Consider the following 230,686-nt stretch of genomic DNA (forward strand, 5'->3'; position numbering starts at 1 on the left):
CAATACCAGCATTTACCTGTGCCAATTTTGCCGATACATCGGCATTGTTTACACTTATTAAGAGCTGACCTTCTCGTACCTTATCTCCGACCTTGACATAGATTTTATCTACGTATCCCATCATTCGGGTACTGAGGTTGGTGCTTTTGGCCGCTTCTACCTTTCCGCTTACGGTCAAAAATGGACGGCTATCGCCCTCGGTAACGGTTTTTGTTTCCACCTTTATGGGAGTACCGGTATCCGCTAGGTTTTTTTTCTCTTCGCTACCACAACTTGCCAAAAAGGAAATCGTTAAGAGTCCGATGATGTAATTTTTATGATTCATGAGTTTACTTTTTTATTGTTGGGGTTATTGTTTATCCTTTGGTTAAAAACTGTACATACGCCAATGCGTAATTATGTTGAAAAATAGTGGCATAATACTCCAGTTGTTTTTGAGCATACTGTGTTTCTGCCATGAGCAGGTCGGTGGTTTTTTCCAGGCCTTGCTCAAATCTATTCGCACGAATGCGTAATGCTTCTTTCGATTGTTCCATTGCCAACGCCGTAAGTGAAAGTTTGTTTTTGGCGTCTTGCAATCCTCGTATGGCCTTGTTCAATTCTAACTGACTTTCAGAAGTGTATTGTTCTAACTGTAATTTGGACTTATCATATTCTGCCTTACTTTTTTGGGATTTGCCAAAACGTTTGCTGCCTTCAAAAAGGTTCCATTTTAATTCGGCACCAAATAGATAACCATTGGCATTGCCTTGAAAAACCTTGTCGTCATGCATTTCATAAGTTCCAAAGGCATTAAGGCTTGGTAAAAATGCCATCTGATCGGCTTTATGCATTTGCTTATACGCTTCTGTAGCCGAGTTTAAGGCCTGAATATCTTTTCGGTTTTCGGATAATTCCGCATCAGTAATGTTATCCCCTTGGACCGTTAAAGAATCTGTAGGTTTTAAAATTTGATTTTCATCAGTGCTGGTCATTACCGATATATAGTTGCTCGCATTTAGTATATTGCTCTTGGCATATTGTAATTGATTGTCAATTTCCGTTACTCGAACTTCAACCGCCAACACGTCAGATTTTTGCAAGTACCCTTGTTGAAAACTATTGTTTGCAATACGTTGGTTCTCTTTGGCCGTTTCTTGAGCTTTTCGCAAGACCTCTACCGTTTTATAGGCAAGCTGTAATTGCATATAGGCCTTTTCCACTTCAAGCACCAAATATTCTTGGGTGCGTTCAGATTGTAGTTCGGTGGCATTCCATTTGGCCTTGGCGGCTTTACGTTGAAAAAAACCATCAAAGTTTAACAGGGGTTGCTGTACCACTACGCGCGTAGCATAATCTTCAATTTGCCTGGGGTCATTTAACAAATCTGGATTAAAATCTGCCGCCGTCAATATTTCTTGGTTCAGTTTAGAACCAAAGGCCATTAACGGATTGGTAGTCGCTATTCCCGTATGTGATACGCTGATGTTCGGCAGTAATATGGCATTGGTTTGATTAAAATCACCTTTGGCCGCCAACACATCTTGTTGGGCCATTTTTAGGGTATTGTTGTTCTCTATTACCTGAGATAAAATGTCTTCTTTGGCAATGGGTTTGACCTCTTGTGCCGTACCGGTATAAAAGGTGAACAGCGCTAATGCTATATAGGTATACTTTATCATTCTTGTTTAATTTATGACAAAGTTAGAGCGATAAAAGAGCGTACACAGTAACTTAGGTTACCTATCTCAATTTAGGTTTCTAAATACAATTATTCCAGAAGAGGTAGGTTTTACTGGGTATTTGAGAGTTGTGACAATTTTATAGAACCATAGTAAAATTAAAAGGGCACCCCATTAAATGAAGTACCCTTAAATAACCAACCAATTAAAGCAGACTCAAGTTTTTGAGTCTGTTTTCTTTTTTCTAGGTGAAGCTAAGAGATTAAAAAACAAACCACCCATTAGACCACCATACAAGGTACTGTTCACCGGTTTAGAGGTGATGACACAGGTGCCGCTCACACAACCAATTTCTACATAATAAATATACCCGGCTATGGCACCAATACCTATACCTAATAGTGTGGGAGTTATACTCCTTTTAGTCATGGTGTAGTTGTTTTTCGGGTTCCACCATGACCACCAGCTACAATTACCAATATCCTTAAACTCAACCAAATGAACTTAAAAAATTGGATTACAGGGTTCATCATAAAAAAACGCTTAGATTTTGATATTCGTTGTGTCATACTATCTGATTTTTAGTTTGCCTCTGTTATTTCATTCTGGAATGAGCCACCAGAAAGGTTTCATTTTCGCTTTGTAGAGAAAGGCATAGTGCAAGGCCATTTTTAACCAATGCCCTGCCAAACCGATTTCACCAAACGTTTTACTTAATTGCCTTCCCTGGGTGTCTGGATACTTTTTATAATCTGGTACAATAGGAAAGGTAGTAATGCTTATTCCGCTTCCTTTGGTCATACCATATCCCGCTGATGCGATACAGGCAGCACCCATATTTCCCATAGATCCTTTGTGATGTAATTCTTTTTTACCATTAATGATGTCAATAATATTATCCGCTACCAATTTGGCGGTTATTCCAGAGGGCATACCGGTCCTTGGCGGAGAAGGTGAAATGGAAGTTCCATTTTTACTAACTCTAGGTTTTGAAATGGCATGCGGAGGAGCAAACGCAATGCCCGGAGCGAATATATTTTTATACGATGGATTTTGATAGGTTTCTGGCCAATCTTGGACACTCCATTCTTCATATGGCTTTGGGGTATAATCTGCATCTACGATCATAAAACCCTTAAAAAGCTTATCTGTGATATCCTTTTCTTCTTTATCAAACGCCCTAAAACCATGCCCCGAAAATGCGGGAATCAACATGGCAAAATCATACGTTTCAGAAAGATACTCACCCTCCAGGTTTTCATAGTAAGCAATGCCGTCTTCAATTTTATTGACTCCGGCGCCAATGATCCATTTAATTCCACGGTCCTCAAAAACCATTTCTACCATTTCGCTTGATTTCATGATATTGCTACCATAACTCATAAGCATACCGTCCATACCAAAATCACCTAATTTAGGTTCGTTGGCAATCCATACGATTTCTGCTTTATCACGTACCTTATGACGTCTTAGCTCTTGTTCAACATTTAAAATATATTCAAAGGCGGCCCCTTGGCAGGTAGATTTTGCATGTCCGGTTCCAATTAAGATTTTGGCTTTTTTACCTTTTTTCATTTGTTGAATAAGGTCATCCAATGCATGCCATGCATGTTCTGCATGCGAATACGTGCAAACGGAATATGCTTTGTTGGTGCCAGGGTTTAGTCCTTCGGTCATATCAAAAGCTAGCTTTGGACCGGTAGCATTTATCAAATAGTCGTAAGTTACCTTTTCTTTTTGTCCTTTTTGTTCGCCAACTACATATTCAATGCTTACAAAGGGTTTGTGGGTTTCCTTGTCGCCTTCAGGATAAAAGGTCGTTACCTTAGCTTGTTTATAGCCAATACCTTTCTTGTTGTATAAGGGTTCTAGCGGAAATAAAATCTCCTTAGATTTCATTCTACCGATACCCACCCAAATATTGGATGGTATCCATTGGTAATTGCTATTTGGAGATACAACTACTACCTCTTGTTCTTTTGATAATTTACGGCGAAGATGGGCTGCGGCCACATGGCCTGCAATACCAGCTCCCAATACGACTATTTTGGACATTTTATTTGATTTTCGAATACATCTAATACACGAAATATATTTTATACATGTGGCTAGTCATGTAATCTTAGACCTATCCCTTCCCGTAAATTTCAGGATTATCATTAAGGTGTACAGCAACTTATGTTACAGAGGACATTGTTTTTTTAAGGAAGTTTTTAAATAGGTAATCAAGTTCCCCATGCCCTCTATCATCTACTTTACCAGTGAAATCCAGGGGCTGAAAGTATATGTATATGGTGAGCATGTCGAGGGCAAAAAAAATAAACCTTAACCTATTATAGTCCATATTCCGGCAACTTAACAAAGCAAATAAGGTTGTTTAATTAATTTTGAAACAATCGTAGGATGTAATTAAACCCGGATTGTGCACTAGAAAAGCTGTTACAGCTAAAAATTGCTTCAAAATAAAACGCTACGCTGTGTTTTCAATTTCACCATAGCGGTGCTATGCTAAAATTTCCAAACCACTTTATTTTATTGTGCTTTTTACCTTCACAACGCTCCCCTAATGCATATTCCGGGTTAACCGAAGGTATTAAGAATCCCAACCAATTTATTGCGAGCACTTTCGGGCATCCTTATTCAAAATATCCGTTTTCACAAAATCATTTTTTAATAAAGGATTCCATTCAAAATCGGTTAGTTCGGCTACCGTAAAAATAGTTTTTGGGTCCGTCCGTAGAAGCTTCTCTGAAAAATCATCTTCCATAGCTTTTAGACCCTCCAACTCACAGGAATTTAGCTCGCCTTTTATGGCTTTAGTACCAAGGAGATTAATCGATTCTGGTTTGACGCCCTGGTTCATCCGTACAACAACCGTTTTGCCATTGTCGATACGTTGTACCGTAAATAATCCGTCGAAGTCTTCGGAAATATAAAAGGAATTGTATTGGTAGCGACCGCCAGTAAGATATACGGCAGCATCGGTCAAACAGGGAGAAGGCTTACTTACAATTCGGGTATTGGTACGGTCGATAATGCCATCAGGGTAGAGTATTAATAGAGCTTCTTGCAAGGCTAAATGACCTACGACCAAGCCATCGCAAAGATGGCCATGTAACTTTGCCAAATCGTTCAGTTCCACTTTTTGGATATTGCCCAACCGACCTTTGGAGAAGTCAGTATCATTTACGCGAAATCCTGTTTTATAGCTTTTTGGTCTTACTGGAAGAAAAAGCGTAAGGGCCTTTACTGCTGTATTTATTTTATCCAAGTGTCCCATAAAAGTTTGGTCACTGCTTAAATAATGCACGTGGATGTAACTTTTCGAAGATGTGAAAATGCCTTGGTGCTTTTCGGAATAAAACCCCAATAGGGAACCACTACTATTGTTAAATAAAAATACTTGTTGCTTGAAATCCTCTCGATAGCCCTCTACATCGGCACTTCTCGGTGTTACGATATGGGTGGTTAAGGAATCAAAGCTCCCGATGATTTTAAAAGGGAAGGGCTCCTTGGTATCATAGCCGTTTTTCTGTGCAATGGTTGCCACTTTGTTCTGGATATCCTCCAATGCTGTAATATCTCCGGAAAGTTCAAATGCCTCCCATTCCGAAACATTGGCGTATACAAAAAAAGGAGAGCGTATATCCCAACTCTGACCAACTACCGATTTTCCTTTCTCCAAAGCGGAAGCATAAAAAGGTTTTCCGTTAAAGACCATTATTTCCCCCTTCATTCGGTCGTAGGGCCCTATGCCAAAAAGGTGTGATTTGTCGGGTAGGGTGTCTAGCCAAACCTGTGTCTGAAAGTTGTTCTTTCCCATCTCGTTCATAGCGCCGACGGTATAGACCTTACCGGATTGTTGTGCAAAACCAACTTGGGTTACTAATGCGATAAACAGGAGTGCAGCGTAAAGTTTCAATAGTTTCATCAATTATATTTTAAATGTTACAAGATTAGATTAAAGAGGTATCCCGAAATAATGATACATAGGGTGACCACGCCGAAAAAGATGCCTATGAGTTTTATCGACATCACTTTTTTTAACAACATCGCCTCGGGCAGTGAAAGTCCGACAACACCCATCATAAAGGCGATTGCAGTGCCCAAGGGAATTCCCTTGGCCACCAATACCTGAACTACGGGAAGTATTCCCGAAGCATTGGAGTACATAGGTATGGCAAGGATTGTGGCTATGGGCACGGCGAACAAATTCTCTTTGTTCATGTATTGCTCAAAGAAGCCTTCGGGAATATAGCCGTGCATCAATCCCCCGATTGCGATTCCTACGATGACATAAGGTATGATACCTTTCAATATTTTGATTACCTCCCGCCAGATAACCGGTAGTCGCTCTGTAAAGGTCTTTTTTTCCGCTTGAAAGGTATCCTGTTCCCTTTGGGCGTTGGCCAGAACCTCTTTAACCCATGGAGTCAGTAAATGCTCCAGATTCAGTTTTTGAAGGATAGCCCCGGAGAAAGTTCCTAGAAGTACACCGCTAATTACATAAAGTACCGTGGTTTTCATTCCGAATAGACCTATGAAAAGACCGATAGCCACTTCATTGACCAACGGGGAGGTTATCAAGAAAGCAAAGGTTACCCCAAGAGGTATGCCACCTCTTACGAAGCCGATAAACAAGGGGACCGATGAACACGAACAGAATGGGGTTACCACTCCAAATGCACTGGCCATCAGGTATTCCAAGCCATACAATTTATTTCTTGAGAGGTAGTTTTTGACTTTATCTATAGGGAAATAGCTATTGACAATCCCCATAAAAAAAATGACGACAAAGAGAAGGATAAGAATCTTGGCACTATCGTAAATAAAGAAATTCAGGGCCTCTGCCAAATGACTTTTGGCCTGCATGTTTAAAACATCATATACCAACCAATCGGCTATATGTTGGACCCAATCAAACATTTTTACGGACAACGATATTGCCGGATATTTCGCAAATTTGTTTAACGGTATTGTAGATTGTTCCGAACTTTTCGATATTCTTCTTCAAAAGGGCGCTATTCAATTTTTCGTCCTGTGTATAAATGGTCAGTTCGTAGGTCAGATAATCCATTCTTGGTGGGTTTTCAAGACGTTTGGCACGTACCTCGAGTTCGGCTTTTTCATAACCGAAGCGCATCATTCCCGAAAAGCGTTCCACATTTTTCAAGATACAGGCTGCAAAAGATCCTAAAAATAGCTCGGCCGGATTTGGGAGGGTTGCCGATGTTTTTTCGGTAGTACCAAAGCCGATGTGAGATTGCTTCACATGAATCATGGCATCATTGGCCGCTTCGGATACTGCATTAATGGAATAGTTCATCATATGGGTCTAGTTCTTTAAAAAATCCAATACCTCTGCTTTGGTAGGTACTCTACCCTTTAAAACAATCTCTTCATTGACAACCAATGCAGGGGTGGACATTACATTGTACTTCATTATTTCTATGATGTCCTCTACTTTTTCAATGGTAGCATCAATGTTATTTTCCCTTATAACATCTTTTACCACACCGGTCATTGATTTGCACTTTTGACAACCTGTTCCTAAAATCTTAATTATTTTGGTCATAGTATTTAAATTGTTTATCGCCAATAGACGATAAGATTTTTAAAAATAATATCAATCAAAAAATTGGTTGAACAAGGTTTTTGCAATCTTCCAGTTTTCTTGATTGATACAGTACTTTATTTTTGGCGGTTTTAATTCTCCTTGAATTAAACCTGCATTTTTTAATTCTTTTAAATGCTGTGAAATCGTTGATTGGGAAATGGGTAAGATATCGACCAAATCTCCGGTAAAACAACAGGATTGATTTTCAAGATGTTTTAAAATGGCAATACGTGTGGGATGCCCCAGAGCTTTTGCAAATTTTGCCAAAGCTTCGGTATCTTCTTTATAATCTATTTGTTCTAAACTTCTTTTCATATTGCTTATCGCAAATATACGATAAGAATTAGAGTCCGAATGTGACTTCTGTCACATTTGCCAGATTTTAAACGAATACTTATTTTAACTTCCAAGGGAAATATTACCACTAATATGACAACATATTTTACCTAGTATAAAATTCTCAAAAAGATTATAGTCTTTATTTTGGGCCTTTATAATGCTAGTCTAAGAGGTATACAACAAAAGAAGTTTGATTAATAACTGGTGTCATCTAATTTAACCTTGCCATGAAAGGTTTTATACAAAAAGAGAAAATAGCCTGCCAAAAGTGGCGCCCCTATTACCACAATAGTCAACATAATACCCAGTGATTTCTGTGATGATGCAGCGTTGTAGATGGTTACACTATATGCTGGGTCAATAGTGGAAGGCAACAAAACCGGATAAAGTTGAAAAGCGACCAACATCAGTAAAAAAGCCATGGTCAATGAAGAAAATACCAAGGCCTGCGCGTATTTCTTTTTGGAAACAAGTCTCGGTACATTGGCAACGGCTAAAAAGGCCAGGACTGGCAGAACAAAGAACAAAGGCTGTTCTTTAAATTTATCCGTTACCCCATGTATGAATATAAGCGTATACAAAGAGGTTACGGCAAAACTTATAATAAAAAAAATCATCCCTCTTTTTAACAAGAAAGTTAATCTTGCATGTAAACGGCCCTCCGTTTTTAATAACAAGAAAATAGCACCTTGGGTCATAAAAATGGAAAGCGTAGTTAAGCCAACCATAATAGCGTACGGGCTCAAAAAAGAAAAGAAAATACCGCCCCGATAGCTATAGTTTTCTCCTATTTCAAAACCTTGTAATATATTGCCTAGCACAACACCTAATAAAAAGGCTATAAGTGTATTGGAAGTAAAATATAGGATATCCCAAGTCTTCCGCCACCATTTCATTTCTTCCGCACTTCTAAATTTTATGGCAGCTGACCGTAAAACCAAAAGCATTAAGAACAGCATAAAAGGAATATACATGGTGGATAACATAGTAGCATACATTACAGGAAATCCTGCAAAGAGTGCCCCGCCACCAATGATGAGCCATACCTGATTAGCATCCCATAAAGGTCCTATAGCGTTAATGGAGATACGACGACTTAAGTCTTTTCTGAAAAATATATGCCATGCCCCAGCACCATAATCGAAGCCTTCTAAAATAGCGTAGCCTGAAAATAATAATCCGACCACGAAGTACCAAAGTGTTGGGTAATCTACCCCTAAAAAAGTTTCCATAATTTGGTTTTAAACGTATTTCAAAAATTCATCCGGATTTTTAGCTTCGTCATATGGACCATGTTTTATCTTTTTGTTTACCGAATAGACAAATAACAGAAAGAGTACTGCATAGACCACTAAAAACAATATCAGAGAAAATAATATTTGATTGGATGATACCTCTTGCGAAAATCCTTCGTTTGTTCGTAAATGGCCATATACGATCCAAGGTTGTCTACCCATTTCTGCCGCAAACCAACCTACTTGATTGGCTATTTGAGGTAAGAGTACGGAGAATGCAAAAATTCGCAGCAACCATTTTTTATCGAACAGTTTTCCTTTCCACCATAAATAACTGGCATATAAAGTAAGACCTATCAAAAACATGCCGATTGAGACCATTATATGGTAAAATTGAAATACGGCATTTACCTGACTTGGCCGATCTTCTTTTGGAAATGCGTTCAAGCCCGTAACTGGCTCTTGAAAGTCTTGATGTACCAAAAAAGATAATCCCCCTGGTACGCCTACTCCCGTTATTTCTTGGTTCTCATTATCCACCCATCCGAAGAGGTACATATTCGCTGGGCTATTTGACTCGTAATGCCCTTCCATAGCGGCCAATTTTGCTGGTTGATTTTCGGCAACACCGTCTGCCGAGCTATGCCCTGATATCAATTGCGTTAAAGCGATGACGGTTGCCACCCCTAAGGCTATTTTAAATGCCTTTTTCGAGATTTCCACATATCTCCCTTTCAGAAGGTAATAGGCATGTACACTTAATACTAAAAAGGCGCCCGATAGGAAAGCCCCTTGCCAAACATGTATAATTCTATCGACACTTGACGGGTTAAATACCATTGCCCAAAAATCCGTGACCTCTGCTCTTGCGTTAAACCCTTCGCCAACGATATGATAACCAGCTGGCGTTTGTTGCCAACTATTGGCGACCACGATCCAAACGGCGGAAAACATGGAACCCAAAAACACCCCTATTGCCGAAATAAAATGCACCTTGGGCGATACACGGTTCCAACCAAATATTAATACCCCTAAAAAAGCACTTTCCAATCCAAATGCAAATAGGCCTTCAGCAGCTAAAGCGCTGCCGAAAATATCACCGACATACCTTGAGTATACAGCCCAGTTGGTTCCAAACTCGAATTCCATTATAATCCCGGTGGCAACACCAATACCAAAGGTTATCGCAAAGATCTTTAACCAAAAACGCGTTAAAACCTCATAATGTTTATTTCCCGTTTTCAGGTACAACCCTTCCATGATGACCATGATTAGCCCAATTCCAATACTTAAGGGCGGATAGATGTAATGAAAGGCTATTGTGAAGGCAAATTGTATTCGAGCGAGAATTTCTGTATCCATAGCGTAAAAAAATTATATTCGAAGGTATTCCGTAAGGTATTAAAGCCAAGTAACCCCTGTTACACAAAATTGAAAAAATGAATTTTTAAGTGAATTTTTTGACATCTTCACTTAGGTCAAAAATGATTGTATTGTTAAGTCCACTTTCTAGAATACTACTTCCTGCCGCACTCCTGTAGCCACCTGCGCAATGCACTACAATAGGCTTTCCTGTAGGTATTTCATGCATGGTATTCCTTAATTCATTAAGAGGGTGTGTTATAGCTTGCTCAAAGAACTTTCCATCATTTATCTCACTTTGATTTCTAATATCAACAATGGTGTAATTTGATGGGTTATTCTTAAAATCACCTAGATTCAAATTGGCACTTTTAATTAAGCGTTCCTTACTCAAGGTAATAATGGATATTAATTGTGTTTCGTAACCAATCTTTGACACTCTTTCTAATAAATTATTCAAGTCATTTGGTTTATCAATAACCAAATGAAACCGCTCATTAGGTTCTACAATTGAGCCTAGCCAGGTTTCGAATTTATCGTTTTTGGAAGTTGCCTGGATATTGATACTTCCCGGCAGGTGGCCGTTTTTAAAATCGCCCTCATTTCTTGTATCAATAATTAAACCTTCAACGGTAGTATTCAACTTAAACACAATATTTGACGTAGCCTTTCTTACATTTTCGGCACCTGATTTATTGATATCCACATTGTAACCAAAATAGGAAGGAATGAAGGGTTGACTGTCCAATAAAGTATTTACGAATTCTTCTTTTGTTTGATTTTTAAAGGCCCAGTTTCCTATTCTTTCGTTGCCAAGAGTACTACTTTTGTCAGAACTCATGTTTTTTCCGCACAAAGAACCAGCGCCATGTGCTGGGTAAACTAAGGCATCATCTGGTAAATGATTAAATTTATGCAGAATCGTATTGTACATCATTTCGGCAAGTTCCTGACGTTTTGCGGTCATTTTGCCAGCCTTTTCCCTAAGGTCCGGTCTACCAACATCACCTATGAATAAAGTGTCTCCTGTAAAAAGTACGGTCTGCTCATCTTCCTTGGCGACCACCGTAATGCTATCAGGTGAATGTCCAGGTGTATTTATTGCTGATACATCTATATTGCCTATAGAAAAACTATCACCCTCATCAAAAGTTTTATGTGGGTAGTCGGCACCAAGATTTTCACTGTTATAAATAGCGGCACCTGTTTCTTCGTGAATTTGGAGATGTGAACTAACAAAATCAGCATGTGGATGTGTTTCTATAACCGCAATTATTTTTGCGTTGTTTTCTATGGCAAACTCATAATATTCCAAAGGGCTACGTTCTGGGTCAATGATGGCCATTTCTCCATCGCTTACTATAGCATATGAATAATGTGCTAAAGGTTTATATTCAAATTGTTTTATAATCATAAAAGAATCGTTTTAAATGAATGGCATCTTTTTGTGAAGATGCCATTCTTATTTCTAATTGTTAATTTAAATATTCTTTTTGGCCAGATACCAAGTAATTTTTTCAATAGAATCGTCTTCCAACCTTTGGTTCAATTCATCCAAGGTTTTTGGCGGTGGCACTATAGCTTTATCCCCTTTTTTCCAATCCAAGGGCATAGCCACTTTGAATTTATCTGAAGTTTGTAAAGCTTCCAATGCCCTGAGAATTTCGTTCAAATTACGTCCTACGTTTAAAGGGTAGTACATGATTAGGCGAATCTTCTTTTCTGGGTCGATAAAGAATACGGCACGTACTGCTGCTGTCTCACTTTCATTAGGTTGAAGCATGCCATAAAGTTTGGATACTTTCATGTCCAAGTCCGCAATGATTGGGAAATCGAAGTATACTCCAGTGTTCTCACGTACGTTTTGTACCCAACCTAAATGTGCATGTATACTATCAATACTAAGTCCCAACAATTCTGTATTCAAGGCATCAAACTCTTTTTTCCTTGTGGCGAACCCACTCATTTCAGTGGTACAAACCGGTGTAAAATCTGCCGGGTGCGAAAACATGACAATCCATTTGTCTTTTGCGAAATTAGAAAGTTTAATTTTACCTTTTGTAGTTACTGCTTCAAAATCTGGAGCATTATCGCCAATTCTTGGCATTGTAATCAATTTTTCAGATATGATATTTTCATGATTCATAATAGATATTATTTATTTATTTATTAATATTTAATAAAATTAATCTATCTAATATCTGGAAAATGTAACTTGGGTTACACTGATATCATTTTTAACAGTTGTTAACAAGGACTATGGTTGTTTGCTATTGGGTAAGCTATAAAAACTCTCTTTAAAATAATGGACTGGTATTGTAATAGAAAGTAGTCTATTTATTTCATTATGTGACCAAAGTCACAATTTTCGTCATTTATTGGATTTATTTTTGCAAAATGAAGTCGTTTAACGCTATCATATCCATACTATACATAACCATTACCTTAGCCAGTAGTTTAAAAATTGCCGGCACAATGGGTTATTATGCCTTGTTTACGGAAGATTTTGTAGAACGATTTTGTGAGAATAAAACGAGACCGGAGTTGCAATGTAACGGTAAGTGTGTACTGTCCAAAATGTTGGCAAAAAAGGAACAGGAAGAACGTAAGCCTTTAAATTTGGATTGGCTAAGGACGGAGACCATTCTTTTTTTGGATACCATGGATTCCGTAAGTTTTGAAACATTCCCCATTTATAAAATAAAACGTTTTCTTCATTCAGATTTTTACAGATTCCACTTAATCAAAAAAATAATTATACCGCCTAAGCATTAGGATTTTTACTCCATCTCAACTTACTGGGGTGCTTCTAGTACCTACAGTAATCATTCTATGTATAATTATAAAGATTAAAAATGAATCTAAAGTATTTTGGGTTACTAGGGGCGTTGCTTCTGGTCAACCTTGCTTATGCACAAAATTTTAAAGGAAAAATAGTATCCGAAATAAAGAACGAAGGCTTGTCCGGTGCCCATATTCAGGTTAAGGGTGGTTCACCTACCTACACGGATTCTCAAGGCAACTTTGAACTTCAAATCAATGAAAGCGGGCAGTTGTTGAAGGTATCCTTCATGGGGTTCGAGACCAAGGAACTGCTGGTATATCCTTCCTCGGAAACTACGATTATCTCCTTGAAGGAGTCACCTATTCCTATTCAGGGAGTTCTAGTTACGGGTCAGTTCAAGGACGATCCTGTTCTTACTATGGAAACCTATGATTATGTGAAGAAAATCGTTCAACCTAGGAATGTGGCCGATCTATTTCAAGATATCAATGGATTTTCATTAATAAAAAGAGGCAACTATGCCATTGACCCTAGTTTTAGGGCTTCGCAGTACGAGCAATTAAATGTTCAGTTTGATGGCGGCACCAAGGTAATGCATGCCTGTCCCAATAGAATGGACCCTATTACCACGCACGTCAATCCGGAAGAGATAGAAAAGATTGAAATTATTAAAGGTCCATATACGGTGCGATATGGGGCTACTTTTGGAGGCATTGTGAATATGGTGACCCAAAAACCTTTGGACGGCGAATATGGCCTTAGCGGGCATGTAAATGCAGGGTATGAAAGTAATGGCAACTCAATGGTCTCCTCTGCCCAAGTCCAACAGGCTAATTCCAAATATGATATCAGGGGAACTTTCGGGTTTAGGGATTTTGGGAATTATAAAGATGGTGACGGAACGGAAATACCCTCCTCTTTTAGAAGTCTGGAATACGGTGCAAGAGCTGGTTATAATTTTAGTGGGAACCAAAGGTTACAGGCCAATTGGCGGCAATCCTATGGAAGGGATGTTTTGCATGCCGGTCTTCCCATGGATACCGATGAGGATAATAGCAGTATGTTGTCCCTGGATTATAGGTTGGCAGGACTTCAAGGTCTGGTAAAAAATATCACGGCCAAGGCGTATTATAGCTACGTGGACCATGTGATGTCCAATACCAAAAGACCTACATTTATGATGACGGAAGCCATTTCTGAAATTGATGCAACCACTGCAGGAGGAAAGCTGGAGCTCAAGTTAGCGCCAAATGATAAACTTTCTATTTATTCAGGGTTGGACTTTTTGAACATTGCTAGGGACGGGTTCCGTACACGATTGGTAAAAAGAAATATGATGGGACCTTTACCTAGTCCAATGGAATTCGTGGATAAAGTATGGCAAGACTCCTATATCAACGACCTCGGTATTTTTGTAGAAACAAAATATCCCTTAAGCCCAAAGACGCTTTGGACATCTGGTATACGTTTCGATAATGTGACTTCGGAAATTAAAGATCCGGCGGATGATTTTCTGGCCTTATATCCAGATCTGGAAAAGCGAACCGAGCATAATATCAGTGCAACAACTTCCATAAAATATGCAACTTCAACAGAATTTATAATGGAAGTGGCCTATGGTAGGGGAGTTAGGTCCGCAAATATGATAGAACGGGTAATCAATCATTTTACAGTAGGGCAGGATCCTTATGAATATATAGGAAACCCTAATTTAAAGGCAGAGGTTAACAATCAGTTTGAAATTGGGTTTAAGGGAAGAATAGCTTTATCGGATGTCAATAGCACCCGTTTCAACTATAGCACTTCATTCTATTACTCTTTATATGAGAACTATATCGTTCCGGTCATTGATAAATCCTTGACCCGAAAGTACATGCCAGCGAATGAACCGGTAAACCCCAAGGTCTTCCAAAATTTGGATGAATCCTATAAAACCGGGTTTGAAGTGATGGCGGGATTTGATTTTTGGAATGGTTTCACTTTTAATACGGAAATGGCCTATGTGTATGCCAAGAACAAGGACTTGAACGAATCCTTGCCTTTGGTACCCCCATTGATGAGCAGGTTTAAACTGGGTTACGAAGCGGAGAAATTTTGGGCAAATGCCAATTATACCATTACCTCCAGGCAAGAAAATATTGCACCCTCCTTTGGAGAGCAAGTAACGCCGGGTTATGAAGTAATGGATGTTCGTCTAGGCGTAAACCTGATCAAAAATGTCTCATTAGGAGTGGCAGTTTTGAATTTGTTTGATGTTACCTATAACAATCACTTAAACTTTGCTTTTAACAATCAGGCTAATTTTAGTAGAACCCCTATTAACGACCCGGGAAGAAATTTTTCCGCTTTTATGCAGTATAAATTTTAGGTATTAACTTTTGTGTGGCCTTTTATTGAAAGCTATTGTAAAAAGGGGACGATTTGATCAGTCCCCTTTTTTACCTATAAACCGGATTACTGAAGCTTCACCTACATGGTAGTGTCCTTCTGTCAATACGATATTTAACTCTTCTAAATAGGTAAATTGAATGCCTTTAAATTCCGTTTTGATTTCCTCTATGGAAAAAAGCATATCCGTGTTTTTAGGTCCCCCCGAGGGTTTACCCATTTGTGATTTGGAAAAGGCCTCAAAAATGATGGTTCCCCCTGGCTTTAGAAATGAAATAAGATGCTTATGTGCCCTTGCCCTAATTTCCTTGGGAAAGTGGACGTAGCTAAACCCTAGAACATCAAAACATGTTTCCGTGGTATATTCCAAAACGTCGGTTACCTGATAGTCAAGATTAAAACCATAGGGTTTAATAAGCAACTCCGCTTTCTTTTGAGCAGATGCACTATAATCGAAACAACTTACTTCCCAACCTTTTTGTAATGCGTAAAGCGCATTTCTACCTTCACCTTCTGCAGGCAGTAAAAGGGTACCTGGTTCCAAAAGGTCCAATTGCTTCTTAAGGAATTCGTTCGGTTGTTTTCCATAAGCGAATTCTTCTTCGGCATATCTTTGGTTCCAAAAATCCTTCATTAAGAAAAACCTATGGCATCAAGGCATACCCTTTCAACTGATAGTTGGATAAGACGGTCATGGCAGACAACGCTAATTCCGTATTGGGATTTAGGTCCTCAGCAGTAATATTTCGGGCAGCTGTGGCCTGGGAGCAGACATAGAGCTCCACACCATAGTCTTTTAAGAGACCCAACAACTCCGTATTGGGATTGGCCTTATCGTACTTTTTTTTATGTTTGGTGTCGTTCAATGTGGCAAAGGTAGCACCGCCATGAATGGCGGCTACAATATGTACGTTATCAGAAGGAATACCGGATGAGCCTAGCATATTTATAAGTCGGGCAATTTTCCACAAACCTTTGTTTACTCCGTCCATTTCTGACTCGCTGGTGATATCAAAAACCAATTTGTACTCCAAGGAAGCGTCGGGTTGAACCGCTACATCCTTAAAACTTTTAATTTTACCATACCCTTCTATAACCGGTGTTGTCCATTTTTGTGCCATGGAAAAACCCATACATAATAAAGATACTAATACGCTGATTCCAAATTTCATGTGTCTTAAAACTTTTAAAGAATTTATCAATTAATCCAATCTGATTGGGAAAGTATCTATGATCTTCCGTCCCAATAATTTTTCAAGTAAGTTTACGAAAATATACTTTCATTTTAGGTTTATTTGTAACAATTGTTACTGTATGGCATAGGCCCGAATATTATTTTCGTTGGTCTTTTAAGTTTTGGGAACTGGGTTATGAAGCATTTTGGATATTTGGTAAGACGTCTTTTTTGGTTGTTTCTAACCGTCCTTATCTTGGTTACGGTGCTTTTTATTACACTGTTGACGTATCGGCCCGCTCCATCCCCTAAAGAAGATACCCTTTTGGTTGAAGAAAAAATTGACGACTGGCAACCTAAAAACGTGCTGAAAGCTTGGGACGATGGAAGTATGTCTCCTAGCGTAAAGAAGGGATTTTTATTGGTTTCCGAAACTTCGGGTCAGATGGGGCCAAATGCTGAAGATCCAAACAATAGATTTGCGGGCAATAATCTATCCTGTACCAATTGCCATTTGCAATATGGAATACAGGCGGGTTCTGGGTCATGGGTGGGGGTCGTGAAGCGATTTCCTCAATTTCGTGGTCGTGAAAATAGAATGGGCGATTTACAGGACCGTATCAATGGTTGTATGGAGCGAAGCATGAACGGAAAGAAATTACCTAAGGATTCTGAGGAGATAAAAGCAATCATAGCCTATATGGATTGGTTGGGGGAGGGGTTACCGAAAGAAAAGGAAAAGGAATACAAAGGCTATCCTAAAATTAAAATACCTGAAGTAAAGGTTGATTTGACCGTGGGTAAAGCGGTCTATGATAAGGAATGTGTGGTCTGTCATGGTGCGGACGGACAGGGCATAAAAAAACCTGATGCAACCAAAGGGTATTTGTATCCACCTTTGTGGGGACCTGATAGTTTTAACAATGGGGCGGGGATGCATCGGGTCATAACTTCCGCAGAATTTATAAAAAGTAATATGCCTTTTGGATTGGCCACCTACAAAAATCCAAAACTTACCGATGCCGAGGCGTATCATGTAGCGGGATACATCAATAGTTTTGATCGTCCCGTAAAGAGCAATACAAAGGAGGATTTTCCAGATAAGAAATTAAAGCCCGTTTCAACTTCTTATGGTCCTTGGCTGGACACTTTTTCCCAAGAACAGCACAAATACGGACCCTTTCCTCCAATAATAGCATATTACAAGGAGAAATATAATATTGAAAAGTCCAAATAACTATTCATGAGAAATTTATTTTGGTTTTTGATTTTTCCGTTCTTGATATATTCTCAGGAGAGGGAGGGTTCCAAGGTTCAAGGGCTACTTTCCGGACAATGGAGGACTTATTTCATGCATACAGTCAATAAGGATAAACTAAAGGATTTTAGGGCACTGTCCACTGGTGGATACTTAAAATATCAATTGAAGTTCTCAAATACCTTTACGTTCGGGACAGCACTGTACAATTCCACGAATTTAGGTTTACAGGATTTGACTGATCCGGATGGGGTAACCGGGAAATTAAGTAGATATGAAGAAGGGCAATTTAATCGCTTAAATCTGGAGAACGATGCAGTTTTCTTACTGGGCGAACTCTATTTGGATTATCGGTTGAAAAAGCATCAGTTTACTTTGGGTAGGATGAAAATCAATACGCCCTTGATTAATCCACAGGATGGTAGAATGATACCGACGTTGGTCGAAGGGTTTTGGTACAAATACAAAACCAATACAGAAAACACGGTTCAATTTGGAATTCTTAATAAAATAGCACCCCGTTCAACTGGAGGGTTTTTCGGTATAGGGGAAAGTATTGGAACGTACCCGGTGGGTAGATCTATTTTTGGTGAAGAAAGTCTTTACGCGGGAAACACGAAATCTGATTTTATCCTGATGTTCAATGCTGATTTGGAACTTACCGAAGGGATAAAGATGGATTTTTGGAATTATTATGTGGACAATATCTATAATGCCATCTACATGAAGCCCAGTATTCAACTGAACGAAAAATGGATATTGCAGGGAGAATGGTTACATCAGAATAGAATAGGGGACGGGGGTAATTCGATTGATCGATTAAGGTATTTTGCCCAATCCTCCTCGAATATTTTGGGTTTACAATGGAAATATGCATTTGGGAAATCCCGATTTTCCCTAGGATACGACTACATTCTACCGGGAGGTCAGTTCATTTCACCCCGTGAATGGGGTAGGGAAGACCTTTTCAGTTTTCAAAAAAGGGAACGTAGCGAGGGTTCAGCGAACAATCATGCGGTAGTATTTACCTATGGGAATTCTTTTCCTATTGTTAACAACAAGATGGATACAAATACCATTTTAAGTATAGGAAGGCACTGGAAATCATCGGTCACAGATCCCGAAAATAATAAATATGCGATGCCAGACTATACCCATATTAATTTAGACTTGTTTTTGAACATAAAGGGTCTAAAAAACTTAAAACCAGAGCTTTTGGTTACCGGTAAAATTGGTGACGGAGATATTCCTGACAATCCCAACTTTTACTTCAACAAGGTGGATATGCTGCATGTAGATTTTATTCTTAATTATAACTTTTAATTACAGCGTTCATTACTACTTTCTATAATTATGATGTATTCTTCCATGGATAAATATTGAGGAGTATAGTTGTCTCTCATTTGATTTATGGCACTCACAAAAGCTCTTAGATGATTTCTTGAACCACACTGTAAACTTTCGAAAACATTTAAAATATCACCGTTGGAAATTGATTGCATTAGGTCTTCAAGATCTACAATATCTAAATCTTCAATAGTAGCGCCAATAAGTAGCGCATTCAATTGTGATTTGCTTCCGTCTACAACGAATTGATTGTATAATCCTTGCAGTTCCTCATTCATAAATTCCCCTTCGGGCAACATAGTATATGTTAGGTCATATTGTTCTATTAGATTAGATACCTCATTTACATGGGATTGTTCACTTTTTTGAATATTCAAAAATTGATTAATACCCCACAATTCACCTAAATAGGTGTAGGTATCCAAGGCCAACTTTTCCTCTTCTATCATAAAAATTAAGGCATTCTCTTCTGTTTTTGATAGGGAATTAATAATAACGGAATTGTTTTCATCTTTCTCGCAAGATGTGGTCCCAAACAACAGTACAACACTCAGTAAACCTGATAAGCAATTCATTTTAAAGCCTTTCATGACAATTTTTTAAAGTTATTTCATGAAGTTCTTCAATTAGGGGGAGGAATACTGTGACTCGAGTTGCATAACGGCTTATTTATGAATTTTTTAGCAAAATTTTTGTTGTTCAACAAAAAGCAAAAATCCCCTAGACTTTTGGCCTAAAGGATTAATTTGAGTTAGTAGCAATTCGGTTTTGATTAAACGTCTTGGCCTTTCATCATCTTGTTCCAATACAAATAAGGGAGTCCGTATTTTTTTAGCATCCATAATCTCCAATGTTCTTTGGAGGAATCAAATACCAACATCTGCTTCAGCTTTGGATCTGGTGTAAAATTGTTATTATAATCGAACTCGGCCAAAACCATTTTACCATAGTCGGTCACTAAGGGACAGGAAGAATATCCGTTGTAGGCTTTGGAACCCAAAGTTTGGGTTTTGATTAATTTATCTATGTTGTCCACCACAATAGGAACTTGTTTGCGAATGGCTGCTCCGGTCTTTGCTGTTGGCAGGGCCGCTACGTCTCCCAGACCAAAAATATTGGGATACTTATTGTGTTGCATCGTCTGGTGGTTAACGTCCAACCAACCGGCATCATTGACAAGTTTGGAATTTTTAATAAATTTTGGAGCAACCGATGGGGGAGCCGTATGTAACATATCATAATGGATTCCATAACGTTCACCTTCTACGGTTACCTTAACATCCTTATAATTGTACTGGAAGGATTCGTCCAAATTCTCATCGTCATCTTCACCTGCCATTACCACACAGCCTCCTGCGGTAATATCTTTACCAAGCTCATACCATGCTATTTTCTTATCTGCATCCACTGCAACTAATTTGTGAAAAAATCGGAGGTTAATATCTTTTCTATCCACCACTTTCATTAAAGTGCGTGCAATTTCCTTAACACCAAAAATAACTGTGCCTCCTGTGGCAAAAACAACATCCGTTTTTTTCCTAACACCACTTTTTCTAAAATAACTTTCGGCTAAATACATTATTTTTTGTGGTGCTCCACCACATTTGATTGGGGTGGTGGGTTGCGTAAACAAAGCTGTTCCTCCCTTAAAATTCTTTATGACCTCCCATGTGTGCCTTGGATCGGTATAATTACTACAGACCACACCTTTATCCATCGCCTCTCCTAACCCTGGAACGAGACTAAAATCATAGGCCAAACCAGGTACGACGACCAAATAATCATAAGAAATATCACCACTTGAAGCCGTGTGCACAATACTATTTTCGGGGTCAAAACCTGTAGCTCTATCCTTGATCCACTTGGCTTCTTTTGGCATTACGGATGACATGGGCCTTGCCGTTTTATCATAATCGTAGGTTCCGGCCCCTACCAAGGTCCATGCTGGTTGATAATAATGTGTTTCAGAGGGTTCAATAACTGCTACGTCCTTCGCATGTTTCTGCTTGATTAGCTGTGAAGCGACCATAATCCCTGCCGTTCCCCCTCCAATAACCAATATTTGATGATGTGAGCTCATTTATCCTAATTTTTATTAAACTTTATAAATATAGAATGTAATTTTTGCGAATAATGTAACATTGGTTACACATCCTTAAAATAAAATGAGATGTATCATAAAAGGCCCTTCTCCATGAGCGGAAACGGGCCTTTAAAAATCAAAAAATCATGACTATTGTTTTGTTTTGCAGGTATTCATTCCAAATAAGGTATATAAAGGACAAAAGCTTATGAAGCTCGTTAATAAAAAGATTGCGGACAAGGCAAGTAATACATATGCCAAGGTTCCTTCTATGAAATTGAAGTAATACAAGGCTAAAACGGCTAAAGCAATAATAATTCGTACCGTTTTATCGGTACTTCCCATATTTTTTTTCATGATAATAAGTTTTATTGGTTAATACAATTTTTAGAAATTATTAGTGACATAATTATCTTTCGGTCCATTTGACATAACTTTTTAGTGGCAATTCTAATTACTATAAAGTATCCTTTACAAGGTAAGCATATTGTCGCTTTTTTTATGTAACAAATGTTACGCTCTAATTTATCTCTAGAAACTATCTTTGAACCAATTATAGGGTTGCATTATGGAATATTTAGAAGCTTTTTACAACTCCTTTGTTGGTACCTTAAATTGGACTTGGAAGTCCATTATTTTTGAGGTGCCATGGTATACCAATTACTTTTGGGGACTCATTTTGATTTCCTTAGTGGTCTGGGGACTGGAAGTTCTTTTTCCTTGGCGTAAAAATCAAAAGGTTTTTAGAAAGGATTTTTGGCTGGATGCTTTTTATATGTTTTTCAATTTTTTCCTTTTTGCCATTGTTATAAGCGGTGTATACAGGATACTTCAACTTTTTTTTGGCGACATAGGAATTACGGCCAAAAGCTTGGCTCTTATAGATTTTACTAAATGGCCTTCTTGGTCCCAATTATTGATTTTTTTCCTGATTTTGGATTTTGTCCAATGGTTCACCCATATTCTCCTGCATCGATATGAAATCTTATGGAACTTTCATAAGGTGCATCATAGTGTAAAGGAAATGGGCTTCGCCGCTCATTTGCGATACCATTGGATGGAAAATATCCTATACAAACCCCTAAAGACTTTTGGCGTAATGATCTTGGGCGGTTTTGAGCCTGAACAAGCCTATATTGTTCACTTCTTGGCTATTGCCATCGGTCATTTCAACCATTCCAATATAAAGATTACCTGGGGCCCCTTGAAATATGTGTTGAATAACCCCGTCATGCACTTATACCACCATGCCTATGATTTACCCCAAGGTAAACGATATGGTGTAAATTTTGGAATAAGTTTAAGTCTTTGGGATTATATCTTTAGAACCAATTACGTTCCCGAGGAGAGTGGTACCATTACCTTAGGCTATCCTGGAGACGAAAACATGCCAACGGATTTTATAGGACAGAATATTTCGGGATTTGGTCTTGGAAAGAAAAAATCCTAACGGTCATTTTCACCTTCTAAAACAATGCTCCAAATACCCCTGACCTCATTGGCCGAATAACCAATGGCTTCGTCTTCTGGATACCTTTCTTGGAGTATGGAGACGACCTCGGCACTAATATCATTTCCTTTTTTACCATGACATTTTAGGCACATATCATTGGTTATTATAGGGTAATAGAAATTGGTCTTGTCACCTATTTCAATACTGATGGGTTCATAATCTTCCTTGGCTTTGTTTCTTTCCTTAAAATATGCGATGTATTTCAACTCTTGGGTATTGGCGCGGTTCTTTGGATTTCTTGCCTTATCCGATACTCTCTTAATAGTAGCTCCATGTACGATGGCCATACTATCCGTTAATGGATATGCTTTTTCGTTACAGAACTTAAGTGCAGCGACCGGGCCTTCTTTTTGTATTTTCCCTCAATACCTTTTGGGTGCTCGAGGCCATTTCCAAACCTATTTCCTTGACCGATTTTGGAGAGGATTTGGACTTTGTATCAAAATCCTTTCCTTGTTGTTGATAATTACCTTTTCCGTGGCCTTTCTCCCAATGTTCTTTGAACCACTCCGGCTCTTCTACTTTAAATTCATAAATGTAATCCGATATGAGTCGTATCTCTTCTTCTGAGTAGGGTTGATAAGGCATTACACCAAATCGTTTAAGGGCTCCCTTCATTTTTCCTTTTTTAAGTGTTGGTTCTTTCACAAAATTCCAAACAGCGTCACCAAATTCCTGCTTGGTTGGATTTCCCATGAAATACCTAGCTTTTATGGCCACCATAGGTGGTGCTATACGGGCATCCTCCTTGGCATCAGGACCGTGACAAACAAAGCACTTGGTTTCCATCAACTCTTTTCCTTTGGCAAGATTGTTATCTAAGGCTACCGGTGTTTCTTTGACATCTTCAATTTGTGCCTTTTCTGAGCTCGAGGAATTCTTACAGCTTACAGATGCAAGCAGTAGTCCAAAAAGTAAAAAATGTTTTTTCATGATTTTCCCATTTTCCCACTAGCGCAGCTAACAAAAGATTTTATCTTGGACATTGTTGTATTCTCCATATCCATTGATGGGTAACCAATATGCTTAAGCTTATCTTTGACTAAAATAGCATCATCAAAATCTTTGTATTCAAAGGACACCGAAGATGCTTCAATATCTACTTGAATATTGGAAACATGCTCAATATCGGAAATTTTACTGATAATGGTTTTTACACACCCACCACATTTAAGGTTTTGAACAATTAGCGTTGCTTTCATATCAAACATTTTATGTATAAGATTCAATTCCAACTAACATATCCTCCCTGTAAGTCATAAATTTCAGAAAAACCCATTCCCGCAAGTTTACGTGCTGCTTTTTGGCTTCGGGCTCCGGACCGACAATACAAATAAATGGGTTGACTTTTATCCAATTTCTCAAAGGAAATTTGGAAATTGGATGCATTAAAAAAGTCGATATTGATGGCCTTTTTTATGTGTCCGCTATTATATTCGGATGGGGTCCTAACATCTACAAGTTGTACTTTTTTGGAAGCGATTGCTTCGGCATATTCTTGTTTGTTCAAAATGACAATAGTATCAGTCGTTGAAATTTTAGAACCAAAGAGTGAGCTTAGAAATGACATATGAAATAATTTTTTATGTGAATACTAATAAAAGGAGACAGATTTTTTGGTCTGCCTCCTTTAAACAACCAACCAATTAAAAACAATCAGATTAATATCTATCCCTATATATCAATCGAGTTTTTGTACTACAGCTTTTTACTATAGTAATGTAAAGGTATGCCTATCAAAAGATAAGTTCAGTAACCCGAGTTACACAAGGTGGAATAATTGTAAGAATTGGAAAATTAATTTATGATAGGATAAAATTAAAAAGACCCACAAAAGGTTTTAAAAAATCTTCTCGTGGGTCTTTAACTAACTAAGAAAGTATTACTAATCTATAAGAATTACTTAACAAATCAAAATGTTACAAAGTTGAAGGACAAACATATTCCGACACTGGAACACCAGCATCGTTCATAGCCTTAAAACCACCTTTCACGTCAATTAAATTGTGGATTCCACGGCTCTTTAAAATCGAAGCAGCAATCATGCTTCTATATCCGCCAGCACAATGCACGTAGAATGTTTCTTTTACGGGAAACTCCGTTAAATGGTCGTTCAAATAATCCAAGGGTGTATTTTGTCCGGCCAAAGCATGTTCCGATAAAAATTCACTCTTTTTACGCACATCAAATACCGGAACTTCTTCTTTGTCCAATTCGACCTTTAACTCTTGTGCCTCGACCTGACTTACCGTATCGTATTCCATGGAAGCTTTTTTCCAGGCCTCAAAACCACCTTCTAAATATCCTAATGTATTATCAAAACCAACTCTGGAGAGGCGAGTAACCGCTTCTTCCTCCAAACCTTTTGGAGTTACCAATAAAATAGGTTGTTTAACGTCTGCAATTAATGCGCCCACCCAAGGGGCGAAACTTCCATCCAAACCAATAAAAATTGACCGTGGAATATGTCCCTTGGCAAAATCTCCCTGATTTCTGACATCTAAGACTATGGCACCCGTTTCATTTGCTGCAGCTTCAAATGCCTTTGGTGATAAGGGGCTTGTCCCACGTTTAAGAACCTGTTCTATATCCTCATATCCTTCTTTGTTCAATTTTACGTTTAAAGGAAAGTATTGAGGAGGTGGGAGTAACCCTTCAGTGACTTCCTCAATAAACTCATCTTTGGTCATATCGGCTCTTAGCGCATAATTCATTTTTTTCTGGTTGCCTAAACTATCCACCGTTTCTTTCATCATATTTTTACCACAGGCCGAACCCGCTCCATGTGCAGGATATACAATAACATCATCGGCAAGAGGCATAATCTTTTCTCTTAAACTGTCGTACAGATAACCCGCTAAATCCTTCTCGGTCAATTCACCCATTTTTTGGGCAAGATCGGGCCTGCCCACATCACCCAAAAACAAGGTATCGCCACTGAAAATAGCATAGTCTTTGCCGTCCTTGTCCTTTAAAAGGTAGGTGGTACTTTCCATGGTATGACCAGGAGTGTGCAATACCTTTATGGTCACTTCGCCAAGTTGGAACTCTTGATTATCCTCAGCAATGATGGCGTCAAAATTTGGATTAGCATTTGGGCCGTATATAATCGGAGCTCCTGTCTCCTTTGCTAAAGTAATATGGCCACTGACAAAATCCGCATGAAAATGGGTTTCAAAAACGTACTTGATTTTTGCATCGTCCAACTTTGCCCTGTTAATATAAGGCTTAACCTCTCTTAGAGGGTCAATTATGGCCACTTCCCCTTTACTCTCTATATAGTAGGCTCCCTGTGCCAGACAGCCGGTATAAATTTGTTCAACTTTCATTGGTACACCTATTTAAATGGAATACAAAACTACTAATAGTAATTTACTAAATTGGTAACAAAGGTTACATTGATTTATAAACAAAAAGCCCGCTTATTAGCGGGGCTTTTATGCTAAGTCATCTTCTGCCTATAACATAGTTGAAGGACAGACATATTCCGATTTAGGTAATTCTGTCTTAGAAAGATCTTCAAAACCACCTTTTACGTCGGCAAAATCTTGCCAACCACGTTGCTTTAAAATTGAAGAAGCAATCATGCTTCTATACCCACCTGCACAGTGTAAAACAAAAGTGCTGTCTTTGGGAAACTTTGCCAGGTGCTGATTAATTTCATTCAGAGGAATATTTATTGCACCTAAAAGATGCTCCGAATCAAATTCACTTTTTTTGCGAACATCGATTATCAGGGGTTTTTCATCTTTCATGGCTTCTTCTAACTCATTGGCTGAAACACGATTTGCTGTTTCAAATTCCTTTCCGGAGTTTTTCCAAGCATCAAAACCTCCATTTAGAAAACCAACCGTTTTGTCGTAACCTACTCGGGATAATCTAGTTATGGCCTCTTCTTCCTTGTCCTTATAGGTTACCAATAGGATTTCCTGTTTTATGTCCGGTATCATTTCTCCCACCCATTGTGCAAAACTACCTTCTAGCCCTATATTGATACTGTTCGGAATAAATCCTTTTGCAAAATCTTCGGCATTTCTGGTATCCAATACCAAAGCTCCTGTTTCGTTTGCTACCGCTTCAAATGCTTCGGGTGAGTAGGGGGTAGTTGCCTTAGCCATGATATCGTCCAAACTTTCATATCCTTTAATGTTCATTAAAACATTTTTAGGAAAATATCCAGGAGGCGTGGTTAAACCAGTTAGTAATTCTTTTATAAACTCTTCTTTGGTCATATCCGGTCTTAAGGCATAATTCACTTCTTTTTGATGTCCTAAAGTATCTGTGGTTTCTTTGCTCATCATTTTACCACAGGCAGATCCTGCACCGTGATTTGGATAAACGATTAAGTCATCGCTTAAGGGCATAATTTTATTTCTAAGCGAATCGAATAAGTGGCCCGCTAATTTTTCCTCGGTTAATTCCGATATCACATGTTGAGCCAAATCTGGTCTACCAACATCGCCTATAAATAAGGTGTCACCGGTAATGATACCGTGCTCCTTGCCCTGTTCATCAATTAGAAGATAAGTGGTGCTTTCCATCGTGTGCCCAGGTGTGTGTATCACTTTAACCTTATAATCGCCTACCTCAAAGATTTGTCCATCCTCAGCGGTAGTCGCTTCATAGGCGGGTTTAGCTCCCGGACCGAAAACAATTTCAGCTCCTGCTTTTTTTTGTAAATCTAGATGGCCACTCACAAAATCTGCATGAAAATGCGTTTCAAAGACATACTTAATCTTGGCATTATCTTTTTTTGCTCGATCTATATAGGGTTGTACTTCCCGGAGCGGGTCAAAAACCGCTGCAATTCCTTTACTCTCAATGTAATATGCGGCGTGCGCCAAGCAGCCTGTATAAATTTGTTCAACTTTCATGGTGTATACTTTTTATTGGTTCACTCCTTAAAAATAAGAACCAAATTATGGTCCTACAGTGACTAAGGTTACACAAAACAGCAAAAAATAAAAATGAGCTTTTAAAGATTGGTTTTTTCCCAGATGCGAAAATCGTAATTAATGGGATATAAAAAACTCCATGTAAAATATAAAGACGGCCATGACCAATATGAAATACCCAAAGCCTTTTTTTAGCTTTTCACCATTAATATAATTACTGGCATAGCTTCCAATAAATATGCCCAAGAAAGAAAGTGAAGTAAATATTAATAAAAATTGCCAGTCGATATCCATGGTAAATGCATCGCCCAAGAAAAAACCCATTAAAGACTTTATGGCAATAATAATAAGCGAAGTTCCTACGGCTACTTTCATTTCCACATTTGCCAGAATAACCAGCGCTGGAATAATTAAAAATCCTCCACCAGCACCAATTAAGCCTGTAATACCACCAACAAGTAAACCTTCAACAAGAATAAGTGGGTAATTGTACCTGACTTCTCCACCTGATTTTCCTAAGGCTTCCGTTTTATTTTTAAGCATGGAGAATGCAGCAGGAATCATTAAAAACGCAAAGAGGCCAAACATGCCCATGCGGCGGGTAAATTCGAAATCTCCAATTTGAAACAGGACATCTGGTAATATGGGTACCAAATAATGTCTAACCAATGTCACCCCTATGATTGCAGGTACTCCAAAAACAATGGCAGTGCGCCAATCCACATAGCCTTTTAAGTGTTGTTTCCAACCCCCGACCAAAGCGCTTGCACCTACTATGAACAATGAATAAGCTGTAGCTACTTTTTCATTAACCGAAAATAAATAAGCTAGGACCGGTACGGCCAGGATAGATCCACCTCCACCAATAAGGCCTAGGGATATTCCTATAATCAATGCACTTATAAAGCCAAAAATGTGGAGAACTTCCATGTAATGTTACATTTAATGGTGCGAAGCTATAGCACCATTTGAAGCTAGGCAGTAACATTAGTTACAAAGGATTACAAATCCAATATTTTTATATAATTACGATGTAATTCTATAGCCCCCATTTGCTCTAATTTTTTAAGAAGCCTAGATATCACTACCCTAGAACTATGAAGTTCATATGCGATTTCTTGATGCGTATTATGAATTACATTCCCTTTATTTATTCTGGCTTTTTCTTTTAGGTAGCTAATAAGCCGGGCGTCCATTTTATCAAAAGCAATACTGTCCAAAGTGCTCAAAAGCTCGTTCAATCGTTCATGGTAGCTGTTAAAGACAAAATTTCGCCAGGATTTATATTTTACGGTCCATTCTTCCATTTTTTGCATGGGGACCATAATCAATTTACTGTCAGTTTCAGTAATAGCCCGGATTTCGCTTTTGGAATCCCCCATACAGCAAGCTAAAGTCATGGAGCAGGTATCACCCTTTTCCAAATAATAGAGTAGAAGTTCGTCCCCGTCATTATCATCCCGTAATATTTTTATTGCTCCCGATATTAGAAGGGGCATACCTTTTATATAATCTCCGATTTCAATTAATTTATAACCTTCAGGAACTTCTTTATATGTTCCAACCTGGGCAATTTCAGTAATAAGATCCTTCTCAAAAATATTACCATAACTCTCTGTAAGTTCCTGTATCATAGTATATTATTATTTGACCTTTTCCGCTATTTCCTTGTCATATTGAAAGAAAAAATTGGCCCAAATAGATTTTGATATTGCGGCGATCCAAGGCATGGCCAAAACCAATACCCCTACAATCAATCCAAATAGACCTAAAATACTAAGGTCTACACCGAAAATTAAAGTAAGCATGTAAACCGCAACCGCAACCGCAACCCCTACACCATAAGAGACATACATGCTACCATAATAAAAACTGGGCTCAATGCTATATTTTAAGTTACATTTCGGACAACGTTCCTTTACCTTATTGAAGTTACTTAATTTATAGGGATTTGCCTCCAGGAATTCACCTTCATGACATCTTGGGCATTTTAAAAACAGAATACTATATAACTTGGAACCTTTGCCGAACATACCTTAAAAAATTTGCAACAAAAATATAATAACTTAATGGTTAAATCGGTAACAATGGTTACAATGATTTCAAGTAAACTGCTTAGCATTGTAAAACAACTTTGGATCGTGACTAGTCACCAATTCACTACATGGTTTTATTCAATAAATATGTAGTATTTAAAGAAAGTTGACATTTATAAGACCATATATAATTTGGTTTTGCAAGAATAGCATAGAGATACAGAAATCAGTATGATGATTTCAATTCCGGTAAGAATGATATCTTGCGCAATCTTTTCACAATGTCACAGTTCCCTTAACCAGATATTCTTAAAGCTTATGGGTTCACTGGGGTCTCCGTGTGCTTGTAGACGAATTGGTGAAGGACCATGTTTTTCATAGGTAGGCTCTCCAATCCATGGGGTAATCCCTTTTAATTCATAGTTGTTTTGAACTAAAACTCCGTTGTGTAAGGCGGTTACAGTTGCAGGTGAGCGTAAACTACCGTCCTCTTTAAATCGAGGCGCTCTCCAGATGATGTCGTAGGTCTGCCACGCACCAGGTTCTTTAGTTGCATTGGCCAAGGGAATGGATTGTTTGTACATAGAACCCACTTGACCGTTCACATAGGTTTCATTTTGGTAATTATCCAATATTTGTATTTCATATCCTTCCTCGAACAGACCACGCTCATCCATACCCAAATAGGCTAGGAAAATACCGCTATTACCCCTACTTTGGCCTTCACCGGTAATTTCTTCTGGAATCCGATACTCAAGATGGAGTTGATAATCTTGAAAGTTGTCTTTTGTCGTAATACTTCCCGCTTTCTTGTTAACTGTCAAAATACTGTTTTCAACTTTCCAAGTTTCTGTATTATCCGGATTATCGTATGTCCATTGTTCAAGGTTTTTTCCGTCAAACAGAATAATAGCGTCAGATGGGGCATCTTTTGAAGAATCTCCTGGCGTTACTCTAGGTGGAACGGGTTCATATACTTCTGTCTTTTGGGATTCCTTATATAATTTTTCCCAATCCGGTTCTTGTGAAAAGCCTAAAATAGATATAAAAAGGGCAGCGAATGTTAGTGTTGATTTAATTTTCAAGGTTTTAATTTTTATTACTTTATGTTTAATTAAAGACTTCGGTTTAATCCTGAAATCGACATTTAAGGAACAATATAGCAATTCATACGATATCTGGAATACACCTTGCACAAAGAAGCGCCCTGGTATTATCATTTATGCAAAAAAAATACAAAGAACTGGTGTTTGGATAAAAATAAGAAGTTAAACGGACCTTATACTGGTTATTGATAATTTAGTGGTTATCTTAGGTACAATAGTTAACAGAAAATTTATATGGCTTTAAAAGTAGCGATCAGACATAAAACAAAGTACAAATACGATAGAAGGGTAAATCTCTCGCCGCATATTTTTAGATTAAGGCCGGCTCCGCACAGCAGAACACCTATAGAGGCATATTCTATTAAAATAAAACCTGAAAATCATTTTTTTAACTGGCAACAGGATCCATTTGGAAATTACCTTGCCCGTATTGTGTTTCCGGATAAGACGGATGAACTTTCTGTGGATGTTGAAATCATTGCGGATATGAAAACGATTAATCCGTTCGATTTTTTTGTGGAAGAATCTGTAGAGGAATTCCCTTTTACCTACAAACCTGAACTTAAAAAGGAACTTTTGCCGTATTTGGAGATTACGGAAGAAGGACCTTTGCTCAAAGAATGGTTGACTACTATAGACAGAACTCCGAGACGTAGCATCGATTTTTTAACGGGTCTAAATCAAGATCTCTATAATTACTTGAACTACACCATCCGTATGGAACCTGGCGTTCAGAACTGCGAGGAAACTTTGGACAAAAAGTTGGGCTCATGTAGGGATTTTGCATGGTTGTTAGTTCAGACGCTTCGGCACTTAGGTTTGGCAGCTCGTTTTGTTTCTGGGTACTTGGTGCAATTAAAAGCAGATGAAAAGTCATTGGATGGACCTTCCGGACCAGAAGAGGATTTTACCGATCTTCATGCATGGGCAGAAGTCTATTTACCGGGAGCTGGTTGGATTGGTTTGGATGCTACCTCCGGTTTACTTGCAGGTGAAGGGCATATTCCATTGGCGTGTACTCCCTCATTCGAAAGTGCCGCACCTGTCTATGGTTTAACAGACCCTTGTGAGACCGAGTTTGAATTTGATAATTCGGTAACGAGAATATTGGAATCGCCCAGGGTAACCAAACCATATACGGAAGAGCAATGGAAGGCGATATATGATTTAGGTTTTAAGGTAGAGGACGAACTACAGCAAAATGATGTTCGCCTAACCATGGGAGGTGAGCCCACTTTTGTTTCTGTTGATGACATGGAGTCGGAAGAATGGAATACCGCTGCGGATGGCGACCACAAAAGGCAATTGGCCAGTTCTCTTTCTTTACGATTATTGGAGACCTTTGGAAAAGGTGGTATGCTGCATCATGCCCAGGGAAAATGGTATCCGGGAGAACCTTTGCCTCGTTGGTTGATAGGTATACACTGGCGAAAGGATGGGGAGGCCATATGGAAGGAATCAAAATGGCTGGCTTCTTTTACGAAGAAGTATGAAATGCCAAAAAATATTACATCCATTTTTTTAGAAAAGCTAAGCCATTATCTAAAGTGTTCCGACGAGTCGATAACTCCTGCTTACGAGGATGCTTTTTATTTCCTGTGGGAGGAAGGAAAATTACCTACGGATATAGATCCTCAAAATTATTCGGATAAGGATACCGCCCTGCGAAAAAAGTTAGGCGAAGTATTGGAGCAAGGGGTCGGTAAAACAGTTGGGCACGTGCTGCCCTTGGCAAAAAAATCCTCGCAATGGATAACAAATACGTGGGAATTTAGGGGAAAACATCTTTTCTTGACTCCGGGAAACTCTCCTATAGGATTACGATTACCCTTGGAATCCCTACCAAAGGACCCGGAAGTACCATCTGAACCTACAGCAGAACCCGAGCTTTTTGAGACCAAACCGGAACTAAAGCCTTACGCCTCCGATTTGCAAGAGCGTATGGAAGGTGTGCATACCAATAAAGAAATTGAGAAACAACCTTTTGTGAGGACCGCAATTTGTGCAGAAGTTAGGGAAGAAAAGTTATTTTTATTCCTACCGCCATTAGATAGCGCTGAAGATTTTTTGGACTTGGTCTCTAGTATTGAGGCTACCGCAAAAGATTTAGAAGTGCCTGTAATCTTAGAAGGTTATGAACCCCCTAGAGACAATAGGTTGGAAGTACTTAAGGTAACTCCGGATCCGGGTGTTATTGAAGTTAATGTGCATCCCGCGAAAAATTGGAAAGAATTAACGGATAATACCTTGACACTTTATGAAGAAGCCAAAAAATCACGTTTGGGAACAGAAAAGTTCATGCTCGATGGAAAGCATACTGGGACAGGCGGTGGGAACCATGTAACATTGGGAGGTACAACACCTGCGGATAGCCCGTTGTTGCGTAATCCACAGCTATTAAGAAGCTTGTTGACCTTTTGGCAACATCATCCAGGTCTATCTTATTTGTTTTCGGGAGCTTTCATAGGTCCTACGAGTCAGGCACCTCGAGTGGACGAAGCTAGGTTAGAGAATTTGTACGAATTGGAAATCGCTTTTTCCCAAATTCCAGAAGATAAAGAAGTACCCTTTTGGTTAACGGACCGACTTTTTCGTCACTTGTTAACGGATATTACAGGAAATACGCACAGAGCTGAATTTTGTATCGATAAGTTATATTCTCCTGATTCCTCCTCTGGACGACTAGGTATTCTTGAACTTCGAGCTTTCGATATGCCACCACATGCCCAAATGAGTTTGATGCAAATGTTATTGGTACGTACGTTAGTTTCTTGGTTCTGGAAAAAACCTTATAAGCACGAGTTGGTGCGTTGGGGTACGGAATTACATGATAAATTTTTATTGGAGCATTACGTTAAGGAAGACATTAAGGATATAGTAGAGCAATTGAACGATGCCGGTTATCCTTTTAAACTGGATTGGTTCGACCCTTTCTTTGAATTTCGATTTCCACTTTATGGAATGGTTGAAATCAACAGCATTCAAATGGAATTAAGAATGGCGATTGAGCCCTGGAACGTGTTGGGAGAGGAAATGTCCGGTAGGGGAACTGCTAGGTATGTGGATTCTTCTTTGGAAAGGGTTCAAGTAAAATTAAAGAACTTTACGGAGGAAAGATATACGCTCACATGTAATGGAGTAAAGGTGGAATTAAGCCCTACGGGAACCAAAGGTGAATATGTTGCCGGTGTTCGTTTCAAGGCTTGGGAACCTTGGTCGGCACTTCACCCGACTATTGGTGTGGACACTCCGCTGGTTTTTGACATCGTGGACGATTGGAATAAAAAATCTATAGGGGGCTGTACTTATTTCGTGTCACATCCTGGAGGTCGTTCTTATGATACGTATCCCGTAAATAGTTATGAGGCCGAATCGAGGAGAATTAATCGATTCTGGGATTTTGGTCATACACAAGGAGAAGTAACACCGATGGAAGTGACACCTTCAACAAATTTTACCGGTAGAATGGTACAACCTAAGGTTGCTTCGAATACATTTGCGTACAAAGAAATACCTATAAATCCGGAATATCCTCATATAACGGATTTACGAAAGAAGTAATTAGCAGAATTTAATGCCAACAACAACGAAGACTAGCTGGTTAAATAGCTATACTACCAAATTTGGTAATGACGAATTGTTCAACTCCAATAACGATGTTAAGGGGTATTGGAAAAAACTCTTCACCAGTTTCGATAAATTAGGCGAAAGTGGTCTAAAAGGACGTCAAAAGGATATAGACTGGTTGCTTCTGGAAAATGGGGTTACCTACAATGTGTACAACGACCCAAAAGGAATGCATCGCCCCTGGAACCTTAATGTGGTTCCTTTGGTAATGCACCGAAGCGAGTGGGAGAATGTAGAAGAAGGACTTAAGCAAAGGGCCGAGTTGCTCAATCTCGTCCTGAAAGATGCCTATGGGGAACGAAGGTTGATAAAAGATGGAGTAATTCCTCACGAAGTAATTTATGGCCATCGTGGTTTTCTAAGACAATGTTCGGGTATTGAATATACTACGGATAAGCTACTTTCTATATATTCTGCCGATTTGGCAAGAGGAAACGATGGTAGGTTATGGGTCGTGAATGATAGAACCGAGGCTCCATCAGGAATGGGCTATGCCTTAGAGAATAGGTCAACAACAAGCAGGATACTTCCAGAAATGTATACAAGGATGAATGTAAAACGTTTATCCAATTTTTTCAAGGAGTTTCATCAAATGTTGATAGATGCCTCACCTAGTAAAAAAGATAATCCAAATATTGTAATTCTTACTCCTGGATCTCATAACGAGACCTATTTTGAGCATGCCTATATGGCTTCTTTCCTTGGTTATCCATTGGTACAGGGCAACGATCTGGTCGTTCGGGATGGTTTTCTTTGGATGAAATCATTGCAAGGACTTAAAAGAATTGATGTTGTGCTGCGAAGGGTGGACGATGCATTTTCAGATCCCCTGGAACTTCGCGAAGATTCCCATTTGGGTGTCGCGGGTTTGTTGGATGTGGTTCGTAGGAAAAATATATCGGTTATTAATCCTGTGGGAAGCGGAGTTATAGAGAACCCTGGGCTCATTCCATTTATGCCCGCGATTGCGAAATATTTTTTGAATGAAGATCTTATTCTGCCGCAAATTGCCTCATGGTGGTGCGGGCAGGAGAAAGAAAAGAGCTATGTACTTCAAAATCTTTCCAACCTCGTAGTCAAAAGAATTGATCGCACCAATAGAGAAAGTATTTACTTCGGTAAATTTTTAACTCCCAATGAATTGGAGTCCCTTAAGCAACAAATAATTGAAAGGCCCTATCGGTTTGTAGCACAAGAGCAAATCAATTTTTCCACGGCGCCTAATCTAACTCAGGATGCTTTGGAGCCAAGAAATGTGGTAACAAGAGCTTTTGTTATTGCCAATGGAGATCACTATGGTGTAATGCCTGGTGGACTCGTAAGGGTGGCACCTGATAGTAAGACAGTAAGGGTTTCCAATCAAAGAGGTGGTACAAGTAAGGACTTTTGGGTCGTGGAAGATCATCCTATTAAGGAGGATAAAAATAAAAATTGGGAACAGAAGTCTTCTATTGCAATATCTGGCTTGGATGATTTACCGAGTTTAACGGCAGAAAATCTCTATTGGGCAGGTCGTTATGTGGGAAGAACGTTGGTCAATGCTCGTTTTATTCGAACGGTAATGCGACAAATGGCCATGGTGCAAAATAGGGACGAAAAACCGGAAGCCGTTAAACTTCAGGTGCTTCTTAAAGCCGTTACGCATTTAACGGGTACCTATCCCGGTTTTGCAGAAAAGCCAAAAGAAGGACCACAAGCGATGGAAAATCCATATGATGAAATGTTATCTGTGATAAGGGATCAGGATAGGGTCGGTAGCTTGGCACATACGATTGGAATGTTTAGTAATTCCTACTATTCTATTAGAAATCTTTGGTCATCTGATATGTGGCGGGTTTTTGAGGATATTCAAAAATTATGGCAGGCCTTTCAAGCGGATGAAAACCCATCCATTTTAAAAATTCTCAAAGTTTTAAATCAGCTTATAACCCGACTCATTGCCTTTATGGGGCTTATTGAAGAAAGCATCATGGTGCAACAAGGTCTCCTACTTTACTTCATTGGTCTACAATTGGAACAAAGTATGTTGACGATAACCAAATGTCGTTCGCTATTAGCGGTAAAGCAGGAAACACAAGTGGAGTATGATATTTTGGAATATTTGTTGACCAGTCATGAGAGCTTAAATATTTATAGATACAGTTATCGTTCATACATTCAATTAGAGCATGTTGTAGATTTGGTCATTTTAGATGTGGAATATGCTAGATCACTCACCTTCTTGATCAATCGACTACAAAAGGATATATCCAGATTGCCCCATTCCCGTAAAGACCAACAATTGACCAGCTACCAGAAATATGTTTTTAGTGCCTATTCAAAATTAAGATTGGCGGAATCCTCTAAATTATGCTCATTAAAGTCGAAGGACGATGTAGTTAGGGAGGAATTGGATAAGCTGCTTGGAGAATTATCGGAACTATTATATAAGACATCCCAATCTATTACAGGAACCTATTTTAATCATACAGACAGACAAACACAAATGTTTACCCAGTCTTTTCCTTTTTAAGCATGGTTTTCAACGTAACGCATATCACTACCTATAAATATAATGCACCGGTTAATTACTGTCATAATATTGCAACCTTACGACCAAGGAACTCAGACGGACAAGAATTATTGGATTATAAAATTCAGATTAATCCAAAACCGGCAGAGATTACGGAACGGGTGGATTTTTTCGGAAATTATATTACAAGGTTTTCCATTCAGACCCAACACGACACCTTAAAGGTGACCACAAAGAGTAAAATAGTTCGGGATTATGGAGCCAAGTATGATTCTTTTTTTTCCGATGCCTGCAAAAGAGTGACCATGAACGACGCCCTTTATGTTTTAAAAGGAAATGACCCAGCGGTCATCGAGGCTAAACAGTTCATTTTAGAATCGATTTTTATTCGAAAAATTGACAAGAGTATTAAGGAATATGCGGAACGCTCCTTTAGAGGTGATCGTTCTGTTTTTGATGCCGCCTATGAATTGATGCAGCGCATTTATACCGATTTTGATTTTGTTTCTGGTTTTACGAGTATTTCCACCCCTATTGAAGAAGTAATGAAAGAAAAAAAAGGGGTATGTCAGGACTTCGCTCAAATAGCGATTGCATGTATTCGTTCCGTAGGATTGCCTGCCAGATATGTTAGTGGCTATATTGAGACATTGCCACCACCTGGAAAGGAAAAACTAGTGGGAGCTGATGCCTCCCATGCCTGGTTTTCTATTTTTATACCTGGATTTGGATGGGTCGATTTTGATCCAACAAATAACCAGATTCCCAAAAATCAACATATTGTTGTAGGCTGGGGAAGGGACTACTATGACGTACCTCCATTAAAAGGCGTGGTTTATGGTAGTGGTAAAAGTAAATTAAAAGTCTCTGTCGATATTGCAAGAATTGATTAAGAAAGATGCTTCTTGAAGAATTCGATGGTACGGTTCCAGGCCAATTCGGCTGCTTCACGATCATATCTTGGTGTAGTGTCGTTATGAAATCCATGATTGGCATTTTCATAAATAAACGCTGAATATTCTTTATCGTTCTCCTTAAGGGCTTTTTCATAGTCGGGCCATCCCGCATTCACCCTTTTGTCCAATTCCCCAAAGTGTAACATTAAGGGAGCATTAATTTCATCAATATTTTCTGAGGGTTGACCGCCATAAAAGGGCACCGCGGCACCCAAATCTGGCACCTTTACAGCCATCATATTGGAAATCCATCCACCAAAACAGAATCCGACGACACCAACTTTTCCGGTACATTCGGGGTGATTCTTTAGATATTCAAAAGCTGCTATAAAATCTTCCAGCATTTCGTCCCTATCCCGTTTTCTTTGAAGTTCCCTGCCATCATCGTCATTACCGGGATAACCACCCACTGGGGTCAGGGCATCGGGAGCAATGGAAATAAAGCCAGCTAGTGCAGCACGTCTTCCAACATCCTCTATGTGCGGGTTTAGTCCCCTATTTTCATGAACGACCACTATACCTGGCAATTGGCCATCAGCATCTGCCGGTCTGGAAAGCAGGGCCTTAATGGACCCTCCACCTTTTGGGGAATCATAATTGATATATTCCGATTTCAATTGAGGGTCATCCGCTTTAATTTGTATTTTTTTTACATAATCTGGTGAGATAAAGCCAAGTAACGAAGAAACCGTAATACCCCCAACGGCATAGGTAGATAGCTTATCCAAGAAGAGTCTTCTGTTTACCCTATTGTGGGCATAATCATCATACAGATCGAACACCTCTTGTTTAATATCTTCTTTTTTCAACTTTTTCATAATCCTGAAATTTTAATCGGCCGATTTATAAATGAATTCTACAATTCTATCAGCATTAATAAAACCTTGGCCATGGGTATCGTCCCATTCCTTGGACAATCCCATTTTTTGTGTTTCCTCTAAAGATTTCCCTGAACTTCTGGCGTTTTTTATACGTTCTCTCAAGGTAATTAAAATTTCGGTAAAATCCTTTAAATCGGACTTGTAAGATATAGCTCCGTGTCCTGGGATGATTTTGGTTTCGTCGTCGATTAGCTCTAAGGCCATGGAAGTGTTGGAAATCAACCCATCAATATCCCCACCGGAACCTAGGTCTAAATATGGATAGCGACCGCTAAAAAAATTATCTCCCATGTGGATGACATTATCTTCTGGAAAATAATAGTACGTGTCACCATCCGTATGGGCTGGGTTTACGTGCATGGCATGCACACTCTTTCCATTTTTAAGATATAGGGTCATTTTGTCGTTAAAGGTAACCACGGGCCAAGCTTCCTTGGGCCGTGGTTCTTCGGCTCCTACCATACGTTTTCTTACATTCTCATGGGCAATGACCAAGGCACCTGCATTGGCCAAATTTCCATTGCCGCCCGTGTGGTCGCCATGCATATGGGTGTTGAGAACAAAATTGATGGGCTTGTCCGTTATCGTTTGTACATGGGCAACGATTTTTTCCGTGAGGGGACCAAATTGGTCATCGATAAGATAGGCTGCGTCATCACCGATGGCTAATCCGATATTTCCTCCTGCACCAAAAAGTGCGTAAACATTTTCGGTTAGTTTTTCTGAGGTGATTTCAACGGTGCTAAAATCCCGTTGGGCCAAGAGTACTGAGGAACTGATCAAAAAAATAATGAAAGGTAATTTTAGTTTTAGCATTGTATTAATTTTAAAGTTTTGCTGAAATAGTGTTTTAGGGTTTAATGGGAGGTTTCTAAATGTTGTTTGAGTAAATCCTTTCCATAGTCATTACCGTTTGGCGTTCTTACCACAGTATGGATATGGTTTCGGGTAGGTCCTCTATCCTTTACATTGGGTACGCCCACCACACCTTGGTGGTCAAATTCTATAAGGATAACCGGACTATGAATTCTATAGTAAAATACCGCATCCTCCGTAGTATTCCCAATCCATGCAAACCAAGTTTCATCCCAATACGACTTTATTTCTTCCATTTTTATTTCATGATGCCCTTCTCGCATATTACTAATATATTGTTCTATAAGAAATAACAATGCTGTTTTTACATTAGTAGAAAGATTTTTTACGTTAAGGCCTTCCAAATCCAATACTATATTATCCTTGGAAGCCTCACCTTTATTGCTATTATGTTTTTTTTCCTTGCTTAAAGTTGCTTCTTTTTGCTGTTCTGGGGATAGTGATTGCATAAGGGAAAGACCTAAATTTTGTTCATCCTGAAAAAGTGTGTTACCGGCATATTTTCCCGTTGTAGTGATAATGGGCTCTCCACCCATGAACACTGGTGACATCACAATTTGGTCGCCTAGAACAAAATAGTTGATTACTAAATGATGACCGTCCAATTGCCATCCCCAGGGCTCAGTTTGTGATGGGGACCCCATAACCGTAAAAAAGTATAGCTCCTCATCGAACATATCGGTCCTATTGTTCAATTCTGCCAAGGTTTGGTCCGTTTTCATGATGTCCCTGCTCAACTGCAAACCCTTTGCACTTAAGGATTCTTGCATAAGGTCGAATGCCAGATTTTTTTGTTTTTGGTCCATTTCCTTTAACGAAACTCCTTGTCTCGTATAAATACCATTATCTACATTAGACCATTTACGCCATTCAAGGTCTTCAATGGGATACGTTGTCCGGCCTAATTGCTCTTGGTCCAGGCTGCTTAAAAACTGTTTGGCAGCACCCGTTATAAATTTTGTGGATATACCTGTAGCGCTTATGGGAAAAAGATTTTCAATTTTGCCATCGGAGGTGGTGATACCTTGAAATTTTTCCGCTAGTGCCTTATCTTCCATTTGTTTAAAATAGGTCCTAGCATCCCTGGTTTGTGCTTTGGTTTGGCAGTACGTTATACATAATACCATAGCCATTAAGATTCTTAATTTTTTCATTCGGGTGTTTTTTGTTCCGCTATTATTTAATGTGGTAAAGCATTATCGCTGTACCACTTAAATAATTAAACATGAACGTATTAAAGGTATGATATAATTGTCAAATATGGGTTTTGAATGGTGTTTTAGTATTTTTTGTTTTTTAGTTTTATTTCATATTGAAATATTCATAAAATGATTAATTGTACTTTTTTAACAAGCTTAGATTAAACCTTTTATCTATTTTTAGGTCATACTAAAAATTTTCACTTAATGACTAAATTTTAAAACACTATGAAAAAAAATCTATCCCTATTGGCACTGGTATTCTGTTCCGTACTTACTGCACAATCTACATGGACAGCTGACAAGGCCCACTCAAAAATTGGTTTTGCAGTAACTCATCTATTGATATCTGAAGTAGATGGCAATTTTGACGAATTTGAAATTTCCGCAACTGCAGGTGATACTTTTATGGACCCTACTTTTGATGTTTCTATCACTACCTCTAGTGTAGATACCGATAATGAAAGAAGAGACGGTCATCTAAAGAGCAGTGATTTTTTTGATGTGGAAGCCCACCCAACAATGACGTTTAAAACTACTTCCGTTGAAAAAACGGGTGATAACACCTTTAAAATGACCGGAGACCTTACCATGCATGGGGTTACTAAGCCTGTAACTTTAGAAGGAAAAGTAAATGGAGTTATTACTGATCAGCGTAGTCAAAAACTAAAAGCCGGATTAAAATTGACTGGTACAATTGACAGAACTGAATTCGGGGTAGGTGAAGAGAGCGCCACCATTGGAAGTGAAATCGATATGACCATCAATTTAGAGATGGCACAACAATAGTATCTTGTTGGTTCCAACGTCAAAACCCACTTTTAAGTGGGTTTTTCTTTATCCGGAAATACGAGTGTTAAATCTACTGTTTTTATTTAGAATTAATAAAAATAAGTTGGAAATTATTTTTATAGAAGTTAGTTTTGCCCAAATTGAAATTTAGGATGAAAGGCTATACGTTTAGGAAATTATTGAATGATCTTCACCTATGGTTAGGTCTGGGGAGTGGTATTATTCTTTTTTTGGTTTGTTTGAGCGGAACACTGCTCACTTTTGAAGATGAAATAAAGGAATTGTTTTTAGAGGAGATAGTTGTACAGCCCGTTGAGGGAAAAAAACAGTCTATTGCCGAATTAAAGTCGAGTTTGGAAAAGGAAGGCATCGTAAGCAGCGTAACTATCCGTGCCGATATCCATGAACCCTATCAATTTTCCGTAAAGACAGATCCGAAACAAAGAAGAGGAACTACCTTTTTTGTAGACCCGTATTCAGGAGAGTACCGCCAAAAACAAAAGTCCTCTTTAGATGGGTTTTTTATGTCTATGTTCAGAATGCATCGTTGGTTATTGTTGGATAGCAAAATAGGTAGGCCAATTGTTGGCGTGGCCACTTTGATATTTTTGTTCTTGGCCATTAGCGGTCTTTACCTGTGGTTCCCTAAGAAGCTAAAGTGGAAAAAAATTAAACCGGGTTTTAAAATTAAATTTTCCGCCAATTGGAAACGTATTAATCATGATTTACATAATACCCTTGGTTTTTACGCCTGTATTTTTTTGGTAATCATGACCTTAACAGGGTTATGTTGGTCATTTGAATGGTACAGAGATGTTAGTAGTTCTGTATTGGGTACAAAAGTTTTTGGCGGTAGGGGTGGTGGTCCAAAATTTGAATCTCAAGTAATCGAATCAAATAAGGAACTTACAGCGGAACAGGTCCTACAAATAACCCAAAATGAATTCAATTATGAGGGCGATGTTAGTTTATTTTTTCTGACATCTGACAGCGATATATATCATATAACTAAAAGAAAATCAAAAGCAATATCTCCAGTTATTTCTAACAAATTGGTTCTGGATAGGGATGGTAGTGTTTTGAATAAAGAAATATTTACGGATAAACCCCTCAACGTTCAAATAGCATCGCTGATAAAACCAATACACACTGGTCAAATATTCGGTACGTTCTCCAAAATTATCTATTTCGTGGCCTGTCTAATTGCTACGAGTCTTCCTATTACGGGAACGCTGATATGGTGGAATAAACTGAATAAGAAAAAGAAAAAGGTTAAGAAATGATTTTATAAAGCTCTTATTTGAAAAGGCCTCTAATTAATTTTAAAGGTCTTTTTTGTTGGGGGTGGAAAAATGATTTAACCTTTTAACGTGTTCACTTGATTAATCAATACAGATTCAAAAGTATTTTTGAAACTTAATGGGATTGGTGTTTAAAAGAATTCACATGAAATATAATAACAATTTCTTTGCTGCTGGAATAGGGGATTTTAAAGAATTTGACATCTTCAAGTTATTAAATGTATATTGTACACATAATATATGTTATATGTGTTACAATTATTTTAAATAGCGCTGTAAATACGGTATATTTGAGGCGCAAAGTCTAAAAGTAAAAGCTAATTTTAAACAACCTTTTAATAAATGAATCGAGAAATAGATCAATTAGCCGCGGATAATATTAGAGCATTAGCCGTAGCTATGGTAGAAAAGGCAAACTCTGGACATCCGGGAGGACCTATGGGAGGCGCTGATTATATGCATATTTTATATTCCGAATTTTTTAATTATGATCCAGCGGATATGCACTGGCCTTTCCGTGACCGCTTTTTTATGGATGCAGGTCACCTTTCTACATTGATGTACGCCCAGTACTACATGTTGGGAAATTACAAAAAGGAAGATGTAGCAAACTTTAGACAATGGGAGTCCGTTACGCCAGGACATCCGGAAGTTGATGTCGCCAGAGGTATCGAAAATACCTCCGGACCATTGGGCCAAGGGCATACCATGGGTGTTGGAGCTGCAATTGCTGCTAAATTTCTACAGGCAAGATTTGGAGACTGGATGAACCATAAGGTTTATGGATTTATCTCCGATGGTGGGGTTCAAGAAGAAATTTCTCAAGGAGCCGGCCGAATTGCAGGACATTTAGGTTTGAACAACTTTATCATGTTTTATGATGCAAATGATGTTCAACTTTCTTCGAAGACGGACGAGGTAACCTCTGAAGATACCGCTAAGAAATACGAAGCATGGGGATGGAAAGTAGTAACCATAGATGGTCACGACCATGACCAAATTAGAAAAGCACTTGCTGATGCCAATGCAGAAACTGAAAGGCCAACCTTGATAATAGGAGAAACGATCATGGGTAAGGGCTGTGTTACTGCAGATGGTGAAATGTACGAAGGGTACACGGAACTACATGGTAAGCCTATTGGTGATACCGGTGCGGACTATGAAAAGACCTTACAGAATCTTGGGGCCGATGTTGAGAACCCATTTGATATTTTCAAGACGGTGGCCGAGTACTACGAAGATATTATAGGAAAGAAAAAAGCGGCTGCCCATGCTAAGAAATTGGAAATTGATTCATGGAGAGCGGATAACATTGAACTTTCCAACAAAATAGATAATTTCTTCGATGGGAAGCTACCAGAACTTGATTTTGGCACTATCGCCCAGAAAGAGGGACAGGCGACTAGAGCAGCCTCTTCCAATGTATTGGCGTATTTGGCTGATAATGTTGAAAACATGATTGTTTCTTCAGCGGATTTATCCAATAGTGATAAAACGGATGGGTTCTTAAAAAAGACATCTATTCTCAAAAAAGGAGATTTTTCAGGTGCGTTCTTACAAGCAGGTGTAGCAGAACTGACAATGGCGGCGCTCGCAAACGGTATCGCATTGCACGGAGGGGTTATTCCGGTCGTAGCAACATTTTTCGTATTCTCGGACTATATGAAACCGGCCATTCGTTTAAGTGCCATTCAGGAGTTACCTATTAAATTTGTATGGACTCACGATGCCTTTAGGGTAGGGGAAGATGGTCCAACTCACCAACCTATAGAACAGGAGGCCCAGATAAGACTGCTGGAAAAATTAAAGAACCACAGCCATGAACAAAGTTTTGTAGCCTTACGTCCTGCGGATTCCCAAGAAACCAATGTAGGATGGAAGATGGCCATGGAAAATAAAAAGACCCCTACAGGCCTAATACTTTCAAGACAAGGTATAAAGGATGTTCCAGCGCAATCCGGTAGTCGTTATGAGGAAGCCCTCGGAGCACAGAAAGGAGGTTATTTGGTCCAAGAAACATCAGACCCGGATATAATATTGATAGCCAATGGTTCAGAGGTTTCTACCTTGATAGAGGCCTCCAAATTACTCGTGGAGAAAGAAAATCTTAAGGTAAACATAGCATCAATACCTTCCGAAGGAATATTTAGACAACAGTCCAAGGAATATCAAGAAAAAGTGATACCCAGCAATAAACCTATATTTGGTTTAACAGCTGGTCTCCCGGTTAATTTAGAGGGACTTGCCGGACCAAACGGTAAGGTTTTTGGACTGGAGCATTTTGGGTATTCGGCACCTGCTACCGTACTGGATGAAAAATTTGGATTTACAGGTGATCAGGTATATCAACAGGTTATGGATTTTTTAAAATAATTGAACATTTAAAATAAGAAAAAATGAAATTTTTTATAGATACAGCAAATTTAGACGAGATTAAAGAAGCCCAGGATATGGGAGTGTTGGATGGTGTCACCACCAATCCTTCCCTTATGGCCAAAGAAGGTATTACTGGTTCGGAAAATATCCTGAACCACTACAAAAAAATATGTGACTTGGTTGACGGACACGTAAGTGCAGAGGTTATTTCCACGGATTTTGACGGAATGGTAGAAGAAGGAGAGAAATTGGCAGCCTTGAATCCACAGATTGTGGTAAAGCTTCCAATGATTGCCGATGGTGTTAAAGCCTGTAAATATTTTTCCGATAAAGGCATTAAAACCAATGTAACTTTGGTTTTTTCTGCAGGTCAGGCCTTGTTGGCGGCAAAAGCTGGAGCTACTTACGTTTCACCTTTCATTGGTCGTTTGGATGATATTTCTACGGACGGGTTAGGATTGATAAATGATATCCGTTTAATTTATGATAACTACGGTTTTGAAACCGAAATATTGGCAGCATCCATAAGACACGTAATGCACGTATTGGATTGTGCCAAAATTGGTGCAGATGTTATGACAGGCCCTCTATCAGCGATTAAAGGACTACTTAAACATCCATTGACAGATAGTGGACTAGCCAAGTTTTTAGAGGACTATAAAAAAGGAAACTAATCATTGGTTTTACCTTAATGAAGTACTAAAAAACATCTGATTTTTGAATCAGGTGTTTTTTGTTTGTAGCCTTGAGCGTAAGTTTTATTGAAACTTCAAAAAACCTAGAATAAACACAGTTATTACCTTTTGGTTTTAATATGTAATTTTACTCCATTGAATTTTAAAATTGTATATGTATAAATATATAAACACGTTAGGAATTATTGCGCTACTAATTGTATTTCAATCATGTAAGGAGGAGAAGAAGGGAGTTCCATTAAAAGAGGGCGTGGCTAAAGAAAATAGTATACCAGCACAAAGGGATGAGGATGTAGCGTTATTGGTTAAAAAACCAGATAGTGTAGTCGTACCAAATGGAATGGTTTGGATATCGGGTGGCGAATTAAAACAAGGAGCAGTTCCCCAGGATAAGATGGCCATGGAGCATGAAAAGCCTGCAATAGATGTGCTAGTTGATGGTTTTTTTATGGATGTCACCGAGGTGACCAATGCCCAGTTCAAAGCATTTGTTGCGGAAACAGGATATGTTACTACTGCGGAAAGGGCTATTGACTGGGAGGAACTTAAGAAGCAGGTTCCGGAAGGTACCGAAAAACCTCATGATTCCGTTTTGCAGCCAGGTTCCTTAACCTTTAAGAAGACTAAATCCTCGGTACCCAATTTATACGATTTTTCTCAGTGGTGGAACTGGACCATTGGAGCCAATTGGAAACACCCGAATGGACCCGACAGCAGTATAGCGGGTAAAGACAATTATCCGGTAGTTCAAATATCCTATGAGGACGCCATGGAGTATTGTAAATGGGCTGGAAGAAGACTTCCCACGGAAGCAGAATGGGAGTTAGCTGCGAGAGGAGGCAATGGCGGTACCACTTTTTTCTGGGGAGATGATATCACCCTATTAAAAAATAAAGCCAATACTTGGGAAGGAGAATTTCCTGTAGAAAATACTAAAACGGACGGATATGAGTTCAGGGCACCGGTTAAGTCATATCCTCCAAATGAATACGGTCTTTATGATATGGCAGGAAATGTTTGGGAGTGGACCAGTGATTGGTACAATACAAATTACTATAAAAACGTAAATTCTTCCGGAGCCGTTCAAAAAAATCCAAAAGGTGCAAGTGCGCCATTTACACCTAATAATCCTTATGCCAAGGAAAGGGTGATCAAAGGAGGATCATTCTTATGTAGTGCCTCTTATTGTGCCAGCTACAGAGTTTCTGCCAGAATGGGTTCCAGTATGGACTCTTCCTTGGAGCATACTGGGTTTAGAACAGTAGCAACCGTAGATATGTTGACTGAATAATAAAGTTTTACGCTATTAATTAAGCAGGTTAAGAATTTCATCTAACCGTATATTGCTATTCCTGCTCATTGGAAGTTTATTGCTATCTACCTGCACATGTCGGTGATTATACAATTCGATTTTTTCTATGTTTACGATATAGGATTTATGAATTCGTAAAAACTTTTCTTGGGGTAATTTCTCTATAAATGCTTTCATAGTGGATAGGACAATCAGCTTTCTCTCTTTGGTAATAATCTTAACATAATCCCCTAAGGCTTCTATCCAAAGAATATCTTTGGAAAAAAGCCTTATTTCTTTTAGATTACTCTTCACCAATATAAAATCTTCATCTATTTTGGTGTTAATCGGAAGTTTTGACTTAACCAATACTTTTTCGATAGCCTTGTTAAAACGAGCCACTGTGTAGGGTTTTAACAGATAGTCTGTAACATTGAAGTCGAAAGCTTTCGTTGCATGAGTGGGGTTGGCGGAAGTTATAATCGTTTGTTGGGATTGATTCAATTTATTTAAAAGCTCAAAGCCGTTCATTTTGGGTAATTCAATATCCAGAAATAATAAATCGAACGCAGTCCTGTTCATGAAATTCAAGGCATTGATTCCGTTATCAAAGGAATGTAATATTTGAATATGGTTATTTTGATTTATAATTTTCTCAAGCAGAATTCTATGTAAAGGGGAATCCTCAACAATAACGCATTTTAATGTTGTCATAATTAATTTTAATAGTATTCTACCCTATTTACGGTGTTTTGCACAAAAGGTTCATTTAATCAATTTGAAGCATATTTCGTTAATGACTTATCATTCGTATTCCTGTGAAAACTTTTAATAACTTCGATGTAAGTTTTTTATCCAAAAAGCTACTTTTGTAAAACAAATCGAAAGAATTTTTAATATTATGTCGGAAGCAATTGAGAGAGTAAAAACATTGATTATTGGGTCTGGACCGGCGGGTTATACGGCGGCCATTTATGCCGCAAGAGCGGATTTAAAACCTGTTCTATATACAGGTATGGAACCCGGAGGACAGTTAACAACAACAACCGAAGTGGATAACTTCCCTGGTTATCCAGAAGGTATCGATGGTCCTTCCATGATGGTACAATTACAACAGCAAGCTGAGCGTTTTGGTACGGATGTTCGCATAGGTATGGCAACGGCAGTTGAGTTCAGCAAAAAAGAAGGTGGAATCCATAGAGTTACCGTGGATAACGATAAAGAGATTGAAGCAGAAACAGTTATTATTTCTACCGGTGCCTCCGCAAAATATCTGAACATTCCAAGTGAACAAAAATTACGAGGAGGAGGAGTTTCGGCGTGTGCGGTCTGTGATGGCTTCTTCTACAAAGGTCAGGATGTAGCCATAGTGGGCGCCGGAGATACTGCAGCTGAGGAGGCTTCTTATTTAGCCAACATATGCAATAAGGTAACCATGTTGGTTCGAAAGGATTATATGAGGGCATCAAAAGCTATGCAGCATAGGGTTCAGAGTCTAAAAAATATAGAAATTAAGTACAACACCGAGGTGGATGAGGTATTGGGGGAACAAGTAGTTGAAGGACTTAGAATGGTAAACAATCAAACCGGTGAAAAGGAAGAGATTGCCATTACGGGACTTTTTATAGCAATAGGACATAAACCTAATACCGATATTTTTAAAGGGCAATTAGATATGGACGATACAGGTTATATTATTACTAAGGGCAAATCGACCAAGACAAATCTTCCGGGTGTATTTGCTTCCGGAGATGCTCAGGATAAAGAATATAGACAGGCGGTTACCGCTGCAGGGACAGGTTGTATGGCGGCATTGGACGCAGAGCGATATCTTGCAACGATTGGGTCCGTAGAAGAAACGATAGCAGATGATTACAATGTTTAAATAAAGGAATTGTATAAATAGAAAAAGCGCCGATTAGGCGCTTTTTTGTTAAGTTCTACTAAAGTTTAATCAATTCTTTTATAGTTCTCCGAATAAACGCGATTACCATCATCATCTAGGGTAATTTGACTATAATTATTATCATCAAGAACGAGTTCAAATTTAAAGACTTGAACGGTATCCTGTATTTTCATCATTTCGGCAGAACCATATTCTAAGCGTTCTTCCAGTTCATTTTGTGTATTGGTATAGGAGCCATATCCAAACCATTCTGATGGGTCATCTGGAGAATAACGTGTCCACATAACTTTACCCTTGCTATAAATCTTAACCTGCCGATAACCATTTACGTTCTGTAATGTGTCTGAAACACCGGTTTCATCATAATTGTATCGGTTGATAAGTTCCCAAGTTCCTTCCAAGGAATTTTTGTTCTGTAGTTTTGAAGAAGTAATACTGGTAAGGCTTACCAATAAAAGCATCAAAAAAACCGATCCAAATATTTTTTTCATGGCCTTATTATTTAATGGTTATTAATACCATAAAAGATACAAATAATATTAATAATTTAACAATTTTAACATTGAATAATTAAGAATATTTCATTAATAAGGTTGTTGGGCTACTTACTTCTAAATGTATTTATGGCGCTGGCCAAGGTATCGATATCCTTTTTTATATGAGAGGCCGATAATACGATACGACTCATGGTTTCGGAATTCTCCTTGGGATAATTAAAGTGTGTCACTATAATTTTTTCTCTTTCCAAAAATGCAGCTAATTCCTGATTTAAAAATGTAAAAGTAGGATGCCCTTTCATATATCTGAATTTCTTAAGAGATTCGGTGCACCCCATAAAATAATCTAGATTAAAGTTTAGCATATCCCTTCTTTCCTCATAAATATCATTGGCCTCTAAAAGGGTGGCCATGGCTGCCGGACTTGCAGGACTGGCCCCACCATAAAAGGAAGTATTTTCCATAATTGATAAATCCTCTTTATTACCAAATATTGCTCCAGCTTGGATGCCAAAGCCTTTGCCTAAAGAACAGCAAATATACAGCTCCTTGGGGTTCAGTGCTCTTAGAGAACGAAATACTCCACCTCCATTTTTTCCTATGACACCTATTCCATGGGAATCGTCGGCAACCACAATCATTTGATTAATGGGAAGTATTTTTAAGTTTTCAAAATCAGGAAAATTACCTCCTGAGAAATCAATGGCGTCCAAAAACAAAACGGGTGTCTTGGCATTGGGTTCGTTCAAATAGTTTCTTAAGGCAATGTTCAAGCTTGCATAGGTAACATAATTCTTTACCCGATTTCGAAATAGGGCCGAGTGCGTGTTCGGTGCATAAAAAGCTTTACAGGATTTTTTATGGATATACTCTGAGAGGAACTGTCCGGCCAAATACCCTGAGGATTGCGTTATACAGGCTTCGCTGCCAACCAATTCAGAAAGATATTGCTCTGCAGTCTCAAAAATAGAAAAACGTACATTGGATTTTCGGGAAGCACTATAGTTAGTACCGAATTTTCTAATGTTTTTTATAAATAGTTCCTGAAATTCAGGATAATCCTGAAGGCCTAAATAAGCGGTGCCTCCGAAATATAAATACCGATCTTCGTCTACAACAAGTTCTCTACCGGGAAACGAATCTATATTAATGGGCATAAGATTAAATCAAGGTTACGCCACTTCCGGCTAATTTTGGAAAGACAACTTCTCCATTATCTTTGATTGCAACTCCCTTGGCGATATCTTCCTTTAAAAGCAGTGCACCATCCATGTCTACATAATCCAATTGTGGCAATAATTGCGCAATTGCGGAGATACCTACCGTAGACTCCGTCATACATCCTACCATAATTTTAAGGCCTAAATCCTTACCCTTTTTAATCATACGTAGGGCAGGGGTAAGCCCACCACATTTTGTGAGTTTAATATTGATACCGCTAAAATGCAAGGCACATTTTTCCACGTCGCTTTCAACAATACAGCTCTCATCAGCTATTATGGGAAGAACACTATGATGCATCACTTTTTCCATTCCCTCCCAATCATCCGCTTTCAAAGGTTGCTCCAAAAATTCAACGTCCAGTTCTTTTAGTAATGGCGCATTTTCAATGGTCTCCAAAGCAGTCCAGGCACAATTGGCATCAATTCTAAAAATGGCGTCTGTATGCTTCCTGAGCTCCCTTACAATGGCAACGTCATCTTCGGTGCCCAACTTGATCTTATAGATAGGCCAAGGCATTTCCATCATTTTCGAGACCATTTCTTCAATTGGGGCGATGCCTATAGTATAGTTGGTAGTAGGGTAGTTGTCATTTTGAGTGCCCCAAAGCTCATACAACGGTTTACCTTTTATTTTACCGAAAAGGTCATGTGCGGCCAAGTCCAAGGCACATCGTGTAAAATTTGTCAACTTTTTACGTTCTAAAAAGGCATAAAAACCTTCAGGATTTGAGAAATTAAAAGCTTCGATTTCTTTCCCTAGGGCTTCAATTTCGGACATCATACTTTCCACCGTAATACCATAGTAAGGATTGCTTGTGGCTTCCCCGTAACCTATGTAACCATTTAAACCCAAACAAACGATAAGCGTATTTTGAAAGTCATGGGACTCCCTAGAAATACTAAAGGTATGACGCAGTTTTAACTTGTGTTTTTGTAACTGTATTTGCATAACACTAAGATAGGGATATGGTGTTTAAAGCAAAATCAAAACCCGCTGAATTTTCAGCGGGTTTATTTGATTGATTGGGTCGTTTTTTGATTTTAGTATTTATGCACGCTACCGGAAACGGATTTGTTCTTTTTCACCGTTGGGTCTCCGGCATAGGAAATATTTCCCCCGCTACTAGCATCTGCGGTTAAAAGATCAGATACGTTAACACTGATGTTAGAACCACTACTTGCCTCTGCGCGACATTCCTTGGAAACTAAATCTTTTGCCCTAATGTTGGCCCCGCTACTTCCGTCTACATAAACTTCCTTGGCGTTTCCAGATATTTCAATATTGGCTCCACTGCTCGCATCAATGTCTATTTGATTGGTGTTCACTTCAATACTTAATATGGATCCACTACTGGATTCTACATTTAAATCATCTGCCTTAATAAGATTTTGGGTGGTTAAATGTGCCCCACTAGAGCTTTCTAACGATAAAACGCTTGGTAAGGAAACAAATACCTTTTTCGTGGCGTTACCAATGTTTTCAATAGCATGTATCCTTAATTTTCCGTTGTTGATATCCGTACCGATCAGATCAATAATGTTTTCGTCACCTTCTACGGAAATACTATAATCCGATGCTTGGGTAACATATACTTGAATTCCTTCTGATGCATGTACCGTGGTAAAATCATCGGTTACCTCTCTGTTTTCCTCTACTACTATGCCATTTCCTTTTTTGCCGGTTCCAAAATCTCCGAAATTAACATCGAAGCCACAGGAGGATATGAATAGTGCAAGAAATAGTGCAATTGTTACTCTAACTAGTGTTGTCATGATATTCGTTTTTTGATTGTTGTTTATTGAATGATGTAAAATTGTTTAAATAGTCTCTATTCCTTAAAGCTTATTTACTGAATTGTAGTATAAGCTTGCTGAATTGTAGGTGTTGACCTTAATTCTGTGAAATTGTTTTTCTCATAGTGGTATCACCGTCCTGCGCTTTGATATCTATGGTGCTATCATTCGCATCAATATTAATATCGACCTTCTCCTCATCGTTTTCCTTGGCGTTTATTCTAACCCCATTTTCGTCAATTTTCATTTTAAAGGATTCCCCATCGTTATCGTTGATATTAATATCGATACCATTTTCATTTATACGTACTCTATTGTTGGAATCCTCATCATAATCCATATCTGCTGGGCAATCCAAGCACCTTAATTCGTTGTCACTCTCCATTTCCCAAGTGTAGTCGTCCAAATTGGCTATATCTCTATCGGTATCCGCTCTCATGACCCAACTTCTACCTTCTCCATGATCATAAGTTAAAACGGTGCCAACGGGTACAAAAAGGTTTACTCTTATCTCTTGGTCGTTAAACTTGCTATCTCCGGAAATTTGCAAGTAATTGTTTAGATTAAGGTTGTTGCCCTCCAAGGTATAATCGTAATTAATGGACTCTGCAGTTTCCTTGGCTTGGGCAAAGGAAGGACCATTGGCCTCTTTGCGAATCTCGATTCGGAATATACTATCGGTCGATTTGCGAATTCTAAATCGTACGTCCTCGGAAACTAATATTTTGTCCCCATTTTCGTCATGTGTAATGATCATATTGCCCATATGCATCTTACGATCTCTGTCATAATCAAAAGTTGCCAGGCTAATATTTAAAGTGTCCATGGGATTCTCAATATAGAGTTCCTTTTCAGACGTAGAACTACCCGAATAGGCATGTGCAGCAGCCTCTCTTATTCCAAAGACAATCAATAGGATAATGGATATCAACCAAAGTCCTAATAAACTAAATTTGGCAATGTTTCCTATGGATTTTAGGTTGTTCACCAAAATCTTAAGTCCTAAATAAAGGAGAAAGAAGAATGGGATTCCAATGGCAAAAAAGGCTAGTAGGGAAACAACCCAAATAGGTAAATTACTAGAGTTTACTACGTTATAGAAGTCTATTCCCGGTACGTGAACCATGTCCAAAATACCAACGGAAAGTAATCCTACAAACAGTCCTATCAAAGTGGAGGCACCAATAATGATTAACAATATCCCTATGAATTTTCCAAATATCCCAAACAGGAACATGATAATGTCCCCAAGCGTATCAAAAAATGTTTTTCCTCCTTTTTTGACGGTATTGCCTACTTTTTCGTAGTCAACACTTTTTACACGATCCGCAACGTCATCAAAACCCTCTTTGACTTTACGCTCAATATTACTAATGTTTACGGCTTCTCCGCGCATGTCCAGTTTTTGGGCCGTTGTAGTCGCTTCGGGAATCAATATCCAAAGTAGACCATATAGAAGAATAAATCCACCACCTGATCCAATAGTCAGAAACACCCAAAGAATACGAATCCAAAGAGGATCAATTCCTAAATAGTGAGCTAGACCCGATGAAACCCCGGCCACATACTTATGTTCGGTATCTCGGTATAACTTCTTTACTCGTTGTGTAGGACCTGTAGTTTTGGTCTTAGGCTCATCTTCGAAAATATCCTCGTCGACCATATAGTCTTCGGGCTGTCCCATAATGGCTATTACCTCGTCTACTTGTTTTTGGGTAATTACCTGTCTTTCGTTTTCTAATTTCTCGTAGAAAAGTTCGGCAATCCGGGCTTCGATATCCGCCAAAATTTCATCACTTCCGGGCGTATTGGCAAAGGAACGTTTAACGGATTCCAAATACCTACGCATTTTGTTGTACGCGTCCTCATCGATATGGAAGAGCGTATTCGCTAAATTTATATTTACTGTCTTGTTCATTGTTAGCTGTTTTTTGTGTTGGTTACCAGATTAGTGGCTTTTCTCAATTCATCCCAGGTAGTATCCAATTCCTTTAGGAAAAGTTTACCGGTCTCGGTTAGGGTATAATACTTTCTTGGTGGTCCGGAAGTAGATTCCTCCCAACGATAGTTAAGTAATCCCGCGTTCTTTAATCGGGTTAGTAGCGGATAAATGGTTCCTTCTACCACCAGCATTTTGGCATCTTTTAGCGTATTCAGGATTTCAGAGGCATATTTGTCCTCTCCGTTCAAGATGGACAGGATGCAGTACTCCAAAACTCCTTTACGCATCTGCGCTTTTGTATTTTCTACATTCATAATGTCTGTTTTCTTTTTATGCGGCCACTTTTCTTGTGGGGATTGCTCCTTCTGCTTCGTTGTGGTCTGCATGGGTTAACGGTTCGTTTTTTGATTGATGAATAAACATCCTTTTTGATTTTTTTTGATTGATTGGTAAACTCCTAAGGGTGTGATGAATACCCCGATTATATTAATGTAAACTTATAACTCTGTGCATTTGCCAATTGTTATCGGTATTTTTCCAAATGGCAATAAATTTTGATGGTTTTGATTCTGCGTTGGGTTCTTCCTTATTAAAAAAACTGTGTAGTCCTATCTGAACCGCCCCGAAACCAGGTATGGCATGGACTTCTAAACTTTCTTCAACTAAGGAGCGAGTGACTTTTCCGCAAATATTTTTTTTGATACTTTCCAAAAGTGCAACCTTGTCCGTAGCTAAACCGCCTTTGTCATGATAAAACTCCAAGTCCTCATCGTAGAATGCTTCCTGGGTTTCCATGTCGCATTCGTTATATGCGGTAAAATAGGTCTTATCCAATTCCAGTATAGTTTTATATAGTTCCGAGTCTTTGGAAACTTGCCCAAACGTTAAACTCGTAAAGAACGCTACGATAGCAAATACTATAATTTTTAACAGTGTCATTACTTTATGAATTTAATAGTTATGGGGTATTCGAACGTTTGTCCCTCATTAGTTCTAATGGTTGCCAGAATAGTGTAGACAATATTCACTACAAATAGGGCACCTTGTATAAGTCCGGTAATACCAACCGGTACTAACCAAGTTCCAAATCTAAAGTCATCACTGTCTAGATGAAAGTTTAGGTTGTTCCAATTGTTCAAATGACCAAAACCCAAAAAATCGAAATCGAAAATATTTGGAAAAAAGCCAATGAAAAAAGGTATACTAATAATTCCTAAAATAATAGAGTAGAGTAGAAGGCTTATTTGAAAATTTAAGGCCTGTTTTCCGTTGTGGTCCACAAACTCATACTCCTTTTTATTGGCGGTCCATAAAATCAACGGCACAATAAAATTCCCAAAAGGAATAAAGAATTTAGAAAACGTACTCGCATGTATAAGTGCGGAGAGGTTTCTTTCGTGTTTTGATAATGATTCAGTCATGGTTCGTTCTTTAATTGATGATGAAATTTAAGTTACTGTGTTTAAACTATATACATTGATAACATAATAACTTACAATGCAAATATATGTCTAAAAAAAGGTACTATGCAACACATAGTACTATAATTTAACATTATATTAACATTTTATCAATCTGATTTTTATCAATACATTTAATGAATAAAGAAAATTGAAATGGCTGTAAGTGTTAGTAAATTCAATACATTCACATTCTTTAAGTTACCCGCTGCATGGTGGTGTGGGGTACGTTTGCGGTATTTGGATAAGGAGAAGGCAATTGTAACGGTAAAACATAAGTGGTTTAATCAAAATCCGTTTAATTCCATGTTTTGGGCTGTTCAAGGAATGGCTGCCGAACTAACAACGGGAGCCATGATGATCGATCAAATTAATGCGACAGGAAAAAAAATATCCATGCTGGTGGCCAATAATAAGGCCAACTTTTCAAAAAAAGCGACAGGGAAAATCACGTTTACCTGTGAGGACGGACATTTGATAAAGGAGGCCTTGGAAAAAACTATTGCCACGGGGGAAGGGCAAACCGTCTGGATGAAATCCTTAGGTGTCAATACCGATGGGGTAGTGGTGAGTACTTTTGAGTTTGAGTGGACGGTTAGGTTGAAAAAGTGATTAATAAAATTTTAAAGTTGTGTAACAATATCGACTTATTATCAACCAATAAATACATCAACAAAAAACAATAAAAAATGAACGCACACGAAATAGACTACGAGATTTTTGGAGAAGAAATGCAATACGTAGAGATAGAGCTAGATCCTCAAGAGGCGGTTGTGGCCGAGGCAGGGAGCTTTATGATGATGGATACGGATATTAAAATGAACACTATTTTTGGTGATGGTAGCAATCAGGACAACAGTGTTTTGGGTAAAATTTTCTCCGCAGGAAAACGAATGTTAACGGGTGAAAGCCTTTTTATGACGGCTTTTCTCAATATTGGGCAAGGAAAGAAAAAAGTGAGTTTCGCTTCCCCTTACCCAGGAAAAATATTACCTATCGATTTATCTGAAAAGGAAGGTAAGTTTATTTGTCAGAAAGATGCCTTTCTGTGCGCAGCGAAAGGAGTATCTGTTGGAATCGAGTTCTCCAAAAGACTGGGGAGGGGACTCTTTGGAGGTGAAGGTTTTATTATGCAAAAATTAGAGGGGGATGGTATGGCATTTGTCCACGCAGGTGGTACCATGGCAAAGAAGGTGTTGGCTCCCGGAGAATTACTTAAGGTAGATACCGGTTGTATCGTTGGATTTTCACATACCGTGGATTATGATATAGAATTCATTGGCGGAATACGGAACAGTATTTTTGGTGGAGAAGGCCTTTTCTTTGCTAAATTGAGAGGACCTGGAACCGTTTATATTCAATCTTTACCATTTAGTCGCTTGGCCGGACGTGTATTGGCTTCCATTCCAAGAGGCGGAAAGGATAAAGGGGAAGGTAGTATTCTAGGTACGTTGGGAGATATTGTTGGAGGAGATAATCGGTTTTAATATTCAAATAAAAACCCAAGCTCAAGAATCAAGTTCAATTGATTCCTTCTTAAATAATTTATTTTTAGAGAACTGATCTATTTCAGAGGCATAAACTTTGTCTTTTTTAATTAACATTTCTAATTGATTTTAATTCTTGAACTTGTATTATTTCTATGGATTTCAACAACCTAATCACGTTTCTAAAAGAACTCAACAAAAACAACAATAAAGAATGGATGGATGCCAACAGGAATTGGTATCGAGAAGTTAGAAGGGAATTCATAGTTTGGCTAGATGGTTTAAACGAGAACCTCCTAAATCAATATGATGAATATTACGATACTCCTGGAAAAAAGGGTGTCAATAGAATTAATAACAATTTAATGTTTCATCCAAACCGACCTGTTTACAAGGACCACTTTGGGGCCGGTTTGGATAAAAAACTCAATACCGGGGATTTTTACATTGAAATCGGAATCGAGGAATCCATGTTTGCCGGTGGACTTTGGAGGCCCGATTCCAAAAGACTCGGAAGTATTAGGGACGCGATTGACTACAATGGTGAAGAATTGGTTGCGATTTTGAAAAAGCCCTCATTTAAAAAAACATTCGGTGGATTGATCGAAGATGTAAAACTGACAAGACCTCCCAAAGGTTACACAGAAAATCACCCACATATCGATTTACTAAAGCACAAAACCTTTGCTGTAATGACAAAATTTAACAATGAATTACTGTTCGGGGGCAATTTTAACGAAAAGGTTTTCGATGCTTATCGTGAAATGTTGCCATTTAGGACATATTTAAACAAGGCCATTACAGTTTAGTTTCAAAATCCTCCAAGGTCGTCCAGATTTCAATCAACTCATTAATTCCGTCTTTGGAAAGTTCTGTATTGATTAAAAGTAATTTACCAATGTTGGTTCTAGTATCGAAAAACATCATGGTGGTAACCCCGGGGTCACCCCCCGAATGGCCTACTTGATCTTGAGCGGAAATACCCATAAAAATACCCATATCAAATTCATCGTTATACTTTCGATCGCTCCTGTTTTCATGAATAACGGTTTCAAGATTAGGTTTGAACAGTTCCGAATATCCTTTATTTGATAACAGGTTACCTTCTCCCGAATATCCTGAAATCAATTCCGTTAGGTAAATAGCTAAATCCCCAGAAGAAGTAATTAACCCTCCATCTGGATAATTTACCAATTGATAAGGAGCTAGTGCTTTACCCTTATTTAAGTACAACGAACTGTGATGGGAAGCATTTGCCTCATCCAGTAACCATCCCGTATGTAACATACCTAATGGTTCAAATACATGGGTTTCCGTAAAAGTTGAAAAAGATTGGCCCGCTGCATACTGTAAAACCAGTGCCGCAAGACCTGCGCCTATATTCGAGTATTCGAAAATTGCCCCTGGCTTTTTTTTAATAAAATTTTTCTTTGAATACCATTGGCCATAAGTACTTAGTATTTTTTCCAGAAAACGGGCATAGTCCATCAGTTCATTCGGGGGCCGGAAGTTTTTTTTCTTTTTGGCACCTTCATTTTTTTGACTTCTTAATACATATCCCTTCTTTTCATATTCTGGAGCATCCCTTATTGTCGAGGTATGTGTAGCCAACTGTCTTATGGTAATGGTTTCCTTAGGGAAATACGGATTCGAAACTGAAAATGGAAGGTATTTATTGATAGGGTCGTCAAGATTAAGTTTTCCAAGTTCCTGGGCTTTTATGAGGGCGACACCAATAACAGTTTTGGAAATAGAAGCAATGTTCTGGATAGTTCGAGAAGTAAACGCCGTTTTGGTACTGACGTCCGCATAACCAAATCCGTTTGTATATCGTGTTGATTCTGCATCCACAACGGCTACAGAAAACCCCACGATTGGGCCTTTAGCATAAATGGATTGTAATTTCTGGTTTAGAATTTCTACTATGGAATCTTTTTCTTGTCCGTAAGAACTAATAAAAAGAAGGGCGCAAATCAGTACACTAATACTTTGCTTCATTACATATATGCTTTAGTGCGTTAAAAATCATTTCTATTGATTGGATGCCTGTATCAATCGAGCACTCAAATCAGGTTTTTCCATATCCTTATCCAAGGGAAACATAGGTCGCTTAATATTTCTATAACCCAATCGTTCTAAATCTTGATCGACTCCTCCGGGGGTTAAAGCCATAATCCAACCGCCTCTCATTTCATATAGTTCGGGTACCAAATAGCCAATCTTAACTACTATAATATCCGATTCGGAAGGCTTTAGTCCTAGCTCTGTAAAGTCACTCTTATGATGATATGGCTTTCTTTTTTTGGTAACGATGATATGGACACTTCCGACTTTTACGACGACCTCGACTTCCGCATCCCGATCCCCTTCCTTAATTGCTTCAACGGTTCCGGTGAGCTCTAGGGGTGGGGCAAATCGGTCGTCTACAGCGGCACCGACTTTTGCGGTTATTCTATTGCCAATACCCACTTCCAAGGCTTTTTCTGTCAACTCCGGACCTGGAATAGAAGCATAGATAAGTGTAGGTCCATTGTCAGTCTTAAACTCGGGTCGTTCCAAAATTTTCTCCAAGGTCCAAGTAACATCCCCTGCACCTCCAGCTGTGGGATTATCTCCCATATCACTTATAATGTATGGTTTTTTATCACTTTCCAAGGCTAGTATAAGGCTTTCTTCCAGTGTACCAACCGGGGCAACAAACTCAAACTCATCACGTACATCCCAAAAGGCATTAGCCAATTTTTCGGCCCCCGAGGTAACTTTTTCCTTATCATCCCCGGTTACCATAACAACAGCATGATTTCGAGGCTCGTCTGCCCAAGCATAGCCTATCCAGATTGCCGCGTCTATAACACCGTCCTGATCCGCAACTTCGGGAACTTTAGCATATAGACTTTTTCCGGGCTCTATACGGGTGCTGGTCTTTTCGCCGGGCAGTAATATGGGCACTGGCACCCAAGCTTTGTATTCAGGTTTGCCCTTACCGTTTTCCAAACGTTCCAAGAGTAGTCTTACGGAGCGTTCTTTAGATTCGAGAGCGTCTTCGTGCGGCGCCATTCTATAACAAGTAATCAGATCGCTGTGTTTCGCCAAGGTTTCCGAAACATTACCATGTAAGTCCATGGATGTGGAAATCAGTACCTCGGGACCAACAACCTCCCGGATTCGTTTAATTAAATCACCTTCCGCATCTTCCAATCCTACCACACTCATTGCACCATGTATATCAAAGAAAAGTCCATCATAAGGCATATTTTCTTTAAGCATTTTTAAGGTCTTATCGACCATGGATTCATAGGCTTCGCGAGTAACAATGCCACCAGGAATTGACTTACCAAGAAGTGTTGGCACCCATTCGGCACGCTGTCGAATATCGCTTTCTGCATCAAAAAAGGAATAGCGCCCAAATATGGAATCTCCAATTCTCGCATGAAAAGCGGCTTCCTCGGTTTGGGCTGGGGAAAAAGTACTGGATTCTATACCGATTCCGGCAATGGCTATTTTCGGTAGTTTTTCCTCTTCTGTTCTATTTTCGGACTGGTTTTTGCAGCCCAAAAAACTTAAAAAGGAAAGGGCAAATAAGAAGATGATTTTTTTCATAAGGGTATCTTAATTTCGTTAAAAATAGCATTAATTTTTGTTCGATGAATGGGTATTTTCTTGTCATATCCTTGATTAGCCCTATCTTTATTGAGTTAATTTTATAATTTTTATGGCCAATTTTAATATAGACGCAAAAAAAGACATGACCTATGACGCCATTGTCATCGGGTCTGGAATCAGTGGAGGATGGGCAGCAAAGGAGCTTTGTGAGAAAGGACTAAAGACGTTAGTGCTGGAAAGAGGACCTATCGTGGAACATGTAGTGGATTATCCAACGATGAATTGGGATCCTTGGGACATGGAATACCGCGGAGGTCTTACCCCTGAGGAGAAAAAGAAACATTACAAGAATATCCGTTCCGGATGGGTGGGAAAGGATACCGAACATTTCTGGGCAGATGATGCCGCAAACCCGTATACGGAAGAAAAACCTTTCTTATGGTTAAGGGGGCACCAAATGGGGGGCAAATCGCTTCTTTGGGGTAAACAGACCTATCGTTGGAGCGATTTGGACTTTGAGGCCAATGCAAAAGATGGTCACGGTGTGGACTGGCCTATACGATATAAGGATATTGAACCTTGGTACACTTATGTGGAGAAATTTGCGGGAATCAGTGGTGAGGCTTTAGGATTACCCCAATTGCCCGATAGCCATTTTCTTCCTCCCATGGAACTCAACTGTGTTGAAAAACACGTTAAGGAACGAATCGAGAAAAATTTTGAAGGTAGAAACCTGACTATTGGTAGGGTTGCCCACTTGACCCAGCCTCATAATGGAAGGGGACAGTGCCAAAACCGTAACCGATGTAGCCGAGGGTGTCCTTATGGTGCCTACTTCAGTAGTAATGCAGTAACCTTACCGGCTGCCAATGCAACGGGTAACTTAACCATAAGACCATATTCCATAGCTCAGGAAGTAATTTATGACGATACTAAAGGAAAAGCGACAGGTGTGCGTATTATCGATGCGGAAACCAATGAAGTAATCGAGTATTCTTCCAAAATTGTTTTTGTAAATGCATCCGCATTAAGTACAGCGCATATTTTAATGAATTCAACCTCCAACCGTTTCGAAAACGGTTTGGGTAACGATAGTGGGGAACTGGGACACAATCTCATGGATCACACGTACAGAGTCGGTGCCATAGGTAAGATTGATGGATTTGAGGATAAGTATTACAAGGGTAGAAGGCCAAATGGCATTTACATCCCGAGGTATGTCAATATTGATGAAAAAACAAAGTCGGACAAGTTTGTCCGTGGCTTTGGTTATCAAGGAGGTGGTTACCGAGGCGGAAACCCTGCTAACGTGGACACATTCGGTGCCGATTTTAAGGACAATATCCTTAAACCGGGTCAGTGGGAGTTCTTTATCACAGGTTTTGCCGAATGTTTACCGTATCACGATAATAAAATTAGCCTGAACAAGGAGGTATTGGATAAATGGGGTCAACCAACCTTAACCATTGATGCCGAGTTTAAGGAGAATGAAAAGGCACTGAACAAGCAAATTCAAGAAGATGCCGTTGAGATGTTGGAAAAATCTGGTCTTAAAGAGGTTATGGGCTTTGATAAGGAACATCCGCCAGGGTATGGAGTACATGAAATGGGAACTGCTAGAATGGGGCGAGATCCAAAAACTTCGGTATTAAATGAGTTCAATCAGGTACATGCCGCTAAAAACGTCTTTGTTACGGATGGGGCTTGTATGACCTCTTCATCCTGTGTTAATCCATCTTTAACCTATATGGCGCTTACAGCAAGGGCTGCAGATCATGCGGTAAATGAATCAAAAAAATTAAATATATAAAGCTATGGACAGAAGAAAAGCACTTAAGAAAGCCGGTTTATTGGCTGGAGCCACAATAGCTATGCCTTCCATGTTCTCCCTATTACAATCCTGCAAAAGCGAGACACGATTGGACTGGCAACCTGAGTTTTTTACGGAGGAAGAGGCCAAGACCATTTCCGCCTTGATAGATACTATTTTACCGGCAACGGATACACCAGGAGGTTTAGATGTAAAGGCAGATATGTTTATCGATAAAGTAGTAGCACATACCTACGATGCCGAAGGACAAAAATATATGCGTGATGCTATAGCCGAATTTAATCAGGCGTGCAAGGAAAAATACGGTGCTATTTTTCCAGAATTAAGCAATTCAGAAAAAATTGAAGTTTTAAAGGATGCCGAAGCAAATTCTCCAAAGTTCAACCCTGGGATATGGGGTACAAGTGTTGGAGAACAAGAGCCTGTTGGGTTTTACAGGTCTATGAAATCCATGGCCATTTGGGCCTATTTTACTTCTGAGGAAATAGGAGAAAATGTATTGAGCTATGACCCCATTCCTGGAACTTACGAACCTTGTAAGCCACTATCGGAGGTAGGTAATCGTTGGAGTTTGTAATAGGAAACTGGTACCGATTTTTTTAGTAATTTGGAGTACAGCCTGTTCAACAATTACAGGTATTTATACTCGTTTCCTCTAAAAAAATCCACCCCATTTATTAGGGTTTTGCCCTAAAAGTGGGGTGTTGTTTTTCGGCCTTAATTAAGTACTTGGAATTTACCAAAAATGAACCACTTTACAAGCTTTCATTTTGGTTTTTAGACCTTGATGCTTGGGATTTCTGAATATTGAAATCTCGCAGTGCTTTTATCTTTTTCCTTAAACTACCTGTTTACATTTTTATTTTTTCCACTTAACAGGGCTCACGTCATCGTGGTTTAGAACCCTTAAGCTTTCACGGTCTATTCGCATTATAAGTTTGCATTCAGGATCTGGGCAGACGACGCGGGCGTCGGTTTCCATCCAGTCCGCCGGATGATTTTTCCTTTGTTTGGCGGGTAACAGGGGTAGGGTAGATTGTAGTGCATACAAACAAAAATCGGCCTTATCCGGCATGGACAGTTTTCCACCTTTTAGGTGAAATTTATCACCAACGTTCATATTACAGGTACAGTTGCCGCCAATTTTTTCAACGACTATGGTCAAATCATAGAGTTCAAATTGATCATCCCTCAACGTATTCTCTTTTTCCATTTTTATTTTTTCTTTCGTTAAACTTTCCCCAGCCAAAAGTTAAGGTTATTACAGCCATTATGAGTAGGCCCCATGACATAAAATTAAATAGCCCTACCTCTAACGGACTCACTTGTGGAATATCATATTCTTTGCCGGTTTTGGTCATATTGGCCATTAATAGGACAGGAATAAAATAGGGTATCAAAAACGGAAATATACAGGCGATTAAGCTTAAGAGATTGGCACGTCTTATTTTCGATACCCCTAATCGTTCACCTGTTTTTTTTGTAAAGTCGGCCACCATTAAAATAGCGACGATGCTATGGGTGGTCAATAACACGGCCATACCCATTACCGTAACGATCCAATGTTCGGCATGCTTTTCGGTTTTTGCTTTGGCAGCGGCAAAATCCACCAAGCGGTTCATAAGTCCGCTGGCCTTTAGTGTTGCTACCAAGCCCATTAAAAGAATTGTAAAAAAACTGAGTCCTACAGCCCTGTTGATACCATCGATAACAAAACTTTTGGTGGTAAAATTTTCGATATCCAGATCAATGACCTTATCGAATGGTAAAAGTCCAAAAACTAGACTCAAAACTGTTCCGAAAAGTAATCCAAATAAGAGTCCGTGCAAAAGATGTTTTCCTTTCAGGAAAAGATAGATGATGAATGCAGGCACCAATAACATAGGGAGCCCTTTCGGATTGCCCAACCCACCTATATCAGCAATGCTTGAACCTACGTTGTTGTAGGCCATAGCACTATATAAGACCAAAGCAAACAACGCCGCAGGAAAAACATATTTCAATCGGCTTTTTATGGTAGGGCCGATTTTGGCTTCTTGACTTAGGGCGCTGGCAATGGTCGTGTCTGAAATAGGAGCGATAAAATCCCCAAAGGTGGCTCCGCCAATAATAGCTCCTGCCAAGGTAGGTAGATGTGCCCCTAAAACACCGCCAGTAGGGTAGAGTAGTGGACTACAAATCAATATGGTGGCGAAACTTGAACCCGTAGACAAGGAAACGATACAACAAATGATAAACGTAGCGATAATAAACCCTGGGCCCGAAAGTTTTACCTGATCGGTAAGCCAAATCAAGGCTTCCACAAAACCTGTAAGTGTCATAAGGACTCCTATGATAGATGCCAAAATCCAGGCGGTGATCATGATCATCACTATTTTTTGGGACATTCCAGCAATGACGACTTCGGAAAATGCGGTTCGGTCCTTACAAAGCAAAAGACCCATCCCTAAGGCCAATATCAAAATGGGCCAAAATCCACGCTCGTCTGGAGCACCAGAGAGGGCAATGCCAATCACTCCGGAAACGAAAACAAAAAAGGGCAACAAGGTCCCTAAGGTGCCACCATAGAATTCAATTTTTGGAAGGGCTTCCTGTGTTTCGTCAAGTTTCAAACTTAGTCTTCGTTAAGGTTATATTTCATGATGGAACCATGTTTGCCGGTCTTATCGCGCTCCAATTCATAAAAGGGCCCGTTGGGGCCTTTGCTTCGGGAAACAACTGATTCTATTTTGGCAAGGTCATTCTGGTTTAAGGTAAAACTGTCCAATTTCTGTAGACTCTCTAGATGATTACAGTTTCTTGAACCAACGATAATACCACCCACCATTTGTTTTTGTAAAATATAGTTACAAGCAACTTCGGTGATACCTACCTGATATTGGTCGGCAATCATTCTAAGCACCTGAAGTGCCTCTTGAAAAAGTTCATAACCTCCAAATTCATCAATAATCAATCTGTATTTGGTCAGGGAACGGTTTTCATAAGGGGGTATAGGGTCCGGAGCGTTCAGATAACGGTCACTAAGGAAACCACCTGCCACGGTGCCGTAGCAGAGATAGGGAATGTTGTGTTCTTTGGCCAGCGCGGTCATATTCTTTTCAACCCGATGATCCAGTAGGGAATATTGCACTTGATTGGATGCGATGGTTACACCGGCATCCAGCATTTCTCGAATACGCTTCGTATCAAAATTGGTAACCCCTAGAAATCGTATTTTTCCGCTTTTTTGCAATTCCGAAAGGTGAACTGCAGTTTCTAAATATTTCGGGAATTGATAATCCCACCAAGCGAATTGCACCAAATCCAATTGTTCTACACCTAGGCGTTTGAGCGAGCGGTCAATTATCCGGATCGTATCCTCTTTTCTAAGTGTTGCCAAGGCATTGTAGTCGGGAACGTATTTGGTGTGCACTTGAATCGGGGACAATTCTCCCGAACGAAATTCATCTTCATATTTTTTTCTGAACTTGCCGATGAGTTCTTCTACCCCTGTGTAAATATCGGCACAATCGAAAGTGGTTATACCGGCTTTTACGAAATGATGCATATCTACCAAGGCTTGTTCTTCAGAGATATTCCCATGACCTCCCGCCAAGTGCCATCCCCCTTTGATTACTCTCGAAATGGTATATCCGGGTTGTAGTTCTATTCGTTTCATGAATTAATTGGAGCTTGTATTTTTAAATATGTCGTAGAATTCTTCAATGGGTATAGGCCCTGCCTTCATAATGGTATCCATAAAATATTTTAAATCGAAATTGTCGCCCAGGCGTTCCTTTTCGGTTTTTAGTAATTGCGTGAATTGGGCTCCTCCCAAATAGTAGGAGGTAAGTTGTAAGGGACTGTTCATAATCCGCCCCCAAAGACTTTTGGCGAACTGTGGTGCCAATAAGGAAGTTTCGGTCGAGAATTTTAAAACCTGCTCCTGGTTCCAATCGTTACAATGCACTTGTACCGATGTGTAAGCCCTATTTGCATTTTCCAAGCGTTTGCGCAAGTGTGCCAAAAAGGTCAGTTTGTTTTCAGCTTCCCACCCGGCATCCAACAGCACTTTTTCGGTAAAAGTAGCCCAACCTTCAATGAAAATACCATAAGGGAAAAGCAACCTTAGGCTATGGGGCGTTTCCCGACTGATTTTCAATTGCATATAATGCCCTGGGAAAAGTTCATGGATAACGATCATGCGGTTAAAGGGCTTGTTGAAAGAAGCCCAGAAATCAACTTGTTCTTGTTTGGGCAGCGTATCTGGAATAGAAGGCAAGTTGAGCGTGGTCATGGGATTGGGGTCGAATGGCGGCGCGCTCGCTACCCAGCCGATGCGTGCTGCGGGACCAGCGCTCTCAGGAGCCGTTTGAATACGAAGGGTCTGATTTTTGGGTAAGGTGGCAATATTGTTTTTTTGAATGAAACCGACGGCACTATCGGCCAGCTGTTGCCAAAATTGAAGGTAATCGGCACTGTTCAAGGGAGCGTCCTTTTCCATATCGGCCAAGGCCAAATCAATTATTTCCAGGTCGTTTTTTGGAAGGTTTTTATCGGGGTAGGTTTCAACGAGGTACTGCTTGGATACCTCCCATAGTAAAGCACGAACCGTCCTAATTTCGTTCAAGGCCATTTCGGCCAATTCAGTTGAGGTTAGATCGCTGTCCGTGTACAATTTTAACCTTCGGTCATATTCCTGTCTTCCTAGAATGGATGTATCAGGTAACGTGTTGTCCTGAAATTTTTCCAGGGCAAATACCTTTAAGGATTCGATGCTCCTAATAGTGGAATCCATCGCAGGACATTCCCTTGAAATTGAATTCGCACCTCTACTTTTGAAGTCACCCTGAGTCAGATATTTCAGGGATTTTGATAAATTTTCCAGGCCTTCTTCCAAATCACCTTTAGAAACGTTCCTTAGATTTTTTTGCGCGGCAAGCGCCAATTTTTCAATGGATATAAGACGATTGCATATAACGTTCACTTTCTCATTATCTAGTAGATAATCGGCTTTTATAAATGTAGGGATTGCGTCCGAAATAAGTTCTGCGTACAAATTGAAAGAATTGGTATGCATATTTAGGTTCTTCCACGTATCAACTTCAGATTGGGCTTGAACCCGTAGCAATCTCTTGTCGCTAGGGTCAATTTGGGCATCGGGTTGGGAGAGTAAGGTCAGGATTCGTTCGTTGAAGTCCAACCACTGGTTTATAGAGGCTTCGGAAAGATCCTCATAATAAAATACGGATGATCGCATACCCGATTCCAGTGCTTGGGAAGGGTAAAAGGCCTTCCAAGCTGAAATATATCGTTCGTCCAAGTCTTGGGCTGAGGTAGAGAAGGTTAACAAAAAAAATAACAGCCAATGGCTAAAGTAGGTCTTCATTGCCTTGCTCATAGGTTTGGTCTTGGTGAGAAAGATAGCAATTTATGGGGATAATGTTCGTTAAATTTAAAGCATGGAAAACGGTAGAATTAAAAATATAAAACGACAGATTCTTTCTGATAATTGGTATACCCTCAACAAATATACTTTTGAATATCAAAAGTTTGATGGTAGCTGGGAAGTTCAAAAACGGGAATCCTATGACTGTGGTGATGGTGCGGCAATTCTATTATACAATAGGGAAACGGGTAATGTAGTGTTGACCAAACAATTTAGAATGCCTACTTATGTCAATGAAAATGGAGACGGCATGATGGTAGAGGTTTGTGCTGGACTTTTAGAGGGATTGAGCCCAACAGAGTGCATTCTAAAAGAAACGTTAGAGGAAACCGGTTATCGGCTTCAGGAAGTAGAACAGGTATTGGTCACATATATGTGTCCGGGTTCCGTAACGCAGAAGCTCTATTTGTACATTGGGGAATATCACGACGAAATGAAGGTTGAAGAAGGAGGCGGTGCGGACGATGAAACCGAAAACATTGAAGTTTTGGAAATGTCCTTTGAAAAGGCTTTAGAAATGATGGCTTCTGGAGAAATTTGTGATGCCAAGACGGTTATGCTGCTGCAATATATGCAGATTCATAAATTGTTAGGATAATAGAAAGATGCCCGTGTTTAAAGTGTCGAGCAGCAAAAATTTGGGTTATCTATAAACTATTGGCCAACAACTAGTAACTATCCCTAATGGTTTCGAAAACGGATTCCATTTTTTGCTTTATTTCTGAAGATGAGTGTTTAAAATGATTGTTCATAAAGCTAAAGATCAATAGTCTTCCAGACTTAGTTCTTAAATATCCACTCAAACAATAATTGTTGCTTAAACTTCCAGATTTCGCAAATATATAGGGTTCATCATTCCCAGAATACCACGATTTCAAAGTTCCAGAGACCCCTCCTGTCGGAAAAATAGTCAATAGTCGCTCTTCTGGGATTTCTCTGTAAAGTCGGTTCAATACATATACCATGGATTGCGGCGTAAAGAGATTATATCTGGATAATCCCGAGCCGTCTACCCATCTAGGTTCTTGTGGAAGGTCTTTAAGGTCATTTTCCAATATATAGTTTCTTGCGTTTTGCGTATTTAGGGTATCGGTCAATACTCCGGACGATAAGACCAATAACTGTTCTGCAATGAAGTTGTCACTTTCGTGCATCAATCTAACATAAAGTGAGTCCGCAGGAATGCCGTAGAGCGTCTTTTTAGTTCCTTTAGGCATTTTATTTGCAATATGGATTGACTTTTCCAAGGAATGTTCCAACACTGCCTTAACCGTTTTTTTAGACGTTATAAATGGAATTTCAAGACTGTCCTTTGTTTCACCATCGAAATAGAAAATATTACTGTCCTTTTCCCTATTCCAAGTGTTTTTAATTGTAATCACACTATCCTTAAAATAATCTGGACTTGCTGACCATTCTGGGTTGTCGTAAATTAGAATTGTGTTTCCGTACATCGGGAATGCATTGCGCTCGGGTGAATAATACCATTCAAAATCGTCCCATGACCATCCAGGACCCCACTTGGTATCCACAAAATTCCCATCGTAAAAGGCGAGGTTATCTCTGTTTCTTAAAAATTTGAATCCCGTACTATCCTTAAGATAATGATGCAAAAAAGAAGGGTCTCCGCTTCCCTCAAAATATAGTGTGTCATTTTGTTCTAGGTATCTAAGGGTGGGAATACGGTTTGGAAGGGTTTTTAATGCAGTATATAAAGTGAAGATTTTAGTGTTGCTTGCCGGGGTAAAATACTTATCACTATTGTGATTGTATATCGTATCTCCGGATATTGGGTCTATTACCAAAAAACCAGTAAACTGATTTTTAAAAAAAGTTGATTCCAAAGTGACATCAATGTTTTTTATGGCTTTTCTTTTTAGACCCGCACAGCTAAACAATAGAAATATCAATAGGACGGAGAACATTGTTTTTTTCATGATATGACTTTGTAGCTATTTATAAACCAATATGTTATGATTTTAGAATTCATTTCGTTATATTAAGACCCGTAGTTTAAAAAGTGGTTTAACAATTTTTAATTGATTTTAACTTTTTGGCTACAATATTATATCCTTTTAAGGGTTTAAATTTACACAACAACTAATTTAAAAACGTGTTTACATGAAAAGAACAATGTTGGAGTACAGTAAAACTGTGCTACAGAAGGTTAGTTTTGATGCCAAATTATTCTACAAGGAACTTAAAAAGGCACTTGTAAGGTTACTACCCGAAGAGGTAGAGGAATTAAAAGCTTGGTTAGAAACTTTTATAGTTGATAAACCAGAACTTCAACAAAGTTTAATGTATTTAAAATCATAAGTTGAAAGCCACTGAAAAGTGGCTTTAAAAGAGGTTGTACTCGGGCTGAAGTAGTTTTGGACAATTTTGAATAAAATTGAAGAGTAAATTCGTCTTTTATTTATTCAAGGGGCTTATAATTTTTACATCCTGAAAGGCAATAGCCCCTCTTACGACTCCGGAAATAACATCCCTTAGCGCTTCTGTAATTTGTATTTTCAATTCACTTTTGTGATAAATAAGGCTGACCTCTCTGGCCGGGGATGGATCCTTGAAATACTTTAGATTTCCCTTTTTATCATCTTCCAGTTCCAAGGTATTCAAAAAAGGGAGAAGGGTCATTCCAAGTCCTTCGTTAGATAGATTGACCAAGGTTTCGAAACTACCGCTTTGTAATTGAAAATGATCTCCACCCAATTTTTTCGGTGCCTTACAAAGGTTTAAAACTCCTTCCCTAAAACAGTGCCCATCCTGTAATAATAGAATATCGGTAACATCTAGGTCTTCCACTTCCAAAGTGTCATAAGTTCCCAATCTATGATTTTTGGGTACGTAACCTACAAAGGGTTCGTAATAAAGAGGTCGCTCAATAATATTATCTTCCTCCAAAGGTGTGGCGGCGATAGCTGCGTCCAAATGTCCGTCCTGTAAATTTTCAATAAGGTTCTCTGTATTCTGTTCTTTTATGATGAGGTTAACCTTAGGATATTTGGTAATGAAAGTTTTTAGAAACATAGGTAATAGGGTAGGCATAATGGTAGGTATTATTCCCAAAGTAAAATCTCCGCCTATGAATCCTTTTTCTTGATCAACAATATCCTTAATCCGATTGGCTTCGTTGACGATATTTTTGGCTTGGGCCACAATTTTTTTACCTACTTCGGTAACCGAAATCGGCTTTTTTCCACGGTCGAATATTTGAACATCCAATTCATCCTCAAGCTTTTGAACCTGCATGCTTAAAGTTGGTTGTGTAACAAAACTTTTCTCTGCTGCAAGCGTGAAATTCTTATACTCCGCTACGGCAAGAACATAGCGCAACTGTGTAATGGTCATGTCAACGATTTTAGTAATAAAGATATTAAAACTATCAATAAATCTTATGACAAAGGTCATGTTTATTCGATATCTTTATACTTAATTTTATAAGTGACTTAAATACAATACAATGAAATTAAATAGTATAGGATTAGAAACAAATAAATCGCAGGTTATTGGTAAAGATTTAAATGTGCTTTTGGCCAATTTTCAGCGGTATTATCAAAATTTAAGAGGAATACACTGGAATATTAAGGGGAAACGATTTTTCGATTTACACGTAAAATTCGAGGAGTTGTATACGGATGCAAATTTAAAAGTGGACATGGTGGCTGAGCGCATTTTAACGCTTGGAAGTGTACCTATGCATACCTTTGAGGATTATATTGATAACTCCTCGGTACCTTTGGGTAAGAATATCACAAAGGACGATGATGCCATACGACTTATCGTTGATTCTTTGAAAGAATTATTAACTATCGAAAGAGGTATTTTAAAAGCTTCTGATGAAGCTGATGACGAAGGAACTAATTCCATGATGAGCGATTTTATCACGGAACAGGAGAAAACGGTCTGGATGATGAAAGCATGGTTGGCCGAGGACATATAAAAACTAGTCTTTAGGATTAAATGGTCAGTTTTTGAGTTCCCTAACTTTGAAACGGACCATTTTTTTTATCGTTTCAATAGGAAGTTCATCATTATAAGGAAATTGAACAGAACCTTTTCCTTTTTTATACCTGCACAATTCTTTTTTAAATGCCTCATGGACACTGGGAGTCGCGTACAATCCAAAATGGTGCTTCTGGGCCGCAAAATAGACCAAGGGCTTTCCGTCTAATTTATAACACGGCATTCCATAGCTAATCGCCTCTATGGAATCTGGGGCAATATCTTTTACGAGCTTTCGTAAAACCAATAACCTTTCCTGAATATCAGCCGGGAAATGGGAGGTATACTCTTCAAAATTTGACGCTTTTATCATTTTTGGCATATTAGATAAAAAATGGGATTGGCCTTCTAAAATTAGAAAATTCAGCTAAATAAAAAAGCCTCCGAAAGGAAGCTAATTTTAATTGATTGATGATTTTCTTTCTAGAAGCGAATCCTAAATTCCAAATCCTCGTTTTCAACTTCAAACTTGGAACCATCAAAACTTGGAGGCCCAAAGGCCATATCACCTGAAGTGGCATAACTTTCTTTAGGCATTCCGTTGGCCTCAAAATCCATGCGTTGATTACCATTTTTGTCGTGCATCATCATTAATGCAAAGCTTCCAGGTGTTACATCGGAAAAAGTAAGGGTCACTTCCCCGGTGGAAGCATCTATACTTTTATTTTGAATGCCTGGCGCCTTCATAAAGGTATCTTGTGTATGCAGGGATCCAATTATTTGGCCCTCATCGGACAAAACATTCTCAATGGTAACCGTAATGGTAACTCCTTCTTGATCTTGGGCATTTATGATCATGCTCGTTAATACCAATCCTAAAATAATTCCTAATCTTTTCATGTGTAAGGTTTTAAAGTTATTTGATACTTCAAATTTCAGTGAACACTGCTGTTTTTTAAAAAGGGAAATACCGAACTGTGGAATATTGGGAGCGAAATGTAATTCCCGAAAATCATATCAATTCAGGTTATGAATTCTACAATTCGGTCAAAAGGAATTCTGTACTGTGGTTCATTCAATGAATTTTGTGATGTAATCCGTCAGAACGAACATCATGAAAACTTTTTGTCATCTTATTCTATTATTATTCGCTACCGGAGCTTTTGGCCAAACCATCATTTCCGGTACGGTAACCGACAGTGGGGATAATCCCATCGAGGGGGCCAATGTGTATATAGAAGGTACCTACGATGGTGCCTCTACAGATTCAGAAGGGCAATTTACTTTTGAGACTTCGGAATCGGGGACTCAAAACCTAATGGTGTCCATGCTATCCTTTGAGACTTTTACACAGGCTGGAGATGTCAGGTATCTCAAAGACCTTCGAATTACATTGAGAGAAGCTCTGAATGAACTAACAGGGGTTACTTTGACCGCCGGGAGTTTCAAAGCAGGTGATAATTCCAAAGCTTCCGTATTAAAACCTCTGGATATTGTTACTACAGCTGGTGCTGCTGGAGATTTTGTCGCAGCCCTACAGACTCTTCCAGGCACGAGTACCGTAAATGAGGATGGTAGACTGTTCGTTAGGGGCGGTGCTGCAGGAGAGACCCAAGTCTTCATCGATGGATTGCGTGTTTTTCAACCATTCAATGCAACGGCAAACAATATACCTACGCGCGGAAGATTTTCCCCATTTTTATTTAAAGGAATCACTTTTAGTACGGGGGGATATTCGGCAGAATATGGACAAGCTCTCTCCAGTGTACTTTTATTAAATACGACCGATGTTCCAGATCAGGAAAAGACGGATATTTCAATAATGTCCGTAGGTGGGGGACTTGGGCATACGGAAATTTGGGACAAGGAATCCTTGAGCATCAACGCCAATTACATTAATCTGGCACCTTATCAATTCTTGGTACCATCCAACCGGGATATGCGTTGGAATAAACCTTTCGAGTCCATTTCTGGGGAAGCGGTATTTCGCAGTCAAAGGGAAAGAAGTCTTTTTAAGCTGTATACCGGGTTTAATCATTCCAATCTCGACATAGAACAAGCGGATATTAATTTTGAAGACTATGTTCCCTTTCGTCTTAAAAACAACAATTTATACCTAAATGGGTCCTATAAGAACTTTTTGGAAAATGAATGGACAATTACTTCTGGAGCAAGTATTTCTGTTGATAAAAATGATATTGATATTCTGGAAAATACGCTGGACTCCAAGGAGGTTGCAGCACATTTGAAAACCAAGGTCAATAAAAACTTTAGCAATCGATTTCAATTGGTTTTTGGGGCAGAGTATTTTAGGCAACAATTTGATGAAAGCTTCACGGACATTGGGGATACAAAAATCCCCTACGGATTTGATGACCATCTAGTTGGAGCGTTTGCCGAAACGGATATTTTCTTTAGTAACAAGTTTGCCATTAAATTTGGAGGAAGGTTGGAGCATAGCCAACTTCTTGATCAAACCACGTTGTCGCCCCGGGTTTCCTTGGCATATAAAAGCAGTGATAAGGGGCAGTTTTCTTTGGCCTATGGCGATTTTTATCAAAATCCATGGAACGAATACTTAAAATTCGACCAAGAATTAAAAGCAGAGAAAACGTCTCATTACATCTTAAATTATCAAATGTTGGATAATGGTAGAACTTTTAGGGCAGAAGCCTATTATAAAAATTACGACAATCTGGTAAAATTTGATACTGAAACACCCTTATTCAATTCTACATATGCGAATACCGGTGGTGGTTATGCCATGGGTCTGGATGTCTTTTGGAGGGATAATAAGAGCATCAAAAATTTAGATTATTGGGTATCCTATTCCTTTTTGGATACCCAAAGGAACTATCGTAATTTTAGGGAGAAGGCAACTCCAAATTTTGCCCCAAAAAACAGTTTCTCCTTGGTCACCAAGTATTGGGTAGAGGATTGGCGTTCCCAGGTCGGTTTTTCCTATAATTATGGATCGGGAAGACCTTATGATAATCCCAATACAACTGAATTCCTAAATGAACGGACAAAACCCTATAACAATCTAAGTGTGAATTGGGCATACCTGCTTTCGCCGCAAAAGATTCTTTATTTATCCATTAGTAATGTAGCAGGTTTCAATAATGTAAATGGCTATCAATATGCCAATGACCGAAACGATTTGGGGGCTTTTGAACGGAGGGCAATTAGACCAAATGCGGATACTTTCTTTTTCGTCGGCTTCTTTTGGACGATTAGTCAGGATAACAAAAGCAATCAATTGGATAATCTTTAAGGTATGAATTGTCGGAACAAATAGTGGTCTAGACTAAATTTACCCGCTCCAAGTCCAAGGTAGAATAAACCAAGACAGAAGAAGAAGAAAACGGGAAGAATGTCCCAAGAGCCGTCCCATGACCTAACAAATATACTCATCAACATGGTGAGGAAAACAAAAAAGGAAGTTATACGTGTATTTAATCCAACAATCAATAATAAGCCTCCAAATGCTTCCATAAAACCGATGGACCATGCATATACCTCGGGTGTTAAATCAAATGGGTATCCCTGATAAGCGATGTAAGCCACAAATTCTTGGGAGACCTCCAAAGTAGATAGTTTCATGCGCTCGGGAGTCCAGGGGGTTCCAAATTTATTGGGCGCATATTTAAAGGCAAGTAATGACCCCATTAAAATTCTTGGAAGCAGTATAAGTAGATTGGGTAAAAAACCATCGACCTCAAAGGGTATTAGAACTTTCCTAAATAGTCTAAGCGCACGAACCATGTTTCGCAAAAGGGGTTGGTTTAGTAAAATCATGGTTAGTGATTACTAAATTTAACGAAACATTCACAATTAAAAAAAAAGGAAATATAGTATGCGTCCGTGATTTTAGCATTAACGTCAAGTTTGTAATAAAAATGTAAGGAACTTTAAATTTTAATTAGAAAATCAAATTACATGACAGCGATAAAAGCATATGCGGCATCTTCAAAGGATGCCGATTTAAAATCTCTTGATATCAAAAGAAGAGATGTAAAGAAGGATGATGTAAAAATAGACATTCTTTACTGTGGCGTTTGCCATAGTGATTTGCATCAAGTACGAAACGATTGGAAAAACTCCCAATACCCTGTTGTTCCAGGTCATGAGATTATAGGTAAAGTCTTGGAGGTAGGTGATAATGTCTCCGATTTTAAGCAAGGCGACTTGGTTGGGGTAGGGTGTATGGTAGATTCTTGCCAGACCTGTAGTTCCTGTAAGGACGATTTGGAACAGTTCTGCGAAAATGGGGCGACCATGACTTACAATAGTAAGGATAAGCACTTAGGAGGTCATACTTTTGGTGGATACTCCGAAAGTATTGTGGTCGATAAGGAATTTATATTGACCATTCCGGAGAATCTGGATGCTAAAGCTGCCGCCCCTTTACTATGCGCTGGGATAACTACGTATTCACCTTTGGCCCATTGGGGTGTAAAGGAAGGGGATAAAGTAGGCGTAATTGGATTGGGTGGATTGGGTCACATGGGAATTAAGTTTGCTCATGCCATGGGCGCCCATACCGTGATGATTACTACATCTCCAGATAAGAGTGAAGATGCCAAAAAGTTGGGAGCGGATGAGGTCCTGATTTCCAAGAACGAGGATGAAATGAAAAAACATGCCGGCAGCTTTGATTTTTTACTGAACACCATACCGGTAGGACATGACATGAATCCTTATGTCAATCTTCTGAAAAGGGATGCTACTATGGTAATTGTTGGGGCGGTAGAACCTTTAGACCCTTTACACGGCGGTAGTTTGATTATGGGAAGAAAAAGCATTGCCGGGTCATTGATCGGGGGGATTAGGGAGACCCAGCAGATGCTAGATTTTTGTGGGGAACATAATGTGGTTTGCGATATTGAAATGATTGATATCCAGAATATCAATGAAGCCTATGACCGCTTACAAAAATCGGATGTCAAATATAGATTTGTAATCGACATGAAATCGCTGAAGGATAGCTAATCGAAATATAGGACAACCAAAAAGCCATCATTATTGGTGGCTTTTTTTATTGATAAAAGATTGCAAATTTTTATGGGAGTGGTATGATAACCCCAATAGGGACATCACGATTCCGATGTAGATTAAAAACAATAAGTAGGTCATAGGGCTCAGTTTTATTATTCAACACTCATATGTACGCACTTTGATTGGTAAAGTTTTACAACTTATCGATTATATAGGTAGTTTGTCGATTATGGTGTAAAATTATTAATGATTTAGCTAATAGAACAAAAAATCCCTACTTGCCGCTCTTGCCAAACCATTTAGCAATGACATTTTCTGCAGGCTTAAATCGCGGCGAGAAATCAAGATTGGTCAAAGCACTTTCTTGCGTAGTCCTATTGTCCCATTGCCAGATATAAATACCTGCAAACCATGGTTGGTTCCAATTCTTTTTGAACATGGCCTCATAGGCTAATTGTTGTGTTTTGTCTGATTTTTTCTCGGTAAGCTTACTAAAATAGGAGCCCCATTCCCAAGGTTTTATAGTAGCATCAGGGGTACTTTTATATCCTACTTCGGTAAAAAGGATGGGCTTGTTGTATTTTTTATGGACCGCTTCCAAAACCTTTAGATGTTTATCCCAACCTTTCTCTATACTCTCCAAGTTTGGTAGTTTTTCCTTGGTCAAGGGAAAATAAGCTTGAATACCAATATAGTCCAGCTGGTCCCAGAAATCTATATGTTCATATTCATCGTGCCAATTGGCGGCATAGGTTAATTCACCGTCGTAAATGGCGCGAATCTCTTTGATCAGCTGCTCCCATTTTTCGGGCTGATTTTTTATGGATGTCCTCAATTCCGTCCCGATACAAAAAAGCTCCGTGTTGGTTTCCTGAGCAATTTTGGCATACCGCAGCATATTTAATCGGTACGATTCAAACCACTGGTCCCATTCGGTTTTGTTCCTCAATTTAATGTTGGAACGCCAACCTTCGCTCATCCATAAATGGGGTTTTAAATGAACATGTAGGCCGTTTTTGTGAAGATCGTTGATGGCCTTGATAAAACTGGAATCCCTTCTGCTGTAAATTTCCGAAGCATCAGGAACTTCCATTTGTGAGATAGTTTCGTTTTCCTGATGTAAAAACGGAATGACCGCAACCCACTCCACGTTCGCCCGTATCAATTGGTCAATGGCCTCGGTATTATCCTCTGACCAACCAAAAACACTTGCGCCCCGTTGCTTGCCATCCATTTCGAAAAAATGGTTTGCCCTGCCTGTTTTGTTCATGGCACTATGGTCCCACTGAAAATCGTGTCCCTCGTAGGCGTTAATATAAACCACGGTCTTAAATCCGACGATTAGAAATACTAAAGGCATTACAAAACGTAGTGAGAACTGCCGCCATGCCGTAGCTCTTCCCTTTTTTTGTCCCACTTTTATAAAATGGCCGATTACAAAATAAAGCAGGCCAAAAAGGATAAAAAGAACATGAAAGCCAATAAGGATAAACTTTCGTGAGACCAGGTCCAAAAAAAAGGAAACATATTCTGTAAAGCTGCCGTTACGTCTGGAAAATCGGATAAGGAAGTATACAAAGGTTACTACCCATAACAATAGGTAAAGAAACAAAAGATGTTTGACTCTCTTTTTCATTCTCTTTTATTTTTCTTCCATCTTAGTGGCTATGGCCTTTGCGCCCGCATCTCGCTCCTTAAGCTCAGATATAATCTTGGCATGGTCTTGTTCCCTTCCTTGCGATAGTTTATACGTGGCTTGGATATCGGTAATTTCAATTTTGAACCCTACGACGCCCCTAATCTGAGCCATGGTCTTATCGGACATATCATGGAGGGAAATCGATTCTTTGGAATCACGTTCATATTTATCCACCAATTTATGCATGGATGCCAGAACTTCTTCTTCACTCAAAATAGTAATTTTCCCATACACGTGCACAGCAATATAATTCCATGTGGGTACTTCTTCATCCTTGTACCAAGAGGAGGACACATAGGTATGCGGACCGTTAAAAATACAAAGCACTTCCTCCTGTTCGTTAAAACTCTTCCATTGCGGGTTGGCCTTGGAAATATGACTGACCAAAATATCCTTTCCTACTTCATCGGTATTCAATTCAATCGGAATATGAGTGGCCCAAGGCTTACCATCCACCTGATTCACCAATATCCCAAAACTGTTGCTCTTAATGAAGTCTCGGACCTGTTTTAGGTCTTCATTTTTGTAATGGTTGGGTGTGTACATGGTATAAAGTTAACAAAACATGGAATCAGGTAACAATCTATTTGAAAGCGTCAAGACAATTCCTAAAGGAAAGGTAAATTCAAATGAACTTTAAAAAAAGGAATATGCCATTTATAACAAATAAAAAAGCGAAGGAAGCTGTCGATATATTTTATGAGGACTATGGGGAAGGACAACCGGTGATTCTAATTCACGGATGGCCTTTGAGCAGAAAATCATGGGAGCAACAAGTTTGGAAAATAGTTGAGGAAGGATACCGCTGTATTTCCTATGACCGTAGAGGTTTCGGTATATCATCGGCACCTTGGGGCGATTACGATTATTCTGCATTGGCGAGTGACCTTGATACTATTATTGATGGCCTGGAATTGGATAACGTAGCAATTGTCGGATTTTCTATGGGTGGGGGAGAAGTAGTACGCTATTTAACCGATTATGGAAGTAAGAAAATAGCGAAAGCAGCACTTATAAGTTCTATCATACCATTGGTAAAGCAAAAGGATGATAATCCTGCAGGAGTACCTGAAAATGTGTTGGACAATATCAAGGATGCTTTGCAAAAGGATCGGGTAGGCTTTTTAAAGACCTTCCATAAAGGCTTCTATAATTACGACGACAATAAGAACAAGGTCAGTGAAGGACAGCTGGAGTATGATTTTATTATAGCCTCCCATGCTTCGCCAAGAGCAACGATACAAACAGCGCTATCTTGGATGCATACCGATTTTAGACCGGAACTCAAGAATGTGGATGTGCCTACCTTGGTCGTTCATGGTGATGCGGATGAGACCGTCCCCATTGAAACCTCTGCCGAACAAGCGGCAAAGGGAATTGCTAACAGCACGTACGAGGTGATAAAAGGTGCACCCCATGGATTGAATATTACCCATTCGAAAGAATTGAACGATATCCTGGTCAATTTTTTGAAGTAAAAAAGAAACCCTCTTTTTTTTGAGATAATTATAGGGTTCTTTATAGGAGTCTATGATTTAAAAATGGCATTTCCAATCACTTTCAAAGTGGGAGTCGGTCGCTAATGGACCAGTGACTTATTTTAAAGGTTTACTTCCCTATGATCATACCCTTTAAGGACCAAAGGATTTCCAGCACGTCTTTTTTGGTTTGGTCGTCTTTTTCATGTTTATCAAGCACCTTAAAAATATCGTCCATAGTCTCCATATATTCTGCAGCGCTTATATTCATTCCCTTGTGGGTAGTTTCCATATCCCTTCCTGTATAAGCCTGTGGCCCACCACTTCCCATCGAAAAGAAATCCACAGTATGTTTTTTGACCATGGCCAAATTTTCCGGTTGTTCTAAATAGGGGGTAAACCGAGCGGAAATTATAGGATTGTTCATATGAGCTTCAACCACATCATCCACAATTTTGATGATACCTTTTTTCGAACCTAATCGCACAAATAATGACTCTGACATAATTTTGATTTTATTTATTCCTATAGGAATACGTTGATTTTCAAATGTACCTTTTGTCATTAAACGCAACTATTACTATTGTCCCAAAAAGATGTAAATTTTGACCAAATCAGTGGAGTGGGAGTAATATATTGTTAGGGACTGACGGCTTTCATATATGCTTTGGGAGATATTCCGTACTCATTACGAAAACACTTTGAAAAATAGGATGCACTGGAAAAGCCACTCAAAAATGCCGTATCGGATACGGTATTACTTGTATTGGCCAGTTGTTCCAAGGACTTTTTTAATCTATACCTGTTTAAAAATACATTTGGTGAACAACCGAACAAATTTATACTACTTCGATATACTTGGGACCTGCTATAACCCAGGGCAGTTACAAATGCATCTATTTTCAGTTCTGAATTCGAAAAGTTGGCCTCCAAATAATCAAAGAACTTATGGAAGAAATCCAGCTCGGTTGTTTTAATTTTTGTGATTTCTGTATCCTTGGGGTCGACACCCCGTGCTTCTTCCTCATACATTTTTAGCACAGAAGACGAAACGGAAAAATCTCTTCCCATTTCACATAACCTTCTTGAAGTCTGTATGGTATCCTCAAAAAAAGTTTTGATACCCACTACGGGTAGCCCTGCCTCCAGCCCAATACTTAAACGAAGAAGGGGGTTTACCCTTTTTAATCTGGAGTTAAGTTCCAGTCCACAATCAACAGCATTTTGGGCTTTTGTAAAAGAGCCTAATATGTTTTGGAAACCCTGCCGTACAGGTATTCCCTGCATATCCTCAATTACGTTAATGACTTTTTGCATAAAGTCTTTTATCCCTCTAGCTAGATTTTTGTCCGGGTCATTGCTCAGTTGCCCCAATTGTATTTGGACCGTCAACAAAAAACGAAAGGCGGGTTCATCGATTACGGTCAGTTCAGATCCAATACTGGTGTCCGGATCTTCCATTCTTCCAAGAAAAGATGCAACAAGACCCGCATCCACCTCAATGATGGAGTGGGGCAGTTGTCCGTGTGCATGCTGGTGCATGTTGTGTACGGACTCCGCGTTTGGGGCCTCAACCAAACAGAATGCTGTTTTTCGCTTATCGTCGAACCAATAGGTTAGTCCTCTACAATTGTATTTATGTTGGATTTTTAGGTCCTCAAGATGTAATATTGCAACACTTTCTGCGGTAATTTCATTGGACACATCATGACGATCCATATATATAGGCATAGGAAGTTGTTTTAGTGTACAAACAATATAGTGCTATTAAAGATGCTTTAGTGGCTTATGCTCAAAAATCACATACATATAAGATTATTTACCCCTTAACAGCGGATTAAAAATCTGGTTTTGCGTTTGAAGATTTCCTGTAGTTTTAAATACCGAGTAGGGTATTGATGCCTTGAGTGGGGTCACTTAGCGTAGTCGGAGTGAACCCACATATTTCCTCTTTTCCTTGCGGAAATCAACTATTTATAGGATTTTTAAAGAACTTCCCTCGGTTAGAACTCGGAATAATCGTATGATTCGAAGTTGAAGTAAACCTGGGACCAAGTCGAAAAAGCAAACCAGATGACCGAAATAGAAATCCTTACCAAACAAACGGAATCCGCGTATGACTGGACCCATAATCTCATGGATTCGGTGCCAATCGAAAAGTGGGACATCATAGCAGAAGGCGTTGGGTCCAATGTGAGTTGGCAGATAGGCCATTTGGTAGTAAGTATCTACTACCATTCCATCATGACCACGGTAGGACATTTACCTGAACTTCTGGAAAAAATGGACTTACGATCGTATACCAAATTATGTGGTTATGACACCTTTGCCCCAGAAATGAAAGGAACTTGGACCCCAGCCGAGCTTACCTCCGATTTGCAACGCATGCAAAACAAATCCTTGGAGGTAATCAACTCGTTGTCGGAATCCCACTTGTGGCAACCCGTGGAACCGACTAAAGTGCCGCACCCTGTGGCCAAGACCAAATTTGAGGCCATTGATTGGAACGTAAAGCATACTATGTGGCATTGCGGACAAATGGCAACTATCAAAAGATTAGTAGATAAACCCTATGATTACGGACTGCAAAGGAGGATTTGAGCCAAGACCACATATTTCCCTTTTTTCTTGCCAAAATCAAATATTTATAGGATTTTTAAGGTACTTCCCCAGTATTTAAATTTGTGTTTACACCATGTTGCTATTAGTAGCACTACTTATTTGACCAACCACTGACCCATGGCAAAATTCTTTAATAAAATCCGTCAAAGCCTACTTTCAGAGGGAAAAACTGGAAAGTACTTAAAATATGCCGTTGGAGAAATCATTCTTGTTGTTATTGGGATTTTGATTGCTTTACAGATTAATAATTGGAATATAGATAAACAAACCCAAAAAAAGGAAAAGGCCTATCTAGAGGAAATTCGTAGCAACCTTCTACAAGATTCCCTTAGGTTGAAGACTGTCCTGAGTTTTAACGACAACAAGCAAATAATCGTGGAGGAGATGCTACAGATTTTTGCGGACACGCTTACCAATGAAGAACGATTTCGAATTTTTAATAAAAATGCGAACGACTTTACGTATTATGAAGTATTTGACCCCGTGCGTATCGCTTTTAATAATATGCTATCGGCAGAAAGCATTGGCCTTATTACCAACAACGAATTAAGGAAGGCCTTATCCGAATATTATAACTTTGACTATTTAAATGGCGTACAGAACCGTATTGCGGTAATTAATAGAAGGGTAGTGGACGATTCGTACCCTAAATTTTTCAGCAAGGAATTTGTGGCCAATTGGATGGGGATTTCCTCCAATATGCCTCCTGTAAAGGATTTGGACATTGCTACGGATACGAAATTAATGTCCGATCTGTTTGGCATAAAAATGATCATTGCCGTGCAGAATGAATTGGTTAGGGACACACAAAGCCGAAACCAGGAACTTATAGCTCTAGTGGAGGCCGAATTAAAAAAATAACACCCTTCAATAACAACATACTTTATGAAACTTGGAAAACTACTTTGGATTATTGGTTCCGTTTTGATTAATATCACGGTAGGGATTTATATCTATTTGTCCAGCAAGGCCCCGCTAGATCCACTTGAAAGGCACGAATACGTCAATGAGAACTGGCAGATATATGGCATGCATTGGAAGGCAGAATTCCTATTTATGACCATGATCGCTATCGGTGCCCTGTATTTTACCTTTAAGTTGAAAGAAGTTAGATGGGCAATTATTTCGGTGGGGCAGCTGATACTGCTTACCACATACCCCATTATGCTTGGAGGCTATCAAAACACCTCTTTTGAAATGTCAGAAATGGCAAATCAAATGGCGACGGTGGTGTTTGTTTTTGGAAACCTCATATTCCTAGGTGGTTTGCTAAAATTGTACATAAGCGATACATATTTGAAAAAATGGTTGAAATGGACGGCAATCGTGCTCTCTGGAATAACATTTTTAACCTTTTTTATCACCTATATGGATATCATAGAGTGGCAACAAGCCTTGATGATTGGTCCTCTTATTAATATCCTTTACTTGATAAACGCCTTCTACGGTGTAAAAATCAAAGTGGATTAAATAATAAAGCAATAGGATTAGTTAAGGTTGCATCATATCGCACTGTGTGTGCCGTTGAAGGGAATTCTAAGGCACATATTGCCCCTTTTTCTTGCCCAAACGAATTTATTGTAGGATTTTTAATCTGCTTCCCCAAAATAAATAAAGGTGTTATTGGACACCTTTTTTACATGTTTTGTCAAACAACGATTAAATGAAAAGAATTCTACTTTTACTTTTTGGATTTTGGGTAATCCAAGGGATTAGCGCTCAAAATTTGGAGCGAGAAATGGTATATCCAGATACGTTGAGAAGTGCCAAGGACAGTTTTTATGTAAACAGTCCCAAATTTGATAGAATTTGGAGTTTTCCTATCACTAAATTGGACACCTTAAACCTTGGTACCAGCGGTTACAAAGGAGTAAGCATGACCATCTGGACGGATATTGATACGCTTCAAATCCCACATGTTAACTTTCCTAAAAATCAACATATAAAAATTCCGATAGTATCTCCGAAAGATACCGCGATTTGTATTTTAAGATTTCAGGATAGTCCCTCGGACTTTACTCAAAAATATGTAATTGACAAAAAGGGTCAGATAAATTTTGAGATACCCGAAGTCTATGAGTTGGCCAATATTGCACTTTACCTGAGCGAGTGCTCCCAAAAAACCCGAAATCATCCAGAAACGGAATATTCCAGGAGGGTAAAGGAATATTTTGAACCCTACAAAAATCATAAGCTCATACAAGTTTTAAATACCAATTGCGTTGAGGCCAAGTATTGGAACACCTACTACGGTTTTAGAGAAAATAGTATTTGCTATAGTTTTGATACCGACAATTTTCTACAGTACAATACTCCATACAAAAATGTATGGTGGGATAACTCTGGCTTTTATGGGGGTGCCTTTCGAAATATGCTTTACTTAATCCAGGATTTCTCCCAGAAATCCAATTTTAGAAAATTTTATCAAGAGAATAAAGCCTACTACCAAGGATTAATAGAAAGACAGAAGGAATTACTGCCCATAAAGCAGATGTGGGATTGGATCGAGAAAGAATTTCCGCAAAGAATGGATTCCTATAAAATTATGTTTTCTCCATTGATTGGTGGTTCCCATAGTACTCAAAGGTTTTATAAAGGCTTTTTCAAGGAACCGGAGTATCAGGAATGCATCATGTTCATCAGTTCCAGTGAAAGTATTGATTCCAAAAGTGAATATATAGAAGAACTAAAAGAAGGATTGATGTCTGGTATAGTTTTTACCGAAATCGACCATAATTATGTAAACCCGACTAGCGACCTACATATTGACCAAATAAAATCCGTATTCCAGGATAAAGATTTTTGGGCCACGAAAGACGCCCAGCAAAATTATTCAAGCGAATATGCTATTTTCAATGAATATATGACCCATTCTCTATTTTGTCTTTATATCAAAGAAACCTATGGGACAGAGGTTGCGGATGACATCATTATGGATAGGGTTGGTCTTATGAATCGAAGAGGATATCCTAAGTTTGAAGAATTCAATACGCTGCTATTGGACTACATGGAGGCCAATCAAACGTCTGTTTATGATTCCTATGCAGATATTGTTAGTCTAATGAAGCAGATAAAATAGTCCCAATTTATTTTGGTCACTGACCAGCAAACCTAAATCGATGCCTAAGCAGACCTGCCCCTATCGATGACTTATCAGCCTGCCCTGAGCCGTTCGTTTTGCTACGCAAGGTGCGCTCAAAGAAAATATATTTTCTTTTCACCCAATGCTCAAGGTAAACTAAAGTCGAAGGGGAGTCGAAACCAACTTTCAGGAAAATGACCCCACATATTTCCCCTTTTCCTTGCCAAAACCAATTTTTTGTAGGATTTTTAAGGAACTTCCCCTCACAAACGCAATAGGCGTAATTGTGCGCTTATTCGATTTTTAGATACCCTTAAAATATGAAACTCACACATTTTATAGTAGGCTTTCTCATCTTCATTAGTGGGAGTGCACCTTCCCAAGAATTAATAGCAAAAAAGGAGACCAAACAAGACTTGATAGATTTTGTCTTCCGGAACTACATGGGGGAAAAGCCCGGTGCGAGTTTTGTGGTGGTCAAAGAGGGCAAAATAGTAGACTGTCAAAGTTTTGGATATGCCGATTTGGAAAATAAAATTCCTGCTACCTGCGAAACCAATTATAGACTTGCATCGGTAACCAAACAGTTTACCGCCATGGGGATTATGATTTTAATAGATCGGGGAAAATTAAAGTACGATACCAAACTCACCGAAGTCTTTCCTAAATTTCCGGCGTACGGGAAAGAAATTACGATAAAACATTTATTGACCCACAGATCGGGACTGCTGGATTATGGGAAACTCTACCCAAAAGATTCGGAAGAGCCTCTTTTGGACCAGGAAGTGCTTAACCTAATGATGGCGCAAGACAGCCTTTTATTTCCGGCGAATACCCAATTTAAATATAGTAATTCCGGTTATGCCGTATTGGCCATGATCATCGAGCGGGTTTCTGGAAAATCGTTTAAAAAGTTTATGGAGGATGAAATTTTTTCGAAAACTGGAATGACAAATAGTACGGTTTATGTAAAAGGCGACCCTATAAAAAATCGGGCATATGGTTACACCTTCAATGATTCCCTAAACCAATACGAGAACATAGATCAGAGTATTTTTTCGTCGGTAAAAGGTGATGGTGGGGTGTATTCCTCCGTAAGCGATTATGCAAAGTGGGACAAAAGTTTATATGGGGAAACTTTAGTAAATAAGGACTTACTTGCCGATGCGTTTACCAGTTGGGACGAAAACGGAAAAACGGATGGCAATGGCTATGGGTTTGGTTGGTTTGTAGATGTGGAAAACGGGAAAAAATACGTACGTCATAGTGGCAGCACCTCAGGTTTTATAACCAATTCCTTCCGAATCCCCTCGGAGAAACTTACGGTAGCCATTTTTACCAATACGGTACAATTTGGAGGGTTGTGGCGTACGGCCCCCTTTTTGGCCAGTCTGTATTCGGACGGGGAACTACCAATTCCCATGGATATAATGATAGAAAAGGAAATCACGAATAATGGAAGTGGTGATATAAAAACATACTATGATACTTTAATGGCCAGGGATACCAATTACAAAGTTGATACAGAGGATTTGACCCGATTAGGCTTTAGCTACTTACGAAATGATAATAAAGAAGATGCTCTTAATGTCCTAACGTTTGTCAAAACAGAATTTCCCCAGAATTTTGATGGATACATTGGTTTGGCCCATTATTATAAAAAATATGGGGATAAGGAAAAGGCCATAGAACATTTTAAAAAAGTGATTGAAGTAGCCACCAGCGATGACCAACGCCATATTGATTTTTCCAAGCAGCAGATCAAGGAATTAAGTCAATAAAATGGACCTTTATTTTTATGGAGGTTGAGCAGCCTGCTCTATGCGTGATCACTGAGCGGTGTCGAAACCCCATCTCTGGAAAGCAAACCCACATATTTCCCTATTTCCTTGCCCAACCCAACTTTTTATAGGATTTTTAAGAATCTACCCCTCCAAAAAAGGTATATAAGTGCATATAATCAATTGTAGTGCATATAACCAAAAGAGACCATGAATCTATTAAAAATCCATCCCAATGCTAGCCGTCTGGTTCGTTTTGTGGTACTGACCCTCATTGCGCTATTTTTAGTGGATTACCTACCGCTGCCTAGCGGGACGAAAGAAGTTTTCCCCTTTGTTGGACTGATATTGGTCGTATTGGCCAATTGGATTTTATATAAAACGGAGAACAAGAACCTTGATGAATTAGGCTTCAATTTAAAAGGGCACAATCTAAAATATTTACCCATAGGACTTGTATTGGGCGTTCTTGCCGTGCTTCTTGGATACTATTTAAAATGTTTCCTAACGGGCGATAACATAATTCTTCATCAAAATATTAATTATTTAGACCTCCTAAAACAGCTATATTGGATTTTGCCAACGGCGGCAGTACAGGAATTTATTTGTAGAAGTTACGGATACAAAAAACTGATATCCATCTACAATTTGAGAATAGCAAACCTGGTGGCGGTTATCGTTTTTGTAGCCATGCATAACATTTTTAACATTGGCCTATTTGGAGCTTTGTTTTATTCCATTTCCATAGTTATCGGGCACTTTGTATTTGCCAATGCACTATTGAAGTCCGGGACTATTTTTTTCGCAATTGGAATCCATTGGGGAAGTAACCTGGCGAATAACCAATTGTTTACCGAAGAAAAACTATCTACATCCATTCTATTTCTGGAAAAGGCAGTAGTGGAGGAGCCTACCGGATTTAATCCATTGGGAATTTTGCTTTTTATTATTACCTTGAATATGGATTTTTCTTCGTAGATGGGGAAAACCTCTTATAAAATAAAATCAGCTATACTTTTGGCCTTTAAATTTGTAGACTTCACCAAGGTAACCTAAACCGAACCCACATATTTCTCCTTTTTCTTGCCCAGACCAATTTTTTGTAAGATTTTTAAATTACTTCCCCTAAAAGTCATATATGTACAATCATACATATTTTAATTGTTGGCACTACTAAAGAAAATTGAATTGGAAACTAGAGAAGCTTATAGAAATGAATATACCATTTCAACTGACAAGGATAAATTAGATATTTTGAGCATTCACAAATTCCTTGCAAACGAAACTGATTGGGCTAACGGAATTCCAATACATACTCTGAAAACATCAATTGAAAACTCTTTGAATTTTGGGCTTTATTACCAAAACAAACAAATTGGCTTTGCTAGAATAATTTCGGACTATTCAACTATTGCATATTTAGGAGATGTTTATGTCCTAAAGGAACATAGAGGAAAGGGATTAAGTAAATGGCTCATAAATGAAATAATGGAACACCCTAATCTTCAAGGATTAAGACGCTGGATTTTATTGACTGATACTGCTGAATGGCTTTATGAAAAATTTGGGTTTAAGGAATTACCTAATCCTGAATTTTATATGGAGAAACATAATCCAAATGTATATGAGTGAATAGATAAAACTAATGCCAAAAATGTATAATCGCATTAAAAATGGATTCTACTAAACTCAGTATAGGACTCTTTTTGACGCTTGGCATCAGGTGCCTGAGTAGTCTGCCCTAAGCGTGGTCACTGAGTGGAGTCGAAGTGAAGTCGAAGCGGAGTCGTATCCAAATCTCTGGAAAGCAAACCCACATATTTTCACTTTCTCTTGCCCGAACCAATTTTTTGTGGGAGTTTTAAGGAACTTACTCTCAAAAAGATACTGGCGTACGTATGCGCATATTTAATTGTTCGGTAACAAAATAGACCAACCATCATGAAAAGGCCCATTTTTATAGTATTGGCTTCCTTAGTACAGTTTTCACTCGCATTCTCACAGACCAGAATTATTGACATGCACATTCATTCCTATTCCGAATCCGATTTTGGTGAACGTGAGCCCACAAGTGATCATTATGGCGAAAAAGGTGCTGCAAATGCAGAAGAACATCGTGTTGAGACGTTCGAGGCATTCAAAAAATGGAATATTGTAAAAGCTGTGGTGAGTGGTAATCCCCAAAGTGTGGATGAATGGGCCGCAAAGGATGACAACGATCGGGTAATCAAGGGGATTTTAATTTTTTCGCCCGATGATTATGGCTTGGACAGTCTCAAGTTCGAGCAAATGGTAAAGGATAAGGAAATTGAAGTTTTTGGAGAAATTGGTGCGTATTATGGCGGTACAACCCTAAGCGATCCAATTTGGCAGCCTTATTTGCGTATTTGTGAAAAGTACGATATTCCCGTTGCTGTACATACAGGTGGGGGCGACCCTGGCGGTACCTATTCCTGGTCCCCAAAAGCAAGGCTCAAAATGGGTGATCCGTATTTAATTGAAGATGTTTTGGTAAAATATCCCAAGCTGAGAATGTATTTGATGCACAACGGTGGGGAAGAGTGGCATGAACATGCTTTGCGGCTCATGGCCTACTACCCCCAGTTATATACAGATATAGCGGTTATGCTTTGGGTGGAGCCCAATACCCAGCGCACGGTTACTGAATTTTTAAAGAATGCAAAACATGCGGGTTATTTGGACAGGGTGATGTTCGGGTCGGACCAAATGGTGTGGCCTTATGCCATTGAAAAATCAATCAATTTCCTAAACAGCCTTGAGTTCCTTACCGAAAAGGATAAAGAGGGTATTTTCTATGATAACGCCGCACGATTTTTAAACTTGAATTAAGTGTCATTAAGTAATCTTAAAACAGGAACACAGATGAACGGAACAAGAATTGTCGCTTTACTCGTAGTGTGTATGCTAATGCTTTCTTCGAGACTCTATTCCCAAACGGAAAAAGAACAAATTAGGGCCGCTAGAAATGCATCCAATACGGCACTTAAAACATACGACAACGATGCCGTACTTTCCTATTTAACCGAAGATGTACTTACCACAACAGGGAATGGAACTTTATTATGTGGTAAGGAAGCCTTGGCACGCTATATAAAAGAAGGTGGAAAAAGCAAAATGTACTGGATTCGAGATGCATTTGAAATTATAGTGAACACAGAGAGAAGGATGGCTTGGGAACGTGGAATATGGAATGGATATGATCCTGAAAAGAGCGATGAACCCATAGTCAATGGTAATTATTCCGCCATGTGGACCAAAAAGTCCGGGGTGTGGAAAATAAAATCCCAACTCTTTGTTACGATAAATGAAAACTAAAACGCTAGGTGCTAACCAAAGAATGTAGAACGGTAATCGCTAAGCAGCACTAGCACTAGGCACCAACCAATAACCAATGATAAAATTCTTTAGACTATCGAAACTAAATTTTGCAAAGCAAAATCAAATGTCCTGTGGACATTTGGTTGATAGCCGCTTGCGGAAGAAAAAGAAACCTGAAATATGATTAAGTTCTTAAGACAAATAAGACAAAACCTACTTTCCGAGGGTAAAACCGGAAAATATTTAAAATATGCCATTGGAGAAATAATTCTTGTAGTAATTGGAATTCTTATTGCTTTGAGCATCAACAATTGGAATGAGAAACAGAAAGAATTAGCCAAGGAGCAATTAATTCTAAAACAATTAAAAAGTGAATATCAAAGTAATCTGAATCAACTAGACGAAAAAATACTAATGCGAAATGAGGCACTTGAAGCTTGCAACAATTTGCTAGGTCAAATAGATAATCCTAATTCAATTAATGAAGATGGGGTCTATCAATCATTGTGGATATTATTCAGAGACCCGACTTTTGACCCCATTAAAAATGATATCGTTGGTTCAGAAAATCTTCGCTTAATAAATAATGATGCCTTGGTGAGATTTTTATCTAATTGGTCCTCTGAAGTATTTCAAGTGCAAGAACTTGAATTAGAGTATCAAAAATTTAGGACAGAGATTCTATTGCCTTGTTATCTCAGATTGGGAGTTTCAAGGAATGTGAATAATAACTTGTGGAAAGATGGATATTCGCCAACTGAGGCATTAGACAAAGAATCAAACAATAAATTCACCATAAAGCCAACAAAAAAAAGCTTGGATTTGAAAAAGGCTCTTGAAGATGTTGAATTAGAAGGTATCATTAGCCAAGTAATTACACATCATCAAATTACAAACATGCAGTCACAGACTTTGCGTATGAGGATAATAAATATGCTCGAAATAATTGAAGGTGAAATTAAAAAATAACGAAAGTACAACAGTGGTAGTGCTTCATTATAACCAACCAATAACCAATGATAAAATTCTTTAGATTATCGAAACTAAATTTTGCAAAGCAAAATCAAATGTCCGGTGGACATTTGGTTGAGATAGCCGCTTGCGGAAGAAAAAGAAACCTGAAATATGATTAAATTCTTCAGACAAATTAGACAAAACCTACTTTCCGAGGGTAAAACAGAAAAGTATTTTAAATACGCGATTGGAGAAATTGTCCTTGTAGTCATTGGAATCTTAATTGCGCTACAGATCAATAATTGGAATGAAAATCGAAAAGTAAAAAAACTAGAAGCACAGATTTACACAGAACTAAAAAGTGATTTACTACAAACTAGAAATGATATAAACGAAACAATTTCTGAACATAGAGAAATATTCAAATCAAGTCAGCAGCTTATAACTGATATCTATGATAAGAAATCAAATTCTCAAACAATGTATGAGTCTTTGACAACTTCCAGTGCTGAATTTCAAATTATTCCTAAAACAAGTGCTTTTGAAAATTTAAAGAACATTGGATTAAATACCTTATCCAATGACAGTTTACGTATTGCCATAACCAATTTATTTCAATTGAATTTAAAACGGTTGGATGATGAACTTGGGATGAGACAAGCTGAAATTAATATGTCAAAGCTTATTCAGCCTTTTCTATTCAAATATTTGATTGCGGATTATAGTCAACCCACAAAATATGGGTTTGTACATTCTGACTCTATAGCTATTTACAAATTAAGAATAGCTAATTACGATAAGTTTTTAAATGATAATGAGCTTATGAAGGCTTTGCAGTTAGCACTCTACAATAGAGGTAAAATAATTGATGAAGAAATAGAAACTGTTAAGGCAGTGGATAGCGTGATTTATGGAATTGAAGAAGAACTTTTAAAATTGAAAAAATAACGAAAACACAATATTGGCTATTAGTACGAGCCCTGTTATCGCCTTATTCTGAATCTCTATAGCTATTGCGTTACCTGATGTTAAGGTACCGTGTACGTGCTTAAAAACGTATCTTAATGGTGCCTAATTGCGGTAAATGAGCAGCCTGCCCTGAGCCTTTCGGCTAAGCTCAAGATAAACTAAAGTCGAAGGGGAGTCGAAACCACCTTTCTTAAAGGCAAACCCACATATTTCCTCTTTTCCTTGCCCAAACCATTTTTTTGTAGGATTTTTAAAGCACTTCCCCTAAAATACAAATAAACGTACCCAGGTACATTTATACACTTGTTAGCGATAATAAATCATCATTCCTTACATAAAACCTAACATTGTCAACTTAACATGAAAATAACTCCAAAAGCGAAAAGAAACATTTCAAGGATTATTCCCTTCGCAATTATCTGGTTATTGATTGGATGGCTAATTGATATAACAGTGTTCGATGTAACACATGAACAAAACCTCAATTCAGATACTGGTATTTCCTACACCATCCCAGTGCTTATTTTTGCTAGCCTGGCGAATGTCTTGGCTGGACTTATTATAGGGGTTTTAGAAGTGGTTTATTTAGAAAAGAGATTCTCAAACCGATCACTGAGGGCCAAGTTTTTTTACAAATTCTTAATCTACCTTTCCTTATTTATTATCATTATAATCCTCTTCTATCCTGTGGCATCTTCGCTCGAAACAGGCATAAGTTTGCTAGAAGTTGATTCTTGGCAAAAATTGGGTAGATTCCTAATAAGTATCTCTTTCCTTATCACCTTAATTCAATTATCTGTAAAGCTTATGGTTGGTTTGATATATTCAGCTATAAGTGAAAACTTAGGACATCAGGTGCTTTTAAATTTTTTTTCCGGGAAATACCACCAACCCAAAATTGAAAAGCGGATTTTCATGTTCCTAGACATGAAATCTTCGACTACTGTAGCCGAAGATCTAGGCCACGTAAAATACTTCAAATTACTGGACACCTATTACAATATTATGTCAGACCCTATCATCAATTCATTCGGTGAAGTCTACCAGTACATAGGAGATGAAATCGTGATTTCATGGAACCCTAGCAAGGAGATTAACCAGACAAGCTGCATCAAATGCTTCTTTGACATACGCGATCATCTCGATGAACAAAAAGAAGTTTTATTTCATGAATTTGGCTTTGAAATTGGATTCAGAGCAGGGATTCATTTCGGTGAAGTCACTATTGGAGAAATTGGAGCTTTAAAAAAGGAAATCGTATTTACGGGGGATGTCTTAAATACGACCGCTAGAATCCAAAGTCTATGTAAGGAATTAAAATCTGACTTACTGATCTCAGGTGCAATTAAAGAATTATTACCCCATTCTAACTATCAATATAGCTCTAAAGGAGAGATAGAACTGAAAGGAAGAAATAAGAAAGAAGAACTGTTTAGCGTAACTTTAGAAAAGAAGCCGACAATCGCTAACACTATGTAAAAATGCATTAAAACTCATTTTACATTAACCGTTCAGTCAAGGCCCATTCATTCCATCCCCAACTCTGCCAACACCGGTAAATGATCCGAGATATGTTTGTTGTTTTCCATACGGTCATCAATATGGAGATAGCGTTGCACCTCCAAATTCTTCACAAAAATATAGTCGATACGCCGGTCCAGGATCATACTCGGGTCAAAGCCGTTAAAAGTGCCCGTAGGGCCATAAAAAGGTGCTTGGGTGGCGGTTTGTCCGTCTGTTAGCACCCGTTGCATCAATTGTATAGGTTCGGAATCCGGTTCCAGGTTAAGATCCCCAGTCAACACCACAGGCAGGTTTTCGGTATTTATTTCCTGTATCTTATGTAAGATCAGCCGTACGGAGTTGGCCCGGGCGGTTTCTCCTACATGGTCAAAATGGGTGTTGAATACATACAGTTCCTTCCCGCTTTGGATGTCCTTAAACCGTCCATAGGTACAGATACGCTCCAAGGCCGCATCCCAGCCCTTGGAAACCTTTTCCGGTGTGGGAGAGAGCCAAAAGGTGTTGGCCTTGATCAGCTCAAAGGCATTTGTATTATAGAGAATAGGGGAGTACTCGCCCTTTTGTTTGCCATCGTCCCGGCCAACGCCAATATAGGCGAAGTCCGGCAGGTGCTCGTCTAAATATTCCAATTGGTTGTGTACCACTTCCTGCATGCCCACAAATTGGGGGCCATAGTGCTGGATCAATTGTACCATGGCCTCCTTTCTAAAGTTCCAGTTGTTCACGGTATCGTTTACATTGTCGTACTTGATGTTATACGTCATCACCGTAACTTCTTGACCGTAAAACGTTAGCGTGGCCATGTAGAAAATTAAAATAGCAGCTGTTGATTTCATGTTCTTAAAATTGATTTTCAAATTACAATGTAGTGATTAACGATTACTTTTAAGGTATGGAACCAAAAGGTTACTTGCATCAGATTATGCCGGAATCCTCAGGGAGGATGTTGAAATACACCTACAATGGTACGACGTCAAAGGATGGGAGCTAGAAATAGATGGGCCAATGCTCAGAATCGTAACACAAAACATCGGGGCTCTTTATGAGGAGCTTTCCGAAAAGGATGTGAGAGGCACCTTACTTCGGTAAACGGCCTGGAGCACCAAGGAATTTGCTTTCTATAATCCTTTTAAGAACGTCCAGACCTTTTATCGGGATATCTAGGTGTTTGTGTCATCCTCTTTTTTATCCTTCTTCATTTTAATGTATCCCGCAACCAGTCTAACCCCTAATCTTGCGAAAAGGATGATGGCAATCACCATTACGATATCAAATCCAGTCAAAAGCTATTTTTTTCTTAAGGTAGCTAGTAATCGTTGATTTTCAATTCTCCCATAACGAATTAGGTTTTAGTATTTCAGAAAATCGGCAACCAAACTGTTTTTGGAAGACTCCATTTCACAAGTCCAACTGTCAATAAACCATCGACCATTTTCATAGTGAAGTTGAATGCTGTTTAGGCCTTTTATATTTGAAGCCAAATCAGGGCTTGTTCTTATTTCAAAGGCACTCCAAACTTGGGCAAGATTTCCAAAGTGACTAACCGTTCTTTTAAGTTCTTTTTCATAAAAACCTTCCTTAGGTCCTAATGCCAAAGGAACATATTCCACTTCTAAAACATGTGATTCCGCTGCACCATTTTTGTCCAGTCTTGTAATGATTGCATTTTCAGAATGAATAAACTTGTCTCTTTCAAACTGCCAAGGGTCTTCGCTTGACCCCGAAACAACTTCATAATAGGCCGATATGATGGCGTCTATAGATTGAACATCTTTCGCATATTTTTCATTAGTAGTTTGGGCAAAAAAGGAAGTACATATTAGGAGTGCAGTTGTCGATAATAGCATTTTTTTCATCATATTAAATTTTTATCGATTAATTCTTTAAACTTTTTCCACGAACCACATGTCAATTTCTCCTTTTCCCTTAGCCTTTATCTTACCCCGGTGTATAAATTTCAATCTAGAATCGTCTTTTATTAGTTCATAAGTGTCTTGTGAGATATTTACTTTTCCTACGGCACCGTTACTCTCCATTCTAGAGGCTGTGTTTACGGTATCTCCCCAAATATCATATTGAAATTTTTTTACACCTACAATTCCGGCAACCACGGGCCCTGTATGAATGCCTAAACGCATTTCGAACGTGAATCCTTCGGAGAATTCTTTTTCGTTAAGTCTTTGGCTCATATAGGATTGCATTTCCAACGCCGCTAAAACGGTATTAATTACAGAATCCTTAGAAGGTACAGGCAGCCCGCCTGCAGCCATATATGCATCACCAATGGTCTTTATTTTTTCTACTCCATACCTTTCACAGATAAGATCAAATGCCTTAAAGCAATGGTTTATTTCTCCAATTAGATCGGCAGCGGATAACTCTGCTGATTTTTCCGTAAACCCTTTGAAATCAGTAAATAAAATGGAAACAAGTTCAAAGTCACGGGCAGATGCTTCACCTTTCTCTTTAAGCTCTTCAGCAATTTCTGCAGGTAGTATGTTCAACAATAAATTTTCAGACCTATTTTTCTCTTTTTCGATAATTGCTCGTGATTTTCTTACATAGCGCCATCTGGTAAAAAAGCCGATAGCAAGTAAAAAACAAATTAGGCCCACCCCAATTGCCAAATTTCGATTTTTATCTTTTTTTTGAACCTCTTTTTGGTGCTTCATTTGCACCTCTAAGTCTTTTTCCACTTGAAGAAGACTATCTTCCATTACTTGTTTGGAGAACTCTATTTGCTGTAGCTTAATTGCAGTTTCCTCGGTCCTTATACTATCGGATATTAGAATCATTTCTTCATGATACTGTAATGCCTTGTTGGTGTTTCCAATAGCTCTGTAGGCTTCATATAAAGATTCATAAGCGTATTCCTGCCCCCCCAGATCCCCTACTTGCTTAGAAAGTGCCAAACTCTTTTCGCAAAGCTGTATGACTTTCAAATAGTTTTCTTGATTTAAGTAGATATCACTGATACTCAAGATAATGGAAGCACTGCCTTGGACATCGTTTATGCCCTGACTGATTTCTAAAGCTTCCTCCAGATAATCCAACGCCTCTGTGTAATTTTGCTGCCCTGAATAAACACTACCAATCCCGGAAAGTGCGGAGGCCATACCCAATTTATCGTTCTTTTTTCTTTCAATTGCCAATCCTTTTTGGAAATATTCTAACGCCTTTTCAAAATCTTCATTGGATAGATATAGACTGCCAATGTTAATATATTGGGCTGAATTCCCTATTTCAAAATCCAGCTCCTTATTAATGGCGATACTTTTTAAATAGTAATCTAGTGCCTTGTCGAAATCACCTTTTACATTATAAATGCTGCCAAATTCATTATAAATGGATCCTATACCGTCTAAATCATTTATTTCCTGATAGATTTTCAGACTCCGCTGATAATATTTTAAGGCATTTATAACGTCTTCATTGTCATGATATATAAAACCGGTTCTCAATAGAATATCTGCTGTGCCTATTTTATAGTTGATTTCTTCCGTAATAGAAAGCCCTTCACGATATGAGGATAATGCTAGCGGATAGTTTCCTGTTCTAAAGAACAAATAACCTCTAAGGTTAAGCGCATCTACCGTTCCTTTGGGGTAGTTGATTTTTTTTGTGAAATCATATAATTTATCTGCAAGTACAATGGCACTATCCGGGTTGCTGTTAAAAGGTCCATCGTGTATATAATCACCAAGGGCAATTGCTCGAATCGTGTCGGGTTTGTTGCTGTCTTCCCAAACATCAAAAAGTGAGTCCAACCTGGACTGTGCAAATAGCGATCCCTGCAAACAGGTTAGCACCAAAAATAATACTACACTACTTTTTTTGTTTTGAGAAACGTGTAAAATAAATTTTAATGATTTCAATAGTTCTTCAAAATAGGGTTCTCGCGTCCAGTCTTAAGGACCATGATGAATTCATTGGGTACTTTTCATCAGGTCTAATCCCTATGCTTTTCAAACCAGGCCAATACCGCCGCTATTTTGGCGACCAGATTACTGGGTTTGTTGGCGATGCCATGACCCGAACCAGGTATACGTACCATAGCGGTTTCCACACCTTCCAGCTTTAAGGCCGTGTAAAACTGTTCGGACTCGGCAATCGGGGTTCTATAGTCTTCCTCACCTGTCAACAGCATGGTTGGGGTGGTCACATTGGCGACATACATCAGTGGAGAACGTCTAAAGTAGTTTTCGGGATCCTCCCAAGGTTTCTTCCCGAACCAGTATTTGGAAAAGAAGGCGGCTCCATCGGCATAGAGTACAAAGCTGGTCCAGTTGATGACGGGCTTGGCCACTACGGCGGCCTTAAAGCGGTCCGTTTTGCCTACGATCCACGCGGTCAACACGCCGCCACCGCTACCACCGGTCACGAACAGGTTATCGGTATCCACATAGCCTTTAGCGATCACGGCATCCACACCGCTCATGAGGTCCTCGTAATCATGGTTGGGATAATCGTGGTGGATGAGGTTTCCGAACTCCGCACCATAACTGGTACTACCACGTGGGTTGGAATAAAGCACCACATAGCCTGCCGCGGCATAGGCCTGAATTTCCGCACTGTAGACGGAACCATAGCTTGAAAACGGTCCACCATGGATTTCCAGGATAAAGGGATATTTTTTGTTCGGGTCAAAATTAGGCGGGGTTACGACCCACCCTTGTATTTTTCGGTCATCGTAGGACGAGTTCCACCAGATTTCCTCCACCTTGCCCAAATTCCGGAAGGAAAACAGGTCGTCGTTTAAAAAGGTAAGCCGTTGGGTTCCTTTTTTATCGGCTACCGCCAAATCGGACGGATGTTCCGTTCCCCCAAGGGTATAGGCAAATTTACCATTATTGGAAACGGTAAAGTCGGCCGCATTGTAAGGTCTTCCCAAAGAAAGTCCGCCAAGGCCGTCGGTAATGGTGATCACCTTACCATCTAGGGTGATATGCCCTATTTTGGAATCCCCTTCCTCATCATATTGAAAATAAAGTCCCTTACCATCATCGGCCCATTGTACATTACCGATATCCCGGTCAAAACCACCGGATAGCAATTGGGAACCACTTCCGTCGGCATTCATCACATAGAGTTCCGTAATCTGATAGCCTTGTAAGGTATCATCGTAACCGGTATAGGCTATTTTTTTACCATCGGGGGAAACTTTGGGCGAACCGTCCGGTCCATATCGTTCGGTCAGGGATTGCACGCTATTATCACTAAGGTCTAATTTGTAGACTTCACTATTGGCGGGCTCAAAAGCCTCATCGGGATTAAAATTGGCCGAAAAATAAAGGCTTTTATTGTCCTGTGACCAAACGGGTGCTCCATGGTCAAATTCCGTCGTAGTCAATTGCTTGGGAGTTCCGCCATTGATGGAAAGCGTAAAGAGTTGGTCGTTACCTCCTTTGATGTAGCCCTGGCCATCGCCTCGGTAATTCAGTTTATCGATATAGGTCGGAGGGGTATTCCACTTGGCGCCCTCAGGTTTTCCCGGCATTTTAATGATGGACTCATCCTTTTTAGGTACGAACATCGTAAAGGCCAAATAGCGGTCATCGTTGGACCAACTAACCGCACCCGGCGCTTTGGGTGTATTGGTCAAGGGAGCCGTTTCCTTGGTATCCAACCACATCAGGTACAGTTTCATCTTTTCATCGGCCATGTTGGATTTGAAAATGATTTTCTTTCCGTCGTGCGACCATCTGGGGTAGTAATCGTTATGGTTTCCCGTCGTCAGGGGTCGGTTTTGGGAACCGTCAAAATTGACCATCCAAAGGTTGGACAGGTTTTTGTCGGTCATGATGTCCTTGAAGTTCCGAACGTAAATGATTTTAGAACCATCTGGCGATATTTGTGGGTCCGAGACAAATTCATAGTCGAAAATATCCGTGAGCTCCAGATTGGATTTTGTTTGTGCTGTTAATGGGGTTAAACAGAGGAGAAGGGCGATTACCCCGATGTAATTTTTCATGTGTTGGTTCTCATTTAGTTTGAGCAATGAATTTACGGATTTAAAGGGTAAAAGTTTTAAGTTCCCAAGTATAAGTTTTAAGTTATTGGCAATAAAGTGCGAAGTAAAATGTATTCCGTAAAAACTTTCGGTCAGGTCGAGCAGTCATATCGAGCGCAGTCGAGATGCGAGACCTAATTATAGGTCCATTAATTCCAAAGAACCTCTCGACTGCGCTCGAGGTGACAGCGTAAATAGACTGACTATAGATATTCAATAAGATTTTATAACTTAATCCTATGAAGGAGAAAATTCATTTGCATCAGATACATCCGGTACTTCCCGTGTGGGACGTAGTGGACGCGCTGGACTTCTATGTAAACCGACTGGGATTTCGCATTGCCTTTGCGGACGATTCCAAAAACCCCAAATATGCGGGAATCATTCGGGACGATATAGAAATCCATTTACAATGGCACGACCGAAAGGAATGGGAGTTTGAAATCGATAGACCGATGTTGCGCATCGTGACTCAAAATATTGAGGGACTTTATGAAGAATATGGGGAGAAGGATGTCTATCATGCGCATACCTTGTTGAGGGAAACGGCATGGGGAACCAAGGAGTTTGCGTTTTACGACCCTTTTAAAAATGGGCTGACGTTCTATAGGGACATTTCGAGTAAATAGTCCTTTGAAATAAAACAAACATTTGAATATCAGTAAATTATATTTTTAAACTATTGAATTGTCAGGTCGAGCGGTCAAATCGAGCGCAGACGAGATGCGAGACCAAAGACTAAATAAAATAAATAAAAAACCTCTCGACTGCGCTCGAGGTGACATGAAGTGATAATTGATTGCGAACGATCATGTAGAATAATTAATGCAACATTAAATGTTATAAATCTTAAAGAAAAAATGAAAGTATTGTTTATAGGAGGAACGGGTAATATAAGTACGCCAAGTAGTAGATTGGCCGTAGCGAAAGGAATGGAATTATACCTCCTGAATCGAGGTAAGGCCAAAGTAGAAATCGAAGGGGCCCAGTCCATCACCGGCGACATCAACAAACCCGAAGAACTGACCGAACTCAAACAACATACTTGGGATGTGGTGGTCAATTGGATTGCCTTTACCCCAGAAGATATTGAACGCGACCTAGAGCTGTTCCAAGGAAAAACAAAGCAATATATTTTTATAAGCTCCGCATCCTGTTACCAAACCCCATTGACCTATCCGGTAATTACCGAATCAACCCCACTATGTAATAATCTTTGGGACTATTCCGATAACAAAATACGATGTGAGGAACGGTTGATGAAAGCCTATAGGGAAGAAGGTTTCCCAATTACGATTGTAAGACCTTCGCATACCTATGATACCGTTACGCCATTGGCCATAGGAGGTTTTGATAAATACAATGTTATTGACCGCATATTAAAAGGTAAGGAAATCATTGTGCACGGTGATGGTACCTCGCTATGGACGGTGACTCATGCCGATGATTTTGCCAAGGGATTTGTAGGTCTTTTGGGTTTGACCACGGCAATCGGTCATGCATTCCATATTACTTCCGATGAGGTTTTGAGTTGGAATATGATTTATAAAATTACCGCAGCCGCCTTGGGAAAAGAAGCGAATATTATTCATATAGCGTCGGACTTTATCTGTAAAATAGAACCTTCCTTTACGGGGAGTTTATTGGCGGACAAAGCGGAAAGCGTACTTTTTGATAATTCCAAAATTAAAACCTTTGTACCCGGTTTTAAAGCGACTATTCCCTATTCGGAAGGTATTAAACGCACCTTGGCATGGTTTTATGAAAAACCGGAACGACAAAATATCGATGCGGAGAAAGAACGAAAAATAGAGAATGTATTAAGGGCTTACAAAGCAATGTAAATCTTTGTTATGCGGTAATGGTAAGTACGGCATAACAAATGGACAATACCAAGAATATCAATAAACTTAATGCCAAAAAGCGCAAAGACCTGTTGACGTATTTAAACTTTAAGGCAGCAATCTTCGATATTATGAATATCTGCTGTCCCAATTGGTCAAATAATTCTTCCTCGTTTAGGCTGATGTTATAGAAGGTTTTAGAGAACTCCTTGATGGAACCGAATTTGGTAATAACATCCCCAAAATAAAAGACATTCTTGTCATAATTCCCTTCCAATCTTGGCATAAAACAACGAATGCTAAAATAGATAGATGTGGCCGTACATATAAACCAGAGACCCAAAATTATATATATTAATATTTCTCTGGGTCCTCCTTCCATCAGTATTTCAATTTGTTGAAAGATGAAATTTAGTAGAATACCATAGAAGGTTAGTATTAACCCGGCTTTTACTTCCGAGGCGCGTATAAGTCCCAATACGTAGTTTATACTTCCCCAATAATGATCCACCAACTCCTCTGCATGTCCTTTGGACTCCAGCTGTTCAATAAGTTTTTTCTGTAGGGTTAAAATCTGTTCATCTTCTGGCTTTTCCATTATTCTCAATTAATTATTGGGTTCATTGTTTAGCGTAAAAATTATGATACTATGCGCGTCCTGATACCCTACTATTCAATAACATTATAAATGGTGAGTGGCAGAGCTTTGTTTTTCATGGTGATGCTACCCATATTTTCACATTTAAAGGCTTCTTTCACTTGCTCATAACAGCTTTCACAAATAATTATCTGATTTTCCTTAGCGGCGTCCTGTAATCTGGCAGCCGTGTTTACCGTATCACCAATGACAGTATAATCGAGTCGTTTTAAGGTTACTGAACCTATATTGCCCGAAATCATTTCCCCACTTTTAATACCAATGGAAACTTTTGGTTGAAATTTCCCTTCACCTTCTTCTTTTGGTAGTTTGTTTATCTGGTTTCTTATAGCTAAAGCTGCGTCAATTGCCCTATCCAAATGATACTCGCCTCTAAACACCGCCATAACGGCATCTCCGATAAATTTATCTATATGGCCCTTCTGTTCCATAATTTCTTTGACCATGGTATCAAAATAGGTGTTGAGCATTTTTACGACAATATCCGGTTTAGAGTTTTCGCTAATTTTTGTGAAACCACAGACATCAATGAAAATGACCGAACCCTCTATGTTTTCATTGGACATGATTTTAGATTCATATTCCTTTCCTCCCATAAAATTAAGAACGTTTTCGTCCACATACATTTTAAGGATGTCATTTTCCTTGATGGCTTTTAATGTATTTTTTACCTGCTGCGCCTGTTTTATGGTCTTTTCCATGGTAATGGTCAAATCCTCAAAATTTATGGGCTTGGTAATAAAATCAAAGGCGCCCCTGTTCATGGCCACACGTATATTTTGCATATCCCCATAGGCCGAAACAATTACGGATTTAATCAACGGACTACTTTCCTGTAGCTCGGAGAGTAGGGAAAGGCCATCCATTTCCGGCATGTTTATATCGCTTAGTATGATATCAACTTCTGGGTCTTCTTCTAGTTTTTCCAGAGCATCCCTACCGTTTATGGCGAAAAGGAATTCGTATTCTTTTTGCCGTATCTGTTTTCTAAACTTTTGTTTAATAAGGACCTCTAAATCGGTCTCATCATCAACTACCATTATCTTCGCCATTATACCATGTCTTTAAGTTTTGTTTTTAGCTCGTTAAAGTCCAAAGGTTTCGTAAGAAAATCATCTGCTCCCAGTGCTTTGGAGGTATTTCTGTTTTCTTCGTCCCCATAGGCTGTTACCATCATTACTACTGGCGGGGGAGCGACGTAGTTTTCTTTTATTTTTTTTAAGAGCTCCAGGCCGCTCATTCCCGGCATGTTTATGTCCGAAAGGATGAGCACGGCTTCTTGATCCATAGATTCCATTTTTTCCAATGCTTCTTCTCCAGAAAATGCGAATACAAAATTCAGTTCTCCTTTTCTAATTTCTTTTCTAAAGCGCTGCTGGAACAATACTTTTACATCTTGTTCATCGTCTACTACTAATATCTTCATAAGTGCTGTTGCTTGTTTGGTTTTAATTTTCTGTTTATTTAGTTCTTTACACCTCTGGTAAGGTAATAGTGAATGTTGTGCCCTCGCCTTGTTTGGTTTCCAACAACAACTCACCACCATGCGTTTTAATAATGTCATAGCTGAGTGATAGTCCTAGACCGGTGCCCTGGCCCGAGGGTTTTGTGGTAAAGAAGGGTTGAAAAATCTTATCCTTTACCCTGTCCGGAACGCCGTTTCCATTATCCCGGATCGTCACATGTACGGTTTTACCTATCCTTTTGGTAGCCACCCAAACTGTTGGTTTAAATGTGTTGTTTTCTTTGACTTTTTCCACATTGTCTTTCTCAATAACGGCATGAAAAGCATTGGTAATAAGGTTTAAAATAACCCTGCCCACATCCTGAGCAACAATGTTTATTTTGCCAATGGATTCGTCAAAGTCCGTATTCAACGTAGCATTAAAAGACTTGTCCTTGGCACGTAGGCCATGATAGGCCAGTCGTAAGTACTCATCCGCTATAGCATTAATATTACTAGGCTCTTTTTCATTGGTGCTGAGACGGCTATGTTGTAGCATTCCTTTTACAATGGCATCTGCACGTTTACCATGGTGGTTTATTTTTTGCTGGTTGTCCCTGATGTCTTTGGACAAGGCAATGACCTCTTCATAATCTCCATTTTTTAGTTCTTCTTGCATTTCATCAATAAGCTCGGTATTTACCTCTGAAAAATTATTTACGAAGTTCAACGGATTCTGAATCTCATGGGCTATACCCGCAGTCAACTCCCCAAGGGAAGCCATTTTTTCGGATTGTATCAATTGGGACTGGGTCGCCTTTAGCTCCTCAATTTTAGTTTTCAATTGAGATGTACGATGGTTTACGCGTTCCTCTAGAACCCGATTTTCTTTTTTCAACCAGCGCGAGCGGTAAGAAACAAATGACCAGACTGCACCTATAAAAATAAGACCGAATAGGAGGTAGGCCCACCAAGTTTGCCACCAAGGGGGGCTAATTTTAAAGGCCAGCGTATCTGGAACCGACCATTCATTATTGAAACCCCTCGAGGAAACCTTGAACGTATAATCTCCTGGTTTCAAGTTGTAATAATTCTTGGTTTTGGTTTCGTTAGCGGAATAGTTCCAGTCGTCATCAGCGCCATCAAGAATAAATCGATAGGTTAATTGCTCTCTATTAAATACATCCCCGCTTCCATAGCTAAAGCTTAGACTGTTCTGATCGTACGGAAGTACAAGACCTTCAGGAATAGCGTACGGCATACTAACAGAATCCCATTCCATTTGCGTTTTAATGGCATAAGAGGAAGCGTTGTTCGTTAAGGAGTCCGTACTATTATGCTTCTCAAAACCTGGTTCTTCATCCATAACGAACAGGTTGGTAATTTGAACACTACTAACCGTTGTATCGGGTATCGGAGCAGCATCAAGGACCATAAGCTTAAATTCATTGGATGGATTTGCAACACCAGACCAAAATTGACCGTTCTTTAAAAATTGGGGTGATCCCTGTAAATAGTCGTTCGTCTTAAAACCAAGCCCCCCATTAAAAGTGTAAAAACCTTTGTCAGTTGTTCTGACAGTCGCTTTTTCAATTGGGATAAGGCCATCTAAACTAGCAGCATACATGAATTTCCCTTTTTCTACTAAATCAAAAAGGTCCGCAGGTATAAGCCCGTTTTCTTCTTTTAAATTGGTAAGGGTATTTTCTTTCAGGTTTAGGACAGCCATTCCCTCTAATGTGGCTACCCATAATTCACCTTCTTCTGAAAATAAGACTGCGTTTGTGTCGTTATCAATAAGACCTTGTTCTTCTCTGAGATAATTAATGCTGTTCGTTTTCAAATTCACCTTGGCCAAACCATTGGTAGTAGGAATCCAAAGTGTTTCTTCGTCATAAACCATTACAGAACCGCTCCCCGCTTTTAGAATATCTGGGTCATTTTTGGACACCACTTTTTTTAAGGTGTAATCCTTAATATCAAAGACAAAGAGACCTTGATCTGTGTATATGGCAAAAGTGTGCTCATTTATAGCTGAAATACCCGCTCCAAAAAGTTCTAAAGAAGTATCATAATGGGTAATCGTATTTTTTTGTCGATCAAGAATAGAAAAACCAGGTCTTGTGTTTAAAAAGTAAATACCCTTAGAAATCTCTTTTATAAAATTGATAGTATTATTAGGCCTACTATTCAATTGTCCGGTACTAATTGCTTTTATAGAATTATTTTTTATGTCAATAATATTAATTCCATTGTTTGTACCCAGCCATAGCTGCCCTTCGGAATCCTGCTCTATTTCCCAAACTTGACTGTCAATTAAACCTCTGGTGTCATCAAAATATTCTGTTTTTAAGGTGAAATCATTGGCGATAACTACCCCTTTATCTGTAGTAGCTATCCAAAGGGAGCCATCTTTTCTTTTTAATGGTCTGGTTATCCTAAGCGATGCTTGTAGTGTACTGTTCAGGTCAATTGTTTTGGAAGACTCCATTTTCTTATTGAGTACGAAAGCCTCGGCCTTACCAAATATCCAAACATTACCTTGTTCGTCTTCTTGTATAGAACTTCCTAGAATTTCATACCCATTTTCTTTATCCAAAACCTGTACCTTTTGCTCATTAAGCGAGAGACGCAGTAATGTAGGTGAAGCTGTGTCCTTAGTATGGAAAGGTAGACTGGCCCAAATAGCACCCGATTGATCTTCATGAATATCCCAAACTATAGAATTCAATTCCAGATTTGCAATTTCTGAAATTGTTTTAAACTCATTTCTTTTGTTATTTAAAACCGCAAAGTTATTTCGAAAACCTAACCATAAATTGTCATTACTGTCTTCAAAAAGCTTCCAAGACCTATCACTACCTTCATTTGCCATCTTTTGTAAATTTTTCATTTCTGGATCTATACGGTAAACCCCAGTTCGCACAGAGGTTATATATATAGTTCCTGAATGATCACATAGAATATCCGGCGCTTGAATTTCGCCTGTTGTAGGCATGATAGTGTGTTCTATTTTATTCTCAAAATCTAAAACGGTAATCAAACGAGGACCTGGTCTCGCCAGCCAAAGTCTGCCTTGTTGGTCAAGCGTCATTTCATAAACTCCGTTGTAGTCATATATAAATGTATTTTCTCCGTCATACCGCATTAGGGATGATCCAGAAGTCCCTATCCAAATAGCTCCATCGTCTGTTTCCAAAAAAGAGGTAATATCATTATTAATTAAGCCCTCATTAGTTGAGAGTTGAAGAAGATTGGCATTTGTGCCCTCCATGATGCCTGGAGGTTTCATTTTTGTAATGGTAGGGTTTTTTATGGGGGATGTTGTGACCGTAAAGGGAACCGAATCAAATTTCAACTGTTCGGTAGGAAAACTGTCCCAATCCAACTCGTACTCTTTCATGGGGGTTTTCAGGGGTTTGAACGTATTCAGCTCAAAGGGTTTACTGGGCAGGGCATCCAAATTCAAATCATAGGTCACCGGCGCGGTTAAAGTATCGGAGCTTATGGCTTCCCATTCAAAAGGTTCTGGTTCCGTAAATTGTAGCGGAATGGTCTCCGGCACTTTATAATTGCCAACAGTGGTTTCTGTTTCAGACTTTCCTGTTTTTTGACAGGAAATGAGCACTAGGTTGCAGAGTAGGCTAATGCATAAAATGCGATAGGTGATGGGTAGTAGTTTTTTCATGGTAGTTTAGTCATAGGTAAGATAATATAAAATGTTGTTCCTTCGCCTTCCTTGCTTTTTACTTTTAATTCTCCCCCGTGGCCTTTGGTCACGATATCGTAGCTCATACTAAGGCCCAGCCCCGTTCCTTCTCCGGTTGGTTTTGTGGTAAAGAAGGGTTGGAATATTTTATCGATAATGCTTTTAGGAATTCCTTTGCCATTGTCCGTTACGGTAATTGCAATGGTATCTTTCCCTTTTTTTGTGCCGACGGATACGGTGGGCATGAACGAAGATCCTTCCGATTCTTTTTTACGTTCGTTGGCAGCGTGGAATCCATTGGTGATCAGGTTTAGAATTACCCTTCCTATATCTTGGGGAATCACGTTTATCTTACCAATGGTGTTATCAAAATCTGTGACCAATTCCGCGTTGAAGGATTTGTCCTTGGCCCGTAGCCCATGGTAGGCAAGGCGTAAATACTCATCTGCCAAAACATTGATATCCGTAGGTTCTTTAGTACCGCTACTGCTGCGGCTGTGTTGTAGCATTCCTTTTACAATACCATCTGCACGTTTGCCGTGGTGGTTGATTTTTTTGAGATTCTGGATGACATCATCCATTATAGCCTTTACTTCTTCAAAGTCCCCCTTTTCTATTTCTTCCTGCATTTCCTCCAAGAGTTCTTTGCTTACCTCGGAGAAATTATTTACAAAATTCAACGGGTTCTGAATTTCATGGGCAATGCCGGCTGTCAATTCCCCCAGACTTGCCATTTTTTCGGATTGGATGAGTTGTGCTTGTGTGGTCTGCAGTTCGGTCAAGGTAGATTCAATGCTTTTCTTGGCTTTTTCAAGTTTTGCAAAGTCTTCATAGCGTGAGTAAGCAATGGAAAATGATTCGGCAAGATTTTTTACAAGCCGAATCTGGTCTTCGGTCAGAGGCTTTAAATTGCCAACATACAACATACCTTGTGAAAAAGGAACAAAGTGAAGGTCTAACGATTCTGGTGCATTATCGCCGCCTTGGTACCCTTTCTTTGTCTTTATCTTCCCGAGGTCCATAAGTGATTTTGTCCAATCGATAAATTCTTTTTTGCTCCAATGGGCTTTGAATACTGAATTTTTGCGCCAAGCAGCTACGGAATCTTTAGTTAGCGTACTTGCTGTATAATTAAGGTTCATCAAGCCCAATGATTTACCGTTTGGATCAGAAAGATAGACCTCAATATTCTCTTTTTCCTCATTCATGATAAAAACGCCACACCTAAAAAACGGAACACCGAGATTGGTAAGCTCTTGCCAAATGATTGGGGTAATTCTATCTAGATCTTCGGTTGTGCGCATACTGGCAATTTCGCCTCGAACCCGGTCGAGCGAGGCTTGTTTTTTGGCTTCTTTTTCCCTCTTTTCAAACTCTATTAGTTCCCTGTAGCGTTGATAGGTAAGGCCAAAGACTTTTGCAAAACGCTGAAATATTTTTAGGGTCTCCTGATACATTTCATTTTTGGTAAATACAAATAATGCACCCTCATTAAAATTAAACCAGGTGTTATGGTGTTTTCCTTTGATAACACTTGAATTTGGTAATTTGTAATTGCCTTCTTTTGTTAAAACTTTATAATAATTCTCGGCGTCCTGGCCTTTCAATTCATATCCTGCATAAACTTCTTTGGCTTTCCAACTGTTATAAACTTTCTTAAACAATGGATGTGTTGTCATATCTATTTGCCCAGTAACCTGAATGATTTTATCATTTTTGGTTGTCGAGGTGGTCCAAACATCCATGACTTTATTTTGGTGGATGATGAGAATGCCGCAACGCATTGTCTTTATTTCTAATTTTTCTATTTCCTTAAAAAGAATCATTGTTGCTTCCATGATGTCCTCACTGTTCCGCATAGCCATTGCTCGTGACCTAACTCTCTCAAGAGCAGCTTCAATCTGTGCCTCCCTTGCCTGCGCTTCGGCTTTTTGAAGATCAAGGAAGCGGGTGTAGGCTTGCTCAAAAACATTTCCAAAACGCTTAAATACATTTACTTCCTCATGGCTAAACATCTCGAGGTTATATCGGGCAAACTGCATCGAGGATTTTATTGAAATCACACCACAAACTACCCAACCGGGTGTGCTATAAACATAATTCTGTCTTTCCTCTGGAGTGTTCTTAAAGTCGGATTGTTCGAATAACAATTTGAAATAGGCGTTCTTTTCTGCCTTTGAAAACTTCATCTTGAAGTAACCACGATTATTCTGAAGTGTTTCATAAAATTTTGCAGTCACCGGATGTTCTATAAATGGGATATGAAATTTCTCCAGATACCGCTTTTCCTCAACAGATATCCAATCATTCAATCCATCATAGGGATCGCTTGTGAAGTCAGTGGCTATCTGAGTATTGTCCACCTGAATTCCCAACGCTATAATCTCTTTCTTGGTCTGCCGAACCACTTCTGCCAAATCCTCACTTTTTTGCATCCCCATTGAGCGGCTCCGTATTCTTTCGAGAGCCGCCTCGATTTGTGCTTCCCGGGCCTGTGCTTCTGCTTTTTGTAGATCAAGAAATCGCGTATAGGTTTGTTCAAACACCTTTCCAAATCGTTTGAAAATATCATGGGAATCCGGCACAGCTTCATAAGTAATAAACATTACATAGCCGTATTTAAAATAACAGATATGGAATATTTGAAATGTAGGAAGTTCTAATCCTGCATCCTTAAGTTCCTTCAGTATACTACCTACATTAGGGAGTTCCATCATAAATTCGTAATGCTTTACCAAAGCCTCACCCCCCAATTCTTTTACATGAAATGTTTCACCATTTTTCTGTGGTGTATAAAAATCATACCCTTCGCCAATACTAGGTAAAATAAAGCCCTTTTGGATTTCACCCTCTGAGCTCATATTACAACTTGCGTTGTGTTTTTCATTTTGCCAAATGCAATAGCCAGCGCTCCATGCAGGAATCCCCAATTCTTGAACCTGAAGGAATAAATCGTTCGCAGCAAGCGGCAATTCCTCACTTTTTTGCATAGCCATCGTTCGAGAACGCACTTTTTCTAAGGCGTTTTCTATTTGAGCTTCTCTTGCCCGCGCTTCTGCTTTTTGAAGGTCGATAAAACGGGTATAGGTTTGTTGAAACACCTTTCCGAAGCGCATCAGCGCAGTGTTTTCTTCTGCTGTAAAAGGAATTCCCGAAAAATTCTCAATATATAAACCAATACTTTCCAGTAACACGGTAGATATAGCTAAACCATCAAATTTTAAATATGTTTTTTTGGTGTCTTCCGGTAAGTCTGGAATAAATTCAAAAAGATCATTATAGAATTTGTTTTTCTCATCAAAACCCAATTGGTTGGCGAAAAACCGTTGCCCTTTTTTCTTGGCCTTGTTAAAGCTGTTCCAATGGGCACAATCAAAATAGGGAAGGGTTATCTCAGGAAATACAGCATGCTGATCTGCCAGCCAAATATGCATATCCTTATTGTTATTATAATCCAGAATAAATCCAGCATGCTCAATGTGTATATTCAACTGTACAAATTGGTCAAATATTACCTGAATGACGTCTTTGAATTCATCACTGTTATGCATTGCCATTGTTCTGGCCCGAACCCGCTCCAGAGCTAGTTGGATTTCAGCTTCCCTAGCCTGTGCTTCCGCTTTTTGCAAGTCTAGGAATCGGGTATAGGTCTGTTCAAATACTTTGGCAAAACGTTTAAAAATTTCATGGGCATCGGGAATATGTTCCTTTGTAATAAACAAAAGATAGCCGTATTTAAAGAAGACTACATGATCAATTTGATAGGTCGGGAAACCATTGTTGGTTTCTTTTAACTGCAAAAGGACATCTCCGATGACAGGAAGCGCACTCATCGTTTCGTAATGGGCGGTGCAAGCTTCTCCAGAAAACTCCTGAATCCAGAGTGTCTCTCCTTTTTGACCCTTGTCATAATATTCTTTAAATATTCCAGTTCTTGGAACGCTATACGTGGGAAGAACACCTGCTTCGTTGCCAAACCATTCTGTAGATTCGTTTTCTCCGTAAATATTAAATGCACAGCCCCAAGTATTAATGCCTAGTGCTCTAACTTGTTGATCGAGCAAAAATGATGCTTCCTGAAGTTCGTCACTATGTTTCATGGCCATTGTGCGACTTCGTACTTTTTCCAAAGCCAATTCTATTTGGACTTCCCGTGCTTGCTTTTCGGTTTTCTGTAAATCGAGGAATCTGCGATGGGCAAGATCAAAAGCACCTGCGAATTTCACTAAAATTTCCATATCAGCTTTTGGCGGTGTCTTAACAACGCCGGGCAGACTATATCCAATTTCTCCATGTGAGGTTCTCGCCATAATAAAGGTCAACCCGCCAATATGCGTTATGTCGTCATGCGTTGGTGCTTGGGGGTCTATATTTTCAAAATCACCCAAAGCAACCATTTTATCTACATAAGCAATGGCTTGCTCTGCACTCATCGGATAGATAACGGTTGCTTTTTTACTTTTTTCCCATTTGGCCAAAAATGGGATATCCCCATGGATGTGTCTGGGTAACTCCATTACAAAACCTATTTTGGTTCCGTCCCCAGAAGTCATTGCCTTCTCGTATGTATCGGGTAGCCACATCATATGCCAGAAATAATGCGCTTCGTGGCCTAGGTTGGTGAATTCGGTACGCATGGTGACCACAATATCCAGTAGGTCTGTAGATTCTTTCATCGCTACCGCTTGTGCACGGATTCTTTGCAATGCCCCCTCTATTTCTAACTCACGATTTTTTTCTTCGAGTTCTTTTGTGCGGCGTTGTATGGCTTCGCGTAGTTGTAGGTTTTCTGCTGTAATTTTATCAAAACCAATGGTTTCTCCTTCTTGCGCTTTACTATCCGGTGTGGAATAATGTTGATATATGAATCGCCAACCCTCATTATTTTTCTTGAGGGCATTGGTAAAACGAAAACGGCTATAAAATGACCAATCTTTACCATACTTAAACCATGCATCGAACAGATGTGTGATAAAAACCAATTCACCAAACTGTTCCACAATTTTGGTTTCGTTGCGCAGTTCAGACTTTCCGGAAAGCTGTTCGGCGGTTGCATCAAAGAAATCAGTAGTTTCTTTTCGGTTCAAAAACTCTTCATTGTTCGTTGAGCCTATAAAATGAAAGGCATCGTCAAAATAGGAATCGTACGTTTTTACATCGCCGTTAAGGTAGCTGTGCAACCAAGTGTCGTATACCTTAAGGACTTCAGCTTCTTCTTGTTTGGTCAATTTTACTGTTGGTTTTTCTATGGTAAATAAGAACCTTCAAGTCCTTTTATAAAGAACGTTTTATGTTTTTGATATGGATAGATTTTTAACTCCTACACTAATTAGGCGCATATTAGAAAATCGGTAACACATCCATTTTTTTTAATAAATCAGATTGTCCAAAAGTTTATCCAAATAGCGTTCCGGAGCAGAGAATTTTTTATCCGAGTGGAAGACTTCATTGATTTCCTTTCTAAGATCGGCCAGCTCCATATGACTGAATTTAAGTCTGGCTACAGCTTTCTCAATTTTATTTAGGCTAGTGTCTTCATCATCTTTTTTAAATTCTTCAAAAATGGCTTCAAACGTTGTTTTGTTCGTTTTTGATTTAATCAGGTCAATCTCCTCTTTGGTTTGCAGGGAATCTGCTTGCGCAGATAGCAATAGCAAATAAACTTTAAGTTCTTCCTTTGACCATGGTTTATTGGATTTATTCATTGATTTTAGGTATCTGGTTATTCTATTCTAGTTAGCTCTAAACGCTGTAATCCATCAATAAGCAGCTGCACTATTTTTGATTTAATGCAATTCTTGGGGAAGTTTAATACTGTTATTGAACTCTTTAAATATACAATAAAACTTGATATGCAGTGGCTATTGCGGAGCGAAAAGACTTTTGGATATTTTGCCAACTGATACCTGTTTTTACCTAATTTTTATAAAGATTTTTTTCTTGGGTTGGAGATTTGAAGTGTTGTAAACCAAAGTATGTGTTAACCTATGATAGTGTTTTTTAGATTTTTGAATAATTAGTTCTGTATTTCCGTGCTTTAATGTTGTTATGGTGTAGTTTACCCCTTGTGGTAAGTTTTGATGTACCTGAAAACCAACAAATTAGTTTAGGTTGTTTTTCCTACATAAAAAATACCAACTAGGAACGCCAAAATATCGATTCGAAGGCCAAAGCAAAAATTAAAAATGCCCATAAAGCCTAAATGGCATTGAGGTATCCCTATTATGGGAACTTTCTTGGGTATGGGTGGCCACTTAACGTAAGTAACTGGCCCCGTTGACATCTATAATGGTTCCAGAACTGTATTCCGCCCCTTCTGAGGCCAGAAACAGGATGGCGTGCGCCACTTCCTGGGGTTGGGCCATGCGCTGAAAGGGGGATTCACGCAAGAGGTTTTCCCGTTCTTCAGGGGTCAATGCTTCTGTGGCCATGTCCGTATCCGTGAACCCGGGAGCTACAACACCCACATAAATATGGTGAGGCGCCAAACGTTTGGCCAAAGATTGGCTAAAGGAATTCAGGGCCGCCTTGCTGGCCCCATAAGCCGGCTGTACGGGCTCTCCCCGAAAGGCTCCTCTGGAGGATACGTTTACAATGCGTCCGCCACCCTGCTGCATCATAACTTTGGTGGCCCAATAACAGGTATTGGCCACGGCGATAAGGTTCGTGTTCAAAATGGTGTCCCAAGCTTGGGTCCATGTGTCAAAATCAACCTCGTCAATGGCATGGAATATCCCAATGCCCGCATTGTTCACTAGGATGTCCAGCCTACCATAATGGGCTATAAAATCATCTACAAGCTTTTTGGTATCCGCCTTTACAGAAACATCATATTGAAAAAGGCTATGGCCCTCACCGGATAATTCTTGCAGTGTTTTTTGGGCTTCAACCAGGTTGCTTTTAAAATTAAGTCCCACGTGAGCCCCTTTGGCAGCAAAGGCCAGGGCCGTGGCCTTTCCAATGCCCCGGGAAGCTCCTGTTATCAACACTTTTTTATTATGAAAATCCATAGTTTTCTCTTTAAATATACTGTTGGTGTTCGGTCGAACAACCTATGAAATTTATTGGTAACACACATCTTGGGATTCGCTCTGCACGACGCTTCCCGAATGGGGCGGCATTCCTAGTTAAATCCTAAATTGAAGATATCGAATAAATACATTACCGACAAGGTAACTTACCTATGGTACATTGAGAAAAAACCGAAACGAAAATTGAGAAAGTATTATAGTACCTGGGTTAAATATAACTTCTAATTATAACCTATATACACGGCGGCCACAATACTTATCCCTCCCAATGCTAGCATAAGTACCAAAGGTTTCCAAGCAAAACGGAACCATTTGTTGTAGGGAATGCCGCAAACGGCCAAAATGGCCATCAATGCCCCGTTAGTGGGTACAATCAAGTCCCCCATAATGGCTCCATATTGGTAGGCCAGCACACAAGTTTGTCTGGAAATTCCGATTAAATCCGAAAGTGGTACCAAAATGGGCATGGTCAGAATGGCCTGACCGGAATAACTGGGTATGGGAAAATGTAAAATAGCATGGGAGACCATCATCAATACTCCGGAGACGGAGGCGGATAGGTATTTTAATGGTCCAAAAAGTCCGTAAACAATGGAATCAATGATCATTCCTTCTTTTAAGACCATGGAAATACTGTTTGCCAAACCAATGATCATGGCTGCAAAAATCATTTCCTTAAATCCGTTTACATAGGCTTCCCCCGTACCGTTCACGCCCAATTTCCCTAAGAGTCCTGATATGATTCCCAGAACGAAAAAGGTGGCGGACATTTCCATAAAGCCCCAATCCAGCATTAATAAACCATAAAGTACTATTACAAAGGTTAGGCATAACAAGGTGAGAATGATTTTGGCGTTCAGGTCCATTTTTCCATGCGAGCCAGATGCCTCTATTTTATCCACTTTGTTGTTTTTGGCGTAACGTATCAGGTATAACACCCAAAGCAAGAATGCAATGCCCAGAACAATTAGTCTAAAACCGCTTCCGGATAACAAGGCTAACCCGGCTTCCTGCTGGGCAATGATTACCCCAAACGGGTTTGAAGGACTAAAGGAACTACCCAACACCGTAGATCCGTAGCTCATATAAATGGTGGTATAGGTGTTGAAACCCATACTTTTTCCAAAAATGAGCAAGACCGGCATCATGGCAATCACTTCCTCTTGCATGCCTATACTGACCCCTGCTGCAGTAAATAATAAGGAGACAATGACCAATGAAACCACCTCTTTTCCTTTTAAAATCTTAACCAGTTTATGAAGACCTTGTGAGAGCGCTCCCGTTTTCTCAATGACATAAAAACAACCGCCCAGCAATAAGATTAATACAACCACATCTGCCCTTCCCGCTACACCTTTGGGGATGGACAGCATAACCTCAAAGGCCGATAAATGGTTTCCTTCCGTTTCTTGGTATGAATCGTTGACCACAGTAGTGATCCCTGTTTGTTCATTTGTAATTCTTTGATAGCTGCCTTGCGGAATAATGTAGGTAAGCACCCATGCGAGCAGTACCGCACTGATAATGATGACAAAGGCATTGGGAAAGTTTTTCATTGAATTGGTGGTTTGTTGAATACGAGAATTATCGAGAAATTAATCTATGGTAGCCTCTTTTAAGATTTTCTGTATTAATGTTCTAGCTTGTGCATAGGCAACTTCAGACTCCTTGAGTACGTAGAGTTTGTCATCGATATAATTTTCAAATTGAATATTTTGAAGCAACGATGAATTGTTCATTTTTAGCTGCGAGGGCCCATATGGAAATGTTTTAGATTTGGTATCTATGTTCCTGAGCGAACCGTGTTCCCTAATATATTCGATCAAATTTATATTTGTTTTTTCGGTTTGATCCATCGTTTCTTGTAACTCCTTAAAAAATCGGGACCAATTGAACAATAGAATTTTAAGCTCCGGATTGTTCAATTTTGAGAGTCCGCCAGAGTTTTGAAGGTCGTTCAAAACAAATTCACTGGGCTTCCAAGAAGGACTTTCTATGACATGATGCAAAAGGCTGTCTATTGGGTCTGTTTCTTGTAGGTTATCTTCTTTAAACTTTCCAAAAATGGTTTCCGTAGCCAAAATGGTGCGATGTAAAATGGTATTTATGGAATCCAAGTCCCTTAAATTTTCTTGGAATTCAGTGTTTAGATTTTGCACAGTGATTTTTTCCCGATTATTCTCCAAACGTTCCTCATTCCAATTGTTTATTTGAAGGGCGATTAGTATGCCGATGACTACTAGGATTATTTCCCCAATGGCGTAGAGCAGATATTTGTTGAATTTGTTTTCAGAGAGAAGCTGTTTCCGGATTCGTCTAAAGAATTTGATCATTTGACTACAGATTTGGTTTCCTGAAGAATTTCTTCAATCAACATTTCGGTTTCATCCAATCTATCCATTATATTTTGATGCAGCCATAATGAATTATCCAACAAATTTTCAAATTCCACTTTCTGAAACAAAGGATAGTAGTCCGGTTTCACCTTGGATTTCCCAGACCATGGATAATGGGCATTACTGTCCATTTCCCTAAATGAAATATAAGGTAACAAAAAGGGCAAAAGATGTTCATTGTTCCAGGCATCCAATTTGTCAAAACGGGTTTGCCTGATTTCAGATAGGGAATTCCAGTGGTATAAAAGTGAGGTAATGGAATCGTTTTCAAAAAGGTTAAGACGTCCGTTTTGCACGATACTGTTTACTGAATTGTTGGCAAATGCCAGTTCGTTAGAGGGGAAGGATTCAAAAAATAGGCTGTCTAAATTTTTGTTTGCGAGCTCTTCTTTTGTGGTACCTATCAAACTAATCAATTTACTGGACGATCTTATGGCCCTTTGCTCTTCAAGCCTAAAATCCTCTACCAGCTTTTTATTGGTTTTGAACTCTACATGTAGTTTAGAAAGTAAAGCTTTTTTTTCGATATTGTTGATTCGGTCCTGGTTCCAATTATTGATCTGCAAGGCAATCAAAATTCCGATGACCACGAGTACAATCTCGCCAATGGCATATCTAAAATATTTGGAGGTTTTGTTTTCCATGATGAGATTCTGCCGAATTTTTCTAAAGAATTTTATCATTGGCTAGCGGATTCATTGATGATATATTCTACAATTAATATTAATTGGAATTTTCATTTTTTAAATAGTCTTCTATTTTTTGATATAAAAGTGAAGCGTCTTTTTTAGAATACTCAAGCCTATTTAAAATCGAATAGGCATAAGTTAATTCTTGATTTATGAGGGGGTAAAATTCATCTTTACGCATCATTTTTAAGAGCTTAGGAATTTCATCCGTATTTATAGAATCAGTGGCTTTGGGGTTAAAAACTCTATAAGAATTTATAAAATGTGGGTAGCCACTTTGTAAATCTGAAACGTAGTTTGATAGAAAACCTAAATTTAAGTAATATTCAACTATCTGCTCACGGATTTCTTGGTCAGAGATCAAACTAATATTACCTGTACTTGACAACTCATTGTAGGTTCTATTATTCGGGGTAAGCTTACCAATACCAAAAATACCGCCATATGCAATGTCATTAATAAATGTTAAAGTATCATTTGGTATTACACCATTCAGATAATATTTTTTTGCCTTTTTTAGACCTGCTATTTTTTTTCCACTTTTACTAAACCAGCTCTTTTGGAAGTATAAAGAATCGGATAGTATATCCTCCATTATGTTTTTAAGGTAATTCACTTCTTCTTTTTTGCTTTTCAGTGATTCATTCAAATTGTTGATTTGAAGTGCAATTAATATCCCAATGACTACCAGGATTATTTCCCCAATGGCGTAGAGCAGATATTTGCTGAATTTGTTTTCAGAGAGCAGCTGCTGGCGGATTTTTCGAAAAAATTTTATCATGTTTTACACTTAATGTATCAATGAACCACTTGAGGGCAGTTTCCCTTTTTTGTCCAAAATACCGTCCATTTTTAAGTGGGTGATGATTGGTTTTTTGGCCATTCTCACTAGGGAAATATGATCAAAGGCCATAGAATCTTGGGCAGACTGACCACCACCCGTAGTTCCCAAAATAATGTAATCCCGGTTGTTCCTTATCCTATGGGAAAAGGAGTGGATATGGCCATTGATTACGGTGTAGGGTCTATCGGCCAAAAGGTTTTCCAAGGGATTCAAGCCCTTTTCATCTTCCCGTTGCCAAAGCGGTTTATGCATGAGCACAAAAGTCCATGTAACATCAGGATTTTCTTCTAGAACCTTCTTAAAATATTCAAATTGTTCCAAACTCATACCACCTATTTGACGCTCCGGCATGTTATAATATTCCGTCTCCTCATACACGCCTTCTATTTCCCCGGCGATAACTTTTAGGGCTTTCGCACGAGCCTCATAGATTTCCACTATGCGTTGTTCCTCGTAATCCTCAGAATCCATCATAAGAAAGAGTACATTATCGTACAGAAAATGATAGTATCTCGGGCCAAAACGTTGCTTCCAAATGCTACGCATCGTGGGGTTGGTAAGGTCATGGTTACCACCCAGATGGAAGAAGGGCATTTTTAATTTTGACGTCCTGTTTTCAAAGGAATCCCATTCTTTGGCCAATTGCAGTGTATCCTCTGTTCCGCCATCTATAAGATCCCCAACACTCAGGACAAAAGTAGGGTCCAGGGCATTTAATTGTTCTACGGCAGCACGGTACACCCCATCACGTTCACCTCCGTTTAAATCCGAAATGATGGCAAAGGTAAAGTCATCTTCCGTGGGCTCAAAAATAGTACTGGTCCATGGAGTAGGTCCTTCGACAATGGTGTGCTCAAAAATGGATTTCTCTGTTTTTAAATTGTGCTTCTTGCAACTGGAAAGTATAAGGAGTATAACAATCGTCCGAATCAGATAGCTTTTCATAAAAATGCGATTGTGGTAAGTATTTAGTTTTTTAAAGGGGCCTCAGGAACTTTACCATAAAGTACATTGGCCGCGGGTTCGTATTTATCCCCTTTTATCCAATATGGACGTTCCGGGTCATTGGCGATTGATCTACCCGAAAGAATATATCCTTGGTAAAACCTTACTAAATAGTCATAATCCAAGCTATCCGCCTCATCTGCGGCTTGATGGTAGTATTTATTAATTTCATCGTCAAAGGCATCAAACCCGGTGGAGTAGGTGGGTGCCGGAATACCAACCTTGGCAAAGCTAACATTGTCACTCCGGTCAAAAAGACCTTCTTCCGGTGCCACTTCGTCAATATCCAAAGCTTTTAGGCCAAAGGTTTTCGCTCCATTGATCATTTTATCTTTGGCCGTGGTACGGTTTAGTCCCGCAATGGTGGCCAAACTGGTATTATTATAGCCTCCACCGTCGGTATTGAAACAGTAAATCATTTGGTCAAGGGGCAAAACTGGATATTGAACGTAATACTGGCTTCCCAATAGTCCCATTTCTTCACCTGTAAATAGTATAAATAAAGCAGAACGTTTGGTCGGATACTTTGCCAAGTTTTTTGCCATTGACAGAACTGCAGTAGTACCTATGGCATTATCACGCGCCCCGTTATAGATAGAATCTCCTTGTGCATCAGGTCGGCCAATTCCTACATGGTCATAATGTGCGGAGTAGATGATGTATTCATCTTTTAATTTGGAATCGGTTCCCTCCAGCACTCCAACAACATTTTGACTTTTCAAGGTTTCTTGTTGTATTCCGGTACTTTTGATGTTGATTTTTAAAGGTTTGTCTCCTATTTTATCCAACTCGGTTGCGGTCGTTTGCACCCACAAATGGAGCGTTAAATCCTCTTCTTTACCTTTGGAGAGGCTTACACGTTCCTCGAAGGCGTGCTTAAAACGTGGCCAGATACTTTCCTCAAATGAACCTATTTCCACTAAACCTTTTGCACCATTTTTTATGGCCAGCTCCCTTTTTTGCGCCCTACTTCTGAGTGCAGGTCGTAGTTCCGAAGCTTCTGGCGTTCCCGCTTTTACGATTATTATTTTACCGGTAATATTCTTGCCTTTATAGTCCGACTCCAAGCCATAATTAAGGTAAATAGCGTTTTCTTCACTATCTATTTCCCCGATATCGAATGCAACCACTTCAGGAAAAGGAATACCATTAAGGGACAAACTTATTTCTTCATTCAAGAAGGACCGAAACAGTTCTACTTGTTGATAATAATCCCCGGTTTTTGGATTGGGTTTTACCCCGTAACTGCGTAACGTATTGGCCAAATAGGAGGCCGCTATTTTTAATTCGGGAGAGCCTGTAGCCCGTCCTTTTAGGACATCATCGGCCAAAAAATAGATATGACCTTCAATTTCATTTTTATCGACGGTTTGTTCGGCAACTTCAGTATCTGTTTGGGCAAACAATACACTTGAAAAAACAAATGCAAAGAGTAAGGTATAGTTTTTCATTTTAGTGTTCAATTAGTTTGGTTTACTTATTCTATTCAATAGGTTGTTTATTCCTTTTTTATAAATTCCGCTCCCATAATTTTGAAATCGTTAACGGCACCACCCTCGTTTAAATTGAAAGTGATTTTTAATTCTTCATAAAAACGGGGGTCTTTGTTGGTGTTAAATGTGTTGTAATGCCAATGTTCTGTGGTATAGGTTATAAAGTCATTAAAATTGACCTGTAATTTGCCTTTCTTTAAGGCCACCTGGGCATTGCCCAGCATTGCATTGGAATATGTGCCCTCATAATCGGTTAGGGCTAAGCTAGGACTTGTATTTTTAGCCCGTTCCGAATCCTCTTGTTTGGCCTTTTCAATGCCTTCTTTTTTAAAACCTTCATACAAATTGAAAACCTCTTTATGCCAATCCCGACTGTCATCTTCAAAGGCATAGAGGTCCATGGCCTTGTATAAAATGGCATGTCGCAATTCGGCATGATCTAAATTGGCAAAAACATAAACTGCAACATCCTTATCGTGCATGATTCCGGCAATCGCGACTAGTCCAAATAGACTCCCGGTATGAAAATCCAACTTGTGGCCTTTATAGTCTTGTTGAAACCATCCCAGCCCATAGGTATTCCAATTTGATTTGGTAAGGGCATTAGTAGGATAGATTCCTGTGGCACCTAAAAAGGAATGGGGCTCGAATAATTTTTTGAAGGTTTTAGGTTGTACCAAAGTGTCTTGTTTATAAACACCGTCATTTACCAAGAATGTGAGATAATTGGAGATATCATGAGCGGTAGAACATATCATCCCAGCCGGACCAATTTGGTCCGAGAATCCGTAATCTACCTCTACCATGCCGTCCTCATCATCGTTTAAGTATGGGGTTACGTAGTTGCCAGCTTTAAAGATATCCGCGGCGATGGCCTGTGTACGGTTCATCTCCAAAGGTTTAAAAATACGTTCCTGTACAAATTTGTACCATGGTTTTCCGCTGGCCGCTGCAATGACCTCTCCCGCTACTGCGTACATAATATTCTGATAGGTAAATCCACCGCGCAATGGATATGTCTTATTCGCAAACTGAAACCTGTGAATCGTTTCTTTAGTGGAAAGACTGTCCAAAATCCATAAGTTATCTGCATTCCCAACGCCCAAATTATGGGTTAATAGATCCTTCACCCGGGCATCTGCCGTGGTATAGGAATCCGATAATTTAAAGTACGGGACATAGTCCGTTACTTTATCATTCCAATCCAGTTTACCATCATCGACCAACATACCCATGGCAATAGCTACAATTGCTTTGGTCGTGGAAGCCATATTAAAAAGGGTATTTTCGTCGACCGGTTCTTCAGTTTCCAAATTTTTTACCCCATAAGTTTCTTGAAATACGACATTACCATCTTTTACCACAATGGCGGCCAATCCCGGAACTTTCCAATCTTTCATCCCCTCAACGATCATGGCATCCAATTTTTTGTCGTTGCCTTTTTGTTGGGAAAAGGCTATTTGGGAAAAGCACCCGATTAAGAAGAATAGTACTAGTTTTTTCATTTGGTTGGTTTTTGAATTTAGTTATTGCCTTTCCATCCCGGTCCACGTACCACCCGGCCGGGGGTAGCCCCTGTATGTTCACCATTTTTCAATACCTGATCGCCATTTACAAAAACATGTACCATGCCTTCAGCAAATTGGTGGGGTTCATCAAATGTAGCTTTGTCGATAATGGTGTTGGCATCAAAAATGGCCAAGTCTGCATAATTGCCTGTGGCCAAAGCACCTCGTTTTTTAATCTTTAAATTGGAGGCAGGTAATCCGCTCAATTTATAAACCGCTTCTTCTAAAGGAATCACTTTCTCATCACGCACGTATTTGCCTAAAAGTCGGGCTACATTTCCGTAAGCCCTAGGATGGGGACTGGAATTGGTAAAAGGTTTTACCGGTGCCAAGGAACCTGCATCAGAGCCAAAACTCATGTAGGGCAACGCTATCTGCTTTTTTACATTTTCTTCAGACATTAAAAAATAAACCGTCCCAACACGACTACTATCTTGAACCACAAGGTCAATTGCCGTTTCTTCAGGACTCGTTCCACGTATACGGGCGACTTCCCCTAGGGTTTTACCGGTAAGGTGGCGCAGGCTATCATTTCTAAAATCATTTAAAATAAGTTTTTCTGGACTACCGGCAGCAAAATAAAGGTTCTCCCAACCATCCCCTTTAGCTTTCATTTCTTCGATTACTTTTTTACGGATGGCCGGGTCTTGTAATCGTTCGGCCCATTTCCCATAACCACCTTCCTGTACCCATGGAGGCATAGAAGCATCTAAACCTGTGGCTCCTGCCGTGTAATTATACATATCTGTTGTAATCTGAAGGCCAGCTGCTCTAGCGGAATCAATTTTGGCAATGGCAGATTCCCATTTTCCCCAATTGTCTTTTCCGCCAGCTTTTAAATGATAGATTTCCGCAGGAATATTTGCTTCTTTTGCAATTCGTATCAATTCATCAATTGCTTCCAACCAATAGTCGCCCTCACTTCGCATATGGGAAATGTACATGCCATCATGGGCCGATGCGACCTTGCACAATTCAATCAGTTCTTCGGTATCCGCATAAAAGGCAGGGGCATAAATCAATGAAGAACCGATACCCATAGCTCCCTCTTCCATGGCTGTTTTGGCCAAGGCTTTCATATTTTCCAATTCAGCAGGGGTGGGAGGTCGGTTCGCTTCCCCTAGTTCATGAACACGTAAAGTGGTAGCGCCTACGAAGGAAGCTACATTGGGAGCAATGCCTCGTTTTTCTAAAAATTCTAAATATTCGCCAAGCGTTGTCCATTCAATACGATATTTGACATCTTTTTGGCTACTTTGCTCTAGTTGGCGCATTTCATCGTTTAACGGACCCATAGACCAACCTTCACCCATAACTTCTAATGTGACTCCTTGACGAATATCACTTTCTGATTTTCCGTCAACAATAAGGGATTCAGTAGCCCAACTAAGCATGTTTATAAAGCCAGGGGCAACTGTTAGTCCAGTAGCGTCAATTTCTTGGCGACCTTTTGCGTTTTCCAAGTTTCCAACAGCAGCAATAGTATCAGCATTGATACCGATATCGCCCGTAAATATGGGCTGACCGGTACCATCTGCGATTTGACCATTTTTAATGAGCATATCGAAGGTTTCTTGATTGGAGCATCCAATCATGCAGAAAAACAATATTACATAGGGAAGAAGGTTTGAAAGGATTTTCACAGTCGATTGGTTTGGTTTCGCTGTAAGGTAGTAAATAAATTGATTTTCAATCCATTAATACATCCAATTAAAATTTAACCGGCTATGATAAAATAGTCAAGCAAATCAATGTTAACAGATCACCTTGGATTCCAATCGATCTTCTTTGATGGTTCCATTTTGTACATACACATAATAGGAATGATTTTCTTCATTTGAGGAAACCGAGGTATGTACTTTCTCGTCGATAAAATGGATGGCAGAACGGTCGTCACACGCATAGCCATCCGTCAATTTTCCGGAAAGTATATTGTTATGGTATAAGGGACGCCGGGAAGTTTCCGAATTATAATGCGGACAATGGCTTTTGTCAATGAAAGACATCCCTTTAACTATGCTAAGTTCCTTAGGTCTCGAATCCGTAGTACCGGCGTTGAACCAACAGAGCGAGCCCGCACTGCCACCACCCATGACCACTCCATTATCATAGGCCTTTTTGAGCGCTATGTCTATACCTTGGGCCTTCCAAATGGCCAACATATTCAGCGTGTTACCACCGCCCACTATAATGGCATCCATTCGGGAAATAATTTCTTCAAAAGTTTCCTTTTGTTCATATGAATTGATCCAAACCTTAAGTACATGTGGTGTAACCGTTAATTGGGAGCAGACTTCATGAAACGAAGCAATATACTGCTCATCATCTCCACTAGCCGTGGGGATAAAACATAGGTTGGGTAATTCTTTCCCTGTAGCTTTTGCTACATAGTTTAAAAACGGAACGGTATGCCGTCCACTTCCATAAATGAATAACTGTCTTGGCATTATTTCACTTTATATGCCAAATATACTTACTTCAGTGAGATGATGGGTCTTAGTAAATGACTAGGAATTGGAACTTCTACTGCCTTTTGGTTTACTTCCTCGAAACTTCGAAGTGCCGGAGCTATTCCTGTTTTTATTTCTGTTTTTGTTCCGGTTCCGATTTTTGTTTCTATTGGAATTGGAAGAATTGTTTGGCTTCGGCCTATTTTGTGTTTCCGCCACATTACTTTCGGAATCATCGCTTACGAATTGATGTTCGGGCATTCGAGGAACAGATTGCTTTATCAGCTTTTCAATGTCTCGGAGGTAGGGTCTTTCGTCCTTATCGCAGAACGACAATGCGATACCGCTGGCATTTGCCCTTCCTGTCCTACCAATTCTATGCACATAGGTTTCGGATACGTTGGGAAGGTCGTAATTTACAACCAAGGAAAGTTCGTCCACATCAATGCCCCGGGCCGCGATATCGGTAGCTATCAAAACCCTTAGCTTACCATCTTTAAAATCACCCAAAGCCTTTTGTCTGGCGGTTTGCGACTTATTACCGTGGATGGCGGCAGATTTAATCCCAGCTTGGGCTAATTTCTTTACTATTTTGTTGGCACCGTGTTTTGTTCTAGAAAACACCAGGACCGAGTCCTTGGGTCGTTCGTTCAGTAAATGCACCAAAAGCTTGGGTTTGTTCTGCTTGCTTACAAAGTAAACACCTTGTTCCACTTTTTCCGCCGTGGCCTGCTCCGGTTTAATGGTCACGCGTTCAAAATCACCTAACATAGATTTGGACAGCTGAACGATGGCTTGTGGCATGGTTGCTGAAAAGAAAAGCGATTGCCTTTTGGCAGGTAGTTTAGCTATAATCTTCTTCACATCATGAATAAAGCCCATATCTAGCATTTGGTCGGCTTCGTCGAGCACAACAAATTCAAGGTCCCTGAAAGAAATATAACCTTGGCTCATAAGATCCAAAAGTCTCCCCGGGGTGGCAATTAGGATATCCATACCACTTTTAAGAGCATTCACTTGTTTACCTTGCTTAACACCTCCAAAAATCACCGTATTTCGTAATCCGGTATATTTTCCATAGGCCGTCATGCTTTCTCCAATTTGAATGGCCAGTTCCCGTGTGGGTGTTACGATCAAGGCTTTTACTTTTCTTGATTTCTGATTAAGGCTAATACTCTCGTATAAATGGTGAAGGATGGGAATTCCAAAAGCTGCGGTCTTTCCGGTACCGGTTTGGGCTACACCTAATAAATCTTTTTTATTTAATAATATGGGTATTGCTTGTTGTTGTATTGGGGTAGGGTGGGTATATCCTTCGGCTTCTACGGCCTTTAGAATGGGTTCGGCTAAGCCGAGTTCTTTAAATGTCATAATTTTTTATAAGCCGCAAAGGTATGCTTATTTGTTTTAGCATGTTACCGGTGTTACCCGCAATGGCACAATTTATCTTAACCTGCACTTAAATTCCTGCAGCAGCTGCCTCCGCACATCGTTCCCCATCCATAGCGGCCGAAACAATACCACCGGCATAACCGCCACCTTCTCCACAAGGGAACAATCCTCTTATTTCAATGTGTTCCAAATTTTTATTTCGTGGGATGGTCACGGGGGAGGAAGTTCTGGATTCCACACCCACGATATTTGCCTCAGCGGTATAATAGCCATGCATTTTTTTACCAAAGACCTTGAATCCAGCACGCAAGCGACTGCCGATGAGTTTTGGAAGTAAGGAATGCAAGGGTGCCGATTTCAGCCCAGGTTGATAAGAAGTGGGGTTTAAATCATTTGATATGCGACCTTCAACAAAGTCTGTTAATCGCTGTGCCGGAGCTGTTTGCGACCTTCCTCCTGAAGTAAAAGCTAAGCGTTCCAAATCTTTTTGATATTCAAGTCCTTTTAATGCCTCAAAGCGCTCATACTTGGGAATGTCCTGATTCACATTAATTTCAACAACAATACCGGAATTGGCAAATTGATTGTTACGTTTAGAGGGCGACATACCGTTCACCACTACCTCACCCGGGGCGGTTGCAGCCGGTACTATGAAGCCACCGGGACACATACAGAATGAATACACGCCTCGACCTTTAACCTGTTCCACCAAACTATAGGAGGCAGCGGGAAGCAACTCATTTCTTTGACCGGAACAGTGGTATTGGATATTGTCGATAATTTCTTGGGGGTGTTCTACCCGAACGCCCATCGCGAAGCTTTTCGCCTCCAAGGTAATTTTCTTTTTGTGAAGCAGTTCAAAAATGTCGCGAGCGGAATGCCCGGTGGCTAAAACAACCCGTGTTACCGGAACTTCATTCTGATTTTGCAGAATAACGGAAACTATTCGATTATTCTTAATAATGAAGTCGGTCACCCTAGTATTGAAATGTACTTCACCACCATATTTCAGGATAGTTTCCCGCATGTTTTGTACAATTTTGGGCAATTTGTTCGTACCGATATGCGGATGGGCATCAATGAGTATATCCTCTTTCGCACCGTGATGGACAAGGCTTTCAAAAATACGTCTCACGTCGCCCCGTTTTAAGCTACGGGTGTAGAGCTTACCGTCCGAGTAGGTGCCCGCACCCCCTTCACCAAAGCAGTAATTCGAATCTTCGCCTACTACATGGTCCTGATTAATGGCCTTGAGGTCACGTCTGCGATCCTGTACATTTTTACCGCGTTCAAAAACAATAGGCTTATAACCAAGTTCCAGACAGCGAAGTGCCGCCCACATTCCTGCGGGACCAAATCCTATGATATGAATAGGTTTGGCTTTGGAAACATCTCGATAGTCAAATTTATATTCGGTTTTATCCAAGGCTTCGCCCTTCTTATAAACCGCTAATTTATAATTAAAGTAAATGGTGGGTTTACGCGCATCGATGGATTTTCGAAGTATTTTAAAGTTGAATTCGGTAACGGACAACCCCAAACGATGGGCTATTTTCAGCTGTAGTACGCCTTTTTCTTCTTTGACTTCCTCAACCTCCTTTAAGCTAACCCGCAATTGCATGTTTCTGACCATACAGGCAAAATTACTCGAAATAAAATGATAGTTAGCGTGGACCGAACTCCTTTTTGTAGGCAGTGGGCGTTCTGCGGGTATTCGCCTTAAATTGCTTGTTGAAATTGGATAAGGTTTGGAAACCACTTTCGTAACAGGCCTGTGAAGCATTCATATTATGGTCTAGTAAAAGCTTACAGGCATGGCCGATCCGAATTTCACTGACAAATTCGGAAAAAGTTTTGTTGGCATGGACCTTAAAGTACCTACTGAAGGAGGTTGGGGTCATATTGGTCAATTCGGCCAACTCCTCTAAGGCTATTTTTCTCTGGAAGTGTTTCATGACATAGTCATACACCTTGTTCATACGCTCTGTATCCCCTTGTTTAAGTGAGTTTATATATCCTGGGCTTGCCAATACCTCCATTTCTTTAGTCTCGCTCAAGAGGTTTAATATTCTTAAGAGCTCCAAAACGCGTTCCAATCCTTCCAATTGAAGCAAATTCTGCATTAATGTTTTGATTTCCTGGGATGTGTCTCCATTAATAAGTAACCCCCTAAGGCTTTTGTGAAAAAGTTGGTTCAGCTTAAGTCCCTCTTCTTTGTGCAAAAGGTGTTCCCCTAAAAAATTTCCATTGAAATACACAACTATCCCTTCAGAATAGGCTTTATGGCTAGGTAATTGGTTGTCAAAGTCACTTTTCCATAAATGGGGCAGATTAGGCCCTGTAAAGGTTATTTCTCCTTCCTTGTAGGGCCGAATACTATCACCAATAAACTGTGTGCCCCTTCCCTTTAGGACCAGAAATAACTGATATTCTTGATGAAAATGCCAATTAGGGTCGAACAGCGGTTGTTTCAACGCTTTGGCGACCAAGGCATGGGATTCGGGAATTGGTGATTTTTCTAACGCTAATTTCATACTTCGTTTTGGATAAGAGATTTGGTTTTTACGAAAAAAGAACACTTATTTACCAGTAAAAATACTGTTTTGTTTTTAAATATGACAAAATACAGTCAGTATGGGATAAATGAAAGGAATTTAATTTGTCAAATTATGATTAAAATTGGTACTTAATTTAATATCTGGCATTTTATGAAGACGTTTTATAAGATATGTGCAGTATTGTTTGGTGTTTTTATACTGATAACTAGCTGCAAATCGGAAAAGAAGGAAAAGGCATTTAAGGACGATGCTCCCCGAAGAATAGAAATGTTATTTCTGGGGCATTCCATTGAACATCACAATTCTGGTGCGTATTTCCCCATACTGGCTTCGGCCTTAACCAAGGATGGCATCAATATTACGTATACGGAAGATGTGATCGACTTAAATCCAGAGGAATTATCATTTTACGATGGACTGATAATTTATGCCAATCATGAAGAGATAACAGACGCACAGGAAAAAGCCTTATTGGATTATGTTCGTGAAGGCCATGCGTTTATTCCTATTCATTCGGCCAGTTTTTGTTTTAAAAATTCACCCGAATATATAGACTTGGTAGGGGCTCAGTTCATGAGTCACGAGACAGGTACATTCACGGCTGAAATTGTAGATAAGGAGCATCCAATCACAAAGGATTTAAAACCTTTTGAAACATGGGACGAAACCTACGTACACGATAAAATTGCGGATGATATTCAAGTTTTAATGGAACGTGTGGAGGGTGACCATAGGGAACCATGGACCTGGGTTAAGAATTATGGGGAAGGAAAAGTGTTCTACACCGCCTATGGACACGATGAGCGCACTTGGAACCACCCTGGTTTCCAAAATTTGGTTAAGGAGGGAATTCTTTGGGCCGTTCCAGAAAAAGCAAAGGAAAATTGGATGGCTTTCGCCACTGATATTCCTACTTTGAAATATGAGGAAAGGGAAAATATTCCTAATTATGAGAAAAGGGACCCCGCTCCTAAGTATCAATTGCCCTTATCTCCTGAAGAATCCCAGAAATTCATTCAGGTGCCCGCTGGCTTTGAAGCCGAATTATTTGCATCGGAACCGGATATCATAAATCCTATTGCCATGAACTGGGATGAAAAAGGCCGTCTTTGGGTGATTGAAACGGTTGATTATCCGAATACCGTACGAAACGATGATAGTATAGGCGATGATAAAGTAAAAATTTTAGAGGACACTGATGGTGATGGTAAGGCCGATAAGGTCACTGTCTTTGCAGATAAACTGAATATCCCTACCAGTTTTGCTTTTTACAATGGCGGTATCGTAGTTTCCCAAGCACCGGAATTCATCTTTTTAAAGGATACGAACGGGGATGACAAGGCAGATGTTCGGGAGACCCTAATAGAAGGCTGGGGTACTTTTGACACGCATGCAGGCCCTTCCAATTTGCAATATGGTATAGACAATCAATTATATGGGGTAGTGGGCTACTCTGGATTTGAAGGTCAGATTTTTGGAACCGATTTTAAATTTAACCAAAACGTGTATAGGTTCAATCCTAAAAAAAACACCTTTGAAGTATTGACAAATACCTCTAATAATACGTGGGGATTGGGATTGACCGAGGATAATTCAATCTTCGCATCCACTGCAAACAATACGCACAGCGTTTTTGTAGGTATACCCAATGCCAATTTCACCCATGTAAAAGGAATAGGAACGGATGGTAGTGCCAAAATAGACGGTCACTATGACATGCAACCCATTACGCCCAATTACAGACAGGTCGATGTTTTTGGCGGCTTTACGGCCGCTGCCGGACATCATTTTTATACCGCTAGGGAATATCCAGAGAAATATTGGAACAAGATAGCTTTTGTATGCGAGCCTACGGGCGGCTTGGTACATCAAGCAAGAATCGTAAAGGATGGCGCAGGATACGTAGAACAAGATGCCGGTAATCTTTTTGCCTCCGCGGATGAGTGGAGTTCCCCTGTCGAAGCTAAAGTGGGTCCTGATGGTGTGGTATGGGTGGCAGATTGGTACAATTTTATCGTACAGCATAACCCAACACCTAATGAGGATAGGGGAGGTTATGATGCAGAAAATGGGGATGGAAATGCCTATGTGAATCCATTACGTGATAAGTCCCACGGAAGAATTTATAGGATAGTTCCTAAGTACGGTTATGACTATGAACCGATGCAATTATCCAAGGAAGACCCAGATGCTTTAATAAAGGCCCTGAGCAACGATAATCAATTTTGGAGATTGACCGCTCAACGTCTTTTGGTGGAACGAGGAGAAACCGATGTTTTGAATGACCTGTATAAATTGGCGAATACAAAAGAGGTTGACAGCGAAGGCTTGAATAATGCCGCGTTACATGCACTTTGGACGATTGATGGTTTAGGAGCTTTGGAATCGGACAGTAATGCCCTTGGGGTGGTGAAAGGAGCGCTGTACCATAAGGCTGCAGGCGTTCGTAAAGCGGCCATTCAGTTATTGCCTCGAAATGATGATTCTGACGATGCCTTGTTTAAGGCGAATACCCTGAACGATCGCGAACCGAATGTACAGCTAGAGGCGCTGCTTTATTTTTCAGAAAGGCCGTCATCGCAAAAAGTCGGTTCCTTGCTCTATGATTTGGGTAGGAACGAAGCTGTTTTAAACGATGAGTGGATGTTCAAAGGAATATATACTGCATCCGCACAACATAATGATGGGTTTTTAAACGCCTTTAACAAAGACAACCCAACGTATAAAATGCCTGTTGCAACTACTAGTGATATGGGAGTAATGGATTACAATGATTCGGATTGGGAAACTATGGATTTACCGCAATACATAGAGGACGCAGGATTGGATATAGACGGGGTTATCTGGTTTAGAAAAGAAATCTCTTTACCATCATCGGCCTCGGATAAAGTAGGTACAATTTCCTTGGGACCCGTTGATGATTCCGATGTAACGTATATTAACGGAATCGAAGTTGGAAGCATGGCGGCCAGTTATAAATCCATGCGAAGATATGATATTCCAAAAGGCGTATTAAGAGCAGGGAAAAATGTAATTGCTGTACGCGTGGACGATACAGGGGGTGAAGGCGGAATTTATGGTAGAAGTTGGTCTATGAACATCAGGGTTGGTGAAGAAAGGTACTCATTGGCCGGACCCTGGAAATATAAAGTGGAAAAGAATTATTCCAGTAAGGTGGCAAAGACATATACAGAAGCGGATTTTGCAGTATTGCTCATGAAGAACTATGGAAGTGAAGGTGGTGTCTCTTCTGAAATGACGGATGAAGATTTTTCCAATGCGAAAAAAATCGTTATAAAAACAATAACGAATGAAATGAAATATGACGTTACCAAGTTCGAAGTGAATGCTGGAGAACAGGTAGAATTGGTGTTGGAAAACCCTGATTTTATGCAACATAACCTCATTATAACCAAACCAGGTAAAAAGGAAGCGGTAGGTGCAGCGGCGGATAAAATGGCAGCGGACCCAGATGCGGCGGAACTCTTTTATATTCCACAAACAGATGATGTATTATTCGCAACTCCGTTATTGAATCCAAACGATACCTATTCATTAAAATTTACGGCACCAACAACACCTGGCGAATATCCGTTTATATGTACGTTCCCCGGTCACTGGAGAATTATGCAGGGGGTAATGGTCGTTAAATAGTATCCAAGGTTTAGCAAGTGAGAAATGAAGAATAAGAAAAATTTTGGCGTAAGTACTTGGTTATGGCAATCACCCTTTACCACGGAATCGATATCGTTATTTCCCAAAATTAAGTCCATGGGCTTCGATGTTGTGGAGATTCCTGTTGAAGATCCGACTTTAATTGACGATAAAGTTGTTAAAGAATCGCTGGCTGCAAATGGCCTTGAACCAACCATATGTATTGTTTTTGGAGATGATAAAGATTTGACATCAGAGGATACCTCCAAATACCAAAGTTGCTTCGAACATGCTGAAAGATGCTTTTCACTTGCGGCAAATCTAGAAGTTGATTTCGTTGCCGGTCCACTATACGCAGCAGTGGGTAAGGCCCGTTTGGCACCTGCCGCGGAAAAGAAAGCGGAATGGGGTAGGGCGGTTACCAATTTAAAAACGCTCTCTGGTATCGCTAAAAATTACGGTTTGGATATCGCCCTGGAACCTTTGAACCGTTTTGAATCAGATTTAATCAACACTGCGAATGATGTAGTACGTCTACTCGATGATATTAATGAGAAGAATATGAAAATCATTCTGGATAGTTTCCATATGACCATCGAGGAACAGGATATCCGCCAAGCAATTATTACTGCGGGTAAAAGGTTGGTACATGTTCAGGTTTCGGAAAATCATCGAGGCATTCCCGGTTCGGGATTGACACCTTGGGGCGAATTCGCAAAAGGATTAAAGGACGTGAAGTATGAAGGAGCTCTGGTCATAGAAAGCTTTACGCCAGAAATTCCCGAATTGGCAGCGGCTGTAAATATTTGGAAAAAACTGGCGGACACACAGGATGCATTTGCATCCGAAGGATTGAAATTTTTAAAGAATACATTTAAGTAAAATTGAAAAATATGAGTACGAAGAAAGTGAACGTAGCCATTATCGGTTTAGGTTTTGGGGCTGAGTTTATTCCCATTTACCAAAAACATCCCAATGCAAACTTGATTGCCGTATGCCAACGAAATGAGACCAAACTCAACGAACTGGCCGATACTTTTAATATAGAAAAGCGGTATACCTCTTATGAGGAATTGCTTAAAGACCCGGATATTGATGCTGTGCATATCAATACACCAATCCCAAACCATGGTGAACAATCCATTAAAGCCTTGAAAGCGGGCAAGCATGTGGCCTGCACCGTACCTATGGCCACTTCGGTAGAAGAATGTGAAGAAATTGTACGTCTGACCCAAGAAACAGGGCTTACCTATATGATGATGGAAACTGTGGTATATGCACGTGAGTTTCTGTTTATGAAAGAACTCTATGAAAACGGCGAACTGGGTAAGGTACAGTTCTTAAAGGCAAGCCACCAACAAGACATGGACGGATGGCCCAATTACTGGCCGGGACTACCACCAATGCATTATGCAACGCATTGTGTGGGCCCCGTTTTAGCATTGACCAAAGGTGAAGCGGAATATGTTTCCTGTTTTGGATCGGGTACGATTAGGGAGGAACTGATCAAAGAATACAATTCGCCCTATGCCGTGGAAACCACCCATATTAAATTCAAGGATTCCGATTTGAGTGCACAAGTGTATCGGTCGTTATTTGATGTAGCCAGACAGTATCGGGAAAGTTTTGAAGTCTACGGTTCCAAGAAATCTGTGGAATGGCCATTAATAGAAGGCAAGCCCTTGGTCGTGCATACCGCAAAAAAACCGGAACCTGAAATCCCTGAAGAAGTGGAGAGTCCGGATTATGCAAAACTGTTGCCCAAGGAAATTCAACATTTTACGACCCAAGGGGTTTATGATTCGGATGAAAATGAGCATTTATCCTTTACCCAAGGAGCAGGCCATGGAGGATCACATCCGCACTTGGTACATGAATTTGTGGAAGCCTTGGTAGAAGGTAGAGCTCCCTACCCCAATGCAAAACAATCGGCCAATATAACCTGTGTTGGGATTTTGGCACATGAATCAGCACAAAAAGGTGGGGAAATCATCAAGTTGCCAGAGTTTACTTTTTCGTAAATCCATATTATTTTGAATGGAAAGGCCGATGTAATAATCGGTCTTTTTTGTTTATTGGAACTGGCTGGTAAGGAATGTGTACATTCCATCATATAAAAACCACAGTTGGGTCTTTCTTTTTATAAATATCGACTATATTCATAGAAATTTGAACAACAAATAAATGTTTAACCCAATGAGAGGTATTCTTGCTGTTATCAGTGTTTTTTGGTTTTCCCTTGGAATTGCACAAACTGCGGCCTTTGGGGCAATTGAGCTTGAAATCACAGGAATGGAAAGTGATGAAGGTCAAATCCTAATCGGTCTTTACAATTCGGAGGACCAATGGTTACAAAAACCATATAAGGGTGCGTTCGGTAAAATTGCCAATGGCGTTTCCAAGGTTATTTTTAGGGATATACCTGAAGGATTTTATGCCATTTCCGTTTTTCATGATAAAGATAACGACGGTCAACTTAAAAAGTTCTTAGGGGTGCCAACGGAGCGTTTTGGCGCATCTAATGATGCACCTTCCAGGTTTGGACCTCCTAGATGGAGCGATGCCAAGTTTCAATTATTGGGTGGAACATTAAAACATTCAATTCAAATACATTAAAAAATGTTGTTCAAATGAAAAAAATCATCACACTACTCGTCGTGGTGCTAACTACTAGCGCCTGGTCCCAAAATCAATTTGTAAATGGAATGCAGAAAGCGTTCTCCCTGTGGGGTGAGGGTAAGCCCATGGAAGCTTCCAATCTGTTCGAAAGAATAAGCAATGTGGAGCAGGATAATTGGCTACCCTATTATTACGTCGCTCAAATCAATACAATAGTTTCCTTTGGGGAAAAGGATGAAAAGAAATTAAAACAACAGTTGGATAAGGCACAGGAGTTTTTAGATATAGCAAAAAGGATTTCGCCTAAAAATCCAGAGATAATGGTGCAACAGGCAATGACCTATACCGCTTGGATTGCCTTTGATGGTGCTACATATGGGATGACCCATTCAGGAAAAGTGGTTGCCTTGTATAATGAAGCACTACAATTGGCTCCGGAAAATCCAAGAGTTGTATTTTCCAAGGCAGAATGGGATATGGGCTCCGCGGCCTATTTTGGTCAGGATACGGCACCCTACTGCAAAGATATAGAGCGCTCCTTGGAACTTTTTGCTAACTTTAAAACGAAAGGTGCTTTTTATCCCGATTGGGGAGAAGACAGAGCCAGGACCATGTTAGATCAATGTAAAGGTTAAGAAATGGGAAAATTTCTAAAACTGTTAAGAATATCTATATATATAACAGCAGGGGTAACCCTGCTTAACCTATTTTTTTTCTTGGATGAGCCTTTGACCTGGCCCGTCTTTTTGGAATATCTAGGTATCTGCTTCTTGTTTAGTTTTGTACTCACCTTGGTAAATGCCTATTACTATGATGGTGTTTCCATAAGGTATGATTGGGCTACACAACCTAAAGCTCGGCTTTGGGTTGGGGCATTAGGCTCAGTTTTCCTGTCCATTATGGCTTTTGGACTGATACGGATGTTTTTATCCATGGTATTCTATGGAAATTCTTTCAGTGATTTCGTGGAGCACGAAGAGTCCTTTTCCTATGTATTTGCCATTATTATCACTGTTTTGATATCCTTGTTTCTGCATGCCTTTCATTTTTATAAAGCCTTACAGGAAAACAAGGTCAAAGAGCAAAAAATTATTGCAGGAACGGCTTCCGCAAAGTTTGATGCACTTAAGAATCAATTAGATCCTCATTTTCTATTCAATAGCCTTAATGTACTAACGAGTTTAATTGAGGAAGACCAGAATCAGGCTCAGAAATTTACGACATCCTTATCTAAAGTATATCGATATGTTTTGGAGCAAAAAAACAAGGATTTGGTTTCGGTCGATGAGGAACTGCAATTTGCAAAAACGTATGTAAAACTTCTAAAGATGCGCTTTGAGGATAGTATTGTTTTGGACATACCTGATAAGGCGATTAACCCAGAAGCTAAAATTGTACCCCTATCCTTACAGTTGTTACTTGAAAATGCCGTAAAACATAATATTGTAAATGCAACAAAACCCTTACACATTAAAATCTTTGAAGAGGAAGGCAAGTTAAAGGTAAGCAACAACTTACAGGAAAAACAGGTCGTTAAAAAAAGTAGTGGCGTGGGACTTCAAAATATTCAGCAACGCTATGAGCTTTTGAGTACCCGAAAAATGGAGATTCATAAAACTGCCACCGATTTTACCGTTGAACTCCCTATGTTGACCCAAAAAATATCGGTAGTTGAAACGCAAGATGACTTTATAGAGGACAAACGTTATCAAAAGGCAAAGGAGCGAGTCGAGAACATAAAAGGCTTTTACGGTAATCTTATTGCCTACTGTATTGTAATACCCTGCCTGGCAATACTAAATTATAACACAACGAGTTTTCCCTGGATTATCTTTCCTGTTGTAGGTTGGGGGTTCGGATTGCTTACCCATGGTCTTGAGGCCTTTGGTTACCATCCTATTTGGGGTAAAAGATGGGAAGAAAAGAAACTTCGTCAATTGATGGAAAAGGATGATTTTTAGAGATTAATTCTCCAAAAACAGGGTTGGTTTTTCAATAATTTTTATCCTGTACATGCTTATTTTTTATGTATTTCTTATCATTTACTCTTCAGTTTTACAATCCATCCTAAAAAATATACAGTTGGGTACTTCCCTTTTTTAAAACATCTATACTTTGAGGAAATTTGAAGTATAAATAAAAATAAACCAAGAGTTAGTACTCATTTAAAAAAATAAATATCATGGAAACTACGAATGAATTTAAATACAGAAGAGCAAAGGAAAGAGTTCAGGCCATAAAGGGGTTTTACAGTAATTTAATGGCGTATTGTATCATAATCCCATTTTTGGCTTGGATAAATTATAATACAACTAGTTTTCCATGGGCCATATTTCCTGCAATAGGCTGGGGAATAGGATTGCTAGGTCATTGGTCCAATGCCTATGGGTATAACCCATTATTTGGTAGGGACTGGGAAAAGAGAAAATTGGAGGAGTTTATGAAAAGGGACGAATTTTAAGGAATAAAGTATCTTTAAATAATATAAACAATCAAGAAACCAACGAGTTATGATAAATAAAAATCAAGAATCTAAATATTATCGGGCAAAGGAACGTGTGGAATGTATAAAGAAGTTCTATACTAGTTTATTATCCTACGTCATTTTTATCGCCTTTTTGGCGGGATTGAATTATTGGATCGATGAGTGGAATTACCCATGGTTTTTGTGGGCAGCATTTGGATGGGGAATAGGTTTGATTTTTCAAGCGGTAAAGGCCTTTGGTTTCAACCCAATACTTGGTAAGGATTGGGAAACCAGAAAAATAAATGAACTGATGAAAGAGGAGGAGGAACAAACAAAATGGAGGTAATGGAAAGAAATGATAAAAAATTGAAAAGAGCCAAGGTAAGGCTAAAGGAATTAAAAGGATTCTATTGGCATTTAGCAGCCTATATCGGAGTCAATAGTTTTATTACGATTTCCACGATTATAGGTAGAATGAGCAACGGCGTGAGTTTTTTGGACGTTTTGGATTTTGGAACGTTCGCTGTGTGGTTTTTTTGGGGAATCGGACTATTTTTCCATGGGATAAAGGTCTTCTCCTATAATCCTATTTTTTCCAAGGAATGGGAAGAACGTCAAATTCAAAAGTATATAGAAAAAGATAAGCGTGAAGCTGAAAAATATGGTAGAAATGGAAGGTAAACCCCAACAATCGGAAAAATTATTAAAAGCTCGTAAGCGAGTGAACGATATGAAAAAATTCTATCGTCATCTGAGAATTTATATAATTATTAATGTGCTATTATTAATGGTAAAATTAAATTTATTTAATTGGTTCAAAGATGATTATGATTGGATGCAGAACGCTAACTTCAATGACTGGATGGGTTGGAACCTTCTAGGAACTCCCGTTCTTTGGGGAATAGGGTTATTGGGACATGCGATTTATGTTTTTAAATTCAAATCAAAATCATGGGAGGAACTCAAACCAAAATTCATCAGGGATTGGGAAAAAAGACAGCTGGATAAATTTTTAAAGGAAGAAAATAAGGACTGATGGAACTAGAAAACAATAGCAAGAACACCAAGTTGAAATTGGCGCATAAAAGGTTGGAGGAATTAAAAGGTTTTTACACGCACCTTACAATTTATTTGGTTATAAATACTGTACTCCTGATATTGAAATTTATAGGTAATTCTTATTATGGAGAGACATTTATGGGCCCCGTTTGGCATTTTAGTACGTTTGCCACTTGGTTCTTTTGGGGAATTGGGTTGTTCTTTCATGGGATGAAAGTATTCTATGGTCGTACTCTTTTTTCAAAAAACTGGGAAGAGCGCCAACTACAGAAATTCTTGAAAGAAGATGAGAAGAAAAACAATTAAAAATTAATTAAGCACGCAGCGTAAAAAAATACTGGATGGGATTAAATGGTATTTTTGATGAACGACTACTATTTCAAAAACAATGAACGTAATAATTATCGAAGACGAAAAGCCGGCAGCAAGAAGACTGGGAAGGCTGTTATCTGATTTAAATGTAGAGGTTACCACCATGCTGCATTCGGTGGAAGAATCATTATCCTGGTTCCAGGAGAATGAACATCCAGACCTTATTTTTTTAGATATTCAACTTTCAGATGGACTCTCTTTTGAAATCTTCGACATTGTTGACGTAAAAAGTGCCATCATATTTACCACAGCCTATGATGAATATGCCCTTCAAGCCTTTAAACTTAATAGTATTGATTATTTATTGAAGCCAATTGACGATGAAGAATTGGAAAGTGCCGTGAATAAATTCCGTAGTTTAAAACCGGAGTCCAAAAAACTCTCCTTGGACTTTGAGGACATCAAAAAACTTTTGGTAAACCCCCTGGAAAGGGAATACAAAAAAAGATTTACGGCTAAAGTAGGACAGCATTTGAAAATCATCAATGCAGATGATGTAGAGTGTTTCTATAGTGAAAATAAGGGTACGTATGCGGCAACTTCCGACGGCAGGAATTATCTTTTGGATACCACTTTGGAAAATTTGGAAGAAGAGTTACAACCCAATACTTTTTTCAGGGTAAGCCGCAAATTTTACGTCAATATTAATTTTATAAAGGATATTATTTCCTACACCAACTCTAGGTTGCAAATAAAATTGAACTCTTTTTCGGAACAGGAGATTATTGTAAGTAGGGAGCGTGTAAAGGACTTTAAACTTTGGTTGGAATAACCCCCTTTTAATTACTCCCCTTTTTCGACCCGGTTCTCATCAAATGCCGATGGTAGTAATTTAGGAATTAGTTTAATAAAAATGGGTAAGAGGATTGCTCCTCCTGGAAGCAAGAATATCGCTAACGAGGGTATACTTTTAAAAATATCCAATAATTGTGACTGTACTTTCTTCTTCTCCTCTTTGGAAAGGTCCCTTATGGTAGATTTGGAAAGCAAGGAAACCAACTCGGCGCTTTCGGAGAGTTCCTTATGCAATCGCTTTCTATTTCTGAGAATGAGCCTGTTTACCAATTTGGACATACTGTCGTAAAATTGGACGGCCATATTGTGCTCCTGTAGAAAAGGTATCGTCTCTTTGTTTGAAGTTATGAAATAGGAGACATGGGAGAGTGAGTCTTGAATGGTCTGTTCATCAAGTTTCAGGTCTTTGCCAATATTATAAATAAATTCAGATTCAATATACTCCAAGGAGTGGTCCTCCCAAACTGTAAGGCACGCTAAATCCAATAAATACCTATTCTCCCACTCATCCTTATTATTAATTAGTTGCTGTCTATACGAATCGTCAAACCTTTGGGAATCACTATTAATAAAGGTCAGGGAAGAAGCAAGTAATTGTGCCAGTTTTTCGTCTTTTTTATTCTTTTCCTTAGAACTTAAGGCATGATAGGTAATATTGATCGATAAATACTCTAGCTTTTGAGCATGTTTTTTAATCCCCTTCGCATTTAATAGATATTTTCTAAATAGGAGAACATCGATAAATAAGAGGGAGTTGGTAATAAAACTGTTAAATGTTTTACTGATGATGTTATCCTCGAGATAAACTCTGGATTCCAGTATTTTCTCCAATTTGGAAGAAGTTTTGTTTCCAGAAAATAGTTTTCCTAAAAATGAAAGCTTATTAACCTCCAAGGTTTCATAAAATTCAAAAATATTCTTTAAGAAGAGTTCAAAATCGCTTTCAGAGTTTTCAATTTTAAAGGTAAAATAGAGGGCCGTCAACAAGTTTATTTTAGCCTTTTCATCTTCGGAAAAAGTGTGCTCGGGAGTTATAAAACTGGGGTATCCCGTATTGATTCCATAGACAAAACCGGTCTTTTTTAAATCCTCGAACAAATTTTGGAACGTGGTATAGCTCCCATTATGGCTCTTGACCAAGGACCCAAACTTATCTATCCAACCACTTGCGGACGGGTTCATAACCTACATTTTTAGAAGAAGCAAAGTTAGTTAATTAGTGGTTTTCTTTATTCAACATATTTGTGGTATGGAATTCTTTTTTATGTGGACCTTTTTACTAATAGTAAGGCCCGTTTAAGTTAATGGTCTTTATTCGAACCGACTCCTATTCTTCTTAACATTTATTTAACAACTAAAACCAAACCCCTGAAATAATACTTCGTAGGTAAGGGTGATTCTAATCTAAAAATTAATAAGAATGAAAAAGACAAAATTAGTTACCGGTCTAGGCGTTTTGGCCCTGGCAGCAGCTGTTCTTGTGGCCGCGGATCATATTGATGCGCCAGACGCTATGGGAACCAGTGCGGACATTGCCGACTTTTACGCTTTTGAACCTTCAGAGGGTTCGGACAACACAGTTTTTGCAGTGGATCTGCAATCCAACGTATTACCAGATTTGGCTTACGGGACATTTGATGAGAATGTATTGACGGAAATCAATATTGATACGGATGATGATTTAGTGGAAGATTTAGTTATCCAAGCAATTCCTAGAGATGGAAAAATGTATTTTTTTGGACCTGTTGCACCAAGTAGTACAGGTATTAGTGGTGAAGTGATGGTAGATTCGCCTTTGGGATCTGTTGATATTTCATCGGATACGGCTATAGTTGAAACGACCGATGATGGGGTTTCTCTTTTTGCGGGGCCAAGACAGGATGCCTTCTTTTTTGACTTCTTTCAGTTTAATGCTGTAATAGGAGGAATGGCACCCCAAGGATTTAAGCCAGCAGGCGATCCAGACGCTACCGACGATGATGATACTACAGCTGTGGATACTTTTGATGGTGCCAATACCATGTCCATCGTAGTGGAAATCCCCAATAGTTTGTTGGGTGAAACTACTGCGGTAAATGTTCTTGGTCTTCCCGTTTATAAAACATGGGTAACTACAAACTCAAAACAATAATTAAGAATTTTTAAAACTTTTAAAGATGAAACTATATAATTTAAAATATGTACTTCTATCGTTTTGCGCTGTAGCTTTTTTGGCTTCTTGCAATAATGATGACGATTACACTCCACCTATGGCGGCAGCCACCTGTGAGGATGGTGTTATGAATGGCGATGAAACTGGTATTGATTGTGGTGGGTTCTGTACTCCTTGTGAGGATGCAATGGAGCCCATGATGCCAGATTTCTCGGGAACCTATGCCCAAGTTGATTTTATGGGTAGACCAGGTATTAATACGGTGTTGAGTGCGGATGACGCTACCAAAAATGCACATAATAGGGCAATACCTTCGGAAATGGTCGCTACTTTTCAAGCTGGGTTTGAGGCTAGATTAGAAGCTTACCACGATGTATATGCGAATATACTGGGAGCAGACCCTGCAGCAGTCAATTTTGAACCTAATATCCTCGGTGATATTCTGAACGGACCGGACGATGACGGTTTTACAAATAACCCGGTATCGGCAACCGTTTTAACTACGGTATTGGCAAGTGATGTTTTGGAGGTAGCACCAAATTTACCTACTACCTATTTTAATCCCGGTATGGGAGCACCGAACTATGAAGGTGCCATAGGACTTACGGGTAGAACCCCACAAGATGATGTAATTGATGTCTCTTTGATTTTATTATTCGGTGGTGGCGATGGCGCACGATTTAGCGGACAGGATACCGATATGGATGGCATGGCGGACCTACCTCGATTAACTTCCGATGGTGTTGGCCTCACTGCCGATATTTCTACAACATTCCCTTATTTGGGAGCTCCTGAATAAAGACTATGAAAAAGAGGAGCAAGGGGGAGCATTAAACCTCCCCCTTTTTTATAAATAAAAACACAACCCAAAAAAACAAACAATGAAACGCTATTTATACTTTTTAGTACTAGTACTCATATTTTCCTGTACCAATAGGGAAGTTGGGCATATTGCTAAAGCAGAAGACTACAATGGGTATTTATCCTCCAATCCGGCGAAAACATCGTCTAAATATTTTAAACTCTGGAATTCCAAGATTAGACCGGACAGCATGCAGCTTACCAGTTTTGGAATCATTGGGGGAGAATATAACCGATACTTTAAGGAAACCGGAGATATAACCTATCTTAAAAAAGCGGAGCAAAGCTTGGAAAGGGCGGTTGAGATAGCTTCCATTGGCAGAGCAGGTTACAGAAGGTCACTAGCAAGAAACTACATCTCCCAACACCGTTTCAAGGAAGCACTTACTTTGGCCCAGCAGGCCATGGAAATTGGTTCTGACCCTGTTGAAAGCCAATATCTTCTTTTTGACATCCATATGGAATTAGGGAATTACGATGAAGCGGAAAAGTATCTGGATAGTACTAAGAACTTGAAGGACTTTGGATACTTAATCAGATTGGCCAAATGGAATGACTATAAGGGTGATTTGGATACTACAATTAACTTTATGGAAAAGGCAAAGGAAATTGCCATTGCTTCCAAAAATGAATCCTTAATAATTTGGAGTGTTACCAATCTGGCGGATTATTATGGGCATGCAGGAAGAATAGAGGATTCCTACAATAATTATTTGAAGGCCTTGGAATTGGATGGGAATAACGCGTATGCCAAAAAAGGTATTGCATGGATAGCTTTTTCAAATGATGACAACCCAGAAGAGGCTATGCGAATCCTGGATTCGATTACAACAACATATAATGCACCAGATTATTACTTGTTAAAGGCTGAAATTGCAGATTATTTGGGCCAAGATTTTATCCGAATGAAAAATTTGGATACCTATTTTCAAATTACCTCAAATCCCGCATATGGCGATATGTATAATGCCTATAACCTAGGCCTATATCTAGATGAAACCGGACAGCTTGAAAAAGGTTTGAGATTGGCAAAGAAGGAGGTTGAAAATAGGCCAACTCCTGAGTCATACAGTTGGTTGGCATATAGTTATTTAAAAAATGGCGACAAAATAAAGGCCAAGGATCTTATGGATACATATGTAGCCAACAAAACCTTTGAGCCTGCATTATTATACCAAGTTGCAGAGGTGTATAAAGCGAATGAAGACTTTGAAAAAGTACAGGAATTAAAGAATGAACTTGTGGGGGCCGCCTATGAACTTGGTCCTATTATGGAAAAGCAGATTCAGGACTTGTAATTGGTAAACCCAATTTTCATTTCCAGTTTGTTTTAGGTTGGATTGTTTTTTGGAAACGTCATGATTTTAGGGTCATGGCGTTTTTAACTCTGTGCATTTCATCGAAAAATTAACTTATTTTAAGATTTAATTGGATGAAATACATATATTTATCGATAAAGTGCATAACTAAGCTATTCCAAGGGCCCCAAACACCCTTTAATAGTAAAAGAATTTAACCAAACCAAACCTTAAACATGCTTGTTATGGAATACCTACTCTTCTCTTTATGGATTGCAGCTATGGCCATTATGCTGGGTAAAACAATATTGGCACATCGATCACTTAAAAAAATACTGGATAGAAAATAAGTCTACTCTTCCTTTAACATTTTTCTAATTAAGACCGGTAATAGTAGTAAATCCAAAATTAAGGCTGTTACTAGGGTTACACTGATAATAAGTCCTATCGTTATACTGGGTTGGTGAATGGAGAACAACATGACCATGAATCCAAAGAACAGGATAATCGTCGTAATAACCAATGCTCTACCTGTATGCGCAAAGGTCTTCTCCAATGATTCTTCTTGGGTAAGTCCCTGGGTAATTCCCAATTTATATTTCCCCAAGAAATGAATGGTATCATCTACCGCGATTCCAAATACGATGGCGAATACCACCGATAATGAAGCTTCTAACGGAATGTTCAAGAACCCTAGGACACTTCCGGCAAACAGAATGGGAAGAATATTCGGGATTAAGGAAATAATGAACATTTTAAAATTGCGAAACACCAAGACCATAATAATACCGATAAGTAATAGACCATAGAACAGCCCTTCTAACAAACTAGCTCTTATATATTCCGAGTTTTTGTCCAATAACATACTTTTTCCCGTAACTTTTACCTTAATTTTTGAAGTATCTAATTGGGTGAGGGCAAAACTTTCGATTTTTTGATATACTGATTTTAAACTATCCGTACCTATGTCCTGGAGTTTCCCATTAATTCGGGCCATAGTTCTATCCGTATTTACAAATCGTTCCAATTGTCTTCTTGCGAGCCTCTGTACATCTCGCTTATAACTTTCAAAGGTTGGTTCTTTTTCGGGTAGTGTCAAGAACTCCGATTTATTCAAATTATTCGCCTTATGAACGATTTTAAAGGGCAAATTAGAGGACTGAAGATTACCAATGGACGGATAGGTTTTTAGATGATCCATCAATTTTTCTATTTCCAAGACCACCGAAAAATCAAGGACTGAGTAATTCCCTTGAGCCATTACCGCCACTTCCAAAGGACGGAAACCGGCATAATTTGTTTGAAAATATTCAAAGTCCGATGCAATTTCACTTTTATTGGGCAATGTTCTTTTAAACTCATAGTTGGTACTGATCAAACTAATTCCCCAGAGACATAATCCGGTAAAAACGGCGGTGCCAATTAAAATGCTTCGTGGATTTTTTTTGGTAAATGTATTTATTTCAAGCAGGTAATTGACCCACCTTTTGGAAATACTCTTTCTTCCTAAGAGCTTTTTTTTAGGAATGGAAATAAGTAGGGATCCAGTAAAGAATATTACGGTAATATATGCTACTAGGACGCCTATAGCAGCGTTAATGCCAAACTCCTGAATACTCACTAACCTGGACGATAAAAGGGTGGTAAATCCAATAGCTGTCGTTACAGAAGTCAATAAAGTGGTAAGTCCTACCTCTTTTAACGAGGATTGTATGGCTGCATACCTGTTTTTACCAGATTGTATTTTTCTTATGAAACTGTCGGTAACATGTATAACATCCGATGTGCCTACAATAAGCATTAATACGGGGTAGAAAGCAGCCATGGCATTGAGCTCCTTTCCCCAAAGTGCAAGAATTCCCATAAAAATAATTAAGGAAAGACTTATGGAGGCCATGGATATGAGCACCAGGGGTAAGCTTCGATATACCAACAATAGTATGATCAGTACCAAAATAGCCGCTATAATACTGGTTTTTAGCACTTCACTTTTTTGCATTTCAACAATGGCTTCTAAGAAGAAGGCCCTTCCCAGGATATGATAGTTACTTAATTTATGATTTTTGAGAGACGTACGTATCTGAGCTAATAAGCGCTCGGATTGTTTATAATCCAAATCATCTTGTGTCCGTAAAGCAACTACTGTGGAATTTGCTTTTTGCTCTATCAGAAAATTGATAAATAACCCATCTTCTTTTATTTTTTCCCAATCTTGCTTGTAGGCGAGACTGTCCTGAATATGAACGATGGGTAGTGTAGTGTACCCTAAGGAAGTTTTTAGTGGATAGGAGAGTGAGGTAAGGGAGGCACTTTCTGTAACGAATTCAAATTTCTGACTCGCTGCGGAAAAGGCTTTGAATCGTTCCAGAAACTCTTGGTCAAAAATAGTAGGTTGATTTTCTACTGCAATCAATAAAAAATTATCATCCGTACCAAACTCATCTACAAATTCCATATAGAACTCAAGGTCTGGGTCTTCTTCCGGAAAAAATTGGCTAAAATCGAATGAAAACTTTAAATCGCCCAATATCGAGGCAGAAGCTACCCCAAGGACAATAAACAAAACGATACATACTTTTTTTAAAATTGAAAGATTGGTCATAAAGTAAACTACCGTAGTGGTCTTTTAAGCGAAATATCACTTTATTGTTGGGGCAAAGAAAACCTAATTTCAGAGGTCTACAAAATTATCCAAATCTAAGGTCCAATCATAATTTTTATAGTTAATGTCTATCCCTTTGGTAGTAGGAATAAGCCCTTCCTTTTTTAAAATGTCCTTTACTCCGCTTTTTCCTCCAAAGTCGCCTCGGAACCAATTAAAAAGGGAGGTAACAGCGACTTCCTTTTTTGGTTTGTCATAATCGGTAGTACGCTGCAAATATTTGGTGGTCCCTTTGCTGAACTGCTCGTCCAATCTTTCCCATTCATAAATGGCTACTGGCGGACAGTCTTTTGCCCCACAGTTTAATGCAAAGTGTATGCGGTAATCCCGTTCGTCTACCCTTAGTTTTCTTTCCAATTTTCCAGGAAACCACTTTCTTATATAACCGAGTCCATATTCCCATTGTGATTTTCGAATGATGCCATGCTCAATTTTTGCAAAGGAAATCGTATCACCGGCAATAGGAATTTGTTCTTTCTTAAAAAATTCCCCTCTGTCATTGTACAGATCAGGATTTTCTTTTAACAAGACTTGGATGTAAGCATTGTAAATATTTACCCAAAAGGCTAATTTCTTATTATTGGTATCCAGTGCCCTTTCCAATTCACCTATGGTTGATTTGGCTAAGGTTCTTTGAATATCCGAGGTATCTTCGTTATTTTTTATTTTGAGCAAAAAGTTCTCGGAAAGTTCGTTATAGTCTCTTGTGTTTTTTTGAGTTTCTGGTAAATTGTCAGTGCTTTTGCATCCAATTAATCCAATTAGAACCAGACCAAAGAAATATTTTAGCGTCATCATGATGTTTGATTTTATTATTTAAACCTACGTAATCCTTTGGGGTAAGGTTTTATACTAGGTCGTAAATGTTAAGGAAACTTTCAATCAAGTTTTTGTGAGGTAATTTTCACAAAAGTAAAACTGTTTCCATTCTAATTACGTAGATTTATTAAAATACCAATGATACAAGGTACGGTTTTGGTAACAAGAGGTTTGCTTATATGATTAGTATTATTGTCCCAGCACATAAGGAAAAAAAGAACATCGAGTATTTGGTTGATGTGCTATCCCATCTAAAAACTTGTGAACCGGTGGAAATCATTGTGGCGCTTTCTCCAGAAAGCAACGATGACTTTAAGCAAGAAATTAAAGAGAAGGCTAATTTTTTACGTTGCTCCAAGAAGGGAAGGGCATCTCAGATGAACGAGGCTTCGAAAATGGCGAATGGAGATGTATTTGCTTTTTTACACGCCGATGTAAAACCACCAAAATCCTTCCTTCAGGACATCAGAAGAACGATAGAAAATAGATTCGATGCTGGTTTTTTTTCCTATAGGTTCGATAAAAAGAGTCTTCCTTTAAAGGTCAATTCCTATTTTACGACTAAGGATGGAATTTTTACGGGAGGTGGTGATCAATGTCTTTTTATTAAAAAAAATGTTTTTGAAAGTTTAGGGAGGTTTAGCGAAACTCAAATTCTAATGGAGGATTTTGAATTTTTTCGCCGTATGAAGGAGCAAAAAATTCGCTATAAAATTGTCAAGAGTAATTTGATAGTTTCATCCCGTAAGTACGAGTGTAATTCTTATCTGAGAGTTAACCTTTCCAATTTACTGCTCATTGTACTTTTTAAAATGGGATATCCCGGCCAAAAACTAAAAACCATCCATGACAAACTTATCCGAACACCATACAATGCCTGATATCATAAACGGTATTCAACAAGTGGGAATCGGTGTATCCGATATTAAAGTGGTATTCAATTGGTATAGAAAGTATTTAGGTTTTGATATTCTTCTTTTTAAAGATGAGGCTTCAGCTACGCTTATGACCCAATATACCCAGGATGAGGTTTGTCAGCGAAATGCCTATTTATCTTTAAACATGCTTGGAGGAGGAGGTTTGGAAATATGGCAATTCACCAGCAGGACTCCTGAAAAGCCCAAAGCTCCTGTTGTTTTGGGGGATTTGGGAATTAATGCAATGAAATTAAGGACCAATGACGTTGAAGCTAGTTATGAAACATTAAAGAAATTAAATCTTAATTACTTAACAGCGCTTACAGTAAGTAATGAAATAGGGTCTTCGTTCTATTTTCAGGACCCTTGGGAAAATTTGGTGGAGGTGGTACAGGATAACTATGCTTTTTCTACCACAAAAAATAGTATAGGCGGTGTTCTTGGTGCTGTAATTGGTGTTTCGAACATACAGGAATCAATCAAATTTTATAAGAATTTATTAGGATATGGGACTGTACTTTACGAGAAAACCATAGAAATCCCGTTAAATACGAATCCAGATAAAGTTGGGCGCTATAGAAAAGTGGTACTGGGGCATTCCAGACCAAAAATAGGTGGTTTTGGCGAGTTATTGGGACCAACACAAATAGAGTTGTTACAGGCACTGGACAGGGAACCGCTGAAAATTTTTGAGAATAGACTTTGGGGCGATCTAGGCTATATACACATATGTTTCGATGTTCATGGAATGAAAAAATTAAGGAAACGTGCCCATAGCTTAAATTATCCCTTTACCGTGGACAGTGCCGATAGCTTTGACATGGGAGACGCTGCCGGACATTTTAGCTATGTAGAAGACCCGGATGGTACCTTGATTGAATTCGTGGAGACACATAAAGTCCCTATTTTTAAGCCGTTGGGATTGTACTTGAATTTAAAAAATAGAAATCCGGCAAAGCCTTTGCCAAAATGGCTGGTAAGGACACTAGGTTTTCACAGAATATCCAAGGATATATAACTCTAAGTTACTCTTTGCTCTTTGTTGTTCTAATAAGCCCAATTCCCGAAAAGAAAAAGATTGCACCCAATACGGCGTAAACAATTAAAGCTTTTGTTGTTCCCGTACTATTTCCAAATAAAATAGCCGCGTATACCAAACCACCGATGCCTAGAAGGGTGAGAACGGTGCCAAAGAGTTTCTTTAAATCCATGGTCGAAAAATAGTAAAATTTCCAGTATTTAAGCGCTGTTGGGAATCAATTTATTTAGGAAGCTGAGACAACCCCTAATGTGTATAACTGCTCCAGAGTAGGGGATTCACTACCGCCTGCTGGTTCTAAGGTAATTCCAAAGGCCTCCGAATCGTTGGGATTGTTTAAAGCAAAGACCTTATTGTCATCCGTGGCAAAATCTTCCAATAATCCCATACTTGTTGGTGTTAAAGGCGATAGTTTTAGCGACCAAACTTGATATACAAAACCATCTGGTGGTTCGGGTAGTCCTTGGGCATCGATGAAAACCTTTTCTTCTTGCCTGTTCCAATAGGCTTTTGCGTACGAGGTGGGTGATACTTCTTGTCCACCTAAGGAAATCACGGATATATTCTTGTCCCTTAACGTATTTAATAAATCCTGTGTTTTTTCTAGGGAAGCATCCGAATCGGCAATCTGCTGTTCCAATGCTTGATTCTGTTGTTCTACAATCTCAATGTCAGATTTTAGATTTTCGTTTTGGTTATATACCCAGAATAAACCGATCGCCAATAAAATGGATGCGGCCCATCCTAAGTAAGGTGTCCAATCGGAACCTTTTTTCATAGGAATCACTTTGGTGTCAGATTCCAGGTTGCCCAATTTAGTTTTAAGAGTATCGAAAGAATATGGATTTACAGTATTGCTTCTTCGAGTCAATTCCAAGATTGCATTTTCAATGTTGATTATTTCAGCCTTAATTTCCGGATATTCTTTTGCATAGGCATCTATTTCCAGGTTTTCTTTCTCTGTGAGAACTCCTGCAACATAAAGTTCCAATATTCCTGACGCTATGTATTCTTGAACATTCATTTATTCGACTTCCATGTTTTCCCTTAATTTGGAAATACAGCTTCTATTCCTTGTTTTTACGGTTCCTATAGGTATGGCCAATTCCTCGGCGGCTTCTTTTTGGGTATACCCCCTAAAATATAGCAGTTCTATAATTTGAACACATTTTTTCTTTAGACTTTGTACCAACTTTTTAAGACCTTTTGTATCCGTAGTAGTTGTACTATCGTCCTCCTTACTTTCTAAAACACTTACGAAGTAGTCTGCGGAAAGGTTCTTTTTTTCATTTTTATACGACCTACTACGTATTTCATCGATAGCTGCATTCCTGGCGATGTTCAATATCCAAGTAAAAAATCTTCCTTTAGCTGAATTATAGCTCGATGCATTGTTCCATATTTTCACAAAGACATCTTGGCAAATCTCTTGGGACCTTCCTTCGTTCTTTACTATAGTATTGATAACACCGCAAATATTTTCGGCATACATACCATAAAGCGTTTCAAAAGCGGTAGCATCCTTCTTTTGAAATTTTTCGACTAAGAGGTCTAATTGCATGGGTGTGAATTTAGCGATTAAAAATAAAAATAGCCATCCCTCGGGATGGCTTTTATATTAATTAATTTTAATCCTATTGAATAATACCTGTACAGCTAACTCTTGGTCCTGCAGCACCACTTGGCTGACTTGTAAAATCGTCCGATCCTTGGTGTACAATAACAGCTTTCCCTACAATGTTCTTATTCTCATCGTCGCAGCCAATACACCATTCCGAGGTCGAAAATTCAACCGTGGCATTGCCATCGGCATCTGCGGTAAAGTTTCCAATATCTCCTTTGTGGTAGCCTTCACTTGCACCCCATTTACCATGTGGTTCATTCGTTGGGTTCCAGTGACCACCTGCAGAAGTACCGTCATCTGCAGAACAATCTGCAGTTTGGTGAATATGGATTGCATGCTCACCTTCAGATAGCCCCGTAAATGATGCCATCATTTTAACCTCACCATCTTCTTCCGTGAAGGTTACTTCTCCTTGAACATCACTTTCGCTTTTAGGCTCCATCATAAATTTAATGGTTTCCACTTCTTCTTCCATCGTCATTTCTTCCATGGTTTCCTCCGCTTCATTCGCGGCATCGTTGGTTTCCTTCTTTACCTCTTTACAACTGAAAACAGTTACAAGAGCCAAAGCGGCCAACGGAAATTTTAATATACTTTTCATTTTTCTGGTTTTTAAATTAGTGAATGTTAAAATTAAGAAATTCCTAGCGCTATATGAACTCATACGCCAATCATTTTAACAGTATTCCAAATAATAACGGAATACGGCTTAAATCACTCTATTTAAATAGCTTGCGCAAGTCCGGATTATAAAAAACAGCGACTTGAAGTCGGTCATAGTCCACAGTTCTAAAATGATTTTTAAGATACCCGGCTTGAACACTTAGGTTATTGGTAACATTTACACCGACCGCGGCATATAACCGATTTTGATCAAAAGCCTCATTCTGTAGGTTAATGAATATTTCATCATAAAAGTTGAGAAAGAAAACATCGGTCAGGGGAACCGTCATTTGTAACCGGTATCGGGCGCGGTGTTGTGTGCTTTTTGTGTTCAAGTCGCTGTCTGTTATAAATCGCTGCTCTAGTCGGTATCTATGTTCAAATAACAATTCCCAGACCTTATTCTTCAAAATAAATTGCTCAAAAATCCGGTTTTCCGAGATATTGTCGGAAGCTTGTCCGTCCAAATCTATCAAAGCTGCTTCAAAGAAGGTTGGGTCGGTTTTAATATAGGCGAACCCAGCCGTTGCTATGGCATTGGGATTGATATGATAATTCAACCCTGTTCGCAATAACAGTTGATTGAAATTTTTAGCCTGTTCATAATACCGCAGTTGTGCCTCGGAATGGATACTCCACTTTTCTGCAATTTGGTTGGTCCCAAAATACATATGCCAACTTCCCAATTGGTCTTCGCCGTTCTCCTGTGCCTGTGCCGTAATAGAAATTAGGGTAAATACCGCTAAAAGTAATCTCCTCATTGTTTGTAAAGTGCTTTTGATTTTTAAATAGTATGAATAACAGACTTTTTATATATCGCTTTCCATAGGCTCTCCATCTTTAATAGGTGTTCCCTTATCACCCTTTAAATAGACATCCAAAAATTGAAGTACACGACTATAAGCTTCTATTTGGTTTTCCTTTTTTACAAAGCCATGTCCTTCATCCTCAAAAAGGACATACTCTACAGGAACTCCATTTTTCCTGACACCAGCTACTATTTCATCCGACTCAACCTGAAGCACTCTGGGGTCTTTGGAACCTTGTAGTACAATGAGTGGCTTTGTAACCTTATCGGTATGGAACAATGGGGATATTTCCTTTAGCCGTACTGAATCTGCACTATTGGGATTACCTAATTCTAAGTACAACGCCTCCTTGAAGGATTCCCACCATGGCGGAATACTTCTCAAGGTTCTAATCCAATTGGTTACCCCAAAGAGATTTACGCCTACTGCAAACTCCTCTGGCGTGTAAGTCAACGCGGCCATGGTCATGTAACCACCATAGGAACCTCCGATAATACCTATTTTTTCTGCGTCAATTTCCGGTTGGGCGGCCAACCAATTTTTACCTTCCACGCAATCCTTTAAATCCTTGTCGCCATGGTTGAGGTCATCCATTTTGTAAAAGGATTTTCCATAACCGCTACTTCCACGGTTGTTGACAGCCAATACAGCATATCCATGGTTGACCAAATACTGGATAAAGGAACTAAAGTTTTGTCTGGATTGCCCTCCTGGGCCTCCATGTACCCAAACTAGGGCGGGGACTTTGCTATTTGCCGATGCCTGTTTCGGTTTATAGTAAATGGCTGGTATTTCTAATCCGTCAAAGGATTTGTACCGAATGACTTCCGCCGTAACCAAATCTTCTTGGGCTATTTCTGGATTTAGGACATTTGTTAATTGTTTGGTTTCCTTGGTTTCCAAATTATAGACATAGAGATTGCTGGGGGTTTGTGAACCTCCTGCGTAAAAACGCATCCATTTTTCATCATCCGAAAAACCAACATTGGTAATGGCCATGTTTGGGAAGGAGGGAAGCGCTATATTCTCCCCGGTTTCGGTTTCCTTCACCTCAATGGTGTTCTTTGCATCTTCGTTGATGTAGGTAACCTGATAGGTGCCATTTTCCGTAAAATAGCTTCCCATAATATCCCAATCGCGCTCCATTACCTTGGTTCGTTCTTCGGTTGAAATATCGTATTTCATCAAATAGGAAAACTCGTTACCCAAATCAGTTGTATAGTAAAGTGCACTGTTATCCGGTGCAAAATCTTGACTGCTATTCGCACTCTGCTCGGTATTGATTTGGGTTTGGGTTTTGGTCTGCAAATCATATAAAAACAGATCCGAATCGTTTGTGTTTATAGATTTTGAGAGCGAAAGGTACTTTTCGTTATCACTTAAATCGCCAATATCATATCCTTCATCATTTTGATAGATCAATTTTGGACTATAGTTAAGAAAATCCATCTGGTACAAGTCCATAAATCGAGAATCCCGTTTGTTCGAAGTAAAAAAGAAACTTTTCTTATCCTCCGCCCAAGAATGGAAACCCGCTCTGGCCCCTTCGGTAGGAGTAAGGTCAGTAAAGCTACCATTAAGGTTTCTTATGTAAATATGATAGATTTCGTCGCCGTTACCATCCATTCTAAAAAGCATACGCTCATCCCTGGGGAAATAAGAAATGGCAAATACCGAAGAACTGTCGGATTGGGTTACGGGCATCATTTCCCCACCATCGGTTGGTATCGTGTACATATTATAAATTCCCGAACGGTTACTGGATATTAATAATTTGGAATTGTCCGAAGAAAAACTTCCGCCACCAATGGACTCGTTATCCATCATTTGCTCAATGGTATAGGACTTTATTTGTTTTGCCATGGAGCTTTCGTCAGGTTTTTTGTTTTCTTCCTTACAGCTCCAAATAAGGGCAACGGCAATAATCAACATTAATTTTTTCATAGGATCGATTTTTCTTGTTTTGAATGAATGGTTACGGTATTACAACATTTTAACGTTGTGAACATGATTTAAAAGGAATAAAATCAAGGCCGTTTTTTTGGCATCTGTTTAGGTTTTGGATTGGTTGCCTAAATATACTAGAATTGCCTACGCGTATTTCTTAAAAGGGTGTTAATGAAATAGAAGGACATAAAAATTGCACAATCGGGATTCTGATGAATTATGTAACAAGTTCCTCCAATATGCGACTGATGGTAGCATCAATCAATCAATCAATCAAAAGGAATTATTATGAAAGCTAGGTTAAACTTTACAAAACGCATACTGATAACCTCAGCGATGACTTTGGCAATTTGGGGGCAGGTGATTTGGGATTATTTACATGGTGGAATACCCACGCACTATCTACTGCATAACCCTAATCTGCCCGGTATCCCCAATTGGGTAGGCGCACTTGTATTTCCCTTTTTCGTTTATTTTTTATTATATAGAATTCAAAAACGAATAGATAAAAACAATAGTGAAGAGCCTTTGCAAAAGGTACTTTGGCGATTTTTGGGAGGCTTACTTTTTGCTGTGGCCATATCCGTATGCTTTGTCAACGGACTTGAATATACTGATTATATCCTGGCCCTTGTTTTCTTGCTCGCCTTTATTTATCCGTTATATAAATCAGAATATTATTTGGGGTGGGTATTGGGTGCGGCCTTTACTTTTGGCGCTTTTATTCCTATAGTGTTCGGAGGCATTTTCTGTTTGCTTCTCTTTTTAATAAATAGATTCGTTGGTTTTATCAAAAGCGTATTAAAACCAAAATCGATTTAGGAGTTTATTGCTTTTGAAATATTCCAAAAAGTTCGTTTCCTTGACGTTCTGGAATAGAATTGTAACAAGTCTCGAAGGTTATGGTATTAAAATAGGGCTTTAGATAGCCTAAATAAAGTTCTTTATTTCCACCAAAGGGTCGTTTTTCCATATTGCCGGTCAGCGGAAAATTAAACCAAACACCGGCCAAAATACCTTTGGGTTTCAGCAAATGATGCATTTGTCTGGCATAGTTACTTCTATTTTCATCGGTAGGAATGAAGGAGCAAAAGAAGGTCTGTTCCAGTATTAAATCATATTGTCCTTGGTGTGTAAAGAAATCTTTGTTTAAAAGCTGTGTTTCTGGGAAATTAGGATTGCGAGCTTTGAATGTTTTTAAGGGAACCTCTGAAATATCGAGGACGTGGACATTCTTAAAACCTTCCTTATAGAGATATTCGGCCTCATAGGCATTACCTGCTCCAGGTATTAGGATGTCGATTTCCTTATCGGTCAATTGATCCACAAATTTCTTGATAGGGGTGGAAGCATAGCCTATGTTCCATCCCATAGTGTCTTCTTGGTAACGTTGCGTCCAATAGGTTTTTTCGTCCATAAAACATTTTGTAATACTAAAATAGGTACATTTTAGAAAGCTAAGAAGGGTTCATAACCATATATACAAATTCTTTGCGGCCTTATTTGCATTTTACCTATCTTCCCCAGATTAAAAACCAAGCACAAACCAAGAATGAAATACTATATTCAACTCCTCTCCATTTCCCTCTTTTTCACTATTCAATTACATGCTCAAGATAGCCCAAAGTGGCTTAGATACCCTTCCATATCACCCGATGGTAACACTATCGCGTTTACTTACAAAGGAGACGTTTATAGGGTTCCAAAAGATGGGGGTGTTGCCCAACAATTGACCTTTCATAAGGCTCATGATTATCAAGTTGTCTGGAGTAAGGATGGGGACTCCTTGGCTTTTGCCTCGAACAGATTTGGGAATTTTGATATTTACGTCATGAATGCCAAGGGTGGCGAGGCTACCCGATTGACTTTTCATAGTAACGATGAAACTCCATATTCATTCTCCGCTGATGATAAAAACGTGCTCTTTGGGGCGGCCAGGCAGGATGATGTAAAACACCGTCAATATCCTATGGGAAGGCAACCGGAACTGTATAGTGTACCCGTTACGGCAGGTGGAATTTCACAGGTGCTAACGGTGCCAGCGGAGGATGTGCAGGTTAATAAAAAAGGTACCCAAATGGTCTATCATGATAAAAAGGGATATGAAGATACGTTTAGAAAACACCATACCTCGGCCATAACTCGTGATATTTGGAAATATGATTTACCAAGTGGCGAACATACAATGCTCACAAATTTTAAAGGGGAGGACCGTAATCCAGTGTATGGTGCCGATGAAAAATCGATTTATTACTTAAGTGAGGAGAGTGGCTCCTTTAATGTCTACAAATTAAATTTGGACAACCCTTCTGAAAAACAACAGATAACCAGCTTAAAGACCCATCCCGTTCGCTTTCTCAGTATAGGTAACGGTATCATGGCTTTTAGCTACGATGGCGAGCTATATACCCTTGTCGAAGGTGGTGAACCTCAAAAAGTGGATATCTTGATAAGAACGCAGTCCGGGACCAACTCCGTGGAATATGTTTCCATAAATGGGGGAGTAAGGGAAATGGATCTCGCACCGAACGGAAAGGAAATCGCTTTTGTAAGTCGCGGAGAGGTTTTTTCCACTTCTGTAGATGGTACAATGACCAAAAGACTAACGAATACTCCGGAACAGGAACGCTTTATTAAATTTACAGCGGATGGGACCGGAATTGCCTATGCGAGTGAGCGAGACGGAAAATGGTCCATTTTTAAGACGGTTAAGGAGCGTAAGGAAGAGCCCTACTTTTTTGCATCCACCTTGGTACGGGAAGATACCTTGGTGACCGATAGTACGGATGTATATTTGCCGGAATTTTCACCAGATGGTAATTTAATTGCTTATATAGAAGGGCGTAGAACCTTGAAAATCAAAAATTTAAAAACTCAGGAAACGGTAACACTTTTAACTCCCAAAGATTTATATCATTTCTCCGATGGCGATAAATACTATCAATGGAGTCCCGACAGCAAATGGTTATTGGTCGATTGGGGTGTTACCTTGAGCAATAGCGAAATCCTTTTGATTTCAGCAGATGGAAAGACCCGGAAAAATCTTACCGAAAGTGGCTATTACGACATGCAACCCAAATGGATTGGCGATGGCAATCAAATCATCTGGTTCTCCAACCGACATGGACTAAAGAGCTATGCTACCAGTGGTCGGTCCGAATTTGATGTCTATTCTATGTTCCTTACCCAAGACGCATGGGATAAATTCAACCTTTCCAAGGAGGAGTATGATTTGATGAAGTTGATTGAAGAAGGCGATAAAAAAGACGAGGATGATAAGGAGGACGACAAAAAGAAAAAGAAGAAAGAGAAGGATAAAAAGGAGGAAGTCGTAAAACCTTTGAAGTTCGATTTAGACGGAACCGAAGATCGCAAAACCCGACTCACCATTCATTCGTCCAAACTACAAGATGCCGTATTATCCAAAGACGGTGAAAAATTATATTATTTGACCCGTTTTGAGGAAGACCTAGACCTCTGGGAAACCGAAATTCGGACCAAAGAAACCAAAAAATTGGTGACTTTGGGCGCCAAAAGCGGAAGCCTACAATGGGACAGAAAGCAGGAAAATCTGTACTTATTGGCCGATGGGAGCATTGCCAAAATAGATGTAAAGGCAGGAAAAAAGGAGCCCGTAAAGCTAAAATCGGAAATTGTATTGGATGCCGATGCCGAACGCCAATATATGTTCGATCATATTTGGTTACGTACCAATGGTATTTTCTATCACTCCAATTTTCATGGAATCGATTGGAAGTCCATGCGTACGGAATATGAAAAATACCTGCCCTATATCGGTAATTCCTATGAATTTTCCGAGATGATTTCGGAGTTATTGGGTGAACTGAATGTATCGCATGCAGGTGGTCGCTACAGCGACAATATCGATAACGGGGACGAAACTGCTTCCTTGGGTATTTTTATGGATTATGAACATACCGGAAACGGTATTAAGATTGCTGAGGTAATTAAAGGCGGACCCTTGGATAAGGCCGACTTTAAGTTGAGCCCAGGAATGATTATTGAAAAAATAAATGGGGAAACCATTTTGCCGACAAGAGATGTGGCTAGCTACCTAAATCGTAAGAAGGACGAATTTATGTTGTTGGATATCGTGGGTGAAAACAGTGGTCGTAAGCAAATTACGGTTAAGCCTATTTCCTTAGACGAGGAAGACGGTTTATTATACGATCGCTGGGTAGAGACCAACGAAAAGGAAGTGAAGGAGAAGAGCAACGGCACCTTGGGCTATGTCCATATTCCGGGAATGAGCGATGGACCTTACCGATCTATCTATGAGGAAATGATGGGCAAGTTTTTTGATAAAAAGGGTGTGATTGTGGATACCCGTTTTAACGGCGGTGGCGATTTGGTGGCAGATTTGGCCATGTTCTTTACCGGAGTGCCCTTTTTGTCCTACGAGACCGAAGACCGGGTCGTAGGGGGCGAACCTACCTCTAGATGGACCAAGCCAACCTTGGCCATGTATAACGAATCGATGTACAGTGACGGTTCTTGTTTTGCGAGCGGCTATAGTGAGCTAAAGATTGGAACTACTGTGGGTATGCCGGTTCCCGGTACCTGTAGCTTTGCCGGTTGGGAGCGTTTGCCCAATGGCGGGGTTTGGGGCGTAGTGCCCGTAAGCGCCAAGAACAAGGCTGGGGAGTGGATGGAGAACAATGAGACCGACCCGGATATCTTGGTCAAGAACCAACCTGAGGTCATTTCTAAAGGGCGTGACCAACAGTTGGAAAAATCTATAGAAGTATTGATGAACGAGGTAAAATAGGAAATAGCGCTTATCCATTTTTTTACTAATTTTCTACACGGCTAACAACTGCGCTCCATTGGAGAATTTTCAGTATTAAAGGCTACGTATGAATCGGAAAACGGACCTTCAAAAGATACAAGATTTGTTAAAAAGGAATAATCTTCCTTACGAGGATTTACAATCTTCCAAAGTGGAATTCATTACTAAGGAAGCGCAGGACCAATTAATTGGTTGCATAGGTATTGAACAATATGATGCTGACGGACTGCTACGCTCCTTGGCGGTGGCCGATAGCTATAAAGGGAAGGGAATAGGGAAGGAGTTGTTGTCCGAACTTTGTTCCGCATGCAAAAAAAACGGAATACAATATCTACATTTATTAACCACTACGGCCGATCGCTATTTTGAGCACTACGGTTTTACCGTGGCGGAAAAGTCTAACGCTCCCACGACCATTTTAAAAACGAAGGAATTCTCCGAAATCTGCCCCTCGAGTTCCGTGTATATGACTCTGGATATTTAATTTTTGAAAGGTCATTTCCAATCCGCTCATTGACTATCTAAACAGCGATGTATGAGCGGTCTTCTGTACCTTTGGTCACTTAGCGGAGTCGAAGTGAGCCAAAGAGGTCAAAGCCACATATTTCCCCTTTCTCTTGCCGAAACCAATTATTTGTAGGATTTTTAGGGTACTCCCCCTAAAATAGAAATATGTGAATTTGTATACATATATAATTATTAGCCATAATATAAAACTATAGAATGGACTTTTTAATAATCATAATTGCGATTGTCTTTATTATAGTCGGATTTAGCAGAATGAAAAAGTCGAATAAAAACACTTCGACAGCTAATTCTGAAAAAAAACAAGTTGTAACAAAAACAATTAAGAAAGAAGTTGCTTTACAACCTGTAAAGAACAAAAGTACATTCAAACCAACTGCATTAATCCTTGACACAGAAACGACTGGATTGATAAATGACAATTCGATTAGAGTCACAAAACAAAATGTTATTGACCATTCAGACAACTTCCCAAGAATTGTTCAACTCGCTTTTATGTTAGTTGATATAAATGGAAATTACGATGGAGAAACTTTTTATATAAAACAGAAAGAGAGAATTCCAAAACTAGCAATTAAAATACACGGAATTACTAACGAAAAATGTGAAACAGAAGGTGTGGAATTAGAAAAAGCTCTTTTAGCTTTGACCGTTGCCTCATCAAAAGTGGATGATATTGTTGGACACAATATTGCGTTTGACTACAAAGTATTGCACGCTGAATTTGTAAAAGCAGGTATTCCATTTTTATTAAAGAAAAAAAATAAAGTTGACACAATGAAATTGACAGGAAAACAACTTGGACACAAATATGGATTTAAAATTTCACTATATAATTCAGCAGATAAACTATTTGGAAATAAAAAGGAATGGCAAGCACTTAAACCGAATTTGAAAGAACATAATGCGGAAAGTGATATTATAGTGACTGCGCTGATTTATAATATGCTGAATGGAAAATAAAAAACTATGGCTAACACCGTAAGAAATTAATTGCTAGTATATGCTACTTCTGATCCCTATTGCTTATGGACTCTTGGATTTACAGTTTGGAGTTTTTTCATTCTCAGGATAGAACCAATTACCTAACCATGACTCGGATTTCACAATGAAAAAACACTTGATTCCCCTCTTTGTAATAGGTTTTATTTTTTGCAATCTTAACTGCAACACCAAAGAGAAAATGAACACGCCCAAACCTCAATACCTCAGGTGGGTAGGGGATAGTGTACATAACGATTCTTTGGATGCGCCCGGTTTTAATGCCTGCAATGGGGAGGAACAGGTCTTGCAGTATTTTAATTTAGGTGAAGGTCCTGTCTACGTGGGTGAGAAGTCTGCCTTGGTTCATCGGTTTACTTCAGATTATCGAGCACCCGGAGGACAACCTTCAAAACGGTATGGTCCGGATTCGGTTTTTGGTCAATTGCAACGGCAAAGCTGGGCGTTTTAGAATTATACAGTCGGACGAAAACTATAAACCCTTTGAATTTGATACATCCATAAGGGACCAACTGCTCAACATTACTAAATCCATTGAAAACTGGAAAATTCAATACCGGGAGGAAACTTCAGTGGATTATTACATGTATTTGATCTTTAAAATACGGAACGGACAGATAACCGAAATTTTACCATGAAGAAGCTCTTACCTTATCTTACAGTACTTTTCTTGAGCCTGCAACTATGGGGCCAACCCAATTGCGAAGCCTTTAAGTATAATGGTGACCTTGTCAAATACGAGGCCTGTAAAAAGGCCATGGAAATTAGGGGGCACTACCAGTTCAGCAAGGAATACCAATCTATTTTGGATGAGGCCATTGCTATAGATCCTACATTCGATTATCCCTACTGGGCCAAATCCATCGCATATTTAAAAAGTGGGGATTTCCTCACTTGGAAAACGCTGATCGACAAGGCCGTGGAACTCAACCCCAAAGAACGCTTGGGTTATAGAGGGTGGTGCCGATATCAGTTTTTCAGGGATTACCAAGGCGCCATCGGCGACATTGAAAGACTGGACAGTATGGTGGATTATGATATTGGTCAGTCACAAAATGGAACCTATCACCTGAACATCGCAAAAGCCCTTTGTTATAAGGCTTTGGGACAAATGGAAAAGGCCATTAAAATTATGGAAGACCAAATTGCCAAGAACGAGGCGGAGGACTTTGTAGGGCCCAATGACTATGTGCATTTGGGTGTAATGTATTCGCAAACCGCGCAATGGGAAAAGGCCTTGAGGATTTTTGAGAAACAGGCCCAGGTAAATGACCTTGCGGAGAACCATTATTATTCAGCTTTAACACTGAGAGAATTAGGAAAGGCAGAACCCTCCTTAGACCGACTGAAAACAGCAAAGGAATTGTATTTGGCCGGTAGACGAATGTCCGACCCCTATTCCAATCCTATGGACAAGATTTATTTCGAAGATATAGAAACTGCCATAAATAGCTTTTAGATAGTAAGGATGTTATTTGGGTTAACTCTCCTGTTAAAACTAGGCATACTACAGAATTATAGCCGTTTACTGGTTCAATTTTAGTATTTTAGAAAGGCTCATCAATATAAAATGGTTTCTGAATGAAACGAATCTTTCATATCGTAATACTATTTTCTGGCCTATGGAGCACAGCCAATGCGCAAGACACCAAATCCTGTGCCTGTTGTACTGAAAACCACCAGGCCTTTGATTATTGGTTAGGTGATTGGGAGGTGTATAATACCAATGGCGATGTTTTGGGAACCAATAAGATTCTGAAAATGCAAGCGGGTTGTGTGTTACTGGAGAATTGGGTCGGTGCTTCAGGCAGTACAGGTACCAGCTATAACTTTTTTGATGGTGTAGAAAATTCATGGAACCAAATATGGGTGAGTAATACTGGAGGCGTACTACGACTTAAAGGGAACCCGAACGAAGATGGAGCCATGGTCATGACCAGTGGAATGGTCAAAAATCCTGATGGGGATTACTATAACCAGATTACATGGACGCCAAATGAGGATGGTACGGTCACACAGCTTTGGGTGATATTAAACCAAAAAAAGGAAGTAATCAATACCTTGTTTCGGGGAATTTACGAAAAGAAATAGGTTATGTATATTTAGAGGTATCTTATATAAATGAGGGAACACCTATGAAAATTAAATTCAAGAAGAAAAGACTTTATATACATTTGGTTTTGGGACTTATATGGATAGGACTTGCCATTTTGAGGATTTGGGAAGAAGGTAATGCTGGATGGATGGACTACGGATTTCTCTTGGTGGGAACGCTCTACTTGGGACATTTTTTATATGATTCTTATCATCAATATATAGTCATTAAAAATGAAATTGTACGCAAAAACATGTTGTATGGCTTTGAGACTAAAATGGTACTTGACGAGATAACGTCAGTCCAGAACACATCTGGATATTATATTTTGAAAACCAAAACCAAAACCAAATCCTTAAAAATTGATCTAGCCCTAGTTGAGGTAGAATCATTGATTAGGTTGAAAAGTTTTTTAGAAAATTTAAAATTACAGCAGGACCATGGAAATTGTTGATTCCAACTCGTAATCTAAAAAAATATAAAGTATACCAGTAAAACAACTACCAATATTAAATCGAGAACTATTACTCTTAGTTTTTGAATATATTCGTGCAGAACAATTTTCACACCCATGAAAAGAACCTTAGAAGTACAACGCATTGAATTTTCAAATGGAAAATTTATGGCAACGCCCTTGTCCGGTCTCATAGTTTGGACACTCATTGGCCTATGCGGTATATTTTTTTCACCCATGGTTGCAGTTTGGTCCATATTCATCGGAACGGGAAGTATTGTTTATTTAGGACTGTTCCTTTCAAAATTTACGGGGGAGCATTTTATGGATAAGAGCAAGCCCAAAAATGAATTTGACGGGCTCTTTATGTTTACCGTGGCTCAGGCGGTACTGGTATATTCCATAGCCATTCCTTTTTTCCTTCTGGATTATACTTCGTTGCCCTTGAGCGTGGGTATCTTAACCGGGTTAATGTGGTTACCTTTTTCCTGGATCGTTAAACATTGGGTAGGTATTTTTCATACAATGACAAGGACTGCAGTGGTCTTATTTTTATGGTATTTACTACCAGAGTATAGATTTGTGGCGATACCCTTTGCCATCGTTTTTATCTATCTGGCCACGTTATTCATTTTAAACCAAAGAGGTAAAGCGGACATTAAAGGGGTTTAGAAATTCATAGTCATGATTACCTTAAAACATAGTGTACAGTACGCTAACGATAATACCTGTACCATTCTTTTCAGGTAATCGCAATAATTGGTTTTCTTCGATTATTTTTAGATTGAAAGGTGGTACTAACAGGTCGATTCCACTTTGTTTTTTAAGACGGATTCCCTGTCCGGAAATAATATCTGCATTGGGTACGAAACTTTCAGCGGGTAAGTGCTCGGTAAGAATTACGTATTTATAGTTATTCAATTTTGGCAGAACTTGTTTTATTTCGTCATTGGATAAATGCTGAAACACTTGCCTAATCATAGCACAATCTGCTGATGGGAGCCTACCCTTGGCGATATCCAAAGATTGGAAGCTAACGTTTCCATTTGCAAAGGTTTTTTGGTTGTGTTCAATGAGATCTGCTACAATATCGACACCAATATAATTCTTTGCAAGTGGTGCCAATTTTCTTCCTACATTGAAATCACCACAACCCAAATCACACACCGTTAATGGGGTATCAAAGCTTGTCAAAAATCTCCCAACAGTTTGAATATAAGGAACTAGAATCTCAGGATCATGAGAGCCAATTCCAGAATAAAATTCATCTTTATCACCGCCCCATAAATTTTTATCATAAATCTGCTCCATAGCAGCTTTGGTCGGCCAAGGACTTTTAGGTTTACGGTCGGACATTCTTTAAGGTGATAATTTCAAAGTAAATAGTCAATTTTATTCAACCAACAATAAATTAATTGCCCTTATAAATTACGCCATCCTTCATCACAAAAGGCGTTTGTCTCATAGCTTCGATATTTTTAAAAGGATTGCCCTTAACGGCAATGATATCGGCTAAAAAGCCTTTTTTTAATTGCCCCAATTGATTCAAATGGAATATTGCGGCATTTCCACTGGTCGCAGAAACCAAAACATCTTGCGGCTTCATCCCATACTCGACCATCAACTCCATCTCCCGATAGTTTTCTCCATGGGTAAAGACACCCACATCCCCACCAAAAACAATTTGTACTCCCGATTCAAGCGCTAGCTTAAATGATTTTTTCTTTTGCGTAATACGTTCCGGTTCAGGGTCCTTCCCTTTGTCCCACCCTCGATATCGGGTAATTGCATCCCCGGCAGCCAGGGTAGGGCAAAGGCCAATGCCTTTTTCTTTCATCAGTTTAAATATTTCCAAGGTTCCTCCGTCTCCATGCTCAATGGTTTCTACGCCACCCAGAATGGCTCTTTTCATACCTTCTGGGGTACCGGCGTGCGCTACCACATATTTTCCCGCACTTTCGGCGGTTTCCACCATGGCATCGATTTCTTCCTGTAAAAAGGTAGGCTGGGAATCCGCTCCGGGCGTCCAGCGATAGTCGGCATATATTTTTATCAGGTCGGCTCCGTTGCCCATTTGCGTTCTTACGGTTTTTATTGCTTCTTCTTTTCCGCTAATGGGCTCCGCTCCCAAGGTAACAGTGACACCATCATGAAAACCTTTTGGGCCGTATGCCCCTGTGGCCACAATGGCGGGACCTGCTACCAATAATCTTGGGCCTACAATGATTGCGTCCTCAATGGTCTTTTTTAAATAGACATCGGTATATCCGGCACCTTCCGCGCCCAAATCGCGCATGGTCGTGATACCGGCCATCAGGGAGTTTTTTGCATGTACGGAACCCCGTATGGCACGCTCAACCGGCGATTCCTTGAGCACTTGGTCGTTCCAATCCGTTTCATTATACGGATGTAATAAAAGATGTGAATGCCCCTCTATAATGCCGGGCATTAGCGTTGTACCGGCCAAATCGATTTCTTGTGTTCCCTTGGGTTTTTTGAGACCGCTCAATGCACCAGTAAAGGTTATGGTAGTACCTTCCACCAATACCACCCAATTTTCATGGATATCGGTTCCGTCAAAAACACGGTCGGGTTTCAAAAGGGTCTGTGCATAACTTTGGGTAAGGAAGAAAAGCAATAGTAAGGTCCAAATTCTTATAGATTTAATTGTTCGCTGCATGTTGTGCAATTTCATTTAGTTTTTCCTCAATCATTTCCTTGGACAAGTACTGTCCTTTGACGATAACACCTTCGTTATGCTGCAAGGTGGATAGCTTTTCCAATGGATTTTCATTTAGTAATATTAAATCAGCGGACAAACCCTCCTTGACTTCACCATATTCATCCCTGGCATCAAAAAATGTAGCCGGATTGATGGTCCCTGCCTGAATAATTTCCAAAGGAGTCATTCCGGCACCTCGCATTCCTGCAATTTCATGCTGAATGGAAAAGCCCGGTACGTTAAACAATTGAGGGGCATCAGAACCTAGCAAGATTCCCTGTCCGTTTTCCTGTAATTTTTTGATGAATTTTTTACGGATGGCGTCAAACTGCTGCCATTGTGCTTCCGTAAAATTTTTGTCCTCCATGTAGCTATTCTTGGTATTCCGCCAATTGTCCAAGGTGGTTTTGGGCATGTATTTCATTTCGGGCTGACTGAGTAATTCATCTGCCGAAATTGGGGCGAACCATCTTTCAAAAAGGCTTTGGGTAGGTACGATCCAAACCGCATTCTCTTTGGAGAGTGCTACAAGTTCATCAATTTTGGTGGTATCGGCCAAAGGTGTAAATGCATATCCAAAGAATCCATTATCGCTAGGATTTACATTCGCTGATTCTGGAACGAGTCCCTCCAAAAATCCGTCCACATGATCAATGGAGGCGTATTTGCTTTCCAAGGCATGGCGAATCCCTACATCGACCGGAACATGCCCTGCAAATGGAAGACCTACGCTGTTGGCGGTCTCCACCACTTGGTCAAACACCTCCCGTTGTATTCCCGGATGTATCTTTAAAAAATTGTAACCGTCTTTTTGATATTGCGTTACCTTTTCAATGGCTTCCTCTTTTGAGGTTACGGAGTTTCCATTTAAAGAAGGACTTGAAGTATAAATTCTGGGACTCAATAAGTTTCCGTTAGCTGCCTTTTCCCTTAATTCCAAGTGTAACGGATTTCCAAGCATTCCTCGAATAGTTGTTACGCCGTTGGACAGGTACAAAAACAAGGTTTCGTTGATACGCTCCTCACCGACTTCAGGAGGCGGGATATGAGCGTGCATTTCTGCAAGACCTGGCATGAGATATTTCCCAGACCCATTGATCACTGTTTTAAAAAGTGAGGTGTCCACAGTTTTTTTGGAGATGGAACGTATCCGACCTGAATCGATAACCACGTAGCTATTTTTCAATACCGAACCGTCCGTGACATTGATAATGGAAATATCGGAAATTAGGATATCTTTTTTGGTCTGGATTTGATTTCCAACATTACAGGCAACCAAAAAAATCAAAAACACAAAGTATCGTATTGTTTTCATACCATTAATTGGTTATTATTTGTTCCAAGGATTCTTTGGTGAATTTTTCACCGTGTTTAAGCACCATAAAAATATTCCGGGTGTTCTTGATATTTTTGAGGGGGTTGTTATCCAAAATCACAATATCGGCCACTTTGCCGGATTCTAAAGTTCCGTAGTCCGACGTTTGTTTTAGGAATTTGGCTCCATTATAGGCCGAAGCCTTTAAGGCATCCAATGGAGATATTCCTGTATCTACCATAGCCTCCATTTCCTTATGGAGTGATATTCCAGGGTAGATATAGCTGTTAAAAGCACCACTGTCCGAACCTGCCAATAAGGAAACCTCATTCTGGTTTAAGGTCAATGCCAATTTTTTGAAAAAGGTGTCCAATACCTTTCGATCTTGTATGGCTTTTTCAGAAGCATTTTTGGCCCGGTTGATTCGCCCTTCATAGGTTTTTACAATTCCGGGCGACATATATCTTAAATACGCATCCTCGCTATGGTCCACCTCGTCCATATAACTCAGGGTGTTCCCGATATGCAAGGTAGGTACCACAAACACATTTTTTTGTTTTAGGTGTTCAAACGTTTGCTTGGCCACAGAATCATCATAAGTGGATTGCAGTATCGGCATGGCATCCCAAAAACCTATCTTGTTGTCTTGAAGTTGTTCGGTAACTACGTCCTCCTGTGAGGAACAACCTTTCATGATGTAGTAGAGATGTTCTACGGCATCGACTCCTGCATCTATGGTGGATTCCAACGTAGCGGTAAAGGGCATATGTCCCGAGGTAATCAACCCTCTTTTTTCCACAGCGCGAATGGTATTGAGATAGTTTTCCTCGGAAATCTTACTGTCATAGATTTTGACAAAATCGGTTGGGATGGCTTCGAGAGAATCTAATGCCTCTTCTATATCTGCCTCGTTTTCTACTTCCAAAGAACCCGCCCAAGTTCCACCGGGGCCATCTATTTTGGGTCCGGAGGTAAAAATGGTGGGTCCAACCATATCATCGTTTTCAATAGCCTTTTTCCATTGCATGACAGCTGTGGTCAAATCGCCACCGGCATCACGCACCGTGGTGATTCCATTGGCAATGAAGAGTCCTAAAAAACGTTTGTTGGCTTCAATTAGGGAGTCGCCCCCGCGAAAATGCACGTGGTTGTCCCAAAATCCGGGTAAAATGAATTTTCCGGTGGCATCTACCACATTTTTTGCGGTGGAGTTTTCATCGGCCTTATCATAGGATACTTTGGCAATTTGACCATCGGAAATATAGATATCGCCAACAACGACGGAGCCATCTTCAAGGTTTATGATATTTCCCCCTTTTAAAAGGGTATCATAGAAAACCTTTTTTTCTGCTTCACAGCTTATCAGCACCAAAAACAACATTCCGATACCTAGTAAGGAAAAACTGTATCTCATCAGCTAAAAAATAAATTGAATACGGAAGGTAAAAAGAATTAGCGATTCAGTAATCGCCTAATCAGGATAAATATAAATATCATAATGGAATAGCCTATGAAAAAGGGAATGATATACTGCTGCCAGCCCCATGTAAACATAAGACCAATGAGTAATAGTTGAAAACCCAATCCAAATGAGGAAACCCCAGTCATAAACCATTTTGGAAATAGTTTGCCTTTGGCCGCATTTTTATCCAACCTGTAGATAATGGAATCAAAAGTACCATAGCACAGGAAATATATTCTAAACATGGAGTTTACCATTTTCTGGCTTTCCCCTTTAAGTGCATTGGGGCTTTTATTTTCAAAAATACGACTCGTGGTATCTCCATTATGCCTATTACGTAAAATGACATAGTAGTAATTGTAGAGGGTACCCTGCAATTGCAGGCAAATAAATGATATTACCGTAAGCAGTAAGGAACCATCTGTGATGTACCAGATAGCCAAGAACAGGATTAGGTTTAAGATAATATCGGATATCGAATCTAAATACCTTCCCGTATGTGAAGGTGTGTTTTTAGCCCTTGCCAATTCTCCATCGGCTGCATCTAAAATTGATTTTAAAATCAAAAACAGCAACGCCAATCCGTAGTATTCATTGAGTAGGAGCACTATTGCCGTTATACCACTTAAGACAAAGGCAAAGGTAATATGGATAGGGGTGATAGAGGTTGTTTTTATTACTTGAACCAGTTGAAAGGCGACTGATCTTCCGTAATCCGATAAATCTAAAAAACGATGTTCTTCAGGTAATTTGGACATTTTATTAATAGTATCTGATTGAAATGTCAATAACGGGAACACGCTAGCTCGTCATATCAAACAAACACGGTGTAAAAATAGGGCTTTATACAGTTTAATCGATATCATTCATGTGCTTTTATGAGAAAAGAAGATGATGTTACCTTCCACCTCCGTTTCTATATTTAATGTTTTCACTGCAATGTTGTATTATTTCGCTGACGCGCTTTTGCCTCGTTTCTTCACGCTTTGCCTGATTCAACCAATAGAGATAACTTTTTTGTTGCCCTCTGGTGAAGTTCTGGAAGTTTTTGAAAGCCTTTTTGTTACTATTGAATGCGGACTGTAGGTCTTCTGGAATCTTTCCGGCTTCTACGTCGTCCAAAGCCATCCATGAACCATTTTTCTTGGCAATTCGGATTGCTTCGAGTCCGGCCTTGTGCATAAGACCCTCCGCTTTTAGAACCTTGATATATTCCTTATTCACTTTACTCCATACACTTTTTGGCTTTCTAGGGCAGAAATATTGTCTTCGTTTACCATCGCCCAAACTTTTTACCGTGCTATCGATCCAACCATAACACAAGGCAACCTTTACCGCTTCTTCCCACCGCATACTATCATTCTCATGTGCAACCTTGAAAAATATCAAATGAATGCCCTCATGCTTGGAATGGTTGATATGTAACCATTCCCTAAATTCCGTGTCATTTTTAAAATATAGTTCAGGTATTTTTAGCATATAGTCTTTTTTCAATGTTAAAATATACGTAAAATACAATTTTAGCCTATAAACAATTGGTTCATAAGCTTGCGAAACCTATTTTTGAGGTTTAGTAAACCAACAAACAACAAAATTTACGTATGAAAAAAGTTTTTAATGCGCTGCTCTTGGGCTTTGCGCTTGTTATTGTCTCATGTGGTGGCAATAAACGTGAAGGAGAACCTAAGGTCTTGGTATTCTCCAAAACCATGGGTTTTAAACACGCATCCATTCCCGCAGGAATTGCCGCATTGCAAAAGATGGGACAAGAAAACGGTTTTGCCGTTGATACGACCAAAAATGCGGAAATGTTTACTGACGACAACTTAAAGCAATACTCTGCTGTGGTTTTCTTGAGTACCACGGGTAACGTTCTAGATCAATTTCAGGAAGCTGCATTTGAGCGCTACATCCAAGCAGGTGGAGGTTATGTGGGAATACATGCCGCCGCCGATACGGAATATGACTGGGGTTGGTATAACGACCTCGCAGGAGCCCAGTTCTTGAGTCACCCCAGGGGAACCCCCAACGCAGATTTCATCATCAAGGACAAAAACTTTATCGCTACCGAGTTTTTTACGGATACCGTTTGGAACAGAGACGATGAATTATACAATTATAAGAATATCAATGATGATATTAATGTGCTGATAACATTGGACGAATCGAGTTATGAAGGTGGCCAAAATGGCGATTATCATCCCATTGCATGGTACCATGATTTTGATGGGGGTCGTTCTTTTTATACGGGTGCCGGACATACAGATGAGAGCTTTTCCGAAGATTTATTTCTAAAGCATGTTTTGGGCGGAATCAAATATGCCATTGGAGAGAATGAACTTTTGGATTATTCCAAAGTGACATCACAAATACCTCCTGACACAGATCGTTTTTCAAAAGTAATCTTATCAGAAGGTCAATTTTTTGAACCTACAGAAATGGCCGTTTTACCCAATAATGATGTGTTGATTGCACAAAGAAGGGGTGAAATCGTACTTTTTAATGATGAAACCCAAGAATTAAAGGAAGTTGCCAAATTGGATGTCTATTGGAAAACTCTGGAAACTCCAGGTGTTAATGCAGAGGAAGGTGTTATGGGTTTACAGAAAGACCCCGATTACGCCAATAACAACTGGATTTATGTTTATTATGCCCCTACTGGGGATAAATGGATAAATCGTCTGTCCCGTTTCAAGTATGCCGATGGTAATTTTGACTTGGATTCCGAGCAAACAATACTTGAAATTGATACACAAAGGGAAATTTGTTGTCACACTGGAGGTTCAATTGCTTTTGGTCCAGATGATCTTTTGTACTTATCTACGGGAGACAATTCTACACCATTTAATGAGCGTGGTGTAAAGTATGTAAACAATGGCTTTGCTCCATTGAACGATATCCCGGGACATGAACAATTTGATGCACGCAGAAGTTCTGGAAATACGAACGATTTACGGGGTAAAATTCTTAGGATAAAGGTGAACGAGGATGGTAGTTATGACATTCCGGAAGGAAATCTTTTCCCTGTTGGAATGGAGAAAACAAGACCGGAAATCTATACTATGGGACATAGAAACCCATATAGGATTTCCGTGGATGTTAAGAGAGGCTATTTATATTGGGGAGATGTAGGACCCGATGCTAGAGCAGATAGCTTGGAAACCAGAGGACCAAGAGGATATGATGAAATGAACCAGGCGCGTAAGCCCGGTAACTTTGGTTGGCCTCTGTTTATTGGTGATAACTATGCGTATAGGGAATATAATTATGAAACTGGAGAATCCGGGGAAGCATTTGACCCAGAAAAACCGATGAATACCTCAAGGAACAATACAGGGTTAACGGAATTGCCACCGGCAATGCCAGCCTATGTTTTTTATCCCTATGATGAATCTAGTAGGTTTCCTCAGACTACAACAGGTGGTAGAAATGCTATGGCCGGGCCAACCTATTATTCTGATTTATATCCTGGTGGGGAAAAAATGCCCGATTACTACGATGGTAAGGTTATTATTTACGATTGGATGCGTGGATGGATGTTCGCTGTGCATTTAGACAAAGATGGAAGTTTCTATAAAATGGAGCCTTTTGCTCCAGAGGTTAAATTGAACAACCTTATAGATATGGAGATGGGCCCGGATGGAAGGGTATATCTTTTGGAGTATGGAAGTGGATGGTTCTCCCAAAATGCCAACTCCGGTTTGTCTTACATCAAATACAATGGAGGAAACAGACCTCCTGTTATCGACAATATGATTGTTGAAACCACCTCTGGTAAAACACCTTTGGCCGTAAGTGCTTCAGTGGAAGCCAGTGACAGAGAAGGTGATACCATGTCCTATGTGTGGGATTTTGGTAATGGTGAGACCAAGGAAACCACGGAACCAAATGTGAACTATACCTATGCCGATGCCGGAGCTTACAACCTTAATGTAACCGTTAAGGATGATAAAGGCGAGACCATATCAAGTGAAAGCACCAATATCGTTGCCGGAAATTCACGTCCTGAGGTTACTATAAACGTTAAGGGTGGTATGCCTGCATTTTATCTTCCAGGTCAGAAAATAGATTATGAGGTAAGTGTGACCGACCCGGATGGAGGAACGGTAGATGATGGTAATGTTTTTGTCAGTGTAGATTACTTGGAAGGAATGGACAAGGTGGCCATGAATTTAGGACATCAACAGGTTTCTGCAGCGGTTACAGGTAAAGCCCTAACGCAGTCCATGGATTGTAAGACCTGTCATAAGGAAGCAGAAGCTTCTATAGGTCCAAACTACATGGATGTTTCCAAAAAGTACAAGGATAGAAGGGATGCCATGAGTTATCTGCAAACAAGGATAAAAACCGGTGGAAACGGTGTTTGGGGAGAGGTAACCATGCCCGCACACCCGAAAATCACCGGTGATGAAACCAGACAGATTGCTTTGTATATTCTTTCCCTAGCAGGAGACCAGGAGGAGGAAAAGTCACTTCCTTTAAACGGCACTATCACGGCAGAAGCCTCGGCTCCTGGTAATATGTTGGTTTTAACGGCAAGTTATACGGATGAAGGAGCAGAAGGGACTATCCCATTGACAGGTTCCAAGTCCGTTGCTATACCGAGTAGTTCCATTCAATTGACAGAAGCCTTGAAAACCAATAATATGCAGGCCGTATCTTTTGGGGGTAGGGATTTATTGTTGCTGAATTCAGGTATGGGATGGTTTGAACTTGCTGATACTACATTAAAAGGAGTCAATTCGTTGACTTTGGAAATGGGGTGGCAAAGTGCTCCTAACCTGAGCTTCACATTCGAGATACATGAAAATACGCCTGATGGACCTAAAGTTGGAGAAGCTACAATGCCTGCCCAATCTGGTGGTCAAGGTACCCAGGTAAGTATTCCGGTTTCAGGAGTATCGGGTGATGGACCTTACTATGTTACCTATAAGGCCGAAGAAGGTAAAGAACGTACTATGGTAGCTTTAACCGGAGCCATGTTCAAGTAATAGACAATAGGACGTAAAATTAAAGCCCGCTTTAAGCGGGCTTTTTTATTCAATTTTTTAAAGAATAGAAGCTAGGCCTTTAACTAATTTTCTGACAGATTGCATCCCCAATTTGCATTAAGGACAAAATTTCCTCTTCGGTAAAATCATACGGTACAGGTTTCGCTATGCCGATGGTACCAAATAATTTCCCATTGTGTGTCAATGGTGCAGCAAGCGACCCTTCTACTTTGGTTTCCTTGGCGGCCGGTCTTGCCACTCCGGATTCATCGGTTTGGAGGTTACACATTTCTACAGGTTTCATACGTTCAGCTGCTATCCCTGCCATGCCTTTTCCGATTGGAATTGCCGATACCTTGGGGATAAGAAAATCAGGGATTCCTTTTTGGGCCTTCAGCTCTAAAATGGATGTGTCCGGTTTTAGAAAATGAAGGGTACCCGTTGAGCAATTAAAGTAATTTATAGTTTCTTCTAGTAACGTTTGCCAGTTTATTGTATCCTGATTAAGACGCGTAGCAATACTTTTTGGAATTTTATTTGTGGACATGTTATGTTGTTTAATTTGGATAAGGGTGTTGTCGCATTTGTTGCTTCAATGAAGAGCAATTTATCAAAATTTTGTAGAAACGGAATATGATAAATATCATCCTCCTATTCTTTTACCTTTCTGGAGGTCATTTTGAGGCATAAAAAAAACAGGAGTCAACCTTAAATCATATACAAATATTATACTATTACTTCGAAATAGAATTTATTTGGATTTCACTTCAACATAAAAATTAGGATCCACCTGAACCGACGTACCCTTTTTAATAGCGAGCTGATGCCAATTGGATGATGGGGTTATCCACTTAGGTTCCTTGTCCAGCAAAATCCTCAAGGGCATTTTAAAATCATCTACTACTTTTTGATATCGGTATTTAAAAATCCCATCCTGTATTTCATATTCAAAAATCGGGATGTCCGCAGTCCTTAAATATTGGTCAAAAAAAGTTCCGAAATCACCTTTGACTTGATTATCCAAATAATTTTCTATTTGCTTGGATGTTACGGTTTCATGATAAAATTCTTCATTTACACCGCGCAAGGTGGCCCTCCATTGTTCATCATCGTCCATAATTTGCCTGAAGGTATGCAAGATATTCGCCCCTTTGTTGTACATATCTCCAGAGCCTGATTTATTTACATCGTAAGGTCCAATTAATGGTCTGTCATTTCTAATGTTCTTTCGGATGCCTAAAAGGTACTCGGCCGCCGCTTCCTTACCATAGTAATATTCGATAAAAAGGCTTTCTGAGTACATGGTGAATCCTTCATGTACCCACATATCGGCAATATCCTTGTAGGTGATGTTATTGGCGAACCATTCATGTCCGGCCTCATGGATGATGATATAATCGAACTTTAACCCCCAGCCTGTGCCTGATAAATCCCGACCTAAGTAGCCATTTCCATATTGGTTTCCGTAGGTGACGGAGCTTTGGTGCTCCATACCCAAATACGGTACTTCCACCAGTTTAAAAGAGTCCTCGTAAAAAGGGTAGGGCCCAAACCAGTGCTCAAAGGCTTCCATCATCTTGGGAGCTTGCTTAAACTGTTCCTTGGCTTTTTCCAGATTATCCCTCAAAACATAATAGTCCATGTCCAACATGCCTTTTTCCCCTTCATAGTCCTCTCCAAAATGCACGTAATCGCCAATATTTACATTGACACCATAGTTGTTTATGGGATTGGACACGAACCAGTGATAGGTATTTGTATCCTTGTCCACTTTGCGTAGTCTCCCATTGGATACGCCCGTGAGGCCCTTGGGTACCTTTACACTCATAAGCATGCTGTCCACTTCATCGTACATGTGGTCCTTATTGGGCCACCATACACTGGCTCCTAATCCCTGACAAGAGGTGCCCACAAAGTGATTCCCATTTTCGTCCTTTTTCCAGGAAAAACCACCATCCCAGGGAGCGCGTACCGCTTCTTTGGGATGCCCCGAATAATGCACGACGATTTCATTATAATCACCTTCTTTTTGAGTTTTTTCTAGTTTTACAAAATGGGCATTGCCATTGGTCTCGAATTCCAGTTTCTTACCGTCCTGGGTAACCTTTTCTATAGACAGTGGCGGTTGAAGGTCCACTTGCAATACCTGATTTGCATCTAAAACCTTGTAGCGAATAGTATTGGTGCCGGAAATGAATTTATCATCTGGTTGAACCTCAATATCCAAATGATAGTAATTGAGGTCCCACCAGGCACGTTCTGGAGTAATACTTCCTCTAAGGGTATCCTGCTGCGTGAATTCTTGAGCATTGGAAAATTGAAAAAATAAAAGGGAGGCAAATAGAACAAGGAACTTATTCATAACCAATAAAATTATTTTAATCTTTTTCTGAAAAATTTAATCAAAAGAACAGCTAGAAATACAATCAGGACCAATAAAAAAGTCTGCCAAAGAAATAAGGGTAAACTAAAATCTTCCATATCTGATTTATTTAAGGCTCATTTTAATATCTATCTAAAAATTCCGTTTGGGAATACTACAGGACTTTCAAAACCATCCTCACCAACTGAAGAAACCCCGAAAAAGTAATTATCGATAACAATACCTTCCAAAGTGAACTCCGTTACATCACCTACAAATCTACTATTGTCCCATGTGGGTGAGGTCGTATCTCTCCAATAAATTTTATACCCAACGGCGCCATCCACCTTGCTCCACTGAAACTTGGCCGAAGGCTGAACGATACCACCGATTTTCACTTCCTTTGGTGCCGGTGGTGCCCAAGCCAAGGAAGCTAGGTTAATCGCATTTACAGCGGTTAGTTTTGCCGCGTAGTCAAAATTAACGTGTTCCAAAACGTCACCATATGCAATGCCGTCTTCTACCCGGATATCTTGATGTTGCTGGGTGTAATTTTCGTGCGCCTCCATGATTCGGATACCCGCAAATCCAGCATCGTTAAAGGGTCTGTGATGTCCTCCACGACCAAATCGGTCCAAACGATAGATCATCATCGGGTTCATTTCGGGCATATAGGTCTTTACATTCTTATGCACATATCTGGCCAATTGTCTTGAAATACCATCGACCTCACCTCCATAAAACCTTCTGGCCCTGCGTTGCTCTTCCGTTTCATTGGGAGGAACGGGTTCGGAAAAAATTCGGAAATCCACATTGCTTACTACTCCATCCACCCCTTTAATATTTCCGATCATGTCATTATTGAAGATTCCAATGATTTCCCAACCTTGGTCCTTGGCGTATTGCGCAACGCCACCACCACCGAACAAGCCCTGTTCCTCTCCGGAAAGTCCCATATAGATAATACTGTTTTCAAAGGTGTATTTGGAAAGTACCCGAGCAGCCTCCAAGGTTCCGGCCATACCACTAGCATTGTCATTGGCCCCGGGAGAATCGTCCGTAAAATTGGTAGGGTCGCTCACCCGGCTATCAATATCGCCGCTCATAATAATGTATCTGTTTGGGTATTTTGTTCCTTTTTGTACTGCCAACACATTAACAATTTCCACATCATGTACGATACGCTGGTTGGCTCCTTTTTTGACCAAGTCCTTTTGATAAAAAACGTTTAGGCACCCATTGCAGGCCTGGGAAGTTTTTTCAAATTCCGATTTGATCCAACGTCTTGCAGCCCCAATTCCCCTGGTCTGGGAAATAGTATCGCTTAAGGTATGCCGGGTACCAAAATTGGCCAATTTGGTAATATCATTTTCTATCCGTTTTGCAGAAACAGCATCTATAATATCGTAGATTTTTTGATTCGTTTGAGCTGAAAGTGCAAAGGATACGGTCATTAGACCTAATAATAATAGTTTTTTCATTTAATCGGTTTTATATTTTTTATAGAATAAATAACTGTGTACAGAACAAAAAAGGCCAATTAGGCAATATAGAATTCCTGGAAGTCCAAAGGTAATACCTAGCTTTAAATAAGCTACTATAATCGAAATTACACCTACAACGACAAAGAGGGCAAAATGACGGCTATAAAAATAAAGTTCCATGGAAAGCTCCAAGTGCTTGGATTTTTTATAAGCCCTATAATACATAAGAGAAAAGCATAAAAAAATAAGGGCCAAACCCTATTCCATAAAGTTCAAAGAGCCCTGCAAGCCTATCATAGGTCATACCCTGATCCTCAAACCATGAATTGATTAAGGATTTTAATGGAAATACATAGTATAGCACTACAAAAAGAAGGATGGCATTGCAAGTGATTATCCAATTATCCATATACTTGGTCCTTCTGAAAAAGTTATAGTGGAGGTACCAAAAACTAAAGAGCACAAAAAAACTAATTGCAAATCCTACAAAGGATTTAAGGTCCACATCCATAATGGAGTCGGAGCTGTCCATACCTAAACTAACGACTAAAAGCGTTGCTGCAAAAGCAAAAACACCATCGCTAAAAGCTTCTATTCTGCTTATGTTATGTGGTAGTTTCATGGCTTTTAAAAGTATTAAAAATTAATCGGATTTATTTCCGTTTAAATGCCAAAGACCAAAAATAGGACCAAGCGATAGCACCAAGAAAATATATTTTGGGTCAATGATGCCAGATAAAAAGGATAATAATTGAATACTGACTATTGATATTGCAAAACCGATACTGTTAACCAAGGTAAGTCCTGTGCCTTTCAATTCACTTGATATAGAAGAAGCTACTAATTTTGAGAACTGGGGTGAGTCCATGGTCACTGCCATTCCCCATAAACACCAGATTACAAGAAATAAAGGAGAAGAAAACAAAAAAGCCAAAGGGGAAAGTAAACAGCACAAACCGGATATGGTCAGTGCAAAAAATGCAACCTTTTTACTTCCTAAATATTGGGAAAGCAATCCTCCAATTCCGCAGGAGATACTACCGAGCGTTATGATAATTCCTGTCCATAATGAAACGGAGAAATTGTTTCCAGATAGTACATTATAACTCTTTATGGCGAAGGGAGTAAAAGCCCAAAAGGCATATAACTCCCACATATGTCCAAAATACCCGAACGCAGCTTTTTTAAAATCCTTGGTTCTGAATAATTGCGGTCCGGCATTTAATTTAAGAAGAATGCTTTTTTTTCGATAAGGTCCATTAGGAACCAATAAGAACAGCAAAATTCCTCCTATAATGGTCAATGAAGATGTTGTGAAAATTACGGTATTTGGAGAATGACCCCAAGAAGTACCTTTTATTAAAAAAGGAAAGGCCGTACCCAGAACCAAGGCACCAACTAAGAATCCAAGTGCTTTGCCCAAGCCTTTTTCATAATAGTCCGCGGCGATTTTCATACCAACCGGATAAATTCCCGCCAAAAAGAAACCTGTTCCAAAACGGGCCAACAACAAACTCCATTTTGAAAGATACTCGGTTACAAGAAACAAGTTGCAAAATGCCGCTAGAATAGCGCAAACCATAAAAACCTTGGATGGAGAGAAACGGTCGGCTACCATGAATAAGGCAAAAAGCAATGTACCCGAAATAAACCCAAATTGCACCGAAGAGATTACATAACCTATTATTTCCTGTTCAAAATTGTATTTTAAGGTCAACTCGTCGATTATACTATTTCCCGCAAACCATGGGGAGGTACAAGCAAATTGTGCAATGATAATGATTAGAAGAATGTAGGATTTTTGCTTCAATGGGTTGCTTTACCTGACAAAAGTGACCTTCATTATTTTTTCGTTTTCAATTTCGTAAATAGCGACCGCATTAAACGTGTTCCCATTTGATGTTATTTCCTCTTCATCAATCACTTTGTTGCCAATGACAATTCTATTCTTTATCTCACAATGTAAATCTGGGCTCGATTTGAAAAATGCACTATAGCCTGTCCTCATGGCTTCAGGACCCGCTGTTTCTAGGGTATGTGGATAACCGTACAACCTTGCATCTTTAGAGTAGGTAGCTAAAAAGGCATCTATATCCCTTGAGTTATACGCTTCCAATTGTTTTTGCACAACCGTTTCAGGATTTGGACCATCAGCTTCTTCAAAAATGAAAGTCATGTTCAAAATTGTATTCCCAACTTCATAAATGGCGACTTGCATGGTTGTTTTGCCTCTACCCGTTACTTTTTCATGGTCTATAACATGGTCGTCAATAACTATTCGATTTACAACCTCAACATTGTACAATTTATTTTCTGGAGAAAGATTACTGTAGTTTTTTCGCATTTTTTCATGTCCTACATAAAGCGTATCAGAAGGAAAATTGCTTACCACTACATTTTCACTATAGCAATTGACGAAGGCATCTAAGTTTCCGGCATTATAGGCTTCAACCTGTTTTTGTACAAGCTTATCTGGAGAATCTGAAGATACTAGCGCAATACGTTTCCCATTCGGACCAATGGCCAATCTAGAAATACTGGAGATTTGTTTTGGGTCGAATTTATATAAAGGTTTCCAACTATTGTCTTTCTTAGGGTGGTATCCAATTAAAAAGTTTTCATAGGCAGATAGTAAAGTTCCACCTTGTGTCCAAGTAACATCCTCCGATTTTGTCAAAAGCGTCACAATATTTTCAGTAGTCCCAGATATTGGGTGCATAGATCTTACTATAGCCGTATCATTTTCTTTAGAAACAAAACTTAATAATTCTGAATCGGGAATTTTATGGAGCGACCTACCCACGTTTTTCTGAAAGGTATACCTGGAATTATCATTCAAATTTGCTACTACAAGATCCATTCGATTTTCAATCAAAACGGTGCAAACCAGGATATGATCATTGTACCAGACATGATATCCTACTTTTAAACCCTGGAGTAGCTCTTCGGATTGTCCTGTATTAAAATCATACTGATATAATCTTTGCAGCCCGTCTTTGTCTAGACGTATCGCTGAAATTGCAGCTTTTCCTGGTATTTTTAACGGGGAATATTCGCTACCATTTGGTGTATCCGAAATCCATGAAGAAGATTCGGTTTGTATGTTGTAGCGCGCAATATCGGTCTGACCATTTCTAGTCGATGAAAAAAGAATGTTTTCATCATCAAAAAAAGAAGGTTGGTTGTCATAACCATCATTATTGGATATGTTCAAAAGCTTACCAAGCTCCAAAGTATCGTTCGCAAAGTTTAAATCAGCTACATAAACCTCTGTATTCTGTTGGGCAACGCTATTAAAAATGCATAGCAAACCCGCAATACTTAGAAAAAGATAGTTTCTCATTGGTTGAATTCGGAACTAGTAATCAGTGCATATCGGCAAACCTACCCAAAATATCCCTTACGTTTTTTGTGTTATCTACAAAATATTTCGCTTGAGTCTTTTGTCTTCCCACTTTAACGGTAATGGAATCTTCCGGTAATTCCTGGAACATAAATTCATCGGTCCAATCATCGCCAATGGCAAAGACGAAATCATAGTCCTGTTCCGAATATACACGCATGGAAGCTCTTCCTTTATTAACATTACTGCTTTTAATTTCCATAACCTTATTACCATTTAGAACACTAAGGTCATCATTGGCAATTAAACTGGTAAGTACCGTATTTAATTCCACAGCTCTCTTTTGACCAAAGTCTGGATCTGTATTTCTATAGTGCCAAGCCAAGGAATAGTTCTTTTCTTCAATGAAACTGCCAGGAGTTCTATCGACAAAGGAATCCAAGACGGGATGTATTTTTTCCATCCAATCCTTTTTCACATTTTCCAGCATTCGAAACTCTTCGCCCCCTTGTGATATCCATACGCCGTGCTCCACGATCATATTGTATTTTTTTGGTAAGAACCATTTTGTGAAAGTTTCCTTATCCCTACCACTAATTAGATACATATCTGTGTTTTCTTGAGAGGATATTTCGTCTAATAACTTATATAGTTCTTCATCGGGACTTGCTTTTTGTGGATCGTTATGAAAACCGGATAAAGTACCATCGTAATCGAGAAAAACTAATCTTCTTTTCGCTTTTCTGTACTTTTTCATGACCGTGTTCATTAAATCAACAGAGAGCCTTCTGGATATATAAGTAAGATCTTTTTCTTTTTGATTTAATAATGACGTCATGAAATCATTGGCCCATTTTTCCACGTTATATCGTTCCAATCGTTTTTGCAATATAGCATTTCGTTGCTGCTGTTCTTTTTTCGGCATATTAATGGCCTTATCCAAAGTGTCTGCAATTTGCTCAAAATTATTGGGGTTGATGAGCATAGATTCATTCATTTCGTTGGCAGAACCAGCCATTTCACTTAATATCAAGACTCCCGTTTTATCGGTCCTTGTTGCGACATATTCCTTGGCAACCAAGTTCATACCATCTCTAATGGGCGTTAGCCATGCAATATCGCAAGTTGTATAAAGGTCTATTAGGTTGTCAAATGGCATAGATCGGTAGAAATACCAAATAGGAGTCCAACTAACAGTGGATAGCTCCCCATTGATTCGCCCAACAAGCTCGTCTATTTCTTTTTTGAGTAATTGATATTGCGGTACGTTGGATCTAGAGGGTACGGCAAGAATTATCAAACGGACTTTTTCCTTGTATTGCGGATATTTCGTTAAGAAATACTCAAAGGCGTTTAAGCGTTTTGCTATTCCCTTGGTATAATCCAATCGGTCAATGGAGAGGAAGAATTTGGCATCGGGAGTAGATTCTTTATGGGTATCCAACCTTTTTTGAAGCTCGGATTTTTGGGACTCATCGCGCTGTGCATGTTCTTTTGCCGCATCGTTGAATTTTTTATAGTCGATTCCCATTGGAAAAGAATCAACTTTTATGACCCTATCATCCAAATAGATGTCATTGAAACTTACTTCAAGACCAAGTAACCTGCGTACGGAGCTTAAAAAATGCCTTTCATAGTCATAGGTATGGAAACCAATTAAATCGGAACCTAGAAGCCCCGATAAAACTTCCTTTCTCCAAGGTAATGTTCTGAATATTTCGAAAGAAGGGAAGGGGATGTGTAGAAAGAAACCAATGGATACGTTCGGGCGTTTTTCACGAACCATCTGCGGCACCAACATCAATTGATAATCATGTACCCATATAACATCATCATCTTCTGCCTTTTCCAAAATGGCGTCGGCAAATTTCTGATTTACACTTTTATAGATTTCCCAACTCTCCCATTCAAATTCGGAATATTCCATAAAATAATGGAATAAGGGCCAAACGGTTCTATTGCTAAATCCATAATAAAATCCGTCAACCTCTTTTTGCGAAAGATTAACCTTGGAGGAACCATGTTCCGCCAGAGCGCTATCTATTTTGGAAATCAACTCTTCAGGGATTTCCTCATCCGTTAGTCCGCTCCAGCCAATCCAAAGACTATCACCACCGGAATGAACGGATTTCATACCGGTAGCAAGTCCACCAACACTTGGTATTGCGGTAATGCTTCCATTGCTAATTTGTAATTGTACTGGGAGTCTATTTGAGATTATGATAGTTTTAGCCATAAATAGCAAGTTTTGCTTTGAAATGAATTTAATTTCTCTCAATTTCGGGAAAAAGAAGGGTAATAACAATTGTATGCCCAAATGAATCAAGATTTTTAGTGAATGAATAATTTAGATTACGGAATAATAGGAAATTGTAGAAGTGCGGCATTAGTTTCAAAAGAGGGCTCAATAGACTGGTGTTGCTTGCCTGAATTTGATTCTTCCTCCTTGTTCGCCAAGTTACTGGATGAAAATATTGGTGGAAGTTTTGAGGTTTTAGTGGATGATTCCTATACTATAGAACAAAGATATAAGAAACATACTGCTGTTCTTATCACAAAATTTTCTTCAGGAGATGATGTGTTTGAAATCAGGGATTTCATGCCTAGGTATAGAAAAGCAGGAGGGGGGTATAATTCTCCTCCGGAATTGATTCGCTATTTTAAACTTCTAAGTGGTAAACCTAAGTTTAAGGTTAAGTATGATCCCCGTTTGGAATACGCGCATGGCGAAACGAAAACGTATGTAAAGAAGAATTTTATTGTTAGCCTTACCCATGGTGAAAAGTTTGACACGTGTTTTTTATATACTTCATTTAACAAAAATGCAGTAGTAGAGGGAAGGGAGATTGAAATTAAGGATGACGGATTTTTTCTCCTAGGATATAATGAAAAACTATTTCACCCTACGGTAAGAAAGATGTATACCGAGTTGGAAAGAACTAAGGTATATTGGTTAAACTGGAGTAGCAAGACACCGAACTACAAAAAATACAACACCGAAATCAGTAGAAGTGCAATTACTTTGAAATTACTTACCTATGACAAATCTGGGGCCGTATTGGCAGCAGCCACTACGTCTTTACCAGAAACAATTGGGGAGGTACGAAACTGGGATTATCGTTTTTGTTGGATTCGGGATGCCTCAATGGCTATTAAGGTAATTGGAGAGTTGGGTCATAGAAACGTTGCCAAAAGATATCTTCAATTTATTGTGGACCTAATTCCCGATAAAGATGAGAAACTTCAAATTATGTACGGCATCAATAAAGAGAAAAAATTGACTGAACGCACTTTGGATCATTTAAGTGGTTATAAAGACTCTAAACCTGTCCGTATTGGTAATGCAGCCTATAAACAACGTCAGAATGATATCTATGGCATTTTAATGGATGTTATTTATGAGCAACTATCTAAATACAGTAATGATACCGAAAATGGAGAGGACCTTTGGGGAATTACTAAGGGTATTGTTTGGATTGTCTCGCACCACTGGAAAGAGGCGGACAAAGGTATATGGGAATTTAGAACTGAAGATCGTCATTTTACCTTCTCCAAGGTATTATGTTGGGTGGCCATTGATAGAGCTATTAAAGTAGCAAGACTTTTTAGAAAAACCCATAAATTGGAAAAATGGACCAAGCTGGAGCAGGAAATTAAAAATGATATTCATGCCAATGCTTGGAATCCGGACGTAAATGCATTTACACAATCCTATGGCTCACCGGATATGGATGCCTCTGTTCTTTTAATGGAATCTTATGGTTTTATTCATGCCAAAGACCCAAAATTCGTGAGCACCGTACATGCCATTGAAAGGGAATTGAGCAATGATGGTCTATTGTATCGCTATAAAAATGAGGATGATTTTGGTTTGCCTTCCTCTTCGTTTACTATTTGTACTTTTTGGTTCATAAATAGTTTATTCAAAATAGGTGAGCAAGAAAAGGCTATGAAGCATTTTGATAAGCTTCTTTCCTATAGTAATCATTTAGGGCTTTTTAGTGAAGATGTTGATTTTAAGACTAAAAGGCTTTTAGGGAACTTCCCACAGGCCTATTCACATTTGGCATTGATTGAATGTGCTATCAATTTTTCTAGACAGGAAAGTGAGGAACAGGTATTGGCCTCGATTAGTAAATTATAGGCTCTTGAGCATTCAATTTTTGCCCTATTGTGATAATCTTTTGGAGTAACTTATCGAAGTGTTCCTTGGTCGTAAAAGGATTCATTACAGTTACTCGCAGGTAGTGCCAACCTCTAAGCTTGGTCTGTACAATATAAAATTCGCCATCTTCCAAAAGTAGTTGGCGAATTTTTGCATTTAAATTATTAAGTTGGATTTGCGTTAATTTAGAATCATAATATCTAAAGCAAACGATATTAGCCATGGGTTTAACCGCTAATTTAAATGAAGTGTGGTTTTGTATTATTTCCCCAAAAGTATTTCCCATATCATATAATTGGGTAACATAGGCGTCGAATACTTCCTCTCCATAGCGTTTTAACATTGTATACCAATAAATGCACATCATGGTCTTGGTACATTCAAAAGTTCTTTTCCCAGAGTTATACCAGTCTTCATGGTCAGATTCTGTTAATAGGTAATCTGCTTTCTGACTAAAAGTTGCATTGGCGTATATCCCATTTTTTAGGAGTAGGGCGGTGGTAATTGTCGGGAGCATCATCATTTTATGACCATCGATAACTACGGAGTCTGCTTGTTCGATGCCCTTAAGCGTAGTCTTATATTTTTCCGAAAAAATTCCAGCTCCTCCATGTGCACCATCAACGTGAAACCACAGTCCATGTTTTCGTGCAAATTCTCCTATGGATTCCAAATCATCGAAGGCACCTGTAGCTGTTGATGGAGCACTTCCAATGATGGCGAAGATGGTAATACCCTTTGAAATGGCTTCAGCATGTTTTTTTTCAAGAATATCGATGTCCATCTGAAAGGATTCCGTACATGGAATTTTTATAATTCCCTTTTCACCTAGACCCATTATCCTAGCAGCCCTGTCCACACAATAGTGTGCTTCTTCACTAACCATTATGCCAATAGGATTTTCTATACCATTATTCCAGATATCTTCTTTAAGGATAGTCCTTCTGGCCGTTAAAAGTGCGGTAAGGTTGGCCAATGTACCTCCAGAAGTTAAAAAGCCTCGGGCTTCTTCGTCCCAGCCTATTTTTTTGCATAATAAATCGGTAACTACCCTTTCAATGGCGTTGGGGGACATACCCATTTCATATACGGCCATACCGTTGTTGAGTAAGGAACTTATCATTCCACTTAATGCTGTAATGGGAGCCGTGGGTGTTACTTGGTGTCCGATACAATTGGGATGATGTACATACGTGGTTCTGTCGGTAATGGTTTTGAATAATTCGTTGTCATCCCCATTTTTCAGAAACTCTTTCCAGAATTCCAATTCATCTTCCGGATCGTTCCAATGAATGGCCTTTCCCGATTTTTCGTAGAGTTTATCATCTAAATGATTGGTTAAGATATCAATGAGTTGATGCCCTTCTTTTTGAAAATTTTGAGGGGAATATACGGTCTCTAAAAGTTTATTTTTCATGGTCTAAAATTAGACGCTGCAAGCATATTGTACAAATAAAAACCGCTCCAATTGGAGCGGTTTTTCTTCTGTCTAACAAAACAAAAGGGCAATCTGAATTAGTCAAAGGTGTAACCCTGATCTGATGCTACCTTATCCGCAATTTGTGTGCGCAAAGCAATAACATTTGGGTTATTGGTATATTTTGTAAAACGTTTTAGTCCCATGAGCATCATACGTTGCTCATCACCTTCGGCAAAGGAAACAATAGCCTCTTTACCTTTTTGGATGATAATTTCTGTTGCTCGATATAGATAAAGTCTGGACATGGCAATTTGGGTGGATTGGGAGTCCTCTCCAAATCGTTTTGCATTTTTCTCAGTTCTAAGTATTGCGGATTCGGCTAAGTAAACCTGAATCAATATATCTGAAGCGGCCAAAAGCAATTGCTGGTGCTCCTCCAGTTGCGGTCCAAATTTCTGAACGGCACTACCTGCAACCATTAGGAATACTTTCTTCAATCGCTTTAAAAGGTCTTTTTCCTCCGCAAATAATTCAGAGAAATCAGGTGTCTCAAAAGAAGGGATTCCCATTAACTCTTCACCCACGGCTGTAGCCGGACCTAATAGGTCAACATGACCTTTCATGGCTTTTTTTATCAACATGCCAACGGACAACATTCTATTTATTTCATTGGTACCTTCATAAATACGGGCAATTCTGGCATCCCTCCAAGCAGATTCCATGGGTGTATCCGCGCTAAAGCCCATACCCCCGAATATTTGTATGCCTTCATCTGTGGTGTGTTGAACATGTTCTGAAACCGCTACTTTAAGGATGGAACATTCAATGGCATATTCTTCAACTCCTTTTAGCTCAGCTTCTTGGTGCGAATTTCCATCGGCTTCCCGTATTGCAATGCGATCTTCAATATTTTTAGCGGCTCTGTAACAGGCCGATTCGTCTACGTAAGCATTGGTAGCCATATCGGCAATCTTTGCCTTAATAGCACCAAAGCTAATAATAGGTGTTTTAAACTGTATGCGTTCATTCGCATATTTTGTCGCCTCATTTATTACCCGTCTTTGGGCTTCCAAACAGGCTGCGGCCAACTTTATACGCCCGACGTTTAATGCGTTCATGGCAATTTTGAATCCATTACCACGGGTAGAAAGCATATTTTCTACGGGTACTTTGGTTTCATTGAAGAAAACCTGACGGGTAGAGGAGGAGTGAATACCGAGTTTTTTTTCTTCGTCACCTAAGGTTATTCCATTTTTTGAATCATTCTCAACAATGAATCCAGTAATATTTTTATCGTCCTCAATTCTGGCAAAAACAATAAATAGATTACAGAAACCCGCATTGGATATCCACATTTTCTGTCCGGTGATACTGTAATATTTTCCATCTTCGGATAATACAGCTTTTGTCTTTCCAGAATTGGCGTCTGATCCGGCACCCGGCTCCGTAAGACAATAGGCCCCGAACCATTCTCCTGTTGCTAGTTTAGGTACATATTTTTCCTTTTGTTCTTCCGTACCGTACAAGGTAATGGGCAAGGTTCCAATACCTGTATGAGCCCCGAAGGCCGTACTGAAGGATCCTGTAGCACCGGATATGTAATCACAGACCAGCATTGTAGAGACAAAACCCATGCCCATACCTTCATATTTTTCGGGAACGGCAATGCTTAAGAGTCCCAGTTCACCTGCTTCTCGCATACATTCTTCCGTATACGCATAATCCTTCTTTTCAAAACGCTCCCAATGCGCCCAAAGTTTACGATCGACAAACTCCTTGGTGCTTTCCCGCATCATTTTTTGCTCTTCGTTCAAGTCTTCAAGCGTAAAGACATCTTCACAATTGGTTTCTTTTACGAGGAATTGACCTCCCCTAAGAATATCTTGTTTAGTTTCTGTACTCATTTTAATTGTCATTAGTATTTAGTAATGAGTATTGAGTGCTTAGATTAATATCCCTTTACCCAATACTAAAATCTCATATTTTTAATTCAAAAATTCATAGATTCCTGCTGCACCTTGACCCGTACCCACACACATGGTAACCATTCCATATTTACCTTTCATGTCTCTTTTACGCATTTCGTCAAAAAGCTGTACCGATAATTTTGCACCAGTACACCCAAGAGGGTGTCCGAGAGCAATGGCCCCACCATTAACATTGACGATATCCTGATTTAACTTTAACTCTCGTATGACCGCAATGGATTGCGAAGCAAAAGCCTCGTTCAATTCTATTAATTCAACATTTTCCTGTTTTAAACCAGCTTGTTTCAAAGCCTTTGGAACGGCCGCTACCGGACCTATACCCATAATTCTTGGAGGTACTCCTGCCGCAGCATAATTCACTAATCTTGCGATAGGCTCTAAATTCAGTTCCTTGACCATTTCCTCGCTCATCACCATGACAAAAGCAGCACCGTCACTCATTTGTGAGGAGTTACCGGCGGTGACGCTTCCATCCGCTGCAAACACAGGTCTAAGTTTATTTAGGATTTCTACTGATGTTCCTTTTCTGGGACCCTCATCTTTGGTAACCGTATATTTTTTTGTTGCTTTCTTTCCATTTTCATCAACATAGGTTTGCTCCACTTCAATAGGAACTATTTGGTCTTGAAAACGGTCTTCGGCTTGTGCCCTTAATGCTTTTACGTGAGAGTTAAAGGCAAACTCGTCTTGGTCCTCTCTAGATACTTTAAATTCTTGGGCTACTGCTTCCGCAGTATTTCCCATACCCCAATAATAGTCCTCGTGACCTTCTTTCACCAAATCATAATTCAATTCGGTTTTATACCCGGTCATGGGTACCGCACTCATACTTTCCGCTCCACCGGCAATAATGCAATCTGCCATCCCGGCCTGAATTTTTGCGGTTGCAATCCCTATGGTTTCGATACCGGAGGAACAAAATCTATTAACCGTGACTCCTGGAACATCAACTATATCCAGACCCATTAAGGAAATTAAGCGACCCATATTTAGGCCTTGTGCCCCTTCGGGCATGGCATTACCCACGATGACGTCGTCAATTCTCTTTTTGTCCAAATTTGGCAACTCCTTCATCATGTACTCAATGGTTTCAGCCGCTAATTCATCCGTTCTTTTGAACCGGAACACACCTTTAGGTGCTTTTCCTACCGCGGTTCGATACCCTTTTACTATATATGCTGTTTTCATTGTTTTAATTTCTAAGTGGTTTACCTGTTTTTAACATGTGCTGAATGCGTTCTAAGGTTTTTCTTTCTGTACATAGTGAAAGAAAAGCCTCACGCTCTAAATCCAACAAATACTGCTCTGAAACCATAGTAGGCTCCGACAAATCGCCCCCGGCCATTACATAGGCGAGCTTATTGGCAATCTTTTTATCATGTTCACTAATGTAGTGACTGGCTTCCATAGAATCTGTTCCTACCAAGAACATACCCAAGGCTTGTTTCCCAAGTACCTTGACATCCTTACGTTTTGGAGGTTGCGTGTAACCGGATTCTGCCATGAGCTGTGCATAAGATTTAGCGGTGGCAATTTGTCGGTCTTTATTGACTACTACAATATCCTTACCATGTTGTAGTATTCCTAAATCGTATGCTTCGTAGGCTGAAGTCGAAACTTTTGCCATTCCGATGGTTAAAAAATATTCTTGAAGCACATTCAATTCAACGTCTCCTTTTTTAAAGGAATCCGATGCCCTCAATGCAAATTCCTTCGAACCTCCACCCCCTGGAATAACACCTACACCAAATTCTACTAAACCAATATAGGTTTCCGCCGCTGCTACAACTTTATCCGCATGCAGGGAAAGCTCACATCCGCCACCCAGGGTCATCCCATGTGGAGCTGAGACCGTGGGTATAGCTGAATAGCGCATACGCATCATAGTATCCTGAAACATTTTGATGGCCATGTTCAGTTCATCATATTCCTGTTCTACTGCCATCATAAATATCATTCCGATGTTGGCACCGACAGAAAAATTGGACGCCTGATTTCCAACGACCAATCCTTGAAAATTTTTCTCGGCCAAGTCAATGGCTTTATTGATTCCCGTAAGTACATCTCCACCGATGGTATTCATCTTGGATTGAAACTCACAGTTAAGTATGCCGTCCCCTAAATCTTCAATTACAACTCCACTGTTTTTAAATACTTCTTTAGATTTTCTAATGTTATCCAGTATAATGAAAGCGTCCTGTCCGGGAACTTTCTTCATTTCCTTTTTAGGAATATCATAGTAGTAGGTATTTCCCTCTTTTACACTATAAAAAGAATGTATGCCCGCAGCTTTCATTTCGTCAACCCAAGCAGCGGCAGTCTGATTCTCAGAAGCGATAAATTCTAATCCTTTTTCCAGACCTACGGCATCCCAAATTTGAAATGGGCCATGTTCCCAGCCAAAGCCAGCCTTCATGGCATCATCGATTTTATATAATTCATCGGATATTTCTGGAATGCGGTGGGAAACATAGGCAAATAATTGACCGAAACTTTTGCGATAAAATTCCCCGGCCTTATCTTTTCCGTCAACCAAAACAGAGAATCTATCTACGACCTTGTCAATAGTTTTGGTCAATTCTAAAGTGGCGAATTTTGCACTCTTCTTGGCACGATAATCCATCGTGTCCAAATCCAAGGTCAAAATTTCACTTTTACCCTGATCATCCTTTACCTTTTTATAAAACCCCTGCCCGGACTTACTACCCAACCATTTGTTTTCCATCATGGTTTGGATGAAGTCGGGAAGTGCAAAAAGCTCGTGACGTTCATCGTTCTTACAGTTTTCCGAAATTCCATTGGCAACGTGGACCAAAGTATCCAGGCCTACCACATCCACCGTTCTAAAAGTGGCGGATTTTGGTCTTCCAATCACAGGACCGGTCAATTTATCGACTTCTTCCACGGTCATGTTCATTTCCTTGACCGTATGGAATAAACTTTGAATACTGAAGATACCCACTCGGTTTCCAATAAATGCAGGAGTGTCCTTAGCTACTACGGAGGTTTTTCCTAAGAACTTCTCTCCATATCCGTTTAGAAAGTCCAAGACTTCTGGAAGGGTTTTAGGACCTGGAATTATTTCAAATAATTTTAAATAGCGTGCAGGATTAAAGAAATGTGTACCACAGAAGTGTTTTTGAAAATCCTCACTTCTTCCCTCACTCATAAATTTAATTGGAATACCAGAGGTATTTGAAGTTATAAGGGTTCCGGGGGTTCTATACTTTTCCAGATTTTCGAAGACTTGTTTTTTGATATCCAATCGTTCTACAACAACTTCGATTATCCAATCTACATTGGCAACCTTAGAAATATCATCCTCCAAATTTCCTGTAGAGATTCTGTCGGCAAATTTTTGATGATAAATAGGGGAGGGTTTAGATTTTAAGGCCGTAGCCAAAGAATCGTTCACCAATCTATTCCTTACCTCCTTATCTTCCAAGGTAAGTCCTTTTGCTTTCTCCTTTTCGGTAAGTTCCCTTGGTACAATATCCAAGAGTAAAACTTCAACTCCAATATTGGCAAAGTGGCATGCGATACCACTCCCCATTATACCGGAACCAATTACTGCAACTTTCTTAATATGCATGTTCATGAATCTTAAGCTGTATAATTTATTTTATGCGTCTTTTGAATAAATCTTTTTATCTGCTATGAGCTTATTTATGATATCGGTGACCTCAAAAAAATGATTTAACTTTTCTTCTGAGACATGATTTTTTACTACTTCATTAAACCTTAGAACCACATCCTTTGAGTCCTTCCTTTTTTCAAGTCCAAAATCAGTAAGATGGATTAAAACACCACGCCCATCTGCTGGATTAGGTTTTCGCTCTATCAACCCTTTTTCCTGCATACTTTTCAATATACGGGAAAGGCTTGTTGCTTCCATACCCATTTTTGGACCTAACGAAGTAGATGGAGTCCCTGTTTTAGGGTCTATGCTTAATAGTGTAAAACCTATTGCCATTGTTGTTTCAAAGTTTTTTGCTTCTTCATTGTACATTCTGGCAACTGCTTGCCATGTCGCACGAAGGGCATAGTCAATGGTAACCTCCTTCATAAAGTTTATTCGTTGGCTACCAAATATAAGAAAATTTATTATGCATGCATAATAAATTTGTAAATTTGTAATTTAATTTTAAGTTCGGTATTTAGTCAAGATTCTTAACGCTTTCTTTCGACTCAATACGAATCCTAGAAGAGAAAATGTTGGTAAGAATTTCTATGGGGCAGATAATAGACACCATATAAATTATCCTATTGCCTTAATCCTGATTAATAGCCTGTATTTCCGTTCCCAAGAGAATTCCAATAATTGTCAAGCAAAGAATACTTGAAATCAAAAGTACTTTATTGTATTTCTTTAGATTTTCCGTTTTGTATTTATCTATCCCCATAAAAGGGGTTTACTTAATATCTAAAAACATCTATAGACTGTAGGCTAATGGCCATAGATGTCATTGTACAAATCAATATACTTTTCCTTTATAATTTTCCTTCTAAGTTTCATTGTAGGGGTGAGATGTCCTCCTTCAACGCTCCATACTTCTGGCGTAAGTCTAAATTGTTTTACCTTTTCCCATTTTGCAAACTGTTCGTTGGCTAAATCAACCTCGGTCTGATATTGTTCCAAGACTACGGGATTGACAATAATATCGGAATTTTCGGGAATAGTAATTCCATTTTTAGTTGCCCAATCGTGTAAATACGCAAAATCGGGTTGAATTAGGGCGGCTGGCATTTTTTCACCTTCGCCGACAACCATCAATTGCTCTATAAATCGGGATTGTTTAAAACGGTTCTCCAATAATTGTGGCGCTACATATTTTCCACCCGATGTTTTGAACATTTCTTTTTTACGGTCCGTGATTTTGAGGAAACCATCTGCATCTATTTCTCCAATGTCTCCCGTATGAAAGTATCCATTCTTCAAGACTTCATTTGTTTTTTCCTCGTCCTTATAATAGCCTAGCATTACATTGGGTCCTTTGCAAAGTATTTCTCCGTCGTCTGCAATTTTCACTTCCACTTTATCGATTACCCTTCCAACGGTACCCACTTTCCACCCACCTCCTTTTTCTTGATTTACGGAGATTACAGGTGAGGTTTCTGTAAGTCCGTACCCTTCCATGACCGGAATACCTGCTGCTCCAAATACCCTACTCAATCTAGGCTGCAATGCTGCGCTACCAGATACCATGGTCGTCAGATTACCACCGAGACCCTCTTTCCATTTACTGAAAATCAATTTTCTGGCCAATTTCAATTGCTGCTCGTACCACCATCCATTTGCACCGTAGGGTTCAAACTTTAAACCTATTGAAACGGCCCAAAAGAACAACTTGTTTTTTATCCCGCTCAGAGCACTTCCTTTGGCTATTATAGCATCGTATACTTTTTCCAATAACCTTGGAACCACCGTCATTACATTGGGCTTCACTTCTTTAAGATTATCACTTATTTTATCAAGTCCCTCGGCAAAATGAATTTCAATGCTACAATATTGGTAGAGATAAAGAATCATCCTCTCAAAAATATGGCATACTGGTAAGAAGCTTAAAGCACTGGCGCCGGCTTCAAAGGGAACCCGTTTTTCACTGGCAATAACGTTGGAAACAATATTATCATGGGATAGCATTACCCCCTTAGGTCTCCCTGTTGTTCCCGAAGTATATATTAAGGTAGCCAAATCGTTAGCGCCTACCTTTTCTTTTAAGGTGTCCACTTCTTTTTGATTAGATTGGTCTTCCCCCATATCCAGAATCGTTTGCCAATTTTCGCAACTATCGAGAGCATCAAAACTGTAAACACCTTTAAGGTGCTTTAATTTGTCTTTGATGCTATTTACCTTGGTAAGTACTTCATCACAGGATACAAAACAATACTTGGCTTCAGAGTGATTCAAAACATACTCGTAATCCTCTTCTGCAATCGTAGGGTAAATCGGGACTGTTTGCGCTCCCAATTGTAGTACCCCTATATCCATAATATTCCACTCCGTTCGATTGGTCAATGAAATAATGGCAATTTTGTCGTTTGCTTTAACGCCAAGTCTAAGCAAGCCACGACTAATGGCGTTTGCTTTTTCGATGTATTCTTGGGTAGATGTAGCAATCCATTTGTCATCATACTTCGTAATCAAGGCTTTCTCTAAAGGATAGTTTTCCAGTTGATAATATGGAAAATCGAAAAGGCGGGTAACTTTTTGCATACTTGGTTTCTCTAACTTTATTGCAAAATAATGAAAGAACTTGGTATTCTAAATAAGCGATGACAAAAATACTTGTTAATAATTGTGAATGTGGTAAAAAAGAAAGAGCCTGTTATTCACAAGCCCTATTTTTATACTAGTTACTGGCAAAGCTTTATTTTTCCCGCTCCAACCATTTTCGAGCATTAACAAAAGCTTCCAACCATGGTGTTACTTCGTCTTTTCTATCTTTTGGATAATAGGCCCAGTTCCAAGGAAACGTAGAACGTTCAATGTGGGGCATAGTTACTAGATGTCTGCCCGAGGTATCGCAAAGCATAGCTGTATTGAATGCACTACCGTTAGGATTTGCCGGATAGCCTTCATATCCATATTTGGCCACAATATGATAATTATCTTCCGATAGCGGTAAATTAAACTTCCCTTCTCCATGTGAAATCCATACACCTAAGGTTGTTCCTGCCAAGGTGGAGAGCATGACCGAGTTGTTTTCTTGGATATTGACCGAGGTAAAGTTACTTTCATGTTTATGAGAATCGTTATAGGTCATTTTTCCGTGTGATTTATGATCTGGATTGATTAAATCCAATTCCATAAATAACTGACAACCATTACAAATACCAACGGACAAGGTATCCGGTCTGGCAAAAAAGTCCTTGATTACCTTATTGGCTTTTTCGTTGTACTTGATAGCTCCTGCCCAGCCCTTTGCACTTCCCAGGACATCCGAGTTAGAGAATCCTCCAACAGCACCCAAAAATTGTATATCTTCCAGAGTTTCTCGGCCCGTTATCAAATCCGTCATATGGACATCTTTAACATCGAAACCTGCCAAATACATGGCATTTGCCATTTCACGTTCAGAATTACTTCCTTTTTCCCTAAGTATTGCAGCTTTGGGTCTTGAGGTTCCTTCTTGCAATAAGCGACTGGGTATTTCTATTTTGTTGAAATGTGGGAATTTATATTGTAGCGGTTGTTTTTTGTAGTTTTCAATACGATGCTTCGCTAACCCGTTGGCAGTTTGCCTCTTATCCAATAAATAGGAAGTTTTGAACCACGTATCCCGAAGCGATTCGATGTTCAATCCCATTTCCATACCCCCATTTTTTATGGTAAGTTTGGGTTCATTGGATACAGTTCCTATTTTTTTGACATCAATTTTTGCATCCACCAAAAGCTTTTCAACCAAATTATCCCTAAGTTGAAAGACAATACCCGCATTTTCAGAGAACAGCAGTTTTATGGTATCGGGCTCTTCCAAACTGGACAAGTCCAAATTTGCTCCCAAATTAGTATCGGCAAAGCACATTTCCAGCAAAGTTGTAATGAATCCGCCAGACGCAACATCATGGCCTGCAAGTATTTGGTCATTCTGGATCAAAGTTTGAATTAAATCAAAAACCGATTTGAAATACTCATCATTTTTTATCGTCGGGGCTTCCGAACCTATTGCATTTCTTGCCTGGGCAAAGGAAGAACCTCCTAATTTATAATCATCCCTAGAGAGATTGATGTAGTATATGGATCCTCCGTTTTGTTGAAGTACAGGTTCAACCACTTTGGTGATATCGTTACAACTTGCGGCAGCAGAAATGACCACTGTTCCTGGGGCAATAACATCCCCATCTTTATATTTTTGTTTCATGGAAAGTGAATCCTTTCCAGTAGGTACATTAATTCCCAATGCGATCGAAAAATCTGAAACAGCTTGAACCGCTTTGTATAAGCGTGCATCCTCACCTTCATTTTTGCAGGGCCACATCCAGTTGGCCGATAGGGAAACCGATTTTAATCCATCCTTTAGGGGTGCCCAAATGATATTAGTCAGGGATTCCGCAATACTATTTTTACTTCCAGCTGAAGGGTCTATTAGTCCTGAAATAGGGGAGTGGCCTATACTTGTGGCAATTCCTTCCTTCCCTTTAAAATCCAAAGCCATCACACCTAAGTTGTTCAAAGGTAGCTGCAATGGTCCGGCACATTGCTGTTTTGCTACCCTTCCACCAACACAACGGTCCACTTTGTTCGTCAACCAGTCTTTACAGGCAACGGCTTCCAATTGCAGTACCTGGTCCAGGTAGTCTTGGAAAAACTCTAAGGAATATTCAGGATCGGTATAATTTCTGGCAACTGAATTATCGGTTAATATTGTTTTGGGAGAACTTCCGAAAATATCACTCAAGTTAACATCCATGGGTTTTGCACCCGTTGTTTGTGATTCAAAGGTAAATCGGTCATCCCCGGTAACATCTCCTACTTCATACATTGGCGATCGTTCCCGGTCGGCAATTCTTTTTAGTAGGGCAGCATCTTCTTTACCGATCACCAAGCCCATACGTTCCTGGGATTCGTTTCCTATGATTTCCTTTGCGGATAACGTAGGGTCTCCGATAGGCAATTTATCCAAATCAATTTTACCTCCTGTATCCTCTACTAGCTCAGATAGACAATTAAGGTGTCCACCTGCGCCATGATCATGAATGGAAACTATACTGTTGAATTCACTTTCAACCATTCCGCGGATGGCGTTCGCCGCACGCTTTTGCATCTCCGGATTGGAACGTTGAACGGCATTCAATTCAATTGCTGAACTAAATTCACCCGTATCGGCACTGGATACCGCTGCTCCCCCCATTCCAATCCTGTAATTGTCACCTCCAAGGATAACAATTTTATCTCCTTCTTTCGGTGTTGCTTTTAGGGCCTGATCCGTTTTTCCATATCCAATTCCTCCAGCTTGCATAATCACCTTATCATAACCAAGTCTTCTTGCTTCTGCACCCTTAACCGAAGCTTTCTCGTCATGCTCAAAGGTCAAAACAGAACCCGCAATCAATGGCTGTCCAAATTTGTTTCCAAAGTCAGAAGCACCGTTGGATGCCTTTATTAAAATATCCATTGGGGTCTGATAAAGCCATTTCCTTTCTACCATTCCCTTTTCCCAAGGCCTATCCTTTTCCAATCGTGAAAGCGCAGTCATGTAAACGGCGGTTCCAGCCAATGGTAAAGAACCTTTACCTCCTGCCAGACGATCCCTGATTTCCCCTCCAGAACCGGTTGCCGCCCCATTGAAAGGCTCTACCGTGGTTGGGAAATTGTGTGTTTCCGCTTTTAAGCTAATCACGGAATTAAAATCTTGTTCTTCGTAAAAATCAGGTTTATCTGCTGTTTTTGGAGCAAATTGGACGGCCTTTGGCCCTTTTATAAATGCCACATTGTCTTTGTAGGCCGATACAATATTATTGGGGTTCTTTTCTGATGTTTTTTTGATGAGTTTAAACAGGCTTGTTGGCATTTCTTGACCATCAATTATGAAAGTTCCATTGAAAATCTTATGCCTGCAATGCTCAGAATTAACTTGACTGAAACCGAATACTTCGGAATCTGTTAGTTTTCTTCCCATTTTATTTGATAACTCCTCCAGATATGCTACTTCCTCATCACTAAGCGCTAAACCTTCCTTTTGGTTATATCCCGCAATATCCCCGATTTCAAGTATGGGTTCTGGTAAAATATGGATGTCAAAAATCGATTGGCCCATCCCATTATATTTTTGGGATAGCATAGGGTCAAAATCTTTGAATTCTTCGGTTACGGCGTTGAACTCCTCTATTCTCAAAATGTCCTCTATCCCCATATTTTGGGTTATTTCCACAGCATTTGTACTCCACGGAGTAATCATAGCGGCACGGGGACCAACAAAAAAGGCGTCCAGTGACGCCGCATTTATTTTAGGTTCGTTTCCGAATAGCCAGGTTAATTTTTGTTCATTTTCCGGAGTAATTTCCTGAGTGGTTTGGACGGCAAAAATCTTTGTTGCCGTATTTCCAAAGAAGTGAATCATATCAGCTTGTTTCTTTTGCAAAAATGGAAAATGCAAAATTACGATTTTCACTTTGAATTTTTCCTTTCACCAGTCAACAGTTTTCAACGAAAATTGTTCATATATACCGTCATATTTTAAGGATATTGACCAAGATCAACTAAAGTCGTGTCTTCTCTAATTTCAAAACGAATCCAACTATCAAGAGATCCACCATTCGTATAATATCCACCACCAGTAAAGACTTTTTCCCCTTTGCTATTGGTGAATTCTAAGAAATAGCTACCGTCACTTTTAGTATTTGCCATTCGGAGAAATCCCGACTTTGTATCCTGCGGTTGAATACTTGTAACCACTGTGCTATCAACATTTTCCGAGGTTCTAAGAATTATATTTGAAATCTCAGCATTTGATTAATTCACAATTTTAAAATCAACTCCATTTTCTCTAAAAAAATAACAGGAAGAAAACAATGTAATTAAGCATATGAAACCAATTTTTATCGTAGTATTTATCATGAATTTCAAATCAAAATATTCAAGAATATTAAAATAACGGTCTAAAATTTAGAATCTGGTAAATATTATTGATCCACTTCCTTTCCAAGACAATATTTCACTATCTTTTTGAAGCTAATTCAAAAATCAACCTAAAATGACTAAGAAAAAAGTATTGGTCGTCATTTGCCTTTGTGGTACAATGATGTCCTTCGCCCAAAAGAAATACTCCAAACGACAAATTGAAAAATTTAAATCGGAAGCAACTACCATTATCGAGAACAATAAGAAAAATGCTCAGGTGATGGTCGATAAGGTTTTCAGTTTTGCAGAACTTGGTTTTCAAGAAGTAGAGACTTCGAAATATCTAACCGATATGCTGGAAGATAACGGATTTGAAATAGAACATTCAATCTCTGGCATTCCTACTGCATGGTTTGCCAAATGGAGTAATGGTGAAGGACCTGTCATTGCTTTGGGCAGTGATGTGGATTGTATTCCCAAAGCATCCCAATATCCAGGGGTAGCCTATCATAAACCCATTGTTGATGGAGCTCCAGGTCATGGTGAAGGTCACAATTCTGGAAATCCGTTGAATATTATGTCCGCATTGGCGGTTAAGGAAATTATGGAGAAGGAAAATATTGGGGGCACCTTAATTCTTTGGCCAGGTATTGCGGAGGAATTGGTAGCTGCCAAGGCTTGGTATGTAAGAGATGGTCTTTTTGATGATATTGATATGTGTATTTTCACCCATGTGAGCAACAATCTAAGTGTTTCTTATGGACCTACAAGAGGAACAGGGTTAATCTCTGTAGAATACGCTTTTGAGGGGGAGGCTGCTCATTCGGCCGGTTCTCCATGGAGAGGGAGAAGTGCCTTGGATGCAGCCGAGCTAATGAATATTGCCTGGAATTATAAACGAGAACATTTACATCCTTTAAAACGATCACATTCCATATTTACGGATGCTGGCGATCAACCTAATGTGGTACCTTCCAAAGCGGCTATTTGGTTTTACTTTAGGGATATTAAGTACGAGGGTATCATGGAAATGTATGCCTTGGCGAATGATATGGCCAAAGGAGCAGCCTTGATGACCGGAACCACGATGACTTCCAAAGTTTTGGGAACTGCATGGCCCAGGCACTATAACAAAGTTATTGCTGAAACCATGTATGATAACATTAAAGAGGTAGGTTTGCCAGAATGGTCGGAAGCTGACCAAACCTTGGCAAAGGCAGTACAGAAAGAAGTAGCGTCCGAAAAAATTGAGGGATTGCCCACCGAATTGTCGCCCTTAGGATTGCCTGTAGAGGAACCTATCAGTGGCGGTTCCGATGATATTGGGGATATCTCTTGGAAAGTTCCAACGGTAACAATGAGGTTTCCTTCAAATATTCCCGGCTTACAGGGACATCATTGGAGTAATGCTATCGCCATGGCAACACCAATTGCACATAAAGGAGTGGTTGCCGGAGCGAAAGCGGAGGCAATGACCATTCTGGACTTTCTTTTGAAACCGGAGCTCTTGGAAGGTGCTTGGGACTATTTTAAGAATGTTCAACAAAAGGAAACCACCTATAAACCCATGATTGCCGAAGATGATATGCCTCCTATTTATTTGAATACGGAGAAGCAAGGTCAATTCCGTAAAGAACTGGAAAAATTCTATTATGATGAAACTAAATACGACAGTTATTTAGAGCAGTTGGGCGTAGAGTATCCTACGGTAAAGGAGTAGATTTTCGAACAAAATAAAATCTTTCTAAAAACATCAGTCTATTTTTTAGACTGATGTTTTATATTTGATAAAGGTCTTACACGTAGACTTAATAATCTATTGGATAATTTTTATTGAATTGAACACGATGTCGAGTAAATGCCCGGTTACAATTTGTATGGACGCTATTGGGGGGAAATGGAAGCCTATTATTTTAGATAGGGTTTCCAAGGGGAATAACCGTTTTTCGGTACTGTTGAAAAATATGGATGGAATCAATAAACAAATGCTAAGTAAGCAGTTGAAGGAATTGGAAAAGTCTGATATATTGGAACGAAAAGTCTTTTCCGAAATACCACCTAGGGTAGAATATTCCCTTACAACTAAGGGAAAGTCATTGATGCCGGTAGTGCAGGCCATGAAAAAATGGGGCCAGAAAAATAACGGACAGCATAACATCAAAAAACCGGAAAACCAACAATTGCCACTATTTGGATAAAGGTTTAGACCTCTTTTTGAAGTAAGGCCATGTAAAAACCATCGAAACCACTTTTTGAGGCATATATTTTCTTCTCTTTAGTAAGCGAAAATTTACTGCCTTCCTCAGAACCTAAAAACGTATTGACCTGATTGCTGTTTTCCTGCGGTAATATGGAACAGGTAGCATAAACCATTTTGCCACCCGGTTTTACTATTTTACTATAACTCTTTAGAATCTCTTGTTGCGTGTTGGTGATTTTATCCAAGAACTCTGGCTGCAATTTCCATTTGGTATCCGGGTTTCTTCGTATTACACCCAGGCCCGTACAAGGAGCGTCTATCAGTACTCTATCTGCACTGTCATATAGTTTTTTAAACACCTTTGTGGAAGTAATTTCCCTAGGTTCTATATTGTGCGCCCCATTTCTTCTAGCACGCCTTTTGAGTTCCTTTAATTTGCTTCCGTAAATGTCCATGGCTATGAGTTGACCCTTGTTTTCCATTAGGGCAGCCAAGTGCAACGACTTTCCTCCTGCACCGGCACATGTATCTACAACGCGATGTCCAGGTTGCACATCCAATAATTCCGCTACCAATTGAGATGACGCATCCTGTACTTCAAAAAATCCATTCTTAAAGCTTTGGGTTACAAATACATTGGCTCTTTCCGGCAATCTCAAGGCTAGAGGATACCCTTTTATCGGTTCGGTTACAATACCTTCGTCCAAAAGGGCTTTTCTAAGCTTTTCCTTTGTGGTTTTTAACGTATTGGTTCTAAGAATTACTTCGGCCGGTTCGTTGAGCTTTGCTAATTCGGCGGTCCATAATTTTTCACCTAGGGCCTTTTCGCATAACTCATCGATCCAATCGGGAATAGCTTCCCTGTATTTCCTGATTTTAGTCAGTTCATCAAACCTCCCTTTGATTCGTCTTTCAGGGGTTGGTTCTATTTGTTTCCAATCAGGTAATTTAATTCCGCTCAATACAGCCCATACCGCCCACATACGGAATAAATCAGGTCGAGAAAAAGGAGCCTTAACGTCTGCAATTTCTGCATATAACCTTTTATAACGGACCATTTCATAGGTAGTTTCAGCAATAAATCCTCGATCTCTCGCTCCCCATCTTTTATCGAACTTCAAGACTTTTTGAACCACCTTATCCGCGTACTCTCCTTCGTTAAAAATTAAATTTAACGCATCGATTACCGCAAACACCAAGTTTCTATGCAACTTCATTGTAAAAAATTAAGGGTGCAAAGGTATTGTTTTAGAGTGGATTCCATTTATTTTTGAGAAACTTTGTACCTATGCGCTTATTAATCCCATTCGCCCTATTTTTCTTCGTCCTCGTTTCATGCGTTGATTCAGTTGAGACCCAAGTGTATTCTGATGTTGAAGTTGAAACAGTGTTTTCCGATTCAGTCAGTTTTAGGGCCATAGAATTTCTTGATCAAAACACCCTTGCTTTTGCAGGAAGTGGAGGAATGTATGGGACCATAGATATATCTAGTGCAAAGGTAAGAAGTAATGTTATGACATACGATAGTTTAATACCCTCTTTTAGGGCTATAGCACATACTTCTACTGATTTTTTTATGTTATCAGTGGCTAGTCCGGCTTTACTATATAAAACCGGCGGTAACGGCAAAATGGAAGTAGTCTATAGTGAGGAAGGGGAGTCCGTGTTTTATGATTCCATGAAGTTTTGGAATGATAAGGAAGGCTTGGCGGTGGGAGACACTGTGGATGGATGTTTGAGCGTTATTATTACAAGGGACGGCGGACAAACTTGGGAAAAGCTATCGTGTGCTGTATTACCACCCGGAATAAAAGGAGAAGGGGCCTTTGCAGCTAGTAATACTAATATTGAAATACAGGGAAACCAGGCTTGGTTGGCCACTACCGCAGGCAGAATTTATCATACTACGGATAAGGGCATAACTTGGGAGATTATGAATACGCCTATGGAGAATGATGTACCCACGCAAGGTATTTATTCCATTGACTTTTATGATGAAAAAGTGGGGGTGGCGATTGGTGGAGACTATACCAAACCAGGGATTAATAATGGTAATAAAATGAAGACAGTCGATGGTGGAAATACATGGGATCTTATCGCTGATGGGCAACCACCCAGCTATAAGAGCTGTCTTCAATTTGTCCCAGGGGCTTCCGGAAAAAGTATCGTAGCCGTAGGGTTTAACGGTATTTCTTATTCTGGCGATGGAGGGGCTAACTGGACATCATTAAGCGAGGAAGGATTTTATACCATACGTTTTTTGTCAGATACTATAGCATATGCCGCGGGCAAAAACAGAATCGCGAAACTAACTTTCAAGTAATTACTGTTTTTGTTAGGTCTGATACTAGCTTAAGGTATCCTTCAGCTTTAATTTTTTGAACTCTATAATAGGTTGATAACGTAAAAAGGAGCAAAATTGCCCCCTTTTTTAAAAATTATGATTTAAAACCATTGGTTTTAACGACCACCTTTATTATGGCGATACTGCTTAATTAATTGACGCTTGAAATCTTCTTCCGACCGCATTAAAATCAACGTTTTTTTTGCAGATATAACCTTACTTATTTCATTAAGATAGTCTTTATCCAACTCTTCTTCTTGCTCTTCTATTTTAATATAACTATCTAATAGGTTTTGTGCCCCTTGCTCGTTGAGGCCACTTACATCCTTTAGTTTGCTTTTGATTTCAACCCATTGCTTATGTCTTAACTCATGTCGTTTTTTTTCATATTCATTGTAGACGGGCCAAAAATCCTGAGCTTCCTTACTTGTTAAATCTAACTGCTCCGTTAAATAAGCCACTTTAAGAGACTTGATTTTTTCTCTAGACCTATCTTGAGCAAAAGACATAGCCGTAAACAACATCAACGTAGCTAATAGTAGTCTATTCATTATTTTCTAAGTTTAATTCTTCAAAATCTTCTACATTTTCATTGAGGTAATCCAATAGGTTTTCCTCGTTCAATTGAGGTTCTACAAAATCATTTAATTCATACCCATCCATGGGCAATACCTTTGCAATTTCATCGGTAGACAAATCCAGTTCATTATCCTCAAAATAGGCCTCAATGTCAGAATTTGCCAGGTCGGTAAAACTTAGGGTTTCGTTGCCATTCCAATCAATGCTAAGTACAAGGAAAGCAATAGCGGCAACTGAAGCGGCTATGGCCATAATTTTGCTATAAGGGTTTAACGGAATGACTTTAGTAGTATTTTCTTTCTCCCTAATTTTAGCACTTAATTTTGTTTGAAACTCATCAAAGTAAGATACAGGAACACCAAAACCAGCTCCCTTTGGGATAGCAGCGGTTTCCTTAAGAATTTTGTCCTTTATGTTATCCTCAAAACTATCAAAATATCCTTTCGGAGTCTTAAAAGGGTTCTTATTTGTATGCTTGTTTTTCATCTTATTTATATGACTACCAATTAACTAAAAGGTTTAATCTTCTTTTAGGAAACTCTCTATTTTCTTAACCGCTAAATGATAGGATGCTTTTAATCCTCCCACCGAAGTATCCAATATATCTGAAATTTCCTCATACTTTAATTCTTCAAAGTACTTCATATTGAAAACCAATTTTTGTTTTTCGGGTAAAGTAGCAATGGCTTTTTGTAATTTCAATTGTATTTCATCACCCTCGAAATATACATCGGCCTGCAAGTTTTCAATAACATGGTCCTTATATTCACCATCTGTAAGTCCTAGTTTTTTACTCTTTTGTTTCAGAAAGCTTAGGGCTTCATTGGTTGCAATTCTATACATCCAAGAGAATAATTTGCTGTCCCCTTTAAACCCATCTATGTTCCTGTAAACTTTTATAAAGGTGTTTTGCAAAACGTCGTCCGCATCATCGTGGTTTAATACAATTCTGCGTATGTGCCAGTACAGGCGTTCCTTGTAATTGGTCACCAGAACTTCAAAGGCATTCGACTGTGTTTCCTTTGACTTTAACTCCTTAACTAAGGTTTCCTCTTCAACCAACCTACAATTTTTATTTAGCCGATTTTCTAAATTAAAAGGGGCTATGCGCGATGCTAAAAAAATGATTTTTTCTTTTAGAGTTCCAATTTTAAACTACCTAATTGTCTCTAATTACTTAGACTCTTAAAGTACAAAAAGGTTTAATATGATGGCTAGGTAAAGCCTAGTAAATAGAGTTTTTAATATAAGAGACTTGACTAGGTAGCTTCCATTCTACGCAAGGGATTGCATATCTACAAGTTTCTTGTAAGCCCCTTTTTTGCTCAAAAGCTCTTCATGGGTTCCCTGTTCAACGATTTCACCTTTGTTCAGAACAACAATATTGTTGGCATTTTGGATGGTGGAAAGTCGATGGGCAATTACGATAGAAGTTCTGTTTTTCATCATTTTTTCCAGCGCATCCTGTACCAATCGTTCGCTCTCCGTGTCCAAGGCTGAGGTAGCCTCATCCAAAATCATGATTGGAGGATTCTTTAAAACGGCTCTTGCGATAGAAAGACGTTGTTTTTGTCCACCGCTAAGTTTGTTACCGCTATCACCAATGTTTGTTTCATATCCCTTGGGCAGCTGCATGATAAAGTCGTGGGCATTGGCAATTTTAGCAGCTTCCATAATTTCTACCTCTGAAGCATTTCCTTTTCCTAACCCAATATTGTTTTTAACCGTATCGTTGAATAGGATGGAGTCTTGGGTTACTAATCCCAAAAGTCCCCTTAGAGACTTTTTGGACAACTGCTTGATGTTAACGTTATCTATAGCAATTTCACCTTCGTTTACATCGTAAAAACGAGTAACCAAATTGGCAATGGTACTTTTTCCACTACCGGATTGCCCTACCAACGCAATGGTAGAGCCCTTTGGAACTTTAAGGTTGAAATTCTTGAGGACATATTCGTTCTCGTATTTAAATGAAATATTTTGAAGTGTAATGCTGTTTTCAAAATAGGTCTTCTCGATTGGATTCTCGATCTCCGAAATCGGGTTTTCCGTTTCCAGGATTTCTAATACACGCTCCGCAGCAGCATTTCCCTTTTTAACGCCGTAGGATGCTTTGCTAATTGCTTTTGCGGGAGTAAGAATTTGGTACGCAAGACCCATATAGGTTATAAAGAGCTCTGGCTGTAATGATTGTTCTACCAATACCATTTGTCCGCCATACCAAAGGATGACTCCAATCGCCGCTATTCCGAAAAACTCACTGGTAGGGGAGGCTAAATTTTGTCGATTTAAAAGACTATTGGAAAATGTATAAAACCGTTTTGTAGATGCCTGAAATATGGACGTAAATCTTGATTCGGCATTAAATGCTTTTATGACACGCAAACCTCCAAGAGTTTCCTCTAAGATTGAAAGAAATTGACCTTGCTCTTTTTGGACCTTATCCGATTTTCGTTTTAAGGATTTACCAATTAACGAGATTAAAAAACCCGAAAGGGGCAGAAAAATAAAAACGAAAAGGGTTAGTTTCGGACTTATTGAGACCATAGCTAGAATTGTAAATAGTATAGTAAGTGGCTCACGTACAATTAATTCCAATATCGATAAAAAGGAATGCTGAATTTCTAATACATCTGATGTAATTCTTGCTATGGTATCTCCTTTTCGCTTTTCTGAATAATATGAAATAGGAAGTTCTACAGTCTTTTTATAAAGCGCATTTCTTAAATCCTTCAGGACTCCATTTCGTAAAAAGGTTATGAAGTACATTGCGAGATATCCAAAAACGTTTTTTAAAAAAAACATAGTGATTACCAAAATGACCATTAACAGCAACGCATTACCCTCACCGGCATCTTCACTTTTAACTGTGACAAAGTAGTTAAGATATTCCATCAGGTAATCTTTAGCTTGGGAAAGCCCTTTCCAAATCGGTTTTTGGTAAACTGGTTCTGTTTGTTTAAAAAGAACTGCAAGCATTGGAAACAAAGAAATCATTGCCAATGTTGAAAACAGTGCATAAAAAATATTCGAAAGGATGTTTAAATAAGCAAATAGTCTATAAGGTCTCGCAAAGCGGAGAATCTTTTTAAAATAATTCATTAACCTAGATTAAGCTCACTGATGATACTTTGGATTTTAGCATCAAGTTGTGCAGAGACTTCTTTAAAGTTTGCTGCCTTGTCCAATTCCGTGTTCGTACTGATGTAAAATTTAACCTTGGGTTCCGTACCACTTGGCCTAGCAGCGATTCTAGTTCCATCCTCCGTCTCATAAATCAATACGTTGGATTTTGGAATGTCTATCGTTTTTTCTTCTCCTGTGATTACATTTTTGGAAATAGAGGTATTATAATCCTCTATCCACTTGACCTTGGACCCGGCAACGGAATCCACTGGATTTTCCTTGAAGTCCTTAAGCATTTGTTTTATTTCTTCGGCACCGCTCATTCCCTTTTTAGTTATAGAGATAAGATGTTCTTTGTAAAAACCATAATCTACATAGCAATCAATCAAATCCTTATAAAAAGAGCTTCCATTCGCTTTCGCCTGGGCCGCAATTTCGCATGCCAATAGGGTAGAGGTTACGGCATCTTTATCTCGGACAAAATCACCCACCATATATCCAAAGCTTTCTTCCCCACCACCAAGAAATTCGGATTCCGGAAAATCCTTAATCATCTTACCGATCCATTTAAATCCGGTCAAGGATGTCTTATATTCTACACCATACGCATCCGCCATAGCTTTTACCATGGGAGTTGAAACAATGGTTGTCGCAGTAAACTCATTACCTCTAAAGCCTTCTTTCTTTCTATTTTCCAATAGAAATTTGGTCATCATGACCATGGCTTGGTTCCCGTTCACAATCTGCATTCGACCATCCAAATTGCGAACCGCTATACCCAATCTATCACTATCTGGATCGGTACCAACCACCATGTCCGCACCAATTTCTTCCGCTTTTTTTATGGCCATAGATAGCGCTTCCGGTTCTTCTGGGTTTGGCGATTTAACTGTGGGGAAGGAACCGTCTGGTTTGGCTTGTTCCTCAATGATGGTTACGTTTTCATACCCAGCTCTTTTCAACACTTCCGGGATTGCAGTTATCGAAGTTCCATGGAGTGAGGTAAAGACAATTTTAAAGTCATTTTTCCCTTTTGCATTAACACTTCCATTTTTGACCGATGCTTCAAAAAACGCTTCGTCTACTTCCTTATCAATAACCTTGATTAGACTGTCACTGGCCTTAAAATTAATATCCTCAAAACTAAGACTATTTATTTCGGCGATGATTTCACCGTCCTGTGGTGGAACAATCTGTCCGCCATCTGTCCAATAAACTTTGTATCCGTTATATTCCGGTGGGTTATGCGATGCCGTAAGTACTATTCCGGCATGACAATTTAAGTGTCTTACTGCAAATGATAATTCAGGCGTAGTTCTTAATTCTGAAAATAGGTAAACACTAATTCCGTTGGCAGAGAAAACTTCTGCAACGGTCCTCGCCAAAGTATCGCTGTTGTGGCGACAGTCATAGGCTATGACTACTTTTATTTCCTCATTAGAATAAGCTTTTTTTAAATAATTGCTTAGGCCTTGCGTACTTTTACCAAGGGTGTATTTATTTATTCGATTAGTCCCAACACCCATTACACCTCGCATGCCACCGGTACCGAACTCCATATTTTTATAGAAACGGTCTTTTAGTTCTTCGGTATCGTTATCTATTAAATGCTGTATTTCTTCTTTAACAGCTGGATCAAAAAAATCGGTTAGCCAGCTTTTGGCGGTGTCAAGGATCTTCTCCATGTAATTTGCTTTAAAATTGATATCTAAATTTACAAAGAATATTGTGTTTGTTCCGAATTCATATTTAATTCTTCGGAAATGTGGTAGCGGGGTTCATTTCTTTTAGATCGGGTTATAATTTCTCCAATGAAACCTGCCAAAAATAATTGGGTACCTATAACCATGGATACCAGTGAAATATAGAATTCTGGCCTATCGGTAATTAACCTGCCAAATGGATTTAGGAAAAGTTTATCGATGCCCAAGTATAGCGCAAATCCAAACCCAATAACGAACATTAAAACCCCTAAAGCACCAAAAAGGTGCATTGGTCTTTTTCCGAATCTTGAAACAAACCAAATGGTAATCAAATCCAAAAAACCATTGATAAAACGTTCCATTCCAAATTTGGTCTTTCCGTATTTCCTGGCCTGATGTTTAACTACTTTTTCCCCAATTTTAGTGAAACCGGCATTTTTGGCCAGAACAGGAATATATCGATGCATTTCACCCGACACCTCTATATTTTTTACGACAGATTTATCGTAGGCCTTTAAACCGCAATTAAAGTCATGCAATTTAACTCCGGACGTTCTTTTTGCCGCCCAATTAAAGAGTTTGGAAGGAAGATTTTTAAAAATAAGGGAGTCGTATCTTTTCTTCTTCCAACCGGATATTAGGTCGTACTCTTTAGTGTGAATCAACCGGTACAACTCTGGAATTTCTTCTGGGTTATCCTGCAAATCCGCATCCATAGTTATGACCACATCGCCCTTTGCAGCCTTAAATCCGGCATGTAATGCTTGGGACTTTCCAAAATTCTTAAGAAATCTTAAACCCCTTACATTATTATTGACCTGGGAAAGTTGGGAAATAACGTTCCAAGAACCGTCCGTGCTACCATCATCAACAAACAAAATTTCATATGAAAAATGATTGGATTGCATCACGGATACAATCCAATCATGAAGTTCTTTGAGCGATTCTTCTTCGTTCAATAAGGGAATAACTATAGATAGTTGCATTGGTTGCTTCAGGAATTCCCTTCAAAAATACAAATTAGTTCAGATCTTCCTGTTTTTTTAGAATCAGTCCAGAAATTAAGGAAATAATAAAACCTAAAACTAGACTAAAGACAAGCCCGAAAACTATTTGCATGGTGGGCGTTGAGAACTTTTTTCCCATTTCCAATTGTGAATCAATTTGTTCCGGAGTCATCGCAGTAGTTTCCATGAGCTGATTTCGCTGGAATTCCATGGCTTTACTCATCATGTCCGGATCAATAACATTGGCCATCAATTGATTAAAAATTATTCCAATAATTCCAGCTATTAGGCTAACGCCAACACCTACTTTAAGTGCTTGGGAAAAGGTCATGAAACCATTGTTAGCCTTTCTAAATTGAATCATGGCCAATACAATTCCTGCTATTGATAGGACAATACTAATTAAACCTACGGCAAGACCGCCTTGATAGTGCATATCTGCGGTATAAAGCATAAATGCAAAAATTATTCCTACGCCACCAAGTATAAGTCCATAAGTCAAGGCAAACTTTCCAGTTTTTGGTTTATTTTCTTCCATTTTAAATAGTTTTTAAAGTTGATTATTCAATTAGTACACTTGTAAGTTAATTTGTTACAAAAATTTCTAAATTAATTTAAGACATTTTATCTACAATATATTGCTCATTTTAATAAAATGACTAAATTTGCAGCCTTAAAATGAGTGCCCGTCGGAATGGGTGCGTTAAAGTTTTTATCATGAAAAAAGGAATACATCCAGAAAATTATAGATTGGTAGCCTTCAAGGATATGTCCAATGAAGAAATTTTTATTACCAAATCTACGGCAGATACAAAAGAAACTGTGGAGGTTGAAGGTGTTGAATATCCATTGGTAAAATTGGAGATTTCAAGAACTTCACATCCATTCTATACTGGTAAGGCTAAATTTTTGGATACAGCAGGTCGTATCGACAAGTTTAAGAACAAATACAAGAAATTCTCCAAGCCAGAGAAAAAAGAAGAGGAATAAGGAATCTTTATTCTACAATAAAGCAGACGCCTCCACATTTGGGGGCGTTTCTTTTTAGGTAATGTCTAGTATTTAAGCATTTAGGCAGTAACACCATTTGTAATCTTCCCCTATTGTTTAATTTTGTGAAAAATATTTCCATGAACTATATTCTTTTTGATGGTCCTGTTAGGGAGCACCTTTTGCCATTTACCTTTACACGTCCGGTAGCGGAGGTCAGAATTGGGATAATGACGATAAAAGAGAAATGGGAAGCGTATTTGGAATCTTCTGTTAGCTACCTTACACAAGACTATCTCAGTGTAAAATTTCCCTTGGAACTGAAAAAGCATAATGTGTTCATTAATGGTAGTATTCTTCCGGATGCCTTTCTTATAGAAAAAATTAATACACTCAAAGACTTTCAGGTACTTCAAAAAGGAGAAACAGTTATTGCATATAGGGGTAACCAAGGTAACAAAACCGATACTTGGGACCAATATCAAACGGTTACTTTTGAAAAAGAACTTTTTCAAATCAATAATACTTGGGATATTTTCTCAAAGAATGAGAGGGCGCTTCAGGAAGACTTTGATTTTTTGACAAAAGGAAGAGAGAGTCAACCCATTTCCAAAACAAACAGTCTAATAGGTCCAGAGCGCATCTTTTTGGAAGAAGGAGCTAAAGTGGAATATAGTATCTTAAATGCTACGGACGGACCCATATATGTAGGCAAGAATGCAGAAATTTGGGAAGGAAGCCTTATTCGTGGAGGATTGGCACTTTGTAATCATGCCATTGTAAAAATGGGAGGTAAGCTTTACGGAGCTACAACAATCGGCCCCCATTCCAAAGTATGCGGAGAGGTAAGTAATGCCGTAATTTTTGGTTATTCCAGTAAAGGCCATGAAGGATATCTAGGAAACGCTGTGCTGGGGGAGTGGTGCAATATTGGGGCGGATTCCAATAATTCTAATCTTAAGAACAATTACGCAAAAGTTCGTCTATGGAATTACGCCACGGAAAAATTTGAACAAACAGGATTACAATTTTGTGGGTTAATGATGGGAGACCATAGTAAAACTGCTATCAACACCATGTTCAATACGGGTACTGTAATCGGGGTGAATTCCAATATATATGTACCGGGTTTCCCTAGAAATTTTGTTCCCAGTTTTAGCTGGGGCGGTGCATCGGGTTTTTCGGCTTATTTACCCAAAAAAGCCTTTGAAGCCGCTAAGGTCATGATGGCGAGGCGTGGCGTTGAATTTACGGATGCTGATGCCGACATTTTGAACCATGTGTTTGAAATTACTAAGAAATGGCGTAATTACTAATTTTTGATTTTTGGTAAATTATTTTCTTGATTATGAAGAAGAAAGTTGCATTTTATACCCTAGGCTGTAAGCTTAATTTTTCCGAAACTTCTACCATTGCCCGAAGTTTGGTAAATGAGGGGTATGAACGGGTCGATTTTGATCAGAAGGCGGATATGTATGTTATAAATACCTGTTCCGTTACCGAAAATGCTGACAAAAAGTTCAAGACCATTGTTAAGCAGGCACAAAAAGGTAATGCCAAAGCATATATCGCCGCTGTAGGCTGCTATGCGCAGCTAAAACCTGAGGAATTAATTTCGGTCGATGGGGTAGACTTGGTATTGGGCGCAACTGAAAAATTCAATATTGGGGATTACGTGAATGACTTATCCAAAAATGATATGGGTGAGGTTCATTCCTGTGAAATCCAAGAGGCCGATTTTTATGTCAGTAGCTATGCTATAGGGGATAGGACCAGGGCATTTTTAAAGGTTCAGGATGGATGTGACTATAAATGTACCTATTGCACCATTCCACTGGCACGAGGAATATCAAGAAGTGATTCATTGCAAAATGTATTAACAAATGCCCAAGAAATCGCTGATCAGGATATTAAGGAAATAGTACTTACCGGCGTAAACATTGGGGATTATGGTAAAGGGGAATTCGGGAATAAAAAACACGAACATACCTTTCTGGATTTGGTTAAGGCCTTGGATAAGGTCGATGGTATTCATAGACTAAGAATCTCATCCATTGAGCCCAATCTTCTGAAGAACGAAACCATTGATTTTATTGCCCAAAGTAACAGTTTTGTACCCCATTTTCACATTCCTCTGCAAAGTGGGAGTGACGAATTGTTGAAGTTGATGAAAAGGAGATATCTAACAAATTTGTACACGGATCGCGTACAAAAAATTAAGGAGGTGATTCCTAATTGTTGTATTGGTGTTGATGTTATTGTGGGATTCCCTGGAGAAACCGATGAGCATTTTTTGAATACCTATCATTTCTTAAACGAATTGGATATTTCTTATTTACATGTCTTCACTTATTCGGAAAGGGATAATACAGAAGCCGCTTCTATGGGCTCAGTAGTACCGAAAAAGGTTAGAAACAAAAGAAGTAAAATGCTAAGGGCGCTTTCGGTTAAAAAAAGAAGGGCTTTTTACGAAAGTCAATTGGGAGCCGAATTGGAAGTACTGTTCGAGGGAGAAAATAAGCGTGGCTATATCCATGGATTTACAGAAAACTATGTTAAGGTTAAAACACCTTGGAACCCGGCTTTGGTGAATACCTTGCATAAGGTTATCCTAAAAGAAATAGATATTGATGGTATAGTAACTTTGGAATTTGCTACCGCTGAAGCAATGGCATAAAAAAAGCTCCTAAAAAGGAGCTTTTATTTGTTAAATACGTATGCCTACCGGCAACATTTCTTTGTACTGTCTGTTCTTTCTTAAAAACCCTGCTATTTGAGGACTTGTAGGAACCACCCTAAGATTTTGTTCTTGAATATGGTGGAGAACGGATTTAATAAAACTTTCCTTAAAACCGTCTTGGGTAACTGTATCAGGAACCACTAGCTTGGTCAAAAAGACTTTTCTTTCTTGAGAGGAATACTCGATTTTAGCGAGTTGGCCATCAATAGTTGTTTCAAATTGGCGCAAGAAAGCATTGTCCTTGATGATAACATCATTCATATAGTTGATTTTAGTGTTAGGTTTAGACAAAAAAATTACGATGTTCTCCAATCGTAATTTATTCAAGAGTGCTTATTTGTATAAAAGAATTTATTAACAAGCATTGTTCAAAACTAACAAAAATTTACCTAAATTCCTAGCTTTTATAACATTTGCATTTCATGCAGGAACAGATTACACATGTTTATTTTATGCCCGGAATGGCAGCGAGCCATTCTATTTTCGAATTTATAAAACTACCCGAAGATAAATTTCGAATGCATTTTTTGGATTGGATTATTCCAAAGAAGGGACAGTCCTTAGAAGAATATGCTAAAGAAATAATTAAAAATATTACCCATCGGAATCCGGTTTTACTAGGTGTTTCCCTTGGAGGGATATTGGTCCAGGAAATTGGAAAATTGATTGCCGTCAAAAAAATAATCGTGGTCTCAAGTGTAAAGCTTAAGAGCGAATTGCCCAAGCGTATGCTATTTGCAAGATATACCCAAGTCCATAAATTACTGCCAACGGGACTGATTAATAATGTAGAGCTTTTGGCAAAATATGCTTTTGGCGAAACTGTTGTAAAAAGATTGGAACTATATGAGAAATACCTTTCCATAAGGGACAAACAATATATTGATTGGTGTATTCATCAAATGGTTAATTGGAGCCAAGACCAATACCCTGAAAATTTGGTTCATATCCATGGCGAAAAAGATGCGGTTTTTCCAATAATCAATATTAAAAATTGTATTACGGTAAAAAATGGAACACATACCATGATAATTCACAGAGCTAAATGGTTTAATGAACACCTACCCACAATTATTTTGGATTAACTTAGTTCTATTAATACCTTTGATTGCACATATCTGGTGTTGCTTTGAAACTAGTTCGGCACTTTCAGGTTTACAATGAAAAGAATTGGGTGAAATGTATCCTCGCACTAATCGAGTTTTAATTTAACTTTAAAAATAAAAAATAAACAGATGAAAATCCTAAAAAACGTTCTCATGTTTTGTGGTGTCCTCTTTATAGTTGGGACATTGGTATTTGCTACCAAAAGTACAGCCTTGGTCAGTGGTAACGATAATCAATCGAATGACATAGTCAAGGATACCATAGAAAAGAACGTAGCCGCGGAATATCGCATTTCATCAATAGATATTCCAGGAGATTTAAATTTTGCCGGGGAAATAGTTCCACAGGAAGACCCGGAAATTATGGAGCGTATAGATCGGGAGTTTTTGGTAAATACATATTGGCAATCAAACGCATTACTTTTAATGAAGCGTGCGCACAAGTATTTTCCCGTTATTGAACCAATTCTGGCAAAGAATGGTATTCCTGATGATTTTAAATATCTAGCGGTTGCTGAAAGTGGTCTTACTAACGTAGTTTCACCCGCAGGTGCAACAGGTTTTTGGCAAATTATGAAGGAAACAGGAAGGGAGTATGGACTCGAAGTCAATTCTAACGTAGATGAAAGATACCATTTAGAGAAATCCACAGAAGTTGCCTGTAAATATTTGAACAAGTGGAAAGAGCGTTATGGAAGTTGGTCCTTGACCGCTGCGGCATATAATGCCGGGCCTGGAGCTATTAATAAATACATGGGTATACAGCAAGTAGATAACTATTGGGATTTATTGCTGGGTGCAGAAACGGGAAGATACGTATTCAGGATTATGGCCATAAAAGAAATATTGTCAAATCCGGAGAAGTATGGTTTCCATATAGACCAAGAGGATTATTACACTGCGGTGCCAACCTTTACCGTTGAAATTGATGAGCCTGTTTTAAGTTTTGCCGATTTTGCTCAGGAGTATGAAATAAATTATAAGATTCTGAAGCGACACAATCCGTGGTTGAGGGAGCCTCACCTTAATAATAGTTCCCGCAAGAAATATGCAATAGAGATTCCGAACAAGGGATATTATAAAGAAACCAAATAAGAAAAATCTGGTTTAGATTTTTTTCATTTGCTGCTGCATCATTCTAATTTGCTCGGTCAACATATTGTTTTTGTCGAGCTTTTTGGCCTCTTTCAGGAGCATGGTAGCTTCTCTTTTTCTACGTTTTTGCATCGAGATGCCTGCTAGACTCAATTTTGCCATGGCAATATCATAATCCATAGTCAAACCTAATTTGAGTGCTCTTCTAAAGAATTTCTCCGCCTTGGTAAGATTGGTTTGGGAGTGTATAATTCCGTGTAAGTAATTGTAGTACCCCTGTTGTTTTGTGATTAAGGCACTTTCAGGATTTTTTATTTTGGATAGCCATTTTTCGGTTCCTGCCAAATCCTGTTTTCTCATTCTTAAGAAGGCCAACAAAATAATTTCATTTCTGAAATAAAGAAAAATGAAAATTAAGGAGAGAAGAATAAGAGCTATACCATTGCCAATATTACCTTCGATAAATTGATAAACGGCGTACGCAATGATAAGACCTGCAATGACTAACTTTATATTTTTATTGAACATAGTATTAATTTGATTAGAATAGTGTTGTTTGGTGCGTTGCAAATTCTTGCTTAGAAAGATTAAACACAACAGAAATAGGTTCGCGCAAAATTAGGGAAAACATAGCTTTTCGAAAGTATGTAATTATTAAAATATTTTTTTCTTTACTACTTGTCAAAGAAAAAACTCTTTGTATATTTGCACCCGGTTTTACCTATCTGTCGTTAGATAGGTCGTTAAAGGAGATACATTCAGATTAAAAATATAGACGATGAGTAAGAGAACATTTCAACCATCCAAGAGAAAGAGAAAAAACAAACACGGTTTCCGTGAACGTATGGCTTCCGTTAATGGAAGAAAGGTTCTTGCCAGAAGAAGAGCTAAGGGAAGAAAAAAGCTAACTGTTTCCGCTGAACCACGTCATAAAAAATAATGACTTGTAGATAACTTTTAAAAAAAGGTGCTGCTTCTTTAAGTTCAGCACCTTTTTTTTGACCTAATTTTGAAATTTGAGATAACGAGAAACGATTTTTGAAATGCCTAAAAGAAAAGATTTAAATTCTATTTTAATTATTGGTTCTGGCCCTATCATTATTGGTCAGGCATGTGAGTTCGATTACGCGGGAAGTCAGTCCCTACGTTCCTTGAGGGAAGATGGGATAGAGACTATTTTAATTAATAGTAACCCCGCTACAATTATGACCGACCCTTCCATGGCGGATCATGTGTATTTGAAACCATTGACTACAAAATCGATTATAGAAATCTTAAAGGAACATCCACAAATTGATGCTGTATTGCCAACAATGGGTGGACAAACGGCACTGAACCTATGTATAGAGGCCGATAAAAAAGGAATCTGGGAAGACTTTGGCGTGGAACTTATTGGCGTTGATATCGACGCCATTAACATTACAGAGGATAGGGAACAGTTTAGGGAGCTGATGTTAAAAATTGGGGTTGGTATGGCCCCACAGGCAACTGCTACCTCTTTTCTTAAGGGTAAAGAGATTGCGCAAGAATTTGGTTTTCCTTTAGTAATTAGAGCATCATATACTTTGGGTGGCGCTGGTGCGTCCATCGTGCATAAACCAGAGGATTTTGACGCCTTATTAAGTCATGGACTCGAGATCTCACCTATTCACGAGGTAATGATAGACAAGGCCTTAATGGGCTGGAAGGAATATGAATTGGAGCTATTGCGGGATAAGAACGATAACGTTGTTATCATCTGTACCATTGAAAACATGGACCCTATGGGAATTCACACTGGGGATTCTATCACTGTAGCGCCAGCCATGACCCTCTCGGACAGAACCTTCCAGAAAATGAGGGATATGGCCATTCATATGATGCGCAGTATCGGGGATTTTGAAGGAGGTTGTAATGTTCAGTTTGCGGTGAGTCCCGATGAAAAGGAAGACATTATTGCCATCGAAATCAATCCAAGGGTTTCTAGATCTTCCGCTTTAGCTTCTAAAGCAACAGGATATCCTATTGCAAAAGTTGCTACCAAATTGGCCATTGGATATAGCTTGGACGAATTGGAGAATCAAATAACAAAATCTACTTCAGCCTTATTCGAACCTACTTTAGACTATGTAATCGTTAAAATTCCTAGATGGAACTTTGATAAGTTTGAAGGTTCTGATCGTACTTTGGGTCTTCAGATGAAGTCCGTTGGTGAAGTAATGGGTATTGGACGTTCTTTTCAGGAAGCCCTGCATAAGGCAACACAGTCCCTTGAAATCAAGCGAAATGGTTTAGGAGCAGATGGTAAAGGGTATAAGGACTACGATCAGATAATTAGCAAACTCACCATACCTAGCTGGGATAGGGTATTCGTAATTTACGATGCTATTCAAATGGGAATTCCGCTGAGTAGAATCCACGAGATTACCAAAATAGATATGTGGTTCCTAAAGCAGTATGAGGAACTATATCAGTTGGAAAAAGAAATTTCAAAATATACAATCGCCACTTTATCCAAGGAACTCTTGTTGGAAGCAAAGCAGAAAGGTTTTGCTGACCGACAAATAGCACATATGTTGGATTGTTATGAAAGTGAGGTGTACAATAAGCGTACAGAGCTAAATGTTAATCGGGTATACAAACTTGTAGATACCTGTGCAGCTGAATTTAAGGCGATGACACCTTATTATTATTCCACATTTGAGGCTGAAATTGAAAAACCGGACGGAACCCGTTACGTTGAAAATGATAGTGTAGTTACGGATAGGAAGAAAATTGTGGTATTGGGCTCAGGACCAAACCGCATCGGTCAGGGGATAGAGTTCGATTATTGTTGTGTTCATGGGGTTTTAGCAGCAGCAGAATGTGATTATGAAACCATTATGATCAACTGTAATCCTGAAACTGTATCGACCGATTTTGATACCGCGGATAAGCTATACTTTGAACCGGTTTTTTGGGAGCATATTTATGATATTATTCGTCATGAAAATCCGGAAGGTGTAATCGTTCAGTTAGGGGGTCAAACCGCATTGAAATTGGCTGAAAAACTTTCCAAATATGGAATAAAAATATTAGGGACCAGTTTCGAATCCTTGGATTTGGCTGAAGACAGAGGAAGTTTTTCCGATCTTTTAAAAGCCAATGATATTCCTTACCCAAGGTTCGGGGTTGCGGAAACAGCGGACGAGGCCTTGGCCTTGGCCGATGAATTGGATTTCCCTTTATTGGTGAGACCATCCTACGTATTGGGTGGACAGGGCATGAAGATTGTCATCAATAAGGAAGAGCTGGAAGAGCATGTAGTTGACTTACTGCGTAAAATCCCAAACAACAAACTCTTGTTAGACCATTATTTAGATGGCGCCATAGAAGCAGAGGCCGATGCCATTTGTGATGGTAAGGATGTGTATATCATTGGTATCATGGAGCATATTGAACCTTGCGGAATCCACTCCGGAGATTCAAATGCTACTTTACCTCCTTTTAACTTGGGTGAATTTGTAATGCAACAAATAAAAGATCATACCAAAAAGATTGCATTGGCCCTAAATACGGTAGGTCTCATAAACATACAATTTGCCATTAAGGACGATATTGTATACATTATCGAGGCAAACCCAAGAGCGTCCAGGACCGTTCCTTTCATTGCGAAGGCGTATAAAGAACCTTATGTAAACTATGCGACCAAGGTGATGTTGGGAGAAAAGAAAATCAAGGATTTTGACTTTAAACCGCACTTAGATGGCTATGCTATTAAACAGCCGGTTTTTTCTTTTAACAAATTCCCAAATGTCAACAAGAACCTAGGCCCCGAAATGAAGAGTACTGGAGAAAGTATTTTGTTTATCGATAGCCTGAAAGACGATGAGTTCTATAATCTTTATGCAAGACGAAAAATGTACTTGAGTAAATAGTAAATTATTTCAATACCTAAAAAGCACCCAGATTGGGTGCTTTTTTTGTTTTCCAGTTTTAATTAAACCATACTGCGTATTTCTTTCGTCTCAATTCCAGAGCCAAAACCCGTTCCATTTTCAACGCTTCTTCTTGTGTGTATATGGGTTTAATATGATTATATAAGCTACCCCTAAGATATAACCCATATTTTTTTACGATGCGGGAAGAAATATCAACTCCTTTTTTGCTTAATGAACCTTTTTTGTGCTGTTCAAAACGCTCCTTGGGGGTTTTACTGGTCATACCTACATAAAGACATTCTAGCACACCATTGAACTGTGGGTTTGCCTCACGGAACTTTCTGTTTTCAGAATAAACCCTTTTATGGAGTTCTACAACATAAATCCTGTAGGGCATATTTTTGGACTAAAATACTATTCCTTTTCCCACTCTGTATGGAAAATGCCCTCCCGATCCAACCTTTCATAGGTATGCGAACCAAAGTAGTCACGCTGGGCCTGAATTAGATTTAACGGCAACCTGCTTGAGGTATAGGCATCAAAATAAGTAAGGGAATTAGAAAGTCCAGGTAAAGGGATTCCGTTCTTTGCACCAAATGCTACCAATTCCCGGGCCGAATCCACGGTACTTTGTACTTTTTTTACAAAAGTTGGGGACAATAAAAGATTTGGTAGGGAGGCGTTAGCTTTAAAGGCTTCGGTAATATCCGCCAGTAATCCTGCCCTAATGATACATCCCGCACGCCAAATTTTTGCGATCTCTGCAATATCCAATTCGTATCCATACTCTTTTGAGGCATCGGCCAATTGATGCAAACCTTGCGCGTAGGTTATAATAAAAGAGAAATATAAGGCCTCTTCTGTTATCTTTTCTAGAGTTCCTTTCTCCATGTGTTCTACTGAAGGCCGGTCATAGAGTTTGTCCGCTTCAATTCGTTCCTCTTTTAGTGCAGATATTTCACGCATACTTACGGCGACATCGATGGAGGGAACGGGAATTCCCAAATCCATAGCATTTTGGCTGGTCCATTTACCAGTTCCTTTTTGCTTGGCCTTGTCCAATATTTTGTCCACTAAACGACCTTCTCCCAAACTGTCTTCCTCTTCAAAGATTTCCGAGGTAATCTCAACCAAAAAGGATTGTAACCGGCCCTTGTTCCATTTGCTATACGTGGCGTGTAATTCGTCATTGTTAAAGTCACCTCCTTTTTTAAGCACATCATAAATCTCGGAGGTCAATTGCATCAATCCGTATTCAATCCCATTGTGGACCATTTTTACATAGTTCCCGGCTGATTTCGGGCCTAAATAAGTTACACAAGGTTCTCCGTTATACTTCGCGGAAACCGCTTCAAATATGGGTTTTACATGTTGGTATGCTTCTTTATTGCCCCCGGGCATAATACTTGGTCCTCTTCGAGCTCCTTTAGCTCCCCCGGAAACACCCGCACCAAAAAAGTTGATTCCCTTTTTAGAGAGGTAGGCTTCCCTTCGGTCCGTATCCGTATAAAATGAGTTTCCGCCATCGATAATCAAGTCTCCTTCATCCAAATGAGGTAAAAGGTTTTCTATGACGATATCAACTACCTTTCCCGCTGGTACCAACAGCATGATTTTCCTTGGTTTGGATAAGGCTTCCAAAAAGACTTTATTATCCGTAGTAGCATTTACTTTGGCAGTATCTCCTCCTTCTTCAATCAGGGCATTTACCTTCTCCTCATCCAAATCATTACCGAAGGCCGTAAAGCCATTATCGGCTACGTTCAATATAAAATTTCGCCCCATAACGCCTAGTCCAACTAATCCAAAGTCGTATTTATTCTCCATACAAATGCTGTTTTCTTATTAAAATATCGGTAAGCTTCAAAAATAAATTAAAATATTCAGAATACTTCCTAAGTTATGGTAAACTCATTGGTAATGGCCCCACTTTTCGATACTTTTAGGGTTTCAAATACGAAACATCCATATGAAGAATACAGAAAATCAAATGCTGGTTATTTTCGGTGCATCGGGAGACTTAACTGCCAGAAAATTAGTCCCGGCGTTGTACAATCTACATGAAGACGGGCAATTACCTAAAAATTTTGTGGTACTAGGGGCGAGTAGAAGCGATTTAACGGATGATGATTTTCGAAATCGAGTTGTTTTAGATAGCAAATATTTGAAGGACAAGCTAAAAGGTAAAAAAAAGGAGGAAATAGAAAAGTTTGCTAATATTTTCTTCTACCAAGATTTAGGCAAGGATTATGATGTGGATTATACACCCTTACACAAACGTGTGAGCGACTTAAATGATGAAAAGGGTACGGAAGGTAATATCATGTATTATTTATCCACTCCACCCGGATTATATGAAACCATTGCAAAAAATTTAGCTGATGCAGGATTAAATACTCAAAAAAATGGATGGAAAAGGCTAATTGTGGAAAAGCCCTTCGGATATAGTCTGGACACCGCAAAGGCCTTGAACGAGGGGTTACAGAAGCACTTCAATGAATCCCAAATTTATAGAATTGATCATTATTTGGGTAAGGAAACGGTACAGAATCTCTTGGTAACCCGTTTTGCCAATAGCATTTTTGAACCGCTATGGAACAGAAATTATATTGATCATATTGAAATCACAAATGCAGAAAGCGTAGGGGTGGAGAAGCGTGGTGGATACTATGATAAGTCCGGAGCTTTAAGGGATATGTTTCAGAATCATTTACTTCAAATCGTTTCGCTCATTGTAATGGAACCCCCCATTGGTGACGGTGCCGAAGAAATAAGAAATGAAAAGGTGAAAGCCTTAAAATCGTTGCGTTTGATGCAGGATGAAAAGACATTACATGACCATACTATTAGAGCACAATACATGAAGTCTAAAATTGATGGAAAGGAAGTTAAAGGGTACCGTGAAGAAGAAGGTGTTGACCCAGAATCTACCACGGAAACCTATGCGGCGATAAAGTTCTTTGTAGATAACTGGAGGTGGAAAGATGTCCCATTTTATGTTAGAACTGCCAAACGTATGCCCACCAAGGTTACAGAAGTGGTTATTCATTTTAAAACTCCGCACCATCAAATCTTTAAGGATTCCGGAATACATAACAAGGATAATAAGTTAATTATCAGGATTCAACCGGATGAAGGAATACTCATTAAATTTGGAGTAAAAGTTCCCGGACAGGGATTTAAGGTAGAACGTGCCAATCTAGACTTTTACTATTCCAGTTTGGCAGAAACTCATGTAATGGAGGCCTATGAGAGATTGTTGCTAGATGCCATGCAGGGCGATGCGACGTTGTATGCACGAGCGGATGAGGTAGAGGCGGCGTGGGAGTTTGTTGACCCCATATTAGATTATTGGAAAAGTGGAATAGATGTTCGGATGTACGGTTACCCGTCAGGGACTTGGGGTCCAGAAAATTCAGATGATTTAATTGAAGGGAATGGTTTTTGGCGCAATCCCGGCGAAAATTTGACCGATGATGAAAACTACTGTGTGCTCTGCTAAATTTTAATTTTTACAGTAATTATTAGAAATGGACATAAAAATATACAAGAATAAAAAAGAAGTGGCCATGGAATTCTCCAAATACTTTATAGACTTCGTAGGAGAAAGGGAAGAGATACATATCGCATTATCAGGTGGGAGTACTCCCAAGATTGTTTTTGATGTATTGGCAGATACCTATGGTAAGGAAATCGATTGGAATAAAATTCACTTATATTGGGGCGATGAGCGCTGTGTAAGTCCCACGGATGACGAAAGTAATTATAAAATGACCCTAGAACATTTGTTGTCCAAAATCGACATCCCAGAAGCCAATATTCATCGGGTATTGGGAGAAAACGAACCGAAAGATGAAGCTGTGCGTTACAGTGGAGTATTGGAAAAACAACTTCCTACTTCCAATGAAATTCCACAATTCGATTTGGTAATTCTAGGTATGGGGGATGACGGACATACAGCTTCCATATTCCCATATGAAATTCACCTTTGGGATTCTGAAAAGGTATGTGAAGTTGCCATTCATCCGAATTCTGGTCAGCGGAGAATTACGATAACAGGAAAAGTGATTAACAACGCACAAGAAGTAGCATTTCTGGTTACGGGAGAAGGCAAATCAGAAAAAGTAAGGATAATTACCCAAAAGGAGGATGGTTATATAAAGTATCCAGCATCGTTGGTATACCCCAATTCAAAAAAATTGGTATGGTTTTTAGACCAGGCAGCAGCTTCTGAAATATCTTAAAATTTTAGCTCAACCTTACAGTTTTCACTTTTTAGCTCTTTAAGGTACTGCTCGGCATTAAAGGTATAGGATTCAAATTTTGTATCTCGCTCCCGTGCTTCAAGTTTTCTGTATTTGCTTCGGGCAAATCTTCTTATTCCTTGTTTATCGGTTACCAATAATCCGGGTACAGGAACACTCTTGCCTTGTTCATCTTTGGCCACCATGGTAAAATAGGAGGAATTACAATGTCTTTTTTCTCCTGTTGTAATATTTTCGGAATCTACACGAACACCGACCACCATTGAAGTTTTACCCGTATAATTAATGGATGCCCTAAGTGTGACTAACTCCCCTACATCGATAGGATTCAGAAAATCCACCCGATTTACAGAAGCGGTTACACAATAGCGCTGAGAATGTTTGGAAGCACAGGCAAATGCAATTTGGTCCATTAAGTTTAAAATATGGCCACCATGTACTTTACCTCCAAAGTTGGAGTGGGAGGGGAGCATAAGCTCTGTAATGGAGACCTGCGAGTCTTTTACGCTTTTATATTCTAACATTATTTTCTAAAATGTGGGGATTGTTCCTGTTTTACCTGTGTTATGAAATATTTGGTGTCCCCTAACCAGAAAAAGGTGGCAAAACGTTCTGTATAATTCACTTTGACATATTGTCCTTGATAATCTTTAAGTTTTTGGATAACATCCTCGTCCTTATCCAATACCGAAAACGCAAAAATCTGGGCTCCTGAAATTCCTTGGCTAATTTCGCCTTCCCATGTCTTAATCAGAACCCCCTTATTACTAATTTTAATCAGCTCTCCCGACCTAACACCCTCACTGTAGGGCACAAAGTAGATAAAAGCATAAACCAAGGCAAACAGAACCAAGCAACCTCCCAGAAATAGAAATAATATTCGTTTCATTTTAAATTATAATTTAAGTTTAGGTTCTTCCTCCTCTTCAAAATCATCTTCTTTTGCTCTCTTAAGAATAGGTTCTGGAAGCGATTTTTTGGCCTTGGCGCCCATTTTCTTTAATTTTTCGATACTTGTAATAATATTACCACGCCCTTCGAAGAGTTTATTCATGGCGCCTTTGTATTCAGATTTGGCATCATCCATTTTTTTTCCCACTTTGGTCAGATCGGACACAAAACCCTCAAATTTATCATATAGGGCCCCAGCTTGTTTTGCAATTTCTATGGCGTTTCTTTGTTGTTTTTCGTTGTTCCACATGCTGTCTATAGTCCGTAAAGTGGCTAATAAAGTAGATGGAGTAACGATTACGATATTTTGTTCAAAAGCCTTGTTATACAAGTTGTTATCGTTATTTATGGCAATGGCAAAAGCGGGCTCAATAGGCACAAACATCAAAACGAAATCTGGACTTTCCATTTCATAAAGGTCCTCGTATTTTTTGGCGGATAATTGGTCTACATGCCGTCTAAGGGAATTTATATGATCCTTTAAAAATTTTTCTTGAAATTCATCCTCGGCATTGATGTAGCGTTCATAATCGGTAAGGGAAACCTTGGAATCCACAATCATCTTTTTCCCATCAGGTAGGTTTATGATTACATCGGGAAGAACACGGGACCCATCTTCACGGGTAAAACTCTGCTGAACAGAGTACTCGCGATCTTTTTCGAGTCCGGATTTCTCCAATACACGCTCCAGAACCAATTCCCCCCAATTTCCTTGCATTTTACTATCTCCTTTCAATGCTTTCGTTAAATTCTCGGCCTCTTGGGTAATTTTTAAATTCTGCGTCTGTAGATTGAGCAATTGTTCCTTTAAGGCAGAATGTATACTAATGTTCTCCTTTTGACTTTCCTCAACCTTCTTTTCGAAAAGTTGAATCTTTTCGTTTAATGGAGTTAATATATTTTTAATGTTCTTTTCATTCCTTTCGGTAAACTTCAGGCTTTTCTCTTCTAATATTTTATTGGCCAAATTTTCAAATTCCTTGGTGAATTTTTCTTGTAGTTTTTCCACCTCTTCCTTTTGTTCTGAATTTTTGGATTGTAGGTTCTCCAAATCCGCCTGATATCGTACAATTTGGTTACCCAATTGCTCTTTTTCTGAACGAAGTTCCTCCCTTTCGTTTTCTAGGGTTAAATTCCTGTTTTCCAATTGGGTCCTTAAAAGTACCAACTGTCTATTTTCTTCCTCAAGCGTGCTCTGGCTAGACTTTGTTTTTAGGCTCTGGATATAGTTCCCTAGAAAAAAACCAATACCCAAACAGAGTACCGTTATTATGATGTAAAGTAGTGTCTCGTTCATTTTTCAAATTACTCAAGTAAAGATACAGGTTACTTCTGAATACGGAAAGTTCCAGATAAAGCATCAAATTGTACGGTATCAGCCGGGAACAAACTCTCAAATGCCTTGTTTTCAATAAGTTTACAAGGTTCGTCAAAAGGATTATTTTTCCCTTCAAGAATTAATATTTTATCACATAATTGTATCGCCAATTCTATCTCATGACTCGTAAATAATATCGCTTTTTTGGTTTGATGCGCTATGGATTTTAAAAGCTTAAGGATCTGTACTTTATGGAAAAGGTCCAAGTGGGTGGTGGGCTCGTCCAACAAAATAATCTCTGTATCCTGAGCAAGGGCACGGGCAATCATAACCCGCTGTAGTTGTCCGTCACTTAGAGCATAGCATTTTTTATCCTTTAGGTTCCCCAATGCTAATGTTTCAATAGTCTCAGAGACTTTTTTAATATCCTTGGTAGTGAGAGTGCCCATCCAATTGGTATAAGGTTGCCGCCCGAGGGCAATAAGTTCTCTAACGGTCAAATTTTTAGAGGCAATGGGTTCGGTTAGCACCAAACTTATCCGTTTTGCCAATTTATTGGCACTTAAATCTCCAAGCAACTCACCTTCAACCCTAATTTCTCCTCCCATAGAAGGTTGTAGTTTGCCGATTGTTTTTAATAAGGTCGATTTACCAATTCCATTAATTCCAATGATTGCCGCACACTCACCCGGTCTTATCCCAAAGGAAATATTGTTACATACCATTAAACCGCTATACCCAATGGATAGATTATTTACTTGAAGCGTGATATGTTCGGATTTTGAATTTTCGATATCAAAAAGTTTAAAAAACCATCTTTCTTTTTCTCAACAATAACCAAATGACTACCGGAGCCCCAATAATACTGGTTATTGCGTTTATTGGTAATACTGAAGCTTGTCCAGGTAATTGCGCAATAACATCACATATTAACAAGATAATACTTCCGTATAACAAGACAGCTGGTACTAAAACTTTATGGTCGGTCGTATTAAATATCTGTCGGGTCAAATGAGGTACCGCTAGGCCAATAAACGCAATAGGGCCTGTAAATGCCGTAATACTGCCGGCAAGAATTCCGGTTGCGATAATAATGAGAAATCTTGATTTTTTTAGGTTTATACCTAGACTTTGGGCATAATTTTCTCCCAAAAGATATCCATTGAGCGATTTAATAGAAAAAATGCTTATCCCAATTCCTATGCATATCGCAATCCCGAGAATAGCCAGTTGAACCCCGGATAAATCTCCAAGACTTCCATAAGTCCAAAAAACATACTGTTGTAATTTTTCTGCATTTGAAAAGTAGGATAGAACACTGACAACAGCTGCCGTAATACTGCCGATCATTAGCCCAATAATCAATAATGCCATGGTGTCCTTAATTTTGGTTGCAACTCCAATCACGAGAAACAGCACTAGAAAACTCCCAATACTTGCCACAATTGCCAAAGAGATATCATTAATAATACTGATGGATATTATCCCCGAAAATAAGGAAAGACCCATTATAAGTAGCGCAACACCTAAACTTGCTCCCGAACTGATTCCCAATACAAAAGGACCTGCCAAAGGATTCCGGAACAAGGTTTGCATTAATAGTCCACTTAAAGCCAAACCTGAACCTGCCATAATAGCTGTAAGTGCCTTTGGTATTCTATAGTTCCAAATAATATACGTTAGGGATTCATTGTGGATTTCAAGACCAAAAATCACCTTCAGCGTATCTAAAAATGAAATGGAAACAGAACCCAGACTAATACTAAGTACTATACAGAAAAACAGCACAACCCATAGTAGTCCAAAGCGAATAACGTATGTTTTGTTAAGTTTCAATTATTCCAAGGGCTTAAAAAAGATGGGTTCATAATTCGGCAATAGTTCTGGATGGAAAATATGAATGAGGTCTTGCAATACTAAATCTGGTCGTTGTGGAGCCAATTCATAGTATAGTAATCCTCCGGTTTCTCCTTTAGTTTTTGAAAAAGTATAGACTTTCCGGTTATTAAACGCACTGAACTCTTTGTAATATTCACTGGCTTGTCCCAAATCTTTATAGCTTATATATTGAGCGGGAGCTATCCAGAACTCGGCGTTTTTTCCTTTTAATAAAACGTTTTCCCAACTAAGGGATAGGCTACCTGTTTCTTCGGTTTCCTTCCACAAATAGTCTCCATTGGCATCTAAAATAAATTGTGCAGCCCAACTTTCACCCCCCGGAAGATACCATACATCCTTAAACATGGCGCCACTCATAACGGTAGGAGAGTTTTTTGCAGTTTGCGCAATTTCCTTTGCCTTTATGTATTGAGTTTCAATTTTGGAAAAAATATCATCTGCTAAACATTCTTTATTAAAAAATGGGGCAAAGAACTTGATCCATTCTGCTTTTCCCAAAGGGCTTTCTTCAGTCCAATCCCCATTATAGGCTACAGGAATGTTGGCGCGTTGGATGCTATTGTATGCCTTATTTTGGGCACTAATACTAAAGCCGACGACCAATTCCGGTCTTAAGGCAATAACCATTTCGGTATTTAGCGTTTCATTACTACCCAGTTCCATTATTTTATTCTCCTCAATTAATTTTCTGCTGGCCTTGGAAGAGATATATTTTGTTTCTGGGAATCCAATGAGCTTATCCAGCACTCCCAAAGCCTCCAAAGCTGGTATATGTGTTGTGGAGGTAACAACAAGGTTTTCAATGGGCGTTGCTATAACGGCATCGTAGGCATTTTTATCCAAAGTAATCGTAGCTAATTTCTTTTTGGGTATTAGAGCATACGTAAATGCCGATTCAGCATTGGGCCATGGAGAAGTAATTTTAATTATCGTTATATCCGATCCAGTTTTCTCAATGGTAAACCCTTTCGCATATTTAACAGAAACTTTACTTACGGATGGAACCGTTCCGGGTGGTTTCATATCGGTTTTACAACCAAAAAA

Annotated in this window: 207 protein-coding genes (1 of these 207 running past the window's edge); 79 read left to right on the top strand and 128 right to left on the bottom strand. The window is 39.2% G+C overall.

Features of this window, described 5'->3' with window-relative positions; all coding sequences use genetic code 11:
- The 13 genes from PP182_RS11410 to PP182_RS11470 all read right to left on the bottom strand — a co-directional run.
- Positions 1-325, bottom strand: the 5' end (the start) of a protein-coding gene (locus tag PP182_RS11410) for an efflux RND transporter periplasmic adaptor subunit (protein WP_272651380.1). Its footprint begins 749 nt before the window's first position; 325 of the gene's 1,074 nt are visible here — the first part of the coding sequence; its start codon is at positions 323-325; the stop codon falls past the left edge of the window.
- Between the two features lie 31 nt (positions 326-356).
- The gene (locus PP182_RS11415) at positions 357-1,661 is read right to left on the bottom strand and encodes a TolC family protein (protein WP_272651381.1); all 1,305 of its coding nucleotides are present in this window, start codon (positions 1,659-1,661) and stop codon (positions 357-359) included.
- Positions 1,662-1,877: 216 nt separating this feature from the next.
- Positions 1,878-2,090 (bottom strand): DUF6132 family protein, encoded by a 213-nt coding sequence (locus PP182_RS11420; protein WP_272651382.1) that lies wholly within the window; start codon positions 2,088-2,090, stop codon positions 1,878-1,880.
- A gap of 171 nt (positions 2,091-2,261) precedes the next feature.
- Complete coding sequence (locus tag PP182_RS11425) at positions 2,262-3,716, bottom strand: NAD(P)/FAD-dependent oxidoreductase (protein ID WP_272651383.1); 1,455 nt, start codon at positions 3,714-3,716, stop codon at positions 2,262-2,264.
- Between the two features lie 556 nt (positions 3,717-4,272).
- The gene (locus PP182_RS11430) at positions 4,273-5,592 is read right to left on the bottom strand and encodes an acetolactate decarboxylase (protein ID WP_272651384.1); all 1,320 of its coding nucleotides are present in this window, start codon (positions 5,590-5,592) and stop codon (positions 4,273-4,275) included.
- A gap of 17 nt (positions 5,593-5,609) precedes the next feature.
- Entirely contained in the window at positions 5,610-6,587 is a 978-nt protein-coding gene (locus PP182_RS11435; protein WP_272651385.1) for a permease, read from the bottom strand.
- Complete coding sequence (locus tag PP182_RS11440) at positions 6,580-6,990, bottom strand: OsmC family protein (protein ID WP_272651386.1); 411 nt, start codon at positions 6,988-6,990, stop codon at positions 6,580-6,582. The genes PP182_RS11435 and PP182_RS11440 overlap by 8 nt, the downstream gene beginning before the upstream one ends.
- 6 nt (positions 6,991-6,996) lie before the next feature.
- Positions 6,997-7,236 (bottom strand): thioredoxin family protein, encoded by a 240-nt coding sequence (locus PP182_RS11445; RefSeq protein ID WP_272651387.1) that lies wholly within the window; start codon positions 7,234-7,236, stop codon positions 6,997-6,999.
- Between the two features lie 51 nt (positions 7,237-7,287).
- Positions 7,288-7,593 (bottom strand): ArsR/SmtB family transcription factor, encoded by a 306-nt coding sequence (locus PP182_RS11450; protein WP_272651388.1) that lies wholly within the window; start codon positions 7,591-7,593, stop codon positions 7,288-7,290.
- Positions 7,594-7,811: 218 nt separating this feature from the next.
- A complete protein-coding gene (cydB, locus tag PP182_RS11455; RefSeq protein WP_272651389.1) occupies positions 7,812-8,849 on the bottom strand; it encodes a cytochrome d ubiquinol oxidase subunit II in 1,038 nt (345 codons plus the stop codon).
- 9 nt (positions 8,850-8,858) lie between these two features.
- Positions 8,859-10,214: a cytochrome ubiquinol oxidase subunit I gene (locus PP182_RS11460; RefSeq protein WP_272651390.1), complete on the bottom strand. Its 1,356-nt coding sequence runs from the start codon at positions 10,212-10,214 to the stop codon at positions 8,859-8,861.
- An 85-nt stretch (positions 10,215-10,299) separates the two neighbouring features.
- Positions 10,300-11,628 carry an MBL fold metallo-hydrolase gene (locus PP182_RS11465; RefSeq protein ID WP_272651391.1) on the bottom strand — a complete coding sequence of 443 codons (1,329 nt, stop codon included), beginning with the start codon at positions 11,626-11,628 and terminating at the stop codon, positions 10,300-10,302.
- 66 nt (positions 11,629-11,694) lie between these two features.
- On the bottom strand, positions 11,695-12,360 hold the full coding sequence (locus tag PP182_RS11470) for a peroxiredoxin (RefSeq protein ID WP_272651392.1): 666 nt from the start codon (positions 12,358-12,360) through the stop codon (positions 11,695-11,697).
- A gap of 251 nt (positions 12,361-12,611) precedes the next feature.
- Between PP182_RS11470 and PP182_RS11475 the strand changes: the two genes are divergently transcribed.
- Both PP182_RS11475 and PP182_RS11480 read left to right on the top strand, forming a co-directional pair.
- Positions 12,612-12,989, top strand: coding sequence for a hypothetical protein (locus PP182_RS11475; protein ID WP_272651393.1), 378 nt, complete (start codon positions 12,612-12,614; stop codon positions 12,987-12,989).
- Between the two features lie 80 nt (positions 12,990-13,069).
- A complete protein-coding gene (locus PP182_RS11480; protein ID WP_272651394.1) occupies positions 13,070-15,367 on the top strand; it encodes a TonB-dependent receptor in 2,298 nt (765 codons plus the stop codon).
- Positions 15,368-15,424: 57 nt separating this feature from the next.
- Here the strand turns inward: PP182_RS11480 and PP182_RS11485 are convergent, their stop codons facing one another.
- Positions 15,425-16,021, bottom strand: coding sequence for a class I SAM-dependent methyltransferase (locus PP182_RS11485; protein WP_272651395.1), 597 nt, complete (start codon positions 16,019-16,021; stop codon positions 15,425-15,427).
- 10 nt (positions 16,022-16,031) lie between these two features.
- The gene (locus PP182_RS11490) at positions 16,032-16,559 is read right to left on the bottom strand and encodes a DsrE family protein (protein WP_272651396.1); all 528 of its coding nucleotides are present in this window, start codon (positions 16,557-16,559) and stop codon (positions 16,032-16,034) included.
- 198 nt (positions 16,560-16,757) lie between these two features.
- On the opposite strand from PP182_RS11490, the gene PP182_RS11495 reads away from it, so the two are divergent.
- Positions 16,758-17,798: a c-type cytochrome gene (locus PP182_RS11495; protein ID WP_272651397.1), complete on the top strand. Its 1,041-nt coding sequence runs from the start codon at positions 16,758-16,760 to the stop codon at positions 17,796-17,798.
- Between the two features lie 6 nt (positions 17,799-17,804).
- A complete protein-coding gene (locus tag PP182_RS11500; protein ID WP_272651398.1) occupies positions 17,805-19,142 on the top strand; it encodes an OprD family outer membrane porin in 1,338 nt (445 codons plus the stop codon).
- Here the strand turns inward: PP182_RS11500 and PP182_RS11505 are convergent.
- The 3 genes from PP182_RS11505 to PP182_RS11515 form a co-directional block, all read right to left on the bottom strand.
- Entirely contained in the window at positions 19,139-19,756 is a 618-nt protein-coding gene (locus PP182_RS11505) for a DUF2202 domain-containing protein (protein WP_272651399.1), read from the bottom strand. The two genes, PP182_RS11500 and PP182_RS11505, sit on opposite strands and share 4 nt — an antisense overlap.
- Before the next feature lie 182 nt (positions 19,757-19,938).
- Complete coding sequence (locus tag PP182_RS11510) at positions 19,939-21,246, bottom strand: NAD(P)/FAD-dependent oxidoreductase (protein ID WP_272651400.1); 1,308 nt, start codon at positions 21,244-21,246, stop codon at positions 19,939-19,941.
- Positions 21,247-21,399: 153 nt separating this feature from the next.
- Positions 21,400-21,606: a YgaP family membrane protein gene (locus tag PP182_RS11515; RefSeq protein WP_272651401.1), complete on the bottom strand. Its 207-nt coding sequence runs from the start codon at positions 21,604-21,606 to the stop codon at positions 21,400-21,402.
- Positions 21,607-21,814: 208 nt separating this feature from the next.
- Between PP182_RS11515 and PP182_RS11520 the strand changes: the two genes are divergently transcribed.
- Positions 21,815-22,699 carry a sterol desaturase family protein gene (locus PP182_RS11520; RefSeq protein WP_272651662.1) on the top strand — a complete coding sequence of 295 codons (885 nt, stop codon included), beginning with the start codon at positions 21,815-21,817 and terminating at the stop codon, positions 22,697-22,699.
- On the opposite strand, the gene PP182_RS11525 is transcribed toward PP182_RS11520, so the two are convergent.
- From PP182_RS11525 to PP182_RS11570, 10 genes are all read right to left on the bottom strand, one after another.
- On the bottom strand, positions 22,696-23,049 hold the full coding sequence (locus PP182_RS11525) for a Tll0287-like domain-containing protein (RefSeq protein ID WP_419197729.1): 354 nt from the start codon (positions 23,047-23,049) through the stop codon (positions 22,696-22,698). The two genes, PP182_RS11520 and PP182_RS11525, sit on opposite strands and share 4 nt — an antisense overlap.
- 37 nt (positions 23,050-23,086) lie before the next feature.
- Positions 23,087-23,695 carry a c-type cytochrome gene (locus tag PP182_RS11530; RefSeq protein WP_272651402.1) on the bottom strand — a complete coding sequence of 203 codons (609 nt, stop codon included), beginning with the start codon at positions 23,693-23,695 and terminating at the stop codon, positions 23,087-23,089.
- Positions 23,692-23,964, bottom strand: a complete 273-nt coding sequence (locus tag PP182_RS11535; protein ID WP_272651403.1) for a heavy-metal-associated domain-containing protein — start codon at positions 23,962-23,964, stop codon at positions 23,692-23,694. The genes PP182_RS11530 and PP182_RS11535 overlap by 4 nt, the downstream gene beginning before the upstream one ends.
- 23 nt (positions 23,965-23,987) lie before the next feature.
- Complete coding sequence (locus PP182_RS11540; protein ID WP_272651404.1) at positions 23,988-24,332, bottom strand: rhodanese-like domain-containing protein; 345 nt, start codon at positions 24,330-24,332, stop codon at positions 23,988-23,990.
- A gap of 349 nt (positions 24,333-24,681) precedes the next feature.
- The gene (locus PP182_RS11545; protein WP_272651405.1) at positions 24,682-26,091 is read right to left on the bottom strand and encodes an MBL fold metallo-hydrolase; all 1,410 of its coding nucleotides are present in this window, start codon (positions 26,089-26,091) and stop codon (positions 24,682-24,684) included.
- A gap of 129 nt (positions 26,092-26,220) precedes the next feature.
- Complete coding sequence (locus tag PP182_RS11550) at positions 26,221-27,636, bottom strand: MBL fold metallo-hydrolase (RefSeq protein WP_272651406.1); 1,416 nt, start codon at positions 27,634-27,636, stop codon at positions 26,221-26,223.
- 138 nt (positions 27,637-27,774) lie between these two features.
- A complete protein-coding gene (locus PP182_RS11555) occupies positions 27,775-28,587 on the bottom strand; it encodes a sulfite exporter TauE/SafE family protein (protein ID WP_272651407.1) in 813 nt (270 codons plus the stop codon).
- Positions 28,588-28,658: 71 nt separating this feature from the next.
- Positions 28,659-29,291, bottom strand: coding sequence for a Crp/Fnr family transcriptional regulator (locus PP182_RS11560; RefSeq protein ID WP_272651408.1), 633 nt, complete (start codon positions 29,289-29,291; stop codon positions 28,659-28,661).
- Positions 29,292-29,300: 9 nt separating this feature from the next.
- Entirely contained in the window at positions 29,301-29,690 is a 390-nt protein-coding gene (locus PP182_RS11565; protein ID WP_272651409.1) for a DUF983 domain-containing protein, read from the bottom strand.
- A gap of 287 nt (positions 29,691-29,977) precedes the next feature.
- Positions 29,978-30,778, bottom strand: coding sequence for a 3-keto-disaccharide hydrolase (locus PP182_RS11570; protein WP_272651410.1), 801 nt, complete (start codon positions 30,776-30,778; stop codon positions 29,978-29,980).
- A 255-nt stretch (positions 30,779-31,033) separates the two neighbouring features.
- Between PP182_RS11570 and PP182_RS11575 the strand changes: the two genes are divergently transcribed.
- The 3 genes from PP182_RS11575 to PP182_RS11585 are packed head-to-tail and all read left to right on the top strand — an operon-like array spanning position 31,034 to position 37,831.
- Entirely contained in the window at positions 31,034-34,360 is a 3,327-nt protein-coding gene (locus PP182_RS11575; RefSeq protein ID WP_272651411.1) for a transglutaminase family protein, read from the top strand.
- Between the two features lie 13 nt (positions 34,361-34,373).
- Positions 34,374-36,938, top strand: a complete 2,565-nt coding sequence (locus PP182_RS11580; protein WP_272651412.1) for a circularly permuted type 2 ATP-grasp protein — start codon at positions 34,374-34,376, stop codon at positions 36,936-36,938.
- Positions 36,939-36,940: 2 nt separating this feature from the next.
- A complete protein-coding gene (locus PP182_RS11585) occupies positions 36,941-37,831 on the top strand; it encodes a transglutaminase family protein (RefSeq protein WP_272651413.1) in 891 nt (296 codons plus the stop codon).
- Here the strand turns inward: PP182_RS11585 and PP182_RS11590 are convergent.
- From PP182_RS11590 to PP182_RS11600, 3 genes are read right to left on the bottom strand one after another with little or no spacing between them, the layout of a single operon-like run.
- On the bottom strand, positions 37,828-38,712 hold the full coding sequence (locus PP182_RS11590; RefSeq protein WP_272651414.1) for a dienelactone hydrolase family protein: 885 nt from the start codon (positions 38,710-38,712) through the stop codon (positions 37,828-37,830). The two genes, PP182_RS11585 and PP182_RS11590, sit on opposite strands and share 4 nt — an antisense overlap.
- A gap of 12 nt (positions 38,713-38,724) precedes the next feature.
- Complete coding sequence (locus PP182_RS11595) at positions 38,725-39,591, bottom strand: MBL fold metallo-hydrolase (RefSeq protein ID WP_272651415.1); 867 nt, start codon at positions 39,589-39,591, stop codon at positions 38,725-38,727.
- Positions 39,592-39,632: 41 nt separating this feature from the next.
- Complete coding sequence (locus PP182_RS11600) at positions 39,633-40,805, bottom strand: DUF3500 domain-containing protein (protein ID WP_272651416.1); 1,173 nt, start codon at positions 40,803-40,805, stop codon at positions 39,633-39,635.
- A gap of 273 nt (positions 40,806-41,078) precedes the next feature.
- On the opposite strand from PP182_RS11600, the gene PP182_RS11605 reads away from it, so the two are divergent.
- The 5 genes from PP182_RS11605 to PP182_RS11625 all read left to right on the top strand — a co-directional run bounded on the left by PP182_RS11605 (position 41,079) and on the right by PP182_RS11625 (position 47,305).
- Positions 41,079-41,639 carry a YceI family protein gene (locus PP182_RS11605; RefSeq protein ID WP_272651417.1) on the top strand — a complete coding sequence of 187 codons (561 nt, stop codon included), beginning with the start codon at positions 41,079-41,081 and terminating at the stop codon, positions 41,637-41,639.
- A 155-nt stretch (positions 41,640-41,794) separates the two neighbouring features.
- The gene (locus PP182_RS11610; RefSeq protein WP_272651418.1) at positions 41,795-42,925 is read left to right on the top strand and encodes a PepSY-associated TM helix domain-containing protein; all 1,131 of its coding nucleotides are present in this window, start codon (positions 41,795-41,797) and stop codon (positions 42,923-42,925) included.
- A gap of 360 nt (positions 42,926-43,285) precedes the next feature.
- The gene (locus PP182_RS11615) at positions 43,286-45,316 is read left to right on the top strand and encodes a transketolase family protein (protein WP_272651419.1); all 2,031 of its coding nucleotides are present in this window, start codon (positions 43,286-43,288) and stop codon (positions 45,314-45,316) included.
- 23 nt (positions 45,317-45,339) lie between these two features.
- On the top strand, positions 45,340-45,993 hold the full coding sequence (gene fsa / locus PP182_RS11620; protein WP_272651420.1) for a fructose-6-phosphate aldolase: 654 nt from the start codon (positions 45,340-45,342) through the stop codon (positions 45,991-45,993).
- Positions 45,994-46,168: 175 nt separating this feature from the next.
- Positions 46,169-47,305 (top strand): formylglycine-generating enzyme family protein, encoded by a 1,137-nt coding sequence (locus PP182_RS11625; protein WP_272651421.1) that lies wholly within the window; start codon positions 46,169-46,171, stop codon positions 47,303-47,305.
- A gap of 15 nt (positions 47,306-47,320) precedes the next feature.
- Here the strand turns inward: PP182_RS11625 and PP182_RS11630 are convergent, their stop codons facing one another.
- A complete protein-coding gene (locus tag PP182_RS11630) occupies positions 47,321-48,019 on the bottom strand; it encodes a LytR/AlgR family response regulator transcription factor (RefSeq protein ID WP_272651422.1) in 699 nt (232 codons plus the stop codon).
- A 187-nt stretch (positions 48,020-48,206) separates the two neighbouring features.
- Here PP182_RS11630 and trxB point away from each other — a divergent pair, with 187 nt between their 5' ends.
- Positions 48,207-49,190 (top strand): thioredoxin-disulfide reductase, encoded by a 984-nt coding sequence (gene trxB / locus PP182_RS11635; RefSeq protein ID WP_272651423.1) that lies wholly within the window; start codon positions 48,207-48,209, stop codon positions 49,188-49,190.
- Positions 49,191-49,255: 65 nt separating this feature from the next.
- On the opposite strand, the gene PP182_RS11640 is transcribed toward trxB, so the two are convergent.
- From PP182_RS11640 to PP182_RS11675, 8 genes are all read right to left on the bottom strand, one after another.
- Complete coding sequence (locus tag PP182_RS11640) at positions 49,256-49,702, bottom strand: hypothetical protein (RefSeq protein ID WP_272651424.1); 447 nt, start codon at positions 49,700-49,702, stop codon at positions 49,256-49,258.
- Positions 49,703-49,812: 110 nt separating this feature from the next.
- Complete coding sequence (locus tag PP182_RS11645; protein ID WP_272651425.1) at positions 49,813-50,865, bottom strand: pyridoxal phosphate-dependent aminotransferase family protein; 1,053 nt, start codon at positions 50,863-50,865, stop codon at positions 49,813-49,815.
- A 4-nt stretch (positions 50,866-50,869) separates the two neighbouring features.
- The gene (locus tag PP182_RS11650; RefSeq protein WP_272651426.1) at positions 50,870-51,880 is read right to left on the bottom strand and encodes a dipeptide epimerase; all 1,011 of its coding nucleotides are present in this window, start codon (positions 51,878-51,880) and stop codon (positions 50,870-50,872) included.
- Positions 51,881-51,972: 92 nt separating this feature from the next.
- Positions 51,973-52,704 (bottom strand): head GIN domain-containing protein, encoded by a 732-nt coding sequence (locus tag PP182_RS11655; protein WP_272651427.1) that lies wholly within the window; start codon positions 52,702-52,704, stop codon positions 51,973-51,975.
- Between the two features lie 118 nt (positions 52,705-52,822).
- On the bottom strand, positions 52,823-54,643 hold the full coding sequence (locus PP182_RS11660; RefSeq protein ID WP_272651428.1) for a PspC domain-containing protein: 1,821 nt from the start codon (positions 54,641-54,643) through the stop codon (positions 52,823-52,825).
- 2 nt (positions 54,644-54,645) lie between these two features.
- Positions 54,646-54,981: a PadR family transcriptional regulator gene (locus PP182_RS11665; protein WP_272651664.1), complete on the bottom strand. Its 336-nt coding sequence runs from the start codon at positions 54,979-54,981 to the stop codon at positions 54,646-54,648.
- A gap of 172 nt (positions 54,982-55,153) precedes the next feature.
- Entirely contained in the window at positions 55,154-55,606 is a 453-nt protein-coding gene (locus PP182_RS11670; protein ID WP_272651429.1) for a nuclear transport factor 2 family protein, read from the bottom strand.
- Positions 55,606-56,088: a DUF4870 domain-containing protein gene (locus PP182_RS11675; RefSeq protein WP_272651430.1), complete on the bottom strand. Its 483-nt coding sequence runs from the start codon at positions 56,086-56,088 to the stop codon at positions 55,606-55,608. Before PP182_RS11675 ends, PP182_RS11670 begins: the two co-directional genes overlap by 1 nt.
- Before the next feature lie 195 nt (positions 56,089-56,283).
- Here PP182_RS11675 and PP182_RS11680 point away from each other — a divergent pair, with 195 nt between their 5' ends.
- The 3 genes from PP182_RS11680 to PP182_RS11690 all read left to right on the top strand — a co-directional run bounded on the left by PP182_RS11680 (position 56,284) and on the right by PP182_RS11690 (position 58,423).
- On the top strand, positions 56,284-56,739 hold the full coding sequence (locus PP182_RS11680) for a DUF4442 domain-containing protein (protein WP_272651431.1): 456 nt from the start codon (positions 56,284-56,286) through the stop codon (positions 56,737-56,739).
- A gap of 77 nt (positions 56,740-56,816) precedes the next feature.
- Positions 56,817-57,614, top strand: a complete 798-nt coding sequence (locus PP182_RS11685; protein ID WP_272651432.1) for a TIGR00266 family protein — start codon at positions 56,817-56,819, stop codon at positions 57,612-57,614.
- A gap of 155 nt (positions 57,615-57,769) precedes the next feature.
- Entirely contained in the window at positions 57,770-58,423 is a 654-nt protein-coding gene (locus PP182_RS11690) for a DUF2461 domain-containing protein (protein ID WP_272651433.1), read from the top strand.
- On the opposite strand, the gene PP182_RS11695 is transcribed toward PP182_RS11690, so the two are convergent.
- The gene (locus tag PP182_RS11695; RefSeq protein WP_272651434.1) at positions 58,413-59,612 is read right to left on the bottom strand and encodes a serine hydrolase domain-containing protein; all 1,200 of its coding nucleotides are present in this window, start codon (positions 59,610-59,612) and stop codon (positions 58,413-58,415) included. The two genes, PP182_RS11690 and PP182_RS11695, sit on opposite strands and share 11 nt — an antisense overlap.
- A 33-nt stretch (positions 59,613-59,645) precedes the next feature.
- Complete coding sequence (locus PP182_RS11700) at positions 59,646-61,214, bottom strand: M81 family metallopeptidase (RefSeq protein WP_272651435.1); 1,569 nt, start codon at positions 61,212-61,214, stop codon at positions 59,646-59,648.
- A 112-nt stretch (positions 61,215-61,326) separates the two neighbouring features.
- Between PP182_RS11700 and PP182_RS11705 the strand changes: the two genes are divergently transcribed.
- The gene (locus PP182_RS11705) at positions 61,327-63,027 is read left to right on the top strand and encodes a GMC oxidoreductase (RefSeq protein ID WP_272651436.1); all 1,701 of its coding nucleotides are present in this window, start codon (positions 61,327-61,329) and stop codon (positions 63,025-63,027) included.
- Between the two features lie 4 nt (positions 63,028-63,031).
- Positions 63,032-63,625, top strand: coding sequence for a gluconate 2-dehydrogenase subunit 3 family protein (locus tag PP182_RS11710; protein ID WP_272651437.1), 594 nt, complete (start codon positions 63,032-63,034; stop codon positions 63,623-63,625).
- Positions 63,626-63,907: 282 nt separating this feature from the next.
- Here the strand turns inward: PP182_RS11710 and PP182_RS11715 are convergent, their stop codons facing one another.
- The 4 genes from PP182_RS11715 to PP182_RS11730 are packed head-to-tail and all read right to left on the bottom strand — an operon-like array spanning position 63,908 to position 68,428.
- Entirely contained in the window at positions 63,908-64,243 is a 336-nt protein-coding gene (locus PP182_RS11715) for a TIGR04076 family protein (RefSeq protein ID WP_272651438.1), read from the bottom strand.
- Positions 64,233-65,660 (bottom strand): Na+/H+ antiporter NhaC family protein, encoded by a 1,428-nt coding sequence (locus PP182_RS11720; protein ID WP_272651439.1) that lies wholly within the window; start codon positions 65,658-65,660, stop codon positions 64,233-64,235. Before PP182_RS11720 ends, PP182_RS11715 begins: the two co-directional genes overlap by 11 nt.
- Positions 65,661-65,662: 2 nt before the next feature.
- Positions 65,663-66,706, bottom strand: coding sequence for an aldo/keto reductase (locus tag PP182_RS11725; RefSeq protein WP_272651440.1), 1,044 nt, complete (start codon positions 66,704-66,706; stop codon positions 65,663-65,665).
- A 3-nt stretch (positions 66,707-66,709) separates the two neighbouring features.
- Positions 66,710-68,428: a DUF885 family protein gene (locus tag PP182_RS11730; RefSeq protein WP_272651441.1), complete on the bottom strand. Its 1,719-nt coding sequence runs from the start codon at positions 68,426-68,428 to the stop codon at positions 66,710-66,712.
- Positions 68,429-68,489: 61 nt separating this feature from the next.
- On the opposite strand from PP182_RS11730, the gene PP182_RS11735 reads away from it, so the two are divergent.
- A complete protein-coding gene (locus tag PP182_RS11735) occupies positions 68,490-69,074 on the top strand; it encodes an NUDIX domain-containing protein (protein ID WP_272651442.1) in 585 nt (194 codons plus the stop codon).
- 70 nt (positions 69,075-69,144) lie between these two features.
- Here the strand turns inward: PP182_RS11735 and PP182_RS11740 are convergent, their stop codons facing one another.
- The gene (locus tag PP182_RS11740; RefSeq protein ID WP_272651443.1) at positions 69,145-70,413 is read right to left on the bottom strand and encodes a D-alanyl-D-alanine carboxypeptidase/D-alanyl-D-alanine-endopeptidase; all 1,269 of its coding nucleotides are present in this window, start codon (positions 70,411-70,413) and stop codon (positions 69,145-69,147) included.
- A gap of 184 nt (positions 70,414-70,597) precedes the next feature.
- On the opposite strand from PP182_RS11740, the gene PP182_RS11745 reads away from it, so the two are divergent.
- Positions 70,598-70,795: a hypothetical protein gene (locus PP182_RS11745; protein ID WP_094998356.1), complete on the top strand. Its 198-nt coding sequence runs from the start codon at positions 70,598-70,600 to the stop codon at positions 70,793-70,795.
- Positions 70,796-70,891: 96 nt separating this feature from the next.
- On the opposite strand, the gene PP182_RS11750 is transcribed toward PP182_RS11745, so the two are convergent.
- Positions 70,892-71,830 (bottom strand): hydrogen peroxide-inducible genes activator, encoded by a 939-nt coding sequence (locus PP182_RS11750; RefSeq protein WP_272651444.1) that lies wholly within the window; start codon positions 71,828-71,830, stop codon positions 70,892-70,894.
- A gap of 112 nt (positions 71,831-71,942) precedes the next feature.
- On the opposite strand from PP182_RS11750, the gene PP182_RS11755 reads away from it, so the two are divergent.
- The gene (locus PP182_RS11755; RefSeq protein WP_272651445.1) at positions 71,943-72,422 is read left to right on the top strand and encodes a Dps family protein; all 480 of its coding nucleotides are present in this window, start codon (positions 71,943-71,945) and stop codon (positions 72,420-72,422) included.
- Between the two features lie 24 nt (positions 72,423-72,446).
- Here the strand turns inward: PP182_RS11755 and PP182_RS11760 are convergent, their stop codons facing one another.
- Entirely contained in the window at positions 72,447-72,797 is a 351-nt protein-coding gene (locus tag PP182_RS11760; RefSeq protein ID WP_272651446.1) for an iron chaperone, read from the bottom strand.
- A 110-nt stretch (positions 72,798-72,907) separates the two neighbouring features.
- On the bottom strand, positions 72,908-73,324 hold the full coding sequence (locus PP182_RS11765; RefSeq protein WP_272651447.1) for a DUF2141 domain-containing protein: 417 nt from the start codon (positions 73,322-73,324) through the stop codon (positions 72,908-72,910).
- 214 nt (positions 73,325-73,538) lie between these two features.
- Between PP182_RS11765 and PP182_RS11770 the strand changes: the two genes are divergently transcribed.
- Positions 73,539-75,698: a TonB-dependent receptor gene (locus PP182_RS11770; protein WP_272651448.1), complete on the top strand. Its 2,160-nt coding sequence runs from the start codon at positions 73,539-73,541 to the stop codon at positions 75,696-75,698.
- On the opposite strand, the gene PP182_RS11775 is transcribed toward PP182_RS11770, so the two are convergent.
- On the bottom strand, positions 75,695-76,222 hold the full coding sequence (locus tag PP182_RS11775; RefSeq protein WP_272651449.1) for a DoxX family protein: 528 nt from the start codon (positions 76,220-76,222) through the stop codon (positions 75,695-75,697). The genes PP182_RS11770 and PP182_RS11775 overlap by 4 nt on opposite strands.
- A 141-nt stretch (positions 76,223-76,363) precedes the next feature.
- Between PP182_RS11775 and PP182_RS11780 the strand changes: the two genes are divergently transcribed.
- Positions 76,364-77,416 (top strand): NAD(P)-dependent alcohol dehydrogenase, encoded by a 1,053-nt coding sequence (locus PP182_RS11780; RefSeq protein ID WP_272651450.1) that lies wholly within the window; start codon positions 76,364-76,366, stop codon positions 77,414-77,416.
- 280 nt (positions 77,417-77,696) lie between these two features.
- Here the strand turns inward: PP182_RS11780 and PP182_RS11785 are convergent, their stop codons facing one another.
- Together PP182_RS11785 and PP182_RS11790 are read right to left on the bottom strand one after the other, a co-directional pair.
- Entirely contained in the window at positions 77,697-79,058 is a 1,362-nt protein-coding gene (locus PP182_RS11785) for a glycoside hydrolase family 113 (protein ID WP_272651451.1), read from the bottom strand.
- Positions 79,059-79,064: 6 nt separating this feature from the next.
- The gene (locus PP182_RS11790) at positions 79,065-79,667 is read right to left on the bottom strand and encodes an FMN-binding negative transcriptional regulator (RefSeq protein ID WP_272651452.1); all 603 of its coding nucleotides are present in this window, start codon (positions 79,665-79,667) and stop codon (positions 79,065-79,067) included.
- 104 nt (positions 79,668-79,771) lie between these two features.
- Here PP182_RS11790 and PP182_RS11795 point away from each other — a divergent pair, with 104 nt between their 5' ends.
- Positions 79,772-80,599 carry an alpha/beta fold hydrolase gene (locus PP182_RS11795; RefSeq protein WP_272651453.1) on the top strand — a complete coding sequence of 276 codons (828 nt, stop codon included), beginning with the start codon at positions 79,772-79,774 and terminating at the stop codon, positions 80,597-80,599.
- Positions 80,600-80,729: 130 nt separating this feature from the next.
- On the opposite strand, the gene PP182_RS11800 is transcribed toward PP182_RS11795, so the two are convergent.
- Positions 80,730-81,104 carry a group I truncated hemoglobin gene (locus PP182_RS11800; protein WP_272651454.1) on the bottom strand — a complete coding sequence of 125 codons (375 nt, stop codon included), beginning with the start codon at positions 81,102-81,104 and terminating at the stop codon, positions 80,730-80,732.
- A 134-nt stretch (positions 81,105-81,238) separates the two neighbouring features.
- Positions 81,239-82,330, bottom strand: a complete 1,092-nt coding sequence (locus tag PP182_RS11805; protein WP_272651455.1) for a nickel-binding protein — start codon at positions 82,328-82,330, stop codon at positions 81,239-81,241.
- A 342-nt stretch (positions 82,331-82,672) separates the two neighbouring features.
- Here PP182_RS11805 and PP182_RS11810 point away from each other — a divergent pair, with 342 nt between their 5' ends.
- The 12 genes from PP182_RS11810 to PP182_RS11865 all read left to right on the top strand — a co-directional run bounded on the left by PP182_RS11810 (position 82,673) and on the right by PP182_RS11865 (position 94,825).
- On the top strand, positions 82,673-83,200 hold the full coding sequence (locus tag PP182_RS11810; RefSeq protein ID WP_272651456.1) for a DinB family protein: 528 nt from the start codon (positions 82,673-82,675) through the stop codon (positions 83,198-83,200).
- A 138-nt stretch (positions 83,201-83,338) separates the two neighbouring features.
- Complete coding sequence (locus PP182_RS11815; protein ID WP_272651457.1) at positions 83,339-84,082, top strand: DUF6090 family protein; 744 nt, start codon at positions 83,339-83,341, stop codon at positions 84,080-84,082.
- A 24-nt stretch (positions 84,083-84,106) separates the two neighbouring features.
- On the top strand, positions 84,107-84,691 hold the full coding sequence (locus PP182_RS11820; protein ID WP_272651458.1) for a hypothetical protein: 585 nt from the start codon (positions 84,107-84,109) through the stop codon (positions 84,689-84,691).
- Positions 84,692-84,884: 193 nt separating this feature from the next.
- Positions 84,885-86,300: a DUF4932 domain-containing protein gene (locus tag PP182_RS11825; protein WP_272651459.1), complete on the top strand. Its 1,416-nt coding sequence runs from the start codon at positions 84,885-84,887 to the stop codon at positions 86,298-86,300.
- A gap of 323 nt (positions 86,301-86,623) precedes the next feature.
- On the top strand, positions 86,624-88,084 hold the full coding sequence (locus PP182_RS11830) for a serine hydrolase (protein WP_272651460.1): 1,461 nt from the start codon (positions 86,624-86,626) through the stop codon (positions 88,082-88,084).
- A 210-nt stretch (positions 88,085-88,294) separates the two neighbouring features.
- Positions 88,295-89,062 carry a CPBP family intramembrane glutamic endopeptidase gene (locus PP182_RS11835; RefSeq protein WP_272651461.1) on the top strand — a complete coding sequence of 256 codons (768 nt, stop codon included), beginning with the start codon at positions 88,295-88,297 and terminating at the stop codon, positions 89,060-89,062.
- A gap of 210 nt (positions 89,063-89,272) precedes the next feature.
- Positions 89,273-89,716: a GNAT family N-acetyltransferase gene (locus PP182_RS11840; protein WP_272651462.1), complete on the top strand. Its 444-nt coding sequence runs from the start codon at positions 89,273-89,275 to the stop codon at positions 89,714-89,716.
- Positions 89,717-90,025: 309 nt separating this feature from the next.
- Positions 90,026-90,934, top strand: a complete 909-nt coding sequence (locus PP182_RS11845; protein ID WP_272651463.1) for an amidohydrolase family protein — start codon at positions 90,026-90,028, stop codon at positions 90,932-90,934.
- Between the two features lie 33 nt (positions 90,935-90,967).
- Positions 90,968-91,420, top strand: coding sequence for a YybH family protein (locus tag PP182_RS11850; protein ID WP_272651464.1), 453 nt, complete (start codon positions 90,968-90,970; stop codon positions 91,418-91,420).
- A 183-nt stretch (positions 91,421-91,603) separates the two neighbouring features.
- Positions 91,604-92,392: a DUF6090 family protein gene (locus PP182_RS11855; protein WP_272651465.1), complete on the top strand. Its 789-nt coding sequence runs from the start codon at positions 91,604-91,606 to the stop codon at positions 92,390-92,392.
- 156 nt (positions 92,393-92,548) lie between these two features.
- On the top strand, positions 92,549-93,325 hold the full coding sequence (locus PP182_RS11860) for a DUF6090 family protein (protein WP_272651466.1): 777 nt from the start codon (positions 92,549-92,551) through the stop codon (positions 93,323-93,325).
- Between the two features lie 381 nt (positions 93,326-93,706).
- On the top strand, positions 93,707-94,825 hold the full coding sequence (locus PP182_RS11865; RefSeq protein WP_272651467.1) for an adenylate/guanylate cyclase domain-containing protein: 1,119 nt from the start codon (positions 93,707-93,709) through the stop codon (positions 94,823-94,825).
- 47 nt (positions 94,826-94,872) lie between these two features.
- Here PP182_RS11865 and PP182_RS11870 read toward each other — a convergent pair whose 3' ends face one another.
- The 4 genes from PP182_RS11870 to PP182_RS11885 all read right to left on the bottom strand — a co-directional run bounded on the left by PP182_RS11870 (position 94,873) and on the right by PP182_RS11885 (position 100,841).
- Complete coding sequence (locus tag PP182_RS11870) at positions 94,873-95,706, bottom strand: endonuclease/exonuclease/phosphatase family protein (protein WP_272651468.1); 834 nt, start codon at positions 95,704-95,706, stop codon at positions 94,873-94,875.
- A gap of 513 nt (positions 95,707-96,219) precedes the next feature.
- Positions 96,220-96,729, bottom strand: coding sequence for a hypothetical protein (locus PP182_RS11875; RefSeq protein WP_272651469.1), 510 nt, complete (start codon positions 96,727-96,729; stop codon positions 96,220-96,222).
- Between the two features lie 24 nt (positions 96,730-96,753).
- Complete coding sequence (locus PP182_RS11880) at positions 96,754-98,745, bottom strand: adenylate/guanylate cyclase domain-containing protein (RefSeq protein WP_272651470.1); 1,992 nt, start codon at positions 98,743-98,745, stop codon at positions 96,754-96,756.
- A 74-nt stretch (positions 98,746-98,819) separates the two neighbouring features.
- The gene (locus tag PP182_RS11885) at positions 98,820-100,841 is read right to left on the bottom strand and encodes a S9 family peptidase (protein WP_272651471.1); all 2,022 of its coding nucleotides are present in this window, start codon (positions 100,839-100,841) and stop codon (positions 98,820-98,822) included.
- 278 nt (positions 100,842-101,119) lie between these two features.
- Between PP182_RS11885 and PP182_RS11890 the strand changes: the two genes are divergently transcribed.
- Positions 101,120-101,509, top strand: a complete 390-nt coding sequence (locus tag PP182_RS11890) for a glyoxalase superfamily protein (protein WP_272651472.1) — start codon at positions 101,120-101,122, stop codon at positions 101,507-101,509.
- Positions 101,510-101,740: 231 nt separating this feature from the next.
- Positions 101,741-102,724, top strand: a complete 984-nt coding sequence (locus PP182_RS11895) for an SDR family oxidoreductase (RefSeq protein WP_272651473.1) — start codon at positions 101,741-101,743, stop codon at positions 102,722-102,724.
- A 7-nt stretch (positions 102,725-102,731) separates the two neighbouring features.
- Here the strand turns inward: PP182_RS11895 and PP182_RS11900 are convergent, their stop codons facing one another.
- The 19 genes from PP182_RS11900 to PP182_RS11990 form a co-directional block, all read right to left on the bottom strand.
- The gene (locus PP182_RS11900; protein ID WP_272651474.1) at positions 102,732-103,322 is read right to left on the bottom strand and encodes a Pycsar system effector family protein; all 591 of its coding nucleotides are present in this window, start codon (positions 103,320-103,322) and stop codon (positions 102,732-102,734) included.
- Positions 103,323-103,393: 71 nt separating this feature from the next.
- Entirely contained in the window at positions 103,394-104,434 is a 1,041-nt protein-coding gene (locus PP182_RS11905) for an adenylate/guanylate cyclase domain-containing protein (protein ID WP_272651475.1), read from the bottom strand.
- Complete coding sequence (locus tag PP182_RS11910; protein WP_272651476.1) at positions 104,434-104,808, bottom strand: response regulator; 375 nt, start codon at positions 104,806-104,808, stop codon at positions 104,434-104,436. The genes PP182_RS11905 and PP182_RS11910 overlap by 1 nt, the downstream gene beginning before the upstream one ends.
- Positions 104,809-104,854: 46 nt before the next feature.
- Complete coding sequence (locus tag PP182_RS11915) at positions 104,855-108,514, bottom strand: sensor histidine kinase (protein ID WP_272651477.1); 3,660 nt, start codon at positions 108,512-108,514, stop codon at positions 104,855-104,857.
- Positions 108,511-113,763: an ATP-binding protein gene (locus PP182_RS11920; RefSeq protein WP_272651478.1), complete on the bottom strand. Its 5,253-nt coding sequence runs from the start codon at positions 113,761-113,763 to the stop codon at positions 108,511-108,513. The genes PP182_RS11915 and PP182_RS11920 overlap by 4 nt, the downstream gene beginning before the upstream one ends.
- Positions 113,764-113,904: 141 nt before the next feature.
- On the bottom strand, positions 113,905-114,240 hold the full coding sequence (locus PP182_RS11925; RefSeq protein ID WP_272651479.1) for a hypothetical protein: 336 nt from the start codon (positions 114,238-114,240) through the stop codon (positions 113,905-113,907).
- Between the two features lie 549 nt (positions 114,241-114,789).
- Entirely contained in the window at positions 114,790-115,545 is a 756-nt protein-coding gene (locus PP182_RS11930) for an SDR family NAD(P)-dependent oxidoreductase (RefSeq protein WP_272651480.1), read from the bottom strand.
- Between the two features lie 242 nt (positions 115,546-115,787).
- Entirely contained in the window at positions 115,788-117,122 is a 1,335-nt protein-coding gene (locus tag PP182_RS11935) for a YfcC family protein (protein WP_272651481.1), read from the bottom strand.
- Between the two features lie 39 nt (positions 117,123-117,161).
- Positions 117,162-117,899 carry a DUF6090 family protein gene (locus PP182_RS11940; RefSeq protein ID WP_272651482.1) on the bottom strand — a complete coding sequence of 246 codons (738 nt, stop codon included), beginning with the start codon at positions 117,897-117,899 and terminating at the stop codon, positions 117,162-117,164.
- Positions 117,896-118,645 carry a DUF6090 family protein gene (locus PP182_RS11945; RefSeq protein ID WP_272651483.1) on the bottom strand — a complete coding sequence of 250 codons (750 nt, stop codon included), beginning with the start codon at positions 118,643-118,645 and terminating at the stop codon, positions 117,896-117,898. The genes PP182_RS11940 and PP182_RS11945 overlap by 4 nt, the downstream gene beginning before the upstream one ends.
- A 40-nt stretch (positions 118,646-118,685) precedes the next feature.
- A complete protein-coding gene (locus PP182_RS11950; protein WP_272651484.1) occupies positions 118,686-119,432 on the bottom strand; it encodes a DUF6090 family protein in 747 nt (248 codons plus the stop codon).
- 9 nt (positions 119,433-119,441) lie between these two features.
- Positions 119,442-120,440, bottom strand: a complete 999-nt coding sequence (locus PP182_RS11955; RefSeq protein WP_272651485.1) for a metallophosphoesterase family protein — start codon at positions 120,438-120,440, stop codon at positions 119,442-119,444.
- A 23-nt stretch (positions 120,441-120,463) separates the two neighbouring features.
- The gene (locus tag PP182_RS11960; RefSeq protein WP_272651486.1) at positions 120,464-121,951 is read right to left on the bottom strand and encodes a M28 family peptidase; all 1,488 of its coding nucleotides are present in this window, start codon (positions 121,949-121,951) and stop codon (positions 120,464-120,466) included.
- A gap of 47 nt (positions 121,952-121,998) precedes the next feature.
- Positions 121,999-123,498, bottom strand: coding sequence for a serine hydrolase (locus PP182_RS11965; RefSeq protein ID WP_272651487.1), 1,500 nt, complete (start codon positions 123,496-123,498; stop codon positions 121,999-122,001).
- Positions 123,499-123,515: 17 nt separating this feature from the next.
- The gene (locus PP182_RS11970; protein WP_272651488.1) at positions 123,516-125,204 is read right to left on the bottom strand and encodes an N-acyl-D-amino-acid deacylase family protein; all 1,689 of its coding nucleotides are present in this window, start codon (positions 125,202-125,204) and stop codon (positions 123,516-123,518) included.
- Between the two features lie 111 nt (positions 125,205-125,315).
- Complete coding sequence (locus PP182_RS11975) at positions 125,316-126,008, bottom strand: peptidase E (RefSeq protein WP_272651489.1); 693 nt, start codon at positions 126,006-126,008, stop codon at positions 125,316-125,318.
- Between the two features lie 60 nt (positions 126,009-126,068).
- Positions 126,069-127,382, bottom strand: coding sequence for a DEAD/DEAH box helicase (locus PP182_RS11980; RefSeq protein ID WP_272651490.1), 1,314 nt, complete (start codon positions 127,380-127,382; stop codon positions 126,069-126,071).
- A gap of 88 nt (positions 127,383-127,470) precedes the next feature.
- Positions 127,471-129,036, bottom strand: coding sequence for an NAD(P)/FAD-dependent oxidoreductase (locus tag PP182_RS11985; RefSeq protein WP_272651491.1), 1,566 nt, complete (start codon positions 129,034-129,036; stop codon positions 127,471-127,473).
- A gap of 31 nt (positions 129,037-129,067) precedes the next feature.
- Positions 129,068-129,937 carry an AraC family transcriptional regulator gene (locus tag PP182_RS11990; RefSeq protein WP_272651492.1) on the bottom strand — a complete coding sequence of 290 codons (870 nt, stop codon included), beginning with the start codon at positions 129,935-129,937 and terminating at the stop codon, positions 129,068-129,070.
- A 174-nt stretch (positions 129,938-130,111) separates the two neighbouring features.
- Between PP182_RS11990 and PP182_RS11995 the strand changes: the two genes are divergently transcribed.
- The 12 genes from PP182_RS11995 (at position 130,112) to PP182_RS12050 (ending at position 140,904) form a co-directional block, all read left to right on the top strand.
- On the top strand, positions 130,112-133,615 hold the full coding sequence (locus tag PP182_RS11995) for a PVC-type heme-binding CxxCH protein (protein WP_272651493.1): 3,504 nt from the start codon (positions 130,112-130,114) through the stop codon (positions 133,613-133,615).
- A gap of 24 nt (positions 133,616-133,639) precedes the next feature.
- Positions 133,640-134,497 (top strand): sugar phosphate isomerase/epimerase family protein, encoded by an 858-nt coding sequence (locus tag PP182_RS12000; RefSeq protein WP_272651494.1) that lies wholly within the window; start codon positions 133,640-133,642, stop codon positions 134,495-134,497.
- 11 nt (positions 134,498-134,508) lie between these two features.
- Entirely contained in the window at positions 134,509-135,636 is a 1,128-nt protein-coding gene (locus PP182_RS12005) for a Gfo/Idh/MocA family oxidoreductase (protein ID WP_272651495.1), read from the top strand.
- A gap of 175 nt (positions 135,637-135,811) precedes the next feature.
- Entirely contained in the window at positions 135,812-136,231 is a 420-nt protein-coding gene (locus PP182_RS12010) for a DUF2141 domain-containing protein (protein ID WP_272651496.1), read from the top strand.
- A gap of 14 nt (positions 136,232-136,245) precedes the next feature.
- Complete coding sequence (locus PP182_RS12015; RefSeq protein ID WP_272651497.1) at positions 136,246-136,869, top strand: hypothetical protein; 624 nt, start codon at positions 136,246-136,248, stop codon at positions 136,867-136,869.
- Positions 136,870-136,872: 3 nt separating this feature from the next.
- Positions 136,873-138,195: a 2TM domain-containing protein gene (locus tag PP182_RS12020; protein WP_272651498.1), complete on the top strand. Its 1,323-nt coding sequence runs from the start codon at positions 136,873-136,875 to the stop codon at positions 138,193-138,195.
- 221 nt (positions 138,196-138,416) lie between these two features.
- On the top strand, positions 138,417-138,695 hold the full coding sequence (locus tag PP182_RS12025; protein ID WP_272651499.1) for a 2TM domain-containing protein: 279 nt from the start codon (positions 138,417-138,419) through the stop codon (positions 138,693-138,695).
- 49 nt (positions 138,696-138,744) lie between these two features.
- Positions 138,745-139,047 carry a 2TM domain-containing protein gene (locus tag PP182_RS12030; RefSeq protein WP_272651500.1) on the top strand — a complete coding sequence of 101 codons (303 nt, stop codon included), beginning with the start codon at positions 138,745-138,747 and terminating at the stop codon, positions 139,045-139,047.
- The gene (locus PP182_RS12035) at positions 139,047-139,382 is read left to right on the top strand and encodes a 2TM domain-containing protein (protein WP_272651501.1); all 336 of its coding nucleotides are present in this window, start codon (positions 139,047-139,049) and stop codon (positions 139,380-139,382) included. The genes PP182_RS12030 and PP182_RS12035 overlap by 1 nt, the downstream gene beginning before the upstream one ends.
- The gene (locus PP182_RS12040; RefSeq protein WP_272651502.1) at positions 139,372-139,737 is read left to right on the top strand and encodes a 2TM domain-containing protein; all 366 of its coding nucleotides are present in this window, start codon (positions 139,372-139,374) and stop codon (positions 139,735-139,737) included. The genes PP182_RS12035 and PP182_RS12040 overlap by 11 nt, the downstream gene beginning before the upstream one ends.
- Complete coding sequence (locus tag PP182_RS12045) at positions 139,737-140,066, top strand: 2TM domain-containing protein (RefSeq protein ID WP_272651503.1); 330 nt, start codon at positions 139,737-139,739, stop codon at positions 140,064-140,066. The genes PP182_RS12040 and PP182_RS12045 overlap by 1 nt, the downstream gene beginning before the upstream one ends.
- A gap of 82 nt (positions 140,067-140,148) precedes the next feature.
- Positions 140,149-140,904 carry a LytR/AlgR family response regulator transcription factor gene (locus PP182_RS12050; protein WP_272651504.1) on the top strand — a complete coding sequence of 252 codons (756 nt, stop codon included), beginning with the start codon at positions 140,149-140,151 and terminating at the stop codon, positions 140,902-140,904.
- A gap of 11 nt (positions 140,905-140,915) precedes the next feature.
- On the opposite strand, the gene PP182_RS12055 is transcribed toward PP182_RS12050, so the two are convergent.
- Positions 140,916-142,109: an LETM1-related biofilm-associated protein gene (locus PP182_RS12055; protein WP_272651505.1), complete on the bottom strand. Its 1,194-nt coding sequence runs from the start codon at positions 142,107-142,109 to the stop codon at positions 140,916-140,918.
- A gap of 238 nt (positions 142,110-142,347) precedes the next feature.
- Between PP182_RS12055 and PP182_RS12060 the strand changes: the two genes are divergently transcribed.
- The 3 genes from PP182_RS12060 to PP182_RS12070 all read left to right on the top strand — a co-directional run bounded on the left by PP182_RS12060 (position 142,348) and on the right by PP182_RS12070 (position 145,238).
- Positions 142,348-143,058, top strand: coding sequence for a DUF4331 family protein (locus PP182_RS12060; RefSeq protein ID WP_272651506.1), 711 nt, complete (start codon positions 142,348-142,350; stop codon positions 143,056-143,058).
- 25 nt (positions 143,059-143,083) lie between these two features.
- Entirely contained in the window at positions 143,084-143,878 is a 795-nt protein-coding gene (locus PP182_RS12065; protein ID WP_272651507.1) for a DUF4331 family protein, read from the top strand.
- 82 nt (positions 143,879-143,960) lie between these two features.
- Positions 143,961-145,238, top strand: coding sequence for a tetratricopeptide repeat protein (locus tag PP182_RS12070; RefSeq protein ID WP_272651508.1), 1,278 nt, complete (start codon positions 143,961-143,963; stop codon positions 145,236-145,238).
- Positions 145,239-145,590: 352 nt separating this feature from the next.
- On the opposite strand, the gene PP182_RS12075 is transcribed toward PP182_RS12070, so the two are convergent.
- Together PP182_RS12075 and PP182_RS12080 are read right to left on the bottom strand one after the other, a co-directional pair.
- Positions 145,591-147,840: an efflux RND transporter permease subunit gene (locus PP182_RS12075; RefSeq protein ID WP_272651509.1), complete on the bottom strand. Its 2,250-nt coding sequence runs from the start codon at positions 147,838-147,840 to the stop codon at positions 145,591-145,593.
- A gap of 69 nt (positions 147,841-147,909) precedes the next feature.
- Positions 147,910-148,698, bottom strand: coding sequence for a DUF547 domain-containing protein (locus tag PP182_RS12080; RefSeq protein ID WP_272651510.1), 789 nt, complete (start codon positions 148,696-148,698; stop codon positions 147,910-147,912).
- 200 nt (positions 148,699-148,898) lie between these two features.
- On the opposite strand from PP182_RS12080, the gene PP182_RS12085 reads away from it, so the two are divergent.
- Together PP182_RS12085 and PP182_RS12090 are read left to right on the top strand one after the other, a co-directional pair.
- Positions 148,899-149,600, top strand: a complete 702-nt coding sequence (locus PP182_RS12085; protein WP_272651511.1) for a glycosyltransferase — start codon at positions 148,899-148,901, stop codon at positions 149,598-149,600.
- Positions 149,566-150,654, top strand: coding sequence for a VOC family protein (locus tag PP182_RS12090; protein WP_272651512.1), 1,089 nt, complete (start codon positions 149,566-149,568; stop codon positions 150,652-150,654). Before PP182_RS12085 ends, PP182_RS12090 begins: the two co-directional genes overlap by 35 nt.
- A gap of 7 nt (positions 150,655-150,661) precedes the next feature.
- Here PP182_RS12090 and PP182_RS12095 read toward each other — a convergent pair whose 3' ends face one another.
- From PP182_RS12095 to PP182_RS12120, 6 genes are all read right to left on the bottom strand, one after another.
- Positions 150,662-150,847 carry a hypothetical protein gene (locus tag PP182_RS12095; protein ID WP_272651513.1) on the bottom strand — a complete coding sequence of 62 codons (186 nt, stop codon included), beginning with the start codon at positions 150,845-150,847 and terminating at the stop codon, positions 150,662-150,664.
- Positions 150,848-150,901: 54 nt separating this feature from the next.
- Positions 150,902-151,699: an anti-sigma factor gene (locus PP182_RS12100; protein ID WP_272651514.1), complete on the bottom strand. Its 798-nt coding sequence runs from the start codon at positions 151,697-151,699 to the stop codon at positions 150,902-150,904.
- The gene (locus PP182_RS12105; RefSeq protein WP_272651515.1) at positions 151,700-152,236 is read right to left on the bottom strand and encodes an RNA polymerase sigma factor; all 537 of its coding nucleotides are present in this window, start codon (positions 152,234-152,236) and stop codon (positions 151,700-151,702) included.
- Positions 152,237-152,309: 73 nt separating this feature from the next.
- Entirely contained in the window at positions 152,310-152,900 is a 591-nt protein-coding gene (locus PP182_RS12110) for a superoxide dismutase family protein (protein ID WP_272651516.1), read from the bottom strand.
- A gap of 118 nt (positions 152,901-153,018) precedes the next feature.
- Positions 153,019-153,723: a DUF2490 domain-containing protein gene (locus tag PP182_RS12115; RefSeq protein ID WP_272651517.1), complete on the bottom strand. Its 705-nt coding sequence runs from the start codon at positions 153,721-153,723 to the stop codon at positions 153,019-153,021.
- Between the two features lie 48 nt (positions 153,724-153,771).
- The gene (locus PP182_RS12120) at positions 153,772-155,715 is read right to left on the bottom strand and encodes a S9 family peptidase (RefSeq protein WP_272651518.1); all 1,944 of its coding nucleotides are present in this window, start codon (positions 155,713-155,715) and stop codon (positions 153,772-153,774) included.
- A 291-nt stretch (positions 155,716-156,006) separates the two neighbouring features.
- Here PP182_RS12120 and PP182_RS12125 point away from each other — a divergent pair, with 291 nt between their 5' ends.
- Positions 156,007-156,540: a hypothetical protein gene (locus tag PP182_RS12125; RefSeq protein WP_272651519.1), complete on the top strand. Its 534-nt coding sequence runs from the start codon at positions 156,007-156,009 to the stop codon at positions 156,538-156,540.
- A 4-nt stretch (positions 156,541-156,544) separates the two neighbouring features.
- On the opposite strand, the gene PP182_RS12130 is transcribed toward PP182_RS12125, so the two are convergent.
- The gene (locus PP182_RS12130) at positions 156,545-157,135 is read right to left on the bottom strand and encodes a methyltransferase domain-containing protein (protein ID WP_272651520.1); all 591 of its coding nucleotides are present in this window, start codon (positions 157,133-157,135) and stop codon (positions 156,545-156,547) included.
- A gap of 135 nt (positions 157,136-157,270) precedes the next feature.
- On the opposite strand from PP182_RS12130, the gene PP182_RS12135 reads away from it, so the two are divergent.
- From PP182_RS12135 to PP182_RS12170, 8 genes are all read left to right on the top strand, one after another.
- A complete protein-coding gene (locus PP182_RS12135; RefSeq protein WP_272651521.1) occupies positions 157,271-160,507 on the top strand; it encodes a S41 family peptidase in 3,237 nt (1,078 codons plus the stop codon).
- A gap of 88 nt (positions 160,508-160,595) precedes the next feature.
- The gene (arsN2, locus tag PP182_RS12140; protein ID WP_272651522.1) at positions 160,596-161,012 is read left to right on the top strand and encodes an arsenic resistance N-acetyltransferase ArsN2; all 417 of its coding nucleotides are present in this window, start codon (positions 160,596-160,598) and stop codon (positions 161,010-161,012) included.
- Positions 161,013-161,251: 239 nt separating this feature from the next.
- Positions 161,252-162,016, top strand: coding sequence for a 3'-5' exonuclease (locus PP182_RS12145; RefSeq protein WP_272651523.1), 765 nt, complete (start codon positions 161,252-161,254; stop codon positions 162,014-162,016).
- A gap of 220 nt (positions 162,017-162,236) precedes the next feature.
- Complete coding sequence (locus tag PP182_RS12150) at positions 162,237-162,506, top strand: hypothetical protein (protein ID WP_272651524.1); 270 nt, start codon at positions 162,237-162,239, stop codon at positions 162,504-162,506.
- A 183-nt stretch (positions 162,507-162,689) separates the two neighbouring features.
- Positions 162,690-163,514 carry a tetratricopeptide repeat protein gene (locus PP182_RS12155; protein ID WP_272651525.1) on the top strand — a complete coding sequence of 275 codons (825 nt, stop codon included), beginning with the start codon at positions 162,690-162,692 and terminating at the stop codon, positions 163,512-163,514.
- Positions 163,515-163,636: 122 nt separating this feature from the next.
- Positions 163,637-164,146 carry a hypothetical protein gene (locus PP182_RS12160; protein ID WP_272651526.1) on the top strand — a complete coding sequence of 170 codons (510 nt, stop codon included), beginning with the start codon at positions 163,637-163,639 and terminating at the stop codon, positions 164,144-164,146.
- Positions 164,147-164,190: 44 nt separating this feature from the next.
- Positions 164,191-164,604, top strand: coding sequence for a hypothetical protein (locus PP182_RS12165; protein WP_272651527.1), 414 nt, complete (start codon positions 164,191-164,193; stop codon positions 164,602-164,604).
- Between the two features lie 117 nt (positions 164,605-164,721).
- Complete coding sequence (locus tag PP182_RS12170; RefSeq protein WP_272651528.1) at positions 164,722-165,276, top strand: DUF7010 family protein; 555 nt, start codon at positions 164,722-164,724, stop codon at positions 165,274-165,276.
- Positions 165,277-165,297: 21 nt separating this feature from the next.
- On the opposite strand, the gene PP182_RS12175 is transcribed toward PP182_RS12170, so the two are convergent.
- From PP182_RS12175 to PP182_RS12200, 6 genes are all read right to left on the bottom strand, one after another.
- On the bottom strand, positions 165,298-165,960 hold the full coding sequence (locus PP182_RS12175; RefSeq protein WP_272651529.1) for a class I SAM-dependent methyltransferase: 663 nt from the start codon (positions 165,958-165,960) through the stop codon (positions 165,298-165,300).
- A 55-nt stretch (positions 165,961-166,015) separates the two neighbouring features.
- Complete coding sequence (locus PP182_RS12180; protein WP_272651530.1) at positions 166,016-167,284, bottom strand: metal-dependent hydrolase family protein; 1,269 nt, start codon at positions 167,282-167,284, stop codon at positions 166,016-166,018.
- Positions 167,268-168,641, bottom strand: coding sequence for an amidohydrolase family protein (locus tag PP182_RS12185; protein ID WP_272651531.1), 1,374 nt, complete (start codon positions 168,639-168,641; stop codon positions 167,268-167,270). The genes PP182_RS12180 and PP182_RS12185 overlap by 17 nt, the downstream gene beginning before the upstream one ends.
- 4 nt (positions 168,642-168,645) lie before the next feature.
- A complete protein-coding gene (locus PP182_RS12190) occupies positions 168,646-170,055 on the bottom strand; it encodes an amidohydrolase family protein (RefSeq protein ID WP_272651532.1) in 1,410 nt (469 codons plus the stop codon).
- 38 nt (positions 170,056-170,093) lie between these two features.
- A complete protein-coding gene (locus PP182_RS12195; RefSeq protein WP_272651533.1) occupies positions 170,094-170,861 on the bottom strand; it encodes a CDP-alcohol phosphatidyltransferase family protein in 768 nt (255 codons plus the stop codon).
- A gap of 139 nt (positions 170,862-171,000) precedes the next feature.
- Positions 171,001-171,582, bottom strand: coding sequence for a YdeI/OmpD-associated family protein (locus PP182_RS12200; RefSeq protein WP_272651534.1), 582 nt, complete (start codon positions 171,580-171,582; stop codon positions 171,001-171,003).
- A 122-nt stretch (positions 171,583-171,704) separates the two neighbouring features.
- Here PP182_RS12200 and PP182_RS12205 point away from each other — a divergent pair, with 122 nt between their 5' ends.
- Positions 171,705-175,094, top strand: a complete 3,390-nt coding sequence (locus PP182_RS12205) for a ThuA domain-containing protein (RefSeq protein WP_272651535.1) — start codon at positions 171,705-171,707, stop codon at positions 175,092-175,094.
- Positions 175,095-175,173: 79 nt separating this feature from the next.
- Here PP182_RS12205 and PP182_RS12210 read toward each other — a convergent pair whose 3' ends face one another.
- From PP182_RS12210 to PP182_RS12240, 7 genes are all read right to left on the bottom strand, one after another.
- Positions 175,174-175,641: a GAF domain-containing protein gene (locus PP182_RS12210; RefSeq protein ID WP_272651536.1), complete on the bottom strand. Its 468-nt coding sequence runs from the start codon at positions 175,639-175,641 to the stop codon at positions 175,174-175,176.
- Positions 175,642-175,845: 204 nt separating this feature from the next.
- Entirely contained in the window at positions 175,846-177,456 is a 1,611-nt protein-coding gene (locus PP182_RS12215) for a M1 family metallopeptidase (RefSeq protein WP_272651537.1), read from the bottom strand.
- 149 nt (positions 177,457-177,605) lie between these two features.
- On the bottom strand, positions 177,606-178,937 hold the full coding sequence (locus tag PP182_RS12220) for a M28 family peptidase (protein ID WP_272651538.1): 1,332 nt from the start codon (positions 178,935-178,937) through the stop codon (positions 177,606-177,608).
- Positions 178,938-179,154: 217 nt separating this feature from the next.
- Positions 179,155-179,562 (bottom strand): TMEM175 family protein, encoded by a 408-nt coding sequence (locus PP182_RS12225; protein WP_272651539.1) that lies wholly within the window; start codon positions 179,560-179,562, stop codon positions 179,155-179,157.
- A 21-nt stretch (positions 179,563-179,583) separates the two neighbouring features.
- Complete coding sequence (locus PP182_RS12230) at positions 179,584-180,750, bottom strand: MFS transporter (protein WP_272651540.1); 1,167 nt, start codon at positions 180,748-180,750, stop codon at positions 179,584-179,586.
- Between the two features lie 9 nt (positions 180,751-180,759).
- Positions 180,760-182,283: a nuclear transport factor 2 family protein gene (locus PP182_RS12235; RefSeq protein WP_272651541.1), complete on the bottom strand. Its 1,524-nt coding sequence runs from the start codon at positions 182,281-182,283 to the stop codon at positions 180,760-180,762.
- Positions 182,284-182,305: 22 nt separating this feature from the next.
- Positions 182,306-184,519: a bifunctional alpha,alpha-trehalose-phosphate synthase (UDP-forming)/trehalose-phosphatase gene (locus PP182_RS12240; RefSeq protein ID WP_272651542.1), complete on the bottom strand. Its 2,214-nt coding sequence runs from the start codon at positions 184,517-184,519 to the stop codon at positions 182,306-182,308.
- Positions 184,520-184,621: 102 nt separating this feature from the next.
- On the opposite strand from PP182_RS12240, the gene PP182_RS12245 reads away from it, so the two are divergent.
- A complete protein-coding gene (locus PP182_RS12245; protein ID WP_272651543.1) occupies positions 184,622-186,427 on the top strand; it encodes a glycoside hydrolase family 15 protein in 1,806 nt (601 codons plus the stop codon).
- Here PP182_RS12245 and PP182_RS12250 read toward each other — a convergent pair.
- The 9 genes from PP182_RS12250 to PP182_RS12290 all read right to left on the bottom strand — a co-directional run bounded on the left by PP182_RS12250 (position 186,414) and on the right by PP182_RS12290 (position 200,207).
- Complete coding sequence (locus tag PP182_RS12250) at positions 186,414-187,865, bottom strand: pyridoxal phosphate-dependent decarboxylase family protein (protein WP_272651544.1); 1,452 nt, start codon at positions 187,863-187,865, stop codon at positions 186,414-186,416. The two genes, PP182_RS12245 and PP182_RS12250, sit on opposite strands and share 14 nt — an antisense overlap.
- Positions 187,866-187,963: 98 nt before the next feature.
- Positions 187,964-189,772 (bottom strand): acyl-CoA dehydrogenase family protein, encoded by a 1,809-nt coding sequence (locus PP182_RS12255; protein ID WP_272651545.1) that lies wholly within the window; start codon positions 189,770-189,772, stop codon positions 187,964-187,966.
- An 81-nt stretch (positions 189,773-189,853) separates the two neighbouring features.
- The gene (locus tag PP182_RS12260) at positions 189,854-191,044 is read right to left on the bottom strand and encodes an acetyl-CoA C-acyltransferase (protein WP_272651546.1); all 1,191 of its coding nucleotides are present in this window, start codon (positions 191,042-191,044) and stop codon (positions 189,854-189,856) included.
- A gap of 4 nt (positions 191,045-191,048) precedes the next feature.
- The gene (locus PP182_RS12265; RefSeq protein WP_272651547.1) at positions 191,049-193,454 is read right to left on the bottom strand and encodes a 3-hydroxyacyl-CoA dehydrogenase/enoyl-CoA hydratase family protein; all 2,406 of its coding nucleotides are present in this window, start codon (positions 193,452-193,454) and stop codon (positions 191,049-191,051) included.
- 24 nt (positions 193,455-193,478) lie between these two features.
- Positions 193,479-193,922 (bottom strand): MarR family winged helix-turn-helix transcriptional regulator, encoded by a 444-nt coding sequence (locus PP182_RS12270; protein WP_272651548.1) that lies wholly within the window; start codon positions 193,920-193,922, stop codon positions 193,479-193,481.
- 205 nt (positions 193,923-194,127) lie between these two features.
- Positions 194,128-194,259, bottom strand: a complete 132-nt coding sequence (locus PP182_RS12275; RefSeq protein WP_272651549.1) for a hypothetical protein — start codon at positions 194,257-194,259, stop codon at positions 194,128-194,130.
- Positions 194,260-194,303: 44 nt separating this feature from the next.
- Positions 194,304-196,073, bottom strand: a complete 1,770-nt coding sequence (locus tag PP182_RS12280; RefSeq protein ID WP_272651550.1) for an AMP-dependent synthetase/ligase — start codon at positions 196,071-196,073, stop codon at positions 194,304-194,306.
- 154 nt (positions 196,074-196,227) lie between these two features.
- Positions 196,228-199,920, bottom strand: coding sequence for a phosphoribosylformylglycinamidine synthase (gene purL / locus PP182_RS12285; RefSeq protein ID WP_272651551.1), 3,693 nt, complete (start codon positions 199,918-199,920; stop codon positions 196,228-196,230).
- A gap of 116 nt (positions 199,921-200,036) precedes the next feature.
- The gene (locus tag PP182_RS12290) at positions 200,037-200,207 is read right to left on the bottom strand and encodes a hypothetical protein (RefSeq protein WP_272651552.1); all 171 of its coding nucleotides are present in this window, start codon (positions 200,205-200,207) and stop codon (positions 200,037-200,039) included.
- Positions 200,208-200,553: 346 nt separating this feature from the next.
- On the opposite strand from PP182_RS12290, the gene PP182_RS12295 reads away from it, so the two are divergent.
- A complete protein-coding gene (locus PP182_RS12295) occupies positions 200,554-202,140 on the top strand; it encodes an amidohydrolase (RefSeq protein ID WP_272651553.1) in 1,587 nt (528 codons plus the stop codon).
- A 127-nt stretch (positions 202,141-202,267) separates the two neighbouring features.
- On the top strand, positions 202,268-202,618 hold the full coding sequence (locus PP182_RS12300; RefSeq protein WP_272651554.1) for a winged helix-turn-helix transcriptional regulator: 351 nt from the start codon (positions 202,268-202,270) through the stop codon (positions 202,616-202,618).
- A gap of 4 nt (positions 202,619-202,622) precedes the next feature.
- On the opposite strand, the gene PP182_RS12305 is transcribed toward PP182_RS12300, so the two are convergent.
- A complete protein-coding gene (locus PP182_RS12305) occupies positions 202,623-203,837 on the bottom strand; it encodes an RsmB/NOP family class I SAM-dependent RNA methyltransferase (protein ID WP_272651555.1) in 1,215 nt (404 codons plus the stop codon).
- Positions 203,838-203,908: 71 nt separating this feature from the next.
- Between PP182_RS12305 and PP182_RS12310 the strand changes: the two genes are divergently transcribed.
- Positions 203,909-204,943, top strand: coding sequence for a WD40/YVTN/BNR-like repeat-containing protein (locus PP182_RS12310; RefSeq protein WP_272651556.1), 1,035 nt, complete (start codon positions 203,909-203,911; stop codon positions 204,941-204,943).
- Positions 204,944-205,080: 137 nt separating this feature from the next.
- Here PP182_RS12310 and PP182_RS12315 read toward each other — a convergent pair whose 3' ends face one another.
- The 7 genes from PP182_RS12315 to PP182_RS12345 all read right to left on the bottom strand — a co-directional run bounded on the left by PP182_RS12315 (position 205,081) and on the right by PP182_RS12345 (position 211,917).
- The gene (locus tag PP182_RS12315) at positions 205,081-205,515 is read right to left on the bottom strand and encodes a hypothetical protein (protein ID WP_272651557.1); all 435 of its coding nucleotides are present in this window, start codon (positions 205,513-205,515) and stop codon (positions 205,081-205,083) included.
- Entirely contained in the window at positions 205,508-206,029 is a 522-nt protein-coding gene (locus PP182_RS12320; protein WP_272651558.1) for a hypothetical protein, read from the bottom strand. Before PP182_RS12320 ends, PP182_RS12315 begins: the two co-directional genes overlap by 8 nt.
- A gap of 33 nt (positions 206,030-206,062) precedes the next feature.
- Complete coding sequence (locus tag PP182_RS12325) at positions 206,063-206,605, bottom strand: RNA polymerase sigma factor (protein ID WP_272651559.1); 543 nt, start codon at positions 206,603-206,605, stop codon at positions 206,063-206,065.
- 213 nt (positions 206,606-206,818) lie between these two features.
- A complete protein-coding gene (locus PP182_RS12330; protein ID WP_272651560.1) occupies positions 206,819-208,645 on the bottom strand; it encodes an ABC transporter ATP-binding protein in 1,827 nt (608 codons plus the stop codon).
- The gene (locus tag PP182_RS12335) at positions 208,645-210,354 is read right to left on the bottom strand and encodes a phospho-sugar mutase (protein ID WP_272651561.1); all 1,710 of its coding nucleotides are present in this window, start codon (positions 210,352-210,354) and stop codon (positions 208,645-208,647) included. Before PP182_RS12335 ends, PP182_RS12330 begins: the two co-directional genes overlap by 1 nt.
- A 29-nt stretch (positions 210,355-210,383) precedes the next feature.
- Positions 210,384-211,358: a glycosyltransferase family 2 protein gene (locus PP182_RS12340; RefSeq protein WP_272651562.1), complete on the bottom strand. Its 975-nt coding sequence runs from the start codon at positions 211,356-211,358 to the stop codon at positions 210,384-210,386.
- Positions 211,359-211,392: 34 nt separating this feature from the next.
- Positions 211,393-211,917 (bottom strand): DUF4199 domain-containing protein, encoded by a 525-nt coding sequence (locus PP182_RS12345; RefSeq protein WP_272651563.1) that lies wholly within the window; start codon positions 211,915-211,917, stop codon positions 211,393-211,395.
- Between the two features lie 179 nt (positions 211,918-212,096).
- Here PP182_RS12345 and PP182_RS12350 point away from each other — a divergent pair, with 179 nt between their 5' ends.
- The 3 genes from PP182_RS12350 to mtaB all read left to right on the top strand — a co-directional run bounded on the left by PP182_RS12350 (position 212,097) and on the right by mtaB (position 215,046).
- Positions 212,097-212,369: a type B 50S ribosomal protein L31 gene (locus PP182_RS12350; RefSeq protein WP_272651564.1), complete on the top strand. Its 273-nt coding sequence runs from the start codon at positions 212,097-212,099 to the stop codon at positions 212,367-212,369.
- A 140-nt stretch (positions 212,370-212,509) separates the two neighbouring features.
- Positions 212,510-213,685, top strand: a complete 1,176-nt coding sequence (locus PP182_RS12355; RefSeq protein WP_272651565.1) for a GlmU family protein — start codon at positions 212,510-212,512, stop codon at positions 213,683-213,685.
- A gap of 32 nt (positions 213,686-213,717) precedes the next feature.
- The gene (gene mtaB, locus PP182_RS12360; RefSeq protein WP_419197730.1) at positions 213,718-215,046 is read left to right on the top strand and encodes a tRNA (N(6)-L-threonylcarbamoyladenosine(37)-C(2))-methylthiotransferase MtaB; all 1,329 of its coding nucleotides are present in this window, start codon (positions 213,718-213,720) and stop codon (positions 215,044-215,046) included.
- A 30-nt stretch (positions 215,047-215,076) separates the two neighbouring features.
- Here the strand turns inward: mtaB and PP182_RS12365 are convergent, their stop codons facing one another.
- Entirely contained in the window at positions 215,077-215,370 is a 294-nt protein-coding gene (locus PP182_RS12365; protein WP_272651567.1) for a GNAT family N-acetyltransferase, read from the bottom strand.
- Between the two features lie 161 nt (positions 215,371-215,531).
- Between PP182_RS12365 and PP182_RS12370 the strand changes: the two genes are divergently transcribed.
- Together PP182_RS12370 and PP182_RS12375 are read left to right on the top strand one after the other, a co-directional pair.
- Positions 215,532-216,194 (top strand): alpha/beta hydrolase, encoded by a 663-nt coding sequence (locus PP182_RS12370; protein ID WP_272651568.1) that lies wholly within the window; start codon positions 215,532-215,534, stop codon positions 216,192-216,194.
- Between the two features lie 150 nt (positions 216,195-216,344).
- A complete protein-coding gene (locus PP182_RS12375; protein WP_272651569.1) occupies positions 216,345-217,310 on the top strand; it encodes a lytic transglycosylase domain-containing protein in 966 nt (321 codons plus the stop codon).
- Between the two features lie 12 nt (positions 217,311-217,322).
- Here the strand turns inward: PP182_RS12375 and PP182_RS12380 are convergent, their stop codons facing one another.
- Positions 217,323-217,838: a DUF2892 domain-containing protein gene (locus PP182_RS12380; protein WP_272651570.1), complete on the bottom strand. Its 516-nt coding sequence runs from the start codon at positions 217,836-217,838 to the stop codon at positions 217,323-217,325.
- A gap of 250 nt (positions 217,839-218,088) precedes the next feature.
- On the opposite strand from PP182_RS12380, the gene rpmH reads away from it, so the two are divergent.
- Positions 218,089-218,250, top strand: a complete 162-nt coding sequence (gene rpmH, locus PP182_RS12385; protein WP_272651571.1) for a 50S ribosomal protein L34 — start codon at positions 218,089-218,091, stop codon at positions 218,248-218,250.
- Between the two features lie 103 nt (positions 218,251-218,353).
- Positions 218,354-221,206 carry a carbamoyl-phosphate synthase large subunit gene (gene carB, locus PP182_RS12390; RefSeq protein ID WP_272651572.1) on the top strand — a complete coding sequence of 951 codons (2,853 nt, stop codon included), beginning with the start codon at positions 218,354-218,356 and terminating at the stop codon, positions 221,204-221,206.
- Positions 221,207-221,264: 58 nt separating this feature from the next.
- Here carB and PP182_RS12395 read toward each other — a convergent pair whose 3' ends face one another.
- Positions 221,265-221,606: a ribose-5-phosphate isomerase gene (locus tag PP182_RS12395; RefSeq protein WP_272651573.1), complete on the bottom strand. Its 342-nt coding sequence runs from the start codon at positions 221,604-221,606 to the stop codon at positions 221,265-221,267.
- A 17-nt stretch (positions 221,607-221,623) separates the two neighbouring features.
- Positions 221,624-223,036: an NADP-dependent phosphogluconate dehydrogenase gene (gene gndA, locus PP182_RS12400; RefSeq protein WP_272651574.1), complete on the bottom strand. Its 1,413-nt coding sequence runs from the start codon at positions 223,034-223,036 to the stop codon at positions 221,624-221,626.
- 142 nt (positions 223,037-223,178) lie between these two features.
- Between gndA and zwf the strand changes: the two genes are divergently transcribed.
- Positions 223,179-224,711: a glucose-6-phosphate dehydrogenase gene (zwf, locus tag PP182_RS12405; RefSeq protein WP_272651575.1), complete on the top strand. Its 1,533-nt coding sequence runs from the start codon at positions 223,179-223,181 to the stop codon at positions 224,709-224,711.
- 28 nt (positions 224,712-224,739) lie between these two features.
- Positions 224,740-225,453, top strand: a complete 714-nt coding sequence (gene pgl / locus PP182_RS12410; protein ID WP_272651576.1) for a 6-phosphogluconolactonase — start codon at positions 224,740-224,742, stop codon at positions 225,451-225,453.
- Here the strand turns inward: pgl and PP182_RS12415 are convergent.
- The 6 genes from PP182_RS12415 to PP182_RS12440 all read right to left on the bottom strand — a co-directional run bounded on the left by PP182_RS12415 (position 225,450) and on the right by PP182_RS12440 (position 230,665).
- Positions 225,450-225,998 (bottom strand): acyl-CoA thioesterase, encoded by a 549-nt coding sequence (locus tag PP182_RS12415; RefSeq protein ID WP_272651577.1) that lies wholly within the window; start codon positions 225,996-225,998, stop codon positions 225,450-225,452. The genes pgl and PP182_RS12415 overlap by 4 nt on opposite strands.
- Entirely contained in the window at positions 225,998-226,363 is a 366-nt protein-coding gene (locus PP182_RS12420; protein WP_272651578.1) for a 6-phosphogluconate dehydrogenase, read from the bottom strand. Before PP182_RS12420 ends, PP182_RS12415 begins: the two co-directional genes overlap by 1 nt.
- A 6-nt stretch (positions 226,364-226,369) precedes the next feature.
- Positions 226,370-227,722, bottom strand: coding sequence for a DNA recombination protein RmuC (gene rmuC / locus PP182_RS12425; RefSeq protein WP_272651579.1), 1,353 nt, complete (start codon positions 227,720-227,722; stop codon positions 226,370-226,372).
- Between the two features lie 29 nt (positions 227,723-227,751).
- Positions 227,752-228,468, bottom strand: coding sequence for an ABC transporter ATP-binding protein (locus tag PP182_RS12430; protein ID WP_272651580.1), 717 nt, complete (start codon positions 228,466-228,468; stop codon positions 227,752-227,754).
- 79 nt (positions 228,469-228,547) lie between these two features.
- Positions 228,548-229,579 (bottom strand): FecCD family ABC transporter permease, encoded by a 1,032-nt coding sequence (locus PP182_RS12435; protein ID WP_272651581.1) that lies wholly within the window; start codon positions 229,577-229,579, stop codon positions 228,548-228,550.
- Positions 229,580-230,665: an ABC transporter substrate-binding protein gene (locus PP182_RS12440; RefSeq protein ID WP_272651582.1), complete on the bottom strand. Its 1,086-nt coding sequence runs from the start codon at positions 230,663-230,665 to the stop codon at positions 229,580-229,582.
- Positions 230,666-230,686 lie beyond the last annotated feature (21 nt).

This window comes from Maribacter sp. PR1, assembly GCF_028464145.1.
Lineage (GTDB): Bacteria > Bacteroidota > Bacteroidia > Flavobacteriales > Flavobacteriaceae > Maribacter.

What these genes read in the sequence shown, in the direction of transcription:
- PP182_RS11415 (WP_272651381.1), bottom strand. Translation starts at nt 1,661, where the DNA reads ATGATAAAGTATACCTATATAGCATTAGCGCTGTTCACCTTTTATACC.
- PP182_RS11420 (WP_272651382.1), bottom strand. Translation starts at nt 2,090, where the DNA reads ATGACTAAAAGGAGTATAACTCCCACACTATTAGGTATAGGTATTGGT.
- PP182_RS11425 (WP_272651383.1), bottom strand. Translation starts at nt 3,716, where the DNA reads ATGTCCAAAATAGTCGTATTGGGAGCTGGTATTGCAGGCCATGTGGCC.
- PP182_RS11430 (WP_272651384.1), bottom strand. Translation starts at nt 5,592, where the DNA reads ATGAAACTATTGAAACTTTACGCTGCACTCCTGTTTATCGCATTAGTA.
- PP182_RS11435 (WP_272651385.1), bottom strand. Translation starts at nt 6,587, where the DNA reads ATGTTTGATTGGGTCCAACATATAGCCGATTGGTTGGTATATGATGTT.
- PP182_RS11440 (WP_272651386.1), bottom strand. Translation starts at nt 6,990, where the DNA reads ATGATGAACTATTCCATTAATGCAGTATCCGAAGCGGCCAATGATGCC.
- PP182_RS11445 (WP_272651387.1), bottom strand. Translation starts at nt 7,236, where the DNA reads ATGACCAAAATAATTAAGATTTTAGGAACAGGTTGTCAAAAGTGCAAA.
- PP182_RS11450 (WP_272651388.1), bottom strand. Translation starts at nt 7,593, where the DNA reads ATGAAAAGAAGTTTAGAACAAATAGATTATAAAGAAGATACCGAAGCT.
- cydB (WP_272651389.1), bottom strand. Translation starts at nt 8,849, where the DNA reads ATGGAAACTTTTTTAGGGGTAGATTACCCAACACTTTGGTACTTCGTG.
- PP182_RS11460 (WP_272651390.1), bottom strand. Translation starts at nt 10,214, where the DNA reads ATGGATACAGAAATTCTCGCTCGAATACAATTTGCCTTCACAATAGCC.
- PP182_RS11465 (WP_272651391.1), bottom strand. Translation starts at nt 11,628, where the DNA reads ATGATTATAAAACAATTTGAATATAAACCTTTAGCACATTATTCATAT.
- PP182_RS11470 (WP_272651392.1), bottom strand. Translation starts at nt 12,360, where the DNA reads ATGAATCATGAAAATATCATATCTGAAAAATTGATTACAATGCCAAGA.
- PP182_RS11475 (WP_272651393.1), top strand. Translation starts at nt 12,612, where the DNA reads ATGAAGTCGTTTAACGCTATCATATCCATACTATACATAACCATTACC.
- PP182_RS11480 (WP_272651394.1), top strand. Translation starts at nt 13,070, where the DNA reads ATGAATCTAAAGTATTTTGGGTTACTAGGGGCGTTGCTTCTGGTCAAC.
- PP182_RS11485 (WP_272651395.1), bottom strand. Translation starts at nt 16,021, where the DNA reads ATGAAGGATTTTTGGAACCAAAGATATGCCGAAGAAGAATTCGCTTAT.
- PP182_RS11490 (WP_272651396.1), bottom strand. Translation starts at nt 16,559, where the DNA reads ATGAAATTTGGAATCAGCGTATTAGTATCTTTATTATGTATGGGTTTT.
- PP182_RS11495 (WP_272651397.1), top strand. Translation starts at nt 16,758, where the DNA reads ATGAAGCATTTTGGATATTTGGTAAGACGTCTTTTTTGGTTGTTTCTA.
- PP182_RS11500 (WP_272651398.1), top strand. Translation starts at nt 17,805, where the DNA reads ATGAGAAATTTATTTTGGTTTTTGATTTTTCCGTTCTTGATATATTCT.
- PP182_RS11505 (WP_272651399.1), bottom strand. Translation starts at nt 19,756, where the DNA reads ATGAAAGGCTTTAAAATGAATTGCTTATCAGGTTTACTGAGTGTTGTA.
- PP182_RS11510 (WP_272651400.1), bottom strand. Translation starts at nt 21,246, where the DNA reads ATGAGCTCACATCATCAAATATTGGTTATTGGAGGGGGAACGGCAGGG.
- PP182_RS11515 (WP_272651401.1), bottom strand. Translation starts at nt 21,606, where the DNA reads ATGAAAAAAAATATGGGAAGTACCGATAAAACGGTACGAATTATTATT.
- PP182_RS11525 (WP_419197729.1), bottom strand. Translation starts at nt 23,049, where the DNA reads ATGGCCATCGTACATGGAGCTACTATTAAGAGAGTATCGGATAAGGCA.
- PP182_RS11530 (WP_272651402.1), bottom strand. Translation starts at nt 23,695, where the DNA reads ATGAAAAAACATTTTTTACTTTTTGGACTACTGCTTGCATCTGTAAGC.
- PP182_RS11535 (WP_272651403.1), bottom strand. Translation starts at nt 23,964, where the DNA reads ATGAAAGCAACGCTAATTGTTCAAAACCTTAAATGTGGTGGGTGTGTA.
- PP182_RS11540 (WP_272651404.1), bottom strand. Translation starts at nt 24,332, where the DNA reads ATGTCATTTCTAAGCTCACTCTTTGGTTCTAAAATTTCAACGACTGAT.
- PP182_RS11545 (WP_272651405.1), bottom strand. Translation starts at nt 26,091, where the DNA reads ATGAAAGTTGAACAAATTTATACCGGCTGTCTGGCACAGGGAGCCTAC.
- PP182_RS11550 (WP_272651406.1), bottom strand. Translation starts at nt 27,636, where the DNA reads ATGAAAGTTGAACAAATTTATACAGGCTGCTTGGCGCACGCCGCATAT.
- PP182_RS11555 (WP_272651407.1), bottom strand. Translation starts at nt 28,587, where the DNA reads ATGGAAGTTCTCCACATTTTTGGCTTTATAAGTGCATTGATTATAGGA.
- PP182_RS11560 (WP_272651408.1), bottom strand. Translation starts at nt 29,291, where the DNA reads ATGATACAGGAACTTACAGAGAGTTATGGTAATATTTTTGAGAAGGAT.
- PP182_RS11565 (WP_272651409.1), bottom strand. Translation starts at nt 29,690, where the DNA reads ATGTTCGGCAAAGGTTCCAAGTTATATAGTATTCTGTTTTTAAAATGC.
- PP182_RS11575 (WP_272651411.1), top strand. Translation starts at nt 31,034, where the DNA reads ATGGCTTTAAAAGTAGCGATCAGACATAAAACAAAGTACAAATACGAT.
- PP182_RS11580 (WP_272651412.1), top strand. Translation starts at nt 34,374, where the DNA reads ATGCCAACAACAACGAAGACTAGCTGGTTAAATAGCTATACTACCAAA.
- PP182_RS11585 (WP_272651413.1), top strand. Translation starts at nt 36,941, where the DNA reads ATGGTTTTCAACGTAACGCATATCACTACCTATAAATATAATGCACCG.
- PP182_RS11590 (WP_272651414.1), bottom strand. Translation starts at nt 38,712, where the DNA reads ATGAAAAAGTTGAAAAAAGAAGATATTAAACAAGAGGTGTTCGATCTG.
- PP182_RS11595 (WP_272651415.1), bottom strand. Translation starts at nt 39,591, where the DNA reads ATGCTAAAACTAAAATTACCTTTCATTATTTTTTTGATCAGTTCCTCA.
- PP182_RS11600 (WP_272651416.1), bottom strand. Translation starts at nt 40,805, where the DNA reads ATGAAAAAATTAAGAATCTTAATGGCTATGGTATTATGTATAACGTAC.
- PP182_RS11605 (WP_272651417.1), top strand. Translation starts at nt 41,079, where the DNA reads ATGAAAAAAAATCTATCCCTATTGGCACTGGTATTCTGTTCCGTACTT.
- PP182_RS11610 (WP_272651418.1), top strand. Translation starts at nt 41,795, where the DNA reads ATGAAAGGCTATACGTTTAGGAAATTATTGAATGATCTTCACCTATGG.
- PP182_RS11615 (WP_272651419.1), top strand. Translation starts at nt 43,286, where the DNA reads ATGAATCGAGAAATAGATCAATTAGCCGCGGATAATATTAGAGCATTA.
- fsa (WP_272651420.1), top strand. Translation starts at nt 45,340, where the DNA reads ATGAAATTTTTTATAGATACAGCAAATTTAGACGAGATTAAAGAAGCC.
- PP182_RS11625 (WP_272651421.1), top strand. Translation starts at nt 46,169, where the DNA reads ATGTATAAATATATAAACACGTTAGGAATTATTGCGCTACTAATTGTA.
- PP182_RS11630 (WP_272651422.1), bottom strand. Translation starts at nt 48,019, where the DNA reads ATGACAACATTAAAATGCGTTATTGTTGAGGATTCCCCTTTACATAGA.
- trxB (WP_272651423.1), top strand. Translation starts at nt 48,207, where the DNA reads ATGTCGGAAGCAATTGAGAGAGTAAAAACATTGATTATTGGGTCTGGA.
- PP182_RS11640 (WP_272651424.1), bottom strand. Translation starts at nt 49,702, where the DNA reads ATGAAAAAAATATTTGGATCGGTTTTTTTGATGCTTTTATTGGTAAGC.
- PP182_RS11645 (WP_272651425.1), bottom strand. Translation starts at nt 50,865, where the DNA reads ATGCCCATTAATATAGATTCGTTTCCCGGTAGAGAACTTGTTGTAGAC.
- PP182_RS11650 (WP_272651426.1), bottom strand. Translation starts at nt 51,880, where the DNA reads ATGCAAATACAGTTACAAAAACACAAGTTAAAACTGCGTCATACCTTT.
- PP182_RS11655 (WP_272651427.1), bottom strand. Translation starts at nt 52,704, where the DNA reads ATGACAACACTAGTTAGAGTAACAATTGCACTATTTCTTGCACTATTC.
- PP182_RS11660 (WP_272651428.1), bottom strand. Translation starts at nt 54,643, where the DNA reads ATGAACAAGACAGTAAATATAAATTTAGCGAATACGCTCTTCCATATC.
- PP182_RS11665 (WP_272651664.1), bottom strand. Translation starts at nt 54,981, where the DNA reads ATGAATGTAGAAAATACAAAAGCGCAGATGCGTAAAGGAGTTTTGGAG.
- PP182_RS11670 (WP_272651429.1), bottom strand. Translation starts at nt 55,606, where the DNA reads ATGACACTGTTAAAAATTATAGTATTTGCTATCGTAGCGTTCTTTACG.
- PP182_RS11675 (WP_272651430.1), bottom strand. Translation starts at nt 56,088, where the DNA reads ATGACTGAATCATTATCAAAACACGAAAGAAACCTCTCCGCACTTATA.
- PP182_RS11680 (WP_272651431.1), top strand. Translation starts at nt 56,284, where the DNA reads ATGGCTGTAAGTGTTAGTAAATTCAATACATTCACATTCTTTAAGTTA.
- PP182_RS11685 (WP_272651432.1), top strand. Translation starts at nt 56,817, where the DNA reads ATGAACGCACACGAAATAGACTACGAGATTTTTGGAGAAGAAATGCAA.
- PP182_RS11690 (WP_272651433.1), top strand. Translation starts at nt 57,770, where the DNA reads ATGGATTTCAACAACCTAATCACGTTTCTAAAAGAACTCAACAAAAAC.
- PP182_RS11695 (WP_272651434.1), bottom strand. Translation starts at nt 59,612, where the DNA reads ATGAAGCAAAGTATTAGTGTACTGATTTGCGCCCTTCTTTTTATTAGT.
- PP182_RS11700 (WP_272651435.1), bottom strand. Translation starts at nt 61,214, where the DNA reads ATGAAAAAAATCATCTTCTTATTTGCCCTTTCCTTTTTAAGTTTTTTG.
- PP182_RS11705 (WP_272651436.1), top strand. Translation starts at nt 61,327, where the DNA reads ATGGCCAATTTTAATATAGACGCAAAAAAAGACATGACCTATGACGCC.
- PP182_RS11710 (WP_272651437.1), top strand. Translation starts at nt 63,032, where the DNA reads ATGGACAGAAGAAAAGCACTTAAGAAAGCCGGTTTATTGGCTGGAGCC.
- PP182_RS11725 (WP_272651440.1), bottom strand. Translation starts at nt 66,706, where the DNA reads ATGAAACGAATAGAACTACAACCCGGATATACCATTTCGAGAGTAATC.
- PP182_RS11730 (WP_272651441.1), bottom strand. Translation starts at nt 68,428, where the DNA reads ATGAGCAAGGCAATGAAGACCTACTTTAGCCATTGGCTGTTATTTTTT.
- PP182_RS11735 (WP_272651442.1), top strand. Translation starts at nt 68,490, where the DNA reads ATGGAAAACGGTAGAATTAAAAATATAAAACGACAGATTCTTTCTGAT.
- PP182_RS11740 (WP_272651443.1), bottom strand. Translation starts at nt 70,413, where the DNA reads ATGAAAAAAACAATGTTCTCCGTCCTATTGATATTTCTATTGTTTAGC.
- PP182_RS11745 (WP_094998356.1), top strand. Translation starts at nt 70,598, where the DNA reads ATGAAAAGAACAATGTTGGAGTACAGTAAAACTGTGCTACAGAAGGTT.
- PP182_RS11750 (WP_272651444.1), bottom strand. Translation starts at nt 71,830, where the DNA reads ATGACCATTACACAGTTGCGCTATGTTCTTGCCGTAGCGGAGTATAAG.
- PP182_RS11755 (WP_272651445.1), top strand. Translation starts at nt 71,943, where the DNA reads ATGAAATTAAATAGTATAGGATTAGAAACAAATAAATCGCAGGTTATT.
- PP182_RS11760 (WP_272651446.1), bottom strand. Translation starts at nt 72,797, where the DNA reads ATGATAAAAGCGTCAAATTTTGAAGAGTATACCTCCCATTTCCCGGCT.
- PP182_RS11765 (WP_272651447.1), bottom strand. Translation starts at nt 73,324, where the DNA reads ATGAAAAGATTAGGAATTATTTTAGGATTGGTATTAACGAGCATGATC.
- PP182_RS11770 (WP_272651448.1), top strand. Translation starts at nt 73,539, where the DNA reads ATGAAAACTTTTTGTCATCTTATTCTATTATTATTCGCTACCGGAGCT.
- PP182_RS11775 (WP_272651449.1), bottom strand. Translation starts at nt 76,222, where the DNA reads ATGATTTTACTAAACCAACCCCTTTTGCGAAACATGGTTCGTGCGCTT.
- PP182_RS11780 (WP_272651450.1), top strand. Translation starts at nt 76,364, where the DNA reads ATGACAGCGATAAAAGCATATGCGGCATCTTCAAAGGATGCCGATTTA.
- PP182_RS11785 (WP_272651451.1), bottom strand. Translation starts at nt 79,058, where the DNA reads ATGAAAAAGAGAGTCAAACATCTTTTGTTTCTTTACCTATTGTTATGG.
- PP182_RS11790 (WP_272651452.1), bottom strand. Translation starts at nt 79,667, where the DNA reads ATGTACACACCCAACCATTACAAAAATGAAGACCTAAAACAGGTCCGA.
- PP182_RS11795 (WP_272651453.1), top strand. Translation starts at nt 79,772, where the DNA reads ATGCCATTTATAACAAATAAAAAAGCGAAGGAAGCTGTCGATATATTT.
- PP182_RS11800 (WP_272651454.1), bottom strand. Translation starts at nt 81,104, where the DNA reads ATGTCAGAGTCATTATTTGTGCGATTAGGTTCGAAAAAAGGTATCATC.
- PP182_RS11805 (WP_272651455.1), bottom strand. Translation starts at nt 82,330, where the DNA reads ATGCCTATATATATGGATCGTCATGATGTGTCCAATGAAATTACCGCA.
- PP182_RS11810 (WP_272651456.1), top strand. Translation starts at nt 82,673, where the DNA reads ATGACCGAAATAGAAATCCTTACCAAACAAACGGAATCCGCGTATGAC.
- PP182_RS11815 (WP_272651457.1), top strand. Translation starts at nt 83,339, where the DNA reads ATGGCAAAATTCTTTAATAAAATCCGTCAAAGCCTACTTTCAGAGGGA.
- PP182_RS11820 (WP_272651458.1), top strand. Translation starts at nt 84,107, where the DNA reads ATGAAACTTGGAAAACTACTTTGGATTATTGGTTCCGTTTTGATTAAT.
- PP182_RS11825 (WP_272651459.1), top strand. Translation starts at nt 84,885, where the DNA reads ATGAAAAGAATTCTACTTTTACTTTTTGGATTTTGGGTAATCCAAGGG.
- PP182_RS11830 (WP_272651460.1), top strand. Translation starts at nt 86,624, where the DNA reads ATGAAACTCACACATTTTATAGTAGGCTTTCTCATCTTCATTAGTGGG.
- PP182_RS11835 (WP_272651461.1), top strand. Translation starts at nt 88,295, where the DNA reads ATGAATCTATTAAAAATCCATCCCAATGCTAGCCGTCTGGTTCGTTTT.
- PP182_RS11845 (WP_272651463.1), top strand. Translation starts at nt 90,026, where the DNA reads ATGAAAAGGCCCATTTTTATAGTATTGGCTTCCTTAGTACAGTTTTCA.
- PP182_RS11850 (WP_272651464.1), top strand. Translation starts at nt 90,968, where the DNA reads ATGAACGGAACAAGAATTGTCGCTTTACTCGTAGTGTGTATGCTAATG.
- PP182_RS11855 (WP_272651465.1), top strand. Translation starts at nt 91,604, where the DNA reads ATGATTAAGTTCTTAAGACAAATAAGACAAAACCTACTTTCCGAGGGT.
- PP182_RS11860 (WP_272651466.1), top strand. Translation starts at nt 92,549, where the DNA reads ATGATTAAATTCTTCAGACAAATTAGACAAAACCTACTTTCCGAGGGT.
- PP182_RS11865 (WP_272651467.1), top strand. Translation starts at nt 93,707, where the DNA reads ATGAAAATAACTCCAAAAGCGAAAAGAAACATTTCAAGGATTATTCCC.
- PP182_RS11870 (WP_272651468.1), bottom strand. Translation starts at nt 95,706, where the DNA reads ATGAAATCAACAGCTGCTATTTTAATTTTCTACATGGCCACGCTAACG.
- PP182_RS11875 (WP_272651469.1), bottom strand. Translation starts at nt 96,729, where the DNA reads ATGATGAAAAAAATGCTATTATCGACAACTGCACTCCTAATATGTACT.
- PP182_RS11885 (WP_272651471.1), bottom strand. Translation starts at nt 100,841, where the DNA reads ATGAAAAATTACATCGGGGTAATCGCCCTTCTCCTCTGTTTAACCCCA.
- PP182_RS11890 (WP_272651472.1), top strand. Translation starts at nt 101,120, where the DNA reads ATGAAGGAGAAAATTCATTTGCATCAGATACATCCGGTACTTCCCGTG.
- PP182_RS11895 (WP_272651473.1), top strand. Translation starts at nt 101,741, where the DNA reads ATGAAAGTATTGTTTATAGGAGGAACGGGTAATATAAGTACGCCAAGT.
- PP182_RS11900 (WP_272651474.1), bottom strand. Translation starts at nt 103,322, where the DNA reads ATGGAAAAGCCAGAAGATGAACAGATTTTAACCCTACAGAAAAAACTT.
- PP182_RS11905 (WP_272651475.1), bottom strand. Translation starts at nt 104,434, where the DNA reads ATGGCGAAGATAATGGTAGTTGATGATGAGACCGATTTAGAGGTCCTT.
- PP182_RS11910 (WP_272651476.1), bottom strand. Translation starts at nt 104,808, where the DNA reads ATGAAGATATTAGTAGTAGACGATGAACAAGATGTAAAAGTATTGTTC.
- PP182_RS11915 (WP_272651477.1), bottom strand. Translation starts at nt 108,514, where the DNA reads ATGAAAAAACTACTACCCATCACCTATCGCATTTTATGCATTAGCCTA.
- PP182_RS11925 (WP_272651479.1), bottom strand. Translation starts at nt 114,240, where the DNA reads ATGAATAAATCCAATAAACCATGGTCAAAGGAAGAACTTAAAGTTTAT.
- PP182_RS11930 (WP_272651480.1), bottom strand. Translation starts at nt 115,545, where the DNA reads ATGGATTTTCATAATAAAAAAGTGTTGATAACAGGAGCTTCCCGGGGC.
- PP182_RS11935 (WP_272651481.1), bottom strand. Translation starts at nt 117,122, where the DNA reads ATGAAAAACTTTCCCAATGCCTTTGTCATCATTATCAGTGCGGTACTG.
- PP182_RS11940 (WP_272651482.1), bottom strand. Translation starts at nt 117,899, where the DNA reads ATGATCAAATTCTTTAGACGAATCCGGAAACAGCTTCTCTCTGAAAAC.
- PP182_RS11945 (WP_272651483.1), bottom strand. Translation starts at nt 118,645, where the DNA reads ATGATAAAATTCTTTAGAAAAATTCGGCAGAATCTCATCATGGAAAAC.
- PP182_RS11950 (WP_272651484.1), bottom strand. Translation starts at nt 119,432, where the DNA reads ATGATAAAATTTTTTCGAAAAATCCGCCAGCAGCTGCTCTCTGAAAAC.
- PP182_RS11955 (WP_272651485.1), bottom strand. Translation starts at nt 120,440, where the DNA reads ATGAAAAGCTATCTGATTCGGACGATTGTTATACTCCTTATACTTTCC.
- PP182_RS11960 (WP_272651486.1), bottom strand. Translation starts at nt 121,951, where the DNA reads ATGAAAAACTATACCTTACTCTTTGCATTTGTTTTTTCAAGTGTATTG.
- PP182_RS11965 (WP_272651487.1), bottom strand. Translation starts at nt 123,498, where the DNA reads ATGAAAAAACTAGTACTATTCTTCTTAATCGGGTGCTTTTCCCAAATA.
- PP182_RS11975 (WP_272651489.1), bottom strand. Translation starts at nt 126,008, where the DNA reads ATGCCAAGACAGTTATTCATTTATGGAAGTGGACGGCATACCGTTCCG.
- PP182_RS11980 (WP_272651490.1), bottom strand. Translation starts at nt 127,382, where the DNA reads ATGACATTTAAAGAACTCGGCTTAGCCGAACCCATTCTAAAGGCCGTA.
- PP182_RS11985 (WP_272651491.1), bottom strand. Translation starts at nt 129,036, where the DNA reads ATGGTCAGAAACATGCAATTGCGGGTTAGCTTAAAGGAGGTTGAGGAA.
- PP182_RS11990 (WP_272651492.1), bottom strand. Translation starts at nt 129,937, where the DNA reads ATGAAATTAGCGTTAGAAAAATCACCAATTCCCGAATCCCATGCCTTG.
- PP182_RS11995 (WP_272651493.1), top strand. Translation starts at nt 130,112, where the DNA reads ATGAAGACGTTTTATAAGATATGTGCAGTATTGTTTGGTGTTTTTATA.
- PP182_RS12000 (WP_272651494.1), top strand. Translation starts at nt 133,640, where the DNA reads ATGAAGAATAAGAAAAATTTTGGCGTAAGTACTTGGTTATGGCAATCA.
- PP182_RS12005 (WP_272651495.1), top strand. Translation starts at nt 134,509, where the DNA reads ATGAGTACGAAGAAAGTGAACGTAGCCATTATCGGTTTAGGTTTTGGG.
- PP182_RS12010 (WP_272651496.1), top strand. Translation starts at nt 135,812, where the DNA reads ATGAGAGGTATTCTTGCTGTTATCAGTGTTTTTTGGTTTTCCCTTGGA.
- PP182_RS12015 (WP_272651497.1), top strand. Translation starts at nt 136,246, where the DNA reads ATGAAAAAAATCATCACACTACTCGTCGTGGTGCTAACTACTAGCGCC.
- PP182_RS12020 (WP_272651498.1), top strand. Translation starts at nt 136,873, where the DNA reads ATGGGAAAATTTCTAAAACTGTTAAGAATATCTATATATATAACAGCA.
- PP182_RS12025 (WP_272651499.1), top strand. Translation starts at nt 138,417, where the DNA reads ATGGAAACTACGAATGAATTTAAATACAGAAGAGCAAAGGAAAGAGTT.
- PP182_RS12030 (WP_272651500.1), top strand. Translation starts at nt 138,745, where the DNA reads ATGATAAATAAAAATCAAGAATCTAAATATTATCGGGCAAAGGAACGT.
- PP182_RS12035 (WP_272651501.1), top strand. Translation starts at nt 139,047, where the DNA reads ATGGAAAGAAATGATAAAAAATTGAAAAGAGCCAAGGTAAGGCTAAAG.
- PP182_RS12040 (WP_272651502.1), top strand. Translation starts at nt 139,372, where the DNA reads ATGGAAGGTAAACCCCAACAATCGGAAAAATTATTAAAAGCTCGTAAG.
- PP182_RS12045 (WP_272651503.1), top strand. Translation starts at nt 139,737, where the DNA reads ATGGAACTAGAAAACAATAGCAAGAACACCAAGTTGAAATTGGCGCAT.
- PP182_RS12050 (WP_272651504.1), top strand. Translation starts at nt 140,149, where the DNA reads ATGAACGTAATAATTATCGAAGACGAAAAGCCGGCAGCAAGAAGACTG.
- PP182_RS12055 (WP_272651505.1), bottom strand. Translation starts at nt 142,109, where the DNA reads ATGAACCCGTCCGCAAGTGGTTGGATAGATAAGTTTGGGTCCTTGGTC.
- PP182_RS12060 (WP_272651506.1), top strand. Translation starts at nt 142,348, where the DNA reads ATGAAAAAGACAAAATTAGTTACCGGTCTAGGCGTTTTGGCCCTGGCA.
- PP182_RS12065 (WP_272651507.1), top strand. Translation starts at nt 143,084, where the DNA reads ATGAAACTATATAATTTAAAATATGTACTTCTATCGTTTTGCGCTGTA.
- PP182_RS12070 (WP_272651508.1), top strand. Translation starts at nt 143,961, where the DNA reads ATGAAACGCTATTTATACTTTTTAGTACTAGTACTCATATTTTCCTGT.
- PP182_RS12075 (WP_272651509.1), bottom strand. Translation starts at nt 147,840, where the DNA reads ATGACCAATCTTTCAATTTTAAAAAAAGTATGTATCGTTTTGTTTATT.
- PP182_RS12080 (WP_272651510.1), bottom strand. Translation starts at nt 148,698, where the DNA reads ATGATGACGCTAAAATATTTCTTTGGTCTGGTTCTAATTGGATTAATT.
- PP182_RS12085 (WP_272651511.1), top strand. Translation starts at nt 148,899, where the DNA reads ATGATTAGTATTATTGTCCCAGCACATAAGGAAAAAAAGAACATCGAG.
- PP182_RS12090 (WP_272651512.1), top strand. Translation starts at nt 149,566, where the DNA reads ATGACAAACTTATCCGAACACCATACAATGCCTGATATCATAAACGGT.
- PP182_RS12095 (WP_272651513.1), bottom strand. Translation starts at nt 150,847, where the DNA reads ATGGATTTAAAGAAACTCTTTGGCACCGTTCTCACCCTTCTAGGCATC.
- PP182_RS12100 (WP_272651514.1), bottom strand. Translation starts at nt 151,699, where the DNA reads ATGAATGTTCAAGAATACATAGCGTCAGGAATATTGGAACTTTATGTT.
- PP182_RS12105 (WP_272651515.1), bottom strand. Translation starts at nt 152,236, where the DNA reads ATGCAATTAGACCTCTTAGTCGAAAAATTTCAAAAGAAGGATGCTACC.
- PP182_RS12110 (WP_272651516.1), bottom strand. Translation starts at nt 152,900, where the DNA reads ATGAAAAGTATATTAAAATTTCCGTTGGCCGCTTTGGCTCTTGTAACT.
- PP182_RS12115 (WP_272651517.1), bottom strand. Translation starts at nt 153,723, where the DNA reads ATGAGGAGATTACTTTTAGCGGTATTTACCCTAATTTCTATTACGGCA.
- PP182_RS12120 (WP_272651518.1), bottom strand. Translation starts at nt 155,715, where the DNA reads ATGAAAAAATTAATGTTGATTATTGCCGTTGCCCTTATTTGGAGCTGT.
- PP182_RS12125 (WP_272651519.1), top strand. Translation starts at nt 156,007, where the DNA reads ATGAAAGCTAGGTTAAACTTTACAAAACGCATACTGATAACCTCAGCG.
- PP182_RS12130 (WP_272651520.1), bottom strand. Translation starts at nt 157,135, where the DNA reads ATGGACGAAAAAACCTATTGGACGCAACGTTACCAAGAAGACACTATG.
- PP182_RS12135 (WP_272651521.1), top strand. Translation starts at nt 157,271, where the DNA reads ATGAAATACTATATTCAACTCCTCTCCATTTCCCTCTTTTTCACTATT.
- arsN2 (WP_272651522.1), top strand. Translation starts at nt 160,596, where the DNA reads ATGAATCGGAAAACGGACCTTCAAAAGATACAAGATTTGTTAAAAAGG.
- PP182_RS12145 (WP_272651523.1), top strand. Translation starts at nt 161,252, where the DNA reads ATGGACTTTTTAATAATCATAATTGCGATTGTCTTTATTATAGTCGGA.
- PP182_RS12150 (WP_272651524.1), top strand. Translation starts at nt 162,237, where the DNA reads ATGAACACGCCCAAACCTCAATACCTCAGGTGGGTAGGGGATAGTGTA.
- PP182_RS12155 (WP_272651525.1), top strand. Translation starts at nt 162,690, where the DNA reads ATGAAGAAGCTCTTACCTTATCTTACAGTACTTTTCTTGAGCCTGCAA.
- PP182_RS12160 (WP_272651526.1), top strand. Translation starts at nt 163,637, where the DNA reads ATGAAACGAATCTTTCATATCGTAATACTATTTTCTGGCCTATGGAGC.
- PP182_RS12165 (WP_272651527.1), top strand. Translation starts at nt 164,191, where the DNA reads ATGAAAATTAAATTCAAGAAGAAAAGACTTTATATACATTTGGTTTTG.
- PP182_RS12170 (WP_272651528.1), top strand. Translation starts at nt 164,722, where the DNA reads ATGAAAAGAACCTTAGAAGTACAACGCATTGAATTTTCAAATGGAAAA.
- PP182_RS12175 (WP_272651529.1), bottom strand. Translation starts at nt 165,960, where the DNA reads ATGTCCGACCGTAAACCTAAAAGTCCTTGGCCGACCAAAGCTGCTATG.
- PP182_RS12180 (WP_272651530.1), bottom strand. Translation starts at nt 167,284, where the DNA reads ATGCAGCGAACAATTAAATCTATAAGAATTTGGACCTTACTATTGCTT.
- PP182_RS12185 (WP_272651531.1), bottom strand. Translation starts at nt 168,641, where the DNA reads ATGAAAACAATACGATACTTTGTGTTTTTGATTTTTTTGGTTGCCTGT.
- PP182_RS12190 (WP_272651532.1), bottom strand. Translation starts at nt 170,055, where the DNA reads ATGAGATACAGTTTTTCCTTACTAGGTATCGGAATGTTGTTTTTGGTG.
- PP182_RS12195 (WP_272651533.1), bottom strand. Translation starts at nt 170,861, where the DNA reads ATGTCCAAATTACCTGAAGAACATCGTTTTTTAGATTTATCGGATTAC.
- PP182_RS12200 (WP_272651534.1), bottom strand. Translation starts at nt 171,582, where the DNA reads ATGCTAAAAATACCTGAACTATATTTTAAAAATGACACGGAATTTAGG.
- PP182_RS12205 (WP_272651535.1), top strand. Translation starts at nt 171,705, where the DNA reads ATGAAAAAAGTTTTTAATGCGCTGCTCTTGGGCTTTGCGCTTGTTATT.
- PP182_RS12210 (WP_272651536.1), bottom strand. Translation starts at nt 175,641, where the DNA reads ATGTCCACAAATAAAATTCCAAAAAGTATTGCTACGCGTCTTAATCAG.
- PP182_RS12215 (WP_272651537.1), bottom strand. Translation starts at nt 177,456, where the DNA reads ATGAATAAGTTCCTTGTTCTATTTGCCTCCCTTTTATTTTTTCAATTT.
- PP182_RS12220 (WP_272651538.1), bottom strand. Translation starts at nt 178,937, where the DNA reads ATGAAAAAACTATTATTATTAGGTCTAATGACCGTATCCTTTGCACTT.
- PP182_RS12225 (WP_272651539.1), bottom strand. Translation starts at nt 179,562, where the DNA reads ATGAAACTACCACATAACATAAGCAGAATAGAAGCTTTTAGCGATGGT.
- PP182_RS12235 (WP_272651541.1), bottom strand. Translation starts at nt 182,283, where the DNA reads ATGAGAAACTATCTTTTTCTAAGTATTGCGGGTTTGCTATGCATTTTT.
- PP182_RS12240 (WP_272651542.1), bottom strand. Translation starts at nt 184,519, where the DNA reads ATGGCTAAAACTATCATAATCTCAAATAGACTCCCAGTACAATTACAA.
- PP182_RS12245 (WP_272651543.1), top strand. Translation starts at nt 184,622, where the DNA reads ATGAATAATTTAGATTACGGAATAATAGGAAATTGTAGAAGTGCGGCA.
- PP182_RS12250 (WP_272651544.1), bottom strand. Translation starts at nt 187,865, where the DNA reads ATGAAAAATAAACTTTTAGAGACCGTATATTCCCCTCAAAATTTTCAA.
- PP182_RS12255 (WP_272651545.1), bottom strand. Translation starts at nt 189,772, where the DNA reads ATGAGTACAGAAACTAAACAAGATATTCTTAGGGGAGGTCAATTCCTC.
- PP182_RS12260 (WP_272651546.1), bottom strand. Translation starts at nt 191,044, where the DNA reads ATGAAAACAGCATATATAGTAAAAGGGTATCGAACCGCGGTAGGAAAA.
- PP182_RS12265 (WP_272651547.1), bottom strand. Translation starts at nt 193,454, where the DNA reads ATGAACATGCATATTAAGAAAGTTGCAGTAATTGGTTCCGGTATAATG.
- PP182_RS12270 (WP_272651548.1), bottom strand. Translation starts at nt 193,922, where the DNA reads ATGAAGGAGGTTACCATTGACTATGCCCTTCGTGCGACATGGCAAGCA.
- PP182_RS12275 (WP_272651549.1), bottom strand. Translation starts at nt 194,259, where the DNA reads ATGGGGATAGATAAATACAAAACGGAAAATCTAAAGAAATACAATAAA.
- PP182_RS12280 (WP_272651550.1), bottom strand. Translation starts at nt 196,073, where the DNA reads ATGCAAAAAGTTACCCGCCTTTTCGATTTTCCATATTATCAACTGGAA.
- purL (WP_272651551.1), bottom strand. Translation starts at nt 199,920, where the DNA reads ATGATTCACTTCTTTGGAAATACGGCAACAAAGATTTTTGCCGTCCAA.
- PP182_RS12290 (WP_272651552.1), bottom strand. Translation starts at nt 200,207, where the DNA reads ATGGCAAATACTAAAAGTGACGGTAGCTATTTCTTAGAATTCACCAAT.
- PP182_RS12295 (WP_272651553.1), top strand. Translation starts at nt 200,554, where the DNA reads ATGACTAAGAAAAAAGTATTGGTCGTCATTTGCCTTTGTGGTACAATG.
- PP182_RS12300 (WP_272651554.1), top strand. Translation starts at nt 202,268, where the DNA reads ATGTCGAGTAAATGCCCGGTTACAATTTGTATGGACGCTATTGGGGGG.
- PP182_RS12305 (WP_272651555.1), bottom strand. Translation starts at nt 203,837, where the DNA reads ATGAAGTTGCATAGAAACTTGGTGTTTGCGGTAATCGATGCGTTAAAT.
- PP182_RS12310 (WP_272651556.1), top strand. Translation starts at nt 203,909, where the DNA reads ATGCGCTTATTAATCCCATTCGCCCTATTTTTCTTCGTCCTCGTTTCA.
- PP182_RS12315 (WP_272651557.1), bottom strand. Translation starts at nt 205,515, where the DNA reads ATGAATAGACTACTATTAGCTACGTTGATGTTGTTTACGGCTATGTCT.
- PP182_RS12320 (WP_272651558.1), bottom strand. Translation starts at nt 206,029, where the DNA reads ATGAAAAACAAGCATACAAATAAGAACCCTTTTAAGACTCCGAAAGGA.
- PP182_RS12330 (WP_272651560.1), bottom strand. Translation starts at nt 208,645, where the DNA reads ATGAATTATTTTAAAAAGATTCTCCGCTTTGCGAGACCTTATAGACTA.
- PP182_RS12335 (WP_272651561.1), bottom strand. Translation starts at nt 210,354, where the DNA reads ATGGAGAAGATCCTTGACACCGCCAAAAGCTGGCTAACCGATTTTTTT.
- PP182_RS12340 (WP_272651562.1), bottom strand. Translation starts at nt 211,358, where the DNA reads ATGCAACTATCTATAGTTATTCCCTTATTGAACGAAGAAGAATCGCTC.
- PP182_RS12345 (WP_272651563.1), bottom strand. Translation starts at nt 211,917, where the DNA reads ATGGAAGAAAATAAACCAAAAACTGGAAAGTTTGCCTTGACTTATGGA.
- PP182_RS12350 (WP_272651564.1), top strand. Translation starts at nt 212,097, where the DNA reads ATGAAAAAAGGAATACATCCAGAAAATTATAGATTGGTAGCCTTCAAG.
- PP182_RS12355 (WP_272651565.1), top strand. Translation starts at nt 212,510, where the DNA reads ATGAACTATATTCTTTTTGATGGTCCTGTTAGGGAGCACCTTTTGCCA.
- mtaB (WP_419197730.1), top strand. Translation starts at nt 213,718, where the DNA reads ATGAAGAAGAAAGTTGCATTTTATACCCTAGGCTGTAAGCTTAATTTT.
- PP182_RS12365 (WP_272651567.1), bottom strand. Translation starts at nt 215,370, where the DNA reads ATGAATGATGTTATCATCAAGGACAATGCTTTCTTGCGCCAATTTGAA.
- PP182_RS12370 (WP_272651568.1), top strand. Translation starts at nt 215,532, where the DNA reads ATGCAGGAACAGATTACACATGTTTATTTTATGCCCGGAATGGCAGCG.
- PP182_RS12375 (WP_272651569.1), top strand. Translation starts at nt 216,345, where the DNA reads ATGAAAATCCTAAAAAACGTTCTCATGTTTTGTGGTGTCCTCTTTATA.
- PP182_RS12380 (WP_272651570.1), bottom strand. Translation starts at nt 217,838, where the DNA reads ATGTTCAATAAAAATATAAAGTTAGTCATTGCAGGTCTTATCATTGCG.
- rpmH (WP_272651571.1), top strand. Translation starts at nt 218,089, where the DNA reads ATGAGTAAGAGAACATTTCAACCATCCAAGAGAAAGAGAAAAAACAAA.
- carB (WP_272651572.1), top strand. Translation starts at nt 218,354, where the DNA reads ATGCCTAAAAGAAAAGATTTAAATTCTATTTTAATTATTGGTTCTGGC.
- PP182_RS12395 (WP_272651573.1), bottom strand. Translation starts at nt 221,606, where the DNA reads ATGCCCTACAGGATTTATGTTGTAGAACTCCATAAAAGGGTTTATTCT.
- gndA (WP_272651574.1), bottom strand. Translation starts at nt 223,036, where the DNA reads ATGGAGAATAAATACGACTTTGGATTAGTTGGACTAGGCGTTATGGGG.
- zwf (WP_272651575.1), top strand. Translation starts at nt 223,179, where the DNA reads ATGAAGAATACAGAAAATCAAATGCTGGTTATTTTCGGTGCATCGGGA.
- pgl (WP_272651576.1), top strand. Translation starts at nt 224,740, where the DNA reads ATGGACATAAAAATATACAAGAATAAAAAAGAAGTGGCCATGGAATTC.
- PP182_RS12415 (WP_272651577.1), bottom strand. Translation starts at nt 225,998, where the DNA reads ATGTTAGAATATAAAAGCGTAAAAGACTCGCAGGTCTCCATTACAGAG.
- PP182_RS12420 (WP_272651578.1), bottom strand. Translation starts at nt 226,363, where the DNA reads ATGAAACGAATATTATTTCTATTTCTGGGAGGTTGCTTGGTTCTGTTT.
- rmuC (WP_272651579.1), bottom strand. Translation starts at nt 227,722, where the DNA reads ATGAACGAGACACTACTTTACATCATAATAACGGTACTCTGTTTGGGT.
- PP182_RS12430 (WP_272651580.1), bottom strand. Translation starts at nt 228,468, where the DNA reads ATGGTATGTAACAATATTTCCTTTGGGATAAGACCGGGTGAGTGTGCG.
- PP182_RS12440 (WP_272651582.1), bottom strand. Translation starts at nt 230,665, where the DNA reads ATGAAACCACCCGGAACGGTTCCATCCGTAAGTAAAGTTTCTGTTAAA.